Source organism: Streptomyces sp. NPDC087300, assembly GCF_044744425.1.
Lineage (GTDB): Bacteria > Actinomycetota > Actinomycetes > Streptomycetales > Streptomycetaceae > Streptomyces.
Window position 1 is genome coordinate 226,927 of the sequence record NZ_JBIUYI010000008.1, and the last position, 226,528, is coordinate 453,454.

The 226,528-nt window shown below is 71.9% G+C and carries 210 protein-coding genes, 7 tRNA genes, 1 pseudogene and 1 riboswitch (2 of these 219 running past the window's edge); of the genes and pseudogenes, 147 read left to right on the forward strand and 71 right to left on the reverse strand.

Annotated features, from left to right (window positions below; all coding sequences use genetic code 11):
• Both ACIO9J_RS31845 and ACIO9J_RS31850 read right to left on the reverse strand, forming a co-directional pair.
• A protein-coding gene (locus ACIO9J_RS31845) for a GrpB family protein (protein WP_402007251.1) crosses the window boundary here: on the reverse strand, positions 1-42 show its 5' portion. 399 nt of this gene lie to the left of the window's left edge; only the first 42 of its 441 coding nucleotides appear in the window; it begins with the start codon at positions 40-42; its stop codon lies off the left edge, out of view.
• A 38-nt stretch (positions 43-80) separates the two neighbouring features.
• Positions 81-1,070, reverse strand: coding sequence for an aldo/keto reductase (locus ACIO9J_RS31850; RefSeq protein ID WP_402007253.1), 990 nt, complete (start codon positions 1,068-1,070; stop codon positions 81-83).
• 248 nt (positions 1,071-1,318) lie between these two features.
• Between ACIO9J_RS31850 and ACIO9J_RS31855 the strand changes: the two genes are divergently transcribed.
• Entirely contained in the window at positions 1,319-2,818 is a 1,500-nt protein-coding gene (locus tag ACIO9J_RS31855) for an alpha/beta hydrolase (RefSeq protein ID WP_402007255.1), read from the forward strand.
• Complete coding sequence (locus ACIO9J_RS31860; protein WP_402007257.1) at positions 2,815-4,008, forward strand: serine hydrolase domain-containing protein; 1,194 nt, start codon at positions 2,815-2,817, stop codon at positions 4,006-4,008. Before ACIO9J_RS31855 ends, ACIO9J_RS31860 begins: the two co-directional genes overlap by 4 nt.
• Here the strand turns inward: ACIO9J_RS31860 and ACIO9J_RS31865 are convergent.
• Positions 3,929-5,470 carry an MFS transporter gene (locus ACIO9J_RS31865; RefSeq protein WP_402007692.1) on the reverse strand — a complete coding sequence of 514 codons (1,542 nt, stop codon included), beginning with the start codon at positions 5,468-5,470 and terminating at the stop codon, positions 3,929-3,931. The genes ACIO9J_RS31860 and ACIO9J_RS31865 overlap by 80 nt on opposite strands.
• A 14-nt stretch (positions 5,471-5,484) precedes the next feature.
• Complete coding sequence (locus tag ACIO9J_RS31870) at positions 5,485-6,078, reverse strand: TetR/AcrR family transcriptional regulator (protein WP_402007259.1); 594 nt, start codon at positions 6,076-6,078, stop codon at positions 5,485-5,487.
• Positions 6,079-6,208: 130 nt separating this feature from the next.
• On the opposite strand from ACIO9J_RS31870, the gene ACIO9J_RS31875 reads away from it, so the two are divergent.
• The 3 genes from ACIO9J_RS31875 to ACIO9J_RS31885 all read left to right on the forward strand — a co-directional run bounded on the left by ACIO9J_RS31875 (position 6,209) and on the right by ACIO9J_RS31885 (position 9,751).
• Positions 6,209-8,428 carry an NADP-dependent isocitrate dehydrogenase gene (locus ACIO9J_RS31875; protein ID WP_402007260.1) on the forward strand — a complete coding sequence of 740 codons (2,220 nt, stop codon included), beginning with the start codon at positions 6,209-6,211 and terminating at the stop codon, positions 8,426-8,428.
• Positions 8,429-8,699: 271 nt separating this feature from the next.
• Entirely contained in the window at positions 8,700-9,035 is a 336-nt protein-coding gene (locus ACIO9J_RS31880; protein WP_402007694.1) for a sensor histidine kinase, read from the forward strand.
• A complete protein-coding gene (locus ACIO9J_RS31885) occupies positions 9,032-9,751 on the forward strand; it encodes a response regulator (RefSeq protein WP_402007262.1) in 720 nt (239 codons plus the stop codon). The genes ACIO9J_RS31880 and ACIO9J_RS31885 overlap by 4 nt, the downstream gene beginning before the upstream one ends.
• A 9-nt stretch (positions 9,752-9,760) precedes the next feature.
• Here ACIO9J_RS31885 and ACIO9J_RS31890 read toward each other — a convergent pair whose 3' ends face one another.
• Positions 9,761-10,576, reverse strand: a complete 816-nt coding sequence (locus tag ACIO9J_RS31890; protein ID WP_402007264.1) for a LysR substrate-binding domain-containing protein — start codon at positions 10,574-10,576, stop codon at positions 9,761-9,763.
• A gap of 57 nt (positions 10,577-10,633) precedes the next feature.
• On the opposite strand from ACIO9J_RS31890, the gene ACIO9J_RS31895 reads away from it, so the two are divergent.
• Entirely contained in the window at positions 10,634-11,032 is a 399-nt protein-coding gene (locus ACIO9J_RS31895; protein WP_402007266.1) for a DUF5997 family protein, read from the forward strand.
• Here the strand turns inward: ACIO9J_RS31895 and ACIO9J_RS31900 are convergent.
• The 3 genes from ACIO9J_RS31900 to ACIO9J_RS31910 form a co-directional block, all read right to left on the reverse strand.
• On the reverse strand, positions 10,986-12,023 hold the full coding sequence (locus ACIO9J_RS31900) for a hypothetical protein (protein ID WP_402007268.1): 1,038 nt from the start codon (positions 12,021-12,023) through the stop codon (positions 10,986-10,988). The two genes, ACIO9J_RS31895 and ACIO9J_RS31900, sit on opposite strands and share 47 nt — an antisense overlap.
• 134 nt (positions 12,024-12,157) lie before the next feature.
• Positions 12,158-12,706, reverse strand: coding sequence for an FABP family protein (locus ACIO9J_RS31905; protein WP_402007270.1), 549 nt, complete (start codon positions 12,704-12,706; stop codon positions 12,158-12,160).
• A gap of 59 nt (positions 12,707-12,765) precedes the next feature.
• The gene (locus ACIO9J_RS31910) at positions 12,766-13,401 is read right to left on the reverse strand and encodes a TetR/AcrR family transcriptional regulator (RefSeq protein WP_402007272.1); all 636 of its coding nucleotides are present in this window, start codon (positions 13,399-13,401) and stop codon (positions 12,766-12,768) included.
• Positions 13,402-13,471: 70 nt separating this feature from the next.
• Here ACIO9J_RS31910 and ACIO9J_RS31915 point away from each other — a divergent pair, with 70 nt between their 5' ends.
• Positions 13,472-14,365 carry an NADP-dependent oxidoreductase gene (locus tag ACIO9J_RS31915; RefSeq protein WP_402007274.1) on the forward strand — a complete coding sequence of 298 codons (894 nt, stop codon included), beginning with the start codon at positions 13,472-13,474 and terminating at the stop codon, positions 14,363-14,365.
• Between the two features lie 22 nt (positions 14,366-14,387).
• On the opposite strand, the gene ACIO9J_RS31920 is transcribed toward ACIO9J_RS31915, so the two are convergent.
• Entirely contained in the window at positions 14,388-15,080 is a 693-nt protein-coding gene (locus ACIO9J_RS31920) for a TetR/AcrR family transcriptional regulator (protein WP_402007276.1), read from the reverse strand.
• Between the two features lie 53 nt (positions 15,081-15,133).
• Between ACIO9J_RS31920 and ACIO9J_RS31925 the strand changes: the two genes are divergently transcribed.
• Positions 15,134-16,324, forward strand: coding sequence for an FAD-dependent oxidoreductase (locus tag ACIO9J_RS31925; protein WP_402007278.1), 1,191 nt, complete (start codon positions 15,134-15,136; stop codon positions 16,322-16,324).
• Between the two features lie 183 nt (positions 16,325-16,507).
• Complete coding sequence (locus ACIO9J_RS31930; protein ID WP_402007280.1) at positions 16,508-17,032, forward strand: hypothetical protein; 525 nt, start codon at positions 16,508-16,510, stop codon at positions 17,030-17,032.
• 42 nt (positions 17,033-17,074) lie between these two features.
• On the opposite strand, the gene ACIO9J_RS31935 is transcribed toward ACIO9J_RS31930, so the two are convergent.
• Positions 17,075-17,761 (reverse strand): FadR/GntR family transcriptional regulator, encoded by a 687-nt coding sequence (locus tag ACIO9J_RS31935; RefSeq protein ID WP_402007282.1) that lies wholly within the window; start codon positions 17,759-17,761, stop codon positions 17,075-17,077.
• 59 nt (positions 17,762-17,820) lie between these two features.
• On the opposite strand from ACIO9J_RS31935, the gene ACIO9J_RS31940 reads away from it, so the two are divergent.
• The 7 genes and pseudogenes from ACIO9J_RS31940 to ACIO9J_RS31970 all read left to right on the forward strand — a co-directional run bounded on the left by ACIO9J_RS31940 (position 17,821) and on the right by ACIO9J_RS31970 (position 24,959).
• A complete protein-coding gene (locus ACIO9J_RS31940) occupies positions 17,821-19,023 on the forward strand; it encodes an MFS transporter (protein ID WP_402007284.1) in 1,203 nt (400 codons plus the stop codon).
• Between the two features lie 260 nt (positions 19,024-19,283).
• A pseudogene (locus ACIO9J_RS31945) lies at positions 19,284-19,858 on the forward strand (TetR/AcrR family transcriptional regulator).
• 121 nt (positions 19,859-19,979) lie between these two features.
• Positions 19,980-21,008, forward strand: coding sequence for an N-acetyl-gamma-glutamyl-phosphate reductase (gene argC, locus ACIO9J_RS31950; protein ID WP_402007286.1), 1,029 nt, complete (start codon positions 19,980-19,982; stop codon positions 21,006-21,008).
• An 88-nt stretch (positions 21,009-21,096) separates the two neighbouring features.
• Positions 21,097-22,251: a bifunctional glutamate N-acetyltransferase/amino-acid acetyltransferase ArgJ gene (argJ, locus tag ACIO9J_RS31955; RefSeq protein WP_402007288.1), complete on the forward strand. Its 1,155-nt coding sequence runs from the start codon at positions 21,097-21,099 to the stop codon at positions 22,249-22,251.
• Positions 22,248-23,204 carry an acetylglutamate kinase gene (argB, locus tag ACIO9J_RS31960; RefSeq protein ID WP_402007290.1) on the forward strand — a complete coding sequence of 319 codons (957 nt, stop codon included), beginning with the start codon at positions 22,248-22,250 and terminating at the stop codon, positions 23,202-23,204. Before argJ ends, argB begins: the two co-directional genes overlap by 4 nt.
• A complete protein-coding gene (locus ACIO9J_RS31965; protein WP_402007292.1) occupies positions 23,201-24,406 on the forward strand; it encodes an acetylornithine transaminase in 1,206 nt (401 codons plus the stop codon). The genes argB and ACIO9J_RS31965 overlap by 4 nt, the downstream gene beginning before the upstream one ends.
• 7 nt (positions 24,407-24,413) lie before the next feature.
• The gene (locus ACIO9J_RS31970; RefSeq protein WP_389720904.1) at positions 24,414-24,959 is read left to right on the forward strand and encodes an arginine repressor; all 546 of its coding nucleotides are present in this window, start codon (positions 24,414-24,416) and stop codon (positions 24,957-24,959) included.
• Positions 24,960-25,010: 51 nt separating this feature from the next.
• Here the strand turns inward: ACIO9J_RS31970 and ACIO9J_RS31975 are convergent, their stop codons facing one another.
• The 3 genes from ACIO9J_RS31975 to ACIO9J_RS31985 form a co-directional block, all read right to left on the reverse strand.
• On the reverse strand, positions 25,011-26,000 hold the full coding sequence (locus ACIO9J_RS31975) for a bile acid:sodium symporter family protein (protein ID WP_402007294.1): 990 nt from the start codon (positions 25,998-26,000) through the stop codon (positions 25,011-25,013).
• A gap of 92 nt (positions 26,001-26,092) precedes the next feature.
• Complete coding sequence (locus ACIO9J_RS31980; protein WP_402007296.1) at positions 26,093-26,800, reverse strand: L,D-transpeptidase; 708 nt, start codon at positions 26,798-26,800, stop codon at positions 26,093-26,095.
• A 3-nt stretch (positions 26,801-26,803) separates the two neighbouring features.
• Positions 26,804-27,391, reverse strand: coding sequence for a pyridoxamine 5'-phosphate oxidase family protein (locus tag ACIO9J_RS31985; RefSeq protein ID WP_402007298.1), 588 nt, complete (start codon positions 27,389-27,391; stop codon positions 26,804-26,806).
• Positions 27,392-27,587: 196 nt separating this feature from the next.
• On the opposite strand from ACIO9J_RS31985, the gene ACIO9J_RS31990 reads away from it, so the two are divergent.
• The 6 genes from ACIO9J_RS31990 (at position 27,588) to ACIO9J_RS32015 (ending at position 34,121) form a co-directional block, all read left to right on the forward strand.
• Entirely contained in the window at positions 27,588-28,094 is a 507-nt protein-coding gene (locus tag ACIO9J_RS31990) for a hypothetical protein (protein WP_402007300.1), read from the forward strand.
• Between the two features lie 81 nt (positions 28,095-28,175).
• Positions 28,176-29,369 (forward strand): argininosuccinate synthase, encoded by a 1,194-nt coding sequence (locus ACIO9J_RS31995; RefSeq protein WP_402007302.1) that lies wholly within the window; start codon positions 28,176-28,178, stop codon positions 29,367-29,369.
• Positions 29,370-29,484: 115 nt separating this feature from the next.
• On the forward strand, positions 29,485-30,912 hold the full coding sequence (gene argH / locus ACIO9J_RS32000) for an argininosuccinate lyase (RefSeq protein ID WP_402007304.1): 1,428 nt from the start codon (positions 29,485-29,487) through the stop codon (positions 30,910-30,912).
• A gap of 63 nt (positions 30,913-30,975) precedes the next feature.
• On the forward strand, positions 30,976-31,950 hold the full coding sequence (locus ACIO9J_RS32005) for an aldo/keto reductase (protein WP_402007306.1): 975 nt from the start codon (positions 30,976-30,978) through the stop codon (positions 31,948-31,950).
• Between the two features lie 81 nt (positions 31,951-32,031).
• Complete coding sequence (locus ACIO9J_RS32010) at positions 32,032-32,583, forward strand: TetR/AcrR family transcriptional regulator (RefSeq protein WP_402007308.1); 552 nt, start codon at positions 32,032-32,034, stop codon at positions 32,581-32,583.
• Complete coding sequence (locus tag ACIO9J_RS32015; RefSeq protein ID WP_402007310.1) at positions 32,580-34,121, forward strand: MFS transporter; 1,542 nt, start codon at positions 32,580-32,582, stop codon at positions 34,119-34,121. The genes ACIO9J_RS32010 and ACIO9J_RS32015 overlap by 4 nt, the downstream gene beginning before the upstream one ends.
• Positions 34,122-34,310: 189 nt before the next feature.
• Here the strand turns inward: ACIO9J_RS32015 and ACIO9J_RS32020 are convergent, their stop codons facing one another.
• Complete coding sequence (locus ACIO9J_RS32020; RefSeq protein WP_402007312.1) at positions 34,311-35,000, reverse strand: lysophospholipid acyltransferase family protein; 690 nt, start codon at positions 34,998-35,000, stop codon at positions 34,311-34,313.
• 366 nt (positions 35,001-35,366) lie between these two features.
• Between ACIO9J_RS32020 and ACIO9J_RS32025 the strand changes: the two genes are divergently transcribed.
• From ACIO9J_RS32025 to ACIO9J_RS32035, 3 genes are all read left to right on the forward strand, one after another.
• Positions 35,367-36,551, forward strand: a complete 1,185-nt coding sequence (locus ACIO9J_RS32025; RefSeq protein ID WP_402007314.1) for a glycerophosphodiester phosphodiesterase — start codon at positions 35,367-35,369, stop codon at positions 36,549-36,551.
• 74 nt (positions 36,552-36,625) lie between these two features.
• A complete protein-coding gene (locus ACIO9J_RS32030; RefSeq protein ID WP_402007316.1) occupies positions 36,626-37,162 on the forward strand; it encodes an RNA polymerase sigma factor in 537 nt (178 codons plus the stop codon).
• A gap of 37 nt (positions 37,163-37,199) precedes the next feature.
• Positions 37,200-37,703, forward strand: coding sequence for a GNAT family N-acetyltransferase (locus tag ACIO9J_RS32035; RefSeq protein WP_402007318.1), 504 nt, complete (start codon positions 37,200-37,202; stop codon positions 37,701-37,703).
• Positions 37,704-37,764: 61 nt separating this feature from the next.
• On the opposite strand, the gene ACIO9J_RS32040 is transcribed toward ACIO9J_RS32035, so the two are convergent.
• Both ACIO9J_RS32040 and ACIO9J_RS32045 read right to left on the reverse strand, forming a co-directional pair.
• Positions 37,765-38,220 carry a hypothetical protein gene (locus ACIO9J_RS32040; RefSeq protein ID WP_402007320.1) on the reverse strand — a complete coding sequence of 152 codons (456 nt, stop codon included), beginning with the start codon at positions 38,218-38,220 and terminating at the stop codon, positions 37,765-37,767.
• Position 38,221: 1 nt separating this feature from the next.
• Positions 38,222-38,581: a hypothetical protein gene (locus tag ACIO9J_RS32045; protein WP_402007322.1), complete on the reverse strand. Its 360-nt coding sequence runs from the start codon at positions 38,579-38,581 to the stop codon at positions 38,222-38,224.
• 117 nt (positions 38,582-38,698) lie between these two features.
• Between ACIO9J_RS32045 and ACIO9J_RS32050 the strand changes: the two genes are divergently transcribed.
• The 10 genes from ACIO9J_RS32050 to ACIO9J_RS32095 all read left to right on the forward strand — a co-directional run bounded on the left by ACIO9J_RS32050 (position 38,699) and on the right by ACIO9J_RS32095 (position 52,485).
• Positions 38,699-39,346 (forward strand): HAD-IA family hydrolase, encoded by a 648-nt coding sequence (locus ACIO9J_RS32050; protein WP_402007324.1) that lies wholly within the window; start codon positions 38,699-38,701, stop codon positions 39,344-39,346.
• 416 nt (positions 39,347-39,762) lie between these two features.
• Entirely contained in the window at positions 39,763-40,821 is a 1,059-nt protein-coding gene (locus tag ACIO9J_RS32055; RefSeq protein WP_402007326.1) for a methionine ABC transporter ATP-binding protein, read from the forward strand.
• Positions 40,818-41,564 carry a methionine ABC transporter permease gene (locus tag ACIO9J_RS32060; RefSeq protein ID WP_402007328.1) on the forward strand — a complete coding sequence of 249 codons (747 nt, stop codon included), beginning with the start codon at positions 40,818-40,820 and terminating at the stop codon, positions 41,562-41,564. Before ACIO9J_RS32055 ends, ACIO9J_RS32060 begins: the two co-directional genes overlap by 4 nt.
• A gap of 84 nt (positions 41,565-41,648) precedes the next feature.
• Positions 41,649-42,488 (forward strand): MetQ/NlpA family ABC transporter substrate-binding protein, encoded by an 840-nt coding sequence (locus ACIO9J_RS32065; protein WP_402007330.1) that lies wholly within the window; start codon positions 41,649-41,651, stop codon positions 42,486-42,488.
• A gap of 2 nt (positions 42,489-42,490) precedes the next feature.
• Positions 42,491-43,321, forward strand: coding sequence for a MetQ/NlpA family ABC transporter substrate-binding protein (locus ACIO9J_RS32070; RefSeq protein ID WP_402007332.1), 831 nt, complete (start codon positions 42,491-42,493; stop codon positions 43,319-43,321).
• Positions 43,322-43,485: 164 nt separating this feature from the next.
• Entirely contained in the window at positions 43,486-44,157 is a 672-nt protein-coding gene (locus ACIO9J_RS32075) for a GNAT family N-acetyltransferase (protein WP_402007334.1), read from the forward strand.
• A 147-nt stretch (positions 44,158-44,304) separates the two neighbouring features.
• Positions 44,305-45,531, forward strand: coding sequence for a precorrin-6y C5,15-methyltransferase (decarboxylating) subunit CbiE (gene cbiE, locus ACIO9J_RS32080; protein ID WP_402007336.1), 1,227 nt, complete (start codon positions 44,305-44,307; stop codon positions 45,529-45,531).
• A 356-nt stretch (positions 45,532-45,887) separates the two neighbouring features.
• Positions 45,888-50,120 carry a nicotinate-nucleotide--dimethylbenzimidazole phosphoribosyltransferase gene (gene cobT, locus ACIO9J_RS32085; RefSeq protein WP_402007338.1) on the forward strand — a complete coding sequence of 1,411 codons (4,233 nt, stop codon included), beginning with the start codon at positions 45,888-45,890 and terminating at the stop codon, positions 50,118-50,120.
• A gap of 218 nt (positions 50,121-50,338) precedes the next feature.
• Positions 50,339-51,577, forward strand: coding sequence for a uroporphyrinogen-III C-methyltransferase (cobA, locus tag ACIO9J_RS32090; protein ID WP_402007340.1), 1,239 nt, complete (start codon positions 50,339-50,341; stop codon positions 51,575-51,577).
• Positions 51,578-51,666: 89 nt separating this feature from the next.
• Complete coding sequence (locus tag ACIO9J_RS32095) at positions 51,667-52,485, forward strand: TrmH family RNA methyltransferase (RefSeq protein ID WP_402007342.1); 819 nt, start codon at positions 51,667-51,669, stop codon at positions 52,483-52,485.
• A 9-nt stretch (positions 52,486-52,494) separates the two neighbouring features.
• Here the strand turns inward: ACIO9J_RS32095 and ACIO9J_RS32100 are convergent, their stop codons facing one another.
• Positions 52,495-53,796, reverse strand: a complete 1,302-nt coding sequence (locus tag ACIO9J_RS32100) for a serine/threonine-protein kinase (RefSeq protein WP_402007696.1) — start codon at positions 53,794-53,796, stop codon at positions 52,495-52,497.
• A 196-nt stretch (positions 53,797-53,992) separates the two neighbouring features.
• On the opposite strand from ACIO9J_RS32100, the gene ACIO9J_RS32105 reads away from it, so the two are divergent.
• From ACIO9J_RS32105 to ACIO9J_RS32120, 4 genes are all read left to right on the forward strand, one after another.
• The gene (locus ACIO9J_RS32105; RefSeq protein ID WP_402007344.1) at positions 53,993-54,259 is read left to right on the forward strand and encodes a hypothetical protein; all 267 of its coding nucleotides are present in this window, start codon (positions 53,993-53,995) and stop codon (positions 54,257-54,259) included.
• Positions 54,260-54,459: 200 nt separating this feature from the next.
• Entirely contained in the window at positions 54,460-54,663 is a 204-nt protein-coding gene (locus ACIO9J_RS32110; protein WP_384545047.1) for a hypothetical protein, read from the forward strand.
• Between the two features lie 571 nt (positions 54,664-55,234).
• The gene (locus tag ACIO9J_RS32115; RefSeq protein ID WP_402007347.1) at positions 55,235-56,227 is read left to right on the forward strand and encodes an aminoglycoside phosphotransferase family protein; all 993 of its coding nucleotides are present in this window, start codon (positions 55,235-55,237) and stop codon (positions 56,225-56,227) included.
• Between the two features lie 69 nt (positions 56,228-56,296).
• Positions 56,297-56,599 (forward strand): zf-TFIIB domain-containing protein, encoded by a 303-nt coding sequence (locus tag ACIO9J_RS32120; protein ID WP_402007349.1) that lies wholly within the window; start codon positions 56,297-56,299, stop codon positions 56,597-56,599.
• A gap of 51 nt (positions 56,600-56,650) precedes the next feature.
• Here the strand turns inward: ACIO9J_RS32120 and ACIO9J_RS32125 are convergent.
• From ACIO9J_RS32125 to ACIO9J_RS32145, 5 genes are all read right to left on the reverse strand, one after another.
• A tRNA-Val gene (locus ACIO9J_RS32125) sits at positions 56,651-56,725 on the reverse strand.
• Positions 56,726-56,754: 29 nt separating this feature from the next.
• Positions 56,755-56,826: transfer RNA gene (locus ACIO9J_RS32130), tRNA-Val, on the reverse strand.
• 39 nt (positions 56,827-56,865) lie between these two features.
• Positions 56,866-56,937: transfer RNA gene (locus ACIO9J_RS32135), tRNA-Val, on the reverse strand.
• Between the two features lies 1 nt (position 56,938).
• Positions 56,939-57,012: transfer RNA gene (locus ACIO9J_RS32140), tRNA-Cys, on the reverse strand.
• A gap of 40 nt (positions 57,013-57,052) precedes the next feature.
• Positions 57,053-57,125 (reverse strand) — tRNA-Gly (locus tag ACIO9J_RS32145).
• A gap of 187 nt (positions 57,126-57,312) precedes the next feature.
• Between ACIO9J_RS32145 and ACIO9J_RS32150 the strand changes: the two genes are divergently transcribed.
• From ACIO9J_RS32150 to ACIO9J_RS32160, 3 genes are read left to right on the forward strand one after another with little or no spacing between them, the layout of a single operon-like run.
• On the forward strand, positions 57,313-58,338 hold the full coding sequence (locus tag ACIO9J_RS32150) for a chorismate-binding protein (RefSeq protein ID WP_402007351.1): 1,026 nt from the start codon (positions 57,313-57,315) through the stop codon (positions 58,336-58,338).
• On the forward strand, positions 58,335-59,156 hold the full coding sequence (locus ACIO9J_RS32155) for an aminotransferase class IV (RefSeq protein WP_402007353.1): 822 nt from the start codon (positions 58,335-58,337) through the stop codon (positions 59,154-59,156). The genes ACIO9J_RS32150 and ACIO9J_RS32155 overlap by 4 nt, the downstream gene beginning before the upstream one ends.
• Before the next feature lie 53 nt (positions 59,157-59,209).
• Positions 59,210-60,034: a GNAT family N-acetyltransferase gene (locus tag ACIO9J_RS32160; protein WP_402007355.1), complete on the forward strand. Its 825-nt coding sequence runs from the start codon at positions 59,210-59,212 to the stop codon at positions 60,032-60,034.
• A gap of 20 nt (positions 60,035-60,054) precedes the next feature.
• Here ACIO9J_RS32160 and ACIO9J_RS32165 read toward each other — a convergent pair whose 3' ends face one another.
• On the reverse strand, positions 60,055-60,567 hold the full coding sequence (locus ACIO9J_RS32165) for a DsbA family protein (RefSeq protein ID WP_402007357.1): 513 nt from the start codon (positions 60,565-60,567) through the stop codon (positions 60,055-60,057).
• A gap of 186 nt (positions 60,568-60,753) precedes the next feature.
• Here ACIO9J_RS32165 and ACIO9J_RS32170 point away from each other — a divergent pair, with 186 nt between their 5' ends.
• On the forward strand, positions 60,754-61,197 hold the full coding sequence (locus ACIO9J_RS32170; protein WP_402007359.1) for a hypothetical protein: 444 nt from the start codon (positions 60,754-60,756) through the stop codon (positions 61,195-61,197).
• Between the two features lie 70 nt (positions 61,198-61,267).
• Here the strand turns inward: ACIO9J_RS32170 and ACIO9J_RS32175 are convergent, their stop codons facing one another.
• A complete protein-coding gene (locus ACIO9J_RS32175) occupies positions 61,268-62,836 on the reverse strand; it encodes a DUF4874 domain-containing protein (RefSeq protein WP_402007361.1) in 1,569 nt (522 codons plus the stop codon).
• A gap of 184 nt (positions 62,837-63,020) precedes the next feature.
• Between ACIO9J_RS32175 and ACIO9J_RS32180 the strand changes: the two genes are divergently transcribed.
• Positions 63,021-63,239, forward strand: coding sequence for a hypothetical protein (locus ACIO9J_RS32180; protein ID WP_402007363.1), 219 nt, complete (start codon positions 63,021-63,023; stop codon positions 63,237-63,239).
• A gap of 25 nt (positions 63,240-63,264) precedes the next feature.
• On the opposite strand, the gene ACIO9J_RS32185 is transcribed toward ACIO9J_RS32180, so the two are convergent.
• Together ACIO9J_RS32185 and ACIO9J_RS32190 are read right to left on the reverse strand one after the other, a co-directional pair.
• The gene (locus ACIO9J_RS32185; protein ID WP_402007365.1) at positions 63,265-63,822 is read right to left on the reverse strand and encodes a CGNR zinc finger domain-containing protein; all 558 of its coding nucleotides are present in this window, start codon (positions 63,820-63,822) and stop codon (positions 63,265-63,267) included.
• A gap of 278 nt (positions 63,823-64,100) precedes the next feature.
• Complete coding sequence (locus ACIO9J_RS32190; RefSeq protein WP_003959770.1) at positions 64,101-64,514, reverse strand: SsgA family sporulation/cell division regulator; 414 nt, start codon at positions 64,512-64,514, stop codon at positions 64,101-64,103.
• Positions 64,515-64,705: 191 nt separating this feature from the next.
• Here ACIO9J_RS32190 and ACIO9J_RS32195 point away from each other — a divergent pair, with 191 nt between their 5' ends.
• Both ACIO9J_RS32195 and ACIO9J_RS32200 read left to right on the forward strand, forming a co-directional pair.
• Positions 64,706-65,161, forward strand: a complete 456-nt coding sequence (locus tag ACIO9J_RS32195) for a TIGR02611 family protein (protein WP_402007367.1) — start codon at positions 64,706-64,708, stop codon at positions 65,159-65,161.
• A gap of 65 nt (positions 65,162-65,226) precedes the next feature.
• Positions 65,227-65,298, forward strand: a tRNA-Val gene (locus ACIO9J_RS32200).
• 126 nt (positions 65,299-65,424) lie between these two features.
• Here the strand turns inward: ACIO9J_RS32200 and ACIO9J_RS32205 are convergent.
• Entirely contained in the window at positions 65,425-67,815 is a 2,391-nt protein-coding gene (locus ACIO9J_RS32205; protein WP_402007369.1) for an SCO7613 C-terminal domain-containing membrane protein, read from the reverse strand.
• 126 nt (positions 67,816-67,941) lie between these two features.
• On the opposite strand from ACIO9J_RS32205, the gene ACIO9J_RS32210 reads away from it, so the two are divergent.
• The gene (locus tag ACIO9J_RS32210; protein WP_402007698.1) at positions 67,942-68,388 is read left to right on the forward strand and encodes an SRPBCC family protein; all 447 of its coding nucleotides are present in this window, start codon (positions 67,942-67,944) and stop codon (positions 68,386-68,388) included.
• 39 nt (positions 68,389-68,427) lie between these two features.
• Positions 68,428-68,499 (forward strand) — tRNA-Val (locus ACIO9J_RS32215).
• Positions 68,500-68,571: 72 nt separating this feature from the next.
• Here ACIO9J_RS32215 and ACIO9J_RS32220 read toward each other — a convergent pair.
• Positions 68,572-69,297 (reverse strand): 3'-5' exonuclease, encoded by a 726-nt coding sequence (locus ACIO9J_RS32220; protein ID WP_402007371.1) that lies wholly within the window; start codon positions 69,295-69,297, stop codon positions 68,572-68,574.
• A 166-nt stretch (positions 69,298-69,463) separates the two neighbouring features.
• Between ACIO9J_RS32220 and ACIO9J_RS32225 the strand changes: the two genes are divergently transcribed.
• From ACIO9J_RS32225 to ACIO9J_RS32250, 6 genes are all read left to right on the forward strand, one after another.
• The gene (locus tag ACIO9J_RS32225) at positions 69,464-70,030 is read left to right on the forward strand and encodes a DUF4365 domain-containing protein (protein ID WP_402007373.1); all 567 of its coding nucleotides are present in this window, start codon (positions 69,464-69,466) and stop codon (positions 70,028-70,030) included.
• Positions 70,027-71,256, forward strand: coding sequence for a hypothetical protein (locus tag ACIO9J_RS32230; protein WP_402007375.1), 1,230 nt, complete (start codon positions 70,027-70,029; stop codon positions 71,254-71,256). The genes ACIO9J_RS32225 and ACIO9J_RS32230 overlap by 4 nt, the downstream gene beginning before the upstream one ends.
• Positions 71,257-71,400: 144 nt before the next feature.
• Positions 71,401-73,383, forward strand: coding sequence for a threonine--tRNA ligase (gene thrS / locus ACIO9J_RS32235; RefSeq protein WP_402007377.1), 1,983 nt, complete (start codon positions 71,401-71,403; stop codon positions 73,381-73,383).
• Between the two features lie 136 nt (positions 73,384-73,519).
• Entirely contained in the window at positions 73,520-74,086 is a 567-nt protein-coding gene (locus tag ACIO9J_RS32240) for an HIT family protein (protein WP_402007379.1), read from the forward strand.
• 131 nt (positions 74,087-74,217) lie between these two features.
• Positions 74,218-75,630 carry a helix-turn-helix domain-containing protein gene (locus ACIO9J_RS32245; RefSeq protein ID WP_402007381.1) on the forward strand — a complete coding sequence of 471 codons (1,413 nt, stop codon included), beginning with the start codon at positions 74,218-74,220 and terminating at the stop codon, positions 75,628-75,630.
• Between the two features lie 219 nt (positions 75,631-75,849).
• Positions 75,850-79,038, forward strand: coding sequence for a M20/M25/M40 family metallo-hydrolase (locus ACIO9J_RS32250; RefSeq protein ID WP_402007383.1), 3,189 nt, complete (start codon positions 75,850-75,852; stop codon positions 79,036-79,038).
• 72 nt (positions 79,039-79,110) lie between these two features.
• On the opposite strand, the gene ACIO9J_RS32255 is transcribed toward ACIO9J_RS32250, so the two are convergent.
• Positions 79,111-80,778 carry a hypothetical protein gene (locus tag ACIO9J_RS32255; RefSeq protein ID WP_402007385.1) on the reverse strand — a complete coding sequence of 556 codons (1,668 nt, stop codon included), beginning with the start codon at positions 80,776-80,778 and terminating at the stop codon, positions 79,111-79,113.
• Between the two features lie 185 nt (positions 80,779-80,963).
• The gene (locus tag ACIO9J_RS32260) at positions 80,964-83,162 is read right to left on the reverse strand and encodes an elongation factor G-like protein EF-G2 (protein ID WP_402007387.1); all 2,199 of its coding nucleotides are present in this window, start codon (positions 83,160-83,162) and stop codon (positions 80,964-80,966) included.
• A gap of 259 nt (positions 83,163-83,421) precedes the next feature.
• Between ACIO9J_RS32260 and pgsA the strand changes: the two genes are divergently transcribed.
• The 15 genes from pgsA to ACIO9J_RS32335 all read left to right on the forward strand — a co-directional run bounded on the left by pgsA (position 83,422) and on the right by ACIO9J_RS32335 (position 99,148).
• Positions 83,422-84,093 (forward strand): phosphatidylinositol phosphate synthase, encoded by a 672-nt coding sequence (pgsA, locus tag ACIO9J_RS32265; protein ID WP_402007389.1) that lies wholly within the window; start codon positions 83,422-83,424, stop codon positions 84,091-84,093.
• Positions 84,090-85,010, forward strand: coding sequence for a phosphatidylinositol mannoside acyltransferase (locus ACIO9J_RS32270; protein WP_402007391.1), 921 nt, complete (start codon positions 84,090-84,092; stop codon positions 85,008-85,010). Before pgsA ends, ACIO9J_RS32270 begins: the two co-directional genes overlap by 4 nt.
• Positions 85,007-86,170 carry a glycosyltransferase family 4 protein gene (locus ACIO9J_RS32275; RefSeq protein ID WP_402007393.1) on the forward strand — a complete coding sequence of 388 codons (1,164 nt, stop codon included), beginning with the start codon at positions 85,007-85,009 and terminating at the stop codon, positions 86,168-86,170. The genes ACIO9J_RS32270 and ACIO9J_RS32275 overlap by 4 nt, the downstream gene beginning before the upstream one ends.
• Positions 86,171-86,361: 191 nt before the next feature.
• Positions 86,362-86,907: a hypothetical protein gene (locus tag ACIO9J_RS32280; RefSeq protein ID WP_098241316.1), complete on the forward strand. Its 546-nt coding sequence runs from the start codon at positions 86,362-86,364 to the stop codon at positions 86,905-86,907.
• 209 nt (positions 86,908-87,116) lie between these two features.
• A complete protein-coding gene (gene pdxS / locus ACIO9J_RS32285; protein ID WP_402007396.1) occupies positions 87,117-88,031 on the forward strand; it encodes a pyridoxal 5'-phosphate synthase lyase subunit PdxS in 915 nt (304 codons plus the stop codon).
• A complete protein-coding gene (gene pdxT / locus ACIO9J_RS32290) occupies positions 88,031-88,633 on the forward strand; it encodes a pyridoxal 5'-phosphate synthase glutaminase subunit PdxT (RefSeq protein ID WP_402007398.1) in 603 nt (200 codons plus the stop codon). The genes pdxS and pdxT overlap by 1 nt, the downstream gene beginning before the upstream one ends.
• 83 nt (positions 88,634-88,716) lie before the next feature.
• A complete protein-coding gene (locus tag ACIO9J_RS32295; RefSeq protein WP_402007400.1) occupies positions 88,717-89,475 on the forward strand; it encodes a YebC/PmpR family DNA-binding transcriptional regulator in 759 nt (252 codons plus the stop codon).
• A gap of 171 nt (positions 89,476-89,646) precedes the next feature.
• Positions 89,647-90,267 (forward strand): crossover junction endodeoxyribonuclease RuvC, encoded by a 621-nt coding sequence (gene ruvC / locus ACIO9J_RS32300; protein ID WP_402007402.1) that lies wholly within the window; start codon positions 89,647-89,649, stop codon positions 90,265-90,267.
• Positions 90,264-90,872, forward strand: coding sequence for a Holliday junction branch migration protein RuvA (gene ruvA / locus ACIO9J_RS32305; RefSeq protein WP_402007404.1), 609 nt, complete (start codon positions 90,264-90,266; stop codon positions 90,870-90,872). The genes ruvC and ruvA overlap by 4 nt, the downstream gene beginning before the upstream one ends.
• 56 nt (positions 90,873-90,928) lie before the next feature.
• The gene (ruvB, locus tag ACIO9J_RS32310; RefSeq protein ID WP_402007406.1) at positions 90,929-92,002 is read left to right on the forward strand and encodes a Holliday junction branch migration DNA helicase RuvB; all 1,074 of its coding nucleotides are present in this window, start codon (positions 90,929-90,931) and stop codon (positions 92,000-92,002) included.
• Between the two features lie 197 nt (positions 92,003-92,199).
• Positions 92,200-92,661: a preprotein translocase subunit YajC gene (gene yajC / locus ACIO9J_RS32315; protein ID WP_402007408.1), complete on the forward strand. Its 462-nt coding sequence runs from the start codon at positions 92,200-92,202 to the stop codon at positions 92,659-92,661.
• A gap of 166 nt (positions 92,662-92,827) precedes the next feature.
• The gene (secD, locus tag ACIO9J_RS32320) at positions 92,828-94,582 is read left to right on the forward strand and encodes a protein translocase subunit SecD (RefSeq protein WP_402007410.1); all 1,755 of its coding nucleotides are present in this window, start codon (positions 92,828-92,830) and stop codon (positions 94,580-94,582) included.
• Between the two features lies 1 nt (position 94,583).
• Positions 94,584-95,720 carry a protein translocase subunit SecF gene (secF, locus tag ACIO9J_RS32325; protein WP_402007412.1) on the forward strand — a complete coding sequence of 379 codons (1,137 nt, stop codon included), beginning with the start codon at positions 94,584-94,586 and terminating at the stop codon, positions 95,718-95,720.
• Positions 95,717-96,265 (forward strand): adenine phosphoribosyltransferase, encoded by a 549-nt coding sequence (locus tag ACIO9J_RS32330; protein WP_402007414.1) that lies wholly within the window; start codon positions 95,717-95,719, stop codon positions 96,263-96,265. The genes secF and ACIO9J_RS32330 overlap by 4 nt, the downstream gene beginning before the upstream one ends.
• Positions 96,266-96,607: 342 nt before the next feature.
• The gene (locus tag ACIO9J_RS32335; RefSeq protein WP_402007416.1) at positions 96,608-99,148 is read left to right on the forward strand and encodes a RelA/SpoT family protein; all 2,541 of its coding nucleotides are present in this window, start codon (positions 96,608-96,610) and stop codon (positions 99,146-99,148) included.
• 71 nt (positions 99,149-99,219) lie between these two features.
• Here ACIO9J_RS32335 and ACIO9J_RS32340 read toward each other — a convergent pair whose 3' ends face one another.
• Positions 99,220-100,452 carry a DUF349 domain-containing protein gene (locus ACIO9J_RS32340; RefSeq protein WP_402007418.1) on the reverse strand — a complete coding sequence of 411 codons (1,233 nt, stop codon included), beginning with the start codon at positions 100,450-100,452 and terminating at the stop codon, positions 99,220-99,222.
• 134 nt (positions 100,453-100,586) lie between these two features.
• Positions 100,587-101,408, reverse strand: coding sequence for a peptidylprolyl isomerase (locus ACIO9J_RS32345; protein WP_402007420.1), 822 nt, complete (start codon positions 101,406-101,408; stop codon positions 100,587-100,589).
• Between the two features lie 166 nt (positions 101,409-101,574).
• Between ACIO9J_RS32345 and ACIO9J_RS32350 the strand changes: the two genes are divergently transcribed.
• Complete coding sequence (locus ACIO9J_RS32350) at positions 101,575-102,288, forward strand: MBL fold metallo-hydrolase (RefSeq protein ID WP_402007422.1); 714 nt, start codon at positions 101,575-101,577, stop codon at positions 102,286-102,288.
• A gap of 13 nt (positions 102,289-102,301) precedes the next feature.
• Positions 102,302-103,567 carry a histidine--tRNA ligase gene (gene hisS / locus ACIO9J_RS32355; protein WP_402007424.1) on the forward strand — a complete coding sequence of 422 codons (1,266 nt, stop codon included), beginning with the start codon at positions 102,302-102,304 and terminating at the stop codon, positions 103,565-103,567.
• A gap of 82 nt (positions 103,568-103,649) precedes the next feature.
• On the opposite strand, the gene ACIO9J_RS32360 is transcribed toward hisS, so the two are convergent.
• Both ACIO9J_RS32360 and ACIO9J_RS32365 read right to left on the reverse strand, forming a co-directional pair.
• Positions 103,650-104,486: an ABC transporter permease gene (locus tag ACIO9J_RS32360; protein WP_402007426.1), complete on the reverse strand. Its 837-nt coding sequence runs from the start codon at positions 104,484-104,486 to the stop codon at positions 103,650-103,652.
• On the reverse strand, positions 104,483-105,349 hold the full coding sequence (locus ACIO9J_RS32365) for an ABC transporter ATP-binding protein (protein WP_402007428.1): 867 nt from the start codon (positions 105,347-105,349) through the stop codon (positions 104,483-104,485). The genes ACIO9J_RS32360 and ACIO9J_RS32365 overlap by 4 nt, the downstream gene beginning before the upstream one ends.
• Positions 105,350-105,497: 148 nt before the next feature.
• Here ACIO9J_RS32365 and ACIO9J_RS32370 point away from each other — a divergent pair, with 148 nt between their 5' ends.
• The 4 genes from ACIO9J_RS32370 to rpsD all read left to right on the forward strand — a co-directional run bounded on the left by ACIO9J_RS32370 (position 105,498) and on the right by rpsD (position 109,382).
• On the forward strand, positions 105,498-106,127 hold the full coding sequence (locus ACIO9J_RS32370; RefSeq protein ID WP_402007430.1) for a vitamin K epoxide reductase family protein: 630 nt from the start codon (positions 105,498-105,500) through the stop codon (positions 106,125-106,127).
• Between the two features lie 68 nt (positions 106,128-106,195).
• On the forward strand, positions 106,196-107,557 hold the full coding sequence (locus tag ACIO9J_RS32375) for a replication-associated recombination protein A (protein WP_402007432.1): 1,362 nt from the start codon (positions 106,196-106,198) through the stop codon (positions 107,555-107,557).
• An 81-nt stretch (positions 107,558-107,638) separates the two neighbouring features.
• Positions 107,639-108,415 (forward strand): HNH endonuclease family protein, encoded by a 777-nt coding sequence (locus ACIO9J_RS32380; protein WP_402007434.1) that lies wholly within the window; start codon positions 107,639-107,641, stop codon positions 108,413-108,415.
• Between the two features lie 352 nt (positions 108,416-108,767).
• On the forward strand, positions 108,768-109,382 hold the full coding sequence (gene rpsD / locus ACIO9J_RS32385) for a 30S ribosomal protein S4 (RefSeq protein ID WP_055563995.1): 615 nt from the start codon (positions 108,768-108,770) through the stop codon (positions 109,380-109,382).
• Here rpsD and ACIO9J_RS32390 read toward each other — a convergent pair.
• The gene (locus tag ACIO9J_RS32390) at positions 109,370-111,520 is read right to left on the reverse strand and encodes an ATP-binding protein (protein ID WP_402007437.1); all 2,151 of its coding nucleotides are present in this window, start codon (positions 111,518-111,520) and stop codon (positions 109,370-109,372) included. The two genes, rpsD and ACIO9J_RS32390, sit on opposite strands and share 13 nt — an antisense overlap.
• Before the next feature lie 173 nt (positions 111,521-111,693).
• On the opposite strand from ACIO9J_RS32390, the gene ACIO9J_RS32395 reads away from it, so the two are divergent.
• The 10 genes from ACIO9J_RS32395 (at position 111,694) to ACIO9J_RS32440 (ending at position 122,534) form a co-directional block, all read left to right on the forward strand.
• Complete coding sequence (locus ACIO9J_RS32395) at positions 111,694-112,140, forward strand: DUF948 domain-containing protein (RefSeq protein WP_402007439.1); 447 nt, start codon at positions 111,694-111,696, stop codon at positions 112,138-112,140.
• A 7-nt stretch (positions 112,141-112,147) separates the two neighbouring features.
• Positions 112,148-112,540 (forward strand): DUF6167 family protein, encoded by a 393-nt coding sequence (locus ACIO9J_RS32400; RefSeq protein WP_402007441.1) that lies wholly within the window; start codon positions 112,148-112,150, stop codon positions 112,538-112,540.
• Positions 112,540-115,209 (forward strand): alanine--tRNA ligase, encoded by a 2,670-nt coding sequence (gene alaS, locus ACIO9J_RS32405; protein WP_402007443.1) that lies wholly within the window; start codon positions 112,540-112,542, stop codon positions 115,207-115,209. Before ACIO9J_RS32400 ends, alaS begins: the two co-directional genes overlap by 1 nt.
• Positions 115,209-115,694, forward strand: a complete 486-nt coding sequence (gene ruvX / locus ACIO9J_RS32410; protein WP_402007445.1) for a Holliday junction resolvase RuvX — start codon at positions 115,209-115,211, stop codon at positions 115,692-115,694. Before alaS ends, ruvX begins: the two co-directional genes overlap by 1 nt.
• A 124-nt stretch (positions 115,695-115,818) precedes the next feature.
• On the forward strand, positions 115,819-117,669 hold the full coding sequence (gene mltG, locus ACIO9J_RS32415; RefSeq protein ID WP_402007447.1) for an endolytic transglycosylase MltG: 1,851 nt from the start codon (positions 115,819-115,821) through the stop codon (positions 117,667-117,669).
• Complete coding sequence (locus tag ACIO9J_RS32420) at positions 117,659-118,498, forward strand: shikimate dehydrogenase (protein ID WP_402007449.1); 840 nt, start codon at positions 117,659-117,661, stop codon at positions 118,496-118,498. Before mltG ends, ACIO9J_RS32420 begins: the two co-directional genes overlap by 11 nt.
• Before the next feature lie 134 nt (positions 118,499-118,632).
• Positions 118,633-119,817, forward strand: coding sequence for a chorismate synthase (gene aroC, locus ACIO9J_RS32425; protein ID WP_402007451.1), 1,185 nt, complete (start codon positions 118,633-118,635; stop codon positions 119,815-119,817).
• Between the two features lie 29 nt (positions 119,818-119,846).
• Positions 119,847-120,329: a shikimate kinase gene (locus ACIO9J_RS32430; protein WP_402007700.1), complete on the forward strand. Its 483-nt coding sequence runs from the start codon at positions 119,847-119,849 to the stop codon at positions 120,327-120,329.
• Positions 120,326-121,423 (forward strand): 3-dehydroquinate synthase, encoded by a 1,098-nt coding sequence (gene aroB, locus ACIO9J_RS32435; protein ID WP_402007453.1) that lies wholly within the window; start codon positions 120,326-120,328, stop codon positions 121,421-121,423. The genes ACIO9J_RS32430 and aroB overlap by 4 nt, the downstream gene beginning before the upstream one ends.
• Before the next feature lie 160 nt (positions 121,424-121,583).
• A complete protein-coding gene (locus ACIO9J_RS32440) occupies positions 121,584-122,534 on the forward strand; it encodes a Pro-rich N-terminal domain-containing protein (protein ID WP_402007455.1) in 951 nt (316 codons plus the stop codon).
• A gap of 172 nt (positions 122,535-122,706) precedes the next feature.
• Here the strand turns inward: ACIO9J_RS32440 and ACIO9J_RS32445 are convergent, their stop codons facing one another.
• Positions 122,707-122,964, reverse strand: coding sequence for a hypothetical protein (locus tag ACIO9J_RS32445; protein ID WP_402007713.1), 258 nt, complete (start codon positions 122,962-122,964; stop codon positions 122,707-122,709).
• 46 nt (positions 122,965-123,010) lie between these two features.
• Here ACIO9J_RS32445 and ACIO9J_RS32450 point away from each other — a divergent pair, with 46 nt between their 5' ends.
• The 4 genes from ACIO9J_RS32450 to nusB all read left to right on the forward strand — a co-directional run bounded on the left by ACIO9J_RS32450 (position 123,011) and on the right by nusB (position 125,396).
• On the forward strand, positions 123,011-123,130 hold the full coding sequence (locus ACIO9J_RS32450; RefSeq protein WP_402007703.1) for an excalibur calcium-binding domain-containing protein: 120 nt from the start codon (positions 123,011-123,013) through the stop codon (positions 123,128-123,130).
• A 98-nt stretch (positions 123,131-123,228) separates the two neighbouring features.
• Entirely contained in the window at positions 123,229-124,335 is a 1,107-nt protein-coding gene (locus ACIO9J_RS32455) for a M24 family metallopeptidase (protein WP_402007457.1), read from the forward strand.
• 57 nt (positions 124,336-124,392) lie between these two features.
• Complete coding sequence (efp, locus tag ACIO9J_RS32460; RefSeq protein ID WP_055543676.1) at positions 124,393-124,959, forward strand: elongation factor P; 567 nt, start codon at positions 124,393-124,395, stop codon at positions 124,957-124,959.
• 2 nt (positions 124,960-124,961) lie between these two features.
• The gene (nusB, locus tag ACIO9J_RS32465; protein ID WP_402007460.1) at positions 124,962-125,396 is read left to right on the forward strand and encodes a transcription antitermination factor NusB; all 435 of its coding nucleotides are present in this window, start codon (positions 124,962-124,964) and stop codon (positions 125,394-125,396) included.
• A gap of 216 nt (positions 125,397-125,612) precedes the next feature.
• Here the strand turns inward: nusB and bldD are convergent, their stop codons facing one another.
• Positions 125,613-126,113, reverse strand: coding sequence for a transcriptional regulator BldD (bldD, locus tag ACIO9J_RS32470; RefSeq protein ID WP_402007462.1), 501 nt, complete (start codon positions 126,111-126,113; stop codon positions 125,613-125,615).
• 223 nt (positions 126,114-126,336) lie between these two features.
• On the opposite strand from bldD, the gene pyrR reads away from it, so the two are divergent.
• The 14 genes from pyrR to ACIO9J_RS32540 all read left to right on the forward strand — a co-directional run bounded on the left by pyrR (position 126,337) and on the right by ACIO9J_RS32540 (position 143,323).
• Complete coding sequence (gene pyrR, locus ACIO9J_RS32475; RefSeq protein ID WP_055543678.1) at positions 126,337-126,909, forward strand: bifunctional pyr operon transcriptional regulator/uracil phosphoribosyltransferase PyrR; 573 nt, start codon at positions 126,337-126,339, stop codon at positions 126,907-126,909.
• Positions 126,910-126,994: 85 nt separating this feature from the next.
• Positions 126,995-128,032: an aspartate carbamoyltransferase catalytic subunit gene (locus tag ACIO9J_RS32480; RefSeq protein ID WP_402007464.1), complete on the forward strand. Its 1,038-nt coding sequence runs from the start codon at positions 126,995-126,997 to the stop codon at positions 128,030-128,032.
• Between the two features lie 5 nt (positions 128,033-128,037).
• Positions 128,038-129,324 carry a dihydroorotase gene (locus ACIO9J_RS32485; RefSeq protein ID WP_402007466.1) on the forward strand — a complete coding sequence of 429 codons (1,287 nt, stop codon included), beginning with the start codon at positions 128,038-128,040 and terminating at the stop codon, positions 129,322-129,324.
• Complete coding sequence (locus ACIO9J_RS32490) at positions 129,321-129,890, forward strand: hypothetical protein (RefSeq protein WP_402007468.1); 570 nt, start codon at positions 129,321-129,323, stop codon at positions 129,888-129,890. Before ACIO9J_RS32485 ends, ACIO9J_RS32490 begins: the two co-directional genes overlap by 4 nt.
• Entirely contained in the window at positions 129,887-131,029 is a 1,143-nt protein-coding gene (gene carA, locus ACIO9J_RS32495) for a glutamine-hydrolyzing carbamoyl-phosphate synthase small subunit (RefSeq protein ID WP_402007470.1), read from the forward strand. Before ACIO9J_RS32490 ends, carA begins: the two co-directional genes overlap by 4 nt.
• Positions 131,022-134,330, forward strand: coding sequence for a carbamoyl-phosphate synthase large subunit (carB, locus tag ACIO9J_RS32500; RefSeq protein WP_402007472.1), 3,309 nt, complete (start codon positions 131,022-131,024; stop codon positions 134,328-134,330). Before carA ends, carB begins: the two co-directional genes overlap by 8 nt.
• Before the next feature lie 87 nt (positions 134,331-134,417).
• The gene (locus tag ACIO9J_RS32505) at positions 134,418-135,524 is read left to right on the forward strand and encodes a quinone-dependent dihydroorotate dehydrogenase (RefSeq protein ID WP_402007474.1); all 1,107 of its coding nucleotides are present in this window, start codon (positions 134,418-134,420) and stop codon (positions 135,522-135,524) included.
• Positions 135,521-136,366 (forward strand): orotidine-5'-phosphate decarboxylase, encoded by an 846-nt coding sequence (pyrF, locus tag ACIO9J_RS32510; protein ID WP_402007476.1) that lies wholly within the window; start codon positions 135,521-135,523, stop codon positions 136,364-136,366. Before ACIO9J_RS32505 ends, pyrF begins: the two co-directional genes overlap by 4 nt.
• Positions 136,367-136,790: 424 nt before the next feature.
• Positions 136,791-137,114: an integration host factor gene (locus tag ACIO9J_RS32515; RefSeq protein WP_005319887.1), complete on the forward strand. Its 324-nt coding sequence runs from the start codon at positions 136,791-136,793 to the stop codon at positions 137,112-137,114.
• A gap of 38 nt (positions 137,115-137,152) precedes the next feature.
• Positions 137,153-137,746: a guanylate kinase gene (gene gmk / locus ACIO9J_RS32520; protein WP_098241279.1), complete on the forward strand. Its 594-nt coding sequence runs from the start codon at positions 137,153-137,155 to the stop codon at positions 137,744-137,746.
• Between the two features lie 45 nt (positions 137,747-137,791).
• Positions 137,792-138,064, forward strand: coding sequence for a DNA-directed RNA polymerase subunit omega (gene rpoZ / locus ACIO9J_RS32525; protein ID WP_005319902.1), 273 nt, complete (start codon positions 137,792-137,794; stop codon positions 138,062-138,064).
• Between the two features lie 118 nt (positions 138,065-138,182).
• Positions 138,183-139,388: a bifunctional phosphopantothenoylcysteine decarboxylase/phosphopantothenate--cysteine ligase CoaBC gene (coaBC, locus tag ACIO9J_RS32530; RefSeq protein ID WP_402007479.1), complete on the forward strand. Its 1,206-nt coding sequence runs from the start codon at positions 138,183-138,185 to the stop codon at positions 139,386-139,388.
• A 415-nt stretch (positions 139,389-139,803) separates the two neighbouring features.
• The gene (metK, locus tag ACIO9J_RS32535) at positions 139,804-141,012 is read left to right on the forward strand and encodes a methionine adenosyltransferase (protein ID WP_402007481.1); all 1,209 of its coding nucleotides are present in this window, start codon (positions 139,804-139,806) and stop codon (positions 141,010-141,012) included.
• Positions 141,013-141,148: 136 nt separating this feature from the next.
• Positions 141,149-143,323, forward strand: a complete 2,175-nt coding sequence (locus ACIO9J_RS32540; protein WP_402007483.1) for a primosomal protein N' — start codon at positions 141,149-141,151, stop codon at positions 143,321-143,323.
• 127 nt (positions 143,324-143,450) lie between these two features.
• On the opposite strand, the gene ACIO9J_RS32545 is transcribed toward ACIO9J_RS32540, so the two are convergent.
• Positions 143,451-143,990 carry a hypothetical protein gene (locus ACIO9J_RS32545; RefSeq protein WP_402007485.1) on the reverse strand — a complete coding sequence of 180 codons (540 nt, stop codon included), beginning with the start codon at positions 143,988-143,990 and terminating at the stop codon, positions 143,451-143,453.
• Positions 143,991-144,323: 333 nt separating this feature from the next.
• On the opposite strand from ACIO9J_RS32545, the gene fmt reads away from it, so the two are divergent.
• Positions 144,324-145,268: a methionyl-tRNA formyltransferase gene (fmt, locus tag ACIO9J_RS32550; protein WP_402007487.1), complete on the forward strand. Its 945-nt coding sequence runs from the start codon at positions 144,324-144,326 to the stop codon at positions 145,266-145,268.
• Positions 145,269-145,326: 58 nt separating this feature from the next.
• Positions 145,327-146,775 (forward strand): RsmB/NOP family class I SAM-dependent RNA methyltransferase, encoded by a 1,449-nt coding sequence (locus ACIO9J_RS32555; RefSeq protein ID WP_402007489.1) that lies wholly within the window; start codon positions 145,327-145,329, stop codon positions 146,773-146,775.
• Positions 146,776-146,800: 25 nt separating this feature from the next.
• Here the strand turns inward: ACIO9J_RS32555 and ACIO9J_RS32560 are convergent, their stop codons facing one another.
• Both ACIO9J_RS32560 and ACIO9J_RS32565 read right to left on the reverse strand, forming a co-directional pair.
• Positions 146,801-147,709, reverse strand: coding sequence for a PDR/VanB family oxidoreductase (locus ACIO9J_RS32560; RefSeq protein ID WP_402007705.1), 909 nt, complete (start codon positions 147,707-147,709; stop codon positions 146,801-146,803).
• Positions 147,710-147,761: 52 nt separating this feature from the next.
• On the reverse strand, positions 147,762-148,391 hold the full coding sequence (locus ACIO9J_RS32565; protein WP_402007491.1) for an MSMEG_1061 family FMN-dependent PPOX-type flavoprotein: 630 nt from the start codon (positions 148,389-148,391) through the stop codon (positions 147,762-147,764).
• A 207-nt stretch (positions 148,392-148,598) separates the two neighbouring features.
• Between ACIO9J_RS32565 and ACIO9J_RS32570 the strand changes: the two genes are divergently transcribed.
• Positions 148,599-149,219, forward strand: a complete 621-nt coding sequence (locus ACIO9J_RS32570; protein WP_402007493.1) for a TetR/AcrR family transcriptional regulator — start codon at positions 148,599-148,601, stop codon at positions 149,217-149,219.
• Here the strand turns inward: ACIO9J_RS32570 and ACIO9J_RS32575 are convergent.
• The gene (locus ACIO9J_RS32575) at positions 149,194-151,386 is read right to left on the reverse strand and encodes an MMPL family transporter (RefSeq protein WP_402007495.1); all 2,193 of its coding nucleotides are present in this window, start codon (positions 151,384-151,386) and stop codon (positions 149,194-149,196) included. The two genes, ACIO9J_RS32570 and ACIO9J_RS32575, sit on opposite strands and share 26 nt — an antisense overlap.
• A 134-nt stretch (positions 151,387-151,520) precedes the next feature.
• Between ACIO9J_RS32575 and rpe the strand changes: the two genes are divergently transcribed.
• The 5 genes from rpe to ACIO9J_RS32600 all read left to right on the forward strand — a co-directional run bounded on the left by rpe (position 151,521) and on the right by ACIO9J_RS32600 (position 155,905).
• Positions 151,521-152,207, forward strand: coding sequence for a ribulose-phosphate 3-epimerase (rpe, locus tag ACIO9J_RS32580; RefSeq protein WP_402007497.1), 687 nt, complete (start codon positions 151,521-151,523; stop codon positions 152,205-152,207).
• Between the two features lie 78 nt (positions 152,208-152,285).
• Positions 152,286-153,332 carry a sugar-binding transcriptional regulator gene (locus tag ACIO9J_RS32585; protein WP_402007499.1) on the forward strand — a complete coding sequence of 349 codons (1,047 nt, stop codon included), beginning with the start codon at positions 152,286-152,288 and terminating at the stop codon, positions 153,330-153,332.
• Between the two features lie 114 nt (positions 153,333-153,446).
• A complete protein-coding gene (locus tag ACIO9J_RS32590) occupies positions 153,447-153,857 on the forward strand; it encodes a ribonuclease domain-containing protein (RefSeq protein ID WP_402007501.1) in 411 nt (136 codons plus the stop codon).
• The gene (locus tag ACIO9J_RS32595) at positions 153,857-154,288 is read left to right on the forward strand and encodes a barstar family protein (protein WP_402007503.1); all 432 of its coding nucleotides are present in this window, start codon (positions 153,857-153,859) and stop codon (positions 154,286-154,288) included. The genes ACIO9J_RS32590 and ACIO9J_RS32595 overlap by 1 nt, the downstream gene beginning before the upstream one ends.
• A gap of 174 nt (positions 154,289-154,462) precedes the next feature.
• A complete protein-coding gene (locus ACIO9J_RS32600) occupies positions 154,463-155,905 on the forward strand; it encodes a GuaB1 family IMP dehydrogenase-related protein (RefSeq protein ID WP_402007505.1) in 1,443 nt (480 codons plus the stop codon).
• Positions 155,906-156,099: 194 nt separating this feature from the next.
• On the opposite strand, the gene ACIO9J_RS32605 is transcribed toward ACIO9J_RS32600, so the two are convergent.
• The gene (locus ACIO9J_RS32605; protein WP_402007507.1) at positions 156,100-156,711 is read right to left on the reverse strand and encodes an LLM class flavin-dependent oxidoreductase; all 612 of its coding nucleotides are present in this window, start codon (positions 156,709-156,711) and stop codon (positions 156,100-156,102) included.
• Positions 156,712-157,021: 310 nt separating this feature from the next.
• Here ACIO9J_RS32605 and ACIO9J_RS32610 point away from each other — a divergent pair, with 310 nt between their 5' ends.
• Both ACIO9J_RS32610 and ACIO9J_RS32615 read left to right on the forward strand, forming a co-directional pair.
• Positions 157,022-158,491 (forward strand): amino acid permease, encoded by a 1,470-nt coding sequence (locus ACIO9J_RS32610; RefSeq protein ID WP_402007509.1) that lies wholly within the window; start codon positions 157,022-157,024, stop codon positions 158,489-158,491.
• Positions 158,492-158,501: 10 nt separating this feature from the next.
• Complete coding sequence (locus tag ACIO9J_RS32615; protein WP_098241259.1) at positions 158,502-158,957, forward strand: Lrp/AsnC family transcriptional regulator; 456 nt, start codon at positions 158,502-158,504, stop codon at positions 158,955-158,957.
• Between the two features lie 27 nt (positions 158,958-158,984).
• On the opposite strand, the gene ACIO9J_RS32620 is transcribed toward ACIO9J_RS32615, so the two are convergent.
• The gene (locus ACIO9J_RS32620) at positions 158,985-159,557 is read right to left on the reverse strand and encodes a Repetin (protein WP_402007512.1); all 573 of its coding nucleotides are present in this window, start codon (positions 159,555-159,557) and stop codon (positions 158,985-158,987) included.
• A 182-nt stretch (positions 159,558-159,739) separates the two neighbouring features.
• Entirely contained in the window at positions 159,740-160,366 is a 627-nt protein-coding gene (locus ACIO9J_RS32625; RefSeq protein WP_402007514.1) for a Repetin, read from the reverse strand.
• 359 nt (positions 160,367-160,725) lie between these two features.
• Between ACIO9J_RS32625 and ACIO9J_RS32630 the strand changes: the two genes are divergently transcribed.
• A complete protein-coding gene (locus tag ACIO9J_RS32630; protein WP_402007516.1) occupies positions 160,726-161,523 on the forward strand; it encodes a carbon-nitrogen hydrolase family protein in 798 nt (265 codons plus the stop codon).
• Between the two features lie 78 nt (positions 161,524-161,601).
• Positions 161,602-163,314, forward strand: a complete 1,713-nt coding sequence (locus ACIO9J_RS32635) for a flavin monoamine oxidase family protein (RefSeq protein WP_402007518.1) — start codon at positions 161,602-161,604, stop codon at positions 163,312-163,314.
• 111 nt (positions 163,315-163,425) lie between these two features.
• On the opposite strand, the gene ACIO9J_RS32640 is transcribed toward ACIO9J_RS32635, so the two are convergent.
• Together ACIO9J_RS32640 and ACIO9J_RS32645 are read right to left on the reverse strand one after the other, a co-directional pair.
• Complete coding sequence (locus tag ACIO9J_RS32640; RefSeq protein ID WP_402007520.1) at positions 163,426-164,355, reverse strand: LLM class F420-dependent oxidoreductase; 930 nt, start codon at positions 164,353-164,355, stop codon at positions 163,426-163,428.
• Between the two features lie 181 nt (positions 164,356-164,536).
• Positions 164,537-165,241 (reverse strand): DUF5995 family protein, encoded by a 705-nt coding sequence (locus ACIO9J_RS32645; protein WP_402007522.1) that lies wholly within the window; start codon positions 165,239-165,241, stop codon positions 164,537-164,539.
• Positions 165,242-165,404: 163 nt separating this feature from the next.
• On the opposite strand from ACIO9J_RS32645, the gene ACIO9J_RS32650 reads away from it, so the two are divergent.
• The gene (locus tag ACIO9J_RS32650) at positions 165,405-166,616 is read left to right on the forward strand and encodes a glycoside hydrolase family 6 protein (protein ID WP_402007524.1); all 1,212 of its coding nucleotides are present in this window, start codon (positions 165,405-165,407) and stop codon (positions 166,614-166,616) included.
• On the opposite strand, the gene ACIO9J_RS32655 is transcribed toward ACIO9J_RS32650, so the two are convergent.
• From ACIO9J_RS32655 to ACIO9J_RS32665, 3 genes are all read right to left on the reverse strand, one after another.
• Positions 166,595-167,779: a Cmx/CmrA family chloramphenicol efflux MFS transporter gene (locus ACIO9J_RS32655; RefSeq protein ID WP_402007526.1), complete on the reverse strand. Its 1,185-nt coding sequence runs from the start codon at positions 167,777-167,779 to the stop codon at positions 166,595-166,597. The genes ACIO9J_RS32650 and ACIO9J_RS32655 overlap by 22 nt on opposite strands.
• Positions 167,780-168,001: 222 nt before the next feature.
• Positions 168,002-169,381, reverse strand: coding sequence for a uracil-xanthine permease family protein (locus tag ACIO9J_RS32660; RefSeq protein WP_402007528.1), 1,380 nt, complete (start codon positions 169,379-169,381; stop codon positions 168,002-168,004).
• Positions 169,382-169,537: 156 nt separating this feature from the next.
• The gene (locus ACIO9J_RS32665) at positions 169,538-170,749 is read right to left on the reverse strand and encodes an MFS transporter (protein ID WP_402007530.1); all 1,212 of its coding nucleotides are present in this window, start codon (positions 170,747-170,749) and stop codon (positions 169,538-169,540) included.
• Between the two features lie 98 nt (positions 170,750-170,847).
• Between ACIO9J_RS32665 and ACIO9J_RS32670 the strand changes: the two genes are divergently transcribed.
• Complete coding sequence (locus ACIO9J_RS32670; protein WP_402007532.1) at positions 170,848-172,020, forward strand: ROK family transcriptional regulator; 1,173 nt, start codon at positions 170,848-170,850, stop codon at positions 172,018-172,020.
• 77 nt (positions 172,021-172,097) lie between these two features.
• Here the strand turns inward: ACIO9J_RS32670 and ACIO9J_RS32675 are convergent, their stop codons facing one another.
• From ACIO9J_RS32675 to ACIO9J_RS32685, 3 genes are all read right to left on the reverse strand, one after another.
• Positions 172,098-172,844, reverse strand: coding sequence for an SDR family oxidoreductase (locus ACIO9J_RS32675; protein WP_402007533.1), 747 nt, complete (start codon positions 172,842-172,844; stop codon positions 172,098-172,100).
• 86 nt (positions 172,845-172,930) lie between these two features.
• Positions 172,931-173,827 carry an RNA polymerase sigma-70 factor gene (locus ACIO9J_RS32680; RefSeq protein ID WP_402007535.1) on the reverse strand — a complete coding sequence of 299 codons (897 nt, stop codon included), beginning with the start codon at positions 173,825-173,827 and terminating at the stop codon, positions 172,931-172,933.
• Between the two features lie 116 nt (positions 173,828-173,943).
• Positions 173,944-176,271 (reverse strand): chitinase C-terminal domain-containing protein, encoded by a 2,328-nt coding sequence (locus ACIO9J_RS32685; RefSeq protein WP_402007537.1) that lies wholly within the window; start codon positions 176,269-176,271, stop codon positions 173,944-173,946.
• A 290-nt stretch (positions 176,272-176,561) separates the two neighbouring features.
• Positions 176,562-176,692: riboswitch (FMN riboswitch) on the forward strand.
• 212 nt (positions 176,693-176,904) lie between these two features.
• Between ACIO9J_RS32685 and ribD the strand changes: the two genes are divergently transcribed.
• From ribD to ACIO9J_RS32735, 10 genes are all read left to right on the forward strand, one after another.
• Positions 176,905-177,963, forward strand: a complete 1,059-nt coding sequence (gene ribD / locus ACIO9J_RS32690) for a bifunctional diaminohydroxyphosphoribosylaminopyrimidine deaminase/5-amino-6-(5-phosphoribosylamino)uracil reductase RibD (protein WP_402007707.1) — start codon at positions 176,905-176,907, stop codon at positions 177,961-177,963.
• A gap of 1 nt (position 177,964) precedes the next feature.
• On the forward strand, positions 177,965-178,585 hold the full coding sequence (locus ACIO9J_RS32695) for a riboflavin synthase (RefSeq protein WP_402007539.1): 621 nt from the start codon (positions 177,965-177,967) through the stop codon (positions 178,583-178,585).
• Positions 178,586-178,629: 44 nt separating this feature from the next.
• A complete protein-coding gene (locus ACIO9J_RS32700; RefSeq protein ID WP_402007709.1) occupies positions 178,630-179,229 on the forward strand; it encodes a nicotinamide riboside transporter PnuC in 600 nt (199 codons plus the stop codon).
• Positions 179,226-180,515, forward strand: coding sequence for a bifunctional 3,4-dihydroxy-2-butanone-4-phosphate synthase/GTP cyclohydrolase II (locus ACIO9J_RS32705; RefSeq protein ID WP_402007541.1), 1,290 nt, complete (start codon positions 179,226-179,228; stop codon positions 180,513-180,515). Before ACIO9J_RS32700 ends, ACIO9J_RS32705 begins: the two co-directional genes overlap by 4 nt.
• A gap of 59 nt (positions 180,516-180,574) precedes the next feature.
• Positions 180,575-181,060, forward strand: a complete 486-nt coding sequence (gene ribH, locus ACIO9J_RS32710) for a 6,7-dimethyl-8-ribityllumazine synthase (protein ID WP_402007543.1) — start codon at positions 180,575-180,577, stop codon at positions 181,058-181,060.
• A gap of 35 nt (positions 181,061-181,095) precedes the next feature.
• Positions 181,096-181,368: a phosphoribosyl-ATP diphosphatase gene (locus ACIO9J_RS32715; protein WP_030951748.1), complete on the forward strand. Its 273-nt coding sequence runs from the start codon at positions 181,096-181,098 to the stop codon at positions 181,366-181,368.
• A gap of 61 nt (positions 181,369-181,429) precedes the next feature.
• On the forward strand, positions 181,430-182,287 hold the full coding sequence (hisG, locus tag ACIO9J_RS32720; RefSeq protein WP_402007546.1) for an ATP phosphoribosyltransferase: 858 nt from the start codon (positions 181,430-181,432) through the stop codon (positions 182,285-182,287).
• A gap of 20 nt (positions 182,288-182,307) precedes the next feature.
• Positions 182,308-182,757, forward strand: a complete 450-nt coding sequence (locus tag ACIO9J_RS32725) for a PH domain-containing protein (protein ID WP_402007547.1) — start codon at positions 182,308-182,310, stop codon at positions 182,755-182,757.
• A 199-nt stretch (positions 182,758-182,956) separates the two neighbouring features.
• Positions 182,957-184,300 carry a hemolysin family protein gene (locus ACIO9J_RS32730; protein WP_402007549.1) on the forward strand — a complete coding sequence of 448 codons (1,344 nt, stop codon included), beginning with the start codon at positions 182,957-182,959 and terminating at the stop codon, positions 184,298-184,300.
• Positions 184,297-185,370, forward strand: a complete 1,074-nt coding sequence (locus tag ACIO9J_RS32735; RefSeq protein ID WP_402007551.1) for a hemolysin family protein — start codon at positions 184,297-184,299, stop codon at positions 185,368-185,370. Before ACIO9J_RS32730 ends, ACIO9J_RS32735 begins: the two co-directional genes overlap by 4 nt.
• A gap of 19 nt (positions 185,371-185,389) precedes the next feature.
• Here the strand turns inward: ACIO9J_RS32735 and ACIO9J_RS32740 are convergent, their stop codons facing one another.
• Together ACIO9J_RS32740 and ACIO9J_RS32745 are read right to left on the reverse strand one after the other, a co-directional pair.
• A complete protein-coding gene (locus ACIO9J_RS32740) occupies positions 185,390-187,273 on the reverse strand; it encodes an AAA family ATPase (RefSeq protein ID WP_402007553.1) in 1,884 nt (627 codons plus the stop codon).
• 466 nt (positions 187,274-187,739) lie between these two features.
• Complete coding sequence (locus tag ACIO9J_RS32745) at positions 187,740-188,396, reverse strand: uridine kinase (RefSeq protein WP_402007555.1); 657 nt, start codon at positions 188,394-188,396, stop codon at positions 187,740-187,742.
• 240 nt (positions 188,397-188,636) lie between these two features.
• On the opposite strand from ACIO9J_RS32745, the gene ACIO9J_RS32750 reads away from it, so the two are divergent.
• From ACIO9J_RS32750 to ACIO9J_RS32765, 4 genes are all read left to right on the forward strand, one after another.
• A complete protein-coding gene (locus ACIO9J_RS32750) occupies positions 188,637-189,995 on the forward strand; it encodes a peptidase C39 family protein (protein WP_402007557.1) in 1,359 nt (452 codons plus the stop codon).
• Between the two features lie 170 nt (positions 189,996-190,165).
• On the forward strand, positions 190,166-190,714 hold the full coding sequence (locus ACIO9J_RS32755) for a SigE family RNA polymerase sigma factor (RefSeq protein ID WP_402007559.1): 549 nt from the start codon (positions 190,166-190,168) through the stop codon (positions 190,712-190,714).
• Positions 190,711-192,075: a PQQ-binding-like beta-propeller repeat protein gene (locus ACIO9J_RS32760; RefSeq protein ID WP_402007561.1), complete on the forward strand. Its 1,365-nt coding sequence runs from the start codon at positions 190,711-190,713 to the stop codon at positions 192,073-192,075. Before ACIO9J_RS32755 ends, ACIO9J_RS32760 begins: the two co-directional genes overlap by 4 nt.
• Positions 192,076-192,202: 127 nt before the next feature.
• Positions 192,203-192,850: a DUF6629 family protein gene (locus tag ACIO9J_RS32765; protein WP_402007563.1), complete on the forward strand. Its 648-nt coding sequence runs from the start codon at positions 192,203-192,205 to the stop codon at positions 192,848-192,850.
• Positions 192,851-192,863: 13 nt separating this feature from the next.
• Here the strand turns inward: ACIO9J_RS32765 and ACIO9J_RS32770 are convergent, their stop codons facing one another.
• On the reverse strand, positions 192,864-194,360 hold the full coding sequence (locus ACIO9J_RS32770; RefSeq protein ID WP_402007565.1) for a M1 family metallopeptidase: 1,497 nt from the start codon (positions 194,358-194,360) through the stop codon (positions 192,864-192,866).
• Between the two features lie 221 nt (positions 194,361-194,581).
• Here ACIO9J_RS32770 and ACIO9J_RS32775 point away from each other — a divergent pair, with 221 nt between their 5' ends.
• Positions 194,582-194,728, forward strand: coding sequence for an SCO1431 family membrane protein (locus ACIO9J_RS32775; RefSeq protein WP_402007567.1), 147 nt, complete (start codon positions 194,582-194,584; stop codon positions 194,726-194,728).
• On the opposite strand, the gene ACIO9J_RS32780 is transcribed toward ACIO9J_RS32775, so the two are convergent.
• The 3 genes from ACIO9J_RS32780 to ACIO9J_RS32790 are packed head-to-tail and all read right to left on the reverse strand — an operon-like array spanning position 194,706 to position 197,208.
• On the reverse strand, positions 194,706-195,614 hold the full coding sequence (locus ACIO9J_RS32780) for a hypothetical protein (protein ID WP_402007569.1): 909 nt from the start codon (positions 195,612-195,614) through the stop codon (positions 194,706-194,708). The genes ACIO9J_RS32775 and ACIO9J_RS32780 overlap by 23 nt on opposite strands.
• Entirely contained in the window at positions 195,611-196,603 is a 993-nt protein-coding gene (locus ACIO9J_RS32785) for a DUF6114 domain-containing protein (protein WP_402007571.1), read from the reverse strand. The genes ACIO9J_RS32780 and ACIO9J_RS32785 overlap by 4 nt, the downstream gene beginning before the upstream one ends.
• Positions 196,594-197,208 carry a DUF6230 family protein gene (locus tag ACIO9J_RS32790; protein WP_402007573.1) on the reverse strand — a complete coding sequence of 205 codons (615 nt, stop codon included), beginning with the start codon at positions 197,206-197,208 and terminating at the stop codon, positions 196,594-196,596. Before ACIO9J_RS32790 ends, ACIO9J_RS32785 begins: the two co-directional genes overlap by 10 nt.
• Before the next feature lie 141 nt (positions 197,209-197,349).
• On the opposite strand from ACIO9J_RS32790, the gene ACIO9J_RS32795 reads away from it, so the two are divergent.
• Entirely contained in the window at positions 197,350-197,973 is a 624-nt protein-coding gene (locus tag ACIO9J_RS32795; RefSeq protein ID WP_402007575.1) for a TetR/AcrR family transcriptional regulator, read from the forward strand.
• A gap of 55 nt (positions 197,974-198,028) precedes the next feature.
• Here the strand turns inward: ACIO9J_RS32795 and ACIO9J_RS32800 are convergent, their stop codons facing one another.
• Positions 198,029-199,273 (reverse strand): glycoside hydrolase family 18 protein, encoded by a 1,245-nt coding sequence (locus ACIO9J_RS32800; protein ID WP_402007577.1) that lies wholly within the window; start codon positions 199,271-199,273, stop codon positions 198,029-198,031.
• A gap of 348 nt (positions 199,274-199,621) precedes the next feature.
• Here ACIO9J_RS32800 and ACIO9J_RS32805 point away from each other — a divergent pair, with 348 nt between their 5' ends.
• From ACIO9J_RS32805 to ACIO9J_RS32815, 3 genes are all read left to right on the forward strand, one after another.
• Positions 199,622-200,788, forward strand: a complete 1,167-nt coding sequence (locus ACIO9J_RS32805; RefSeq protein WP_402007579.1) for an acyl-CoA dehydrogenase family protein — start codon at positions 199,622-199,624, stop codon at positions 200,786-200,788.
• A 751-nt stretch (positions 200,789-201,539) separates the two neighbouring features.
• On the forward strand, positions 201,540-202,667 hold the full coding sequence (locus ACIO9J_RS32810; RefSeq protein WP_402007581.1) for a hypothetical protein: 1,128 nt from the start codon (positions 201,540-201,542) through the stop codon (positions 202,665-202,667).
• Between the two features lie 22 nt (positions 202,668-202,689).
• The gene (locus ACIO9J_RS32815; protein ID WP_402007583.1) at positions 202,690-203,781 is read left to right on the forward strand and encodes a phosphotransferase family protein; all 1,092 of its coding nucleotides are present in this window, start codon (positions 202,690-202,692) and stop codon (positions 203,779-203,781) included.
• A gap of 1 nt (position 203,782) precedes the next feature.
• Here the strand turns inward: ACIO9J_RS32815 and ACIO9J_RS32820 are convergent, their stop codons facing one another.
• Positions 203,783-204,214, reverse strand: a complete 432-nt coding sequence (locus ACIO9J_RS32820) for a hypothetical protein (RefSeq protein ID WP_402007585.1) — start codon at positions 204,212-204,214, stop codon at positions 203,783-203,785.
• 233 nt (positions 204,215-204,447) lie between these two features.
• Here ACIO9J_RS32820 and ACIO9J_RS32825 point away from each other — a divergent pair, with 233 nt between their 5' ends.
• The 4 genes from ACIO9J_RS32825 (at position 204,448) to fxsA (ending at position 208,722) form a co-directional block, all read left to right on the forward strand.
• Positions 204,448-204,888, forward strand: coding sequence for an Lrp/AsnC family transcriptional regulator (locus tag ACIO9J_RS32825; RefSeq protein ID WP_030789227.1), 441 nt, complete (start codon positions 204,448-204,450; stop codon positions 204,886-204,888).
• 94 nt (positions 204,889-204,982) lie between these two features.
• A complete protein-coding gene (locus tag ACIO9J_RS32830; RefSeq protein WP_402007587.1) occupies positions 204,983-206,650 on the forward strand; it encodes an amidohydrolase in 1,668 nt (555 codons plus the stop codon).
• A gap of 596 nt (positions 206,651-207,246) precedes the next feature.
• Entirely contained in the window at positions 207,247-208,038 is a 792-nt protein-coding gene (locus tag ACIO9J_RS32835; RefSeq protein WP_402007589.1) for a polyprenol monophosphomannose synthase, read from the forward strand.
• A 105-nt stretch (positions 208,039-208,143) separates the two neighbouring features.
• Entirely contained in the window at positions 208,144-208,722 is a 579-nt protein-coding gene (fxsA, locus tag ACIO9J_RS32840) for an FxsA family membrane protein (RefSeq protein WP_402007591.1), read from the forward strand.
• Between the two features lie 217 nt (positions 208,723-208,939).
• On the opposite strand, the gene ACIO9J_RS32845 is transcribed toward fxsA, so the two are convergent.
• The 4 genes from ACIO9J_RS32845 to ACIO9J_RS32860 form a co-directional block, all read right to left on the reverse strand.
• Entirely contained in the window at positions 208,940-209,314 is a 375-nt protein-coding gene (locus tag ACIO9J_RS32845; protein WP_030360404.1) for an RNA polymerase-binding protein RbpA, read from the reverse strand.
• Positions 209,315-209,570: 256 nt separating this feature from the next.
• Positions 209,571-210,923 (reverse strand): MFS transporter, encoded by a 1,353-nt coding sequence (locus ACIO9J_RS32850; RefSeq protein WP_402007594.1) that lies wholly within the window; start codon positions 210,921-210,923, stop codon positions 209,571-209,573.
• Between the two features lie 46 nt (positions 210,924-210,969).
• Positions 210,970-211,737, reverse strand: a complete 768-nt coding sequence (locus tag ACIO9J_RS32855) for a glycerophosphodiester phosphodiesterase (protein ID WP_402007596.1) — start codon at positions 211,735-211,737, stop codon at positions 210,970-210,972.
• Positions 211,734-212,483 (reverse strand): YitT family protein, encoded by a 750-nt coding sequence (locus tag ACIO9J_RS32860; protein WP_402007598.1) that lies wholly within the window; start codon positions 212,481-212,483, stop codon positions 211,734-211,736. Before ACIO9J_RS32860 ends, ACIO9J_RS32855 begins: the two co-directional genes overlap by 4 nt.
• Positions 212,484-212,547: 64 nt before the next feature.
• On the opposite strand from ACIO9J_RS32860, the gene ACIO9J_RS32865 reads away from it, so the two are divergent.
• On the forward strand, positions 212,548-214,059 hold the full coding sequence (locus ACIO9J_RS32865) for a PLP-dependent aminotransferase family protein (RefSeq protein ID WP_402007599.1): 1,512 nt from the start codon (positions 212,548-212,550) through the stop codon (positions 214,057-214,059).
• A gap of 29 nt (positions 214,060-214,088) precedes the next feature.
• Here the strand turns inward: ACIO9J_RS32865 and ACIO9J_RS32870 are convergent, their stop codons facing one another.
• Positions 214,089-215,666 (reverse strand): hypothetical protein, encoded by a 1,578-nt coding sequence (locus ACIO9J_RS32870; RefSeq protein ID WP_402007601.1) that lies wholly within the window; start codon positions 215,664-215,666, stop codon positions 214,089-214,091.
• 37 nt (positions 215,667-215,703) lie between these two features.
• Positions 215,704-215,898 (reverse strand): hypothetical protein, encoded by a 195-nt coding sequence (locus tag ACIO9J_RS32875; RefSeq protein WP_018534760.1) that lies wholly within the window; start codon positions 215,896-215,898, stop codon positions 215,704-215,706.
• A 306-nt stretch (positions 215,899-216,204) separates the two neighbouring features.
• Between ACIO9J_RS32875 and ACIO9J_RS32880 the strand changes: the two genes are divergently transcribed.
• The 5 genes from ACIO9J_RS32880 (at position 216,205) to ACIO9J_RS32900 (ending at position 221,797) form a co-directional block, all read left to right on the forward strand.
• Positions 216,205-216,597, forward strand: a complete 393-nt coding sequence (locus ACIO9J_RS32880; protein WP_402007603.1) for an ankyrin repeat domain-containing protein — start codon at positions 216,205-216,207, stop codon at positions 216,595-216,597.
• A 300-nt stretch (positions 216,598-216,897) separates the two neighbouring features.
• On the forward strand, positions 216,898-218,316 hold the full coding sequence (locus ACIO9J_RS32885) for a HEAT repeat domain-containing protein (protein WP_402007605.1): 1,419 nt from the start codon (positions 216,898-216,900) through the stop codon (positions 218,314-218,316).
• 190 nt (positions 218,317-218,506) lie between these two features.
• Complete coding sequence (locus tag ACIO9J_RS32890) at positions 218,507-219,631, forward strand: glycosyltransferase family 4 protein (RefSeq protein ID WP_402007711.1); 1,125 nt, start codon at positions 218,507-218,509, stop codon at positions 219,629-219,631.
• 122 nt (positions 219,632-219,753) lie between these two features.
• Positions 219,754-220,908, forward strand: a complete 1,155-nt coding sequence (locus tag ACIO9J_RS32895; protein ID WP_402007607.1) for a glycosyltransferase — start codon at positions 219,754-219,756, stop codon at positions 220,906-220,908.
• Entirely contained in the window at positions 220,895-221,797 is a 903-nt protein-coding gene (locus ACIO9J_RS32900) for an SGNH/GDSL hydrolase family protein (protein ID WP_402007609.1), read from the forward strand. Before ACIO9J_RS32895 ends, ACIO9J_RS32900 begins: the two co-directional genes overlap by 14 nt.
• A gap of 43 nt (positions 221,798-221,840) precedes the next feature.
• On the opposite strand, the gene ACIO9J_RS32905 is transcribed toward ACIO9J_RS32900, so the two are convergent.
• The 5 genes from ACIO9J_RS32905 to ACIO9J_RS32925 are packed head-to-tail and all read right to left on the reverse strand — an operon-like array spanning position 221,841 to position 226,257.
• Positions 221,841-222,713: a biotin-dependent carboxyltransferase family protein gene (locus tag ACIO9J_RS32905; RefSeq protein ID WP_402007611.1), complete on the reverse strand. Its 873-nt coding sequence runs from the start codon at positions 222,711-222,713 to the stop codon at positions 221,841-221,843.
• Positions 222,710-223,324, reverse strand: a complete 615-nt coding sequence (pxpB, locus tag ACIO9J_RS32910; RefSeq protein ID WP_402007613.1) for a 5-oxoprolinase subunit PxpB — start codon at positions 223,322-223,324, stop codon at positions 222,710-222,712. Before pxpB ends, ACIO9J_RS32905 begins: the two co-directional genes overlap by 4 nt.
• The gene (locus ACIO9J_RS32915; protein ID WP_402007615.1) at positions 223,321-224,103 is read right to left on the reverse strand and encodes a LamB/YcsF family protein; all 783 of its coding nucleotides are present in this window, start codon (positions 224,101-224,103) and stop codon (positions 223,321-223,323) included. Before ACIO9J_RS32915 ends, pxpB begins: the two co-directional genes overlap by 4 nt.
• Positions 224,104-224,146: 43 nt before the next feature.
• A complete protein-coding gene (locus tag ACIO9J_RS32920; protein ID WP_402007617.1) occupies positions 224,147-224,959 on the reverse strand; it encodes a putative hydro-lyase in 813 nt (270 codons plus the stop codon).
• Entirely contained in the window at positions 224,956-226,257 is a 1,302-nt protein-coding gene (locus tag ACIO9J_RS32925) for an MFS transporter (RefSeq protein WP_402007619.1), read from the reverse strand. Before ACIO9J_RS32925 ends, ACIO9J_RS32920 begins: the two co-directional genes overlap by 4 nt.
• A 148-nt stretch (positions 226,258-226,405) precedes the next feature.
• Here ACIO9J_RS32925 and ACIO9J_RS32930 point away from each other — a divergent pair, with 148 nt between their 5' ends.
• On the forward strand, positions 226,406-226,528 hold the start of the coding sequence (locus ACIO9J_RS32930; RefSeq protein ID WP_402007621.1) for a GntR family transcriptional regulator. 582 nt of this gene lie beyond the right edge of the window; only the first 123 of its 705 coding nucleotides appear in the window; it begins with the start codon at positions 226,406-226,408; its stop codon lies off the right edge, out of view.

The window sequence follows — 226,528 nt, forward strand, 5'->3', positions numbered from 1 at the left end:
CACCACCGTCAGCGGATGGGCGCTCTCATCGGGGAAGGGCATGACCTTGAGGCTACGTCCCCGCCACGGGACGCCCGTGGCTAGTGGTCGACCACGGCCAGGCTCCGCTCGTCGTACCGGGTGCCCGCGACCCCGCCCACGGGCGCCGCCGCGTCGATCGAGGCCAGTTCGTCGGCGGAGAGCTCGATCGCGACGGCGCCGACGTTCTCCTCCAGGTACGACTGGCGGCGCGTGCCCGGGATCGGCACCACGTCGTCGCCGCGGTGCTGCACCCAGGCGAGCGCCAGCTGCCCCGCGGTGACGCCCTTCTCGGCGGCGAGCTCGTCCAGGGTCTCCACGATCGTCAGGTTCCGCTCCAGGTTGCCGTCGGCGAACCGGGGCTGGGTGCGCCGCAGATCGTCCTCGGGCAGCCCCTCCAGCGTGGTGTAGCGGCCGGTGAGGAAGCCGCGGCCGAGCGGCGAGAACGGCACGATGCCGACGCCGAGCTCCCGGCAGACCGGCACGATCTCCGCCTCCAGGTCCCTGGTCCACAGCGACCACTCGCTCTGCAACGCGGCTATCGGGTGCACGGCGTGCGCACGCCTGATCGTGCGGGCGCTCGCCTCGGAGAGCCCGAGGTGGCGCACCTTGCCCGCCTCGACCAGCTCGGCCATCGCGCCGACGGTCTCCTCGATCGGCACGGACTTGTCCACCCGGTGCAGGTAGTACAGGTCGATGTGGTCGACGCCGAGCCGCCGCAGGGAGGCGTCGCACGCCTGGCGTACGTAGGCCGCGTCGCCGCGGATGTCCAGGGGCTCGCCGAGCCGGTTGGCGAAGCCGAACTTGGTGGCGACGACGGCCTGTTCGCGCCGCTGCCCGGCCAGCGCGCGGCCGAGCAGCTCCTCGTTGTGGCCGGAGCCGTAGAAGTCGGAGGTGTCGAGCAGGGTGATGCCGAGGTCGAGGGCGCGGTGGATCGTCGCCGTCGACTGCGCGTCGTCCGACGTGCCGTAGCCATGGCTCATCCCCATGCATCCGAGCCCCTGCGCCGAGACCGTGAGCGCGCCGAGGTGCCGCGTGGGAAGGCTGGTCATGGTGGAACCTCCTGGGTCGTTCCCGATGAACGTGCACGACCTTATGAGTTGGAGAGAACTCCAGGTCAACCGGGACGGCGCGGCCTCGCACGGGCAACGGCGCGCCTGGTGACCCCCCGGCACCAACTGGGGTTGTCCCCACCCCGGTTCGGGCGGACAGCCCGATGGATCGGTGCCGCGCGCGCTCCTAATGTCGTGATCACTTCCTCCACCCACCGGAAAAGACCGGCCGAGCACCAAGGAGCACGATGCGCATCGCCTCAGCAGTCACGGCAGGGCTTGGCCTGGCGGGACTCCTCGCCTCGGGGGTGGCGTCCGCCGCCCCGCACGGCACCCCGGGCGGCCCTCGCGCCGCGGTGAAGTGGGGCGCCTGCTCCGCCGCCCAGAAGGAGCTCAACGAGGCGGGCGCGCAGTGCGCGAAGGTCGCCGTGCCGCTCGACTACAGCGACCCCGGCGGCCGCACGATCGACCTCGCGATCTCCCGGATCAAGGCGAAGTCGCCGGGACAGCGGCGCGGCATCCTGCTCTCCAACCCGGGCGGCCCCGGCGGCTCGGGCCTCGCCACCACCCTCTCCCTGCGCCCCACCCTCAAGGACGTCGCCGACCGCTACGACCTGATCGGCTTCGACCCGCGCTTCCTCGGCGAGAGCACCCCGCTCACCTGCGGCACGGCGCCGAGACCGACCCCGCCCGCCGAACACACCACCCCGCGTAAGGACTTCGACGCCTCGGTGCGCGCGGCGCGCGACACCGCGCGCCGCTGCCAGGAGCACGGCGACAACGCCGCACTGCTGCCGCACGCCTCGACCCGCAACGTCGCCCGCGACATGGACGCGATCCGCGCCGCGCTCGGCGAGCGCAAGATGTCGTACTACGGCATCTCCTACGGCGCCGACCTGGGCGCGGTCTTCACCCAGATGTTCCCGCGCAGGGCCGACCGGATCGTCATCGACTCCTCGACCGATCCGGCGGCCACGCAGTACGAGCTGTTCCAGCAGTCGGGGGCGCCCGCCGAGGCGGCGCTGTCCCCGGGCATGCGGGCCGACATGGAGAAGCTGCTCGCCCGAGCGGAGCGCCGTCCCATCCCGATCGCCGGACAGCGCCTGGACGCGAAGCTGGTGCGGGTCATGTTCAAACAGCTCGTGCAGCACGAGGAGAACGACGAGCAACTCGCGGGCATGGTCAGCGACCTGACGAGGGCGGCCGCCGGTGAGGAGGTCGAGCCCGGTCCCGCTCTCGCCGCGATGCTGGCGTTCCTCAACTCGCCCGAGGTGGAGAACAGCATGCTCGGCGGCGCGATGTTCATGTGCGGCGACGGCGGCTGGCCCGCGGGCGGCTGGCCCAAGGACCCGGAGACGTACTGGAAGAACATCCAGCGCAGCAGGACCGACCAACCGGTCTTCGGCCCCTACGTGAACTCGATGATCGCCCCCTGCGCCTTCTGGGACTCGGAGCCCCGCGAGCCAGGCACGAGGATCGGCAACAAGGTGCCCGTCCTGATGCTCCAGGCCCGCCTGGACAACAACGTTCCCTACGAGGGCGCGGTCGCGCTGCACCGCAAGCTCAAGGGCTCCCGGCTGCTGACGGCCGACATCCGCTCGCACGGCGTGTACGGCAGGGGCGAGGGGGGCCTCACGCCCGTCCCGTGCGCCGACCGGACCGTCAACGACTATCTGCGCGACGGAAAGCTGCCCGCCGCCGACCTCACCTGCGCGCACCCCGGGAAGAAGACGGGGGCGCGGCGATGATCACCAGGCGTGCCGGACTCGCGGCCACCGCCGCGGCGCTGCTCGGCGGGACGGTGGCGACGACCGAGGCGCGGGCGTCCGCGCCACGGGCGCGTCGCACGGCCCCTGCCGGTTCCGCCCTCCAGCGGAACGTCGAGGCCGTCCGGGCCACCGGAGTGTCCGGTGTCGTCGCCGAGGTGCAGAGCGCGCACGGGAGCACGAGCGCTCGCGCGGGCGTCGCCGACCTCGACGCGCGCGGGCCCGTGCCGGCCGACGCGTACTACCGGATCGGCAGCGACACCAAGACCTTCACCGCCACCGTCGCCCTCCAACTGGTCGGCGAGGGGCGCCTGAAGCTCACCGACACCGTGGAGCGGTGGCTGCCGGGAGCGGTCCAGGGGCACGGCAACGACGGCCGTCGGATCACCGTCGCCAACCTGCTGCGCCAGACCAGCGGCCTCAACGACTACTTCGCCGTCGGTGACCCCGGCGAGTTCACGCCGGAGGCCTACCGCCGCAACCGGTTCCGCGCGCAGTCGCCCAAGGAGCAGCTGACGGCCGCGCTCGGCGCGCCGCCGCAGTGGCTGCCGGACGCCGACGATCCGGCGGGGGAGCGGCGTTGGGGGTACTCCAACACCAACTACGTGGTGGCGGGGCTGCTGATCGAGGCGGTCACCGGGCACTCCTGGTCGCAGGAGGTGCACGAGCGGATCATCGAGCCGCTCGGTCTGCGCCACACGTTCACGCCGGGCACGTCGCCGTACCTGCCGATGCCGACCGCCACCGGATACACGTACTTCCCGAAGGAGACCCGCCCCACCGACACGACCGTCGGCCAGGGCGGCTGGGCGGACGGCAGCGTCATCTCGACGACCCACGACCACGCGGCGTTCCTGCGCGCGCTGTTCGGCGGGCGGCTGCTGCGGCCCGCCCAACTGGCGGCGATGCGCCGTACGGTGCCCGCGCCCGACTGGATCCCGGCCCCCGGCGTCCGCTACGGGCTCGGCATCGCCTGGCGTCCGGTGGCGGGGATCGGCGACGGCATCTGGTTCCACGGCGGCACCAGCCTCGGCTGCGTGTCCGAGTGCGGTGTCACCGCGGACGGCGCCACCGCCGTGACCAGTGCCGCCTTCACCCTGCGCCTGGGCGGCCCGGAGCAGGACGAGCAGGCGGCACGGACCCTGCGGATGGTGGAGTCGGCGCTGCGCTGACCGGGGACGGCGCATCCGCTCCGGTGGGCTCACTGAGCTCGGTGGCCACGGCGGTCCGGCGCGGCAGCCGGGCCGCCACGAGCGCGCCGCACGCCGCGACCACCGCGAGCACCGTGAGCGTCGGGCCCATCGCGGCGACGAAGTCCCCGTCGCTCCAGTGCGGAGCTGTGGCACCGGGCCGTGCGGCGGCCGGGGCGAGGAAGGTCATCAGCGCCGTCGCGAGGGCGACGCCGAGCGCGGGGCCCACGTTCATGGCGGTCTGCTGGAGCCCGCCCGCGACTCCCGCGTCGCCCACCGGGGCATGCCGTACGACGACGGCGGTCGCGGCGACCATCACGGTGCCGAACCCGGCGCCGACGAGCAGGAACCCGCCGCCGACGGCCACGGCCGAGGGGTCGGGCCCGAGCCGGGAGAGCACGAAGACGCCGGCCGTGAGCACCGCCATCGCCGCCGTGACCGTGCGCCGCGGCCCGTGCGTGCGCAGCAGCACGGCGGCCATAGGCGCGGCGACCACCATCATCACGGCGAGGGGCAGCGCCCGGACCGCGCTGTCCAACGGGTCGAGGCCGAGGACGTCCTGCAAGAAGTACGTACTGACGAAGAGCGCGCCGAACATCGCGGCGGACGCGGCGAGCAGGACGCAGAGCGCGGGCCCCACGGCGGCGGAGCCGAGCAGTCCGGGCGGCACGAGCGGCCCCGTCGTACGCCGCTCGTGGCGGACGAGTACGCCGCCCGCGACCGCCGCGACCACCAGTCCCGCCACGGTGACCGCCGTCGGGCCCCCTTCCGCGACGCCGACCAGCGCCTGCACCAGACAGGCCAGGGTCACCGCGAGCAGCACCGCGCCCGGCAGGTCGAGCCGGGGCGCGGGGCCCGCCCGGTGCGGCGCGGGGACGCGGACGGCCAGGGCCAGGACGCCGATCGCCAGCGCGGGCACCACATTGAGGAAGAAGACCGCACGCCAGCCCAGGTGGGTGGCGAGCGCGCCGCCGAGCAGCGGACCCGTGGCGGCCGCGAGGCCGATGGCGCTGGTCCGCAGCGCGATCGGCATGGCCAGCCGGTCCGGCGGGAAGGCGGCCCGCAGCATCCCGAGGGTGGCGGGCTGGAGCAGGGCGCCGCAGACGCCCTGGACTACGCGCAGCGCGATCACCCAGCCGACGCCGGACGCGAGCCCGATGCCCGCCGAGGCGAGCGCGAAGCCGATGGTCCCGACGGCGAAGATCCGCCGGTGTCCGTAGCGGTCGCCGAGCCGCCCGGCGAAGACGAGCAGGCTCGCCACGGCGATCAGATATCCGGTGCTGGTCCACTGCACCTGGGCGAACGAGGCGTCCAGATCGCGCTGGAGCGCGGGCTGCACGACGGTCAGGACTGTGCCGTCCAGCGCGACGATCATGGCCCCCGCGACGCTGCATCCAAGGGTCAGGCCCCGGCGGAGCCGGTCCGGGTGCGGCGATGCGCCCATCGTTCCTGTGTCGGTCACCGGCTCGCGTCCTCCGGTCCCAGATGCGCGTCGAGGGCGGCGGTGAGCAGCGGCCCGGGGTCGGCGGAGCCCGCCGCGAGCTGGAGGCTGCCCCAGCGCCAGAGCTGGGCGATGCCGTGCAGGTTCGCCCAGAGCGAGCCCGCGACGACCCGGGCCCCCGGGCCGCCGGAGCCGGTGCGTGCCTCGGCGACCAGGCCGACCAGCACGTCGAAGAGCGGCAGGCTCGTCTCGCGCAGGCCGAGCCCGTCGCTCTCCAGGAGGTCGTGGCGGAACATCAGCTCGAACATGCCGGTGTGCTCGGCGGCGAAGCCGAGATAGGCCCCGCCCAGCGCGTGGAGCTGGGCCCGCGGGCTCGCGGTGCCGTCGCCGACGGCCTTCGCCACCTCCGCCGCAAGCTGTGCGAAGCCGCGCCGGGCGATCGCCGAGAGCAGGGACACATGGGTCGGGAAATACCGGCGCGGCGCCCCGTGCGAGACGCCCGCCCCGCGGGCGATCTCGCGCAGCGTCAGGGCCTGCACTCCCCGGGCGGCGACGAGTTCGACGCCCACGTCCACCAGCCGGGCGCGCAGCCCGGCGTCCTGTTCGTTCATAGACACTGTCTACCGCACCGCGTAGACAGTGTCTACCTCGAACAAAGGTTTCAGGCCCCCTGTCCGTACGGGGGGAGGAAGGAGATATCTTGATGTCGAGCAATGTTGCAGACGCGGAGCGGAGCACCCGGTGACTGACTCGACCATCATCTACACCCACACTGACGAGGCCCCGGCCCTGGCGACCCATTCGTTCTTGCCGGTGGTCCAGGCCTACGCCTCGACGGCGGGTGTCAGCGTGGAGACCCGCGACATCTCGCTCGCGGGCCGCATCATCGCGAGCTTCCCCGAGCGCCTGGAGGAGGGCCAGCGGATCTCCGACGCCCTCGCCGAGCTCGGCGAGCTGGCGAAGACCCCCCAGGCCAACATCATCAAGCTGCCGAACATCTCGGCGTCGATCCCGCAGCTCAAGGCCGCCGTCGCCGAGCTGCAGGGCCAGGGCTACGCGCTCCCCGACTACCCGGACGACCCGAAGACCGACGAGGAGCGCGACATCCGCGCCCGCTACGACAAGGTCAAGGGCAGCGCCGTCAACCCGGTCCTGCGCGAGGGCAACTCCGACCGCCGCGCCCCCGCGTCGGTCAAGAACTACGCCAAGGCCCACCCGCACCGCATGGGCGCCTGGACGGCCGACTCCAAGACGAACGTCGCCACCATGGGCGCCGACGACTTCCGCTCCACCGAGAAGTCCGCGGTGATCTCCGAGGCCGGTTCGCTGCGCATCGAGCTCGCCGGTGAGGACGGCTCCACCACCGTCCTGCGCGAGTCCGTACCGGTCCTGGCCGGCGAGGTCGTCGACGCCTCCGTCATGCGCGTCGCCCAGCTGCGCGAGTTCCTCACCGCGCAGGTCGCCCGCGCCAAGGCCGACGGCGTGCTCTTCTCGGTGCACCTCAAGGCCACGATGATGAAGGTCTCCGACCCGATCGTCTTCGGCCACGTGGTCCGCGCCTTCTTCCCGAAGACCTTCGCCGCGTACGGCGAGACCCTGGCCGCCGCGGGGCTGACCCCGAACGACGGCCTCGGCGGCATCTACAAGGGCCTGGAGTCCCTCCCCGAGGGCGAGCAGATCAAGGCGTCCTTCGAGGCCGAGCTGGCCGAGGGCCCCGAGCTCGCCATGGTCGACTCCGACAAGGGCATCAGCAACCTGCACGTCCCGAGCGACGTCATCGTCGACGCCTCCATGCCGGCCATGATCCGCACCTCCGGCCACATGTGGGGCCCGGACGGCGACGAGCACGACACCCTCGCGGTCCTCCCCGACAGCAGCTACTCCGGCGTCTACCAGGTCGTCCTCGACGACTGCCGCGCCAACGGCGCCTACGACCCGTCGACCATGGGCTCGGTCCCGAACGTCGGTCTGATGGCGCAGAAGGCCGAGGAGTACGGCAGCCACGACAAGACCTTCGAGGTCGCCGCGGCCGGCACCGTCCGCGTCGTCGACGGCGCCGGGAACGTCGTCCTGGAGCAGTCCGTCGCCGCCGGTGACATCTTCCGCATGTGCCAGACCAAGGACCTGCCGATCCAGGACTGGGTCAAGCTCGCCGTCACGCGCGCCCGCGCCACCGGCAACCCGGCCGTGTTCTGGCTGGACGAGAACCGCGCGCACGACGCCGTGCTCATCGAGAAGGTCGCCGCCTACCTCGCCGAGCACGACACCGCCGGGCTCGACATCAAGATCATGTCGCCGGTCGAGGCCACCGCGTTCTCGCTCAAGCGCATCCGCCGCGGCGAGGACACCATCTCCGTCACCGGCAACGTCCTGCGTGACTACCTCACCGACCTGTTCCCGATCCTGGAGCTGGGCACCAGCGCCAAGATGCTCTCGGTGGTCCCGCTGATGAACGGTGGCGGCCTCTTCGAGACGGGCGCCGGCGGCTCCGCGCCCAAGCACGTGCAGCAGCTGGTCAAGGAGGACTACCTGCGCTGGGACAGCCTGGGTGAGTTCCTCGCCCTCGCGGTCAGCTTCGAGCACCTCGCCACCACCACGGGCAACGCCCGCGCCCAGGTGCTCGCCGACACGCTCGACCGCGCGACCGGCACGTTCCTGAACGAGAACAAGTCGCCGAGCCGCAAGCTCGGCGGCATCGACAACCGCGGCAGCCACTTCTACCTCTCCCTGTACTGGGCGCAGGAGCTGGCCAAGCAGACCGACGACGCGCAGCTCGCGGAGGCGTTCGCGGCCCTGGCCAAGACGCTGACCGAGCAGGAGCAGACCATCGTCGACGAGCTCGTCGCGGTGCAGGGCAACCCGGTCGACATCGGCGGCTACTACCAGCCCGACGCCGCCAAGGCCACGGCCGTCATGCGCCCGTCGGCCACGTTCAACCAGGCGCTGTCGATCCTGGGCTGAAGCCTCCGGGCCGATGCCTCCGTGCTGATGTCTTGAGCTGACGCACGGCGCACGCCGCCGCCCCGGCCGGATCCTCTCCGGCCGGGGCGGCGGCGTATCCGCGTACGGCGCCTCAGGCGTCCCGCGACCGCAGCACCAGCGCGCCCACCGCCAGCGAGCCCGCCGTGTACGCGCCGAGCACCCCGAGCCCGGCATCGAGCAGCTCGTCGACCTGGTCGACGAGGCGCGGGAGGCGTCCGGCGCGGCGCTGCGGCTCATCGTCGAGGGCGTGATGCGTCCGGTGGACCCGGGCGTCGAGCTCACCGCGTACCGCATCGTGCAGGAGGCCCTCACCAACACCCGCAGACACGCGCCCGGCGCCGCCGTCGACGTCGAACTCCGGTACACCGCCGATGCGTTGAGGCTGCGCGTGCGGGACAACGGGCCGAGCCCCGGCGCCGCGGCGGAGGACGGCACGGGGCATGGGCTGCTCGGCATGCGTGAGCGTGCCGCGACCGTCGGCGGCGTACTGCGCGCGGGGCCCGCGCGCGGCGGCGGCTTCCTGATCGAGGCGACCTTCCCGGCTCCGGCCCCGGCCCCGGCTCCGGCGGCAGCGGAGGCGGCATGAGCGGCACTCCGGGAGCCCCGGCGCCGGTACCGGTACCAGCCAGCGCGGCCGCGCCCCTGCGCATCGTCATCGCCGACGACCACGAGGTGGTCCGCTTCGGCTACGCGGGACTGCTCGCCACCCAGCCCGACTTCACGGTCGTCGGCACGGCGGCGGACGGCGCCGAGGCGGTCCGCGTCTGCCGCGAACTCCGCCCCGACCTGGTCCTGATGGACATCCGCATGCCGGTGATGGACGGCATCGAGGCGACCGGCCGGCTCGCGGACACGGACACCCGCGTCCTCATCCTCACCACCTTCGACCTCGACGAGCACGTGTACGACGCGTTGGGCGCGGGCGCCGCCGGGTTCCTGCTCAAGGACGTCACGGCGGAGCGACTCTTCGAGGCGGTGCGCGTGGTCGCCGCGGGCGACGGCCTTCTCGCCCCGACGGTCACCCGCCGCCTGATAGCCGAGTTCGCCCGCATCCGCCCCGCCAGACCGACGCCCTCCACCCCTCGTATCGACACCCTCACCCCACGCGAGACGGAGGTGCTCCGCCTGATCGCGGAGGGCCTCTCCAACCCGGAGACGGCGGCGCGACTGCACGTGAGCGAGGAAACGGTGAAGACCCACGTGAGCCGCATCCTGAACAAACTGACCCTGAGGGACCGCACCCAGGCGGTGATAGCGGCGTACGAGTCGGGCTTGGTGGTGCCGGGGGTGGGGGAGGGGTGAGGGGCCCCGCTAAGACCGCCGCCGCGGCTTCCCCCGCTTGGCCGGTGGCTTTCCGGACCCGGACTTGGTGCGTGCCGTGCCACCGCCTCGCGCCGGCTTGCCGGTGCCTGTCTTTCCCGAGCCCGAGCCCGAGCCCGACCTGCCCGTGCCCGGTTTCCGCTGTGCGCCGGCCTTCGCGTCCGCTTGCTTGCCCTTCGGCGCGGGCTGCTGCTGTGTACGGCCCCGTGTGCTGTTGACCGTGCGGCCGCGCACGATGCCGATGAAGTCCTCCACCAGGTCCGTCGTGGCGTCCTCCGGCCAGGACAGGGCGACGCGCGACTCCGGGGCGTCGTGGACCGGGCGGTAGGTGAGGTCCTTGCGGTGGTGCAGACGGGCCAGCGACTGCGGTACGACGAGGACGCCGACGCCCGCCGCCACCAGCTCCACGGCGTCCTCGGTCGTGGCGGGCCGCTCGTTCGCGGGCAGTCCGGGGCGCCGCTCCCACTCCAGGACGTCGTCGAGCGGATGGAACACGATCTCATCGGCGAGGTCGTCGAAGGACACCTCGTCCACCGCCGCCACGACGTGGTCCTTGGGGACGACCACCACGGTCGTCTCGGTGTAGAGGGGGATCGCGCTGAGCGCCGTACGGTCGATGGGCAGCCGGACGAATCCGGCGTCGGCCCCGCCCTCGCGCAGCACGTCGGGCGCCTGCGCGGCGGACACGGTGTGGAGCGTCAGCGGCACGTCGGACCGCCGCTCGTTCCAGATCCGCACCCATTTGGCGGGTGTCACCCCAGGGACGTAGGCGAGCCGGAACGAAGGGGATACATCCGAGCCTGTCACCTCGCCAGGCTACCCGGCGTGGTCGGGAGTAGCGCACACGCTCGATACCCTTGACCCATGACGTCGCACCAGACCACCCAGACCATGAAGCCCGCGACCGCGGCGAAGAAGCTGGGTGTGTACCTCCAGGCCACGCCCGCCGAGTTCCAGGAGGGCGTCGTCTCGCGCGGCGAGCTCGCCGCGCTGCAGGCCGACCCGCCCGAGTGGCTCCAGGAGCTGCGGCGCAACGGCCCGCACCCGCGCCCCGTCGTCGCGGCCAAGCTGGGCATCTCCATCGCGGGCCTCGCCCGCGGCGGAGTCACCGAGCCGCTCACCACGGACCAGATCGAGGCCCTCAAGGACGAGTTCCCCTCGTGGCTGCGCCAGGAGCGCGCCACCCAGTCCGAGGTCCGCAAGGAGACGGTCCGCATCAAGGAGAAGCACAAGGAGCAGCAGGACCGGGCGCAGGAGAAGTAGCACCGGGCCCAGGAGAAGTAGGCGGCGGGGGCGCATCGCCCGCGCCGCGCCGCTCGGGGCGTCCGCGCCCCGCACGGGCGCGGACGAGCTCCCGCAGCATCGCGGCCCCCGTCCCCACCGCCACCACGTGCAGCACCGCCGCGACCGCGAGGTTCTCCGGCAGGGCCGCGTCGGCGGGTTCCGCCAGGGCCAGGTAGAGGGTGAACGGCAGTTTCCACGCGCTCCAGGCGAAGAGCGCGCCGGAGCCGAGCCAGCACGGGACCAGCGGCACCCGGCGCGGCAGCCGGGCCGGGCGGCCCCGGACGAGAGCCCAGGTGGCGGCCGCGGCCAGCAGTGACCAGCCGCCGAGCACGCCCGTCAGGAGACGCCCCGTGAGGTCGCGCTCCGCCGGACGCGCGATGCCCGCCGTGCCGCCCGCGGCCCAGTAGAGCCAGACCGCCGCGATCGCGATGGCGGCGACTGCGGGCCACGGCGGTACGAGCAGCGGCCCGTGTCCGCCGTCACCGGTACGCCCCGTGAACACGCCGGGCCATCGGCGGCGCAGATACGCGGGCAGCGCGAGGGCGAGACCGATGCCCATGCCCACGAAGCCGATCTGGACGAGGACGGCCTCCCAGCCGGGCATCGAGGGGTCGTCGTCGGCGCCGCCCCGCGCCCCGCCCTCCGAGGGCAGCAGCGAGCCGAGTACGGCGTAGGGCAGGAGCGGCACGAGGAAGCCCGTTCCCACCCAGGCGCAGAAGGTCAGCGGACGGCCGGGCAGCCGCGCTCCCCAGGGTCGTACCAGCGCGAGCGCCACCGCGATCCCGGTCGCCGCCATACCGACGGTCACCGTGTTGAGGGCCACCCAGCCCGCCACGTCGAACCCGGCGCCGACCGGCGCGAGACCGAGCAGCGAGCCGAGCACCCACGACACCTTGATCACCAGATAGGGCGTCAGCGCCAGCGCGGCCCCGTACCCGCCGATCCGCCCGGCCCGCTCCCACAGATCCACTCGAACTCCCCTCGCACGGCGCGGAGTTCAAGCCTGTGTGCGGGCGGGCGGACGCGCATCCGCCGACGGGGCCGGCCGCCTCGCCCGCGCGGGGGAGGCGGCCGTCTCCGGGGCGTACGCCCGCACGTGCCCCGTCAGGCCCGCGGGGCGCGTCGCAGCCGGGCCGCGAGGTGGTGCTGCAGCGGCTGGCCGACCGCCGCGAGGTCGTGCGCGAAGTCGAGCGTGCCGGGGTCGGTGAGTGTGTAGCGGCGGCGGGTGGCGTCGACCTCCTTGGCCGTGGGGGTGCGGGCCACCTCGTGGGTGGCGAGCTCCACGGTGCCGTCCGCCGCGCGGCCGACGGCGATCTCCGCGATCCCGGTGGGCTGGGTGATCAGCGCCTCCACCCTGCCGTCCTGCTGGAGCCGCCACCAGCCGCTCTCCCGGGCGGACGGGCGTAGCGGCGCGCCGTCGGCGTCGAGCAACCAGGCCCGCGCCTCGTAGTGCAGGAAGGGGCGGCCGTCGTGGCTGAAGGTCACTTCCTGGGCGTACGTGAAGTCCGCGTCGAGCGTGGGGTATTCACCGCGGCCCTGCCCGTGCCAGGTGCCGAGGAGATCGAGTACGGGGGCCAGCAGCGGATGCGGCGCGGGGCCCTCGTCGGGGCGGTGGCCGTCGGGGAACGGGAGCCCGGGTACGGGGTCGAACATGCGTGGCGCTCCTGAAGTCGGGTCTGGGGTCCTTCCGGCGGATCTCCGCCAGAAGGACCCTAGGGCTGGGGGAGTTCCGGGACGCCGTCGTCTCTGCCGTCGACGGTGTTCGGTGCGGAGGCCGGGCGGACGACCTCCCAGGCCGCCTCGATCATCTCGAAGATCTCGTCCACCGCGGCGTCCGGATCGGCGGCGTCGCGGGCCAGCGAGTAGGCGTCGATCACGAACCGCGCGATCGCCCGGCAGGCCGTCGGGGCCGGTGCCAGGGCGGGGTCGGCGGCGATGGCCGCGGCCAGCGCGTCCGCGTGGCGCAGCCGCATCGATTCCTCGTACTCCCGCAGGGCACGGGACTCGTCGATCATGCGGTAGACCGGCGCGGCGCCGTCCACCGTGCAGTGCCGCACCATGGCGCGGATCTCCGTGCGCAGGGCCGGCACGAGCGGCTCGTGCGGTGCCAGGGCGGTGACCGCCTCGGTGAGGCGCTGCTCGAAGTTCTCGTCCTGCTCGAACACCAGGGCCTCTTTGGAGGTGAAGTGGGAGAAGAGCGTGGTGACGGCGACGTCGGCCTCGGCGGCCACGTCGCGGATGCCCACCGCGTCGTACCCCCGCTCCAGGAAGAGCCGCAGCGCGGTGTCGGCGATCTTCTGACGGGTCGCGGCCTTCTTGCGTTCACGGCGTCCGGTCGGGGCGGTCATGCCCGGATGCTAACAGGTGCAAATTCCTAACAGTTCTAAAAAGCTAACCGTTAGTGCTACGGTCGGCGGCATGAAGAAAGTGAGCTTCGCCGATTTCGGCGGCCCCGATGTCCTGCACCTCATAGACGCCGATGAGCCCCACGCGGGCCCCGGCCAGATCCGCATCGCGGTACGCGCCGCGGGCGTGAACCCCGTCGACTGGAGGCTCCGCGAGGGTCAGGTCCTCGGTGCCCATCCGATCGAGCTGCCCGCCGGGGTCGGCCTGGACGCCGCCGGCGTGGTGGACGAGGTCGGCGAGGGGGTCGAAGGGGTCGCGATCGGCGACCGCGTGTTCGGTGAGGGGGAGGACACCTACGCCGAGTTCGCCGTCCTCGGGGCCTGGGCCCTGATGCCCGAGGACCTGACGTTCGAGGAGGCGGCGGGATACCCCTCCGTGGTGGAGACCGCGCTGCGCGTCATCCGCGAGACCGGTGTGCGGCCCGGCCAGACGCTGCTGGTCAGCGGCGCGTCCGGGGGAGTGGGCTCGGCGGTCCTGCAGATCGCCCGCGAGCAAGGCATCAAGGTGATCGGGACGGCCGGCGCCGCGAACCAGGACTATCTGCGCGGCCTGGGCGCCCTCGCCACGACGTACGGGGACGGCTGGGTCGAGCGGGTCCGGCGGCTCGGCACCGTCGACGCGGCGCTCGACGTGGCCGGTTCGGGAGTGATCCGCGAACTCGTCGAGCTGACGGGGGATCCGCGGAAGGTGATCAGCACCGCCGACCTCGGCGCTCCGGACCTGGGCGTCCGGTTCTCCGGCGTCGCCGGGAGCGTGCCGGACGCGCTCGCCGAGGCCGTCGACCTCATCTCACGGGGCAGGCTCCACATCCCGGTCGAGAAGACGTACGCGCTCGCCGACGCCGCGGCGGCGCACGTCGACAGTCAGGCGGGTCACACGCGCGGGCGGCGGGTCATCCTCGTCTGATCCGGGCGGCGGGGCACGGGCGTCACTTCGGCGGCGGCGCGAGTCTGGCGGCCACGCCGTCGAGGACCCAGTCGAGGCCGGTCGCGAAGGAGGTCTCGGCGTCCGTGTCCGTGCCGTCGTACACCGCCTTGGACAGCGCGGGGAAGCGGCCCGTGGCCAGCATCCTCGTCAGGTGCGGCCCTTGTTCGCGCTGCCAGTCGCGCTCGGACAGGCCCGTGGCGCGCTCGGCCCGCAGGTTCGTGATCTCGCGCCTGATCGCCCCGTTGTAGTACGCGCTGACCGTCTCCACGGCGCGCATGACGGTGTCGACGTCGGCGAGTCCGTCGAGGGCGGACAGCGTGGACTCGGCCACGGCGAGGCCGTTCGGGCCCAGGGTCGGGCGGCCGCCGAGCAGGTCGGCCAGCCATTCGTGGCGCAGGACGGTCCGCCGGGTGCGGTGGGCGAGGGTGCTCAGCGCGTCCCGCCAGTCGCCGGGCCGCTCCACGGGGAGGATCTCGGCCTGGACCTCGTCCACCATGAGGTCGAACAGGTCCTCCTTGGTGGAGATGTATCCGTAGAGCCGCATCGGGCCGACCTCGAGGCGGGCGGCCACCTTGCGCAGCGACACCGCGTCGAGTCCCCCCTCGTCGGCGAGCGCGACGGCGGCGGCGACGATCCGCTCCCGGTCGAGCGGCACGGGTCGGTTCGGCGGCTCCGGGCGATCCCACACAGTCATGACCACACCGTACTCTTGCGATGCGGTGTCTCATCTCAATACAGTGTATCGATATGAGACACCGCATCGCCGTGGTCGGGAGCGGCCCCGGAGGCCTGGCCTTCGCCCGAGTCCTGCACCGTCATGGCCACCCCGTCACCGTCCTCGAACGCGATCCCGCCCCCGACACCCGTCCGCCGGGCGGCACGCTCGACCTGCACGAAGGGCTCGGCCAGCGCGCCCTGGACAAGGCCGGGCTCGTCGCGGAGTTCGACGCGCTGTCCCGTCCGGAGGGCCAGGCCATGCGCATCCTCGACACCGAAGGCGCCGTGCTGCGGGACTGGCGGCCGCGCCCCGACGAGCGGGTCAACCCCGAGATCGACCGCGGACAGCTCCGTGACCTGCTGCTCGGCCCGCTCGACGTCCGGTGGGGGCGGGCGGTGACGCGGGTGGTCCCGGCGGCCGGGGATGGCGTGCGAGTGCACTGCGCGGACGGGCGGGAGGAGGCGTACGACCTCGTGGTCGGCGCGGACGGCGCGTGGTCCCGGGTCCGCGCCGCCGTCTCACCCGTGACGCCGCACTACACCGGCGTCACCGCGGTCGAGACCTCCCTGGAGGACGTCGACACCCGCCACCCCGAGCTCGCCCGGCTGATCGGCGACGGATCCGTCGCCGTGTACGGCGCGCACCGGGCGCTCGTCGCGCAGCGCAACAGCGGCGGGCACGTCAAGGTGTACGCCCAGTTCCGCGCGCCGCTGGACTGGCACACGGAAGCGGGGCTCGACCTGGCCGACCCCGAGGCCGTACGAGCGGGCCTGCTGGCTCTGTTCGACGGCTGGGCCGCCCCCGTCCTCGACCTCCTCCGCCACGGTACGGCGTTCGTCCACCGCCCCCTCCACGTCCTGCCCGTGTCCCACACCTGGCCCCATGTCCCCGGGGTGACGCTGCTGGGTGACGCCGCCCATCTGATGCCCCCGCTGGGGGCGGGCGCGAACCTCGCGATGCTGGAGGGCGCGGAACTCGCCGAGGCGATCGCCACGGGTCCTGGGAGCCTGGAAGGGGTCGGTGCCACCGGCCCCGGGAGCCTGAACAAGACCGTCGCCACCGGCCCCGGAAGCCTCGACGAGGTCGTCCGCGCCCACGAGGAACGGATGTGGGTCAGGGCCGGCAGGTGGGCGCGGATCACGACGGCGGGCCTGGAGCGCCTCGTGGGCCCGGACCCGGCCACGGCCCTCGCCCTCTTCGACGAGGTACAGCCGTCCTGACCGCTATGAGCGGCCGCGCCCACCCCACTCCTAGCCCTCGGACGGACGCCCCTGGGTGAGTACGCCCAAGTGGCCCCACAGGACCTGCCGATGGCGGGGTCCGGCCTTTGGGTGGTGGTAGGTGCGGTGTCTCTGGGGCCAGGAACGTCTCCGGCCGTGCCCGGAAACGAGGCCCTGTCTCCCATGCGCGTCATACCCGCCGTCGCCCTCGCCTGTCTGACCACCGCCAGCGCCCTGAGCGTCGCCGTACCGATGGCGGTCGCCGGTGACCAGCCGACGTTCTCCGCCACGCCGAACCCGGCCAAGCCCGGTGACTCGGTGATCCTCTCCGTGTCCGGCGGCTGCGAGGCCGATTCCGCCACCGCGTCCTCCGACGCGTTCGAGGGCGACGTCACCCTGTCGACCGGCTCGGCCGGCATCTACACCGGCACCGCCAAGATCAGCTCCACCGTCCGGTCCGGCGACCACGAGGTCCGGGTCGACTGCGAGGGCGGTGTCTCCGCCTACCAGCTCACCGTCTCCGCCGGCTCGACGACGCCGACGCCGATGCCGACCATGCCCAACCCGCTGCCGGACCGGGGCGTGCACGCCGGGACCGGCGGCTCCCACTCCGGGCTCGACCCCGCCCACTTGGCGGGAGGCGCGGGCCTCGTCGTGGCCGCGGCCGGATACGCCGTCTACAAGATGCGCCGCCCGCGCGAGGAGTAGGACGCGTTAGGGGAGGGTGCGGCGCCCCCGACGCCCGACTGCTCAGCTCGTGGAGCTGTGCCATTCGGCCGTGGCGTCGATGTTGGATCCGGCCTGGCGGGCAGCCTCGGCCGGGTCCTGGTCGCGCAGGGCGGTCAGGAGGTCTTCGTGGCCCGCGGGGTCGGCGCCGTCGAATCCGGGGCGGTCCCAGAATTCGGCCATCGACGTGCGCAGCGGTTCGGTGAGGTTGCGGTAGAGCTCGGCGAGCAGCGTGTTGCCCGACGCGTCGACGACGCGGGTGTGGAAGTCCCAGTCGGCGCCGACCCACCCTTCGAAGTCCCGCGCCTCCCAGGCCGCGGCGCGGCGGCCCAGCGCCTCCGCCAGCGCGGCGAGGTCCTCGTCGGTGGCGCGGGTGGCCGCGAGAAAGGCGGCTTTTCCTTCGAGGGCGGCGCGGACGTCGAAGAGTTCGGTGGCGGCCCGGTCGGCGTAGAGGCGCTGGACGGCGCCGGAGAGTTCGCTGGCCGCCCGCACGTAGGTGCCGTCGCCCTGGCGGACTTCCAGGAGACCGGCGTGGGCGAGGGCGCGGACGGCTTCGCGGACCGTGCCCCGGGCCACGCCGAGCTGGCGCATCAGCTCGGGTTCGGGCGGGATGCGGCCGCCCACGGGCCAGGCGCCTTCGGTGATCTGCCGACGGAGCGTGCTGAGCACCTCGGCGGCCAGGGTGGGGCGACGTACCGGGTCCAGACTCATGCCGTCATCGTACAGCCGATGATTTGACCTTTAAACGTCAGACGTCTTACGTTTGATGTATGGCGTACTCCACCATGACCCCCAGCAGGCCGATGGGCCGCACCCGCGCCGCCTGGCTCGCCGGCGCCGGTGTGGTGCTCATCGCGCTCAACCTCCGCCTCGGCATCAGCAGCGCATCCGCGCTGCTCGACGCCCTGCGGACCGACCTCGGATTCGGTGCGACGGCCGCCGCCGTGCTGCCCGCCCTGCCGACCCTGAGCTTCGCCGCCGCCGGATTCTTCACCGGTCGCATCGCGGGCAGGATCGGTGCCGAGCGGACCGTGCTGCTCGCGCTCGCGGCCCTCACGGCGGGGCTCGCCCTCCGTGGCATCGCCGCCGCCTGGGCGCTGCTCGGCGGAACCGTCCTTGCCATGTCCGGCCTCGCGCTGTGCAACGTCCTGCTGCCGACCCTGCTGCGGGCCCACTTCCCGGCCAAGGTCGCGCTGTTCACGGGCGTGTACACGACCGTGATGGCGCTCGGCTCGACGCTGGGCGCCGCGGTGGCCGTGCCACTGGCCGAGTGGGCGGGCTCGCCCTCGCTGGGCCTTGCGGTGTGGGCGCTGCCCGGCCTGCTCGCCGCGCTGGTGTGGGCGTTCGTCCGGGCGCCCGAGGCCGGGACCGTGTCCTCCGCGGACTCCGCCGGGGCGTACGTGTCGCCGTGGGCGATGGCGCGCACTCGGCTCGGGGCCCTGGTGACCGGGTACTTCGCGCTCCAGGCGCTGAACTGCTACGCGGTCATCGGCTGGCTGCCCATGATGCTGTCCGATCAGGGCATGTCGAGCGGCGGCGCGGGCAGCGTCCTCGCGGTGTCCCAGGCCGTCGGGATCCCGGGCACCTTCCTGGTGCTGGCCTTCGCCCGCGCGCCGCACCGGCTGCGGCCCGCCTTCGCGGCGATCTCCGTGGCGATGCTGGCCGGACTGACCGGACTGCTGATCGCCCCGGTGGCCCTGCCGGTCGTCTGGGCCGTCCTTCTCGGTCTCGGACTGTGCTCGTTCCCGCTGGTCCTTGCCGTGATCGGCAACAGCGGGAGCAGCCCCGCCGAGACCACGGCGCTCTCCAGCCTGTCGCAGTCACTCGGCTATCTGGTCGCCGCGCTCGGACCGTTCGCCGTAGGCCTGCTGCGCAGTGCCACCGGCGGCTGGACGATGCCGGTGGCGGCGCTGCTCGTGACGGCTGCCGCGCAGCTCGCCGCCGGGATGGCCCTGTCCGCCCAGCGACGCTGACACGGCCGTCGTCGCGGTGGGCGTGACTGAGCACTCCAGTTGGCGACTCGGCGGTGCGGCGCCGGGTCTCCGCGAGATGGACGTTGACGTAGTTGACGAGGGTCAGCGGGTCCTGGGGATCGCCGGCCGCAAAGCTGATGCGGCGCAGGAGGCTGACTCCGTCGAGTGCGATGCCCTCACGGGCGAGGGCGAAGACGAGGGGGAGGAACGCGGACCGGGCGTTGCCGTCGTCGAAGGGATCTCGCTTCTAAGGTCGCCTCATGAGCAGCCCCCAGGCCGGTCCCCTGTCGTCGCCGACCACGCATGCCGACCGCCGGACCGCGGTTCTGGATTCCGCTCTGGCCACGTTCGCGCGGTTCGGCTACCGGAAGACCTCGATGGAGGAGGTGGCGCGGGCGGCACGCATCTCCCGCCCCGGGCTCTACTTCCTGTTCTCCTCCAAGGAGGCTCTGTTCCGTGCCGCCGTGACCCAGGCTCTGGAGCGCGACATCGCGGCGGTCGAACAGGTCCTGGCCGATGTCGTCCGCCCTCCTCCGCAACGCCTGGTCGAAGCCTTCGACCGTTGGGCGGGCCGCTACGTCGGCCCACTGGCGCGCGAGGTCGCGGTGGTCGTCGAGGACAACCACGACCTCCTCGGAGGGATCGCGCGGAGAGCGCTCCGCGACGTTTCGAGGAACTGCTCACGGACGCGATCGCCGTCGAGTCGGGACGAGAGGCGGCCATTCCCGTCGCGCAGACGATGATCGGCACCTCGATCGGCCTCAAGCACCAGGCCGCATCGCGGGAGTTCTACCGCGAACGCCTGACGGTCGCCATCGAACTCCTGGCGCCCTGAAGGCACGCGTCGAAAACCGCTCGGGCGACGCTCGGTCACACGGGCGTCACCGGGCCCCCCGATCCTCATTGCATAAAACTGCGGCGAAACGTATAGTCATGCCATCCAAGAGGAGGGTTCCATGGCGGTACGCGCAGCAGTGGCAGGGGCTAGTGGGTATGCGGGCGGCGAGCTGCTGCGTCTGCTGCTCGTGCACCCCGAGGTGGAGATCGGCGCACTGACCGGCAACGCGAACGCGGGCCAGCGCCTGGGCGCGCTCCAGCCGCATCTGTTCCCGCTCGCCGACCGCGTCCTGGAGCCCACCACCGAAGAGGTGCTCGCCGGGCACGACGTCGTCTTCCTCGCGCTGCCCCACGGGCAGTCCGCCGCCGTCGCCGAGCGGCTCGGGCCCGATGTGCTCGTGGTCGACATGGGCGCCGACTTCCGGCTGGCGGACGCGGCGGACTGGGAGAAGTTCTACGGCAGCCCGCACGCGGGCACCTGGCCCTACGGGCTGCCCGAGCTGCCGGGCGGCCGCGCGGCGCTGGCGGGGTCCAAGCGCGTCGCCGTGCCCGGGTGCTACCCCACCGCCGTGTCGCTCGCGCTCTTCCCGGCGTACGCGGCGGACCTCGTCGAGCCCGAAGCGGTGATCGTCGCCGCGTCCGGCACGTCCGGCGCGGGCAAGGCGGCCAAGCCGCATCTGCTCGGCTCGGAGGTCATGGGCTCCATGTCGCCGTACGGCGTGGGCGGCGGCCACCGGCACACCCCGGAGATGATCCAGAACCTGAGCGTCGCCGCGGGCACCCCCGTCACCGTCTCCTTCACCCCGACGCTGGCCCCGATGCCGCGCGGCATCCTCGCCACGTGCAGCGCCAAGGCCAAGGCGGGCGTCACCGCCGAGTCCGTACGCCAGACGTACGAGAAGGCCTTCGCGGACGAGCCGTTCGTGCGCCTGCTCCCCGAGGGGCAGTGGCCCGCGACCGCCGCGGTGTACGGCTCGAACGCCGTGCAGATCCAGGTCGCGTACGACGAGGCGGCGGGGCGCGTCGTGGTGATCAGCGCCATCGACAACCTCGCCAAGGGCACCGCGGGCGCCGCGGTGCAGAGCATGAACATCGCCCTCGGGCTTTCCGAGGACACCGGACTTTCCACGATCGGAGTGGCTCCGTGAGCGACGCACGCGCGACCGCCGGGCCGCGGACAACAGCGAAAGCCGCGCGGCCGTGCCGCGTGGGCGGAGAAGCGAACGAGGAGATGCAGTGAGCGTCACGGCAGCGCAAGGGTTCCTGGCGGCGGGCATCGCCGCGGGGATCAAGCAGAACGGCAACCCGGACCTGGCCCTCGTGGTCAACGAAGGGCCCCGCCTGGCCGCCGCGGGCGTCTTCACCTCCAACCGCGTCAAGGCCGCCCCCGTCCTCTGGTCGGAGCAGGTGCTCAAGGGCGGCGTCGTCTCCGCCGTCATCCTCAACTCCGGTGGCGCCAACGCCTGTACGGGACCGCGGGGCTTCCAGGACACGCACGCCACCGCCGAGAAGGTCGCCGAGGTGCTCGACGGCGTGAACGCGGGCGAGGTCGCCGTCGCGTCCACCGGACTCATCGGCGTCACGCTCCCCATGGACAAGCTGCTGCCCGGTGTGGACAAGGCCGCGGGCGAACTGTCCGCGCACGGCGGCGAGAAGGCCGCCATCGCCATCAAGACCACCGACAGCGTGCACAAGACGTCCGTCGTCACCAAGGACGGCTGGACCGTCGGCGGCATGGCCAAGGGCGCGGGCATGCTCGCCCCGGGCCTCGCCACCATGCTCGTCGTGCTCACCACCGACGCCGACCTGGAATCCGCCGTCCTGGACCGGGCGCTGCGGGACGCCACCCGGGTCACCTTCGACCGCGTCGACTCCGACGGCTGCATGTCGACCAACGACACGGTCCTGCTGCTCGCCTCCGGCGCCTCCCAGGTCGCCCCGGAGTACGCCGAGTTCGCCGCCGCCGTACGCGAGGTCTGCGACGACCTCGGCCGGCAGTTGATCGGCGACGCCGAGGGCGCGAGCAAGGACATCAAGGTCGAGGTCGTCAACGCCGCGAGCGAGGCCGACGCCGTCGAGGTCGGCCGGTCCATCGCCCGCAACAACCTCCTCAAGTGCGCGCTGCACGGCGAGGACCCCAACTGGGGCCGGGTGCTCTCCGCGATCGGCACCACCTCCGCCGCCTTCGACCCGAACCAGCTCAACGTCGCCATCAACGGCGTCTGGGTCTGCAAGAACGGCAGCGTGGGCGAGGACCGCGACCTCGTCGACATGCGCTACCGGGAGGTCGTCATCACCGCCGACCTGGCGGCCGGTGCCGAGACCGCGACGATCTGGACCAACGACCTCACCGCCGACTACGTCCACGAGAACAGCGCGTACAGCTCATGAGCACTCCCACCGCGCGCAAGCACACCGCGCTGCCCAAGGCGCAGACCCTCATCGAGGCGTTGCCCTGGCTCACCCGGCACCGCGGCAAGACCGTCGTCATCAAGTTCGGCGGCAACGCCATGGTCGACGAGGAGCTGAAGGCCGCCTTCGCGCAGGACGTCGTCTTCCTGCACCACGCGGGCCTCAGGCCCGTCGTCGTGCACGGCGGCGGACCGCAGATCAGCAAGGCACTCGACCGGCACGGCATCGTCAGCGAGTTCAAGGCGGGCCTGCGCGTCACCACCGAGGACGCCATGGACGTCGTACGGATGGTCCTCGCGGGACAGGTGCAGCGCGAGCTCGTCGGCCTGCTCAACCAGCACGGACCGCTCGCCGTCGGCCTCACCGGCGAGGACGCGCACACCATCACCGCCACCAAGCACCAGCCCCGCATCGAGGGCGAACTGGTCGACATCGGCCGGGTCGGCCAGATCACCGAGATCGACACCGGCGCCATCGAGGCACTGCTCGCCGACGGCCGCATCCCGGTGGTCTCCTCTATCGCCCGCTCCCAGGACGACGGACATGTCTACAACGTCAATGCTGATACGGCGGCTGCGGCACTCGCTGCGGCGCTTGATGCCGAAACCCTGATGGTCCTCACCGACGTCGAGGGCCTCTACGAGGACTGGCCGCACAGCGACGAGGTGATCAGCCGCCTCACCGCCACCGAACTGGAGAAGCTCCTGCCCGAGCTGGCCAGCGGCATGGTCCCGAAGATGGAGGGCTGTCTGCACGCCGTGCGCAACGGCGTCGAGACCGCCCGCGTGATCGACGGCCGGGTCCAGCACTCGATCCTGCTGGAGATCTTCACCGACGAAGGAATCGGCACGATGGTCGTGCCCGACGAGAAGTCCGACAAGAAGCCCGACGAGAAGTCCGGCGAGAAGTCCGCCAAGAAGGGGGAGTCATGAGCAACCAGGAGCTGACCGCGCGCTGGCAGGGCGCGCTCATGGACAACTACGGCACGCCGAGGCTCCCCCTGGTGCGCGGCGCGGGCAGCAAGCTGTGGGACGCCGACGGCAAGGAGTACACCGACTTCGTCGGCGGCATCGCGGTCAACGCCCTCGGGCACGGCCATCCGGCGATCGTCGAGGCGGTGAGCACGCAGATCGGCGCGCTCGGCCACGTCTCGAACCTGTTCGTCGCCGAGCCGCCCGTCGCGCTCGCCGAACGGCTGCTCCAGCTCTTCGGGCGGCAGGGCCGGGTGTACTTCTGCAACTCCGGCGCCGAGGCCAACGAGGGCGCCTTCAAGATCGGCCGGCTGACCGGGCGTACGCACATGGTCGCGACCCGGGGCGGCTTCCACGGCCGGACCATGGGCGCGCTCGCGCTCACCGGACAGCCCGGCAAGCAGACCCCGTTCCTGCCGCTGCCCGGTGACGTCACGCATGTGGCGTACGGCGACGTCGAGGCCCTGCGCGCCGCGGTCACCACCGACACCGCGCTCGTGATCATCGAGCCGATCCAGGGCGAGAACGGCGTCGTCGTACCGCCCCCCGGCTACCTCAAGGTGGCCAGGGAGATCACCGCGGCCACCGGCACGCTGCTCGTCCTCGACGAGGTGCAGACCGGAATCGGCCGTACCGGCCACTGGTTCGAGCACCTCGCCCACGAAGGCGTCGAGCCCGACGTCGTCACGCTCGCGAAGGGCCTCGGCGGCGGTCTGCCGCTCGGCGCGACCGTCGCCTTCGGCGCGGCGGCCGAACTCTTCAAGCCCGGCCACCACGGCACGACGTTCGGCGGAAACCCCGTCGCGTGCGCCGCGGGACTCGCCGTCATCGACACCGTCGAGGCAGAGGGGCTCCTGGAGAACACCAAGCGGGCGGGCGAAAAGCTGCGCGACGGAATCGAGTCACTCGGACACCCGCTCGTGGGCCATGTAAGGGGCTCGGGCCTGCTGCTGGGTATCGTGCTCACCGAGCCGCTCGCGCCACGGGCGCAGCAGGCGGCTCAGGACGCCGGCTTCCTGGTGAACGCGCCCGCCCCCGATGTCGTACGGCTGATGCCCCCGCTGAACGTGCGCGACGACGAGGTGGACTCGTTCCTCCGGGCCCTGCCCGGCATCCTGGACAAGGCTCTTGAAGCCGACGGGGACGGACGATCCGGAGAATGAGACGACGATGAGCCAGGCGCAAGGCAACGAGCACGGCGACCACGCGGGTCCCGCCGTGCCGCAGACCCGCACCGCACGCCACCGCCGGATCGTGGACATCCTCAACCGGCAGCCGGTCCGCTCCCAGAGCCAGCTGGCGAAGCTGCTCGCCGACGACGGTCTGACCGTCACCCAGGCGACGCTCTCCAGGGACCTGGACGAGCTGAACGCGGTGAAGATCCGCAACACCGAGGGCGACCTCATCTACGCGGTGCCGAGCGAGGGCGGATTCCGCACCCCGCGCGCGCCGCTCGGTGAGTCGGCCAAGGAGGAGCGGATGCGGCGTCTCTCCGCGGAGCTGCTGATCTCCGCGGAGGCCTCGGCGAATCTCGTGGTCCTGCGTACGCCGCCGGGTGCGGCGCAGTTCCTCGCGTCGGCCATCGACCAGGCCGAGCTGCACGACATCCTCGGGACGATCGCGGGCGACGACACGCTGATGCTCATCAGCCGGGAGGCCACGGGGGGTCAGGCGCTGGCCGACCATCTGCTGCGCCTGGCTTCCAACGAACATTGACGAGTTTCGGCGCCGGGGTGCTGTCCATCACCGGCTTCGCCGAGTTCGTCCTCAAACGCCGGACGGGCTGGAATTCCGCCGCGCCATCCACGCCGCCACCAACGCCCCCGACACGTTGTGCCACACCGAGAACACCGCCGAAGGCAGCGCGGCGAGCGGGCTGAAGTGGGCCGTGGCGAGGGACGCCGCGAGGCCCGAGTTCTGCATGCCCACCTCGAACGCCATCGCCCGCGACGCGGGCGGGCCGAGGCGGGCCAGCTTGCCCGCGCCGTAGCCGAGCGCGAGGCCGAGGCCGTTGTGCAGGAACACCGCGAGGAACACCAGCGCCGCGGCCGACTTGATGGCCGTGGCGCTGCCCGCGACCACGATCGCCACGATCGCGGCGATGGTCAGCGCGGACAGCCACGGCAGCGCGCCGAGCACCCGGTCGACGTAACGGCCGAAGAGGAAGCGCACCACCAGCCCCGCGAGCACCGGGAGCAGCACGGTCTTGAGGATGTCCGTGACCATCGAGCCCGCGTCCACGGGCAGGTACTCGCCCGCGAGCAGCAGCGTGAGCGGCGGGGTGATCAGCGGCGCGAGGACGGTCGAGACAGTGGCCACGGAGACGGAGAGCGCCACGTCGCCGCGGGCCAGATAGGTCACCACGTTGGACGCGGTGCCGCTCGGCGCGCAGCCCACCAGGATCACTCCGGCCGCCAACTGCGGGGAGAGGCCGAGCGCGTGGGCGATCAGCCAGCCGAGGCCCGGCATGATCACGTAGTGCGCGACGAGCCCGAGCGCGACGGCCCAGGGCCGCTTCACCACGCCCTGGAAGTCCAGCGGGGTCATGGTCAGACCCATGCAGAACATCACCACGCCCAGCAGGTAGGGGACGTTGGTGCCCCAGCCCTCGAAGGCGCCGGGCACCAGGAGGCCGAGCGCGCCCGCGGCGAGGACGAGGACGGGGAAGACGGTGACGGCGCGGCGGGCCGCCTTGTCGGCGGTGCCGTCGTCGCCGGCCGCGCCGTCGGAGCTGGGGATCGTCTGTTCGGGTTGCACGGCGCGATGCAACGCCCCGGCCACGCGCGCGTGCAACCCCGTCTCGGTATGTGGTCGCTACACACAGCGGTCGTCGAGGGGCGAGGACCGGGTCAGTAGCGCGTCAGCGCGGTCCGCCCCGACGTCGTCCCGATGGCGATGTGCGGCCGCCGCTCGGGCTCGGCCCAGCGCAGGATCCGCCGCATCGCGTCGCGCGCCACGGAGACGCAACCTGCCGTCGCCCCGCGCCCGTTGACGTGCAGGAAGATGCCCGCGCCGCGTCCGCGCACCGGCCGGTCGTAGTTGAAGCCGATCACCAGCGCGTGCGCGTACTGCGGGTCGTAGGCGCTCAGGTGTTCCGACTCGGCGGCGCGGCAGTCGGCGGCGCGCGGCTGGCTCCAGCGGTTGTAGGAGCGCGACCGGTTGTCCTGGCACCACCAGGAGTCCGGGGTGACCGCGCGGTACGGGTAGCCGGTGCCGACGGGCCGTTGCGCGATGCCGAAGGCGTAGGGGAGTCCGTACAGGCCCGTCGGCGTCGTATTGGTCCCCTGCTTGCGCGCGCCGCCCTCCACCAGTCCCTTGGCGCCGAACCGCGCGGGCGCCGAACCGGCCGCGACCCAGCGTCCGCCGCGCAGGTCCCACCAGGTGACGGTGCCCCGGGTGGCGTCGGGGCGCGCGGCCTCTGCGGTGACGAGCTGGCTGCCGCCGCCCGTGTCGGCCATCCGCGCGGGCAGCGGTGCCGCCGCGTCGGCTCCGGCGGGGGCGGCGCCCAGTACGGAGAGGGCGGCTGCGGAGGCGAGGGCGGCGGCTCGTAGGCGCATGGCTCAGACGGTACTGGGAGGCAGCGGAAGCGGCAGTCCGGGCAGCCCGTCGATGCTCTGTGCGATCCACTCCTTCTTGGTGAAGTAGGCGTTCAGCGACGCGTCGTCCTCGCGCGCGAACCGCTTGCCGTGCAGATCGCGGTCCTCGTCGTACGACATGAAGGGCACCGCGTATCCGCAGGTGTCACGGATGAGTTCGGCCGTCACGACGATGATGGCGCGCAGCCCGTGCGGGGTCGGGTCGATGCCGGGGAAGCGGCCGAGCAGTTCCCCGAAGCGAGGGTCGTCACGGAAGACGGGCTCGCCGCGGCCGTGCACCCGGACGATGTTCGGCGGGCCCTGGAACGCGCACCACATCACCGTGATGCGGCCGTTCTCGCGCAGGTGCGCGATCGTCTCCGCGTTGCTGCCCGCGAAGTCGAGGTACGCGACGGTCTGTTCGTCGAGTACGGCGAAGGAGCCCTTGAGGCCCTTGGGGGAGAGGTTGATCGTGCCGTCGTCGGAGAGCGGGGCGGTGGCGGTGAAGAACATCGGCTGCTCTTCGATGAAGGTACGGAGGCGGCCGTCTATGCGCGTGTAAGTCTTTCCCATGCCTAATGATTATTCACGCTAACTCTTCGCCTGTCTAACGACTTCGCCGGTCGTTCGCGGTGCGGGATGCGGGTGTCGGGTGGGGCGTGGATGGCAGGAAAGGCGGGGTACTCGTCATTGCTGCCATCGCGCGGGCGGGCCGAGAATGGGTCGGCCGCCCCGTCCGCCCCGCCTCCCGCGAGAAAGCGATCCGTCCGTGACCAAGCTCCTCCTGACCCTCCATGTGCTGGCCGCGATCATCGCCGTCGGTCCGGTGACCGTCGCTGCCAGCATGTTCGGCCCCGCCGCCCGGCGCGCCGCGGAGCGTCCCGACGACGCGCGGGCCCGCGCCACGGTCGCGCTGCTGCACCGCGTCTGCCGGGTGTACGCGGGCGTCGGCGTCGCGGTGCCGGTGCTCGGTCTCGCCACGGCCGGTGCCATGGGCGTGATGGGGGACGCCTGGGTGATCGCCTCCCTGGTCCTGACGATGCTGGCCGCGGCCTCGCTCATCGTGTTCGTCCTGCCGGGGCAGGAGCAGCTCGTCGAGGGCGCCGAGGGCGCCGAGGGCGTCGAGGGCGTCGAGGGCGGAGCGGGTGGCGGCGGTGTCGCGACCGTCGCGGCCGCGACCGGGCGGCTCGCCATGACCACCGGGATCTTCAACCTGCTCTGGGTGACGGTCACCGTCCTCATGATCGTCCGTCCGGGCTCCACGACGGGGGCCTGACCTCCACGGGAATGGATTGACGAAACATACGGTGCAATGCATACTCATGCATAACAGCGCATGCACCGTAAGGAGAGACCCGTGACCGAGCGCGTCGTACTCGCCTACTCGGGCGGCCTTGACACCTCCGTCGCGATCGGCTGGATCGCCGAGGAGACGGGTGCCGAGGTCGTCGCCGTCGCCGTGGACGTCGGCCAGGGTGGCGAGGACCTGGACGTCATCCGCAAGCGCGCGCTCGCCTGCGGTGCCGTGGAGGCCGAAGTCGCCGACGCCAAGGATGAGTTCGCCGAGGAGTACTGCCTCCCCGCGATCCACGCCAACGCGCTCTACATGGACCGCTATCCGCTGGTCTCCGCCCTCTCGCGGCCCACGATCGTCAAGCACCTGGTGGCCGCCGCGCGCAAGCACGGCGCGGGGACCGTCGCCCACGGCTGCACCGGCAAGGGCAACGACCAGGTGCGGTTCGAGGCAGGCATCGCCGCGCTCGGCCCCGACCTCACGTGCATCGCGCCGGTCCGTGACTACGCGATGACCAGGGACAAGGCCATCGCGTTCTGCGAGGCGAAGAACCTGCCGATCGCGACCACCAAGAAGTCCCCCTACTCCATCGACCAGAACGTCTTCGGACGCGCCGTCGAGACGGGCTTCCTGGAGGACATCTGGAACGCGCCGATCGAGGACATCTACGCGTACACGTCGAACCCCGCCGAGCCGCGCGAGGCCGACGAGGTCGTCATCTCCTTCGAGGCGGGCGTCCCGGTCGCGATCGACGGCACCCCCGTCACCGTCCTCCAGGCGATCCAGCGGCTCAACGAGCGGGCGGGCGCGCAGGGCGTCGGCCGGATCGACATGGTCGAGGACCGGCTCGTGGGCATCAAGTCCCGCGAGGTGTACGAGGCGCCGGGCGCGATCGCGCTCATCACCGCCCACCAGGAGCTGGAGAACGTCACCGTCGAGCGCGAACTCGCCCGCTACAAGCGGCAGGTCGAGCAGCGCTGGGGCGAACTCGTCTACGACGGACTGTGGTTCTCGCCGCTCAAGCGGGCCCTCGACGGCTTCCTCCACGAGGCCAACCAGCACGTCACCGGAGACATCAGGATGACCCTGCACGGCGGCCGCGCGGTGGTCACCGGGCGCAGGTCGGGCCAGTCCCTCTACGACTTCAACCTCGCCACCTACGACTCGGGCGACACGTTCGACCAGTCCAAGGCGCAGGGCTTCATCGAGATCTTCGGCCTGTCGTCGAAGATCGCGGCCAGGCGGGACCTGGCGTAACGCAGCAGGCCGCTCCGGCGTTTGCGGAGCGGAGTCAGGGGCCGGCCCACAGCAGCGGAGCCCCGAAGAGGCGCAGCCCCACCAGCGGCGGAGCCGCAGATACCAAGGAGCAAACGTGAGCAGCAACACCGGCGATGTCCGCCTCTGGGGCGCACGGTTCGCCGACGGTCCCGCAGAAGCGCTGGCGCGACTGTCCGCCTCGGTCCACTTCGACTGGCGCCTGGCCCCGTACGACATCGCGGGATCCCGCGCCCACGCGCGCGTGCTGCACAAGGCGGGGCTGCTCACCGAGGACGAGCTGACCCGCATGCTGGCCGGGCTCGACCAGCTGGAGGCCGATGTCGCCGACGGGTCGTTCGTCGGCACGGTCGCCGACGAGGACGTGCACACCGCCCTGGAGCGCGGCCTCCTGGAGCGGCTCGGCGCCGACCTCGGCGGCAAGCTGCGCGCCGGACGGTCGCGCAACGACCAGGTGGCCACGCTCTTCCGGATGTACCTGCGCGACCACGCGCGGATCATCGGCGGTCTGATCGCCGAGCTCCAGGGCGCCCTGGTGGGCCTCGCCGAGGCGCACCCGGACGTCGCGATGCCGGGCCGTACGCACCTTCAGCACGCCCAGCCGGTGCTCTTCGCGCACCACGTGCTCGCCCACGTCCAGCCCCTGGCGCGGGACGCCGAGCGGCTGCGGCAGTGGGACGAGCGGACGGCCGTCTCGCCGTACGGCTCGGGCGCGCTCGCGGGCAGCAGCCTGGGTCTCGACCCGGAGGCGGTCGCCACCGACCTCGGCTTCGAGCACGGCAGCGTCGGCAACTCCATCGACGGCACCGCGTCGCGGGACTTCGTCGCCGAGTTCGCCTTCATCACCGCGATGATCGGCGTGAACCTCTCCCGGATCGCCGAGGAGATCATCATCTGGAACACGAAGGAGTTCTCCTTCGTCACCCTGCACGACGCCTTCTCGACCGGCTCCTCGATCATGCCGCAGAAGAAGAACCCGGACATCGCCGAGCTGGCGCGCGGCAAGTCGGGCCGCCTCATCGGCAACCTCACGGGCCTGCTCGCCACCCTCAAGGCGCTGCCGCTCGCGTACAACCGCGACCTCCAGGAGGACAAGGAGCCGGTCTTTGACTCCTGCGACCAGCTGGAGGTCCTGCTGCCCGCCTTCACCGGCATGATGGCGACGCTCACCGTGCACCGCGAGCGGCTGGAGGAGCTGGCCCCGGCCGGCTTCTCGCTCGCCACCGACATCGCCGAGTGGCTGGTCAAGCAGGGCGTGCCGTTCCGCGTCGCGCACGAGGTCGCGGGCGAGTGCGTCAAGGAGTGCGAGGCGCACGGCATCGAGCTCGACCAGCTCACCGACGAGCAGTTCGCCAAGATCTCCGGGCACCTCACGCCCGAGGTGCGGACCGTCCTGAACGTGCCCGGCGCGCTGGCCGCGCGCAGCGGCAGGGGCGGCACCGCGCCCTCCGCCGTCGCCGTCCAGCTCGCCGAGGTCAAGGCGGATCTGGCCGTCCAGCAGGCGTGGGCGGACGCCAAGAAGTAGCGGAACGGGCAGCGCGGGATACGTTGGTCGGATCCGCAAGGAACCGACCGAACGGAGCCCGCGATGCCCTTCGCCCGGCTGGCCGCAGCCACGACCCCGACCGCGCACCTGGGACTCGGTCTCGCCGCCGTCGGCAGGCCCGGCTACATCACGCTGGACCGCGAGACCGAGCTGCCGCACTCGCGCAGCGTCGAGGCGCTGCGCGAGCGCTCCTTCGAACTCCTCGACGCCGCCTACGCCTCGGGCGTCCGCTACCTCGACGTGGCGCGCTCCTACGGCCGTTCCGAGGAGTTCCTCGCCGACTGGCTGCACGCCAGGCCCGACATCCGCGACGTCGTCGTCGGCAGCAAGTGGGGCTACACGTACACCGCGGCCTGGCGCGTCGACGCCGAGGGGCCCCACGAGGTCAAGGACCACAGCGCGGCCGCGTACGCCCGCCAGCGGGCCGAGACCGCCGAGCAGCTCGGCGACCGGCTCGACCTCTACCAGATCCACTCGGTGACGCCCGGGAGCCCGGCGCTCACCGACAAGGAACTCCACGCCGCGCTCGGCGAGTTGGCCGCATCCGGCGTGACCGTCGGGCTCTCCGTGAGCGGCCCCGAGCAGGCGGCCGCGATCCGCGCCGCGCTCGCCGTGACCGTCGAGGGCGAGCCGCTCTTCCGTACGGTCCAGGCGACGTACAACCTCTTCGAGACGTCGGCCGGCGCCGCGCTCGCCGAGGCGCACGACGCGGGTCTGACCGTGCTGGTCAAGGAGGGCGTGGCCAACGGCAGGCTGGCCGGCGCGCACGCGCCCGCCGCGCTCCGCGAGGTCGCTGTGGAGACCGGCCTCGGCTGCGACGCGGTGGCGCTCGCCGCGGTGCTGCGGCAGCCCTGGACGGGCGTCGTGCTGTCCGGCGCGGCCACCCCGGTCCAGCTCGTGTCGAACCTGCACGCCGCCGCGGTCGACCTGGACGAGGGGCAGCTGGAGCGTCTCGCGGGCCTGGTGGAGGAGCCCGCCGCGTACTGGGAGCGGCGGGGACGGCTGCCCTGGCACTGAGCCTCCGCGCCACTGGATCGGGGCCGCCGGCCGACCGTATTCCATGAGACGTTCATGTCTCACATGGCTTAGAGTTGTCTCATGTCAGTCGATCGCGAACAGGTCCTGCGCAGCGCAGCGGCCCTGCTCACCCGAAAATCCACCTCCACCATGGACGAGGTGGCCCGTGCCGCGGGCATCAGCAGGGCCACCCTGCACCGCCACTTCGCGGGCCGTGACGCCCTCGTCCTGGCCCTCGAAGAGCTCGGACTCCAGGAGTGCGAGGCCGCTCTCGAACGGGCCAGGCTCACCGAGGACAGCGCCGAGGAAGCCCTGCGCCGCCTGGTGCGCGAGATCGAGCCCGCCGCGGGCCTCCTCGCTTTCCTCGTGACGGAGAACCAGCTGTTCGAGGGTGACGCCCAGAACGAGGGCTGGGCCCGGCTCGACGCACACGTCGGCGCGCTCTTCCGGCGCGGCCAGGAGAGCGGCGAGTTCCGCATCGACCTGACCCCCGCATGGCTCACCGAGGCGCTCTACGGGCTCATCGGCTCGGGCGCCTGGGCCGTGATGGACGGCCGCGTGGCCGCCAAGGACTTCTCGTACATGATCGCCGAGCTGCTGATCGGCGGCGCACAGCGGAGAGTGGAAGCATGACCAGCACCCAACAGCGGACCGCAGCGGCCGACGTCGAGCGGAACCCGGGGCGCTGGCTCGCCCTCGCCGTGCTCGTCCTCGCCGTGCTCCTGGTCGCCGTGGACGCGACCGTGCTCGGTCTCGCGACGCCCTTCCTCAGCGAGGACCTGAAGCCCTCCGGCACCCAGCTGCTCTGGATCGGCGACGTCTACTCCTTCGTCATCGCGGGCCTGCTGGTCTCGATGGGCAGCCTCGGCGACCGCATCGGACGGAAGAAGCTGCTGCTCACCGGCGCCGTCGCGTTCGGCGCCGTCTCGGTCCTGAACGCGTACGCGACGAGCCCGGAGATGATGATCCTGGCGCGGGCGCTGCTCGGCGTCGCGGGCGCGACGCTGATGCCGTCCACGCTCGCCCTGATCCGCAACATCTTCCACGACCCCAAGGAGCGCAGCGTCGCCGTCGGCATCTGGGGTGCCGCGGCCTCCGCCGGCGCGGCGGTGGGCCCGGTCGTCGGCGGCTTCCTGCTCGAACACTTCTGGTGGGGCTCGGTCTTCCTGATCAACCTGCCCGTGATGGCGGTGCTCGTCCTCGTCGGCATCAAGCTGCTGCCCGAGTCCCGCGACCCCAACCCGGGCCCCTGGGACCTGGTCAGCGTCGGCCTCTCGCTCGTCGGCATGGTCGCGGTCGTCTACGCCGTGAAGGAAGCGGCGGTGCACGGCTTCCGCTGGGACATCCTGGCCGCCGCCGTCCTCGGCATCGGGGCGCTGTTCTGGTTCGTACGACGCCAGTTGACGCTGAAGTCGCCGCTCCTGGACATGCGGCTCTTCCACCACAAGGGCTTCTCCGGCGCGGTCCTCGCCGACCTGCTGACCATCCTCGGCCTGTCCGGACTCGTCTTCTTCCTCTCCCAGTTCCTGCAACTGGTCCAGGTCCGCTCGCCCTTGGAGGCCGGCCTGATCGAACTGCCCGCCGCCGTCGGCGCGGTGGGCGCGGGCCTCACGGCAGGCATCGTGGCCCGCAAGGCATCGGTGCGCAGCGCGGTCTCCGGCGGCCTCGCCGCGGTCGGCCTCGCGCTCGCCGCGTGCATGGCGATCGGCGCGGACACCGGGGTGGTGGCCCTGGGCTGCGCCCTGTTCCTCGGCGGCCTCGGCGCGGGCCTCGCCTTCACCGTCACCGCCGACGTGATCCTCTCCAGCGTCCCCAAGGAGCAGGCGGGCGCGGCGTCCGCGGTCTCGGAGACGGCGTACGAACTGGGCGCGGCGCTCGGCATCGCCCTGCTCGGCACGGTGGTCACCGGCATCTACCGGGGCTTCACCACCCCGGAGGGCGTCCCCGCGGACGCGGCCGCCGCGGCGCACGACTCGCTCGGCGGCGCGGTGGAGGCGGCGGGGTCGCTGCCGCAGGGCCAGGCGGACGCCATGCTCGCCGCCGCACGGGACGCGTTCACGGACGGCTTCCAGGTCGCGGCGGGCGTCGGCTCGGCGGTCCTGTTCGCCACGGCCGTCGCCGCGTGGTTCCTCTTGAAGGGCCAGAAGCTGGAGGACGGCATCGAGCACTGAGCGCTTCGCGGGGCCGGATCATCGCCTGCGGGTGAGCCCCGTAAGGGGCGCGGGGAACTGCGCGGCCAGCCACGAACGACCCGCAGCCGATGAACCGTTCTCCCGCGCGGAGCGCACAAACGAGGAACGCCCGTCCCCGCGCCGAGGAGTTGGTCCTCAGCACCGGGGCGGGCGCACCGAAAAGACGGCCTACGCGGCCTTCGCCTTGGTCGCGTACATGTCCACGTACTCCTGACCGGACAGCCGCATGACCTCCGTCATCACGGAGTCCGTCACGGCCCGCAGCACGTACCGGTCGCGATCCATCCCGTCGTAGCGGGAGAACTCCATCGCCTCGCCGAAGCGGACCGTCACCTTGCCGGGCCGCGGCAGCCCCTTGCCGCCGGGCTGGAGCTTGTCCGTGCCGATCATCGCGAAGGGGACCACGGGCGCACCCGTCATGAGCGTCAGCCGCGCGATGCCCGTACGGCCCCGGTACAGCCGTCCGTCGGGGGAGCGGGTGCCCTCCGGGTAGATGCCGAAGACCTTGCCGTCGTCGAGAACGCGCCGACCCGTCATCAGCGCGGCGACACCGCCGCGCCCGCCGTCGCGGTCCACCGGGATCATGCCGACGCCGGTGAAGAACCACGCCATGAGGCGGCCCTTGAGGCCCTTGCCCGTGACGTACTCGTCCTTGCCGATGAAGAACACCGGACGGTTGGTCACCAGCGGCAGGATCATCGAGTCGATGAACGTCAGGTGGTTTCCGGCCAGGATCACCGGACCCGTCCCCGGAATGTTCCCGGCGCCTTCTACCCGTGGGCGGAACATCAGGCGCAAGATCGGTCCGAGCACTGCCTTGATGAGCGCTAGACGGGACAACGGGCCCTCCGGTGTCAACGGGTCGACGACGAGTAAATGCAGGTGAGGACGATACTCGCGGGCCCCCTCTGATTGCACATCGGGTTCATGTACTCGATACGCAGTGTTGACCTGAGTTTGCACGGTATTGCCCAGGGGCGTCGCCTCTGTGACGACGGTATCCCCGTGGGAACGGTGTGGCCCGAAGTAGTGGTCCTTGTCACGCGCAGGGTTCTCTCCACGGAGCGGCCCCGCGACACGGGCCGCTTCCTCCATGGTGCGCCCACTCGCCATGTGCCGTCATCCCGTCGTTCCGTCCAGGGTCTCCCACACGTCACTCGCGGCCACCTACGATCGGTCCCGCTTTGTCAGGTGCAAGGCGGCAGTACATCGGGAGGAGCGCCAATGGCGACGCAGGAGTCGGGTCAGCAGCAGCCGGGGACGAGCCCGGGGCGGCGCGCGGTACTGGGGGCCGCGGTCCTCGGTGCGGGCACGGCCGTGGCAGGGCTGCCCGGCGTGGCGAGAGCCGACGAGCGGCACGGACACGGAGGACAGGGCGGACACGGCGGCTACCGGGACCTGCCGGTGCCCACGATCGTCGCGCACCGGGGGACCAGCGGCTACCGGCCCGAGCACACGCTCGGCTCGTACCAGCTCGCCCTCGACATGGGCGCCCACGTCATCGAGCAGGACGTCGTACCCACCAAGGACGGCCATCTCGTATGCCGTCACGAGAACGACATCACCGCGACGACGGACGTCTCGGCGCACCCCGAGTTCGCGTCCCGCAAGACCACCAAGTCGGTGGACGGCGTCTCGCTCACCGGCTGGTTCACCGAGGACTTCACGCTCGCCGAACTGAAGACGCTGCGCGCCAAGGAGCGCATCCCCGGCAACCGCCAGCACAACACCCTCTACGACGGCCGCTGGGACGTGCCCACCCTCGAAGAGGTCTTCCGGTGGGCCGAGAAGCAGGGCCGCAAGCGCGGCAAGCAGGTCTGGCTGCACATCGAGACCAAGCACCCCACGTACTTCCGGGGGCTCGGCCTCGGCCTCGAAGAGCCGCTCGCCAAGCTGATGCGCCGCTACGGCCGGCACAAGAAGAACTCGCCGAACTTCCTGCAGTCCTTCGAGCCCAGCAGCATCCAGCGCCTGGCCAAGCTGGTCGCGGCGCCGCGGGTGGTGCTCCTGTCCACCGCCAACTCCCGCCCCTGGGACTTCGTCGAGGCGGGCGACCCGCGCACCGTCGCCGACCTCATCAAGCCCGAGGGCCTGAAGTGGATGGCCGGCTTCGCGCAGGGCATCGGCCCGACCCTGGACCTGGTCATCCCCAAGAAGGCGGACGGCAGCCTCGGCACGCCGTCCACGCTGGTCAAGGACGCCCACGCGGCGCGCCTGATCCTGCACCCGTACACGATGCGCAACGAGAACACCTTCCTGCCGACCAACTTCAGGAAGGGCACCGACCCGAACGCCTACGGAGACGCCTTCGGCGCCTTCAAGGCCTACTTCGAGACGGGCATCGACGGGCTCTTCTCCGACAACTGCGACACCGCGCTCCTGGCCCGCGAGGACTTCGTCAACGGCTGACCGTCCGAGCCCGGTTGGGGTGAGAGACGGCCGCTCCGGAAACCTCGCGCCGGAGCGGCCGCGTCCCGCCCTGCATGACCTACGACCTGGCCCCCACGCTCATCCCCACCCTGCGCCCGCTGCTGGCCGCCGAGGCGTCCGCGGAGGCGCTCGGCTCCGGCACCGACCCCGGCGACCTCGAACAGGACGTCTGGCTGCTCCTGTTGGAGCGCCTGGAGTCCGAAGGGCCGCCCGCCGACCCCGCGCTGTGGGTGCGCGGCGCCGTCCAGGCCGAGGCCCGCCGCAACCGGCGCACGGCCCAGCGGGAAGTGGCGTACGCGACCGGACCCGCCGAACCGGCCGACGACGGCGAACGCGGCCCCGAACAGCGCGCCCTGACCGCCGACCGGCACCGCACCCTGCACGCAGCGGTGCGCAGGCTGCCCGGACGCTGCCCCCGCATCATGGCCGCGCTGCTGTCCCCCGAGGACCTCACCTACCGGGAGATCGCAGGGGAGTTGGGAATGTCACAGGGCAGTCTGGGGCCGGAACGTTCCCGATGCCTGGGATGCCTGCGCAGAATGCTGGCGGCGGAGGTTGTAGCTCCTGAACCCTGGGGAAAGGAGCGATAGACAACCGGTGGAGCAGGTGAGCGGGAGGCATGCACACATGGGCATGAGCGTGACCATCTCGGCGGCGACCGAAGCGGACGCCGAACAGATCCTCAAACTGCAGTACCTCTGCTACCAGAGCGAGGCCGAGCTCTACGGCGACTACTCGATCGAGCCGTTGACCCAGGGCCTGGACTCGATCAAGGCCGAACTGACCACGGGCACCGTCCTGGTGGCCCGCCTCGGCGACGAGGTGGTGGCCTCCGTACGCGGCACGGTCGACACCGACGGCACGGCGCGGATCGGCAAACTCATCGTCCACCCCCGGATGCAGCGGCACGGTCTGGGCGGGCGGCTCCTGGACGCGGTCGAGTCCCGGCTCGGGGCGGGCGGCGTCGCGAAGTGCTTCCAGCTCTTCACGGGCCACCGCAGCGAACAGAACCTCCAGCTCTACCGCAAGCACGGGTACGCGCCGGTGGGCACGGAGCGCGTGAACGAGCGGCTCACGCAGGTGACGCTGTCCAAGGACGCGACGGCGAGCGCCTACGTGACGAGCGCGTAGGAGGCCCGTCAGGGGCGCGGGGAACCGCGCGGCGAGCCCTCACCGGCCCGCAGCGAACGGCTCAACCGGCGGAAGCCCTCCGCGCCTTGCGGAGCCAGAAGATCGCGGTGACCGGCAGGATGACCGGGATGAAGAGATAGCCCATCCCGAAGTCCGACCACACCGTGGCGTCCGGGAACGCGGAGGGTTCGGCCAACGTCCAGGCGCCCACGGCGAGTACTCCCACCAGCTCGGCGGCGCAGCACACCAGCGCCGCCTTGCGGGCCGTGTCGCCACCGCGTACGAGCGAGTACGTGATGAACCCGTAGACGACCCCCGCGACCGCGGACAGCGCGTACGCGAGGGGGGCCTTGTGGAAGTCTGTCGAGATCTGCACGGCCGAGCGCGACACCGCGCCGACGACCATCACGCCGTACAGCCACACCAGCAGGATGCCAGGACCCGAGATCAGCTTCCGCCGGGCGGGAGCCGCGTCCGCGCCCGCGCCGGTGTTCTCGTCGGAGTCGGTCACCGTCACCTCAGCCTCCCCAGATGTCGTAGAGCCGCACTTCGAGCACGGCGAGGACCACGCCGCCCGCGGCGACCGTCAAGGAGCCCCAACGGCTGCGCTCCGCGAGCGACATGAAGCCCGCGGCGGGCACGCACGCGAAGGAACCGAGGAGATACGCCACGAAGATCGTCGTGCCCTGCTCGGCCTCCTCGCCGCGCGCGAGCTGGACGATGCCGACGATCAGCTGGACCAGGGCGAGGAAGGTCACCACGCCCATGCCGATGAAGTGCCAGTCCTTGGTCGGCTGATCGCGGTAGGCGGCGAAACCGCACCAGGCGGCGAGGGCGAGCGCGGTCACGGAGACCGCGATCGTCAGGGCGTCAAGCATGTCCGTGACTTTATTACGGGTCCTACGGCCCGGTGCGCGCGGCCCTCACGGCCCCCGGCGCGCGTGACCCTCGGCCCGGTGCGCACGCCCCGGACCTGCGGCGTAGGGTCGGGGACCATGAAGATCCAGGCTGACGCGCTCCTGTTCGACAACGACGGCACCCTCATCTCCTCCATGGAGTCGGTGTACCGCTGCTGGACGCGCTGGGCGCAGGAGTACGGGATCACCGCGGAGGACTTCGGCCGGGTCGAGCTGCACGGCCGCCCCGCCGCCGAGATCGCCGCCGACCTGCTGCCCCCGGAGAAGGTCGCGGGGGCCGTCGCCCGCATCGAGGAGCTGGAGGTCTCGGACGTGGCGGGCGGGGTCGTCCTGCTGCCCGGCACCCGTGAGCTCCTGGAGTCCCTGCCGATGGACCGCTGGGCCGTGGTCACCTCCGCGACCCGGGTGCTCGCCGAGGCGCGGCTCGCCGAGGTCGGCGTGCGGCCGGGGCTCGTCATCGCCGCCGACGACATCACGCGCGGCAAGCCCGACCCCGAGCCCTTCCTGCTCGCGGCCGCGAAACTCGGCGCCGACCCGGCCCGCTGCGTGGTCTTCGAGGACGCTCCGGCGGGTCTCCAGGCCGGCCGGGCCGCGGGCATGACGACCGTGGCGTTGACCACAACCCACACCGCCGACGAGCTCGTCGCCGACGTCGTGGTCAAGGACCTGTCCGCCGTGTCCGCGCAGGCCACGGCGGGTGGCGTGGAGATCACCTGCGCCGAGTGAGCCGACGGCTCCGTACGCCGGTGGCCGTCCCACCGTTGTCCGCTATACGGACAACGGTGGTGGACAGCCACCTCACGCGTGTTTTACTTGGCCCATGACCACGACGAGCAGCCGCACCCTTGCGACCGAGGCGATGATGACGCCCGGTGCTCGTTGTATGTGTCGAATGTGCGCCTTCTGAGGGCCCCCGCACCACCTCCGAGCCTCGCGCCCCGAAGCGAAGCCGCTGTGCCGCGCTCCTGACCGACGTACTCGACGAAGTCGCAGTCGAACAGTCGACGTAGGAAGCGAGCCCGCCCCGCGCACACGTCCTCCGGTTCCCCCGCACCACCACCGCGAGAACCGTGCCGCGTTCCGAACGAATGCCCCGTGCCCGGCTCCATCCCGCCGCGCACTCGACAGTGACGGAAACCCCTGTGATCACCACTTCCGGCCTCACCAAGGTCTACCGCTCACGCGGTCGTGAAGTAACCGCACTCGACGGAGTCGACCTGCACGTCCGCGAGGGCGAGGTGTACGGCGTCATCGGCCAGTCCGGCGCCGGCAAGTCCTCCCTGATCCGCTGCGTCAACCTCCTGGAGCGCCCCACCTCCGGCACCGTGACCGTCGCGGGCCAGGACCTCACGGCCCTGGCCGGACGCGGCCCCCGCGCGGGCAGGGAACTGCGGCAGGCCCGCAGCCGCATCGGCATGGTCTTCCAGCACTTCAACCTGCTGTCCTCGCGCACCGTGCAGGACAACGTCGAGCTGCCCCTGGAGATCCTCGGCCTCTCCGGCCAGGCGCGCTCCCGCAAGGCGCTCGAACTGCTCGACCTTGTCGGCCTCGCCGACAAGGCGGGGAGCTACCCGAGCCAGCTCTCCGGCGGCCAGAAGCAGCGCGTCGGCATCGCCCGCGCCCTGGCAGGCGACCCCAAGGTGCTGCTCTCCGACGAGGCCACCAGCGCCCTGGACCCCGAGACCACCCGCTCCATCCTCCAGCTGCTTCGCGACCTCAACCAGCAGCTCGGCCTGACCGTCCTGCTCATCACGCACGAGATGGACGTCGTCAAGAGCGTCTGCGACTCGGCCGCCCTCATGGAGCGCGGGCAGATCATCGAGTCCGGCACCGTCAGCGAGCTGCTCGCGACGCCCGGCTCCGAGCTGGCCGCCGCGCTCTTTCCGGTCAGCGGCGACGCCACCGGCGACGACCGCACCGTCGTCGACGTGACCTTCCACGGCGAGGCCGCGACCCAGCCGGTCATCTCCCAGCTGTCGCGCACGTACAACATCGACATCTCGATCCTCGGCGCCGCGATGGACACCGTCGCGGGCAAGCAGGTCGGCCGCATGCGCATCGAACTGCCAGGACGCTTCGAGGAGAACGTCGTACCGATCGGGTTCCTGCGCGAGCAGGGCCTCCAGGTCGACATCGCGGGCGAGGACGCCCCGGCCACGCCGAAGGACGCCACGCTGCTGGTGAAGGAAGGTGCCAAGTGACCTGGACCGAGATGCGGCCCCTGCTGGAGCAGGCGTGTTGGGACACCCTCTACATGGTGGGCTGGGCGACGCTCATAGCCATCGTCGCCGGACTGCCCATCGGCATCCTGCTCATCCTCACCGAGCGCGGCGGACTGCTCCAGAACACCCTGCTCAACAAGGTGCTCGGGCAGATCGTGAACATCGCCCGCTCCATGCCCTTCATCATCCTGATGGTCGCCCTGATGGGCTTCACGCGCTGGATCGTCGGCACCACGATCGGCCGAGAGGCCGCCCTCGTGCCGCTCGCCATCGGCGCCATCCCCTTCTTCGCGCGCCTGGTGGAGACCTCCGTGCGTGAGGTCGACGGCGGACTCGTCGAGGCCGTGCAGTCCATGGGCGGCTCCACCTGGACCGTCGTACGCAAGGTGCTCGTCCCCGAGTCGCTGCCCTCGCTGATCTCCGGCGCCACCACCACGATCGTCGCCCTCATCGGCTACTCCGCGATGGCGGGCACGGTCGGCGGCGGCGGCCTCGGCGACCTGGCGCTGCGCTACGGCTACCAGCGCTTCGAGACCGAACTGATGTGGATCACCGTGGCGATCCTCGCCGTGGTCATCTCGATCATCCAGTTCGCGGGCGACTACACCGCCCGCAGGCTGCACAAGCGCGGCGGCGGCTCGGGTCCGCTGCTCCTCTTCCGGCCGCTGCGCGGCGTGCTGCCCGGCACCGTCGCCGCCGAGACGACCAGCAAGACCGGCTGACCGGGACCCGCACCCGGGCCCCGCCCGCAGATTTCCCCGCGCACCTCCGCGGGGCTGCACCACCCATGGAGAAAGGCACTTTTCGTGCGTAACACCGCCAAGATCACCACCGCCGTCCTGGCCACCGGAGCCCTCACCCTCGGGCTCTCCGCCTGTGGCTCGGAGAAGAGCTCCGCGGGCGACAAGGACGGCAAGCTCATCGTCGCCGCCACCCCGACGCCGCAGGGCGAGATCCTGGACTTCGTCCAGAAGAACCTCGCCAAGAAGGCCGGCCTCGACCTCGAGGTCAAGGAGTTCACCGACTACGTCACGCCGAACACCGCCGTTCAGCAGGGCGAGGTCTTCGCGAACTACTTCCAGCACAAGCCGTACCTGGACGACTTCAACAAGAAGAACGGCACGGACATCGTGCCCGTCCCCGGGGCCACGGTTCACCTGGAGCCGCTCGGCGTCTACTCCAAGAGCCTCAAGAAGCTCGGCGACCTGAAGGACGGCGACACCGTCGCCGTCCCGAACGACACCACCAACGAGGCCCGCGCCCTCAAGCTCCTCGCCGACAACGGCATCATCGAGCTCAAGAAGGGCGTCGGCTACGAGGCCACCCCCAAGGACATCGCCAAGAACCCCAAGAACCTCACGTTCAAGGAGCTCGAGGCCCCCACGCTGCCGCGCAGCCTGGGTGACGTCGACGCCGCGGTGATCAACGGCAACTACGCGCTGGAGGCCAAGCCCGCGCTCAGCCCCGCCAAGGACGCCCTCGTCGCCGAGAAGGCCAAGGGCAACCCCTACGGCAACTTCCTCGCCGTGAAGAAGGGCGACGAGAACGACCCGCGCGTGAAGAAGCTCGCCAAGCTCCTCACCTCGCCCGAGGTCAAGAAGTTCATCGACGACAAGTACGACGGCGCCGTCGTCGCCGCGTTCTGATCATGCGTACGTCCGTCATCGGCGCGGCCGCGGGGACCCTGGCCCTCGCACTCGGCCTGACCGCCTGCGGCGGGGACTCCGGCAGCGGATCGGGAGGCTCCGGCGACAAGCTCGTCGTCGGCGCCACCCCGACCCCGGCCGGTGAGGTCCTCGCGTACGTCCAGCAGAACCTCGCGAAGAAGGCGGGCCTCGACCTCCAGATCACGGAGTTCACGGACTACGTCACGCCGAACACCGCGCTCCAGGAAGGCTCCCTGGACGCCAACCTCTACCAGCACACCCCGTACCTGAAGGACTTCAACGAGTCCAAGAAGACGGACCTGGTGCCGGTCACCGAGGTGTACCTGCCCCCGATGGGCGTGTACGCGAAGAAGGTCAAGGACGTCGCCGACCTCGGTACCGGCGCGACCGTGGCCGTTCCCAACGACACCACCAACGAGGGCCGGGCGCTCCAACTGCTCGCAGCCAAGGGCGTCATCGGGCTCAAGAAGGGCGTCGGCGGCACCGCCACGCCCGAGGACATCACGTCCAACCCGAAGAAGCTCACCATCAAGCCGCTCGAACCGGCGCAGCTGCCGCGCTCGCTCGACGACCTCGACGCGGCGGTCATCAACAACAACTACGCGCTCGACGCCGGACTCAGCCCCAAGAAGGACGCGATCCTCCTGGAGTCCGCGAAGGGCAATCCCTACAACAACATCCTCGCCGCCAAGAAGGGCGACGAGGACGATCCGCGGATCAAGAAGCTGGCGAAACTGCTGACTTCGCCCGAGGTGAAGAAGTTCATCGAGGACAAGTACAAGGGGTCCGTGCTGCCCGTCCAAGCGGGCTGACCGGGCGCCCGCGCGCGGTACGCCGACGGCACATCGACGGGGTCCACTCCTGGTGCGGGAGTGGACCCCGTGGTGCGTCCGCGGCCGGACATGTTGCATGCTGGTCACTTCAGAAGGCCTGAAGGTGAAGGCCCTTCAGGTCTATGAAGGTTATGGAGCGGCGCATGACTAGAGCCTCCGCGGGGTCCACAGGCTCGTCGGGGTTCCCCGACATCTCCATCAGCACGGAGCGGCTGGTGCTGCGCCCCCTCGAAGAGGCGGACGTCCCCGCGTACGCGGAGATGATGAACGACGAGCTCGTCACGGCCTGGACCTCCGTGCCCGAGCCCTACACCGAGGCCGACGCCCGCACCTGGATCACCCGCCTCGCCCCCGCCGAGCGCACCGGGGGCCACGGCATCGTCCTCGCCGTCACCGAGTTCCTCACCCAGCGCCTTGTCGGCATCATCCAACTCCGGGACACCGACTGGCGGGTGCGCTCCACCGAGCTGAGCTACGTCGTCGCCCCCTGGGCCCGCGGCGAGGGCTATGCCTCCGAGGCCGCGCTCGCCACCGCCCAATGGCTCTTCCACGACCAGCAGTTCGAACGCATAGAGCTGCGCACCGCCGCCGACAACACCGCCGCCCAGCAGGTCGCGCAGAAGATCGGCTGCATCAGCGAGGGCGTCCTGCGCGGCGCCTGGATAGCGCGTACGAGAAACGGTGGCGACCCGTTCGGCGGCTGGCTCGACGTCCGCACCGACCTCATCGTGTGGAGCCTGCTCCCCGAGGACATCGAAGGCGTCTCGGAGAGCCTCGCCGACAGCGGCTTCTCCGCCTACTCCGACTGGAACTGAGCCGGACCCACCGGGACCGGCCGACCCACCGCCCCGGGGCATCACGGGGCGCCGGCGGGTACGCTCGCCCCTGGTCGCGTGCGCGGCCGCCCCCTGCCACCGCCGCCCCGCACGGACGACCCGCGAGACCTCAGGAGACAGACGACGATGGCCGACCGGGTCACGGTGATCGGCTGGGACGGCACGCCACTGACCGCCGCCGCACGCTCCGCGCTCGGCGCGGCCACGCTCGTGGCGGGCGCCGCCCACCACCTGGCGCTGGACGAGATCCCCGCCCGCGCCGAACGGATCCGCCTCGGCAGCGTCTCCCTCGCCGCCCGCCGCATCGCCGCCCACCGCGGCACCGCCGTCGTCCTCGCCGACGGCGACCCCGGCTTCTTCGGCGTCGTACGCACCCTGCGCGCTCCCGAATTCGGGCTTGAGGTCGAAGTGGTGCCCGCGGTCTCCTCCGTCGCCCAGGCCTTCGCCCGCGCCGGGATGCCCTGGGACGACGCGGAGGTGGTGGTCGCCCACCGGCGCACCCTGCGCCGCGCGGTGAACGTCTGCCGCGCCCACCCCAAGGTCGCCGTCCTCACCTCACCGGGCGCGGGCCCCGCCGAGCTCGGCCTGCTGCTCCAGGGCGTCCACCGCACCTTCGTGATCTGCGAGGAGCTCGGCACCGACCGGGAGCAGGTCTCCGTGGTCACCTCCGACAAGGCCGCCGACCACGCCTGGCGCGACCCGAACGTCGTCATCGTCATCGGCGGCTCGGGCCCCGGCGCCGCGGCCTCCCCGCACACCGGCTGGATCACCGGCCGCGAGCCGGCCACCGCGCCGCGCGGCTGGGCGCTGCCCGCCGCGGAGTACGGCGGTGACGTCTGGCTCGGCGAGGGCGAGACCGACCGCCTGCGCTCCGCCCAACTCGCCCGCCTCGGACCGCGCGTGGGCGACCTGGTCTGGGACATCGGCTGCGGCAGCGGCGCCTTCACCGCGGAGGCGGCCAGGTTCGGCGCCGCCGTGATCGCCGTCGACCGCGACCCCGACGCCCTGGGCCGCACCACGGCCGCGGTGCGCCGCTTCGGCGTCCAGGCGCAGACCGTGCACGGCGTCGCCCCGCACATCCTCGAAGACCTGCCCGAACCCGATGTCGTGCGGGTCGGCGGCGGGGGAGTCGCGGTGGTCTCCGCGGTCGCCGACCGGCGCCCCGAGCGCATCGTGACGCACGCCGCGACACGCGACGCCGCCGAGCTCATCGGCAGGGATCTGACCGAGCACGGATACGTCGTCGAATGCGCCCTCCTGCAGTCCGTGGAGCTCGACACACGCGCCTGGCGCGAGGAGAAGCGGACGGTGGTATTCCTGCTCTCCGGGCGTCTGCCGGACCGTTCCCCGTGACCCTGTCGGCGTACGGCGCGGGGTAGGCTGGCCGATCGTTGTACTGCACCCGGGTGTCCAGCAGTTCGTTGGCCAATGTCCGGAAAGCTCGCCCGTTTTGAGGGGTGTGTGTGGTACGGCAGGACCGGAGGACGCGCAACGTGGCGCAGTCCACAGCGGGCCGTGGCCGATCAAGCTGCCGCGGTGGCGGGCCGACCGGGACAATGCCTGTTGTCCGGTAAGCGGTTCGTGCCGCGCGGCGCACACGCTCGTTGAGGATGACGGGCGGTCGGTGCGCCGCTCCGGGCGATGGGGCCTCCCCGGCCGAAGGCGAGGGGCGGTCGAAGACGCACCAACCGATGGGCGAGGGGTTACGCATGACCGACACCGGCCAGGTCCCGGGTGAGGGGCTGCCGGAGAACGCAGGCATGGTGGAACAGCCGGGCGTCCCTTCGCCGGGTGCGTACACCTTCCTCGACCCCTCCGACAGCCCCGCCGAGGACGACGACCTGCTGCTGATGCCGGGCGCCCAGGGCGCGTGGAGCGAGGCACAGTCGGCGCAGCAGCAGGGCCACACCCCGGTCCCCGGCCACGTCCAGGCCCCCGGTCACGCGCAGGTCCCGGGCCACGCCCAGGCCCCCGGCCCCGCGCAGGCACCGGGGCACGGCCGCCCCTCCGCACACGGTGACACGGCCGGGCACGGCGCTCCCGCCATGGCCCGCCCGCAGGCCGTGCACCAGCCCGGTCCGCACGAGACCGCGGGCCGGGACAGCGGCTCCGTCGACCTGAACGGTGTCCGTATGCCCGGCTCCCCGCCCGCCTCCTCCCACCCGGGCCCCGCCCGCCGTCCGCTGCACCGGGGCCCCTCGGGTCCCGCCGTGCCCGACGGCGCGGGCAGCCCCGTGCGTTCGCTCGCCGACCGTGGCCCCGCGGGGGCGACGCCGCCGCAGCACGCCGTGCCGGTACGGCATGCCGGTCCGCCCACGGTGGGTCCCGAGTACCTCGACATCCCGCGCGACGACGCCGGGCTGCCGGGACCGCAGCTCGGGGAGATCCCGCCGCAGGGAGCCTCGCCGTGGACGGCGCAGCCGTCCGTGCGGTCCCAGCAGGCCGGGGCGCAGGGCGCGTACGCCGCACCAGCAGAAACGGTCGTCCCAGGTGACACGGAGGCCCCGGAGGCCTCCGAGACCGCTGGCGCCACGGGCGTCCCCGGAGTCCCGGACGACACATCCGCACCACAGGCCACGGGGGCACCGGAGGCGTTCGCTCCCGAAGGGCCCATGGTCCCCGAGCAGGCGCTGCCCGAGCATGTGCTGCCCGAGCAGGGGCAGTACGCCGCGCAGGGCGCGGAGTTCGCCCAGGGCACTCCGGCGCACGGCACCCCGGTCCACGCCACCCCTCCTCATGGCGCCCCGGCGCACGGCAACCCGGCCCCCGGCGCCGTGCTCCCCGGTATGCCCGAGCCCGCCGCCTTCCCGCAGGCGGCCGGTGCCACGGACCTCGGCGAGGCCCAGGCAGCCCCCGGTGACCTCGGCGCTCCCGGGATGCCCGGCGAGCCGCCCGTCGCCGAGCCGAGTCAGTTCCCGTCGGCGGAGCAGCCCGTCTTCGCCCAGGCCGTGCCTGCCGCCGCCGGTGTGCAGACGCCCTTCGCCGTCGCCTCCGCGCAGCCGTGGGACGCGGTGCCGGTCCCGCACGCCGACGCGTCGGGCCCGCAGTCCGGTTTCGTCCCCGACGCGGCGCACGCCGTGCCCGCCGGGATCGGCGCGGTCGGCGGCCAGCGCATGCCCGTGGGCGACGCGGGCCACCCCGCCGAGGCCAGGCACGCCGCCCAGGGCCCGAGCGGTCCGGGCCCCGAGGACGCCCCGGCGCCGATGCCCACGGCACTGCCCGGCGAGCACGGCGGGCACGGAGCGCATCAAGTCCCCACACCCATCGGCGAGTTCGTGCCGGTGGACGGCATGGTGCCGACCACGCCGCACCTGGCGCCCACCCCGCCGCACCCGCTGGTCGTCCCCCAGGAGGACCCGGCCGTCGAGCCCGCTCCCGAGGGCGAGAGCGCCGTGGACGCCGAGCAAGCCCCGGCTCAGTCCCAGCCCTTGCCCGTCGAGGCGGGCGCCGCACCCGTCGCCGTACCTCCGGCGGCGGAGTCGGCGGAGGCCGCCGCCCAGGCCGAGGCCCCGGTGGCGGACGCCCAGCAGCCCCCCGCCACCGTGCCCGCCCCCCGCGAGGGCGACCTCGGTGTGGCGGCACCCATCACCGAGGGCCCCGACGCGGCCGGCGAGCCGCAGCCGGTGGCCCCGGAGAGCGAGACCGCGGGCGACGCCGTGGGAATCGTCGAGGCGGTGCCGGTCCTGCCGGTCGCCCCGGCCGAGTTCCCCGCGGCGCCCGAGACGGCCGACCTGGCCGAGGATCTGGACGAGGCCGACGAAGTCATCTCGTTCGAGCCGATCGATGCGAATGAAGTGACGGAAGTGGCCGAAGCACCTGAGATGGCCGTAGCGCCCGCAGTACCCGAAGCACCCGCGGCACCCGAGACGCCCGAGGCCCCCGAGGCGCCCGACGCCTTCGCGGCGGCCGCCGCCCCGGAAGCGCCCGAGGCCCTCGCGGCGCAGGAGGCGACCGAGATCGCCGAGGCCCCCGACGCCCCTGAGGCCCTCGTGGCCATGGAGGCGCCCGAGGCCGCAGGAACCCCCGAGGCCCCCGTGGCCCCGGACGAGCCCGAGGTGTTCGAGGTGTTCGCGGCCCCCCAGGGCCCCGAGCTCCTCGGCGCCGAGGAGCCCGTCGACGGCCCCGTCGGCGGCCCCGTGGACGAGTCCGCCGAGGCCGTCGAGCCCGTCGAGTCCGCGGACCCGGCCGCCGAGCCCGCCGCCCCGGTCGGCGCCCCGGCCCCCGCGTACGAGGACGCCGAGCGCGAGGCCGTGCTGCGCGTCATGCGCGAGCGCCGCGACATCCGCAACGGCTTCCGCTCCGACGCCATCCCGCACGAGGTGCTGCTCCGCGTCCTGGAGGCCGCGCACACCGCCCCGTCGGTCGGCCACTCCCAGCCCTGGGACTTCGTCGTCATCAAGTCCGCGGAGACCCGGCGCACGATGCACGAACTGGCCATGCGCCAGCGCGACGCGTACGCCAAGTCGCTCCCCAAGGGCCGTGCGAAACAGTTCAAGGAACTGAAGATCGAGGCGATCCTCGACACCCCGGTGAACATCGTCGTCACCGCCGACCCCACCCGCGGCGGCCGCCACACCCTCGGCCGGCACACCCAGCCGCAGATGGCCCCGTACTCCTCGGCGCTCGCCGTCGAGAACCTCTGGCTCGCCGCCCGCGCCGAGGGCCTCGGCGTCGGCTGGGTCAGCTTCTTCGACGAGCGCGAGATGGTCCGCGCCCTCGGCCTGCCCGAGCACCTCGAAGTCGTCGCCTACCTCTGCGTCGGATACGTCGACGAGTTCCCCGACGAGCCCGAGCTGATGCAGGCGGGCTGGTCCAAGCGCCGCCCGCTCTCCTGGGTCGTCCACGAGGAGACGTACGGCCGCCGCGCGCTGCCCGGCGAGGACCCGCACGACCTGCTCGCCGAGACCGTCTCCAACATCCGCCCGCTCGACGCCAAGGCGCTCGGCGAGGCCTGGGAGCGGCAGAAGCGGATGACGAAGCCGCCGGGCGCGCTCGGCATGCTGGAGATCATCTCCGCCCAGCTGTCGGGCCTGTCCCGGATGTGCCCGCCGCCCATCCCGGAGCCCGCGGCCGTCGCGATCTTCGCGGGCGACCACGGCGTGCACGCCCAGGGCGTCACCGCCTGGCCCCAGGAGGTGACCGCGCAGATGGTCGCCAACTTCCTCGGCGGCGGCGCGGTCTGCAACGCCTTCGCCAACCAGGTGGGCGCCGAGGTCTGCGTCATCGACGTGGGCGTGGCCAGCGAACTCCCGGCCACGCCGGGCCTGTTGCCCCGCAAGGTGCGCGCGGGCACGGCGGACATGACGACAGGACCCGCGCTCACCCGCGAAGAGGTCAAGGCGGCCATCGAGGTCGGCATCGAGACCGCCCGCGACCTGGTGGCGGCCGGCAACAAGGCGCTGCTCACCGGCGAGATGGGCATCGCCAACACCACGGCGTCCGCGGCCCTCATCTCCGTCTACACGGACACCGACCCGTCCGAGGTCACCGGGCGCGGCACCGGCATCAACGACGAGATGCACACCCGCAAGGTCGAGGTGGTCCGCCGCGCCCTCGACCTCCACCAGCCCGACCCCGCGGACCCGATCGGCGTCCTCTCGGCGATCGGCGGCCTGGAGCACGCGGCGATGGTCGGCCTCCTGCTCGGCGGCGCGTCCCTGCGCACCCCCGTGATCCTGGACGGCGTCAGCGCCGGCGCCGCCGCCCTGGTGGCCCGCGCCATCGCCCCCGAGGTCCTCGCGGCCTGCATCGCGGGCCACCGCAGCGCGGAGCCGGGCCACGTGGCGGCCCTGAACAAGCTGGGCCTGCGCCCCCTGGTCGACCTCGACCTGCGCCTCGGCGAGGGCACCGGCGCCCTGCTCGCCCTCCCGGTGGTCCAGAGCGCGGCCCGTGCGATGCACGAGGTGGCGACGTTCGACTCGGCGGGCGTGACCGAGAAGTAGTTCCGCCGCACCCACCCGTGCCGCCCCGCGTGGGCAGCCGCGCCGCAGCGCGGCACGGGTGGGCGCGCCGCGGCGTCGCCATCCGCGCGGTGCGTTGCCCCTTCGCCCTCCGCCGATACCGCGACGCGCGACGCCCAGCCATACTGAAACCGCACGTCAAAGAGCCGCCCCACCGTCGCAGCGGCAGCCGCAACGCCCCGCACGAGGAGCCCCCAGACATGGCCAAGGCCGAAAACCCCGCCTACCCCGTAGGTCTCCGCCTCGCCGGCCGCCGCGTCGTCGTCCTCGGCGGCGGCCAGGTGGCCCAGCGCCGCCTCCCGGCCCTGATCAACGCGGGCGCCGACGTCCTCCTCGTGTCCCCTTCGGCGACGCCCTCCGTGGAGGCGATGGCGGATGCGGGCGAGCTCACCTGGGAGCGGCGCCGCTACGAGAGCGGTGACCTGCACCACGCCTGGTACGCCTTGATCGCCACCAGCGACGCGGAGGCGAACACCCAGGCGTCCGCGGAAGCGGAGGCCCACCGCGTCTGGTGCGTGCGCTCCGACGACGCGGAGGCCGCCACCGCCTGGACCCCGGCCACCGGCCGCTCCGAGGGCGTCACCGTCGCCGTACTCAGCAGCGACCTGCACGACCGCGACCCCCGCCGCACCGCCGCGATCCGCGACGCGGTCGTCGAGGGCCTGCGCGACGGCAGCCTCGTCGCCCCGCACCTGCGCGTGCGCACCCCGGGCGTCGCGCTCGTCGGCGGCGGCCCCGGCGACCCCGACCTGATCACGGTCCGCGGCCGTCGCCTGCTCGCCGCCGCGGACGTCGTCATCGCCGACCGCCTCGGCCCCCGCGACCTGCTCGACGAACTCCCGCCGCACGTCGAGGTGATCGACGCCGCGAAGATCCCGTACGGCCGCTTCATGGCCCAGGAGGCCATCAACAACGCCCTGATCGAGCACGCCAAGCAGGGCAAGGCCGTCGTCCGCCTCAAGGGCGGCGACCCCTACGTCTACGGCCGTGGCATGGAGGAGCTCCAGGCGCTCGCCGACGCGGGCATCACCTGCACCGTCGTACCCGGCATCTCCAGCTCGATCTCGGTGCCCTCGGCCGCCGGCATCCCCGTCACCCACCGAGGCGTCGCCCATGAGTTCACGGTGGTCAGCGGCCACGTGGCCCCGGACGACGAGCGTTCCCTGGTCGACTGGGAGTCGCTGGCCAAGCTGCGCGGCACCCTGGTGATCCTCATGGGCGTCGACAAGATCGGCAGGATCGCGGCGACCCTGATCGCCCACGGCAAGGCGGCCGACACCCCGCTCGCCCTCATCCAGGAGGGCACGACGGCCGCCCAGCGCCGGGTCGACGCGACGCTCGGCACGGTCGCGGAGGCGGTCCGCACCCACGAGGTGAAGCCGCCCGCGGTCATCGTCATCGGCGAGGTCGTGAAGGTCGGCCCCGCGGCCTCCGCCTGACCGGCCCCCGAACCCCCGTACGTAACCAGCGGTAACGGAACCCGCCCCCAGCCGTTGGCACCACACCCAGGACAAGGCAGTATCACCCTGTGGCTGATCTCATCACCGTCGACGACCCCGACGACCCCCGCCTGCGCGACTACACCGGCCTGACCGACGTCGAACTGCGCCGCAAGCGCGAACCGGCCGAGGGGCTTTTCATCGCGGAGGGCGAGAAGGTCATCAGACGGGCCAAGGACGCCGGCTACGAGATGCGCTCGATGCTGCTCTCGGCCAAGTGGGTCGACGTCATGCGCGACGTCATCGACGAACTCCCGGCCCCCGTGTACGCGGTGAGCCCGGAGCTCGCCGAGCGCGTCACCGGCTACCACGTGCACCGCGGCGCCCTCGCCTCGATGCAGCGCAAGCCGCTGCCCACCGCCGACGAACTCCTCGCCACCACCCGCCGCGTGGTCGTCATGGAGGCGGTGAACGACCACACCAACATCGGCGCGATCTTCCGCTCCGCCGCCGCCCTCGGCATGGACGCGGTCCTGCTCTCGCCGGACTGCGCCGACCCGCTCTACCGCCGCTCGGTGAAGGTCTCCATGGGCGCGGTCTTCTCGGTCCCGTACGCCCGCCTGGAGTCCTGGCCCAAGGGCCTCGAAGGCGTACGCGAGGCGGGCTTCAACCTGCTCGCCCTCACCCCGGACGAGAAGGCCAAGTCCCTGGACGAGGCGGCGCCGCACCGGATGGACCGCGTGGCACTGATGCTCGGCGCCGAGGGCGACGGACTCTCCACCCAGGCGCTGGTCGCGGCCGACGAATGGGTCCGCATCCCGATGGCCCACGGCGTGGACTCGCTGAACGTGGGTGCGGCGGCCGCGGTCGCCTTCTACGCGGTGGCGACGGGCCGCCCGCAGCTCTAGGGGCTGCGCTCAGCTCCGCGCGGCCGGGCCGGAATCGACCCGCTCACCGTGCGACTGCCCCGGGCGTACGTCCGTGTCCCCGAGGCCGCGCGCGGGCCCCTGGCACCCCTGGGCCGCGGCGATGCCGAGAGCCACCAGCAGCGTCACGACCACGAAGACGAACAGCCGCTGGCGCAGCAGCCGCGGATTGGCGGGCCCGCGCCGTCCCGTACCCGTGGTGCGCGGCCCCTGCCGCCCGGTGCCGCTGCGCGGTGCTGGCCTGCTGCCGGAGCGCGTGGTGTTCCTGGGCGCGCCGGGGCGGGAGCCGGACCGCGAGGAGCTGGGCCGCGACGCGTTGGGCCGTGACGGACTGCTCCGCGGCGGGGGAGTGGCACCGGGCGCGGCGCGCCGCTGCGTGCGCTGCTCCGCGTACCCCTCGGCGAGGCGCCCCGTGGGCCGGTCGTGGTCCTGGCGCGGCGCGGGCGGCCGCACGTCCCCGATCCCCTGGGCCTCGCGGGCGGCGATCTCCTTGAGCCTGAGCGACAGTTGGAGCGTGCTGGGCCGCTCCTCGGGGTCCTTGGCGAGGCAGGCCCTGATCAGCGGCGCGAGCGCGTCGGGCACGCCGTGCAGCTGCGCCTCCTCGTGTACGACGCGGTAGAGCATGACCTCGGAACTGCCGTGCCCGAAGGGCGAGTCCGCCATGCCCGCGTACGCGAGGGTGGCCCCGAGCGCGAAGACGTCGGTGGCGGGCGTGACGGCGGCGCCGCGCACCTGTTCGGGCGCGAGGAATCCGGGCGAACCGACGGCCGTACCCACATGGGTCAGCGTCGAGGCCCCGGTGGCCCAGGCGATGCCGAAGTCGATGATCCGCGGCCCCTTCGGGGACAGCAGGATGTTCGACGGCTTGAGATCCCGGTGGACGACACCGGCCTCGTGCACGGCCACGAGCCCCTCGGCGAGCGCGGAACCCACCACGGCCACCTCGGCGGCCGAGAGCGGGCCCTCGGCGGCGACCTTGTCGTGCAGCGAGGGCCCGGGAACGTACTGGGTGGCGAACCACGGCCGGTCGGCGTCGAGATCGGCGGCGACGAGCCGCGCCGTGCAGCCGCCCCTGATCCGGCGGGCGGCCGAGACCTCCCGCGCGAACCGCGACCGGAACTCCTGATCCTCCGCCAGGTCCGGCCTGATCACCTTCAGTGCGACGCGCTGGCCCCTTCGGTCGGAGCCCAGATAGACGACGCCCATGCCGCCGGCGCCCAGGCGCCTGTGCAACCTGAACGAGCCGACGACACGCGGGTCCTCGCGCCGGAGCCGCATCATCGCCATGTCCATCCCCGCTGCCCGGTCCGTCTGACGAGCCACAGCTTACGTTTCCACGGCCGGGCACGTGCAGAGGCCGCGCCCTCGCGGGCCGATCGATTGTCAGTGCCGGGTGGGAAACTTGAAGAGTGGTCAGGGCACGGGGGACGAGGGGCCGTCAACACCACCCCCATCCTCAACCATCCATCGCTGAAGGGGGATTGATCCCGTGAAGGGTGATCGCGTGGAGATAGTCGTGGACGCCGGGGACACCACACGTACGTACGAAGTGGTGGCGAGCCGGGCGGGCCGCCGGGTGGAGACGGCGGTGCGCAGGGGAGTGGTGGAAGTGAGCGAAGTCACCCGGAGCGGCTCCGTGGTGCGTACGGCGCGGTTCATGGCGACCCGTGTCCTCGCTCTGGTCGAACAGCCGGTTCCGAGGGAGGACACCTCGGAAGTCATGGCCCGACCCCTGCGGGAAGACCCTGAGACCTAGGACCCCATCTCCACCCACGGGAGTACGCGGGCACCGGTCGGTCATCCTCCGGGAGGCCCGGCAATCGGTACGAGGGCATGACGTCCGGGACGCCGCGCGCACCTAGATTTGAGGTCAAGCGGCGGGTGGCAGCACTCGTCCCCCGAGGTCAGTTACTCGCCGCTGCCAAATCCACATCGAGATCGGTCAGGAGAGGAACCATGGCGGACACGGCACCGCGGACCATGCTCCGCACGCAAGGACGCAGGTTCTCCGCGTTCGGCGTCCGCCCGTCCGGCACGCGCCACCCCTTGGTGGCGACGGCCATGGTCCTCCCCCTGGCAGCCCTGCTCGTAGTCGTCTTCGGCGGCTGGGACGCAGTGGTCACACAAGCGTCGTCCGTGGGCGTGATGCTGGGGCGCTGAGCGGCGCCCCAGGCCCGGAAGAGCGGTCCGGGCGGGGACATCCGGCCATGAAACCCCGTGGGGACGGGGGTGCGGCGGACGGCACGACAACCCGCGCAGCTGGGGAGCTGCGCGGGTTGTTTCTTTCCCCCGCCGCCTCCAACCCACCGCCACCCTCCAGCCCTCCGTGCCCGATGCCTCCCGGCACCGAGGCCTGTGCCCTCGTCCTCGCCCCTCGGCACCGGGGTGCCGTGCCCACCCGTGCCGCCCCAGCGGCACGATTGCCCACGACGGGAACTCCCCGCCTGGCGCGGCGACGCCGTGCCAGGCGAACCGTGCGTGGCGCCGGAACCCCCACCGGGCCGCGGTCGCGCAACCGGCCTGAGGGGACGTGGGGGTATGTGCGCACGGAGCACAAGTGGCCACCGTGGCAAGGAAGCAAGTCCGATTAACTCTCGCCCCGGGATAGCGAGTACGTACATACCCCCGCGGCCCCGCCCCACGGACGAACAGAGCGACCCCGCCCCAGCCCCACGCAGCGCCTGCGTACGCTCACCCCAGACCAGACCCATCGCCCCACCCCGAGGGACCCATGACCGCACCCCTCATCCCCGCCCTGGCCACCACGGCCAAAGACGCAGCGCACCCCCACACCCGCACCGGCATCCGCACCTGCACCTGCACAACCCCCGTCCTGGCCGACCGCGACGACGCCACCGTCCTCCGCCACGGCGCCACCGTCGCCAAGGCCCACGCCCCCGACACCCACCCCCCGGACCTGGCCGCGCGCCTGAGCGTCGCGGCCCACCCCAGCCTCGCCACCACCCTCCTCGCCCCCCTGCACCCGACCCCCACACCCCTGCACGGCCGCCTCGTCACGCTCTGGCCCTACGGCACCCCCGTGGACCGCGACGCCCCCGACGCCGCACCCTGGGAGGCCGCGGCCACCCTCCTCGCCCGCCTGCACGCCGTGCCTCCGGCCACGCTGCCCCACCCGCCACCCCCCATGCGCGGCCCCGCGAAGGCCGCCCGCGCCATCGCCAGGCTGCACGCCGCGGGCCCGCACCCCGCCGCGGCCCCGGTCCTGCGCGCCTGGGCGGACCTGCCGCCCTGGGCCCGCGCCGAGGCCCCGCCCCCGGGCCCCCACCTGCTCTGCCACGGCGACTTCCACCTGGGCCAACTGGTCCGCGCCCCCGAGGGCAACTGGCTCCTGATCGACGTGGACGACCTCGGCACCGGCGCCCCCGCATGGGACCTCGCGCGCCCCGCGGCCTGGTACGCCTGTGGCCTGCTCGCCCCCGAGGAGTGGACCCGCTTCCTGGACGCCTACCGACGCTCAGGCGGCCCCGCGCTTCCCGCGGACACCGCCGACCCCTGGCCCGTGCTCGACGTCCCGGCCCGCGCCCTGACCGTGCAGACCGCGGCCCTGGCGATCACCAAGTCCCTCGCGGCCGCCCGTCCCCTGGACGAGATCGAGCAGTCCGTGGTCGACGCCTGCGACCGGATGAGCCGGTTGAGCCGGGCGGGCCGGACGAGTGGAATGACCTCCCGCCCGGCGGAGTTGGCGCCCGAGACCACGAAGTAGGGTGCATCGCACCGAAGCCGGGCAGTAATCCGGCGAAACAGTTACCACCGGCGAGGAGTTGAGCCGTCCATGCAGTGCCCCAAGTGTCACGCACCGATGCAGACCTACAACCGCAACGGCGTCCAGATCGAGCAGTGCAGCGGCTGCCGCGGGATATTCCTCGACTACGGCGAGCTGGAGTCCCTGACCCGCCTGGAGGCCCAGTGGGGCGGCCAGCAGGTCCCGCCGCCCGTGCCCCCGGCCCCGCAGGCGTACCCCGCCGCCCCGGCTCCCGCGTGGGGCGCCCCGCACGGCGGCCACGGCGGTCACTACGGGGGCCACGGCCACCACCAGCGTCACAAGAGCTTCGGGCACATGCTCTTCTCGTCCTGACGGCGGAACGACGAAGCCCCGGCCGTGGGAACGGCCGGGGCTTCGTGGGGATGGTGCGCGATACTGGGATTGAACCAGTGACCTCTTCCGTGTCAGGGAAGCGCTCTCCCGCTGAGCTAATCGCGCGGGTGGACCTGCGTGTGCTGCGTACTGCGTGCGCGATACTGGGATTGAACCAGTGACCTCTTCCGTGTCAGGGAAGCGCTCTCCCGCTGAGCTAATCGCGCGGGAACGGATCATCGAAGGAAGCCTTCGGGAAGATCCAGTGGACGATACTGGGATTGAACCAGTGACCTCTTCCGTGTCAGGGAAGCGCTCTCCCGCTGAGCTAATCGTCCTTGGAGGTGGAGACGGGATTTGAACCCGTGTAGACGGCTTTGCAGGCCGTTGCCTCGCCTCTCGGCCACTCCACCAGGAGCGTAGGGGTTCGGGAAGATCCCCCACTTTCCTGCGAGCGGACGACCAGGTTCGAACTGGCGACCTCAACCTTGGCAAGGTTGCGCTCTACCAACTGAGCTACGTCCGCTTGTCTTTCCCGGTCCGCTTGCGCGTCCCGGCGACGTGTTGAACTCTAGCGGATTCCTGGGCCAGTACAAAAACGCGTTTGCGCAGCGTGCTGCGTTGTCGCCGGTCCGAGGCGCCGCCGGGAGGCCGGTCATAGACTCACAGACGTGCACAGCCCCCCTCTGACGTCGTCTTCGACGCTTCCTCCCATGGCGCGCTTCGGCGGTCTCGTGGCCACCGGTCTACGCGATGTGACCAGCGACCCCGCGGCCCTGGACAGCACCGGCTTCTGGGCGGTGTCCGCGGATTTCGAGGGGGGTCTGGTCTGCGCCCGCTTCGCCGACGTACGCAGGGAGCCCGTGCCCGCGCCGGTCCCCGGGGCCTGGCGCGGCCCGGCGGCCGGTGACTGGACGTCGTCCCTGGACCGCGCCGCGTACATGGACGGCGTGCGGCGGGTGCGGGCGTACATCGCGGCCGGGGAGGTCTACCAGGCGAACCTCTGCCGGGTCCTCTCCGCGCCGGTGGCGCCCGACGCCGACGTGGACGCCCTGACCGCGCTCCTCGCGCGCGGGAACCCCGCACCGTACGCCGGGACCATCCGGCTGCCCGGACACGGCGTGGAGATAGCCACCGCGTCCCCCGAGCTCTATCTGCGCCGCGCGGGACGCACCGTGGAGTCCGGCCCGATCAAGGGCACCGGCCGGACCGAGGCGGACCTCCTGGAGAAGGACTACGCGGAGAACGTGATGATCGTGGACCTCGTCCGCAATGATCTGGGGCGGGTCTGCGCGACGGGGTCGGTGACCGTCCCCGACCTCTGTGTGGTCGAGAAGCACCCGGGGCTCGTCCACCTCGTCTCCACCGTCCAGGGCGAGCTGCGGACCGGTGCGGGCTGGTCCGAGCTGTTCGGGGCGACGTTCCCGCCCGGCTCCGTGACCGGCGCCCCGAAGTCCAGCGCCCTGCGGATCATCGACGAGCTGGAGACGGCGCCGCGCGGCCCCTACTGCGGCGGCATCGGCTGGGTCGACGCCGACCGGGGCACGGGAGAGCTCGCGGTCGGCATCCGCACCTTCTGGATCGACCGGGCCGATGGCGTCCTGCGCTTCGGCACCGGGGCCGGCATCACCTGGGGCTCGGACCCCGAGGGGGAGTGGCGGGAGACCGAGCTGAAGGCCGAGCGGCTGCTGAAGGTAGCGTCGGGCGCGTACGAAGCGAGTGGAGGAACCCCGACGTGAAGATCTGGCTCAATGACGGGCTGCAGGACCTCGACGACGCCTGCGTCTCCGTGCTCGACCACGGGCTCACGGTGGGCGACGGCATCTTCGAGACGGTGAAGTCCGTGGCGGGGCGGCCCTTCGCCCTGACCCGGCACCTGGCCAGGCTCGCCAGGTCGGCGCGCGGCCTCGGGCTGCCCGAGCCGGACCTCGACGAGGTGCGCCGCGCCTGCGCCGCCGTCCTCGCGGCCAACCCGCTGGACCGCGGCCGGCTGCGCATCACCTATACCGGCGGCATCTCGCCGCTCGGCTCGGACCGCGGCGACCAGGGCACCACGCTCGTCGTGGCCCTCGCCGAGGCCGGCGAGCAGACCGCGTCCACCGCGGTGATCACCGTGCCGTGGACCCGCAACGAACGCGGCGCGCTGACCGGCCTGAAGACCACGTCGTACGCGGAGAACGTCGTCGCGCTCGCCCGCGCCCGCGAACAGGGCGCGTCCGAGGCGTTGTTCGGGAACACCGTCGGGCAGCTGTGCGAGGGCACGGGCACCAACGTCTTCGTCGTCGTCGACGGCGAGATCCACACGCCGCCGCTCGCCTCCGGATGCCTGGCGGGCATCACGCGCGAGCTGGCCGTCGAGTGGACGGGCGCGCGCGAGACGGAGCTGCCGCTGGACGTCCTGGAGCGCGCCGACGAGGTCTTCCTGACCTCGACGCTGCGCGACGTGCAGGGCGTGCACCGCGTCGACGGCCGCCAACTCCCCGGCGCTCCCGGCCCGGTGACCGCCAAGGCGATGCGCGTCTTCGCCGAGCGGGCCGCGGACGACCTGGATCCGTGAGCCGCGCCGAATCCCGGTGACGACCGGGCCGCGGGGCGGGTAGAACCTCTGTGATGACCACGACCCTGCGGCCCTCAGCGCCGCTCCAGAGGGGCGCCGACGGCGCGCGCTCGCGCACGTACGACGTCTGTGTGAACAGCCGCCCGGTGGGCTCGATAGCCCTGGCCACCCACCCGGTCTTCGGACCCGAGGTCTGCCAGGTCAAGGACCTGCGGATCGACGAAGCCGACCGGGGGCGCGGGCGCGCCACCGTGGCCGCGCTCGCCGCCGAGGAGGTCGCGCGCGGCTGGGGCTGCGGACGCGTCGAGGCGACCGTTCCCGCCGCGGCCGAGGGGGTGCTGCGCCTGGCCACGGCGCTCGGCTACGTCGAGCGCAGCCGCCAGATGACCAAGCCGCTGACAGGGGGCGCGGCCGCGCTGCCCGAAGGGGTGGAGTGGCGGCCGATGACCGAGGACGAGTACGGGCCGTGGCTCGCGCACAAGACGGCGGGCTACACGCGCAGCTGGACGGAGCGGGGTGTCAGCGAGGCGGCGGCCCGCGCCAAGGCCGCGGCGGACCACGCGCGCGATCTTCCCGACGGTCTGGCGACACCGGGCGCCCTGCTGAGCGTCCTGACCCACCGGGGCGCCCGGGTGGGCGCGCTCTGGCTCGGCATCATGCAGGGGGAGGCGTTCGTCTTCAACGTCGAGGTCGACGAGGAGCACAGGGGCCAGGGCCACGGGCGCTCCCTGATGCTGTGCGCCGAGGCCCAGACCCGTGCGCGGGGCCGGAGCCGCATCGACCTCAACGTCTTCGCGGGCAACACCCCGGCCCTGCGCCTGTACGAGTCGCTCGGCTACACGCCGACCTCGTACTACCTCTACAAGCACCTGCTCTAGGGACCCGGGAGTCCAGGAACCTAGGAGTCGCCGAGCAGCCGGTCGGTGATCTCCTCGACGCGCTCGCGCAGCCCCTCCTGGCTCTTGCCGCCGTCCAGGCGCTCGCCGTCGACGACGTACGTCGGGGTGCCGGTGACGCCGATCGCCTTGCCCTCTGCCTGGTCGGCGTCGACGATCAGGATGTGCCTGCCGTCGACCAGCGCGGTGTCGAACTCCTCGGCGTCCAGGCCCAGTTCGCGGGCCACCTCCACCAGGTACGGCTCGCCCGCGCGGTCCAGCTCCTCGACCTTGCCGAGCACCGCCTCGACGTACGGCCAGCCCTCGCCCTGCTCCATGGCCTCCTCTGCGGCCTGCGCGGCGGCGAAGGAATGCTTGTGCTTTTCGAGGGGGAAGTGCCGAAGGCGCAGCTCGACGCGGTCGCCGTAGCGGGCGCGCAGGGCGCGTACGTCGTCGAGGGCGGTACGGCAGTCGGGGCACTGCAGCTCGCACCAGACGTCGATGACGACGGGGCGGGCGGGGGAGGAGTCGCTCATGGGCCCAGTCTTCCAGCCCGCGCGGGGGCCGCCCAACCGGGACCTGCGGAGGAGGCCGACCCCGAGATGACCCGGAGATGTCCCCGAGGTCCGCCCCGGACGTGGCTCCCCGGTGGGCATACGGTGCAGGATGGAAGGGACGACAGCGTCATTTCCCTACGTACGCCTGTATGCCTGGAGGACCGGATGATTGCCGAGACCGTCTGTTCCGCCGTATCCGCGGCCGGGCTGGGCATCGCCGCGGTCACGGCCTACCGCAAGCGCTTCCTGTCCGCTGCGCGGCTCGCCGCGTACTCCCTGGTCCCGGTGGGTCTGGTGCTCACGGGCGTCGTGGGGTGGGCGGCCGACACCGCGTTCAGCCTGAAGGCGTGGGTGGGCTTCGGCGTGCTCGGCGTGGCCTGGCTCGGCTTCCTGACGACCCGCGCGATCGAGCGGCGCACGGGCGGCACCCGCAAGGAGCGCAAGGCCGCGAAGGCCGCCCAGCGCGAAGCGGTGGCCCCCGCGGCGTCCGCGCCCTCGCTCGGCGGCGCCGCCCGCCCGGCCGCGAAGCCCGCCGCCAAGCCGAAGGCCGCCGCGCCCGCGGAGGACTTCAGCGACATCGAGGCGATCCTGAAGAAGCACGGCATCTGACCAAGGGCTCCGCGGCCCGGCGGCCATGCGCTCACCGGGCCGTACGCGTCCGGGCGGGCGCGCCCCGGCCTCAGCGTGCGCCCAGCCGCACCTGAGCCAGCACGTTCACCCCGTCGACCCAGGTCACCGAGGCGTTCGCGCACCGCACGGCGAGCCCGCGGCCGGGGAACGCCGGATCGGGCAGCGCGAGCCCGATGCGGTGCGGGCCCCGCGCCCCCTTCGGCACGTCGAGTTCCGCCCGCAGGGTCGTGACGGCGGGCGCCGTGTGATCGTCTCCGGTCTCGGCGCGCCCCATCGGCCGCCACTGACGCCAGTCGGCCCCCGTGTCGGCCGACGCCACCGTCCGACCCGCCGCGTCGAGCAGCACCAGGCGTACGGGACGCGGGTGCTTCGGCGCGGCGAATCCGCGGTTGACGACGTCCACCTCCACCGGCAGCCGCCCGCTGCGCCGCACGCCGGACACGTCGTGCCGCGCCTCCCGCACCTCCACCCGGTAGCCGAGGTGATCGCGCAGGTACTCGAACTGGGTACGGGCCACGGGCCGTCCCGCGCGGTCCCTGAAGTAGCCGTCCGACACCGGCAGTTGAGCCTCCGTCACCTGCCGCTCGGTCAGCTCGGCCGCCTTCCAGCCGGGGATGGTCACCGTGGCGTTGTGCACCAGGGAGAGGCTGTCGAAGCGGAGCGTCTGGAGCCGGCGCGCGGCGGCGATCCCCGGGATCACGGTGCTCCACGCGTACGGATCGGAGCTCTGGCCCTTGTCCCAGGGCATCTCGCCGTCCATCGTGCCCGTCTGCGAGACCTGGAGGTAGCACGGCCAGCCGGGGTTGTCGGGGACGTAGTAGTCCCACCGGCCCTCGCCCAGGGTCACGTAGTCGTTGTGGAAGCCGACCCGGTCCAGGATCGCCCTGTTGGTGATCATGTCGCGCTTCTCGGCGTATCTGACCTGGGTGTGCAGGCCCGGCGGCAGCGCGTCGACGAGGGCCGTCATGACGGCGGTGACGGCGTCGGGGTAGGTCTCGTGCCGGTAGTAACTCCCGTGCCACTCGCCCCAGGTGCCGAGGAAGCCGGCCTGCCAGACCGCGACGACGTCACTGTTGCGCGCCACCAGAGGCGCCAACTGCCCTATGTGGCGCTGGATGTCCTGGACGGTGTAGCGCCGGTTCTCGCGCACCCCGTCGTCGTACACGAAGCGCAGGACCGCCGCGTACCCCTTGCTCCGCAGCCCACGGAAGACACGCTCGATGTTGTCGAGCGCGCCCTGCGGGATCGTGGAGGTCGCGAAGTCCCAGAGGTAGAAGTACAGCTGGGTCAGGTTCGCGCCGGGGCCGTACTCGCGCTCCAGGAGGCCGAGCGTCTCGGTGACGTCGGGGGAGTGGTCCTGCTCGTTGGGCCAAGGGCTGGTCAGATCAAGGGCGTTGTACGACATCTCGTAGCGGAAGCCGCGCCGGGGATTGGCCAGCGGGTCGCGTCCTCGCGGGTCGTCCGGGCGGATGCCGCGGTGCCGGACGGTCTCCCAGGAGCCCGCGCGGCTCGGGGGTCGTGCGGCCGCCGAGGCGGCGGTGGCGCCGGTGAGCGGTACGGCCGCCACGGCGGCGGTGCCGAGCGCGGTCGTCAACAGCCGTCTGCGTTCCATGGTCATGGGCGGCTCCCTCGTTCGAGTGCGGGCGATGCCGCCGAGTCTCGCGAGGCGCGGGGGCCCTCAGCCATGGACGGAACGCACCGGACGCTGGACTTTCTCCCGTTCACGGATTGGGGCGAACTCCTGTTTCGTCCTGGCGTGTTGGTCGGCGGGGGAGCCGCACCTGCGTCATCATCACCGCGAGATGCTGGACACCACACAGGGCGATGCCGCCCCGCCGGACGACGGACGGCGATCGGCACCGGCCCATGAGCGACGAGTCACCGACGAAGAGTGGCGAGCCACCGACGAAGAGCGGCAGGGCTGTCTCTTCGCCCTCTCCCAACCACCTTTGATGATCTTTCTGGCGGTGATCGGCACGCTGATCCTGATGGCCTCGCTGCACGACCTGCTGTTGCTCTGAGGCTCCGGGAACCCCGGTGCGGGTCTCAGCCCGCGGCTTCCTTGCGGCGGGCCCGGTAGGCGGCGACGTGCAGCCGGTTCCCGCAGGTGCGGCTGTCGCAGTAGCGCCGGGACCGGTTGCGCGAGAGGTCGACGAACGCGCGCCGGCAGTCGGGCGCCTCGCAGCGCCGCAGCCGGTCCTGCTCACCGGCGACCACGAAGAAGGCGAGCGCCATCCCGCAGTCGGCCGCCAGGTGATCGGCGACGGAGGCGCCGGGCGCGAAGTAGTGGACGTGCCAGTCGTAGCCGTCGTGGTCGGTGAGCCGGGGCGTGGTGCCCGCCGCCGCGATCAGCTCGTTGATGATCGCGGCCGCGGACCGCGGCTCGGGGTCCGCGAAGACCTCGGCGAACCGAGCCCGCACCTGCCGCACGTCGTCGAGGTCACGCTCCGAGAGCGCCCCGACGTCGCTCACGTTGTGGGTTCGTACGAAGTCACCCAGCGCTGCCACGTGAGCGAGTCCGTCGGCGCCGTCCTCCTCCGGTGCGGTGTTCACCAGATCGACCACGGCGTCCAGCGAACACCGGGTGTCATGGGTGATCAGCACGATGCGCTCCCTGGCCTGGGGGTCGGGCCGGTGCCCGCCGATGCTGGCCGATGCTAGCGGCTTCCTCCCTGGACGGACCGGGTCAGGACGTACGGGCTCGGGACGGGTGGGCTCGGGGCCCGAGGTTCCGGACGCGTCGGCGCCGCCGCCGCGGAGAGATCCGCGGCGACGGCGCCGACGCCTGCTCTGTTCGCCTTGTGTCGTTGTGTCGCGTCGCACGCCCGTGCGCCGTCGCCCCGAGTCGGACGGCGTCGAGCGGCTCCCGACAGCGCCTGGCGCTAGCTTTCGGCCAGGATGTGCGAGAGCTCCGTGTCGAGGTCGAAGTGACGATGTTCGGTACCGGGCGGCACGGCCGCGTCGGTTCGCTTCAGGAAGGACTCCAGAGCCCGCGCCGGGGCTTCGAGCAGGGCCTCGCCCTCCGGGGAACTCAGGGCGATGCAGACGACGCCCTGACCGTGGCTCCGGGACGGCCAGACTCGGACGTCGCCGGTACCGGTGGGCCGGTGCAGGCCCTCGGCGAGGAGGTCGCGGGCGAACACCCACTCGACGGTTTCCTCGGCTCCGGTGTGGAAGGTGGCGTGCACGGCATAGGGATCGGCCGTGTCATACCGCAGTCCTGCGGGTACAGGCAGTGAGGACTCGCTCGACACAACGAGGCGCAGGTGCAGCTCGCAGCTGACCGTGGTGTTCATAAGCGCCAGGGCCTTTCGCTCAGTGTGCGCTCGGGGATTCGCACGTCGGCGAAATCGACATGCCACCTACGGTGCCGTTGTAAACCCCTCTGAGGGTTTTGCGTGTCTTTAGGTAGCTCGTACGGCGGGTTGTCCCCTCCGGGTGTGCACCCATTCCGGTGACGGGTTTCCGTCCGGTAAGGTTTGGCTGCATGAATACGGGGAGTAACGAGCCTGCCAAGGTCGCGGAACCGACCGTCGGGCCGCAGGCCGAGAAGCCGGGAGCAGGGACCGAGCCGCCGCTCGGATCGCGCGCCCCGCAGTACGTCCAGTCACGCAGGGTGCTGCACCTGAGCTGGCAGGTCGGCGTCTTCATCGTCGGCCTCGCGGTGGTCGTCGCGGGCATCATCATGCTGCCGCTGCCGGGTCCCGGCTGGCTGGTGATCTTCGGCGGCATGGCGATCTGGGCGACCGAGTTCGTCTGGGCCCAGCTGGTGCTGCGCTGGACCAAGCGCAAGGTCACCGAGGCCGCGCAGCGTGCGCTCGACCCCAAGGTGCGCCGCCGCAACATCATCCTGACGACGATCGGCCTCGTGATCGTCGCGGTGCTCGTCGGCATCTACGTCTGGAAGTTCGGCATCACGATGCCGTGGAAGATCAAGGAGTGACCCGAGGGTCACTCCGGGGCGGTCGGAGCACCCGCTGACATGCGGTAATGTTCTCCATGCGCCCGGGGCGATTAGCTCAGTGGGAGAGCGCTTCGTTCACACCGAAGAGGTCACTGGTTCGAACCCAGTATCGCCCACCCCGGATTACGGCCCGGAGGCTTTAGAGCCTCCGGGCCGTTCTCGTATTCCCTTGCCTTTCAGTGGAATTGACGGATCCGCATACGCCGGGCCCGCGTGCGATCGCCGGGGCCCATTCCATGCGTTCAGTGCATTCGGTTCAGCACATTCCGGAACCGCCGTGCGTCGCGAAGGCGTTGCTCGTACGTCGCGCCCAGGGCGAGCAGCAGCAGACCCGCGAGGGCGGGCGGCAGCCAGCGGGGCAGGACGCCCACGGCCTGCACGAGATACGGCGCCAGTTCGTGCAGCGCGTCCAGGGCGAGGACCGCGCCGCCGATGACGAGCGGCGCCCGCAGCCGGTGCCGGGCGCCTACGAGCGTGACCGTCAGGGCCCCGACGCCGAGCAACAGCGGGCGCTGCCAGTGCGGATCGCCCCAGGCCGCCGCGAGGCTCGGCAGCAGGGTCGCGGCGAGACCCGGACCGTACGCCGCCCAGGAGGAGAGCTCCGGGTCGCGGCGCCGACGCAGGACGCCGATGAGCAGCGCGGGGACGGTCACGGGCAGGGCGTACGCCTCCGGTGTCGACACGTCCCAGGCGGCGAGGCGGACCCAGCTCGCCAGGACCAGCAGGGCCGCGGCCGCATACCCGACGGGGTGGCGGTCGGCGCGCAGCGCGGTGCCCGACGCGATCAGGCCGCCGAGCCCGAGGGCCAGCGCGAGCGTCGGGGCGTCCGGTGCGGTGAGCGTGACGGCGAGCGCGCCCGACGCGGCGCCCATGATCTCGACCGGCAGGGCGAGGGGATGGCGGCCCATGCGGGCCGCGACCAGCGCCGCCAGGGCGGGCACGGCGAGGGCGAGCAGACCGGTGTGCTCCGGGCGCAGCGCCAAGGCGGCGCCCACGGCGCAGACGAGCGCCGTGGTGTGGGTGAGGGTCGCGCAGACGGAGAGGGCCGCGGCGCCGGGCGCGGGCTCCGCGCGCCGGGCCAGGCCCACGCACGCGATCAGGAAAGCCGCCGTCAGGAAGGCGAGCGTGCCGAGGGTCGCGGACGTGGTGGCGAGCGCGAGGAACGCGACGCTCGCCGACGACGCGAGCGCCAGGACCGAGGCGGCCAGCGCCGTGACGGCCGACTTGGACCGCACCGCGAGAGCGAGCGCGGCGGCCGTCACCAGGAGGTGGACCGACACTCCCGCCGCGTACGGAAGGGCGAGCGCGGGCGGCACCGCGAGCGCGGCCGACCAGGTGAGGGCCAGTGCGCCGTAGCGGGCCGTGCGCTGCCCCGTACCGCCGATCCGGCCCGCCGCGAGCGCGCACACCGCGGCCACGGAGCCGAGCACCAGGGGTGCCAGGAGCGGGTGGGCGGTGGGGAGTTCGACGAGCAGGGCGTCCCTGGCGTCCGCGGGCGCGCCCGACCAGGCCCGGGTGGCCCAGCCGACGGGACCGAGCAGCGCGAGGGCGGCCACGGGCAGCGCCCACAGCACCGCGATCCCCTGCACCACGGCCGACGCCCCGGCGATCCCGCGCCGCAGCGGATCAGGCAGCGTGCCGCGCAGGACCGCCAACAGCGCGATGCCGCACGCCAGATGGACCGGCACCGTCCACACGGCGGGCAGCGCGGTCCGCGGCACCCCGCCGGTCGCGGCCACCACGAGCAGACCGGCCGCGCACGCGGCTCCGGTCGCCGCCTCGGCGAGCGTCGACCGCCACGCCGCCACCAGCGCGATCGCCGCGGCGAACAGCAGCAGCGCGCCCGCGCGCGCCGCCCCGGCCGGGTCCGTGGCCTGCGCGGACAGCCAGCCCGCGCTCGCCGCACCCCACAGACCCAGCACGCAGGCACCGGCCGTGGCGGTGAGGCGGACGGACCTGGCGGCCGCCCACAGCGCGAGCGCGGTGTCGAAGGCGGCCGTCACCAGGAGCGCCGCCGTCATCGTGTGCTCGCCCGCGCCCGCGGCCCCCGCCCAGAGGACCAGCGGGAGTTGGGCCGTGGCCACCGCTGTGGGCAGCGGCAGACGCAGCCCGCCGAGGAGCAGTCCGTACCCGGCCCACACGGAGGCGAGCAGCGCGGACGTCACCGCCGCGAAACCGAGGGCATCCACGTCGGGCAGCGCCAGATGGCGCAGCGCGTACGCGTCGAGGACGGTCAGGGCCATGGCGAGGGCCGCCACCGTCTCCGCGGTCGAGCGAAGCTTCCTGCGCAGCAGCACCGCGGGCACGCCGAGCGCGGTGAGGGTCACCGCGCCGAGCACCGCGCTGCGTCCGCCGATGCCCAAGTGGCCCCAGCTGACCACCGTGAAGGCGATCGCCGCGATGGTCAGGAGCACGCCGCCGAGGGCGAGCAGCACGTTCTGCACGCTCGGCGGGGCGGCCTCGGGTGCGGGCGGGCCGGCCGGGTGAGGGGGCTGCCCGGCCGGGCCCGCCGCGCGCAGGGCGCCGAGCAGCCAGGCCCGGCGTCGCAGCAACTGCGTCCTGCGCGCCTCCAGTTGGCGCAACTCCCAGTCGAGGATGCGGAGCTCCTCGGCGGGTGGCGGAAGGTTCGTCATGTCAGGTGAGTGTGGTCCGCGCCACGCCGCGCGGCATCGGCGCGGATACTCAGGACGTACTCAGTTCCCGTGCGCACCCGGCACCTCCTGCGCGTGGATCCCGCGCCGACCCGGCAGACTGCCGCCATGGACTGGTGCCACTACCGCTTCCGCAGCGTCTGGGATCTGCCCGGCGCGCCCGCCGACGTCTACGCCGTCCTGGAGCGGGTCGAGGACTATCCGCTGTGGTGGCGGCAGGTGCGCGAGGTGACGCCCGTCGACGAGCACAGCGGCGTCGCGCGCTTCCGCTCCCTCCTGCCGTACGACCTGGTCGTCACCGCCCAGGAGCGGCGCCGCGACCCGGCGGCCGGCGTCCTGGAGATCGTCATGAGCGGCCACCTGGACGGCTGGGCACGGTGGTCGATCGCGGCAGGACCCACCGGGACGCGGGCCGTCTACGAGCAGGAGGTCGACGTGCGCAGGCCGCTGATGCGGCGGCTCGCCGTGCCGGGGCGGCCCGTCTTCCTGCTGAACCACGCCCTGATGATGAGGGCGGGGGAGAAGGGGCTGCGGGCCTACCTGGAAGCGGTTTGAAGGAAAGGCGCTCGGACCTGTATTGTTCAGTGCGTTCCCGGGCGATTAGCTCAGTGGGAGAGCGCTTCGTTCACACCGAAGAGGTCACTGGTTCGAACCCAGTATCGCCCACCCGGAGAATGCCGGTCCGTCAGCAGACGGACCGGTTTTTTCTTGCCCCGATCAGTGCGCGCGTCCCCGCGCTCACGCCGCCGCGGGGAGTTCGGGACGCAGCGGCCAGGCCGGATCCACCGCTTCGGGCGTGCCGCTCTTGGCGAACCACGCCTGGAGCCCACGGGCCTGCGCGGCGTGCCAGACGGCTTGCAGCGTGTGCAGTTCGGCCGGTGAGAGCCGCTCCAGGCGGGACGCGAAGCGCCGCCCCACCGCGCGTACGACGTCGAGGGCGGCCTGTGCGTCCGCCGCCGCGTCGTGCGCGTCCGACAGCTCCACCTCGTAGTGCGCGCACAGATCGGTGAGCGTGCGGCGGCCCTTGCGGTAGCGGTCCAGGTGTTTGTCGAGGACCCGGGGGTCGATCACGCAGAGGGACGAGCCCTCCATGTACCGGCCCAGGGACGAGGCGCGGTGCCTGCGCAACTCCCGGTCCAGGATGGTCAGGTCGAACGGCGCGTTCATCACCACGATCGGCCGGCCCGCCGCGCCCTGCTCGGCCAGATCGCGGGCTATCTCCTCCATCACCGGCGCGGGCCAGCGGCCGTTGCGCTGTAGGTGATCCTCCGTCAGTCCGTGTATGGCGGTGGCTCCTTCGGGCACCGGAACGCCCGGATTCACCAGCCAGCGGGTGATGCGCGGACGGGTCCCCGCGCCCTGCTGGACGACGACGGCGGCCGACACGATCCGGTCGGTCTCGACGTCGACGCCCGTGGTCTCCGTGTCGAATGCGGCCAAGGGCCCCTCGTACCAGCACGTCATGGTGACGCAACTCCTCGTTCAGCTCCGGCAGATGACGTCGGTCCCTGCCCACGCTGGTGATACCCGGGCCGTTTGCGCTGTACGCGGCCCGGAGACAACAGAGGTACCGGGCCTTGACATCGACGGCCCGAGCGGGGAACTACCGGGTTCGGAAGGCTTGTTGGACATGGCGCTCGCGCAGCCCGAACAGGGTGGGCTGCTGCCCGAGCGGATCGCACCGCCGCGCGGCACACTCGCCACCACCGCCTGTATGGAGACACTTCAGGTGGGCTATCTGCACGCCGTCGCCGCCGCGGCGGGGTGCTCCCTCTCGCAGCCCTTTCCGGACAACGGCATCGACTGGCACGTCAGCCACAGCGCCCCCGGGCACACGGTCGACGACGAGGTCACCATCAAGGTCCAGCTCAAGTGCACGTACCAGATACCGCCGAACCCGGCGGGGCCTGCCTTCTCCTTCACGCTCGACAACCCGCACCTGGAGAAGCTCGCCCGCACCCCGGTCTCGGTGCACAAGATCCTGGTCGTGATGCTCGTGCCCCGGTCGCAGGACGACTGGCTGCGCGCCGGGCACGACCGGCTCGACCTGCGGCACTGCTGCTACTGGACCAATCTCGCCGGGCACCCCGTGACCGGCAGGCGCAGGACCACCGTGCGCGTACCGACCTCGCGGATCTTCGACGACCGCGCCCTCTGCGAGATCATGACGCGGGTCGGTACGGGAGGGAGACCGTGATGCACCGCCCCTTCGGCTCCGACGAGCCGGTACCTCCCGTCCGTCCGCACCCCGCGCCCGTCGCGGGCCGCTGGACGGACCCGCCCGAGCCCGCCCACGTCGACCCCGCCGTGCTCGGCGCGCTGCTGCTGCGGCACGGCTGGCAGCGGCGCGGGGGAGCCGCGGGACGCTACGCGCGGTGGACGCCGCCCGGCCCCGGAGGCGGCGGCACCAGCCTGCTCGTCCCGGAGAGCCGGGCCTTCCCCGACTGCGAGGACCTGATCGGCGAGGCCCTCGTGGCGCTGACGCGCAGCGCCTCGCCCGCCGCGCGCGACGTGCTCGTCGGGCTCGCCGTGCCCAGCGACGAGATCCGCTGGTGGCGCGACGTACCTGCCGGGCCCGCGGGCGCCGCGACCTGGCCGGTCGAGGAACAACTGCGCGCCGCGGCACGGCAGATGCTGCTCGCCGGGGCGCTCGCCGCGCGCGGCCGCGCCGGGTACTACGGGGCGCGGCACCGGGGCCCCGCCACCGCCTCCCTGGACACCGTCCTGGTGGGGCCCGCGGCGGGCGGACGGCAGCTCACCGCCTTCGTACCCGTGCTGACCGGGCGGCCGCTCGCGGTCCGGCTGCACCAGGCGCTGTACGCCGCCAGGGAGGCCGTCGACTACCAGCGCGCGACCGGCGGCATGGACGCCTTCGACGGCGCGGTCGAGGCGGGCGTCAGCCAGGAGCTGACCGAGGCGATCGTGGCGCTGGTGCGGGGCACCGAAGGAGCGCGGATCGCGGTCGAGTGGGCGCCGGGCGCCGGGGTGCCCGAGGGGTGCGCGGCCCACGCCGAGCCCGTGGAGTTCTCGCCGGGTGACCTCTCCGTGCTGCGGGAGGCGGGCGCCCGGTACCTGCGCGACGAGCCTTCGGTGCCGGTGCGGATCACCGGGGCCGTGGTGCGGATGCGGCGCGCCTCGCCGCGCGGGGACGGCACGGTGCGGATCCGGGTGCTCGCGGGCGCGGAGGTGCCGCACGTGCGGATGACGCTGGACGAGGAGTCGTACCGCATCGCGGGCCACGCGCATCTGGTCGGGCTGCCGATCCGGGTGCACGGCCGCCTGGAGAGCCGGGGCGGCTTCCGCAGGCTGTCGGGGGCGACCGGGGTGGTGCCCGTACAGGTGGACGAGGCGGAGCGGGACCGGTTGATGAAGTCGCTCCAGGAGAACCTCGACTTCTTCGAGGAGGCGTGCAGCGGGGACTGAGCGCGGACCGGTGGGGAGCGGGATCGGAGGGCGTGCCTCCGGGGGCGCGGGACAACCGTTTCGCGGCGGGCCCCCGCGGCTCGGTACGATCCCTAGTGCGCGCGCAACGGAATGCGCCGCACCCCCTTCAGCTAGGAGAGACCGGTGTCAGACGTCCGTGTGATCATCCAACGCGATTCCGAGCGGGAAGAGCGCGTGGTGACGACGGGCACTACGGCGGCCGAGCTCTTCGCCGGTGAGCGCACCGTCGTCGCCGTGCGGGTGGCCGGCGAGCTGAAGGACCTGGCGTACGCCGTGGCCGAGGGCGAGGAGGTCGAGCCCGTCGAGATCTCCTCCGAGGACGGCCTGAACATCCTGCGCCACTCCGCCGCGCACGTCATGGCGCAGGCCGTGCAGGAGCTCTTCCCCGAGGCCAAGCTGGGCATCGGCCCGCCCATCAGGGACGGCTTCTACTACGACTTCGACGTCGCGGAGCCGTTCACGCCCGAGGACCTCAAGCGCATCGAGAAGAAGATGCAGGAGATCCAGAAGCGCGGCCAGAGGTTCTCGCGCCGCGTCACCACCGACGAGGACGCCCGCGAGGAGCTCGCCGGCGAGCCGTACAAGCTGGAGCTCATCGGCCTCAAGGGCAACGCGGCGCAGGCCGCCGACGGCGCCGACGCCGAGGTCGGCTCCGGCGAGCTGACGATCTACGACAACCTCGACGCCAAGACCGGCGAGCTGTGCTGGAAGGACCTCTGCCGCGGTCCGCACCTGCCGACCACCCGGAACATCCCGGCGTTCAAGCTGATGCGCTCGGCCGCCGCGTACTGGCGGGGCAGCGAGAAGAACCCGCAGCTCCAGCGCATCTACGGCACCGCGTGGCCGTCGAAGGACGAGCTGAAGGCGTACCTGGAGTTCCTCGCCGAGGCCGAGAAGCGCGACCACCGCAAGCTCGGCGCCGAGCTCGACCTGTTCTCCTTCCCGGAGGAGCTGGGTCCGGGCCTCGCGGTCTTCCACCCCAAGGGCGGCGTGATCCGCAAGGAGATGGAGACCTACTCCCGCAAGCGGCACGAGGACACGGGCTACGAGTTCGTGAACACCCCGCACATCTCCAAGGAGCGCCTCTTCGAGATCTCGGGCCACCTGCCGAACTACGCGGACGGGATGTTCCCGGCCATCGAGTTCGACGAGCAGAACTACCGCCTCAAGGCGATGAACTGCCCGATGCACAACCTGATCTTCAAGGCGCGCGGCCGCTCCTACCGCGAACTGCCCCTGCGGCTCTTCGAGTTCGGCACGGTCTACCGCTACGAGAAGTCCGGCGTGGTGCACGGCCTGACCCGCTCGCGCGGCTTCACCCAGGACGACTCGCACATCTACTGCACCAAGGAGCAGATGGCCGGCGAGCTCGACTCGCTGCTCACCTTCGTCCTCGACCTGCTGCGCGACTACGGCCTGACCGAGTTCGAGCTGGAGCTCTCCACCCGCGACCCCGAGTCCGACAAGTTCATCGGCGAGGACGCGGAGTGGGAGGAGGCCACCGAGGCGCTGCGTCAGGCGGCCACCAAGCAGGACCTGCCGCTGGTGCCCGACCCGGGCGGCGCCGCGTACTACGGCCCGAAGATCTCCGTCCAGGTGAAGGACGCGATCGGCCGTTCCTGGCAGATGTCGACCATCCAGGTCGACTTCCAGCAGCCCAAGCGGTTCGGCCTGGAGTACACCGCGTCCGACGGCAGCAAGCAGCAGCCCGTCATGATCCACCGGGCGCTCTTCGGCTCCATCGAGCGGTTCTTCGCGGTGCTCCTGGAGCACTACGCGGGCGCCTTCCCGGTGTGGCTGGCCCCCGTGCAGGCGACCGGCATCCCGATCGGCGACGCGCACGTGCCCTACCTCCAGGAGTTCGCCGCCAAGGCGAAGGAGCAGGGGCTGCGGGTCGAGGTCGACGCGTCGTCGGACCGCATGCAGAAGAAGATCCGCAACGCCCAGAAGGCCAAGGTCCCGTTCATGATCATCGCGGGCGACGAGGACATGGCCAACGGCGCCGTCTCCTTCCGCTACCGCGACGGCTCGCAGGAGAACGGCATCCCGGTCGACGAGGCGATCGCCAAGATCACCAAGGCCGTCGAGGACCGCGCTCAGGTCTGACCGGAAGCCCGCTCGGCGGCCGGCCGCCGAGGGCGGAACGGCGCGAGGCCCCCGGGGGAACTCCCCCGGGGGCCTCGCGCCGTTCCGGAGCCGCGCACATCCGCCCCTGCGGCACGCCGCGAACGGATGAAGTCATATGCTGCATCTCATGACGAGTGAGCCGGAGCAGCAGATCGGAGTGGGTACGCAGGACGCGTTCCAGCGCCTGTGGACGCCCCACCGGATGGCGTACATCCAGGGCGAGAACAAGCCCACGGGACCGGGAGCCGACGACGGCTGTCCGTTCTGCTCCATCCCGGCCAAATCCGACGAGGACGGGCTCGTGATCGCGCGCGGCGAGCACGTGTACGCGGTGCTCAACCTGTACCCGTACAACGGCGGGCACCTGATGGTCGTGCCCTACCGGCACGTCGCCGACTACACCGACCTCACGGCCCCGGAGACGGCCGAACTCGCCGAGCTCACCAAGCAGGCGATGACGGCGCTGCGCACCGCGTCCGGCGCGCACGGCTTCAACATCGGCATGAACCAGGGGACCGTGGCGGGCGCGGGCATCGCCGCCCATCTCCACCAGCACGTCGTCCCGCGCTGGGGCGGCGACACCAACTTCATGCCGGTCGTGGGGCACACCAAGGTGCTTCCGCAGCTGCTCGCCGACACCCGCAAGATGCTCGCCGACGTCTGGCCGTCGCAGGCGGGCTAGCGGCGACGCCGTCGTACGGCTTGTTCGCGCGGCCTGTTGCATAGCGTCAACCCCCCTGTAGGGCAAGGGGGTTGGAGGCGGCAACCCCACCTGCCACCCTGCTCTCAGGGAGAGCGCGGTCAGGGAGGGCCATGTCCGTCGACATGTCACAGGCGGTTGACGCGGGGTGGGCGGAGTTCGGGCGGCAGCTGCGCTTCCACCGTCGGCGGGCCGGACTCACCCAGCTTCAGCTCGGCAGGCGGGTGGGCTACCACCACAGCTTCATCAGCAGGCTGGAGGGCGGGCTGCGGGAGCCGCCCTTCGACCTGGTGAACCGGCTCGACGCGGCCCTGGAGGCCGACGGGCGGCTCGCCGCCGTCATCGCCTCGCCGCCCCCTTCGCTCCGCACGCCCGGCCTCTTCCCCGCGGCGCCCACGCTGTTCTCGCCGATCCCCGGGGCGGACCTGGCGGGCGAGGACGCTCCGCTGACCGCGCAGCCCTGGCCCGAGCGGCTGCCCGCCGAGGGCCTGGCCTGCCCGCTGCACGGCAGGGTGGGCTGCGCGACGCCCGACCGGAGCTCGGTGACCGACCTGCTGACCGGGCTGACCAGGCCGTACGACGGCGTCGGCGAGACCGGCGGCGCGGAGGTGGAGCTGCTGCACGGCCTGACCGCCGTGCTCGCCTGTCTGATCAGGGAGGCGTTCGTCCGCGTCACCGACGCCTGTGTGAACACCGTGGAACGGCTGCTGCGCGGCGTGGCCCGCTGGGCCGAGGCGGTCAACTCCACGGGCCGTCTGCCGTACGGCCAGCTGCGGCTCGCCGCCCAGTACGCCCAGGTCGCCGGGCGGCTGCGGATGGAGCGCGGGCAGAGCGGCGTCGCCATGGCCTGGTTCGGGCACGGCCTGCGCTGGGCGGACGCCGCCCAGGACGCCGAGGCCACGGCGACCCTCCTCAGCGACATGGCCACCCTCGTCCGGCTCGACGGGGACGCCGCTTCGATGCTCGTGTACGCGGAGGCCATCGGCGCGGTGGACGCCAAGCGGCGCTGGATGACGACCCTGGCCGACCTGTACCAGGCGCGCGCGTACGCGCTGAACCACGACGCCGACGCGTGCCGACGGCACATCTCCATGGCGCGGCGCAGGTTCGCCAGGCTGGACGACAGGGACCGCCTCGAAGCGCCCTGGCTCTCCGGCGCGGAGGGGGTGCTGCGCCTCGAATCGGCGATCGGCGGGGCGCTGCGCGACCTCGCGGTGGTCACGGAGGACCGGACGGTGGCCCGGCGCGCGATCGAGGCCACCGCCCGCTCGCACGCGCTGCTGCCACCCGGGATGCACACGACCCGTCTGCTGCTCACGCTGCGCCTCGCGGACAGCTGGGCCTGCGCCGGTGATCCCGTCGCGGCGGTCGCCCTGGCGCAGCCCGTCCTTGAAGAGGCCGTGCGCGCACGGCAGCTGATGGTCACCGTCGAGTTGCGCGGACTGCACGGGCGCCTCGCGCGGAACTGGGGCGACCTGCCGGAGGTCAGGGAGTACCGGGAGCGGCTGCGGGGCGTGTCGGAGTGAGGCGGCGCGGCCGTGCCGCGCTTGCCAGTTCTTGCCAGGGCGTACCGGACGCCGGGAATCCATTGACCGGGGACCGGGCCGGTGTGAGGGTTCCGCCAGCCACGAGGGTGTCATGTCACCGCCACTCCGCAAGCGGAGCGGCGGGCGCGACCACACGGCCCGACGCACGTGCTCCCCCCTGGCCCGATGGAGCCTCAACACCTCTCACAAGGAGCCGTGATGCTCAGAAGATCCGCAGCGGCCGGGATAACCCTGGTCATGGCGTTAGCGGGGGTGACGGTACCGGTGTCCCTCGCCGCGGCGGCGCAGCCCGCACCGGCCGCGGCCAAGCCGGACCCCCTCGCGAAGGCCCTCGCGGCCGCCGACAAGGCGGTGCGCAGCGGCCTCGACTCGCTGGCCGTGGGCCCCGAGGAGCAGTACGACCGACACGAGGTCACCCCCTGGACCAAGGGCCTCTACTCGGTCGCGTACGAGCGGACCTACCGCGGGCTGCCCGTGGTGGGCGGCGACGCGGTCGTCCTCGCCGACGGCAAGGGCAAGGTCCGCGCCGTGCGGTCCGCGTCCGACGCGAGGATCTCGGTCGGCACCAAGGCGAAGGTGACGCGGGCGCAGGCGGTCAGGACGAGCCGCGCGAAGCTGGCCTCGGTCAAGAAGGTCGACGCCGAGCGCCTGGTGGTCCGGGTCAAGAAGGACGCGCCCGCGCTCGCCTGGGAGACGAAGCTGACCGGCAGGACCAAGGCGGGCGACCCCAGCAAGCTGCACGTCTTCGTCGACGCGCGCACCGGCAAGGTCATCGACACCTACGACGACGTGCGCGCGGGCACCGGACACAGCAAGTGGAACGGCCCCGACCCGCTGACCATCGACACCTCCAAGTCCGGCAGCAACTACGTGCTGCGCGACACCACGCGCCCCGGTCTGCAGTGTTCGAGCTACCAGGGCAGCGTCTTCAGCAAGGCGACCGACGACTGGGGCACCGGCAACCCCACCAGCAGGGAGACCGGCTGCGTCGACGTGATGTTCGCCGCGCAGAAGCAGTCGAACATGCTCAAGGAGTGGTTCGGCCGCAACGGGCACAACGGCAACGGCGGCAGCTGGCCGGTGAGCGTGGGCCTCAACGACCTCAACGCCTACTGGGACGGCTCGTCGGTCACCATCGGCCACAACAGCGCCAATGAGTGGATCGCCGGAGTGGACGTCGTCGCCCACGAGTTCGGCCACGGCCTGGACTCCAACACCCCCGGCGGCGCCAACCACGAGAGCGGCCTCGGCGAGGCGACCGGCGACATCATGGGCGCCCTGACCGAGGCGTACATCAACGAGCCCGCTCCCTACGACACCCCGGACTACACCGTCGGGGAAATGATCAACCTCCAGGGGCGCGGGCCGATCCGCAACATGTACGACCCGAGCCGGGTCAACAACGACCCCAACTGTTACTCCGCCTCGATCCCCAACACCGAGGAGCACAAGGCGGCGGGGCCCATGAACCACTGGTTCTACCTGCTCGCCGAGGGCTCCAACCCTGGCGGCGGCAAGCCCTCCAGCCCCACCTGCAACAACCAGCAGGTGACCGGCGTGGGCGTCAAGAACGCCGGCAAGGTCTTCTACGGCGCGATGCTGCTCAAGACCAGCGGCATGACGTACAAGCGCTACCGCACCGCCACGCTCACCTCGGCGAAGAACCTGGACGCGAGCTGCGACCTGTTCAACGCCACCAAGGCCGCCTGGGACGCCATCAGCATCCCGGCGCAGAGCGGTGACCCGACCTGTTCCGGGCAGCAGAGCGACTTCTCCCTCGCGCTCAGCCCGGCCTCGGGGCAGGTCGACGCGGGGGCCTCGACCACGGCCACGGTCAACACCACGACCGTCACCGGCAGCGCCCAGCAGATCTCGCTGACCGCGGCGGGCGCGCCGACGGGGGTCAACGTCTCCTTCGACCCGGGGACCGTCACGTCCGGCTCCAACGCCACCATGAAGATCACCACTTCGGCGTCCAGTACGCCGGGCACCTACCCGATCACCGTCACGGGCACCGCGGGCACCAAGACGCACACCGCCCAGTACACGCTGACCGTGGGCGGCGGCGGGAACCCGACCACCCCGCCGGACATCGACGTGGAGAAGGTCAAGGCGCACCTGACGCAGCTCAACACCATCGCCTCGCAGAACGGCGGCAACCGCCGCGCCACCGGCGCCGGTTACCGGGCCTCCCTCGCGTACGTCAAGGGCAAGCTGGAGGCCGCCGGATACCAGGTCACCGAGCAGAGCTGCGCCTCCGGCTGCTCCGCGGGCGCGGGCAACAACCTGATCGCCGAGTGGCCGCAGGGCGACGCGGACAACGTCTACATGTTCGGCGCGCACCTGGACGGCGTGGCGGCCGGGCCCGGGATCAACGACAACGGCTCGGGATCCGCCGCGATCCTGGAGGCCGCGCTGTCCCTGGCGCAGAGCAACCCCACGATGAAGAACCGCGTCCGGTTCGCCTGGTGGACCGACGAGGAGCAGGGCCTCAACGGCTCCGACTACTACGCGGGTTCGCTCTCGGCCACCGACCGGGCCAAGATCAAGGCGTACTACAACTTCGACATGGTGGGCTCGGGGAACGCCGGGTACTTCATCAACAACCTGACCGCCACGGCCTCCAAGCCGCTGCGGGACTACTGGACGTCGCTCAACCTCGCGCCCCAGGAGAACGTCGAGGGCCAGGGCCGCTCGGACGACGCCTCCTTCCAGCGCGTCGGCGTCCCGACCTCCGGCTACGCCACCGGCGCCTCGGCCACGAAGTCCGCGGCGGAGGCCGCGAAGTGGGGCGGCACCGCGGGCCGTGCGTACGACCCGTGCTACCACTCCGCCTGTGACACCACCGCCAACGTCAGCGCCACCTCGCTGGACCGCAGCTCGGACGGGATCGCGTACGCGATCTGGAAGACGGCGGTGGGCGACAAGCCCGCCCCGACGGACGACTACTCCCTCGCCGCGAACCCGGCGTCGGGCACGGTCGAGCCGGGCTCCTCGGCGAAGGTCACCCTCGCCACCGCCACGACCAGCGGGTCGGCGCAGAAGGTGGCGCTCACGGCCTCGGGCGCCCCGTCCGGGGTGAGCGTCTCCATCAGCCCGGACGCGGTGCTCTCGGGTGACTCGGCGACGGCCACCGTCGAGGTCGCCGCGGGCACCACCGCCGGCACGTACACGCTGACGTTCACCGGCACCGGGCAGGTCACCCACACCACCACCTACACCCTCACGGTGCCGGGCGGCGGCGAGACCACCTGGCAACTGGGTGCCACCTACAAGGCGGGTGACGTCGTGACGTACAACGGCGTCCGCTACCGCTGCATCCAGGGCCACACCGCCTACCCGGGCTGGGAGCCGCCGAACGTTCCCGCCCTGTGGCAGGCCATCTGACCCGAACGTCGGGTGAGGTGGGACAGGTGAGATGAGAGGGCGGTGGGGTGTGGGAACCCCGCCGCCCTCGTCTCACGCGTCGTACACGTCCGCCTTCCGCGGCATCGGGTCCTGGACCATGCCGCTGAGGAAGCTGGAACGGGCGCCGAACTTATCCGTGTTCACGCCGTTCTCCTGCAAGACCTTGATGGCGGCGGAGTGCACCACGCGCAGCACGGGCGTGGCGGCGCGCAGCGCGTCGTCGGCCATGAAGCGGTGCCGCCACGGCTTGTCCGCCCAGGCGTGCCGCAGACCGAAGGGCTCGGGCAGCGCCAGCTTGCCGCCGAGGTAGTCGAGCAGCGGCGGGTACCAGGTGAACGGGGCGCGGACCGCGAGGCGTACGACCTCGTCCGCGTCGACCAGCGGCAGGCTGCGCTCGGTGGTCTCCCAGAACTTGATCGGCTTGGCGACCGTCTTCGTCTTGGGGGCGGGCTTGCTGGTGAAGAGAGAGTGCACCGGGCCGAGCGCGTGCCCGGTGACCTCGATGCGCAGCGTCTCGTGCAGGACCGTCACCGTGATCAGCATGGTGATGACCAACTGGCCGTCCCAGAGCGTGAACTGGACGCCCAGGTAGTGCCGGTCGCCGCTGCCGAACTGCTGCTCGTTGCAGATGCGCTGGATCTCGTGGCCGCGGACCTGGAACGCCTCGACGTCCGTGCCGGTGGGGCGGGCCACCGCCTTCGCGTTCTCCCCGATGGGGGAGACGACCCAGTGCTTTATCGACGGGGGCGTGAAGCCGCCGGTGTGCAGGGGGCCGCGCTCCAGCATGCGGAGCTGGTCGTGCACCGCGCGTATGACGTCCCAGCTGCGGAAGGGGTGGATCTCCTTGTTCTCCTCGGCGGGCACCAGCTCCTCCGCCAGCTGCCAGCTGCCCCAGCGCGTGCCCATGCCCAGTATCCCCTTGGGCCCCGCGTAGAACACGGAGTTGCTCTGCTGCTCGGCGGAGAGCCGGGCGAGGCCCTGCCGGAGCCGCTCGGCGGCCGTCTCACCGGGGCTGCCGGGCACCGCCTCGGGGATCTTCGCGCCGATGCCGCCGCCCGCGAGGAGGCTCGACCAGCGCTCGCGCATGTCCTTCGCGGTGCGCTCGGAGATCTGCTTGGCCCAGAACCAGCCGACCACGGGCAGCACGATCGCCGCGCGCAGGTACCAGGCCCAGAAGCCGCCGAACGGCAGCTTGAGCAGGAACAGCACGGCGAGCACGCCCACCGCGACCAGCACGGCCGTGGCCAGCGCGCTCGCGCGCTTGTTGTCGCTCTTGGCGACCTGGCGCCTGATGGTGAAGACCGCGAGCCAGACGAGCAGGCCGGGCAGGAAGAGGACCCCGCACAGCACCATCACGGCGGTGAGCCAGCTGTCGCGCTGCTTGCGGATGTTGCTCGCCGCGAGGCAGTGCTCGACGACCGACTGCGGCTCGATGCCGAAGGACTGGATGAGCGGCTTGCGGCCGCCGCCGATCATCCGCACCTGCACGGTCCGCGCGAACGCCTCGCCCAGACTCGGCTTGAACAGTGACCAGAGGCCGGACTTCACCTCGGACTTGTGCCACTCGCTGTTGGCCTTGAGGATCTCGTCCACGTCGCTGTCGCGGTACGCGGCCGAGGCCAGGGCGTGCGTCGCCGCCGTCTGGCCTGCCGCGCCGGAGAGCGGGACCTGGGCCCCCGGCCTGAAGTCGAATCCATCGTCCGCCACTGCCGCCCCCATCGCCGCGACGCCTTCGCTGCTGCGGCTCTTCCCGACTTCCCTGTCCGGCACACCTGTTGCCGCCGGGCACATCTGTTGATCAGGTCATCAGCGTATCCGGGCGCACCGACATCTGTCGGCGGACGACGGAATGCGGCCGGTCACCGTCCGCCCGGCGCGGACGGTGACCGAAGGACGCCGCTCAACTACGTGGCGTCCCCCGCCCGTTCGCGGATCCGGTCGGAGAGCTGCGGCGGCATCGGCTCGTGCCGTGCGTACGTACGACTGAAGCGCGCGGTGCCCTGCGAGAGGGACCGCAGGTCCACCGCGTACCGGCCGATCTCGATCTCGGGCACCTCGGCCCGCACCAGCGTGCGCCCGCCGGGCGCCTGCTCGGTGCCCACGACCCGGCCGCGCCGCCCCGACAGATCGCTCATCACCGCGCCCACGTGGTCGTCACCGACCAACACCTGTACCTCCGCGACCGGTTCGAGGAGGTGGATCCGCGCCTCCGCCGCGGCCTCGCGCAGCGCGAGCGCGCCCGCCGTCTGGAACGCGGCGTCGGAGGAGTCCACCGAGTGCGCCTTGCCGTCGAGGAGCGTGATGCGTACGTCGATGAGCGCGTACCCGGCGGCGACGCCCTTCGACGCCTGCGCGCGCACGCCCTTCTCGACGGACGGGATGAACTGGCGGGGGACCGCACCGCCGACGACCTTGTCGACGAACTCGATGCCGCTGCCGCCGGGCAGCGGTTCGACCTCGATCTCGCAGATCGCGTACTGCCCGTGCCCGCCGGACTGCTTCACATGACGGCCCCGGCCACCGGACTTGCCCGCGAACGTCTCCCGCAGGGAGACCTTGTGCGGCACGACGTCGACCTGCACGCCGTAGCGGCTGCGCAGCCGTTCGAGGGCGACGTCCGCGTGTGCCTCGCCCAGGCACCACAGGACCACCTGGTGCGTGTCCTGGTTCTGTTCGAGCCGCATCGTCGGATCCTCGGCGACCAGACGCGCGAGCCCCTGCGAGAGCTTGTCCTCGTCCGCCTTGCTGTGTGCCTGGATGGCCAGCGGCAGGAGCGGGTCGGGCATGGTCCAGGGTTCCATCAGGAGCGGATCGTCCTTGGCGGAGAGGGTGTCGCCGGTCTCGGCGCGGCTCAGCTTGGCCACGCACGCCAGGTCACCCGCCACGCACCGGGTCAGCGTGCGCTGCTGTTTGCCGAAGGGTGCGGAGAGGGCGCCGACCCGCTCGTCGACGTCGTGGTCCTCGTGCCCGCGGTCGGCGAGCCCGTGCCCGGACACGTGCACGGTCTCGTCGGGGCGCAGCGTTCCGGAGAAGACGCGCACCAGCGAGATGCGGCCGACGTAGGGGTCGGACGCCGTCTTCACCACCTCGGCGACCAGCGGCCCCGAGGGGTCGCAGGAGAGCGCGGGCCGAGCCCTGCCGTCCGGTGTGGTGACGGCGGGCGCCGGGTGTTCCAGCGGGGTCGGGAAGCCGCCCGTGATCAGTTCCAGGAGTTCGACCGTGCCGATGCCCTGACGGGCGCCCTCCGCGGCGGGGGCGGCGGCGAGCACGGGGTGGAAGATGCCGCGCGCCACGGCCCGTTCCAGGTCGTCCACGAGCGTCTTGAAGTCGATGTCCTCGCCGCTGAGATAGCGGTCCATGAGGGACTCGTCCTCGCTCTCGGCGATGATCCCCTCGATGAGCTTGTTGCGCGCCTCCTCGATCAGCGGCAGCTGGTCGGCGCCCGGCTCGGACTCCTTGCGCTCGCCCGACGCGTAGTCGAAGATCCGCTGCGAGAGCAGCCCGATCAGCCCGGTGACCGGTGCGTGCCCGTCCGGGCCCTGCTCGCCGTGGAGCGGCAGATACAGCGGGAGAACGGCGTCCGGGTCGTCCGCGCCGAACGCCTGCGCGCAGGTGCGGGTCATCTCGGTGAAGTCGGCGCGGGCCGATTCCAGGTGGGTGATCACGATCGCCCGCGGCATGCCGACCGCCGCGCACTCCTCCCAGACCATGCGGGTCGCGCCGTCCACGCCGTCCGCCGCCGAGACGACGAAAAGGGCCGCGTCCGCCGCGCGCAGACCGGCCCTCAGCTCCCCGACGAAGTCGGCGTAGCCGGGTGTGTCCAGGAGATTGATCTTGTAGTCCCCCCATTCGACGGGGACAAGGGACAGCTGCACCGAGCGCTGCTGCCGGTGTTCGATCTCGTCGTAGTCGGAGACGGTGCCGCCGTCCTCCACGCGGCCCGCCCTGTTCACCGCCCCCGCGGTCAGCGCGAGGGCCTCCACCAGAGTCGTCTTGCCCGATCCGCTGTGGCCGACCAGCACCACATTCCGTACGGACGCGGGGTGGTCGGCCGATGCTGCCCTGCCGGCGGCTCCGGGGTGTGCGTTCGCCTTGTCGCCCATGCCTTGGCCTCCCGGTTACGTGCACGGTGAGGAGCCTGAAGCCCCCTCGGGGATGCTGGCTGCTCGCGGACACGCGGGGCCGCGTGCGGGTCGGCTCCGGCGACGCCCGCGGTGCTTTCGAGCTTTCCACTCGGGTCACTCTGCGTCCATACGTCGTACGTGAACGTGAGGGCGCGAGCCGGTCCGTCAACGTCGTGACTACGATGGGCCAGCCGGTGGCCAACGGGGCCGCGCGGCGCACCGACCCCTCGGGAAGGCCATGCTGAACAAGTACGCGCGTGCATTCTTCACGCGTGTCCTCACACCGTTCGCCGCGTTTCTCATCCGCCGCGGGGTGAGCCCCGACGCGGTCACGTTCATCGGCACGGCCGGTGTGATGGCGGGAGCGCTGGTCTTCTTTCCCCGGGGAGAGTTCTTCTGGGGCACGATCGTCATCACGCTGTTCGTCTTCTCGGACCTCGTCGACGGCAACATGGCGCGCCAGCTGGGCCGCTCCAGCCGCTGGGGCGCCTTCCTGGACTCCACGCTCGACCGGGTGGCGGACGGCGCGATCTTCGGCGGCCTCGCCCTCTGGTACGCGGGCTCCGGCGACGACAACGTGCTGTGCGCCGTCTCCATCTTCTGTCTGGCCAGCGGCCAGGTGGTCTCGTACACGAAGGCGCGCGGCGAGGCGATCGGCCTGCCCGTCGCCGTCAACGGCCTGGTGGAGCGCGCCGAGCGCCTGGTGATCACGCTGGTCGCCGCGGGCCTCGCGGGGCTCCACAAGTTCGGCGTGCCCGGCATCCAGGTCCTGCTGCCCATCGCCCTGTGGATCGTCGCCGCGGGCAGCGCCGTCACCCTCGTCCAGCGGGTCGTGACCGTGCGCCGCGAATCCGCGGAGGCGGACGCCGCCGCGGCCGCGCAGGCCCAGGAGAGTGAGGCCGCGCAGTGAAGGACCGACTCACCGACGCGCTGTACGGGCTCGGCTGGAGCACCGTCAAGAAGCTGCCGGAGCCGGTCGCCGACCGCCTGGGCAGGACCATCGCCGACACGGTCTGGAAGAAGCGCGGCAAGGGCGTCCTGCGCCTGGAGTCCAACCTCGCGCGCGTGGTGCCCGACGCCACCCCGGAGCGGCTCGCCGAGCTCTCCAGGGCGGGCATGCGCTCCTACCTGCGCTACTGGATGGAGTCCTTCCGCCTCCCCTCCTGGAGCAGGGAGCGGGTCAGGAACGGCTTCGACGTCAAGGACGTCCACCACCTCACCGACGGGCTCGCGTCGGGCAAGGGCGTCGTCCTCGCCCTGCCGCACCTGGGCAACTGGGACCTCGCGGGCGCCTGGGTCACCACCAAGCTGGAGACCCCCTTCACCACCGTCGCCGAACGGCTCAAGCCCGAGACGCTCTACGACCGCTTCGTGGCCTACCGCGAGAGCCTCGGCATGGAGGTCCTGCCGCACACCGGAGGATCCGCCTTCGGCACCCTGGCCCGCCGCCTGCGCGCGGGCGGCCTGGTCTGTCTCGTCTCCGACCGTGACCTGTCGTCCTCCGGAGTGGAGGTCAAGTTCTTCGGAGACACCGCCCGGATGCCCGCGGGGCCCGCGATGCTCGCCCAGCAGACCGGCGCGCTCTTGCTTCCCGTCACCCTCTGGTACGACGATTCGCCCGTCATGAAGGGCCGCGTCCACCCACCCATCGACGTCCCTGAGACAGGCACCAAGGCCGAGAAGACGTCTGTCATGACGCAGGCCCTGGCCGACGCCTTCGCCACGGGTATCGCCGACCATCCGGAGGACTGGCACATGCTGCAGCGTCTGTGGCTCGCCGACCTGGAACCCCGCCCCGACGAGGCTCGGGCGGAGGGGCGCTCGTGAGGATCGGCATCGTCTGCCCGTACTCCTGGGACGTGCCGGGCGGCGTCCAGTTCCACATCCGCGATCTGGCGGAGCACCTCATCCGCCTCGGACACGAGGTCTCCGTCCTCGCCCCGGCCGACGACGAGACCCCGCTGCCGCCGTACGTCGTGTCGGCGGGCCGGGCCGTTCCCGTGCCGTACAACGGCTCGGTCGCCCGGCTCAACTTCGGCTTCCTGTCGGCCGCGCGGGTACGCCGATGGCTGCACGACGGCACGTTCGACGTCATCCACATCCACGAGCCGGCCTCGCCCTCGCTCGGCCTGCTGACCTGCTGGGCCGCGCAGGGCCCGATCGTGGCGACGTTCCACACGTCCAACCCGCGCTCGCGGGCGATGATCGCCGCGTACCCGATCCTGCAGCCCGCCCTGGAGAAGATCAGCGCGCGCATCGCGGTGAGCGAGTACGCGCGCCGGACCCTGGTCGAACACCTGGGCGGCGACGCGGTCGTCATCCCCAACGGCGTGGACGTCGACTTCTTCGCCGACGCCGAGCCCAAGCCCGAGTGGCAGGGCGGGACCATCGGCTTCATCGGCCGCATCGACGAACCCCGCAAGGGGCTTCCGGTGCTGATGAAGGCCCTGCCGCAGATCTTCGCCGAACGCCCGGACGCCCGCCTCCTGGTGGCGGGCCGGGGCGACGAGGAGGAGGCGGTGGCCTCCCTCCCCGCCGAACTCCGCTCCCGCGTCGAGTTCCTCGGCATGGTCAGCGACGAGGACAAGGCGCGGCTGCTGCGCAGCGTCGACCTGTACGTCGCCCCGAACACCGGCGGCGAGAGCTTCGGGATCATCCTGGTCGAGGCGATGTCGGCGGGCGCGCCGGTACTCGCCAGCGACCTCGACGCCTTCGCCCAGGTCCTCGACCAGGGCGCGGCGGGCGACCTGTTCACCAACGAGGACGCGGAATCCCTGGCCAAGGCAGCCGTACGCCTCCTGGCCGACCCAGAACGCCGCGAAGGCCTGCGCGACCGGGGCAGCGCCCACGTCCGCCGCTTCGACTGGTCGACGGTGGGCGCGGACATCCTCGCGGTCTACGAAACGGTGACGGACGGCGCGGCTTCGGTGGCAACGGACGAACGGACGGGGTTGCGGGCGAGGTTCGGGTTGGCGCAGAAGAACTAGGTCGGTCCTCCGTGTGCTGGGTTCGGCGCGCCGGGCGTGGGGGGCCAAGCCCAGCCCGTCCGGCGTTTGAGGACTGGGGGCCCGGGGGCGAAGCCCCCGAGGCAGGCGTACGGACCGCACAGCCACCGGCACGGTAGCCCCGGCCCCGGACCTGACCATCCCGCCCCCACCCGAAGGTACCCTTGCCGCCCGTGACCTCCACCTTGATCTGGATCGCAGCCGCCCTCTTCGCGATCGGCCTCTACCTGAGCTGGACCGCGGGCAGACTCGACCGCCTGCACGCACGCATCGACGCGGCCCGCGCCGCCCTCGACGCCCAACTGCTGCGCCGCGCCTCGGTCGCCCAGGAGCTGGCCACGTCCGGAGTCCTCGACCCCGCCGCCTCGATCGTGCTCTACGAGGCGGCGCACGCGGCCCGGCAGGCGGAGGAGGAGCAGCGCGAGGTCGCCGAGAGCGAGTTGAGCCAGGCGCTGCGTGCCATCTTCGGCGAGGCCGGGCAGGTCGAGGCGTTGCGCGAGGCGCCGGGCGGCGACGAGGCGGCGACCGAACTCGCCGCCGCGGTCCGCCGGGTGCCGATGGCGAGGCGCTTCCACAACGACGCGGTGCGCGCGGCCCGCGCGCTGCGCAGGCACCGCAAGGTCCGCTGGTTCCGGCTCGCGGGGCACGCGCCGTTCCCGATGGCGTTCGAGATGGACGACGAACCGCCGGTTGCCCTCGCGGACCGCGCGACCGCGTAGCGACAGGGCGTCCACGGAGGCCGGAGTCCACCCGCGTACGCACCTATGTAGAGGCGCAAAAGCGCAGGTCGGCACCGCACGGCACGCCGCTGACCAGCCACGTCCCGGGAAAATGAGCCACCGGTCATCCATTGGCCCTTGCTGTGGCCTGGTCCCCGGGAGTTTCCTCGGAGCTGCAGAAACCCTCTTCAGCGAGTGAGGTCACCTCCGTGTCGAACACCCCCTCCAGCAGCAACCCGTCGCCCGAGACCGGCACCGCGCGCGTGAAGCGCGGCATGGCCGAGCAGCTCAAGGGCGGCGTGATCATGGACGTCGTCAACGCCGAGCAGGCGAAGATAGCCGAGGACGCCGGCGCCGTCGCCGTCATGGCGCTGGAGCGGGTCCCCGCCGACATCCGCAAGGACGGCGGCGTCGCCCGGATGTCCGACCCGAACATGATCGAAGAGATCATCGAGGCCGTCTCCATCCCGGTCATGGCGAAGTCCCGCATCGGCCACTTCGTCGAGGCCCAGGTGCTCCAGTCCCTCGGCGTCGACTACATCGACGAGTCCGAGGTCCTCACCCCGGCCGACGAGGTCAACCACAGCGACAAGTTCGCGTTCACGACCCCGTTCGTCTGTGGCGCCACCAACCTGGGCGAGGCGCTGCGCCGCATCGCCGAGGGCGCGGCCATGATCCGCTCCAAGGGTGAGGCCGGCACCGGCAACGTCGTCGAGGCCGTCCGCCACCTGCGCCAGATCAAGAACGAGATCGCCAAGCTGCGCGGCTTCGACAACAACGAGCTGTACGCCGCCGCCAAGGACCTGCGCGCCCCGTACGAGCTGGTCAAGGAGACCGCCGAGCTCGGCAAGCTCCCCGTGGTCCTCTTCTCGGCCGGTGGCGTCGCGACCCCCGCCGACGCCGCCCTGATGCGCCAGCTCGGCGCCGAGGGCGTCTTCGTCGGCTCCGGCATCTTCAAGTCCGGCGACCCGGCCAAGCGCGCCGCCGCGATCGTGAAGGCGACCACCTTCTTCGACGACCCGAAGATCATCGCGGACGCCTCCCGCAACCTCGGCGAGGCCATGGTCGGCATCAACTGCGACACCCTGCCGGAGACCGAGCGCTACGCGAACCGGGGCTGGTGATGACCACTCCCGTAGTGGGCGTCCTCGCTCTGCAGGGGGACGTACGGGAGCACCTGATCGCCCTGGCCTCGGCGGACGCCGTGGCCAGGCCGGTCAGGCGCCCGGAGGAACTCGCCGAGGTGGACGGCCTCGTCATCCCCGGCGGCGAGTCCACCACCATCTCCAAGCTGGCCGCCCTGTTCGGCCTCCTGGAACCCCTCCGCGCGCGCGTGCGGGACGGCATGCCCGTCTACGGCACCTGCGCGGGCATGATCATGCTCGCCGACAAGATCCTCGACCCGCGCTCGGGCCAGGAGACGGTGGGCGGCATCGACATGATCGTGCGGCGCAACGCCTTCGGCAGGCAGAACGAGTCGTTCGAGGCGTCCGTCGGCGTCAAGGGCGTGGCGGGTGCCCCCGTGGAGGGCGTCTTCATCCGGGCCCCCTGGGTGGAGTCGGTCGGCGCCGAGGTCGACGTGCTCGCCGAGCACGGGGGCCACATCGTCGCCGTGCGTCAAGGGAATGCGCTCGCCACCTCGTTCCACCCCGAGCTGACGGGTGACCACCGCATCCACGCGCTGTTCGTGGACATGGTGCGGGGGACCGGGCGCGCGGGATCCTAGTAGGATCTCCCGGGATCCCCCCGGGGCCTTAAGGTCTGGGAGAGTTCTTACTGGTTGTTGGGTAACGCGAAGGAGACAGGCAGATGTCCGGCCACTCTAAATGGGCTACGACGAAGCACAAGAAGGCCGTGATCGACGCCAAGCGCGGCAAACTCTTCGCGAAGATGATCAAGAACATCGAGGTGGCGGCCCGCACCGGCGGCGCCGACATCTCGGGTAACCCGACCCTCTTCGACGCCATCCAGAAGGCCAAGAAGAGTTCGGTCCCGAACAAGAACATCGACTCCGCGGTCAAGCGCGGTGCCGGTCTCGAAGCCGGTGGCGCCGACTACGAGACGATCATGTACGAGGGCTACGGACCGAACGGCGTCGCGGTGCTCATCGAGTGCCTCACCGACAACCGCAACCGCGCCGCGTCCGACGTCCGCGTCGCCATGACGCGCAACGGCGGCTCGATGGCCGACCCGGGCTCCGTCTCGTACCTGTTCAACCGCAAGGGTGTCGTGATCGTCCCCAAGGGTGAGGGCGAGCTGTCCGAGGACGACGTGCTCGGCGCGGTCCTCGACGCGGGCGCCGAAGAGGTCAACGACCTCGGCGAGTCCTTCGAGGTCCTCTCCGAGGCCACCGACATGGTCGCGGTCCGCACCGCGCTCCAGGACGCCGGGATCGAGTACGACTCGGCCGACGCCAACTTCGTCCCGACCATGCAGGTCGAGCTCGACGAGGAAGGCGCGCGGAAGATCTTCAAGCTGATCGACGCCCTGGAGGACAGCGACGACGTGCAGAACGTCTTCGCCAACTTCGACGTCTCCGACGAGGTCATGGCCAAGGTCGACGCGTAAGCGCTCCGCTGGGCTTGCGTGATCCGACGGCTGTCGGCCGTTCTTGCTTGCGCGCGCAGTTCCCCGCGCCCCTCTGGGGCGCGATCGGGCCGACGGGACACACCCCCGTCGGCCCGTCGCGTTGTCAGAGGGACCCGATAACCTGCACGGACAGGCGATTGGAGGGGCTACGTGCGCGTGTTGGGGGTCGACCCGGGGCTGACCCGGTGCGGTGTCGGGGTCGTCGACGGAGTCGCGGGGCGCCCGCTGACCATGCGCGGCGTCGGTGTCGTCCGCACCCCCGCGGACGCCGAGTTGGGCCACCGCCTGGTCGCCATCGAGCAGGGCATCGAGCAGTGGCTCGACGAGTACGACCCCGAAGTCCTCGCCGTGGAGCGCGTGTTCAGCCAGCACAACGTGCGTACGGTCATGGGCACCGCCCAGGCGAGCGCCGTCGCCATGCTCTGCGCCTCGCGGCGCGGCATCCCCGTCGCCCTGCACACCCCCAGCGAGGTCAAGGCCGCCGTCACCGGCAGCGGCCGGGCCGACAAGGCGCAGGTCGGGGCGATGGTCACCCGCCTCCTGCGGCTCGACGCACCCCCCAAGCCCGCCGACGCGGCGGACGCGCTCGCCCTTGCCATCTGCCACATCTGGCGCGCCCCCGCGCAGCACCGCCTCCAGCAGGCGGTCGCCCAGAACCGACTCCAGCAGGCCGTGGCCCGGCACGCGGCGGAGACCGCCGCCGCCAAGCCCGCCACGGCCGCCGCCAGGACCTCCTCAGCCTCCTCAGCACAGAAAGGCCGTACCGCATGATCGCCTTCGTCAGCGGCCCCGTAGCCGCCCTCGCCCCCGATGCCGCGGTGGTCGAGGTCGGCGGCATCGGCATGGCCGTCCAGTGCACGCCGAACACGCTGTCCACCCTCCGCGTCGGCCAGCAGACCAAGCTGGCCACCTCCCTCGTCGTCCGCGAGGACTCCCTGACGCTGTACGGGTTCGCGGACGACGACGAGCGCCAGACCTTCGAGCTGCTCCAGACCGCGAGCGGCGTCGGGCCGCGCCTGGCGCAGGCCATGCTCGCCGTGCACAGCCCGGACGCCCTGCGCCGCGCCGTCGCCACCGGCGACGAGAAGGCCCTCACGGCCGTCCCCGGCATCGGCAAGAAGGGCGCCCAGAAGCTCCTCCTGGAGTACAAGGACCGCCTGGGCGAGCCGCTCGGCACCGGCGGGCCCGCGATCGGCAGGGCCGTCACCGCGGGCTGGCACGACCAGCTGCACGCCGCGCTGATCGGCCTCGGGTACGCCACGCGCGAGGCCGACGAGGCAGTCGCCGCCGTCACCCCGCAGGCCGAGGCCATGGAGTCACCGCAGGTCGGCCAGCTCCTGAAGGCCGCACTCCAGACCCTGAACCGCACCCGCTAGCCCCCGCTCCTCCGCACCGTCTGCCACCCCCTGAACCGCATCGCGAGGCACACCGCATGAACTGGGACGACACGACCGACGACGCTGCCGGGGCGGCCGAGCGTCTCGTCGGTGCGTCCGCCGACGGCGAGGACCAGGCCGTCGAGGCCGCGCTCCGCCCCAAGGACCTGGGCGAGTTCATCGGCCAGGAGAAGGTCCGTGAGCAGCTCGACCTGGTGCTGCGCGCGGCCCGCGCGCGCGGCGCCACCGCCGACCACGTGCTGCTCTCCGGCGCCCCCGGCCTCGGCAAGACGACCCTCTCGATGATCATCGCAGCCGAGATGGGCGCCCCGATCCGCATCACCAGCGGCCCGGCCATCCAGCACGCGGGCGACCTCGCCGCGATCCTCTCCTCCCTCCAGGAGGGTGAGGTCCTCTTCCTCGACGAGATCCACCGGATGTCGCGGCCCGCCGAGGAGATGCTCTACATGGCGATGGAGGACTTCCGCGTCGACGTGATCGTCGGCAAGGGCCCCGGCGCCACCGCCATCCCGCTCGAACTGCCGCCCTTCACCCTGGTCGGCGCCACCACGCGCGCGGGCCTGCTGCCCCCGCCGCTGCGCGACCGCTTCGGCTTCACCGCGCACATGGAGTTCTACGAGCCGGCCGAGCTGGAGCGCGTCGTCCACCGCTCCGCCGCGCTGCTCGACGTGGAGATCGACCCGGCGGGCGCCGCCGAGATCGCCGGGCGCTCGCGCGGCACGCCGCGCATCGCCAACCGCCTGCTGCGCCGCGTGCGGGACTACGCCCAGGTCAAGGCCGACGGCGAGATCGACCGCGCCATCGCGGGCGCGGCCCTCGCGGTCTACGAAGTGGACGAGCGCGGCCTCGACCGCCTGGACCGGGCCGTCCTGGAAGCCCTGCTGAAGCTCTTCGGCGGCGGCCCCGTGGGCCTGTCGACGCTCGCGGTCGCGGTGGGGGAGGAGCGCGAGACGGTCGAGGAGGTGGCGGAACCCTTCCTGGTGCGCGAGGGCCTGCTGGCCCGCACCCCCCGGGGCCGCGTCGCCACCCCGGCGGCATGGGCGCATCTCGGCCTCGTTCCGCCGCGTCAGACGGGCGGAAAGGGACAACAGGACCTCTTCGGGGCGTGATATCGGTGGGAGAGCGCCGCGCGTGCGGGAGAACGGCGCGGAGACTCGCCCCCGCAGGAACTGCGGTGCCATGCTGAGCGTTGTTCGTTAGGTGCGGACTCGCTTAGACTCCGCCGATGCCGCCTTTGCGGGCGGCGTGCCCACCCCCATCCCAATGGCCGCTTACCTGCGCGGTCGTGCGAAGGAAACTCCGTCCCGTGAATATCGTGACCCTCCTCCCGTTCATCGTGCTCATCGGGGCCATGTTCCTGATGACCCGGTCTGCCAAGAAGAAGCAGCAGGCCGCCGCGCAGATGCGTAACGAGATGCAGCCCGGCACCGGCATCCGCACGATCGGGGGCATGTACGCCACCGTCAAGGAGGTCCACGACGAAGCCGTCCTCCTCGAGGTGGCCCCCGGTGTCCACGCGGTGTACGCGAAGAACTCGATCGGCGCCGTCCTCGACGACGACGAGTACAACCGCATCGTGCACGGCACCGAGGACGACCTGGACGAGGAATCCCCCGTCGTTCCCGACGACGCCTCCTCCCTGACCGAGACCGACGAGCCCGCCGACGCTTCCGACGACTCGCCCATCGACCTCGGCAAGAAGGACGCGGCCGCCGAGGCCGACGAAGCAAAGCCGAAGAAGACCGACGGCGAGTCCGACGCGAAGTAGTCACGACCGGGGACCGCGGTGCGCGCCGCTCGCGTGCCGCGGTCCCCGGATCACGTGGTACTTCACGCCGGGTCTCCACACCACTTCATGGCCGCTCGCCCGGGACCTCCTCGCACGGTAAGGGGGCAGACCGGATGTCGGGCGGTTGGACAGGGAGAACGAGAAGGTGGCAGCACCGAAGAAGGGCCGAAGGCAGGGCGCCCAGGGGAAGCCGGGCCGCTCACTGGTCTTCATCCTGATCGCCCTCGTGGCGCTCACGGGGGGAATGTTCCTTTCCGGGCACACCACGCCGCGCCTCGGCATCGACCTCGCCGGTGGTACGAGCATCACGCTCGAGGCGAAGAACGAGCCGGGCCAGAAGAACGCGATCAACCAGACCAACATGAACACCGCGGTTGACATCATCAACAACCGCGTCAACGGTCTGGGCGTCTCCGAGGCCGAGGTTCAGACCCAGGGCGACAAGAACATCATCGTCAACATCCCCAAGGGGACGAACGAGAAGCAGGCGCGCGAGCAGGTCGGTACGACCGCTCGGCTCTACTTCCGCCCGGTGATCACGCAGGCCCCTGGTGAGCAGACGCCCCAGCCGTCCGACAGCCCCTCGACCGGCGCTGACAAGGACAAGGGCAAGAAGGACGAGAAGGCCGAGAAGGACGACGCCACCGACAAGGCGACCTCTCCGACCGCCACCCCGACCTCCCAGGGCCGTGCCGTCAGCGACGCCCTGAAGGCCGACCCGACGCCGTCCGGATCGGACAAGGCCAAGGACGGCAAGAAGGACCCCACCCCGTCCGCCGACCCGGCCACCGCCAAGTTGCAGGAGAAGTTCACCAAGCTCGACTGCACCGACAAGAAGGCCCGCGTCGCCGCGGGCCTTGGTGTGAAGCCCTCCGAGCCGACCGTGGCCTGTGGCAAGAGCCCCGACGGCAAGTCCTGGGACAAGTTCGTCCTCGGTCCCGCCGAGGTCGACGGCAAGGACGTCAGCAAGGCACAGGCGACGATCAACCAGAACGCCGGAGGCGCCTGGGTCGTCAACATGACGTTCACCAAGGACGGCTCGAAGAAGTTCGCGAAGGTCACCAGCAAGCTCTCGCAGCAGCAGCCCCCGCAGAACCAGTTCGCCATCGTCCTCGACGGCGACGTCGTCTCGGCCCCCAGCGTCAACACGACCCTGAGCGCCAACGCCGAGATCTCCGGCAGCTTCACGCAGCAGTCCGCCAAGGACCTGGCCAACGTGCTGTCGTACGGCGCCCTGCCGCTCACCTTCCACGAGCAGAGCGTCACCACGGTCAGCCCGGCCCTCGGCGGCGAGCAGCTCAAGGCGGGCCTCATCGCGGGCGCCATCGGCCTCGCGCTGGTCATCATCTACCTGGTGGCCTACTACCGCGGCCTGTCGCTCATCGCCATCGCGAGCCTCCTGGTCTCCGCGGCGCTGACGTACACGATCATGACGCTGCTCGGCCCGACCATTAAGTTCGCGCTGAACCTGCCGGCGGTCTGTGGTGCGATCGTCGCCATCGGCATCACGGCGGACTCGTTCATCGTGTTCTTCGAACGCGTACGGGACGAGGTCCGCGAGGGACGCACGCTGCGCCCCGCCGTCGAGAGGGGCTGGCCGCGCGCCCGGCGCACCATCCTGGTCTCCGACTTCGTCTCGTTCCTCGCCGCCGCCGTGCTCTTCGTGGTCACGGTCGGCAAGGTGCAGGGCTTCGCGTTCACGCTCGGCCTGACCACGCTCCTCGACGTCGTCGTGGTGTTCTTCTTCACCAAGCCGCTGATGACGCTCATGGCCCGCAAGAAGTTCTTCGCGAACGGCCACAAGTGGTCCGGACTCGACCCGAAGCGGCTCGGCGCCAAGCCCCCGCTGCGCCGGACCCGCCGCGCCCCCGCCGCCCCCGTCGACCCGAAGGAGGCGTGAGATGTCGAAGCTCGGCAATCTCGGCGCCAGGCTCTACCGCGGTGAGGTCGGCTACGACTTCGTCGCCAAGCGCAAGATCTGGTACGCCGTCTCGATCCTGATCACCATCACGGCGATCGTCGGCCTCGCGGTGCGCGGCCTGAACATGGGCATCGAGTTCGAGGGCGGCGCGGTCTTCAACACGCCGAAGACCAGTGCCTCGGTCGCCAAGGCCGAGGAGTCCGCGGAGAAGGCGTCCGGTCACGACGCGATCGTCCAGAAGCTGGGTGACGACAAGCTCCGCATCCAGATCGCGGGCGTCGACATCAAGAAGTCCGACCAGATCAAGAAGGCGCTCGCCGAGGACCTGAACGTCAAGGCCGCGGACATCGACGCCGACCTCGTCGGACCCAGCTGGGGCGAGCAGATCGCCATGAAGGCCTGGCAGGGCCTGGCGATCTTCATGGTCCTCGTGGTGATCTACCTGGCCATCGCCTTCGAGTGGCGCATGGCGCTCGCGGCACTGATCGCGCTGATCCACGACATCACCATCACCGTGGGTGTGTACGCGCTGGTCGGCTTCGAGGTCACCCCGGGCACGGTGATCGGTCTGCTGACCATTCTCGGTTACTCGCTCTACGACACGGTGGTGGTCTTCGACAGCTTGAAGGAGCAGTCGAAGGACATCACCAAGCAGACCAGGTACACCTACAGCGAGCTCGCCAACCGCAGCATCAACGGCACCCTGGTGCGTTCGATCAACACCACGGTCGTCGCGCTGCTCCCGGTGGCGGGCCTGCTCTTCATCGGTGGCGGTGTCCTGGGCGCGGGCATGCTCAACGACATCTCGCTGTCGCTGTTCGTCGGCCTCGCGGCCGGTGCGTACTCCTCGATCTTCATCGCCACGCCGCTCGTCGCCGACTTCAAGGAGCGCGAGCCGCAGATGAAGGCCCTCAAGAAGCGGGTGCTCGCCAAGCGCGCGGCGGCCGCGGCGAAGGGCGAGTCCGCGGAGGCGGCGGAGCGGGCCCCCGAAGGACCTGAGGACGTCGAGGACGACGGGGACGGTCCCGAGGACACGGCTCACGCGGTCGTCGGCCCGCGCACGCAGCCCGCGTCGCGCAACCGCGGCCGGGGCCGTCCCTCGGGGAAGCGCCGATGACCGAGCTCGCAGGCGTCACGGAGCTGCTGCTCAGCCGCATCCGTGACGTCCCGAACTACCCGAAGCCGGGCGTGGTGTTCAAGGACATCACCCCGCTCCTCGCGGACCCGGAGGCCTTCGCGGCGCTGACGGACACGCTGGCCGACTTCAGCGTCCGGCACGGCGCCACGAAGATCGTCGGCCTGGAGGCCCGGGGCTTCATCCTCGGCGCCCCCGTCGCGCTCCGCGCGGGGCTCGGCTTCATCCCCGTACGCAAGGCGGGCAAGCTCCCCGGAGCGACGCTCAAGCAGCGCTACGACCTGGAGTACGGCAGCGCCGAGATCGAGGTGCACGCCGAGGACCTGACCGCGGGCGACCGCGTCATGGTCATCGACGACGTCCTCGCCACCGGCGGCACCGCGGGGGCCTCGCTCGACCTGATCCGTCGGGCGGGCGCCGAGGTGGCCGGTGTCGCGGTCCTCATGGAGCTCGGCTTCCTCGACGGCCGGCAGAAGCTGGAGCGCGCCCTCGACGGGGCGCCCCTTGAGGCGCTGATCACCGTCTGAGACGGCTCGCAGCTGCACGATGACGGCGGGCGTTCCGGCTTCGGCCGGGGCGCCCGTCGCCGTGTCCGGCACGGCACTCTCCCCGCCGGGCGCCGACCGGCCGGATCCCGCCACGGTCGGATCCGGCCGTGGCGCCACCGGCCGTCCGACGGGCGGGACGCGGTGGACGGGGGACGGCCGAGGGGCCAGAGTGTCGGGGTCGGGGGAATCCGGGGGCAGCCTCTCGTGTTTCTCCAGTACAGAGCAGTCTCACCGGCCGAAGGCGAGCCGGAGGCCCAGGATCGATACCATGGGCTCTTCGGGGCCTGACCGAGGGACCCCGATCGCGCACAGGGAGCGCTCTTGCCAGACGAGTCCCAGCCACTCACCGCCGCCAAGGCCGCCCAGCAGGCTCAGCAGGCCTCGGCGGGCTCCGCCGCGCCCGCGAACAAGGCAGAAGGCACGCAGGGCGGCACGTCCGCGCAGCGCGCCAAGGGAGAGGTCTCTCGGGGCGACAAACCGGCCGAGCAGCCCCGTCCGAAGCCGCCCGCCGACCACCATCCGACGGCACCCGCGATCCGCCCCGCCACGGGCCAGCCCGCGCGCTCCGGCTCCTCCAACCGCGTCCGCGCCCGGCTCGCGCGCCTCGGCGTCCAGCGCTCCAACCCGTACAACCCGGTCCTGGAGCCCCTGCTGCGGATCGTGCGCAGCAACGACGCCAAGATCGAGACGTCCACGCTGCGCCAGATCGAGCGGGCCTACCAGGTCGCCGAGCGCTGGCACCGCGGACAGAAGCGCAAGAGCGGCGACCCGTACATCACGCACCCGCTCGCGGTCACCACGATCCTCGCCGAGCTCGGCATGGACCCGGCCACGCTGATGGCCGGTCTGCTGCACGACACGGTCGAGGACACCGAGTACGGCCTGGACACCCTCAAGCGCGACTTCGGCGACCAGGTCGCCCTGCTCGTCGACGGCGTCACCAAGCTGGACAAGGTCAAGTTCGGCGAGGCCGCGCAGGCAGAGACCGTGCGCAAGATGGTCGTCGCGATGGCCAAGGACCCCCGCGTCCTGGTCATCAAGCTCGCCGACCGCCTGCACAACATGCGCACGATGCGGTACCTCAAGCGCGAGAAGCAGGAGAAGAAGGCCCGCGAGACGCTGGAGATCTACGCTCCGCTGGCGCACCGCCTGGGCATGAACACGATCAAGTGGGAGCTGGAGGACCTCGCCTTCGCGATCCTCTACCCCAAGATGTACGACGAGATCGTGCGTCTGGTCGCCGAGCGCGCCCCCAAGCGCGACGAGTACCTGGCCATAGTGACCGACGAGGTCCAGGCCGACCTGCGCGCCGCCCGCATCAAGGCCACCGTCACCGGGCGCCCGAAGCACTACTACAGCGTCTACCAGAAGATGATCGTCCGCGGCCGCGACTTCGCGGAGATCTACGACCTGGTGGGCATCCGCGTCCTCGTCGACACGGTCCGCGACTGCTACGCCGCACTCGGCACCGTGCACGCGCGATGGAATCCGGTCCCCGGCCGGTTCAAGGACTACATCGCGATGCCCAAGTTCAACATGTACCAGTCGCTGCACACCACGGTGATCGGCCCCAACGGCAAGCCGGTCGAGCTGCAGATTCGTACCTTCGACATGCACCGCAGGGCCGAGTACGGCATCGCGGCGCACTGGAAGTACAAGCAGGAGGCCGTCGCCGGTGCCTCCAAGGTCCGCACCGACGTGCCGAAGAAGGCCGGCGGCAAGGACGACCACCTCAACGACATGGCGTGGCTGCGCCAGCTCCTCGACTGGCAGAAGGAGACCGAGGACCCCAGCGAGTTCCTCGAATCGCTCCGCTTCGACCTGTCGCGCAACGAGGTCTTCGTCTTCACGCCGAAGGGCGACGTCATAGCGCTCCCGGCGGGCGCGACGCCCGTCGACTTCTCGTACGCCGTGCACACCGAGGTCGGCCACCGCACCATAGGAGCGCGGGTCAACGGACGGCTCGTGCCGCTCGAATCGACCCTGGACAACGGCGACCTGGTGGAGGTCTTCACCTCCAAGGCCGCGGGCGCGGGTCCCTCGCGCGACTGGCTCGGCTTCGTCAAGTCGCCGCGGGCGCGCAACAAAATCCGCGCGTGGTTCTCCAAGGAGCGCCGCGACGAGGCGATCGAGCAGGGCAAGGACGCCATCGCGCGCGCCATGCGCAAGCAGAACCTGCCGATCCAGCGGATCCTGACGGGCGACTCGCTGGTGACCCTCGCGCACGAGATGCGCTACCCGGACATCTCCTCGCTGTACGCGGCGATCGGCGAGGGCCACGTCACCGCCCAGTCCGTCGTGCAGAAGCTCGTCCAGGCGCTCGGCGGCGAGGAGGCGGCCAACGAGGACATCGCCGAGAGCGCGCCGCCCGCGCGCGGCCGCAGCAAGCGCCGCGCCAACGCCGACCCCGGTGTCGTCGTCAAGGGCGTCGACGACGTGTGGGTCAAGCTGGCGCGGTGCTGCACGCCCGTGCCCGGTGACCCCATCATCGGCTTCGTCACGCGCGGCAGCGGCGTATCGGTTCACCGCAGCGACTGCGTGAACGTCGACTCGCTCTCGCGCGAGCCCGAGCGGATCCTGGAGGTCGAGTGGGCCCCCACCCAGTCCTCGGTCTTCCTGGTCGCCATCCAGGTCGAGGCCCTGGACCGTTCCCGCCTCCTGTCGGACGTCACGCGCATCCTCTCGGACCAGCACGTGAACATCCTGTCGGCGGCCGTGCAGACCTCGCGCGACCGGGTCGCCACCTCCCGCTTCACCTTCGAGATGGGCGACCCCAAGCACCTGGGGCACGTCCTCAAGGCCGTCAGGGGCGTCGAGGGCGTCTACGACGTGTACCGGGTGACGTCGGCGCGCAGGCCGTAGACCGGGCCACTACGTAGAGGGGCTCCCGCACCACGTGGTGCGGGAGCCCCTCTACGTAGTGAAAGGAAAACTCAGCCGCCGAACTCGTGCAGACCCTTCAGCGCCTGGTCGAGCAGCGCCTGGCGCCCGTCGAGCTCCCGCTGGAGCTTGTCGGCCTTCGAGGTGTTGCCCGCGGTGCGGGCGGCCTCGATCTGGCCCTGGAGCTTGTCCACGGCGGCCTGCAGCTGACCGGTGAGACCGGCGGCACGCGCGCGGGCCTCCGGGTTCGTGCGGCGCCACTCGGCTTCCTCGGACTCCTGGAGCGCCCGCTCGACCGCGTGCATCCGGCCCTCGACCTTGGGCCGCGCGTCACGCGGCACGTGGCCGATGGCCTCCCAGCGCTCGTTGATGGAGCGGAACGCGGCACGGGCCGTCTTCAGGTCCGTGACCGGGACGAGCTTCTCGGCCTCGTCCGCCAGCTCCTCCTTGAGCTTGAGGTTCTCGCCCTGCTCGGCGTCGCGCTCGGCGAAGACCGAGCTGCGCGCCGCGAAGAACACGTCCTGGGCGCCGCGGAAGCGGTTCCACAGGTCGTCCTCGTGCTCGCGCTGGGCGCGGCCCGCGGCCTTCCAGTCGGCCATCAGCTCGCGGTAGCGGGCGGCCGTCGGCCCCCAGTCCGTCGAACCCGAGAGCGCCTCGGCCTCGCCGACCAGCTTCTCCTTGGCCTTGCGGGCGTCCTCGCGCTGCGCGTCGAGCGACGCGAAGTGCGCCTTGCGCCGCTTGGAGAACGCCGAGCGGGCGTGCGAGAAGCGGTGCCACAGCTCGTCGTCCGACTTCCGGTCGAGCCGGGGCAGGCCCTTCCAGGTGTCGACCAGCGCGCGCAGCCGCTCGCCGGCCGAGCGCCACTGCTCGCTCTGGGCCAGCTCCTCGGCCTCCACGACCAGGGCTTCCTTGGCGTGCCGCGCCTCGTCGGACTGCTTGGCCTTCTGGACCTTGCGCTCCTCGCGGCGCGCCTCGACGCTCTCGACGAGCTTGTCGAGGCGCTTGCCCAGGGCCGCCAGATCGCCGACCGCGTGCGCCTCGTCCACCTGCTGGCGCAGGTGGTCGATGGCGGTCGTGGCGTCCTTGGCCGACAGGTCGGTCGTTTTCACCCGGCGCTCGAGAAGTCCGATCTCGACGACCAGACCGTCGTACTTGCGCTCGAAATAGGCGAGGGCCTCGTCAGGAGATCCTGCCTGCCACGAACCGACCACTCGCTCACTGCCGTCGGCCGCACGCACGTACACGGTCCCCGTCTCGTCGACGCGGCCCCACGGGTCGCTGCTCACAGCGCCTCCTCCACATGATGCCTGCGCAGGGCCTCGGGGCCCCCGGCATCGTCCACAGTTTCGTCACCGCCAACATAGGCGACCGGCGGGGCGGCTGTCCGCATCCCGCACGACCGAAGTTTGCCTGGCGACGCTCAGGATTTCGTCACGGTGGCCTTGTCGATGACGACCGTCGCGTTCGGTGCGCCGTCGCCCTGCCCGCTGCTCTCGCCGGCGGCCGCGATCTTCTTGAGTACCTTCATACCGGATTCGGAAATGGTCCCGAACGGTGTGTAGTCGGGCGGCAGCTGACTGTCCTGGTAGACGAGGAAGAACTGGCTTCCGCCGGTGTCGCGGCCCGTCTTCTTCGAGGCGTTGTACTGGTTCGCCATGGCGACCGTGCCCGCCGGATACACCTTGTCCTTGAGGCGCTCGTCCTTCAGGTTCTCGTCCGGGATCGAGTAGCCGGGGTTGCCCTCACCGGTGCCCTTGGGGTCGCCGCACTGCAGGACGAAGATGCCGCCGGTGGTGAGCCGGTGGCACTTGGTGTGGTCGAGGTAGCCCTTGTTCACCAGGAAGTTGAACGAGTTGACGGTGTGCGGGGCCTTCGCGGCCTCCAGGTCGAGGCCGATGTCGCCGCACGTCGTCTTCAGGTTCATCGTGTAGTCGGCGGACTTGTCGATGGCGAGCGCGGGCTCCTTCTTGAAGCTCAGCGGCTTCACCGACCCCGGTGCCGCCTTCGCGCACGGGTCCTTCGGCGAGCTGCTGGGCTGCGCGTTCGCGTCGTCCTTGGAGGAGTCGCCGTCGAAGGCGCCCGCCGCGTACGACACGGCGCCGCCCGCCACGACCACCGCGAGTGCTCCCGCGAGCACCGCGTTGCGCATCCGCGCCCTGCGCCGCGCGGCCTCACGGCGCTGCTGCTGGCGGAGGAACTTCTCCCGGGCGAGCTGCTTGCGGCGCTGTTCCTGGCTGACCACCGGCTCTTCTCCCCTTCTCCCGCGCATGTCTGCCCATGCGCTGCGTAGTGCCCCGTACCGTATATGGGTTACCTGTGGAATCGGCAGCGCCGGTAGGCTCTGATCTGCCGCGTTCTCCCGCCGGGGACCGCGGTGCCTCCCGCCGGACGACGAACGAAGGACGATCGTGCTCATTGCCGGGTTCCCCGCCGGGGCCTGGGGCACCAACTGCTATCTGGTCGCCCCCGCCGCAGGCGAGGAGTGCGTGATCATCGACCCGGGCCACCAGGCCGCCCAGGGAGTCGAGGACGCGCTCAAGAAGCATCGGCTCAAGCCCGTCGCGGTCATCCTCACCCACGGCCACATCGACCATGTCGCCTCGGTCGTCCCGGTGTGCGGAGCGCACGACGTCCCCGCGTGGATCCACCCCTCCGACCGGTACATGCTGAGCGACCCCGAGAAGGCGCTCGGCCGCTCCATCGGGATGCCGCTGATGGGCGAGCTGACGGTGGGGGAGCCCGATGACATGCGGGAGCTCACGGACGGCGCGGACCTGAAGCTGGCGGGCCTCGACTTCTCCGTCGCGCACGCACCGGGGCATACGAAGGGGTCGGTGACGTTCCGGATGCCCGAGACGCAGGAGATCCCCTCGGTCTTCTTCTCGGGCGACCTGCTCTTCGCCGGCTCCATCGGCCGCACCGACCTGCCCGGCGGCAGCCACACCGAGATCCTCGAGTCGCTGGGCCGCGTGTGCCTGCCGCTCGACGACTCGACCGTGGTCCTGTCGGGACACGGTCCCCAGACATCCATCGGCCAGGAGCGCGCCACCAACCCGTATCTGCGGCAGGTGGCCACCGGCCTGGGCACGGACCCCGCGTCCGGCCCGCGACGAGGAATGTGACGAGAGAAAAACCGTGAGCACCTTCAAGGCCCCCAAGGGCACCTACGACCTGCTGCCGCCGGACTCCGCCAAGTACCTCGCGGTGCGCGAGGCGATCGCGGCCCCGCTGCGCAACTCGGGCTACGGGTACGTCGAGACGCCCGGTTTCGAGAGCGTCGAGCTCTTCGCGCGCGGCGTCGGTGAGTCCACCGACATCGTGACCAAGGAGATGTACGCCTTCACGACCAAGGGCGGCGACGAGCTCGCGCTGCGCCCCGAAGGCACCGCCTCCGTACTGCGCGCGGCCCTGGAGGGCAACCTGCACAAGGCGGGCAACCTCCCGGTCAAGCTCTGGTACTCCGGCTCCTACTACCGCTACGAGCGCCCCCAGAAGGGCCGGTACAGGCACTTCTCCCAGGTGGGCGCCGAGGCGATCGGTGCCGAGGACCCGGCGCTCGACGCCGAGCTGATCATCCTGGCCGACCAGGCGTACCGCACGCTCGGCCTGCGGAACTTCCGCATCCTGCTCAACTCGCTCGGCGACAAGGAGTGCCGCCCCGTCTACCGCGCCGCGCTCCAGGACTTCCTGCGCGGGCTCGACCTGGACGAGGAGACACGTCGACGTATCGACATCAATCCGCTCCGGGTCCTCGACGACAAGCGGGCCGACGTCCAGCAGCAGCTGGTCGGCGCGCCCTCGTTGCGTGACTACCTGTGCGACGCCTGCAAGGCGTACCACGAGCAGGTCCGCGAGCTGGTCACGGCGGCGGGCGTCGTCTTCGAGGACGACGAGAAGCTGGTCCGCGGCCTGGACTACTACACCCGCACCACCTTCGAGTTCGTCCACGACGGCCTCGGCTCGCAGTCCGCTGTCGGCGGCGGCGGGCGCTACGACGGCCTCTCCGAGATGATCGGCGGCCCTTCGCTGCCCTCGGTCGGCTGGGCGCTCGGCGTGGACCGCACGGTGCTGGCCCTGGAGGCGGAGGGCGTCGAGCTCGAACTGCCCGCGTCCACCAGCGTCTTCGCGGTGCCGCTCGGCGACGAGGCGCGCCGCGTCCTGTTCGCCAAGGTGACGGAGCTGCGCAAGGCGGGCGTCGCGGCGGACTTCTCGTACGGCGGGAAGGGCCTCAAGGGCGCGATGAAGAACGCCAACCGCTCCGGAGCGCGCTTCACCGTCGTCGCGGGCGAGCGTGACCTCGCCGAGGGCGTCGTCCAGCTCAAGGACATGGAGTCCGGCGAGCAGGAGGCCGTGGCGGTGGACGAGATCGTGCCGAAGCTGCGGGCCGAGCTCGGTAAGTAGAGCCTCTTCGGTGATTGTGGAGCGGGGTCAGGGGCAGCGCCCCGTGACCTCGCTCCTGGGACGGGGCTCACTCCACAAGGCGTCACCCGTCGCGCCGGTTCTTCCACCGGAACGTCAGCAGACACAGCACAAGACCTCCGACGCACCAGGCGCCGAGCACCAGGGCGATCTTTCCGTACTCCCAGCTGCCCGCCTGTTCGAGCACGCGTGCGGAGTCCGGCACCCCGCGAAAGCCCTGGCACATCCACTTCAGCGGGAAGAGCGCCCCGACGTTCAGCATCCAGTCCGGAATGGTGTCGATGGAGATGTAGACGCCGGAGATGAACTGGAGCACCAGGAACGGCAGGATGACCACGGAGCTCGCACTCCGGCCCGACTTCGGAACGCTGCTGATCGCGATGCCGAGCAGGGCGCAGCCGGTGAGGCCCAGGACGAAGATCCAGCCGAAGGTCAGCCAGTCGCCCGCGCGCGTGGGCAGATCGACGTCGAAGAGGCTGACGCCGACGAGCAGCAGGAGCGCCGTCTCCAGCAGGCCGGTGACCAGGACCAGCCAGATCTTCCCCAGGAAGTACGCGGCCGGGGGCATCGGCGTCCCGCGGAGCCTGCGCAGCACCTTCTCGTCCCGCTCGATCGCGATCGATATGCCCAGGGACTGGAAGCTCGTCGACATGACGCCCGCGGCGATCATCGCGGCGACGTACAGCTGGGACGCGGTGATGCCCGCGCCCGCCACGTCGTCGCTGAAGATCGACGCGAAGAGGAAGAGGAAGACGACGGGGAAGGCGAAGGTGAAGACGACCTGGTCGCGCCGGCGGAAGAACTGCCGCAGTTCCAGGACGCCTTGACGCAGGCCGAGCCCCCAGGCGCCGGGCAGCCGGTCGGTGGCGGTGCGTGTTCCCTCGGTGCCGGTGGTGGTCATCGCCCGTCCTCCTGTCCGGTCAGCCGGAGGTAGACGTCCTCCAGCGTGGGTCGGTGGATCCGCAGGTCGGGGATCTCCCCGTCGAAGGCGGCAAGGAGTTCGGCGACCGTGCGGGTCGGCGTCGCGGTGCGCTCCGCGCGCGGCGTGCCGTCCGCCGCCGTCCACTCGACGGTCGCCTCGGTGCCGTACTGCCTGCGCAGCTCCGCGGGTTCGCCCCGCGCCACCACCCGCCCCTCGGCGATCACCGCGAGCCGGTGCGCGAGCGCCTCGGCCTCCTCCAGGTAGTGCGTGGTGAGCACGATGGTCGTGCCCTCCTTCGCGAGCGCCCGGATCAGGGTCCAGAACTGCCGCCTGGCCGCCGGGTCGAAGCCCGTCGTGGGCTCGTCCAGGAGCAGCAGCTCGGGCCCGCCGATCACGCCCAGCGCCACGTCGAGCCGCCGCCGCTGCCCGCCGGAGAGGGCCTTGATCCGGCTGGTCGCCTTCTCCTCCAGGCCCACCAGCGCGATCACTTCGTCGGGGTCCCTGGGCCGGGGGTAGTAGCGCGCGAAGTGCCGCACCGTCTCGCGGACCGTCAACTCGGCGGGCGCGGATTCGTCCTGCCAGACGATTCCCACGCGCGAGCGCCAGGACCGCCCCGCCGTGCCCGGATCGGCGCCGAGCACGGTGACTTCGCCGCCGTCCCTGGCCCTGTTTCCCTGCAGAATCTCCACCGTGGTGCTCTTGCCCGCCCCGTTGGGGCCGAGGAGCCCGAAGACCTCGCCGGGCTCTATCCGCAGGTCCACGCCGTCGAGGGCGGTGACGTCGCCGTACCTCTTGCGCAGTCCCCCTACGTCGACCGCGAGTTCGTGCCGCTGTGCGCTCATGCCGTCGAGTGTCGCGCCGGAGCGAACGCCTCGGGACCTCTGTGCGTACCTCCTTATGTCCATCGAACGGTGGACACACATGCGCGTACGGCACAATGTCGGTGCCCGCGGCCACCACAAGCGACGGAACGGCGTGATGAGCAAAACGATGTCAGCGAAGGACGACGCCCTGGACGACCAGGAGACGCAGCCGGCTCCGGGTTCCGTCGGCGGCAGCCGCGCGTTCGCCCTGCTCCTGGTGATCACGGGCGCGGCCGGTGCGCTCGCCTCCTGGATCATCACCCTGGACAAGTTCGAGCTCCTGAAGGACCCGAACTTCCAGCCGGGGTGCAGCATCAACCCCGTGGTCGCCTGCGGCAGCATCATGAAGAGTGAGCAGGCCGAGGCCTTCGGGTTCCCCAACCCGATGCTGGGCCTGGTCACCTACGGCATCGTGATCTGCGTCGGCATGAGCCTGCTCGCCGGGGCCCGCTTCCCGCGCTGGTACTGGCTCACCTTCAACGCGGGCACGCTCTTCGGCGTCGGATTCTGCACCTGGCTGATGATCCAGTCGCTCTACCACATCAACGCGCTCTGCCTCTGGTGCTGCCTCGCCTGGGTCGCCACGCTCCTGATGTTCTGGTACGTCACGTCCTTCAACATCCGCAAGGGTTTCCTGCCCGCCCCGCGCTGGGCCAGGACCTTCCTGGAGGACTTCACCTGGGCGCTCCCCGTGATGCACATCGGCGTCATCGCGATGCTGATCCTCACCCGCTGGGGCGCCGACCTCTGGGCGTGAGGCCCCTGTTCGCCCCGGGATCCCGCCTCCCGGCGGGATTGTCAGTGGGGTGACATAGGGTTCTGGACGTGGAGCCCGACCTGTTCACCGCCGCAGCCGAAGACCGCCAGGAGAAGGACCCGTCCAGCAGTCCCCTGGCCGTCCGGATGCGTCCGCGCACCCTCGACGAAGTCGTCGGCCAGCAGCATCTGCTGAAGCCGGGCTCACCCCTGCGCCGCCTGGTGGGCGAGGGCGAGGGAGGACCCGCGGGCCCCTCCTCGGTGTTCCTGTGGGGCCCGCCGGGCATCGGCAAGACGACCTTGGCGTACGTGGTGTCCAAGGCCACGAACAAGCGCTTCGTCGAGCTCTCCGCGATCACCGCGGGCGTCAAGGAAGTGCGCGCGGTCATCGACGGCGCCCGCAGGGCGATGGGCGGCCACGGCAAGGAGACCGTCCTCTTCCTCGACGAGATCCACCGCTTCAGCAAGGCCCAGCAGGACTCCCTGCTGCCGGCCGTCGAGAACCGCTGGGTGACGCTGATCGCGGCCACCACCGAGAACCCGTACTTCTCGATCATCTCGCCGCTCCTTTCCCGCTCCCTGCTGCTCACCCTCGAACCGCTCACCGACGACGACCTGCGCGGCCTGCTGCGCCGGGCGCTCACCGACGAGCGGGGTCTCGGCGGCGCCGTCGAGCTGCCCGAAGAGGCCGAGGCGCATCTGCTGCGCATCGCGGGCGGCGACGCCCGGCGCGCGCTGACCGCCCTCGAAGCGGGCGCGGGATCGGCCCTGGCCAAGGGCGACAAGGCGATCACCCTCCAGACCCTGGAGGAGTCGGTCGACCGCGCCGCGGTGAAGTACGACAGGGACGGCGACCAGCACTACGACGTCGCCAGCGCCCTCATCAAGTCCATCCGCGGCTCGGACGTGGACGCGGCCTTGCACTATCTGGCCCGCATGATCGAAGCGGGCGAGGACCCCCGCTTCATCGCCCGGCGCCTGATGATCTCCGCGAGCGAGGACATCGGCCTCGCCGACCCCACCGCGCTGCCCCTCGCGGTCGCCGCGGCCCAGGCCGTCGCGATGATCGGCTTCCCGGAGGCCGCGCTCACCCTCAGCCACGCCACGATCGCCCTCGCACTCGCCCCGAAGTCGAACGCGGCGACGATCGCGATCCAGCAGGCCCAGGCCGACGTCCGCGGCGGCCTCGCGGGCCCCGTCCCGCCGCACCTGCGCGACGGCCACTACAAGGGCGCGGCCAAGCTCGGCCACGCCCAGGGCTATCTGTATCCGCACGACGTGCCGGGCGGCATCGCGACCCAGCAGTACGCGCCGGACATGATCGAGGGCAAGCGGTACTACCAGCCCACTCGGTACGGGGCGGAGGCGCGCTACGCCGACGTGGTCGAGCGGGTCCGCGCCCGGCTCAAGGGCGAGAAGACCGAGAACTGAGCGCTCACCTCCGCGGGTGTCTCGTGGCTGGGCGCGCCGTTCCCCGCGCCCCTTCGGGCGCATCCGCCTAGGCTCGGCGCCATGGGCAGAACGACTGGTCCTGGCATGACGGCGGTGCTCGTCCTGGCCGCCGTGGCCGCGGCCTGCACGCCGCCGCAGCTGGACCGCGCGGAATCCCGCCGCGCGACGCGCCCTCCCACGACGGCCCCGCCCACCACGGCCAGCAAGCCTCCGTCGTCCCCGACACCCTCACCGTCGAAGGCCCCCCTCGCCAGCCCCGGCTTCCCGCCGACCGCGGCGCGGGCCCGCGAGCAGCTCGCCCGTCTCACCGTCGCCTGGGGCAAGAACTGGCAGACGTACAAGCGCTCCGAATTCGGCGAGGGCTGGTCCGACGACACCGACGCCCCGGGCGGGCGCAACGGCTGCGACACCCGCGACGACGTGCTCCGACGCGACCTGCGGAACCTGCGCGAGGGCGACCGCAACCCCTGCGTCGTACTCTCCGGGACGCTCCTGGACCCCTACACCGGCAAAGAGCTGCCCTACTCCTACCGCAGGGCCTCCCAGATCCAGACCGACCACGTCGTCGCGCTCGGTGCCGCCTGGCGGACCGGGGCGTGGGCCTGGACCCCGAAGCAGCGCCTGACCTACGCCAACGACCTGGACGTACTGCTCGCCGCCGACAAGGACACCAACTACGAGAAGAGCAGCCAGACCCCCGACAAGTGGAAGCCACCCCGCAAGGAATACTGGTGCGAGTACGGGCGCCGCTGGACCGGGATCAAGGCCAAGTACCGGCTGACGGTCACCGCCCCCGAGAAGCTGGCCCTCCAGGACCTCCTCGGCACCTGCGGCTGAGGCACCCCCTGCCACCCGGTACACTTGCCCGAAGTGCTGCGTCCCGTGTCCGGTCTCGTACCGGCACCACCAGAACGGGACATCCAGCCGGAACCCCACCGCCGCGAGGCACCGGGGATCCAGGAGCGTCGCGCACCGTCGAAGGTGTCGCGGGCAGCCCACCACCACCCCGGAGTCCCGGGAATCGGTCGGTGGGCCACTCGCGTGCTGCACATAGTGCCCAGACCAGGGAGCGGCTGCCTCACGGCCCACGGCTTTCGAGCCCGGCGTCCACGAGGTTTCCCAGGCTGCGGATGCGACCTCCCCTAACCACTGGTGAAGCCGATTTCACAGAGAACAGAGAGGTTGGTTCATGCCGAACCAGTCCCGCCCCAAGGTCAAGAAGTCGCGTGCCCTCGGCATTGCGCTGACCCCGAAGGCCGTCAAGTACTTCGAGGCCCGTCCCTACCCGCCGGGCGAGCACGGCCGTGGGCGCAAGCAGAACTCGGACTACAAGGTCCGTCTGCTGGAGAAGCAGCGTCTGCGCGCGCAGTACGACCTCTCCGAGCGTCAGCTGGTCCGTGCCTACGAGCGTGCGTCCAAGACGCAGCTCAAGACCGGTGAGGCCCTGGTCATCGAGCTGGAGCGTCGTCTCGACGCCCTGGTTCTGCGTTCGGGCATCGCCCGCACGATCTACCAGGCCCGCCAGATGGTCGTGCACGGCCACATCGAGGTCAACGGCGGCAAGGTCGACAAGCCGTCGTACCGCGTCCGTCCCGACGACGTCGTGATGGTCCGCGAGCGCAGCCGCGAGAAGCCGCTGTTCCAGGTCGCGCGCGAGGGTGGCTTCGCCCCCGACGGCGAGACCCCGCGCTACCTCCAGGTGAACCTGAAGGCCCTGGCCTTCCGCCTGGACCGCGACCCGAACCGCAAGGAGATCCCCGTGATCTGCGACGAGCAGCTCGTCGTCGAGTACTACGCCCGCTGACCCGGACGTAGCTCACCCTGCTTCAGCCCGTCGCCTCCCCGCCCTTCCTGGCGGGGCAGGCGGCGGGTTCGCTCGTTCCTGGGGTCCGTTCCGGAGCCGTCGTCGGCCCGCAGCGCCCGCGCCACCGCCGCGTCGAGGCCGAGCTCCGCGCCCGTCCGCAGGCACTCCTCGTACCGCTCGTCGCCCAGCGCCTCCCTGGCCCGCTCCTCGCACGCCGCGTGCGGCCCGCCGAAATGGGCCGAGCCGAACAGCGGCAGTCCCACCGAGGGCCAGATGCCGGCGGCCGCGCCCTGCAGCACCGCCGCCTCCGCGGGATCCCCCTCGGCGGCCGTGAACAGGGCGAGCAGTTCGAGGGAGAGGACCGCGCCGAGCAGATCGTGGAAACGGTGGTCCAGGTCGAGCGACCGGGCGAGCAGCTCACGGGCCGTGCGCGCCTCGCCGCGGGTCCAGGCCGCGTAACCGAGGACGTAGAGGGCGTAGGCGAGGGCCCAGCTCTCGCCGTGGTCCTCGCAGACCTGGCGCACGTCCTCGCAGAGCTCCACCGCGGCGGCGAGCTCACCGCCGAAGGCCAGCGCCATGCCCAGCTCGACCTGGCCCATCAGGACGTTGCTGTTGAGCTCGCCGATCTCGTGATAGCGGTCGAGCGCCGAACGCAGCAGCGACTGCGCCCGTGCGATGTCGTCACAGACCAGGGCCAGACAGCCGATGCGGTGCTCGGCGTACGCGATCGCGACGGCGCTGCCGGTGTGCTCCGCCTGGTCGCGGCACTCGTGCAGCGCGGCGAGCGCGGGGACCGTGTCGCCTTGGAGGACCGCGACGTAGCCGAGCACCCAGAGCGCCTTGAGCCGCGACTCCTCGTGGCCGCCGTCCAGCTCCAGGGCCCGGCCGAGCCAGTGCCTGCCCTCGGCGAGGTGCCCGCAGCCGACCCAGTAGAACCAGAGCGTGCCCGCGAGGTACTGCCCCAGGTGCGCCTCGTCCCGCTCGGTCAGACAGAACTCCAACGCGGCGCGCAGATTGGGCAGTTCCATGTCGACCAGGGCCGCGACCTGCGCCTGCCGGGGCGAGAACCAGTCCAGCTCGCACCAGGTGGCGAGCCCCATGTACCAGTCGCGGTGCCTGCGGCGCATCCGGGTGGACTCGCCCGCCGCCGTCAGCCAGTCCGCGCCGTACGCCCTGACCGTGTCGAGCATGCGGTACCGCACGCCCGCCGGGCCGTCCTCGCGGCTGACCACGGACTGCGCGAGCAGCTCCCCGAGGACGTCCAGCACGTCGTCGGCGTGCAGCCCGCCCCCCGCACAGATGTATTCGACCGCCTCCAGGTCGAACTGTCCGTCGAACACCGAGAGCCGCGACCACAGCAGCCGCTCCTCGGGGGTGCACAGTTCATGGCTCCAGCCGATGGCCGTGCGCAGCGTCTGGTGCCGGGTCGGCACATCGCGCCTGGCCCCGGTGAGCAGCTGGAACCGGTCGTCGAGCCGGGTGAGCAGCTGCCCGGGGGAGAGCGCCCGCAGCCGCCCCGCGGCCAGTTCGACGGCGAGCGGGATGCCGTCCAGGCGACGGCACACCTCAAGGACGTCCGCGCGGTTGGCGTTGTCGACGGCGAAGTCGGGCAGGGCCTCTGCCGCCCGGTCGGTGAAGAGCGCGACGGCGTCGGATGCGGGCAGCGGCGCGAGCGGGAAGAGCTGCTCGCCCGCGGTCTCCAAAGGCCTGCGCCCCACGGCGAGCACCCGGAGCCCGGGGGAGTGGATGAGCAGGTCGTTCACCAGCGAGGCGCAGACGTCGACGAGATGCTCGAACCCGTCGACGACGAGGAGCAGTTCCCGTTCCGCGAGATGCCCGAGGAGCACCTGGCGCGGCGCCCTGCTGGTGTGGTCCGTCAGCTCCAGGGCCTCCACGACCGCGTGTTCCACCAGGTCCGGGTCGCGCAACGTGGTGAGATCCACCAGCCAGGCCCCGTCGCGCGGCCCGCTCGCCGCGGCGGCCCGCGCGGCAAGCCGCGACTTGCCGACCCCGCCGACCCCGGTCACCGTGACCAGCCGCCCGGCCTCCAACGCCGCTGCCAGCTCCGCGAGTTCGACGGTGCGCCCGACGAATGCGTTGAGTTCCAGGGGGAGGTTGCCGGGCCGAAGAGGTCGCATGGGGTACGGAGCGTACTCATCCGTATGCGGTCCGTACAATCACTTCGGGCAACTCCTGCCGCCCCGAGGGGGAATGCGGTACGGACGTGCGGCCCCGGCGCGATAGGGTCGGGGGACGACTTTTCGATGGTCGCGAACGATGTTCAGGGACGAGATCCAGGGAGCGGTGCCAAGTGTCGGGTGGAGAGGTTGCCGGAATCCTGGTGGCCGTCTTCTGGGCGATCCTGGTCTCCTTCCTCGCGGTGGCACTGGCGAGGCTGGCCCAGACGCTCAGGGCGACCACCAAGCTCGTCGCGGAGGTGACGGAGCAGGCGGTTCCGCTCCTGGCCGACGCCTCCACCGCGGTGCGCTCCGCGCAGACCCAGATCGACCGCGTCGACGCCATCGCGTCGGACGTCCAGGAAGTCACCTCGAACGCGTCGGCGCTGTCCACGACCGTCGCGTCCACCTTCGGCGGCCCGCTCGTCAAGGTGGCCGCGTTCGGCTACGGCGTACGCAGGGCCATCAGCCGCAAGGCCGGTCCCGAGTCGAAGGAAATGCCCGCCAAGCCGTCCCGTCGTACGGTGATCGTGGGCCGCACCGTCCCGGTCGCACGGCGGGGTAAGCGGAAGAAGGACTGACGCAGCGATGTTCCGCCGTACGTTCTGGTTCACCGCGGGCGCAGCCGCCGGCGTATGGGCCACCACGAAGGTCAACCGCAAGCTCAAGCAGCTGACGCCCGAGAGCCTCGCCGCGCAGGCCGCGAACAAGGCGATCGAGGCGGGGCACCGCCTGAAGGACTTCGCCCTCGACGTCCGCGACGGCATGGCCGAGCGCGAGGCCGAGCTGGGTGAGGCCCTCGGCATGAACCACCACCCCGACACCGAGCTGCCCGCGCAGCGGCGCTTCGCGGTCATCGAGAACCGCGCCGCGACCAAGACCGACCGGCGCGACAGCGCCGACAAGCACGACAGCACCGACAACAAGACGAAGTACCTCGAGAACACGCGGTACTCGTACGACCGGAATGAGGACCACTGATGGAGTCGGCTGAAATCCGCCGCCGCTGGCTGAGCTTCTTCGAGGAGCGCGGGCACACCGTCGTCCCTTCGGCGTCGCTCATCGCGGACGACCCGACTCTGCTCCTGGTCCCCGCCGGCATGGTGCCCTTCAAGCCCTACTTCCTGGGTGAGGTCAAGCCGCCCGCACCGCGCGTCACCAGCGTGCAGAAGTGCGTGCGCACGCCCGACATCGAAGAGGTCGGCAAGACCACGCGCCACGGCACGTTCTTCCAGATGTGCGGCAACTTCTCCTTCGGCGACTACTTCAAGGAAGGCGCCATCAAGCTGGCCTGGGAGCTGCTCACCAGCTCCGTGGCCGACGGTGGCTACGGCCTGGAGCCGGAGAAGCTCTGGATCACCGTCTACCTCGACGACGACGAGGCCGAGCGCATCTGGCACGAGGTCGTCGGCGTCCCCAAGGAGCGCATCCAGCGCCTGGGCAAGAAGGACAACTTCTGGTCCATGGGCGTACCCGGACCCTGCGGCCCCTGCTCGGAGATCAACTACGACCGCGGTCCCGAGTTCGGCGTCGAGGGCGGCCCGGCCGTCAACGACGAGCGCTACGTGGAGATCTGGAACCTGGTCTTCATGCAGTACGAGCGCGGCCAGGGCACCTCGAAGGAGGACTTCGAGATCCTCGGCGAGCTGCCGACGAAGAACATCGACACCGGTCTCGGCCTCGAGCGCCTCGCCATGATCCTGCAAGACGTGCAGAACATGTACGAGACCGACACCCTGCGCGTCGTCATGGACAAGGCCACCGAGCTGACCGGCGTGCGCTACGGCGCCGAGCACGGCTCGGACGTCTCGCTGCGCGTGGTCGCCGACCACATCCGTACGTCCGCGATGCTCATCGGCGACGGCGTCACGCCCGGCAACGAGGGCCGCGGCTACGTCCTGCGCCGCATCATGCGCCGCGCCATCCGCAACATGCGGCTGATGGGCGCCACCGGTTCGGTCGTCAAGGACCTCGTCGACGTCGTGATCGACACGATGGGTCTCCAGTACCCGGAGCTCGTCACCGACCGCAAGCGCATCGAGACCGTCGCGCTCGCCGAGGAGGCCGCCTTCCTCAAGGCCCTCAAGGGCGGCACGAACATCCTCGACACCGCCGTCACCGAGACCAAGGCCGCCGGCGGCCAGGTCCTCTCCGGCGACAAGGCGTTCCTGCTGCACGACACGTGGGGCTTCCCGATCGACCTCACCCTGGAGATGGCCGCCGAACAGGGCCTTTCCGTGGACGAGGACGGCTTCCGCCGCCTGATGAAGGAGCAGCGGGACCGCGCCAAGGCCGACGCCATGGCCAAGAAGACCGGCCACGCCGACCTGCACGCCTACCGCGAGATCGCGGACGCCGCGGGCGCCACCGACTTCACCGGCTACGCGCTCACCGAGAACGAGGCCTCGATCGTCGGCCTCCTGGTCAACGGCGTCTCCTCGCCCGCCGCCACCGAGGGCGACGAGGTCGAGATCGTCCTCGACCGCACCCCGTTCTACGCCGAGGGCGGCGGCCAGATCGGTGACACCGGGCGGATCCGCCTGGACAGCGGCGCGATCGTCGAGATCCGTGACGTGCAGAAGCCGGTCCCCGGCGTCCACGTGCACAAGGGTGTCGTCCAGGTCGGCGAGATCACCGTCGGTGCCCCGGTCTGGGCCTCGATCGACTCGCACCGCCGCCGCGCGATCGCCCGCGCCCACTCCGCCACGCACCTCACGCACCAGGCGCTGCGCGACGCGCTCGGCCCGACGGCCGCCCAGGCGGGTTCGGAGAACCAGCCCGGCCGCTTCCGCTTCGACTTCGGTTCGCCGTCCGCCGTGCCCACGGCCGTGATGACGGACGTCGAGCAGAAGATCAACGCGGTGCTCTCGCGCGAACTCGACGTGCAGGCCGAGGTCATGTCGATCGACGACGCCAAGAAGCAGGGCGCCATCGCCGAGTTCGGCGAGAAGTACGGCGAGCGCGTGCGCGTGGTCACCATCGGCGACTTCTCCAAGGAGCTGTGCGGCGGCACCCACGTGCACAACACCGCCCAGCTGGGCCTGGTGAAGCTGCTCGGCGAGTCCTCCATCGGCTCCGGCGTGCGCCGCATCGAGGCCCTGGTCGGCGTCGACGCGTACAACTTCCTCGCCAAGGAGCACACGGTCGTCGCCCAGCTCCAGGAGCTGGTCAAGGGCCGTCCCGAGGAGCTCCCCGAGAAGGTCTCCGCCATGCTCGGCAAGCTGAAGGACGCCGAGAAGGAGATCGAGAAGTTCCGCGCGGAGAAGGTCCTCGCCGCTGCCGCGGGGCTCGTCGACTCCGCCAAGGACGTACACGGTGTCGCCCTGGTCACCGGTCAGGTGCCGGACGGCACGGGCGCCGACGACCTGCGCAAGCTGGTCCTCGACGTGCGCGGCCGCATCCCGGGCGACCGGCCCGCGGTCGTCGCCCTCTTCGCCACGGCCAACGGCCGCCCGGTCACGGTGATCGCCACCAACGAGGCGGCCCGCGAGCGCGGCCTCAAGGCGGGCGACCTGGTCCGTACGGCGGCCAAGACACTCGGCGGCGGTGGCGGCGGCAAGCCGGACGTCGCCCAGGGCGGCGGCCAGAACCCGGCCGCGGTCGGCGACGCCATCGCCGCGGTCGAGCGCCTCGTCACCGAGACGGCCTGATGACCGAGTCCGCCCAGGGCATGCGCCGGGGTCGACGGCTGGCCATCGACGTCGGCGACGCCCGCATCGGGGTCGCCTCGTGCGACCCCGACGGGATCCTCGCCACCCCGGTCGAGACGGTGCCGGGTCGCGACGTCCCGGCGGCCCAGCGCCGCTTGAAGCAGCTCGTCGACGAGTACGAGCCGATCGAGATCGTGGTCGGCCTCCCTCGCTCCCTCAACGGGGGCGAGGGCCCGGCGGCCGCCAAGATCCGCGCTTTCACCCAGGTGCTCGCCCGCATGGTGGCCCCCATTTCGGTGAGGCTCGTGGACGAGAGGATGACCACAGTGACGGCCAGTCAGGGCCTGCGCGCCTCCGGCGTGAAGTCCAAAAAGGGCAGGTCTGTCATCGATCAGGCGGCCGCGGTGATCATCCTCCAGCAGGCCCTGGAGTCCGAACGGGCGTCAGGCAAAGCTCCCGGCGAGGGCGTCGAAGTGGTCATCTGATCGCGATACGGTAACGTTCCGCGCGATGCGGCGGTGTTCGAACAGCTGCCGCACAGCATCAAGAGGCGGAACGGTTGCCCGGCGATTCGGACGGTGGCCCCGCCTCGCGGCATGTAGGGGATCGATGACTGAGTATGGCCGGGGCCCAGGCTCCGAACCGTGGCATCCGGAGGACCCGTTGTACGGGGACGGCGGATGGGGAGGTCAGACGCCCACGGGCGAGCAGTCCACCTACGGCGGCCAGGGGCAGTACCACCCGCAGCAGCCGCATCAGCATCAGCAGCAGTCCCCGTACGGAGACTGGAACACCGGCCAGCAGCAGTCCTACGCCCAACAGCAGTACGACACCGGGCAGCAGCAGTACGGCACCGGCCAGCAGCAGTACGGCGCGGGTCAGCAGCAGTACGGCACCGGCCAGCAGCAGTACGGCGCGGGTCAGCAGCAGTACGACACCGGCCAGGGTCAGTACGACACCGGGCAGCAGCAGTTCGGCGCCGGGCCCCAGCAGGGCTACGGCGCCGGCGCGGCCCAGGCCTACAACGGCGGCTCCGACCAGGGCTACAACGGTGGCTGGGACGCCGGCGGCCAGGGTCAGGTCCCCTACGGCGGCGATCCGATGGACCCCTACGGCGGTCAGCAGGGCGGCTACGGCGGCGAGAGCCCCGACTACTACGCGACGCCCGACGCCTACGCCCCGCCGGAGCCGCCCGCCCGCCGACGCCCCGCCGCGCCGGCCGAGCCGGAGCGCGAAGCGGACTGGGATCCGGGCCCCGACCAGGGCGAACACGCCTTCTTCGCGGACGGCGGAGACGACGGCTACGACGATGACGACGACCCGGGGCGCCGGGGCGGACGGGGCGACCGGCGCGGCGGACGGGGCGGAAAGAAGCCCAAGAAGCGCCGCAGCGGCTGCGCCTGTCTGGTCGTCACGCTCGTCTTCGCGGGCGGTCTCGGCGGCGTCGCGTATTTCGGCTACCAGTTCTACCAGGACCGTTTCGGCACGGCCCCGGACTTCGCGGGAGAGGGCTCCGGCAAAGCGACCGTGGAGATCCCCAAGGCCTCCAGCGGATACGCGATCGGACAGAAACTCAAGGACGCCGGAGTCGTCAAGAGCGTCGACGCCTTCGTCTCGGCGCAGGGCCAGAATCCACAGGGCAAGTCCATTCAGGCGGGCGTCTATCTCCTGAAGAAGGAGATGTCCGCCAAGAGCGCCGTCGAATTGATGCTCAACCCCAAGAGCCGCAGCAACCTCATCATCCCCGAGGGCAGGCGGAACGCTTGGGTCTATCAGCAGATCGACACGCGTCTGGAGCTGGACAAGGGCACCACGGCAAAGGTCGCGAAGAAGGAATGGAAGACCTTCGGACTTCCCGACTGGGCGAATACGAACAAGGACATCAGGGATCCGCTGGAAGGATTCCTCTATCCCGCCAGCTATCCGGTCGCCAAGGGCCAGAAGCCCGAGGCTGTCCTCAAGGACATGGTCGCCCAGGCCAATGAGAAGTACGACGAGATGGGCCTCAAGTCGAAGGCCGACGCACTGCATCTGAAGGACCCGTTGCAGGTCCTGACCGTGGCCAGTCTCGTGCAGGCCGAGGGCATGACGCACGACGACTTCAAGAAGATGGCCGCCGTCGTCTACAACCGCCTGAAGACGTCGAACACGGTGACCAACCAGAAACTCGAATTCGACTCGGCGTACAACTACCTCAAGGGTCAGAGCAAGATCAAGATTCCGATCTCCGAGATCAGGAACGATCCCGACCCCTACAACACCTACTACCACAGGGGTCTTCCGCCGGGACCGATCGGAAACCCGGGTGACGAGGCGCTGAAGGCCACGCTGGCTCCGGACAGCGGCGGCTGGATGTTCTTCGTCTCCGTCGACGGCAAGAAGACCCAGTTCACCAAGACACTGGCCGAGCACGACCAACTGGTCGACAAACTCAATGAGCGGCAGAGCAATGGCGGCTGAACGCGAAAGCGGCCGCCGGGCCGCGGTCCTGGGATCTCCGATCGCCCACTCCCTCTCCCCGGTGCTGCACCGCGCCGCATACGGGGAGCTGGGACTGAGCGACTGGACGTACGACCGTTTCGAGATCGACGAGGCGGCGCTCCCCGGATTCATCGGCGGACTCGGTTCCGAATGGGCCGGGCTTTCGCTGACCATGCCGTTGAAGCGGGCGATCATTCCGCTGCTCGACGAGGTCAGCGAGACCGCGGCGTCCGTCGAGGCCGTCAACACGGTCGTGTTCGGCGCGGACGGCAGCCGGCGCGGTGACAACACCGACATCCCCGGCATGGTCGCGGCCCTGCGCGAGTGCGGCATCGAGCAGGTCGAGTCCGCCGCGATCCTCGGCGCGGGCGCCACCGCGTCCTCCGCGCTGGCCGCGCTCGCCCGGATCTGCACGGGCGAGGTCGTCGCGTACGTGCGCAGCGAGGCCCGTGCCGCCGAGATGCGGCAGTGGGGCGAGCGGCTCGACGTCGACGTCAGGACCGAGGCCTGGGACGACGCACGGGAGGCGCTGAGCGCGCCGCTGGTGATCGCCACCACCCCGGCGGGCACCACGGACGCCCTCTCCGCCGTCGTCCCCGAGCGGCCCGCCACCCTCTTCGACGTGCTGTACGACCCGTGGCCCACCGCTCTCGCGGCCCGCTGGTCGGCGTACGGCGGGGCCGTCGTCAGCGGCCTCGACCTGCTCGTCCACCAGGCCGTGCTCCAGGTCGAGCAGATGACGGGGCAGGCCTCCGCGCCGCTGGACGTCATGCGCAAGGCGGGGGAGCAGGCGCTCGCCGGACGCTGACCGGCGTCCGCCTGCTGGACCGGCGGCCAGGTCGGCGCCCGGCCATGGGAGGATCGGGGGATGGCGGGCCAGGGCCGCGCACCCGGCCGCGCCGTCGAAGACCGCAGTTCCAGGCGCGAGCATGAGGAGCACCGTTGAGCAGGTTGCGCTGGCTGACCGCTGGGGAGTCCCACGGACCCGCACTTGTGGCGACGCTGGAGGGACTTCCCGCCGGCGTGCCGATCACCACGGAGATGGTGGCCGACCACCTGGCCCGGCGCCGCCTCGGCTATGGACGCGGTGCGCGCATGAAGTTCGAGCGCGACGAGGTCACCTTCCTGGGCGGCGTCCGGCACGGCCTGACCATGGGCTCGCCGGTCGCGGTCATGGTGGGCAACACCGAGTGGCCCAAGTGGGACCAGGTCATGGCGGCCGACCCGGTCGACCCGGAGATCCTCGCCGACCTGGCGAGGAACGCCCCGCTGACCCGCCCCCGGCCCGGCCACGCCGACCTGGCGGGCATGCAGAAGTACGGCTTCGACGAGGCCAGGCCGATCCTGGAGCGCGCCTCCGCCCGGGAGACCGCGGCCCGTGTCGCGCTCGGCGCGGTCGCCCGCTCGTACCTGAAGGAGACGGCCGGGATCGAGGTCGTCAGCCACGTCGTCGAGCTGGCCGCCGCCAAGGCTCCGTACGGCGTCGTGCCCACCCCCGCCGACGTCGAGAAGCTCGACGCCGACCCGGTGCGCTGCCTCGACGCCGACGCGTCGAAGGCGATGGTCGCCGAGATCGACCAGGCCCACAAGGACGGCGACACCCTGGGCGGTGTCGTCGAGGTGGTCGCGTACGGCGTGCCCGTGGGCCTCGGCTCGCACGTGCACTGGGACCGGCGCCTCGACGCGCGGCTCGCCGCCGCGCTGATGGGCATCCAGGCCATCAAGGGCGTCGAGCTCGGCGACGGCTTCGACCTCGCGCGCGTGCCCGGTTCCCAGGCGCACGACGAGATCGTCTCCACCGAGGACGGCATCAAGCGCACCTCGGGACGCTCCGGCGGCACCGAGGGCGGTCTGACCACCGGTGAACTGCTGCGGGTGCGTGCCGCGATGAAGCCCATCGCGACCGTGCCGCGCGCGCTCGCCACCATCGACGTGGCGACCGGCGAGGCCACCAAGGCGCACCACCAGCGCTCCGACGTCTGCGCGGTCCCCGCGGCCGGCATCGTCGCCGAGGCGATGGTCGCGCTCGTGCTGGCCGACGCGGTCGCCGAGAAGTTCGGCGGCGACAGCGTCCCCGAGACCCGGCGCAACGTGCGGAGCTACCTCGAGAACCTGCAGATCCGGTGAGCGGCCCGCTGATCGTCCTGATCGGGCCGATGGGCGTTGGCAAGTCGACGGTGGGCGCGCTGCTCGCCGAGCGGCTCGGCGCCGCGTTCCGTGACACCGACGCGGACATCGTCGCCGCGCAGGGCCGCGAGATCGCCGACATCTTCCTGGAGGACGGCGAGCCGGTCTTCCGCGAGTTCGAGCGCCAGGCGGTGCGCACCGCCGTCGCCGAGCACGACGGCGTCCTCGCGCTCGGCGGGGGAGCGATCCTCGACGGGACCACCCGCGAGCTGCTCGGCGCGCACCCGGTCGTCTATCTGTCGATGGACGTCGAGGAGGCCGTCAAGCGCACCGGTCTCAACCAGGCGCGCCCCCTGCTCCTGGTCAACCCGCGCAAGCAGTGGCGCGAGCTGATGGACGCCCGCCGCCATCTGTACGACGAAGTCGCCCGCGCGGTCGTCGCCACCGACGGCCGCACCCCCGAAGAGGTCGCCGACGCGGTCCTCGACGCACTGGAGTTGAAGGAAGCATGACGACGGAGCAGACCCCCACCCGTATCCACGTCGGCGGCACCGCCGGCACGGATCCGTACGAGGTCCTGGTCGGTCGGCAGCTCCTCGGCGAGCTGCCCGGCCTCATCGGCGACCAGGTCAAGCGGATCGCCGTGATCCACCCCGAGGCGCTCGCCGAGACCGGTGACGCGCTCCGCGCCGACCTGGCCGAGCAGGGCTACGAGGTCGTCGCCATCCAGGTGCCGAACGCGGAGGAGGCCAAGACGGCCGAGGTCGCGGCGTACTGCTGGAAGGCGCTCGGCCAGTCCGGCTTGACCCGCAGCGACATCATCGTCGGCGTCGGCGGCGGTGCCACCACCGACCTCGCCGGGTTCGTGGCGGCCACCTGGCTGCGCGGGGTGCGCTGGATCGCCGTGCCGACCACCGTGCTCGGCATGGTGGACGCGGCGGTCGGCGGCAAGACCGGCATCAACACCGCCGAGGGCAAGAACCTGGTCGGCTCCTTCCACCCGCCGGCCGGGGTCCTCTGCGACCTGGCGGCGCTCGACTCGCTCCCGGTGAACGACTACGTCTCCGGGCTCGCGGAGATCATCAAGGCCGGTTTCATCGCCGACCCGGCGATCCTCGAACTCATCGAGGCCGACCCGGAGGCCGCCCGCACGCCCGCGGGGCCGCACACCGCCGAGCTCATCGAGCGCTCCATCAAGGTCAAGGCCGAGGTCGTCTCCGGCGACCTCAAGGAGGCCGGCCTGCGCGAGATCCTCAACTACGGGCACACGCTGGCGCACGCCATCGAGAAGAACGAGCGCTACAAGTGGCGGCACGGCGCCGCGGTCTCCGTCGGCATGCACTTCGCGGCCGAACTCGGCCGTCTGGCGGGCCGCTTGGACGACGCGACCGCCGACCGGCACCGCACCGTCCTGGAGTCGGTCGGACTGCCGCTGAGCTACCGCTACGACCAGTGGCCCAAGCTCCTGGAGACCATGAAGGTCGACAAGAAGTCCCGCGGTGACCTGCTGCGCTTCATCGTCCTGGACGGCCTCGGCAAGCCGACCGTCCTGGAGGGGCCCGACCCGGCCGTGCTCCTCGCCGCGTACGGCGAGGTCGGCGAGTAGCACCACGATCGCGCACCCGTGGCCGGACATTCCGGCCACGGGCACCTCTTCGCATCCCCGGCCGTTCACACAACGACGGCCGGGGACGGTACCGTTCGGTAACGGGCGGCCCCGGCCGCCGCCCGACCAGCGTCAGTCGCACGAGACGGAGTGGCACCGGATGCAGCACGCAGTGGGGTCTCCGCTGCCGCCGCCCCATCAGCCGGGGCACGGACCGGCCACCGGCTGGTCGTCGGCCGCACAGCACCCGAGCGCTCCGCCGCCGGGCGCCGTTCCGCAGGGCGCACCGCCGCCTCCCGCACCGGGCTTCGCAGGTGGCCCCGCTCCGCACGCCCAGGGCCAGGCTCCCGGGCCGCACGCCCCCGGCCAGGCCCCGATGCCGCCCGCGCCGCACGCACCGGCTCCGGCGCACGCGCCGCATGCCCCCGCCGCGGGTCAGCAGGTCGCCCCCGCACCGCCGTTGCCGGACACCACGGGGCACGTCCAGCTCCCGCCGGGCGGCCCCGTCGCCATGCCCAGCCCGCCGCAGGGCACGGCCCGCGCCGACACCGGTGCCACCACGCTCGCGGTGCTCCTCATCGGCCCTGCGGGCGCGGGCAAGACCAGCGTCGCCAAGTTCTGGGCCGAGCACCGCAGGGTGCCGACGGCCCACATCAGCCTCGACGACGTACGGGAATGGGTCCGCTCGGGGTTCGCCGACCCCCAGTCGGGCTGGAACGACCACTCCGAGGCGCAGTACCGCCTGGCCCGCCGCACCTGCGGCTTCGCCGCGCGCAACTTCCTGGCCAACGGCATCTCCTGCATCCTCGACGACGCGGTCTTCCCCGACCGCCCGGTCGTCGGCCTCGGCGGCTGGAAGCGCCACGTGGGACCGGGGCTCCTGCCCGTGGTCCTGCTCCCCGGCCTGGAGATCGTCCTGGAGCGCAACGCGGAACGCAGCGGCAACCGCCGCCTGACGGACGAGGAAGTGGCCCGCATCCACGGCCGCATGGCCGGTTGGTACGGCTCGGGCCTGCCCATCATCGACAACTCCCAGCTGGACGTCCCCAGCACGGCCAGGGTCCTCGACGACGTCCTGGCCCGCGCGATCGCCAGCCCGCCGAAGTGGTAGCGGACCGCACCGGTCCCGGTCGGGACACCGAGCCGCCCCACCGCCTTCACGCCATCTGATCCCGGTACTACGGTCATGGCCCACGGAAAGAGCCCGAGGGACATGTCATGAACAATCCGTACGGCGCGCCATCGAACGCCTCCCCGCCCGCCCCGAGATGGGCACGGAAACGTTATGTGCTCCCCGTCATCGCCTTCGCCATGGCCTTGGGCGTCGGCATAGGCGCCAACGGCGGCAAGACGACCGATGAGGCGAAGACAGCGGCCACCTCGACCGTCACCGCGACGGCGACCGCGACGCGGACGACGGCCCCCGGGCCGACCGTGACCAGCACGGTTCGGTCGACGAGGACGGTCAAAGCGACGGAGACGGTCAAGGCGACCAAGACCGTGAAGGCCACCAGGACCGTGAAGTCGACCCGCACGGTCACTCGGCCTCCGGCGGACGGCGGTTCGGGCGATGGCGGCGGTGGGCCCGTGTACTACAAGAACTGTTCCGAGGCACGCGCGGCTGGTGCGGCTCCGATCCATCGTGGTGAACCCGGCTACGGCCGTCACCTCGACCGCGACGGCGATGGGATCGGCTGCGACAGCTGAGCGTTCGGGGGCGGCGGAGAGTTCGTACTGACGTGCCCCGCCGCCCGGTCGGACGCGCCCGCCGGGCCGTGCGAGGGCGGCGCTCGTAGGCTCGCCCCATGTCAGAGGTGTACGCGGCCCGTCGAGATCGGGTGAGAGAGCGGTGTGCGGCAGGGGGCGGCGCCGCGGCGCTGGTGTCGAGGCCCGCCAATGTGCGCTATCTCGCCGGGGCGGCGCCGCACGGTGCCGTGCTCCTGGTCGGCAAGGACGAGGACGTGCTGCTGTGCGGCCGTCCGCCCAGTGACCAGCAGGGCGAGGGGCGGCCCGACGAGGCGCTGCGGATGCAGGTGCTGCCCGCCCCCGGCGCCGACCCGGCCGTCGCGGGCGCCGGGGTCGCTGCCGCGCAGGGGGCCGAGACGCTCGCCGTAGAGGAGCACGATCTGACCGTGGTCAGGCACCGGGCGCTCGGCTCGGTCGCGCCGCGCCTCGAGCTCCTCGATCTGGGCACCGCCGTCGAGCAGTTGAGGCTGGTCAAGGACGAGGAGGAGATCTCCAGTCTGCGGATCGCCGCCGAGATCGCCGACCAGGCCCTCGGCGAGCTGCTCGAATCCATTCTCGTCGGCAGGACAGAGCGCCATCTCGCCCTGGAACTCGAACGCAGACTCGTCGACCACGGCGCGGACGGCCCCGCCTTCCCCACCTCGGTCGGCACGGGCCCGCACTCGGGCCGCGGAGCCCACCGGCCCTCGGACCGGCGGGTCGAGGAGGGCGACTTCCTCTCCGTCTGTCTGGGCGCCAGCTACCGCGGATACCGTTGTGAGATCGGGCGTACGTTCGTGATCGGCACCTCGCCCGCCGACTGGCAGATCGAGCTGTACGACCTCGTCTTCGCCGCTCAGCGGGCCGGCCGGGAGGCCCTCGTACCCGGTGCGGCCTGCCGCGACGTGGACCGCGCGGCCCGCCACGTACTCGACTCCGCGGGCTATGCGGACGGGCTCGCTCCGCTGACCGGACACGGTGTGGGGCTCGAAATTGACGAGGACCCGCAGTTGGCGCCCGCGGCCATGGGTAAACTGGACGCCTGCGTGCCGGTCACCGTCGAACCGGGGGTTCACCTCCCGGGCCGGGGTGGTGTCCGGATCGATGACACGCTCGTCGTGCGCCCTGAGGCGGACGGCGGACCCGAGCTACTCACCATCACGACCAAGGAACTGCTCGCGCTCTAGCGCGCGTGCGCGCCCGGGGTCGTCCACCAGTCAGTCAGTGCAGGAGATTCCGCAACCGTGGCTTCCACGAACGACCTCAAGAACGGCCTGGTGCTCAAGCTCGAAGGCGGCCAGCTCTGGTCCGTCGTCGAGTTCCAGCACGTCAAGCCCGGCAAGGGCCCGGCCTTCGTGCGCACCAAGCTCAAGAACGTGCTCTCCGGCAAGGTCGTCGACAAGACGTTCAACGCCGGCGTCAAGGTCGACACGGCCACGATCGACAAGCGCGACATGCAGTTCTCCTACATGGACGGCGACTACTTCGTCTTCATGGACATGGAGACCTACGACCAGCTGCACGTCGACCGCAAGGCCGTCGGTGACGCCGCCAACTTCCTGATCGAGGGCTTCACCGCCTCCGTCGCGCAGCACGAGGGCGAGGTGCTCTACGTCGAGCTGCCCGCCGCCGTCGAGCTCGTCATCCAGGAGACCGAGCCGGGCGTCCAGGGCGACCGTTCCACGGGTGGCACCAAGCCCGCCACCCTGGAGACCGGTCACCAGATCCAGGTCCCGCTCTTCATCACCACGGGCGAGAAGATCAAGGTCGACACCCGTGACAGCGGCTACCTCGGCCGGGTGAACAGCTAACCGTGGCTGCTCGTAACACGGCCCGCAAGCGCGCCTTCCAGATCCTCTTCGAGGCCGACCAGCGCGGCACCGACGTCCTGACGGTCCTCGCTGACTGGGTGCGTCACTCGCGGTCCGACACCCGGCAGCCGCCGGTGAGCGAGTACACGATGGAGCTCGTCGAGGGGTACGCGGAGCACGAGCGCCGCATCGACGACCTCATCTCGCAGTACGCCGTCGGCTGGACCCTGGACCGGATGCCCGTCGTCGACCGCAACATCCTGCGGCTCGGCGCCTACGAGCTGGTCTGGGTCGACGGCACGCCCGACGCCGTGGTGCTCGACGAGGCGGTGCAGCTCGCCAAGGAGTTCTCCACGGACGAGTCGCCGGCGTTCGTCAACGGGCTTCTCGGCCGCTTCAAGGACCTGAAGCCGTCCCTGCGCAGAGACGAGCCGTAAGGCGGTCCAGTACGTCACCGGAGGGCCCGCAGCGCTTTGCTGCGGGCCCTCCGGTTTTCTCCGCCGGGTCCGTTCCGCTTCCCGGCCGTGCCCGCGGCGGGGAAATGCGGGGCCGGGTAAAGGCGGCGAAAAGCAGAAAACCGCCGGGGTGGCCGCGGCCATTTCGGCTGCGGCCACCCCGGCGGCACGTTTCTGCTGAACTCCGCGTCAGCTGCGTCAGACCTCTTCGTGCGCCACGGCGCGACGCGCGTCCGCGTCCAGGACGCCCCAGCTGATCAGCTGCTCGGTGAGGACCGAGGGCGACTGGTCGTAGATGACGGCGAGGGTGCGCAGGTCGTCCTGGCGGATCGACAGCACCTTGCCGTTGTAGTCGCCGCGCTGCGACTGGATCGTCGCCGCGTAGCGCTGCAAGGGGCCCGCCTTCTCCTGCGGGACGTGGGCAAGTCGCTCAAGGTCGAGGACGAGCTTGGGCGGCGGCTCGGCGGCGCCACCGGGCGGCGTGCCCGGCAGGAGCTCCTGCACGGGGACGCCGTAGAAGTCCGCCAACTCGGCGAGGCGCTGCACGGTCACGGCACGGTCGCCGCGCTCGTACGACCCGACGACGACCGCCTTCCAGCGTCCCTGGGACTTCTCCTCGACACCGTGGAGGGAAAGGCCCTGCTGGGTACGGATCGCGCGGAGCTTGGCCCCGAGCTGCTTGGCGTATTCGCTGGACATATAGCTCCCCGGACGCTGGAACATTTTGCGGCTCCGCCGCGTGGCTGGTAACTCACTGTGAGGTTACGCAGCGTTACTTGCTTGCGTCAAGCCGAATGGTCCGTACCGCCCCTTCGGTGGAGGCCGATGACGTGCTCGGTCATCAGTACTGGTACCGTGGATGGCGCAATTTCGACGTCCTTTAAAGTCCGTCCCGTGAGGCGGAGAAGGAGGTCCGTTTCATATGGACACGCAGGACCCAAAAGACTCCGCTGTCGCGCGACCCGTGCTCGAAGGCCCGGACATCGCGCGGGTGTTGACCCGTATCGCACACGAGATCGTCGAGCGCGCCAAGGGCGCGGACGACGTGGTGCTGCTCGGCATTCCCACCCGAGGAGTCTTCCTCGGCCGCCGGCTCGCCGAGAAGCTCGAAGAGATCACCGGGCGCACGATCCCGGTCGGCTCGCTCGACATCACCATGTACCGCGACGACCTGCGCATGCATCCACCGCGTGCGCTGGCCCGCACCGAGATCCCCGGTGACGGCATCGACGGCCGCCTGGTCGTCCTCGTCGACGACGTGCTCTTCTCCGGCCGCACCATCCGTGCCGCCCTCGACGCGCTGAACGACATCGGGCGCCCGCGCGCGGTGCAGCTCGCCGTCCTCGTCGACCGCGGCCACCGTGAACTCCCCATCCGTGCCGACTACGTCGGCAAGAACCTCCCCACGTCGCTGCGGGAGACGGTCAAGGTCCAGCTGGCGGAGGAGGACGGCCGCGACGCCGTGCTGCTCGGCGCCAAGCCCGCATCCGCGTAGGACCGGCTTCCTCCCTTCACGGGCCCAGGGCACACCCCTGCGCGCCCGCGTGCCCGCAGACCTCCACACACCGGAGTACACCCAGATGATGCGACACCTCATCTCGGCCGCCGACCTCTCCCGCGACGAAGCCGTCCTCATCCTCGACACCGCCGAGGAGATGGCGCGGGTCGCCGACCGGCCCATCAAGAAACTGCCCGCCCTGCGCGGGCGCACCGTGGTCAACCTCTTCTTCGAGGACTCGACCCGCACCCGGATCTCCTTCGAGGCCGCCGAGAAGCGCCTCTCCGCCGACGTCATCAACTTCGCCGCCAAGGGCTCGTCGGTCTCCAAGGGCGAGTCCCTGAAGGACACCGCCCAGACCCTGGAGGCGATGGGCGTCGACGCCGTCGTCATCCGCCACGGAGCCTCCGGCGCGCCCTACCGGCTCGCCACCTCGGGCTGGATCGACGCCGCCGTCATCAACGCGGGCGACGGCACCCACCAGCACCCCACGCAGGCCCTGCTCGACGCCTTCACCATGCGGCGTCGTCTGGTGGGACCCGACGCGGGCCTCGGCCAGGACCTGGCGGGCAGGCGCATCACGCTCGTCGGCGACATCCTGCACAGCCGGGTCGCCCGCTCCAACGTCGACCTGCTGCACACCCTCGGCGCCGAGGTCACCCTCGTCGCGCCGCCCACGCTGGTGCCGGTCGGCGTCGAGCAGTGGCCGTGCGAGGTCTCGTACGACCTGGACCGCGTGCTGCCCAAGTCCGACGCCGTGATGATGCTGCGGGTGCAGCGCGAGCGCATGAACGCCGCGTTCTTCCCCACCGAGCGCGAGTACTCGCGGCGCTACGGCCTGGACGGCGAGCGCATGGCGAAGATGCCCGAGCACGCCATCGTCATGCACCCGGGCCCGATGGTCCGCGGCATGGAGATCACCGCCGAGGTCGCCGACTCCGACCGCTGCACGGTCGTCGAGCAGGTCGCCAACGGTGTCTCCATCCGCATGGCCGTCCTCTACCTGCTCCTGGGCGGCAACGAGCCCGCCGTCACCCACACCCGCCCGCCCGTCTCCCACCCCCACCCTTCAGACGAGCGCTTCGCGCGCCCCTCCACCACCGGTTCCGAGGAGAAGTAACCAAGATGAGCAAGATCCTGATCCGTGGTGCGAAGGTGCTCGGTGGCGAGGCGCAGGACGTCCTGATCGACGGCGAGACCATCGCCGAGGTCGGCAGCGGTCTGAGCGCCGAGGGTGCGACCGTCGTCGAGGCCGAGGGCAAGGTCCTCCTGCCGGGCCTCGTCGACCTCCACACCCACCTGCGCGAGCCGGGCCGCGAGGACTCCGAGACGGTGCTCACCGGCACCCGCGCCGCCGCCTCCGGCGGCTTCACCGCCGTGTTCGCCATGGCCAACACCTTCCCCGTCGCCGACACGGCGGGAGTCGTCGAGCAGGTCTACCGGCTCGGCCAGGAGTCCGGCTACTGCGACGTGCAGCCCATCGGCGCCGTCACCGTGGGCCTGGAGGGCAAGAAGCTCGCCGAGCTCGGCGCCATGCACGAGTCCGCCGCCGGGGTCACCGTCTTCTCCGACGACGGCAAGTGCGTCGACGACGCCGTGATGATGCGCCGCGCCCTGGAGTACGTGAAGGCCTTCGGCGGCGTCGTCGCCCAGCACGCGCAGGAGCCGCGCCTGACCGAGGGCGCCCAGATGAACGAGGGCGTCGTCTCCGCCGAGCTGGGTCTCGGAGGCTGGCCCGCCGTCGCCGAGGAGTCGATCATCGCGCGTGACGTGCTGCTCGCCGAGCACGTCGGCTCGCGGGTGCACATCTGCCACCTGTCGACCGCCGGCTCCGTCGAGATCGTGCGCTGGGCCAAGTCGCGCGGCATCGACGTGACCGCCGAGGTCACCCCGCACCACCTGCTCCTGACCGACGAGATGGTCCGCTCGTACAACCCGGTCTACAAGGTCAACCCGCCGCTGCGCACCGAGCGCGACGTCATGGCGCTGCGCGAGGCGCTCGCCGACGGCACGATCGACATCGTCGCCACCGACCACGCCCCGCACCCGCACGAGGACAAGGACTGCGAGTGGGCCGCGGCCGCCATGGGCATGGTCGGCCTGGAGACCGCGCTCTCCGTCGTCCAGGCCACGATGGTCGAGACGGGCCTGCTGACCTGGGAGGCCGTCGCCGACCGGATGTCCGTCAAGCCCGCGCGGATCGGCGGGGCCACCGGCCATGGACGTCCCGTCTCGGCAGGTGAGCCCGCGAACCTGGTTCTGGTCGACGCCGATTACCGTGGGGCAGTGGACCCCGCGGGCTTCGCCTCGCGCAGCCGCAACACTCCCTACGAGGGCCGTGAGCTGCCGGGCCGCGTCACGCACACGTGGCTCCGGGGTCGGGCCACGCTCGTCGACGGGAAGCTCGCGTGACAACTCTTCTGGAACTGGCCGCCGAGAAGGAATCGGCGGACGTGACCGACTGGGCCGCACGGATCGGCTGGGTCGTCGGACTGCTGCTCTTCATCGCGCTCGTCTACTGGCTGATGCGCGAGGGCTGGAAGTGGCGGGGCACGCTCCAGAGCGACCTGCCGCCGCTGCCCGTGGTGCCGGATGAGCCGGGCCCGGCGAAACTTGAGCTGAGCGGCCGCTACCACGGCTCCACCTCGGCCGGACAGTGGCTCGACCGCATCGTGGCGCACGGTCTCGGCACCCGCAGCCGCGTGGAGCTGACGCTCACGGACGCGGGACTTGACGTCGGGCGCCCCGGCGCCGCCGACTTCTTCGTCCCGGCCGGGCAGCTGCGCGAGGCCCGGCTCGACAAGGGCATCGCGGGCAAGGTCCTCGCGGAGGGCGGTCTGCTGATCGTCACCTGGGAGCACGGCGGGAAGCTGCTCGACTCGGGCTTCCGCTCCGACCACGCGGCCGAGCAGGCCGAGTGGGTCGAGGCCATCAACAACATGATCAACACCAGCACGACGGAAGGCACCGCACGATGACGACCTCCACCAGGGGAGCCAGCAAGGCTCCCGCCGTACTCGTCCTGGAGGACGGCCGGATCTTCCGCGGCCGCGCCTACGGGGCCGTGGGGGAGACCTTCGGCGAAGCGGTGTTCTCCACCGGCATGACCGGCTACCAGGAGACCCTGACCGACCCCTCGTACGACCGCCAGATCGTGGTCGCCACCGCCCCGCAGATCGGCAATACGGGCTGGAACGACGAGGACGACGAGTCGAGCCGGATCTGGGTGTCGGGCTACGTGGTCCGCGACCCCGCCCGGGTCCCCTCCAACTGGCGCGCGAAGCGGTCGCTCGACGACGAGCTGGTCGCCCAGAACATCGTGGGCATCTCCGGGATCGACACCCGGGCGCTGACGAGGCACCTGCGCGAGCGCGGCTCCATGCGCTCCGGCATCTTCTCCGGCGAGGCGCTCGGCACGGACGCCGCGCTCGTCGAGAAGGTCCAGGCCCAGCCCGCCATGAAGGGCCTGAGCCTGTACGAGGAGGTCGCCACCAAGGAGGCGTACGTCGTCCCCGCGATCGGCGAGAAGAAGTTCACCGTCGCCGCGATCGACCTCGGCATCAAGGGCATGACCCCGCACCGCATGGCCGAGCGGGGCATCGAGGTGCACGTGCTGCCCGCCACCGCCACCGAGGACGACGTCTACGCCGTCGCCCCCGACGGCGTCTTCTTCTCCAACGGTCCGGGTGACCCGGCCACCGCCGAAGGCCCCGTCGCGCTGATGACCGCCGTCCTCGCGCGCAGGACGCCCCTGTTCGGCATCTGCTTCGGCAACCAGATCCTGGGCCGCGCCCTCGGCTTCGGCACGTACAAGCTGAAGTACGGCCACCGCGGCATCAACCAGCCGGTGCAGGACCGCACGACCGGCAAGGTCGAGGTCACCGCGCACAACCACGGCTTCGCCGTGGACGCGCCGCTCGACAAGGTCAGCGAGACGCCCTTCGGCCGCGCCGAGGTCTCCCACGTCTGCCTGAACGACCAGGTCGTCGAAGGCCTCCAGCTGCTCGACCAGCCGGCCTTCTCCGTCCAGTACCACCCCGAGGCGGCCGCGGGCCCGCACGACGCCGCGTACCTCTTCGACCGCTTCGTAACCCTGATGGAGGGCCAGCGTGCCTAAGCGCTCCGATATCCAGTCCGTCCTGGTCATCGGCTCAGGCCCGATCGTCATCGGCCAGGCCGCCGAGTTCGACTACTCCGGTACGCAGGCGTGCCGCGTGCTCAAGGCCGAGGGCCTGCGCGTCATCCTGGTCAACTCCAACCCCGCGACGATCATGACCGACCCGGAGATCGCCGACGCCACGTACGTCGAGCCGATCACCCCCGAGTTCGTCGAGAAGATCATCGCCAAGGAGCGCCCCGACGCGCTCCTGCCCACCCTCGGCGGCCAGACCGCGCTCAACACCGCGATCTCCATGCACGAGCAGGGCGTCCTGGAGAAGTACGGCGTCGAACTCATCGGCGCCAACGTCGAGGCCATCAACAAGGGCGAGGACCGCGACCTCTTCAAGGGCGTCGTCGAAGAGGTCAACAAGAAGATCGGGCACGGCGAGTCCGCCCGCTCCTACATCTGCCACTCGATGGACGACGTCCTCAAGGGCGTCGACGAGCTCGGCGGCTACCCCGTGGTCGTGCGCCCCTCCTTCACGATGGGCGGCGCCGGTTCCGGCTTCGCGCACAACGAGGAGGAGCTGCGCCGCATCGCCGGACAGGGCCTCACGCTCTCGCCGACCACCGAGGTGCTCCTGGAGGAGTCCATCCTCGGCTGGAAGGAGTACGAGCTGGAACTGATGCGCGACAAGAACGACAACGTCGTGGTCGTCTGCTCCATCGAGAACTTCGACCCGATGGGCGTGCACACCGGCGACTCGATCACCGTCGCGCCCGCGATGACGCTGACCGACCGCGAGTACCAGACCCTGCGCGACGTCGGCATCGCGATCATCCGCGAGGTCGGCGTCGACACCGGCGGCTGCAACATCCAGTTCGCCATCGACCCGACCGACGGCCGGGTCATCGTCATCGAGATGAACCCGCGCGTCTCGCGGTCGTCGGCGCTCGCGTCGAAGGCCACCGGCTTCCCGATCGCGAAGATCGCCGCGAAGCTGGCCGTCGGCTACACGCTGGACGAGATCCCGAACGACATCACGGAGAAGACCCCGGCGTCCTTCGAGCCGACGCTCGACTACGTCGTCGTCAAGGCCCCGCGATTCGCCTTCGAGAAGTTCCCGTCCGCCGACTCCACGCTGACCACGACCATGAAGTCGGTCGGCGAGGCCATGGCGATCGGCCGCAACTTCACCGAGGCCCTCCAGAAGGCGCTGCGCTCGCTGGAGAAGAAGGGCTCGCAGTTCACGTTCGTGGGCGAGCCCGGCGACAAGACCGAGCTCCTGGCCGAGGCGATCCGCCCGACCGACGGGCGCATCAACTCGGTCATGCAGGCCATCCGCGCCGGCGCGACCCGCGAAGAGGTCTTCGACTCCACCAAGATCGACCCCTGGTTCGTCGACCAGCTCTTCCTGATCAAGGAGCTCGCGGACGAGCTCGCCGATGCCGAGCGCCTGGACGCCGAGCTGCTCGCCGAGGCCAAGCGGCACGGCTTCTCCGACGCCCAGATCGCCGAGATCCGCGGTCTGCGCGAGGACGTCGTCCGCGAGGTGCGCCACGCCCTCGGCGTCCGCCCGGTCTACAAGACGGTCGACACCTGCGCCGCCGAGTTCGCCGCGAAGACGCCGTACTTCTACTCCTCGTACGACGAGGAGAACGAGGTCGCCACCCGCGAGAAGCCCGCGGTGATCATCCTGGGCTCGGGCCCGAACCGCATCGGTCAGGGCATCGAGTTCGACTACTCCTGCGTCCACGCCTCCTTCGCGCTGAGCGACGCGGGCTACGAGACCGTGATGGTCAACTGCAACCCCGAGACCGTCTCCACGGACTACGACACCTCCGACCGGCTCTACTTCGAGCCGCTCACGCTCGAGGACGTCCTGGAGATCGTCCACGCAGAGGCGCAGGCCGGCCCGATCGCGGGCGTCATCGTCCAGCTCGGCGGCCAGACCCCGCTGGGCCTCTCGCAGGCGCTCAAGGACAACGGCGTGCCGGTCGTGGGCACCTCGCCCGAGGCCATCCACGCCGCCGAGGACCGCGGCGCCTTCGGCCGCGTGCTCGCCGAGGCCGGGCTGCCCGCCCCCAAGCACGGCACCGCGACGACGTTCACCGAGGCCAAGGCGATCGCCGACGAGATCGGCTACCCGGTGCTCGTCCGCCCGTCGTACGTGCTCGGCGGCCGCGGCATGGAGATCGTCTACGACGAGACCCGGCTGTCCGCGTACATCGAGGAGTCGACCGAGATCAGCCCCTCGCGGCCGGTCCTGGTCGACCGCTTCCTCGACGACGCCATCGAGATCGACGTGGACGCGCTCTACGATGGCACCGAGCTCTACCTCGGCGGCGTCATGGAGCACATCGAGGAGGCCGGCATCCACTCCGGCGACTCGGCGTGCGCGCTGCCCCCGATCACGCTCGGCGGCTACGACATCAAGCGCCTGCGGGCCTCCACGGAGGGCATCGCCAAGGGCGTCGGCGTGCGCGGCCTCATCAACATCCAGTTCGCGATGGCCGGGGACATCCTCTACGTCCTTGAGGCCAACCCGCGCGCCTCGCGCACCGTCCCCTTCACCTCGAAGGCGACCGCGGTGCCGCTGGCCAAGGCCGCCGCGCGGATCTCGCTCGGCACCACCATCGCCGAGCTGCGCGCCGAGGGCATGCTGCCCGCCACCGGTGACGGCGGCACGCTGCCGATGGACGCGCCGATCTCGGTCAAGGAAGCCGTCATGCCGTGGTCGCGCTTCCGCGACATCCACGGGCGCGGCGTCGACACCGTGCTCGGCCCGGAGATGCGCTCCACCGGCGAAGTCATGGGCATCGACTCGGTGTTCGGCACCGCGTACGCCAAGTCGCAGGCGGGCGCCTACGGTCCGCTGCCGACCAAGGGCCGCGCCTTCGTCTCCGTCGCCAACCGCGACAAGCGCTCGATGATCTTCCCGGCGCGCGAACTGGTCGCACACGGCTTCGAGTTGCTCGCCACGTCCGGCACGGCCGAGGTGCTCAAGCGCAACGGCATCAACGCCACCGTCGTCCGCAAGCAGTCCGAGGGCGAGGGCCCGAACGGCGAGCGGACGATCGTCCAGCTGATCCACGACGGCGCGGTCGACCTGATCGTCAACACGCCGTACGGCACCGGCGGCCGGCTCGACGGCTACGAGATCCGCACGGCGGCGGTGGCCCGCTCCGTGCCGTGCCTGACCACGGTCCAGGCGCTCGCCGCGGCCGTCCAGGGCATCGAGGCGCTCAACCACGGGGACGTGGGCGTCCGTTCGCTCCAGGAACACGCGGAACACCTGACCGCGGCCCGCGACTAGCAGCCCACAAGGGGGACACCGGAAACCCGGTGTCCCCCTTCTGGTGAGCACCCCCCGACTTCTGGTGAGCACCCCCTGAGGACACACATGTACAAGCTCTTCTTCAACCTCGTCTTCAAGCGTATGGACCCCGAGAAGGCCCACTACCTGGCCTTCCGCTGGATCCGCCTGGCGGCCAGGATCCCCGTCCTGCGCACCTTCGTCGCGGCCGTCCTCGCGCCCCGGCACAAGGAGCTGCGCACCGAGGCCTTCGGCCTGCGGATGCACGGGCCCTTCGGGCTCGCGGCGGGCTTCGACAAGAACGCCGTCGCGATCGACGGCATGTCGATGCTCGGCTTCGACCACATCGAGATCGGCACGGTCACCGGCGAGCCGCAGCCCGGCAACCCCAAGAAGCGGCTCTTCCGCCTGATCCCCGACCGTGCGCTGATCAACCGCATGGGCTTCAACAACGAGGGCTCGGCGGCCGTCGCCGAGCGCCTCGCCTCCCGTACGCCCGTCTTCCGCACCGTCGTCGGCGTGAACATCGGCAAGACCAAGGTGGTGCCCGAGGAGGAGGCCGCTGCCGACTACGTGAAGTCGACCGAGCGGCTCGCCCGGCACGCCGACTACCTGGTCGTCAACGTCTCCTCGCCGAACACCCCTGGCCTGCGCAACCTCCAGGCCACCGAGTCCCTGCGGCCGCTCCTGACCGCCGTGCGCGAGGCGGCGGACCGCAGCGTCACCGACCGCCGCGTACCGCTGCTCGTCAAGATCGCTCCGGACCTCGCGGACGAGGACGTCGACGCCGTCGCCGACCTCGCCGTCGAGCTCGGCCTCGACGGCATCATCGCCACGAACACGACCATCGCGCGCGAGGGCCTCGGCCTGACGTCCGACCCGGAGCTCTACAAGGAGACCGGCGGCCTGTCGGGCGCCCCCCTCAAGGAGCGCTCCCTGGAGGTCCTCAGGCGCCTCTACGCGCGCGTGGGCGACCGCATCACGCTCGTGGGCGTCGGCGGCATCGAGAGCGCCGAGGACGCCTGGCAGCGCATCCTCGCGGGCGCCACCCTGGTCCAGGGCTACAGCGCCTTCATCTACGAAGGTCCCTTCTGGGGCCGCGCGATCCACCGGGGCCTCGCCGCGCGTCTGCGGACGAGCCCGTACGCCACCCTCGCCGACGCCGTCGGCGCCGACGTGAGGAAGTCCGCATGAGTGCCCTCGAACCCTTCGGCACGCGCCTGCGCCACGTCATGGACGAGCGCGGTCCGCTCTGCGTCGGCATCGACCCGCACGCCTCGCTGCTCTCCGCCTGGGGCCTGCACGACGACGTCGCGGGCCTGGAGCGGTTCACGCGGACCGTCGTCGACGCGCTCGCCGGGACCGTCGCCGTCTTCAAGCCGCAGAGCGCGTTCTTCGAGCGCTTCGGCTCGCGCGGCATCGCCGTCCTGGAGAAGGCGGTCGAGGAGCTGCGGGCGGCCGGCGCGCTGGTCGTCATGGACGCCAAGCGCGGCGACATCGGCTCGACCATGGCCGCGTACGCCGAGACCTTCCTGCACAAGGACTCGCCGCTGTTCAGCGACGCCCTCACGGTCTCGCCCTACCTCGGCTACGGGTCCCTGAAGCCGGCCGTCGACCTGGCGCGCGAGAACGGGGCGGGGCTCTTCGTCCTGGCCCTCACCTCCAACCCCGAGGGCGCCGAGGTGCAGCACGCGGTGCGCGAGGACGGCCGTACGGTCGGCGCCACGGTCCTCGGCCACCTGGCCGCCGAGAACGCGGGCGCGGCGCCCCTTGGCTCCTTCGGCGCGGTCGTCGGGGCCACCCTGGGCGACCTGTCCGCGTACGACCTGGCGATCAACGGGCCGCTCCTGGCCCCCGGCATCGGCGCGCAGGGCGCCACCCCCGCCGATCTGCCGGCCGTCTTCGGCGCGTCCGTCCGCAACGTCGTGCCGAACGTCAGCCGCGGCGTCCTGCGGCACGGCCCCGACGCGGCCGCGCTGCGCGAGGCCGCCGAGCGTTTCGCGGACGAGGTCCGCGTGGCGGTCGCCGCCGCGTGACGCGGAGCGCCGCCGTGTGACGCGTGACGCCCCTCTGTGACAGCGAAGTCGCGGTGCGTGCGCGCGTCCGTCGCCCCGGTTCCGGTTTTCCGGAGCCGGGGCGACATCGTTTTCACGTTCTGGTGCCTCGCTGGTGGACGCGATCGACCGGCTCGGGACGACGCGGCAGGTCGCGCGCATGTCGTCCTTTGACGGTCCGTTGATGTCCCACCGGGCCAAATCGGAGGCGAAATGCCCGAAATGTACGGCTCGACAGAGGCTGACCAGGACTTTTCGTCTGTTCTCGCTGACTCCGGCGGCCATGGCCGCTAGTCTCCGACGAGAGCTAACGGGCAAGCGCGTTGCACGTTGCTCCCCAGGTGTGGGGCGACTAGGTTCCTCACCGGTCCGTATCCGACAGTTCGACATCCGAGGTGACGTAGGCGTGGCTCTTCCGCCCCTTACCCCTGAACAGCGCGCAGCCGCGCTCGAAAAGGCCGCCGCGGCTCGCCGGGAGCGGGCCGAGGTCAAGAATCGACTCAAGCACTCCGGCGCCTCCCTTCACGAGGTCATCAAGCAGGGCCAGGAGAACGACGTCATCGGCAAGATGAAGGTCTCCGCCCTCCTGGAGTCTCTGCCCGGCGTGGGCAAGGTCCGCGCCAAGCAGATCATGGAGCGTCTTGGCATCTCCGAGAGCCGCCGTGTGCGCGGTCTCGGCTCCAACCAGATCGCGTCACTTGAGCGTGAGTTCGGCGGTGGCGCCGCCTGACGTTCTCGGGCACTCCTGAGAACCTGGATAATCGCTGCATGGCTGCAACATCCCGGGGGACGACCCCCGTACCCCCGGACGCACGTCCGCGGCTGACCGTGCTCTCCGGCCCCTCCGGGGTCGGCAAGAGCACGGTCGTCGCCCATATGCGCAAAGAACACCCCGAGGTCTGGCTCTCCGTCTCGGCCACCACCCGCAAGCCCCGCCCCGGTGAGAAGCACGGCGTCCAGTACTTCTTCGTCTCCGACGAGGAGATGGACAAGCTGATCGCCAACGGCGAGCTCCTGGAGTGGGCCGAGTTCGCGGGCAACCGCTACGGCACCCCGCGACGCGCGGTGCTCGAGCGCCTGGAGGCGGGCGAGCCCGTCCTCCTGGAGATCGATCTGCAGGGCGCGCGCCTGGTGCGCGAGTCGATGCCCGAGGCGCAGCTGGTCTTCCTCGCCCCGCCCAGCTGGGACGAGCTGGTCCGCAGGCTCACCGGCCGGGGGACCGAGGCGCCCGAGGTCATCGAGCGCAGGCTCGCGGCCGCCAAGATCGAACTCGCCGCCGAGGCCGAGTTCGACACGACCCTGGTCAACACCTCCGTCGAGGACGTGGCCCGTGAGCTGCTAGCCTTGATGAAGGTTCTTTGATCTTCACCTAAGTTTGATCTTTCAATCCCCTTCGGAAGGCAGAGAGTGTCCTCTTCCATCACCGCGCCCGAGGGCATCATCAACCCGCCGATTGATGAGCTGCTCGAAGCCACCGACTCGAAGTACAGCCTCGTGATCTACGCCGCCAAGCGCGCGCGCCAGATCAACGCGTACTACTCGCAGCTCGGTGAGGGCCTCCTGGAGTACGTCGGCCCGCTGGTGGACACCCACGTCCACGAGAAGCCCCTGTCGATCGCGCTCCGCGAGATCAACGCCGGCCTGCTGACCTCCGAGGCCATCGAGGGCCCGGCGCAGTAAGCGGTACGTACTCTTCACCACAGGCCCGGCAGCACGGCTGCCGGGCCTGTGGTGTGTCATGGAGGAGTACGCGAGTAACGCGTCCGAGTACGGATCCGAGTGCGGGGAGACAGACGCCGTGGCCGAGAAGCCGAAGGTAGTCCTGGGGGTCAGCGGTGGCATCGCCGCCTACAAGGCGTGCGAGCTGCTGCGCCGGCTGACCGAGTCCGGGCATGACGTACGGGTCGTGCCGACCGAGTCGGCGCTGCACTTCGTCGGCGCGGCCACCTGGTCCGCGCTCTCCGGCAACCCGGTCTCCACCGAGGTCTGGTCCGACGTCCACGAGGTGCCGCACGTCCGCATCGGGCAGCACGCCGACCTCGTCGTCGTGGCCCCCGCCACCGCCGACATGCTCGCCAAGGCGGCCCACGGCCTCGCCGACGACCTGCTCACCAACACGCTCCTGACCGCCCGCTGTCCGGTCGTCTTCGCCCCGGCCATGCACACCGAGATGTGGGAGCACCCGGCCACCCAGGAGAACGTCGCCACGCTCCGCCGCCGCGGTGCCCTGGTCGTCGAGCCCGCCGTCGGCCGCCTCACAGGCGTCGACACCGGCAAGGGCCGCTTCCCCGACCCGGTCGAGCTCTTCGAGGTCGTACGCCGTGTCCTGGCCCGCGGCGACCTGGCGCAGGACCTGGCGGGGCGGCACGTCGTGGTGAGCGCGGGCGGCACCCGCGAGCCCCTCGACCCGGTCCGCTTCCTGGGCAACCGCTCGTCGGGCAAGCAGGGATACGCCCTGGCCCGCAGCGCCGCGGCGCGCGGCGCCCGCGTCACGCTCCTCGCGGCGAACGCGGCGCTGCCCGATCCGGCGGGCGTGGACGTCGTCCCGGTCGGCACCGCCGTGCAGCTGCGCGAGGCCGTCCTGAAGGCGTCGGCCGACGCCGATGCCGTGGTGATGGCGGCCGCCGTCGCCGACTTCCGGCCCGAGACGTACGCGACGGGAAAGATCAAGAAGAAGGACGGCCAGGAGCCCGCGCCGATCGTCCTGGTCCGCAATCCGGACATCCTCGCGGAGATCGCGGGGGACAGGCCGCGCCCCGGCCAGGTGGTCGTCGGCTTCGCGGCCGAGACCGACGACGTCCTCGCCAACGGCCGGGCCAAGCTCGAACGCAAGGGCTGCGACCTGCTCGTCGTCAACGAGGTCGGCGAGCGCAAGACCTTCGGATCGGAGGAGAACGAGGCCGTGGTGCTCGGCGCCGACGGCAGCGAGACCCCGGTTCCGTACGGTCCGAAGGAAGCGCTGGCGGACACGGTCTGGGATCTGGTGGCCGCGCGTCTCGCATGATGAGACGGGCGAAGGGCGGAGGCATCGACTCCGCCCTCCCTCGCCCCGACCCCTCCCCGCCGCAGTCCCGTTCCGATCCCGTCCCTGTCCCGTCTCTTTCATTTCTTTCGCCTCTCGGCGGAACTTGGCTACATTCCGACCTATGCCTTGACGGGGTCCGCTTCGCCAGGGCTGAATGTCATTTTCGCCCTACCGGGCGCCTCAAATCCGGGAAAATCGGGCGCGAGGCGGTCTGGCGGAGGGTGATCGTCGTACCGCACAATGCAGTGCCGCAGGTCACAGGGCTCCCAAGTGGCGAGACATGTGGTCCGGCGGACGAGTGTGACCGATAAACTGGTCACGGACGACGCCGAGCGCAGCTCTCGGCGCGCCCACCAATGATCAGCCAGCAGCCGCTGCAACCACAGGGAGCGATGTGTCCCGGCGCCTCTTCACCTCGGAGTCTGTGACCGAGGGTCACCCCGACAAGATCGCTGACCAGATCAGCGACACCATTCTCGACGCGCTTCTGCGGGAGGACCCGACGTCCCGGGTCGCCGTGGAGACGCTGATCACCACCGGCCTCGTGCACGTGGCCGGCGAGGTCACGACGAAGGCGTACGCGCCGATCGCGCAGCTCGTGCGCGAGAAGATCCTCGAGATCGGTTACGACTCCTCGAAGAAGGGCTTCGACGGCGCCTCCTGTGGCGTCTCGGTGTCCATCGGCTCGCAGTCCCCCGACATCGCGCAGGGCGTCGACACGGCGTACGAGAAGCGCGTCGAGGGCGACGAGGACGAGCTCGACAAGCAGGGCGCCGGCGACCAGGGCCTGATGTTCGGCTACGCCTGCGACGAGACCCCGGAGCTCATGCCGCTCCCGATCCACCTCGCGCACCGCCTCTCGCGCCGCCTCTCCGAGGTGCGCAAGAACGGGACGATCCCCTACCTGCGCCCCGACGGCAAGACCCAGGTCACCATCGAGTACGACGGCGACAAGGCCGTCCGCCTCGACACGGTCGTCGTCTCCTCGCAGCACGCCTCGGACATCGACCTGGACTCGCTCCTGGCCCCCGACATCCGGGAGTTCGTGGTCGAGCCCGAGCTGAAGGCCCTCCTCGAGGACGGCATCAAGCTGGAGACCGAGGGCTACCGCCTGCTGGTCAACCCGACCGGGCGCTTCGAGATCGGCGGCCCGATGGGCGACGCCGGCCTCACCGGCCGCAAGATCATCATCGACACCTACGGCGGCATGGCCCGCCACGGCGGCGGCGCCTTCTCCGGCAAGGACCCGTCCAAGGTCGACCGCTCCGCCGCGTACGCGATGCGCTGGGTCGCCAAGAACGTCGTCGCGGCAGGCCTCGCGGCCCGCTGCGAGGTCCAGGTCGCCTACGCCATCGGCAAGGCCGAGCCCGTCGGCCTCTTCGTCGAGACGTTCGGCACGGCCACGATCGACACGGACAAGATCGAGACGGCGATCAGCGAGGTCTTCGACCTGCGCCCCGCCGCGATCATCCGCGACCTCGACCTGCTGCGCCCGATCTACTCGCAGACCGCCGCGTACGGCCACTTCGGCCGCGCGATCCCCGACTTCACGTGGGAGCGGACGGACCGCGTGGACGCGCTGCGGAGGGCGGCGGGGCTCTAGGCTCGCCGATCGCTGCTTAGCTGGAATCCGGGGCCCGGTTCTTCCTTTTGGGGAGGGCCGGGCTTCGGCGTTCCCGGCGCTCCACCTCGGTCGGCGGCCCGGTCCGATGTCGGTGGGGTCTGGTAGGAATGCAGCTGTGAGCAGGGAGAACCAGGGACCCGACGAGGGGGGAGCCGAGGCGCCGGAGCAGCTTGCCCTCATCCGGGAATCGGTGCGCAAGGCCAAGGTCCCCCGTGCCAAGCCGCGGACGTGGCGGGGGGCCGCTGTCGCCAAGGAGTTGCCCGTTGCGCGGGTCTTGGTGGACAAGGGCGTGCTGCATCTCGACCGGTACTTCGACTATGCCGTGCCCGAGGAGCTGGACGCGGTGGCGCAGCCCGGGGTGCGGGTTCGGGTGCGGTTCGGGGCCGGGGCGCGGAACGTGCGGGAAGGGCGGCGCGAGGGTGGCGGGCTGATCGACGGGTTCATCGTCGAGCGGTGTGCCGAGAGCGACTATCGGGGGCCGTTGGCCGCGCTGGCGCAGGTGGTGTCGCCCGAGCCCGTCCTGGACGCGCGGCTGCTCGGTCTGGCGCGGGCCGTCGCCGACCGGTATGCCGGGAGTCTCGCCGATGTGCTGCAGCTGGCCGTGCCGCCGCGCCATGCGCGAGCCGAGGCGCGGGAGTTGGGCGAGCCGCCGGAGCCGCCCGGCGCGCCCGAGCCCGGGAGCTGGCGGCGGTACGGGCACGGGGCCGAGTTCCTCGGGGCGCTGGCCGCCGGGGGTGCGCCGCGTGCCGTGTGGACCGCGCTGCCGGGGCCGCAGTGGGCCGAGGAGATCGCGCGGGCCGTGCAGGCCACGCTGGCGTCGGGGCGCGGCGCGCTCGTGGTCGTGCCGACCGGGCGGCCCGCCGCGCGCGTGGACGCCGCGCTCACCGAGCTGCTGGGGGAGGGGCGGCACGCGCTGCTCACCGCCGACGCGGGGCAGGAGAAGCGGTACCGGGAGTGGCTCGCGGTGCGGCGCGGTGCCGTGCGGGCCGTCGTCGGGACGCGCGCCGCCATGTTCGCCCCCGTGCAGGACCTGGGGCTCGTCGTCGTCTGGGACGACGGTGACTCCAGCCACAGCGACGACCACGCCCCCTTCCCGCACGTCAGGGAGGTGCTCGAACTGCGGGCCTCGCGCGACAAGTGCGGCTTCCTGCTCGGGAGTTGGAGCTGCACCGTCGAGGCCGCCCAGCTCGTGGAGAGCGGGTGGGCCGCGCCGCTCGTCGCCGAGCGCGACCAGGTGCGTGGGGCCGCTCCGCTGGTGCGCACCGTGGGCGACGGGGACCTCGCGCGGGACGAGGCGGCACGCGCCGCGCGGCTGCCGACGCTGGCCTGGCGGGTCGTACGGGAAGGTCTCCAGCACGGTCCCGTCCTGGTGCAGGTGCCGCGCAGGGGCTACGTACCGCGGCTCGCCTGCGAGCGGTGCCGTGAGCCCGCGCGGTGCCGGCACTGCGCGGGGCCGCTGGAGGCGCGGGAGAGCACCGGGGCGCTCTGCTGCGGATGGTGCGGCAAGGACGAGGCCGCCTGGCACTGCGGCGAGTGCGGCGGGTTCCGGCTGCGCGCGCAGGTCGTCGGGGCGCGGCGGACCGCCGAGGAGCTGGGGCGGGCCTTTCCCGCCGTGCCGGTGCGCACGTCGGGGCGCGAGCAGGTGCTCGACACGGTGCCGGGGGCGCCCGCGCTGGTGGTCAGTACGCCGGGGGCCGAGCCCGTCGCCGAAGGCGGCTACGCGGCGGCCCTGCTGCTCGACGGCTGGGCCATGCTCGGGCGGCCCGACCTGCGGGCCGGTGAGGAGGCGCTGCGGCGGTGGATCGGCGCGGCCTCGCTCGTCCGTCCGCAGGGCGCGGGCGGCACGGTCGTGATCGTCGCCGAGCCGACGCTGCGGCCCGTGCAGGCCCTGGTGCGCTGGGATCCGGTCGGGCACGCGGTGCGCGAGCTCGCCGAGCGGGCCGAGCTGAGCTTTCCGCCCGTGTCGCGGATGGCCGCCGTGTCGGGGACCTCCGAGGCGCTCTCCGGGTTCCTCGCGGGGGCCGAACTGCCGCAGGACGCGGTGGTGTTGGGCCCCGTCCCGGTCGCGGACGCGGCGCCGGGACCTTCACGCAGGCCCGGGGCGGCGCCGCCCGGCGAGCACTGGGAGCGCGTGCTGATCCGGGTGCCACCGGGCAGCGGGGCCGCGCTGGCCGCCGCGCTGAAGACGGCGCAGGCCGCGCGGATGGCGCGGGGCGCCAAGGGGGCGCGGGAGACCGGCGCCGCCGCCGACGCGGTGCGGATCCGGGTGGATCCGCCGGACATCGGGTGAGGGGACGGCTGGGATGAGGGACCGGGTGGGGTGAGGGACCGGGCGGCAGGGACCGGCCCCGCTCACACGAATGCCCCCTGTCACCCGCGACGAGCCGGGTGGCAGGGGGCAGTCGGCGTAGCGCGTGTCAGCCGTTGCGCGGGCCGGGGAAGGCGCTCGGCCTCGGGTCCTCGCGCAGGGCGGGGCTGCCCGCCGTCGGCTGCGTCGGCATCGCGCGGGCCGCGGGGACGGACGGCAGGGGAGCGCCGACCGGGACCGGGCGGGTGGCCGTCGGCGCGGTCTCCGTGGCGCGCTCCGCCTCGGCAGCCGCCTGGGTGGTGGCACGGCGCGCGCCGTACCGGCGGTGCACCGCCTGCTTGGTGACCCCGAGGGCCGAGCCCACCGCGTCCCACGAGAACCCGAGCGAGCGGTCGAAGTCCACCGCCGCGGTGACCAGCGTCTCGACGCTGTCCCGCAGTTCCTGGGCGAGACGTACGGTCGGGGCGGGGGCCCGCCCGTACACGACGAAGCCCGCGGAGGGGCTGGAGCGGCGCGGGCGGTAGACGTTACCGAGCTGGGCGGTGAGCGTACGCAGTGCGTCCACCTGCCGGCGGACCCGCTCGATGTCCCGCACCAAGAGGTGCAGGCTGGCCCGTGCCTGGGCGTCGTGGGTTGCGTGGTCGGCCATGAACAAGCCTCTCGAACCGGCGTTGAAAAGGATCGGGCCGAAACCGCGGCCCAGGGTGGTCAACTCTTTCTTGACCAACGCGCTAGTTCGTGTGGGGTCACGGTGCAGGGGCGTATGCGCATATGCACAGGGCGCGCGGCAGCCCGTACGCCCCCGACCTGGTCCGGGACGGACGGTGGGCGGGCGCGGGGACGACCGTCCTGAGCGGGGTCCGGGGACGGCCCATAGACTGGTGCGCTGCCGTGGCGGCCGCCACACCACCGTTGTCGCCGACCGCCGACTGCCGTCCGCTGCTCCCCGCCCCAGACCACCAGAGATCCGAGGTACCCCCCAGTGAAGCTCGTCTTCGCAGGCACCCCCGAGGTCGCCGTCCCCGCGCTGGACGCCCTGATCGCCTCCGACCGGCACGAGGTGGCCGCCGTCGTCACCCGGCCCGACGCGCCCGCGGGCCGCGGCCGCAGGCTCGTCGCGAGCCCGGTCGCCGAGCGTGCGGTGGAGGCGGGCATCGAGGTGCTCAAGCCCGCGAAGCCGCGCGACGAGGAGTTCCTCGCGCGGCTGCGGGACATCGGTCCGGACTGCTGTCCCGTCGTCGCGTACGGCGCGCTGCTGCCCAAGGTCGCCCTCGACGTGCCGGCCCGCGGCTGGGTCAATCTGCACTTCTCGCTGCTGCCCGCCTGGCGCGGTGCCGCGCCCGTGCAGCACGCGGTGATGGCGGGCGACGAGATCACCGGCGCGTCCACCTTCCTGATCGAGCAGGGCCTGGACTCCGGGCCCGTGTACGGGACGGTCACCGAGGAGGTGCGGGCGACCGACACCAGCGGGGACCTGCTCACCCGGCTCGCCTTCGCGGGCTCCGGGCTGCTGGTGGCGACGATGGACGGCATCGAGGACGGCAGCCTGAAGGCCGTGCCGCAGCCCGCCGACGGCGTTACCCTCGCCCCGAAGATCACCGTCGAGGACGCCCAGGTGGAGTGGGCCGCGCCCGCGCTCAGGGTCGACCGCGTGGTGCGCGGCTGCACGCCCGCGCCCGGGGCCTGGACCGTCTTCCGCGGCGAGCGGCTCAAGATCATCCAGGCGGCCCTGGTGCCCGACCGCACCGATCTCGCGCCCGGTGAGCTGTCGCCCGCCAAGAACAACGTGTACGTCGGTTCCGGTTCCCACGCCGTCGAGTTGCTCTGGGTCCAGCCGCAGGGCAAGAAGCCGATGCGCGGCGCCGACTGGGCCCGCGGGGTGCGGATCGCCCCGGGTGAGCGGGTCGGCGCGGGCGACGTAGGCTAGGTGGGTTCGACCGTTCGAGCGGCGGTCGACCCCTTTCAGTTCCAGCAGCGGAGCACTTTTGAACGACCAGCCGAACCGGCGTCCCCGTAAGTCCGGCAAGCCCACGTCGGCCAAGCCCTACCGCAGGCCGCAGAAGGACCCCGTCCGCATCCTCGCCTTCGAGGCGCTGCGGGCCGTGGACGAGCGCGACGCGTACGCGAACCTCGTCCTGCCGCCCCTGCTGCGCAAGGCCAGGGAGAAGAACGAGGGCTTCGACGCGCGCGACGCCGCGCTCGCCACGGAGCTGGTCTACGGGACGCTGCGCCGCCAGGGGACGTACGACGCGATCGTGGCGGCCTGCATCGACCGGCCGCTGCGCGAGGTCGACCCTCCGGTGCTCGACGTGCTGAACCTGGGCGTGCACCAGCTGCTCGGCACGCGCATCCCGACGCACGCCGCGGTCTCCGCCTCGGTGGAGCTGGCGCGCGTCGTGCTCGGCGACGGGCGGTCCAAGTTCGTCAACGCCGTCCTGCGCAAGGTCGCGCAGGACGACCTCGACGGCTGGGTGGAGAAGGTCGCGCCGCCCTACGACGAGGACGCCGAGGACCACCTCGCCATCGTCCACTCGCACCCGCGCTGGGTCGTCTCCGCGCTGTGGGACTCGCTCGGCGGCGGCCGCGCCGGGATCGAGGACCTCCTGGAGGCGGACAACGAGCGGCCCGAGGTCACCCTGGTGGCCCGCCCCGGCCGTTCCACCGCGGAGGAACTCCTGGACTCGGTGGGGGAGGACTCGGCGCTGCCGGGTCGCTGGTCGCCCTATGCCGTACGGCTCAGCGAGGGCGGTGAGCCCGGTTCGCTGGAAGCCGTGCGCGAGGGGCGCGCGGGCGTGCAGGACGAGGGCAGTCAGCTCGTCGCCCTCGCACTCGCGAACGCTCCGCTGGAGGGGTCCGACGAGAAGTGGCTGGACGGTTGTGCCGGTCCCGGCGGCAAGGCCGCCCTGCTCGCCGGGCTCGCCGCCCAGCGCGGCGCGGTGCTGCTCGCCTCCGAGAAGCAGCCGCACCGGGCCGGACTCGTCGCGCAGGCGCTCGCCGGGAATCCGGGGCCCTACCAGGTCATCGCCGCCGACGGGACCCGGCCGCCGTGGCGGCCCGGCACCTTCGACCGCGTCCTGATGGACGTGCCCTGCACGGGCCTCGGCGCGCTGCGCCGCCGCCCCGAGGCCCGCTGGCGCCGCCGCCCGCAGGACCTGGACGGCTTCGCGCCGTTGCAGCGCTCCCTGCTGCGTACGGCGTTGGAGTCGGTGCGGATCGGCGGTGTCGTCGGATACGCCACGTGCTCGCCGCACCTCGCGGAGACCCGCGCGGTCGTCGACGACGTGCTCAAGCAGACCGGAGGCGCCGAACTGATCGACGCCCGCCCGCTGATCCCCGGCGTCCCCGCACTGGGCGACGGCCCCGACGTCCAGCTGTGGCCGCATCTGCACGGCACGGACGCGATGTATCTGGCGCTGATCCGGCGCACCGCCTGACGGTTCGCCGCCCCTCGGCGCCGGCTCAGACGTCCAGATGCAGTTCCGCGCTGCTGGCCCGGGACACGCACGCGTACATGCGGCCTTCGGGGGCGCCGATGTCGTCCCGGTGTTCGGGGGTGCCGGAGAGCACGGTCAGTTCGCAGCTGCCGCAGACGCCCTCGCGGCAGCCCGAGGGCACCTGGTGTCCGTAGCGGCGCAGGGCGTCCAGGAGTGACTGGTCGGCGCCGACCGGCACGGTCTGTCCCGAGCGGGTGCACACCGCCGTGAACGGGGTGTTGGGGGCGAAGGTCCGTACGGCGGGGCGGAAGCGTTCCGTGTGGAGGCGCGCGGCGGGGAAGGCGGCCTGCGCCGCGGTGAGCATCGGGGCGGGGCCGCAGCAGTAGACCAGAGAGTCGGGCGCGAGTCCGGCGGCCAGGGCCGCGAGGTCCGGCCTGCCGTCCGTGCCGGTGGCCACGAGCCGTACCCGGTCGCCGAAGCGCGACAGCAGTTCCTCGGTGAAGGGCATGGTGGCCCTCGACCGTCCCACGTAGACCAGCGAGGCGGGGACGTCCGCCGCCACGGCCGCGGCGAGCATGGGCAGCAGCGGCGTGATGCCGATGCCGCCGGCGAGGAAGAGGTATCCCGGCGCGGGCCGGAACGGGAAGTGGTTGCGGGGCGGCGACACGTCGAGGGCGCGGCCCGGCCGCAGATAGTGGTGGATGTACTCCGAGCCGCCGCGGCTGAGCGGGTCGTGGCGGACCGCGACGCGGTAGTGCTCGCGGTCGGCAGGGTCCCCGCACAGCGAGTACGAGCGGGTCAGCCAGTTCGGCAGCGTCAGGTCGATGTGCGCGCCGGGCTCCCAGGGCGCCAGGGGGTCGGCGGCGCGGCGCAGGACGAGCGAGACGACGTCCTCGGCCACCTGGTCGACACGGTCGATGACGGTGTGCTGCACCTGCATCGGGTGATTCACCTCGGAGGGGTTCGGTGGGGTGGGTGACGGGCGGTCAGTAGAGCGTGTGGTAGGCGTCTTCGAGGCCGTCGTCGAGGATCTGGGGGTCGATGTCGAGGCCCAGCTGCGCGGTGACGAGCTCGCCCGCCGAGGGCAGTTCGGCGGCGAGGGCCTGGCTCGCGGGGTCCCACAGGCGGGAGCGGACCAGCGCGCGACCGCAGTGGAAGTAGGCCTCCTTCACCTCGACGACGATCGCCAGGACGGCGTCCCTGCCCTCGGTGTGCATCCGGGCGAGGACGTCCGGCTCGTCGGTGGGGTAGGCGCTGCCGTTGACCCGCAGCACCTCGCGTACGCCGGGGACGAAGAAGCAGAGCCCGACGCCGTCGTTCTCCGCCAGGTTCCGGAAGGAGTCGGCGATCTTGTTGCCGGGCCGGTCGGGCAGCGCGATGGTCTGCTCGTCGAGCACCTTCACGAAGCCCGGGTAGTCGCCGCGCGGCGAGCAGTCGGCACGGCCCGCCGCGTCGGCCGTGGCCAGGCTGAGGAAGGGGGAGTGCGCGATGAAGCGGCGGAAGTGCTCGTCGATGCGGTCGAGGATCTTGGACTCCACGAAGGCGTCGGGCGAGCCGAGCTTCTCGCGGACCTGGGCGGGGGAGAGCCGCCGGGGGCGGGTGCCGGCATGCGTCACGAAGGCTCCTTGGGCTGGGAGGGGGAGCGAGGGGCAGGGGGGCGTGCGCCGCGGAGGAGCGGTGCACGCGACCGCGTCGGGCGTGGCACCGGCAGGGCGCACGCCTGTCCCGGGCGCGCTCTGCTTTCCCGCAGGTCGTGGCACTATTGTGAGCAATTACTCGTATCGTGCGCTACTCGCATTGACGGGGTGACCAGGAGGGTGGCCATGGCGTCGGACCGGCACGCGCTTCGCGCACGTAAGGAGCCGCGTCAGGCGCGGGCCGAGCTCACCCGCGAGCGCATCGTCGCGGCGGCTGCTCACGTTTTCGCCGAACACGGGTACGCGGCGGGGACCACGAACCGGATCGCGGAACGGGCGCGGATCTCGATCGGTTCGCTGTACCAGTACTACCCGAACAAGGACGCGATCCTGCTGGAGCTGGTCAACCGGCACCTCGACGCGGGGGTGCTCGCGGCCAAGGAACACGAGGACGGCGACGAGCCGGAATCCCTTGAGGCGATCATGCGAGGATTCGCGCGCGCCACGATCGACAACCATCTGGACGACCCGAAGCTGTTGCAGGTCATGATGGAACAGACGCCGCGCACCCCCGAGCTCCTTGAGCGCATCACCGAGTATCAGCGGGAGCGGGTTGCCGCCACGCGCGATCTGCTCGCGCGCCATCCCGAGGTCCGCGTCGCCGATGTCGACGTCGCCGCCCAGCTCGTCGTGTCCACGATCGAGACCGTCGTGCACCAACTCGTCGCCGCGCCGCGCTCCGTGGACGTACGGCGCCTTGAGGACGAGCTCGTCGCCATGGTCACCCGGTATCTGACGGCCGCGTAGCCGTCCCGGTCTCCGCCTCCGCCGTCGTTCCTCCGGGCCCCGTGACCGGCTCGGGCCGGCGCGCCAGCGGGTGTGGCCACCACACCTTCGGCCCCACGTCCAGGAAGAGCGACGTGACAAGGACCGACCGTACGACGAAGGTGTCGAGCAGTACGCCGAGCGCGACCGCGAAGCCGATCTCGGCGAACGCCACCAGCGGGAGCGTGCCGAGCGCGGCGAAGGTGCCCGCGAGGACCAGCCCTGCCGAGGTGATCACCGCGCCGGTGGCGGCCAGGCCGGTGACGACGCCCGCGCGGGTGCCCTGGCGGGCGGCCTCCTCGCGGACGCGGGTCGACAGGAAGATGTTGTAGTCGATGCCGAGTGCCACCAGGAAGACGAAGACGAAGAGCGGGAAGTCGGTGGTCTCGCTCGGGTAGTCGAAGAGGTGGCGGAAGGCGAGCGCGCTCAGGCCGAGCGCGGTGGCGAAGGACAGGACCACCGTCGCGATCAGGAGCAGCGGGGCGACGACGGCGCGCAGCAGCGCGCCGAGGATCAGCAGGACCACGACCAGGACCAGCGGGATCACCAGTTTGTTGTCGTGGGCCGTGGCGTGGTCCATGTCGAGCAGGGCCGCCGTGCCGCCGCCCACCTTGGCGTCCGCGCCCGGCACCGCGTGCACGGCGTCGCGCACCCGCTCCACGGTGTCCTTGGCGGCCGCGCTGTCCGCCGGGTCGCTCGCCGTGGCCTCGAACAGCACCTGGTCGTCGTACGAGGCCTTCGTGCCGGGCGGCCGTCCGACGCTCTTCGCCACCACGCCCTCGGTGCCCGACACGGCTCGCGCGACCTCGTCGGCCCGCGCCTCGTCCGCGACGATCACCAGCGGGTCGCCGGAGCCCGCGGGGAAGTACTCCGCCTGTACCTCCTGGCCGGTGATCGAGTCCGGCTTGTCGGTGAACGCGTCGGCGTTGCTCAGTCCTTCGGCCCGCAGCTGGAGCAGGCCCAGCGAGAGCAGGGCGAGCACCGCGGCGGTGACGCTCCAGGTCAGCCGCGGGCGGCGGGCGATGCGGCGGCCGGTACGGGCCCACAGGCCGCGCTCGGTCGGCTCGGGGGAGCCGAGGTGCGGGATCAGCGGCCAGAAGAACCACCGGCCGAAGATCACCAGCAGCGCGGGGAAGAGCGTCAGCATCGCCAGGAGTCCGACGGCGACGCCGATCGCGGCGACCGGGCCGAGGCCGCGGGTGGAGTTCATCTCGGCGGCGAGCAGCACCAGCATGCTCAGGACGACCGTCGCGCCCGAGGCGAGCACGGCCGGTCCCGCCCGGTGCAGGGCGAGCGCCATCGCCTCGTGGCGGTCCTCGTGGCGGCGCAGTTCTTCGCGATAGCGAGCGACCAGGAGCAGGGCGTAGTCCGTCCCCGCGCCGAAGACGAGCACCGTCAGGATGCCCGCGCTCTGGCCGTTCACCGTGAGATCGGCGTGCGCGGCGAGGAGATAGATGAACGCCTGCGCGGTGAACAGCGCGGTGATCACGGAGATCAGCGGCGCGAGCAGCAGGGTGGGGCTGCGGTAGGTGAAGAGCAGGATCACCACGACGATGCCCGCCGCCGAGAACAGCAGGGTCGAGTCGATGCCCTCGAACGCCTCGGCGGAGTCCGCGGCCGTGCCGCCGGGCCCGGTGATGTGCACGCTCAGCCCGGCCGCGTCGGCCGAGCCCTCGCCCACCCGCTCCCTGAGGGAGTCGACGGCGGGCCCGATCCGCTCCCAGCCCTCGGCGTCCATCGTGATCGGCACGAAGACCTGCGCCGCGCGGGCGCCGGACGTCCGGTCGTAGACGGGGCCCTTGGTCTGCGCGCCGCGGATGCCGTGCGCGCGGAGCTCCTCGACCTGTCGTACGTCCTCGGCGATCCGTGCCCGGTCCCGCGCGGTGAGGCCGTCTTCACGGGTGTACACGATCACGGCCGGGATCGTCTCCGGCCTGAACTCGGCCGAGATGTCCAGGACTTGGGTGGACTCGGCGGATCCCGGCAGCCAGGACTCCGAGTCGTTCTCCTGGGCGTCGGTGAGCTTCTGGGCCAGTGGCGCGGCGACGACGATCACCACGAGCCAGAACAGCACCACCAGCCACTTGCTACGCCGCCCGCACACCAGCCACGCGATCCCGCGCCGACTCTCCCGCTGTACATCCGCCATGGCTTCCCCCCGCTGGCCGTGCGCGGTGCCGGTGGACCGCCCAGCATGGCACGCGGCGCCCGGCCGCGGGAGGCACCGTGCTCATGGCTTGGACTGCGGTCAGCAACCCGCGCCGGGCATGGCAGGCTTGGGGCATGGCCGTGCAGATCAACCCCAGCATCCTGTCCGCGGACTTCGCCCGCCTTGCCGAGGAGGCAAAGGCCGTCGAGGGCGCCGATTGGCTTCATGTCGACGTCATGGACAACCACTTCGTCCCGAACCTCACGCTCGGGGTGCCGATCGTAGAGTCGCTGGCCCGTGCGACGGACACGCCGCTGGACTGCCACCTGATGATCGAGGACCCCGATCGCTGGGCGCCGCAGTACGTCGAAGCGGGTGCGGGTTCGGTCACCTTCCACGCGGAGGCGGCGGCCGCCCCGGTCCGCCTGGCCCGCGAGATCCGCGCCAAGGGCGCCCGCGCCTCCATGGCGCTGAAGCCCGCGACCCCCATCGAGCCGTACGAGGACCTGCTCCCCGAGCTCGACATGCTGCTGATCATGACGGTTGAGCCCGGCTTCGGCGGGCAGGCGTTCCTGGACATCATGCTGCCCAAGATCCGCCGCACCCGTGAGCTGATCGGAAAGCACGGCCTGGAGATGTGGCTGCAGGTCGACGGCGGTGTCTCGGCCGCCACCATCGAGCGGTGCGCCGAGGCGGGCGCCGACGTCTTCGTCGCGGGCTCCGCCGTCTACGGCGCCGCGGATCCCGCGGAGGCGGTACGTTCATTGCGCACCCAAGCCCAGGCAAAGACGGCGTCAAGCGCCTGGGCATGCGGCCACTGAGCCAAGGGAACGTGAACGCAGTCCTTCAGGGCTGATCAACTAGGCCGGATCTGCAAGGATGAACGGCGAACCCAGTTTGTGAACAGCAGTGAGGAGAGCGCCGTGTCGGCCATGTCGGCGGGTCGGTCAGCCATGCGGATGGGACCCGCGGAGCTGGTGCAGGCGGCGGCCATGGCCCGCCGCTTCTACCTCGAGGGCAAGTCCAAGATCCAGATCGCCGAGGAGTTCGGCGTCAGCCGCTTCAAGGTGGCCAGGGTCCTGGAGACGGCTCTCGAGCGGGATCTCGTGCGCATCGAGATCCGGGTCCCAGCTGAGCTGGACGCGGAGCGCTCGGACGCGCTGCGGGCCCGCTACGGCCTGCGGCACGCGGTCGTGGTGGAGTCCCCCGCGGACGACGCCGACGAGTCGCCCGACCCGGAGAACCTCGGCGAGGTCGCGGCCGGGCTGCTCGGCGAACTCGTGAACGAGGGCGACGTGCTCGGCCTCGCCTGGGGGCGCTCGACCATCCACATGGCGGCGGCGCTCGACGTGCTGCCGCCGTGCACGGTCGTGCAGCTGACCGGCGTGTACGACGCGGGCACGGCGGAGCGCGGCTCCGTCGAGGCGGTCCGGCGTGCCGCGCAGGTCTCCGGCGGCGAGGCGCACCCGATCTACGCGCCGATGCTGCTGCCCGACCCGGCCACGGCGGCCGCGCTGCGCAACCAGACCGGCATCGCCCGCGCCTTCGAGTACTTCGACAAGGTCACCGTCGCCGCGGTCTCCATCGGCTCCTGGGAGCCGGGCATCTCCACGGTCCACGACATGCTCAGCGACGAGGAGCGCGCGCACTACGCCTCGCTGGGCGTGGCCGCCGAGATGTCCGCGCACCTCTTCGACGCCGAGGGGCGTCGGGTGGGGCGGGACCTCGGGGAGCGGTGCATCACCGTCGAGGCGGATCGGCTCCGGCGCATTCCCGAGGTGGTCGCGATCGCCGGCGGGCAGCGGAAGGCCGCCGCGATCGACGCGGTGCTGCGGTCCGGGCTCGTCACCAGTCTGGTGACGGACACCGCCGCGGCCGATCAGCTCCTGGTGGCGGGCGCCGCGCCTCGGCCCGCGCTCGACCGGGCGGATCCGGACGGCAGTTGAGGCCCTGCCGGGCCGGGGGGCGGGGATTTCGCGTGTGATCTCGCCGCGGGTGCGTGGGGGCTTGTCGCGCAGTTCCCCGCGCCCCTTATCGGGGGCTGTGGCAGGCTCTGGTGAATGTTGACCCGGTTTGTGCCCCGTGTGCTAGGGGCTGTGCTGCTCTCTCTCGCCGTGTTGGTCACGGGGTGTTCGTCGGAGAGCGGAGGCGCGGCGGCGGACGTTTCCGCCTCCGTGCCCGCCTGGGCCCACGGCATGGCCACCGTGGAGGTCGGGCGGTTGCCCGAGGAGGCGCGGCGGACCCTGCGGCGCATCGATGACGGCGGGCCCTATCCGTACGCCAAGGACGGCACCGTCTTCAGCAACTTCGAGCGGGAGCTGCCGCGGCGCAAGCGCGGGTACTACCACGAGTACACCGTCCGCACGCCGGGCGAGCGCGACCGCGGGGCCCGGCGGATCGTCACCGGGGACGGCGGCGAGTTCTACTACACCGATGACCACTACGCGTCCTTCAAGGCGGTGCTCAGGTAATGGCCGACGGTACTGAGACGGGCCCCGACCCGCTCGCGCCCGTGCTCGACGCGGCGCGCGGCGCCGGGTGGACCACCGCGACGCTCTCCCTGGCCGGTGTGACGGACAAGGCCGCCTTCATGGAGCGCTGTGCCCGCGGGCTCGGGCTGCCCGACTGGTTCGGGCACAACTGGGACGCCCTCGCCGACTGCCTCACCGATCTGTCGTGGGCGCCCCGCGCGCGGGGGCGGCTCCTCGTCGTCTCCGGGTGGCAGGAGTACGCGCGGGCCGCGCCGGAGGAGTGGGGGATCGCCGAAGAGGTGTTCTCCTCGGCGGTCGAGCACTGGCGGGACGAGGAGACCGGTCTGGAGATCGTGCTCGCCCTCGGTCCCGTCGCCCCGCCCGTCGCCTCGCCCGTCGTCCCGAAGGCCACGGAACGTGGCGAGGAGTGAACCGAGTGTTCCGCTTCAGTGGGCCGCTTGGACGATCCGACCAGCGGGTCCGCGAGCTGCCTGGGTGATCGTCCCAGGCGGTACGACCCCCGCGGCATGGGACACTGAAGTACGTGCTTTTCCCTCGGGCTAACTGTCCGGGGGCCACCTCTGATCGACTGGGATGAGCAGCACGTGCGCTTCCTCAATGACATCCAGCCTGCGTACGACCTGACGTACGACGACGTCTTCATGGTCCCGAGGCGCTCCGCCGTCGGCTCCCGCCAGGGCGTGGACCTCTCCTCGCCCGACGGCTCGGGCACCACGATCCCGCTGGTCGTCGCCAACATGACCGCGATCGCGGGCCGCCGCATGGCCGAGACCGTGGCCCGCCGCGGCGGCATCGTGGTCATCCCCCAGGACATCCCGATCGAGGTCGTCACCGAGGTCATCTCCTGGGTCAAGACGCGCCACCACGTGCTCGACACCCCGATCGTGCTCGCCCCGACGCAGACCGTCGCCGACGCGCTGGCCCTGCTGCCCAAGCGCGCGCACGACGCCGGTGTCGTCGTCGACGCCGACCGGAAGCCGATCGGCGTCGTCACCGACGCCGACCTGAGCGGCGTCGACCGCTTCACGCAGCTCTCCGAGGTCATGGCGAAGGACCTGCTGCTCCTGGACGCCGACATCGAGCCGCGCGACGCCTTCAACAAGCTGGACGGCGCCAACCGCCGCTACGCCCCGGCCGTGGACAAGGACGGCCGCCTCGCGGGCATCCTGACCCGCACGGGCGCCCTGCGCGCGACCCTCTACACCCCGGCCGTCGACGCCCAGGGCAAGCTGCGCATCGCCGCCGCCGTCGGCATCAACGGCGACGTGGCGGGCAAGGCCAAGCAGCTCCTGGAGGCAGGTGCGGACACGATCGTCGTGGACACCGCGCACGGCCACCAGGAGTCGATGATCTCGGCGGTCAAGGCCGTCCGCGGCCTCGACCCGCAGGTGCCGATCGTGGCGGGCAACATCGTCGCCGCCGAGGGCGTGCGCGACCTCATCGAGGCGGGCGCCGACATCATCAAGGTGGGCGTGGGCCCCGGCGCCATGTGCACCACCCGCATGATGACCGGCGTCGGCCGTCCGCAGTTCTCCGCGGTCCTCGAATGCGCCGCCGAGGCCAAGAAGTTCGGCAAGCACGTCTGGGCCGACGGCGGTGTCCGGCACCCGCGCGACGTCGCCATGGCGCTCGCCGCGGGTGCGTCGAACGTCATGATCGGTTCCTGGTTCGCGGGTACGTACGAGTCCCCGGGCGACCTCCAGCACGACGCCCAGGGCCGTGCCTACAAGGAGTCCTTCGGCATGGCGTCGGCCCGCGCCGTGAAGAACCGCACCTCGGACGAGTCCGCCTACGACCGCGCCCGCAAGGCGCTCTTCGAGGAGGGCATCTCGACCTCCCGGATGTTCCTCGACCCGACCCGTCCGGGCGTCGAGGACCTGATCGACTCGATCATCGCGGGCGTCCGCTCGTCCTGCACGTACGCCGGTGCGGGCTCCCTGGAGGAGTTCGCCGAACGGGCCACGGTGGGGATCCAGAGTGCGGCGGGGTACGCGGAGGGCAAGCCGTTGCACGCCAGCTGGAGCTAGCGCGCTTTCTCTGGCTCGCGTTCTTCTGCGGACCGGTGGGGCTGGCCCCCTGGCCCCTGGATCGCTGCGGGCCGGTGGGGGCTGGGCCCTGGCCTCTGGGCCGCTGCGGGCCGGTGGGGGCTGGGCGCGCAGTTCCCCGCGCCCCTAAAGGCCTGCGTCGCCGATGGCCCGTGTCCCCCGTGGGGCGCGGGCCATCACCGCAGGCCGAGCCCGGCCGCGCCCACGACCTCCGCGGAGCCGGGCGAGGTGGCCGCCATCCAGCACGGTGGATGAGGGTCCTGGACCGGCTTCGGGGTGACCATCCTGCGCGGGAAGGAGAAGCGCTCCGACTCGTACGCGAAGTGCTCCTCGCGCCACATGCCCGTGACGATCTCGATCGCCTCGCGCCAGTCGGCCCGCGACTGCTCCCTGTCGACGCCGAAAGCCGTCTGTTCCATGGGAGTTGACCGCCCGGTGCCCCACTCCACGCGCCCGTCGGAGAGGACGTCCACCGTCGCGCCCTTCTCGGCGACGCGCTGCGGCGGGGTGAAGCCGAAGGGGGTGAGCGTGACGCCGAAACCGAGGCGGATCCGCTCGGTCAGGGCCGCGAGGTGGCCGAGCAGGACCTCGGGGGCGGGGCAGTGCGAGCGGCCCTCGCGGAAGTGGTGCTCGACGGCCCAGACGGTGCGGAACCCCATCCGGTCCGCGAGCCCGATCTGCTCGACGGCCTCGCGGTAGGCGCGCTGTTCGGCGGTGCGCCGGCCGTGTGGATGGGGCGCGTTCCAGGGTTTCGGTGCGTCGATCTCGTACAGGACGGCGAGGTCCATGCCGTGCCTCCGTCTCCACCGGGAGGCGTGCGCGATGCGGCAGTTCTGACGAAGAGTCAACAGCGTGCGGAGGGCTCCGGGACGCAACGGACGAAACGGACCGCGCAACGAAGTGACGTATATGACGGAAGTGCGCAATGATCATCCGCGGTTGCGCAAGGGTGCTGCGTTACGGTCGGGAAGCCGCTGCCTCTAGAGTCATCCGCTGAACGTGGTGTGGCGGGGACCGCCTGCTCGGTGGTTCCCGTCGTCAATCGCGGGTTCCATGGGTCCTCGCCGCCCTGACCGGCAGCGATGAAGGAGCCAGCGCGTGCTCGACCAAGGCGCACCCCCGCAGAACCGCCCGAGTCCCTCGGGCAGCCCTGGCCTGGCCGGCCGCCTCATGCGCCGCAAGCCGGTGGAACTCCTGGTCGCGGAGGGTGGCAAGGGGGAGGGCGGCCAGCTTCGGCGCTCCCTCGGCATGTGGCAGCTGACCATGATCAGCATCGGTGCCACGCTCGGCACCGGCATCTTCGTCGTCCTCGGCGAGAGCGTCCCCAAGGCCGGACCCGCTGTCACGATCTCCTTCGTGATCGCCGGACTCACCGCCCTCTTCTCGGCCCTCTCGTACGCCGAACTGGCCGGCACCATACCGGTCGCGGGCTCCTCCTACTCGTACGCGTACGCAACGATGGGCGAACTCATCGCCTGGGTCTGCGGCTGGTGCCTGGTCCTGGAGTACGGCGTCTCCGTCGCGGCCGTCGCCGTCGGCTGGGGCGAGTACCTCAACGAACTCCTCGACGGGACCATCGGCGTCACCATCCCCGACGCGCTCTCCGCGGCGCCCGGTGAGGTCGACGGCGCGATCATCAACCTGCCCGGCCTGATCGTCGTGCTGCTCGCCATGGTGTTCCTGCTCGGCGGCGCCAAGGAGTCGGCGACGGCCAACACGATCATGGTGATCGTGAAGATCGCCGCGCTCGTGCTCTTCTGCACCATCGGCTTCATGGGCTTCAAGTCCGGCAACTACGCCGACTTCATGCCGCTCGGCACGGCGGGCGTCAGCGCCGCCGCCGCGAGCCTGTTCTTCTCGTACATCGGATTCGACGCCGCATCCACCGCCGGTGAAGAGGCGAAGAACCCGCAGCGCGACCTGCCCCGCGCGATCATGCTCTCGCTGGTCATCGTCACCGCCCTCTACGTCCTGGTCGCCGCGGTCGCCGTCGGCGCCTGGAACTGGAAGGACTTCGAGGGCTCCGAGGCCACGCTCGCCGCGATCATGAACGACGTCACCGGGCAGAGCATGTGGGGCACGATCCTCGCCGCCGGCGCCGTCATCTCCATCGCGTCCGTCGTCCTGACCGTGCTCTACGGCCAGACCCGCGTCCTGTTCGCCATGTCCCGCGACGGCCTGGTCCCCAAGGCGTTCGGCCGGGTCAGCAAGAAGACCGGCACGCCGCGCGTCAACACGGTCATCGTGTCGCTGTTCTGCGGCGCCCTGGCCTCGGTCATCCCGCTCGGCAAGCTCGTCGACGCCACCAGCATCGGCACGCTGTTCGCCTTCGGCCTGGTCAACATCGCGGTGATCGTGCTGCGCAGGACCCGCCCGGACATGCCGCGCACCTTCCGGGTGCCGCTCGGCTGGCTGTTCCCGGTCCTCGGCTTCGGCTTCTGCGCGTACAACATGTTCAGCCTCGACACCGTGACCTGGGTCGTCTTCGGTGTCTGGATGGCCGTCGGCCTCGTGTTCTACTTCCTGTACGGCATGCGCCGCTCCCGATTGGCCACAGCAGAGAAGTGATCCACCGCCCGTGCGACTGAACGATCTCGACGAACGCATCGTGCACGCCCTCGCCGAGGACGCCCGCCGTTCCTACGCCGACATCGGCCAGCTGGTCGGACTCTCCGCGCCCGCCGTGAAGCGGCGCGTGGACCGCCTGCGGGCCTCCGGGGCCATCACGGGCTTCACGGTGCGGGTGGACCCCGCGGCTCTCGGCTGGGAGACCGAGGGGTTCATCGAGATCTACTGCCGCAGGAACACCTCGCCGGACTCGATCCAGCGAGGACTTGAGAGGTATCCGGAGATCGCGTCCGCGTCCACCGTCACGGGGGACGCGGACGCGATCGTCCAGGTCTTCGCCGCGGACATGCGGCATTTCGAGCGGGTGCTTGAACGGATCGCCGGGGAGCCGTTCGTGGAGCGGACCAAGTCCGTTCTCGTGCTCTCGCCTCTTATGCGTCGGTTCTCTTCGGGGTCCCCCGCGTAGTTTCTTCGCCGCGGGTTGGTGAGGCCCCTACGGGCGGTGGTCCAGCGACTTCACGTGGAACGTGCCGCTGCCCGGCCTCGTCTTCTCGAACGGGGCGCCGCTCACGCACTTGGGCATGTCGTCCGGCAGGTCGCTCGGCAGGCCCACCATCGCCCAGCTGTAGCCGAAGCCGTCCTGGCGCCCCCGGTCGTCGACCGTCAGGCCGACGCGCTTGCCGACCGCGTCCTTCAGGTCGCCGTCCGCCTTCGTGACGACGGCGGAGACCGTCGCGACCCGCCCGCCCGTCATCAGGCAGTCCACCTTCGCCTCACCCGCGCCGCCCCAGTGGGCCGCCTCGATGTAGTGGCTGAACCTGATCGTCCCGCGCGCCTTGCCCGGGTCGGTCCTGTCCGCGGCGGGCAGATGGGCGTCGAAGGTGAACGTGATCTCGTCGCCCTTCGGCCGGTCGATCATCGCGGTGCCGGTCAGGGCGGCCTCCCGCGCGTGCCGGGGAGCGTCCGCCGCGGTCGAGACCGCCGCGCCGCCGGTGAGGAGGAGCAGGGCGACCGCTCCCAGGACGGCGACGCGGCGGGCGGTGCGGTGGCGAGGGCTGTGGTGCACGGGAGGTCCTCCGTCAGCGGTGACTTCGCCCGGTCTCTCCGGGCGGGACCAACCCTTCCGTGGGCCGGTGCCCCGCGCATCGCGCGTGAGGCGGTGACCGCCTCACCCGCGCGGCGGGGGCACCGGTTCCCGCGCCCTCCCCGGGGAGGAGCCGCCCGACCCCCGTCCGGGCGGCTCCCCGGTCATCGGCCGCCGGTCGGGTAGTCGAACTTCCACGGCAGCACGTGGAAGTCGCCGGTACCGGCCCTGACCTGCTCGTACGGTGCCGAGCTCGCGCACTTGGCCAGGGTGTCGGGCTGGCCCTGGGTGCCGCCGTAGGGTGCCCAGCTGTAGCCGACCCGGTCCGGCTTGCCGCTGCCCTTGTCGTGGACGGTGAAGCCGACGCGCTTGTCCTTGATCCCGGGCAGGTTCGTCCGGGTGATCACGCCGGTGGCGGTGGCCACCTTGCCGCCGGTCATCAGGCAGTCGATGCGGCCCTCGGCGTAGGGCGCGTCCGGCTGTCCCGGGCGGTCGGCGTGGACGAAGCGGAAGGTGCCGGTCGCCTGCGAGGGGTCGTTGTTGTCCTTCGCCGCCAGATGCGCGTCGAACGTGAACGTCACGTCCTCGGTGGTCTCGCGGTACATCTTCGCCGAGCCGGTGAGCGCGGCGGCCTCGCGTGGCGCCGCCCGCTCGGCGGCGTGCCGGGCCGGTGCCGTGCCGCCGCCGGCCGCGACGGCCGCGCCGGCCGCCCCCGCGGTCAGCAGGAGCGCGGCGCCGACGGCGAGGGCGTGGCGGTGCTTGAGGGTGCGGATGGCGGTGCTGCGGCTCACGGGACGTCCTCCGTCTGCGGGGTGTGCGCCCGGCCTCTCCGGGTGGGATCACGCTCTCGCGGAAGGGGGGTACGGCACGTCGGGCCAGGGTCGGCATCCGCCTTCCGCCGCGCGGCGGAACGCGCGGGGCCCGGCCTGCGCCTGTGGGGGGACGTCGCTGATACGTGGGGCGCACGGCCGGGGGCGAGACACCCGTCTTCCTGGCCGCCTCCCGCCGCGCAACGAATCGCCGCCCTAAGCCCCGCACGCGCAACGGATCATGCCTCTGCCCGCAACGCTCGCGCCTTGTCCGGGCACCGCCGCCGACCGTACCGTCGTACGGACCCCACCTGCCCCTTCGTACGCCCCGAGGATTCGCCATGCCTGCGCTGCGCACCGCCCTGCTCCAGAGTTCCGGGCGCCTCGGAGCCGTCGCCGAGAACCTGAAGGCGCTCGACGAGGCCGCGGGCCGCGCCGCCGCCGCGGGGGCCGGGCTGCTCGTGGCGCCCGAGCTGTTCCTCACCGGGTACGCGATCGGTGACGACGTGGCCCGGCTCGCCGAGCCCGCCGACGGTCCCGCCGCGGCCGCGATCGGCGAGCTCGCCGTGCGGCACGGGATCGGCGTCGTCTACGGCTACCCGGAGCGCGACGGCGAGAGCGTCTACAACTCCGCCCAGCTGATCGGCCCGGACGGCACGAGCCTCGCGAACTACCGCAAGACCCACCTCTTCGGCTGCTTCGAGCGCGAGTCCTTCACCCCGGGGGAACAGCCGGTCGTGCAGGCCGAGTTGGGCGGCGTACGGGTGGGCCTGATGATCTGCTACGACGTGGAGTTCCCGGAGAACGTCCGGGCGCACGCGCTCGCGGGCACCGACCTCCTGGTCGTCCCCACCGCGCAGATGCACCCCTTCCAGTTCGTCGCGGAGTCCGTCGTGCCGGTGCGCGCCTTCGAGAACCAGATGTACGTCGCGTACGTCAACCGGGTCGGCCAGGAAGGGGAGTTCGAGTTCGTCGGGCTCTCCACGCTCGCCGGTCCCGACGGGGTCGCGCGGGCCCGCGCCGGGCGCGAGGCGGAACTCGTCCTCGGTGACGTCGACCCGGAGTTCCTGAGCGCCTCCCGCGAGAACAACCCGTATCTGCAGGACCGCCGCCCCGGCCTGTACGCGTCCCTCGTCTGAGCCTGCCCCGCAGCCCGCAGCCCGCAGCCCGCAGCCCGCAGCCCCTCCGCCAGTACCCCCGCAAGGAGTCCGTACCCCATGACGTCCACGGTGCCCACCGCCGTCCAGCACACCGACGCGCAGCCGCCCATCACGATGTTCGGCCCGGACTTCCCGTACGCGTACGACGACTTCCTCGCGCACCCCGCGGGCCTCGGCCAGATACCCGCCGGTGAGCACGGCACCGAGGTCGCGGTCATCGGCGGCGGCCTCTCCGGCATCATCGCCGCGTACGAACTGATGAAGATGGGCCTCAAGCCCGTCGTCTACGAGGCGGACCAGATCGGCGGCCGGCTGCGCACCGTCGGGTTCGAGGGCACCGGCACCGACGAGCTGACCGCCGAGATGGGCGCGATGCGCTTCCCGCCGTCCTCGACGGCGCTCCAGCACTACATCGACCTGGTGGGCCTGGAGACCAAGGCGTTCCCCAACCCCCTCGCCGAGTCGACCCCTTCGACGGTCGTGGACCTCAAGGGCGAGTCGCACTACGCCACCACCGTCGACGACCTGCCGCAGGTCTACCGCGACGTGATGAACGCCTGGAACGCCTGTCTGGAGGAGGGCGCGGACTTCTCCGACATGAACCGCGCCCTGCGCGAGCGCGACGTGCCGAAGATCCGCGGGATCTGGTCGAAGCTCGTCGAGAAGCTCGACAACCAGACCTTCTACGGCTTCCTCTGCGACTCCGAGGCGTTCAAGTCCTTCCGGCACCGCGAGATCTTCGGCCAGGTCGGCTTCGGCACCGGCGGCTGGGACACCGACTTCCCGAACTCCATCCTGGAGATCCTGCGCGTCGTCTACACCGAGGCCGACGACCACCACCGCGGCATCGTCGGCGGCAGCCAGCAGCTGCCGCTGCGCCTCTGGGCGCGCGAGCCGCAGAAGATCGTGCACTGGGCGCCCGGCACCTCCCTGGAGTCGCTGCACGAGGGCGGCGCGCCCAAGCCCGCCGTGACCCGCCTGAACCGCACCGCGGGCAACCGCGTCACGGTCACGGACGCCTCCGGTGACATCCGCACCTACCAGGCGGCGATCTTCACCGCGCAGTCCTGGATGCTCCTTTCGAAGATCGACTGTGACGACACGCTCTTCCCCATCGACCACTGGACGGCGATGGAGCGCACCCACTACATGGAGAGCTCGAAGCTCTTCGTGCCGGTGGACCGGCCGTTCTGGCTGGACAAGGCCGTCGACGACAGGGGAAAGCCGACCGGGCGTGACGTCATGTCGATGACGCTCACCGACCGCATGACGCGCGGCACCTACCTGCTCGACGAGGGGCCGGACAAGCCCGCCGTCATCTGCCTCTCCTACACCTGGTGCGACGACAGCCTGAAGTGGCTGCCGCTGTCGGCGAACGAGCGCATGGAGGTCATGCTCAAGTCGCTCGGCGAGATCTACCCGAAGGTCGACATCAGGAAGCACATCATCGGCAACCCGGTGACGGTCTCGTGGGAGAACGAGCCGTACTTCATGGGCGCGTTCAAGGCGAACCTGCCGGGCCACTACCGCTACCAGCGGCGCCTGTTCACCCACTTCATGCAGGAGCACCTGCCCGAGGACAAGCGCGGCATCTTCCTCGCGGGCGACGACATCTCCTGGACGGCGGGCTGGGCCGAGGGCGCGGTGCAGACCGCGCTGAACGCGGTGTGGGGCGTCATGCACCACTTCGGCGGGGCCACGGACGCGACCAACCCCGGGCCGGGGGACCTGTACGACGAGATCGCGCCCGTCGAGCTGCCGGAGGACTGAGGACTGAGGACTGAGGACGGGGGGGAGGGCTGGGGGGAGCTGTGGGTCCGTTGTGGCTGGCCGCGCAGTTCCCCGCGCCCCTGAAGGACGCCCCCTTCGGGGCGCCCCGCCCTATACCCCGGCTGCCCGCGCCGCCTCGTAGACCTGGCCCGCCACGTCCTTGAGTTCCTGCGCGTCCCGGGTCGATCCCGCGAGTTCCACGATGATCTCGTCGACGCCCACCGCCGCGTGCGCCGCCAAGTCCTCGGCGATCTGGGCGACGTCGCCGTGGAACGGGGCGCGGTCCGTGCCCTCGTAAGCCGCCGCCGTGTACCGCGCGTTGGCCCGCAGCACGCTCTGCACCGGGCGCTCCCTGCCCCGCTCCGCGGCGGCGTCGCGAACCTTGGCCCACTGCTCGGCGAGGGCCGCCGCGCCCGTGGCCACCGGCATCCAGCCGTCGGCGCGGTCCACCAGTCTGCGCAGCGCGCGCGGGCTGTTGGCGGGCAGCAGGATCGGGATCGGCCGCGCGGGCTTGGGGCGCACCACCGACGGCGCGATCGTCGTCAGCTCCCCTTCGTACGCCACCGGGTCCTGGCCCCAGACCGCGTGGCAGACGTCGATCAGCTCGTCCAGGACCTTCCCGCGCCGCTCGAAGGGGGCGACGGAGGCGGCCGCGTACTCGTCGTGCGACCAGCCGGTGCCGAGCCCCGCGACGACCCTGCCCTCGCTCGCCGCGTCCAACGAGGCCAGGGTGCGCGCCAGTTGGAAGGGGACGTGCAGCGGGGCGACGAGGACGCTGGTGCCGAGGCGGGCCCGGTCGGTGGCCGACGCGGCGAGCGTGAGGGTGACCAGCGGGTCGGCGACCGAGCGGTAGGTGTCGGGCCAGGCGAGCCCCGGGACGCCGTACAGCCCCTGGGTGGCGGGCTCGGGGTAGAGGATGCGCTCGAAGACCCACAGGCTCTCGTACCCGATGTCCTCCGCGGCGCGGGCGACCTCCGGGACGTCGCGTCCGATGGCGTACTGACTGCCCTGCGGGAGACTCAGTCCGAGTCGGGTCGCCATGAGGGTTCTCCTTCGCGTCGGGGTTACTCGTTTCAACGTACAACGATCGTTGGAGAGTTCCCGGCGGTATGACATGGGTGTGGCCGAAATGCCCTGGGGGTGTGGGGGGTTCGGGGCGGTTGTGGTCGTCCGCTCGGGCAGTGGCGGCGGTGGCAGCAGTGGCGGCGGTGGCCGCAGCCGTTCAGTCCGGCAGCGGGGTCAGGAGGATGCGGCCCACCAGGCCCACCGCCCCGTCGAGCCGGTCGCGGAACTCCTCGGCGACGCCCGGCAGATCGCGCAGCGCCCACAGCGTCCGCGCCGAGGCCCAGGCGCCGTCCCTGGCCCGCTCCAGGCTCCAGGACCCGGCCAGATGCGTCAGCGGATCGGCGACCTGGAGGAGGTCGGGGCCCGGCATCAGCTCTTCGCGGATGCGCTCCTCCAGTGAGTCGAGTACGTCGCCCACGTGGTCGAACTCGTCCTCCAGGTCGGCCGGTTCGCAGCGCAGCGTACGGCAGGTGTCCACGACGGCCAGCGCGAGGTCGTGCCCGATGTGCGCGTTGATGCCCGCGAGCGCGAACTGCAGAGGGCGTACGCCGGGATGGCGGCGGTACTGGAACAGCGGGCGCCAGCAGGCGGGCGGGCGGTGCCCCGACGCGGCCGCCTGGACGGCCCGCAGATAGCGCTCCGCGAACCGGACATCCAGCGCCACCGCGGCCGCGGCGTCGGGGAACGCCCCGCCTTCGATGCGCCTGCCGACCTCTTCGGTGACCGCGAGATAGACGCGGTTGAAGACGGCGACCCCGTCGCGCGGCGGCCAGTCGGCACCGAGCGCGCGCATCCGCGCCACCACCCCGTCCACTCCGTGCGCCGGGGCCGTGAACTCTGCGAACCGCTCCAACTGCGCCATGGTGGCAGCGTCCCAGTCCTAGGCTGGCGCGGGCGTCAGCGCACCGGCGGCTTCCCCGAAACGAGGGAACGGCGGTCGGGCGGGGCGCGCGGGGAGACGGCGCACCACCCCGGTGTCGGGGGACACGGGGCAGCAGTGGGGTGTGGGGGAGGGGAGTGACACGGTGGCAGGTGTCCGTGCACGGCGCGGGGCCGAGCGGCGTGCCGAGCGCAGACGGGCCGCCCGCAGGAACGTGCTGGTCACCGTGGCATCGGTGGTCGCGGCGGTCGGCACCGTCGCGGGCCTGATGTCCGCGCTCGACGACCGGGAAGGCGGTCCGCAGGCGCGGCCGAAGGCGACCGGATCGCCGACCTTGGAGCCGATGCCCGCCGTACCGACGCCGACATCGGCGCCGACCCCCGCACCGTTCCGTTCGGCGTCCTCGCCGCCGCCCTCGGAGCCCACGCCGTCGAAGGCCACCGAGCGACCGGCACCCGACACCGATCGACCCGCCCCGAAGCCGTCGGCGCCCGCCGCCGAACGCCTGTACCGGCACGGCGATTCGCAAGTGCTCGACTGGGTCAGGGCCCACCAGGGCGACCCGCGCCGCCCGCTCATCGAGTCCCGCATCGCGCGGCGGCCCGCGGCCGTCTGGTTCGCCGACCACGCGCCGCAGACCATCAGGTCCAGGGTCAGGGCCGTGACGTCGTCGGCCGGTGACCGGGTGCCGGTGCTCGTGCCGTACGCGATCCCCGACCGTGACTGCGGCGGGGCCTCGCAGGGCGGTGCGCCGGACCTCGCCGCGTACGACGCGTGGATCGACCGGTTCGCCGCTGGCCTCGGCACCGGAGAGGTCATCGTGATCCTGGAGCCTGACGCGATCGCGCTCTCGGAGTGCCTCTCTAAGGGGCAACGGGCCGCTCGGTACGCGGCGTTGGCGCGCGCGGGCCGGGTGCTGAAGGCTGCCGATCCCCAGGCCAGGGTGTACTACGACGCCGGGCACTCCGGCTGGCACGGCGCGGGCGAACAGGCCGCGCGGCTGCGCGAGTCCGGCGCCGCGTCCGCCGCGTCGTCCGACGGCGTCTTCACCAACGTCTCCAACTTCCACCGCACCGCCGACGAAGTCGCCTACGCCCGCCGGGTCCTCGCCGCGCTGGGCGGCCCGAAGGGCCTCGGCGCCGTCATCGACACCAGCCGCAACGGCAACGGCGCCCCCGCCGACGGCACTTGGTGCGATCCCGGCGGCAGGAAACTGGGGCGGGCGCCGACCCTGCGCACGCGTGCGGCACGGATCGACGCCTACCTGTGGATCAAACTGCCGGGCGAGTCCGACGGCTGCGCGGCCGCGCCCGGCACCTTCACTCCCGGCTACGCCTACGAGCTGGCACGGGACTGAGCCACGGCCGGTGCGGGCGCCGCCCGGCGCAGGGCGAGTGCCGCGCCGCCCACCGCGAGGGCGAGCGCCACGAGCAGCGCGCTGACCCAGAGCGGCCCGCGGTAGCCGAACCCCGCGGAGATCGCGAGGCCGCCGCACCACGGGCCGAGCGCCCCGCCCACGTTGAACGCGGCCGTGGCGAAGCCGCCCGCGAGGGTGGGCGCGCCGGACGCGGCGTAGAGCACCTGGGAGATCAGGGTCGAGCCGACGGCGAAGGACAGCGCGCCCTGGACGAGGGCCAGTGCGACCGCCGCCACCGGGTGCGCGGCGGTCACCGCGAACAGCACCCAGCCGGTCAGGAGCGCGAGCGAGCCGCACACCAGGAGCGGCAGCGGCCGGGTGTCGGCGAGCCGCCCGCCGAGGCCGACACCGATGAACGAGCCGATGCCGAACAGCGCGAGGACCACGGGCACCCAGCCGGTGCCGAGCCCCGTGACGTCGGTGACCAGCGGTGCCAGATAGGTGAAGGTGCAGAACGTCGCGCCGTTCACCAGGGCGCCGAGCAGCAGGGTCACCAGGAGCCGGGGTGCGCGCAGCGCGCCCAGTTCGCCGAGCGCGCCGGGGCCGCCCGACTCCGGCGCACCGGCGGGCACCGCCCGCGCGATGGCGAGGACGGCGGGCACGGAGATCAGGGCCACGGCCCAGAACGCGGAGCGCCAGCCCCACGCCGTACCGAGCAGGGCGCCCGCGGGCACGCCCGCGACACAGGCGACCGTCACGCCGCCGAGCAGCACGGAGGCGGCCCGCCCCTTGGCGTCCGGGCCGACCATGGCGGTGGCGGTGACCAGGGCGACCGCGAGGAACCCGGCGTTGGCGAGCGCCCCGATCACGCGGGTCGCGAGCAGCACGGCGAAGCTCGTGGTGAGCGCGCCGACCACGTGCACGAGCAGGAAGGTGAGCAGAAAGGCCAGGAGCGCGCCACGGCGCGAGAAGCGGCGGCTCAGGACGGCCATCAGCGGCGCGCCGACGACCATGCCCACGGCGAACGCCGAGGTCAGCTGGCCGGCCGCGGGGATGGACACGTCCAGGTCGCTCGCGATGTCCGAGAGCAGTCCGGACAGCATGAACTCGGAGGTGCCCTGCGCGAAGACGGCGAGGGCGAGCAGATAGAGGGGAAAGGGCACAGCGAGACTCCGCAACCACGGTGTGGATCAAGAAGATCAGGACACGGGAGCGGTGGTCCGGCGGTGGCGGTGCCACGGTCGCGGACGGCTGCGCGAGGGCAGCGGAAACGTCAGTGCGAGCGCACGAAAGGCCACCGGACGACCGGTGGCCGGAGTCTGTCGGACTCGGGGCTGGACATGGTGCGCACCTTATTCAGACGGCGCGCACCGCGTCCAGCCGATTTAGCGTTCTTCCTCGTCGTACGTCGAGGTGCCCGAATCCAGCAGGGGCTCCTGGGACTTGAGGTGCGGCGGGGCGAAGGCCCGCAGGACGTGGTAGCCGGTGATCACGACGATCGTGCCGAGCGCGATGCCGCTGAGCTGGAAGTTGTCGGTGAACTTCAGCGAGACCCCGCCGACGCCGATGATGATGCCCGCGGCGGCCGGGACCAGGTTCAGCGGATTGCGCAGATCCACCTTGGCGTTGATCCAGATCTGGGCGCCGAGCAGGCCGATCATGCCGTACAGGATGACGGTGATGCCGCCGAGTACGCCGCCGGGGATCGCGGCCACGACCGCGCCGAACTTGGGGCACAGGCCGAAGAGCAGCGCGAAGCAGGCGGCCGCCCAGTACGCGGCCGTCGAGTAGACGCGGGTCGCCGCCATCACGCCGATGTTCTCGGAGTAGGTGGTGTTGGGCGGTCCTCCGACCGCGGTGGAGAGCATGGAGGCGGCGCCGTCGGCGGAGATCGCGGTGCCGAGCTTGTCGTCGAGGTTGTCGCCGGTCATCTCGCCGACGGCCTTCACATGGCCCGCGTTCTCCGCGATCAGCGCGATGACGACGGGCAGCGCGACGAGGATCGCCGACCACTCGAAGCTCGGCGCGTGGAAGGACGGCAGACCGACCCAGTCGGCGTTGCCGACGGCGGAGAGGTCAAGGCGCCAGTGGTCGACGACCTTGCCGGAGGCGTCCGCCGAGTGGATCTTGCCGAAGACCTGGTCGAAGAGCCAGGAGATGGCGTACCCGAAGATCAGCCCGAGGAAGATCGCGATGCGCGACCAGAAGCCGCGCAGACAGACCACGGCAAGCCCGGTGAACAGCATGACCAGGAGCGCCGTCCACTGGTCCTGCGGCCAGTAGGTGGCCGCGGTGACCGGCGCGAGGTTGAAGCCGATCAGCATGACGACGGCGCCCGTGACGATCGGCGGCATGGCGGCGTGGATGATCCGCGCCCCGAACTTGCGCACCGCGAGGCCCACCAGGAACAGCGCGGCGCCGACCACGAGGACCGCGCCCGTCACCGTCGCGCTGGAGCCGCCCTGCGCGCGGATGACCGCGGCGACGCCCACGAAGGAGAGCGAGCAGCCCAGGTAGCTGGGCACACGGCCGCGGGTGGCGAGCAGGAAGATGGCGGTCGCGACACCGGACATCATGATCGCGAGGTTCGGGTCGAGACCCATGAGTACGGGTGCTACGAAAGATGCGCCGAACATGGCGACCACGTGCTGGGCGCCGAGCCCGAAGGTGCGCGGCCAGGAGAGCCGCTCGTCGGGACGGACGACGGCTCCGGGCGCGGGGGTGCGCCCGTCGCCGTGCAGTTTCCAGCGCACGCCGAGATCCATGGTGAGTAAGTCGCTTTCTGTGCGCCGAACCGGGCCCGGTCCTGGTGGCCGGAAATGATCGACGCCATGTTAATGCGACGTAAGTGCGGCTTCGCCCCGTCGCGGGGTGTCCGTGCCGAGGTCGGGACGGACGCCCCGCGGGGCCGGGACCTCCGTTCAGGTCCTCGGTCCGTGCGCCGCCGCGTCCGCGGGCGCGCCCTGCGCCGCCGTGCGGCCGCCCGTGCGCAGGACGCCGGCGAAGACCGTGAGGCCGCAGGCGAGCACGGTGACCAGGGCGAAGGAGGTCACCAGGCTGGTCGCCTGGGCCAGGGCGCCGATCGCCGAGGGGGCGATCAGGCTCGAGGTGTACGTGATGGTGGCGACGCCCGCGATGGCCTGGCTGGGGTTGGGGCCGCTGTGCCCGGCCGCGGCGAAGGCGAGCGGGACCACGACCGCGATGCCGAGGCCCATCAGCGCGAAGCCGCTCATGGCCATCACCGGGTGCGAGGCGAGGACCACCAGGAGACCGCCGGCCGCCGCGAGGACACCGCCCGCCCGCACCGTGCGCACCGCGCCGAACCGGTTCACCACCGCGTCGCCGGCGAGCCGGGCGATCGCCATGGTGAGCGTGAAGCCGGTGGTGCAGGCGGCGGCGGCACCGGCCGAGCTGTCCATGACGTCCCGCAGGTAGACCGCTGACCAGTCCAGGCTCGCGCCCTCGGCGAAGACCGCGCAGAAGCCGACCGCGCCGATGAGCAGCGCCGACTTGGGCGGCAGCGAGAAGCGCGGCGGCGCCTCCTCCTCGGGCTCCGCCTGTACGTCGAGGACGCCCTGGCAGACGGCGAGGCCGAGCACGGTGAGCGCGGCGGCGGCGAGCGCGTGGTGCAGCCGGGCGTCCGAGCCCAGATGGGCGGCGACGGTGCCCGCCGCGGAGCCGATCAGGGCGCCGACGCTCCACATGCCGTGCAGCCCCGACATGATCGACTTCTTCATGAGGGTCTCGGTCTCGACGCCGATCGCGTTCATCGTCACGTCCGACATGCCCGACGTCGCGCCGTACACGAACAGCGCCGCGCAGAGCGCGGGCAGGTTCGGCGCCAGCGACGGCAGGAGCAGGGCGAGGGTCCACATCGCGAGCAGTCCGCGCAGCGCGGTGCGGGCGCCGAAGCGGTGGCTGATCCGGCTGGCCAGGGGCATCGCGACGGAGGCGCCGAGCGCGGGGAAGGCGAGGGCGAGGCCCAGCATGCCCGCGCTGACGTCGGCGTGATCCTGGATCCAGGGCACCCGGGTCGCGAACGACCCCGCGACCGCGCCGTGCACGCAGAAGACGGTCGCGACGGCGATCCGCGCCCGCCTCAGCCGGTCCTTGTCGAAAACCACTTCACTCATCCCGTTCCGCCCCTCCCGAGAGCTGCCCCGATCCGGCGACGTAAACTATCAGGAAGCCTGCCTGATAAATAGACGCCTTTTTGTGGGAGGATCCGGCCATGCCTGTCTCGCCTGCCTCACCGAGTACCGCCCGAGCCATCAACGACCGGCTCGCGCTGGGCCTCCTGGAGAGCGAAGGCCCGCTGACGGCGAACCAGTTGAAGCAGCTCACGGGCCTGTCACGGCCGTCGGTCGCCGACCTCGTCGAGCGGCTCCAGGGCTCCGGGCTCATCACGGTCGTCGGCGAGGCGGGTGCCCAGCGGCGCGGGCCCAACGCCCGGCTCTACGGGATCGTCGCCGACCGGGCCCACCTCGCCGCCCTCGACGTGCGCACCGAGAGCGTCTCCGTCGTCGTCACCGATCTGCTCGGCGCGGTGCTCGCCGAGGCGTCCGCGCCCATCGGCGGCGACACCGAGCGCGCCGTGGAGGGCGCCGTCGCGCTCGTCGAACGCGCGGCGCGGGAGGGCGGCGTCCAGCGCCTGCACACCGTCGGCATCGGCGCGCCCGGACTCATCGACCCCACCACCGGCGATCTGCACGACACGACGTCGCTGCCCGCCTGGCACCGGCGCCTCGCCGGGGTCCTCCAGGAGCGGTTCGGCGCTCGCGTCCTGGTGGAGAACGAGAGCAACCTCGCGGCCCGCGCCGAGCAGCGCGACGGCGCCGCGCGCGACCGGGACACCTTCGTGCTGCTCTGGCTCGGCGAGGGCGTCGGCGCGGCCGTCGTGCTCGACGGGGTGGTGCGCAGGGGCGCGTCGGGCGGCGCGGGAGAGATCGGCTTCCTGCCCGTGCCGGGCACCGGCTCCCTGCCGTCCGCCACCGGCTGCGAGGGCGGCTTCCACTCGCTGGCCTGCGCGGACGCCCTGCGCGAACTGGGCGCGGAGCATGGGCTCGTGAAGCCCGACATGAGTGCGGCGGACGTGGTGCGGTATGCGGTGGAAGCGGACGAGGGGGCCTTCCTCGACGCCGTCGCCGAGCGGATCGCGGTCGGCGCGGCGGCGATGGCGGCGTTGCTCGATCCCGGTTGTGTAGTTCTCGGGGGCGAGATCGGCCGGGCAGGGGGCGCGGAGCTGGCGGAGCGGGTCACGGGGCGCGTGGCTGCGATGTCGCCCCTGCGGACGGAGGTTCGCGCCAGCGCGTTGGGTGGGTCCGCGGTGCTGCGGGGGGCGTTGCTCGCGGCGCGCGACGCGGCTCAGGACGAGGTTTTCGGGGGATCGCCGCGAGAGCGCTGAGCGCTGCCGTCCGCGGGCTCGTCGTGGCTTGTCGCGCCCACGTGGCGGAGCCGCATATGTCACAGCCCCGCGCCCCTTCAGGGCGACGTCTTCGCCCGCGCCGTCAGGTACTCCTCGAACGTGCCCTTGCCCACGGCCAGTTCCGGAGTCAGGTGGCCGCCCGTGCGTGCCGCGCGGAACGTCTTGCCCGGGAGGCGTACGGGGAGCAGCACGCGGCGCTTGCCGGTGGCGCGCAGGTAGGCGCGGGCCAGCTCGGTGAACGTGAGGACCTCGGGGCCTCCCATGTCGGCGACCCGGCCCGCGGGGTCTTCGCCGGCCAGCTCCGCCAGGCGGTCGGCGACTTCGGAGACCTCGATCGGCTGGTCGCGGACGCCCGAGAGGACCGGCATCAGCGGGAGCTTCGCCATGCCTTCCAGGACCGAGAGGACCAGGTCGTGGAACTGGGTGGTCCGCAGGATCGTCCAGCCGATGCCCGACTCCTCGACGAGCCGCTCCACGGCGAGCTTGGACTTGTAGTAGCCGAGCGGCACCCGGTCGACGCCGACGATCGAGATGTACACCAGGTGTGCGACGCCCGCGCCGCGTGCCGCCTCGATGAGGTTCCGTGCGGCCCGCTCGTCACCGCCGCGCGGCGTGCTCGCGCAGTGCACGACCGTGTCCACACCCGCCACCGCCGCGTCGAGGCCCGTGCCTTCGCGCAGGTCGACGGCGTACGGCCGGGAGCGGCGGCTGAGCACGCGCACCTCGTGGCCGTCCGTACGCAGCCGTTCCGTCACGAGGCGGCCGAGGGTTCCGGTGCCGCCGGTCACCAGGATCGTGGTCATCACAGGTCTCCTTCGCAGTGCGGACGCCAGGGGCGCGTCCGTCACCAGCTGAGACCGGGCAGCCGCCGAAAACGTGACAGCCGGAGCTAGACCGAGGCCAGCTGGCGCTCCGCGAACGCCAGTTTGTCCGGGTTGACCACGGCCCGCACCCCGACGACCGCGCCGTCGTCGGACAGCTCGAACGAGGCGGTTCCCACCAGCGTCCCCTCGACCCGCGCGAGCACCGCGGGCGCGCCGTTGACCTCGGCGTACGAGAAGTCCATCGCGGCGCCGAAGGTCCGCATGCCGCCCACCAGGAACCGTACGACCTTCTCGCGCCCCAGGACCGGCCTGCGGGCCGCGGAGACCTTGCCGCCGCCGTCGCCCCACCAGGTCACGTCGGCGGCGAGCAGCTTCTCCAGGCCCGCGACGTCGCCGTCCCGCGCCGCCGCGAGGAACGTCTCGACGAACTCCCCGCGCAGCCGGGGCTCCGGCTCGAAGCGGGCCCGCCCTTCGGAGACCGCGCGCGCCGCCCTGCGGTACAGCTGGCGGGAGTTGGCCTCGCTCGTGTCGAGGACCTCGGCGATCTCGCGGTGGCCGTACGCGAACGCCTCGCGCAGCACGTACACCGCGCGCTCGGTCGGGGTGAGCCGCTCCAGTACGACCAGGAGCGCCATCGACACCGCGTCGCGCCGCTCCGCCGACTCCAGGGGGCCGAGCGCGCCGCCAGCGGTGAGCACCGGTTCGGGCAGCCAGGTGCCCACGTACTCCTCGCGCCGGGCGCGGGCGGAGGTGAGCCGGTTCAGACAGAGGTTGGTGACGACCTTCGCGAGCCAGGCGGCGGGCTGCCCGATGTCCGCGCGGCGGGCGCCGTTCCAGCGCAGATACGCGTCCTGGACGGCGTCCTCCGCCTCCTGCGCGGAGCCGAGCATGCGGTAGGCGAGGCCGAACAGGCGCGGGCGGTGGGACTCGAACTCGGCCGCCAGGGTGGTCGCTGTACTCACCGCGCCAGCGTCCCAGAGAGGCGGACGGCCCGGCCCGCCGGGGCCGGGCCGTCCGGGGTCCCGGGGGCGGGGCAAGGGCGCGTCAACCCGCCGCCGGGCGTTTCACGGGGGAGCCGTCAGCAGGCGCCCAGGTCCTGCCAGACCCCCCACTCGCCGGTGGTGCCGGGCTTGTCGCCCTTCGTCCACCACTTGGCCTTCCAGGTGTGCCCGTCCTGCGACACGACGCTCCCGCTGCCGTACTCGGACGTCGCGCTCCAAGCGGCGGGGGTGCACTTGCCGGGCGGGTCGGTGGGGCCGGGCGGGTCGGTGGGGCCCGTGCCGGTGCCGGGCTCCACCAGCGTGGTGCCGCGCGCCAGGTCACCGGCGAGGGCGTACGTCGTCCCCGCGATGTTCACCGTCCAGTTCGAGGGCGTCGAGACCGGCAGGTAGTAGTTGAACGACAGGTCGACGGAGGCGCCGGGGGCCAGCGTCTGCCAGGCGGGCAGCTTCAGCGAGACGCGGTGGAAGTCGCCCTTGAGGCCGCCGACGTTGCTGCCGGTGTGGCCGCTGCTGATCACCTTCGTGCCGAAGCCGGACTGGTCGGAGGCGTTGCCGGGGGCGGAGGTGCCGTAGTCGAACTGGAACTCCGTGCCGCCGGGCAGCGTCGTCTTCGTGTTGTTGGTGATCTTCAGCTTGGGCGTGATCGGGTAGTTGGAGTCGCCGAGCTTGAACTCGCCGAACTGCACGCCGATGTCGACGGCCTTGGCCGGCAGGTCCTGGCCCGCGACCTTCGCGCCGTACGGGGCGGCCGACTTGAACTTGTCGTACATAGCGGTGGTCAGCGTGTCGCCGATCTCGTACTGCCCCTTGGCGGAGTTGTAGGCGTAGTCACCCGCGAGCTCCCACACCATCGTGCCGCCGATGCCCTTGTCGACCACGTAGTCGGCCTTGGCCTTCACCGACTGCTCGTCCTCGGTGGACAGGAAGACCTTCTTGTCGGCGTTCCACAGCCAGGGCGCCACCAGGGTGGAGTCGTACTTGCGGGCGTACGTGCCGGTCAGCTTGGTGTCGGCGGGGAAGCCGTACTTGGTGACGTAGTCCCCGACGACGCCCTTCTCCAGGTTCTTGGCGTGCCACATCGGGTTCGACCCCGCCGGGGACTCCTTGCCGTTGGCGTCCTTGTCGTGCCACAGGTTGTCGATCCCGACGGCGCCGTCACCGCACTTGGTGAGCCCGGCGCCCGCCGGACAGTTCGTGGTGGCCGCCTTGCCCCAGAGCCCGTCGGTGCCGCCCTGCACGTTCTTGAAGCCGCGCGTGTAGTACGGCAGTCCGATGTTGATGCGTCCCGCGGGCATCGAGCCGCGGAAGTAGTGGTAGGCCCAGTCGGTGTTGAGATAGCCGACGCCGCCGTACTGCTGGCTGCCGTAGACGCCGGCCGCCGCGAGTTCGGCGTCCTTGCCGTCGTCGTAGAGCGAGGCGTTGGGGCCCACGTACTCGTTCCAGGCGCCGTGCAGGTCGTACGACATGATGTTGACGTAGTCCAGGTACTTCTGGACCTGGAAGGTCTCCATGCCGCGCAGCAGATAGCCGGACGAGGGGGCCGCGACGGTCAGCATGTAGTGCCTGCCGTCGGCGGCGCCCGCCCGGTCGAGCTTCTCGCGCAGGGACTTCATCAGCGCGGCGTAGCCCTTGACCAGGCCCGCGCGGCGGCCGTTGGAGAGCTGCCAGTCCAGCGGGTTGCCCGAGTCCTTCATCGTCGTCGGGTACTCGTAGTCGATGTCGACGCCGTTGAAGCCGTACTTCTTGATGAAGGCGACGGTGGAGTCGGCGAACGTGTCGATGCCCGCCTGGTTCACCGAGCCGTCCGCGTTGGTGGCCATCGAGTAGAAGCCGCCGGAGTCCACGCGCTTGCCGTCGTCGCCGAAGTAGCCGCCCGTCTCGGCCCAACCGCCCACGGAGACCAGCGTCTTGACGTTCGGGTGCTGCTTCTTGAACTTGTTCAGGAGGTTGAAGTGGCCCTTGTAGGAGAACCCGGGGTCCATCTCCGCGCCCGCGACGCCCGGCCAGGTCATGCCGGTCGCGGCGTTCTTCTCGCCGTCCGAGCCGACGGAGATCTTGTTGTCCTTGTCGACGTGTGCGAAGGCGTAGTTGAGGTGGGTGACCTTGTCCCACGGGATGTCCGACGCCAGATAGGCGGGCTCACCGTTCTTGCCGGTGCGCCAGCCGGTGAAGTAGCCGATGACGCGCCGCTGGTGGTCGGCGCCCATCTTCTCGCGGCCCGCGCTGTCGTAGACGGAACAGTAGGGAACGTCCACGCCTGGGGTCTTGTACAGGCCGTCGGGTCTGCAGGACTCGTTGTCGGCGGCGTGGGACGTACTCGCGGTGACGGCGCTCAGGAGCAGCCCGGCGACGGCTGCGCCGGCGGCGACGAACGTGGTTCTTGCTCGTGTTCGTACGAGGGACACGTCGGTTCCTCCTGGGGAGGCTCGGTGCCGCGCGGGGGCGCGGCGGGGCGAACAAGGGCGGCGGCCCCTGGTGTGCGCACACCGGGCGGGCCTCTCCTGGGAGTGACGCAGACGTTAAGAGGACTAGACCAGGCGGTCAATAGGTATGGACCAATTGAAATGGCCGGGCTTCGGCGGTGTGCGGGCCGTCGGATCGGAAGGTGTGCCCCCGCTCCGCCTGTGAGCCAGGCCACAGCCCCTCGCTCGCCTGGCCGACGATCAGGCGTGGCACACTGGCCTCGTACCAGAAGCAGCGCACTCCGGGGTCGGTGTAATTCCGAACCGGCGGTTATAGTCCGCGACCCGGTCGCCTCCAGCGACCGGTTGACCAGGTGAAATTCCTGGACCGACGGTGAAAGTCCGGATGGGAGGCAGTGCGCGGCGGGCGGGCATCTTTGCACGCCGTCGTAGTGGCTCGTTCCTGGCTCCTCCAGGGACGGTTCCTGGGGTTTCCCGGGGACAGGTGTCGTTCCGGCGCAGGCGTCGCTCCAGATGTGCTCGTCCGTACGTTCTGTCGTCATCGACAGGCCCCGGAGTCCGTGCCCGAAGAGGCAGGAGGACCCGGTGGCCACCGCCGTAGCCGAAGCAGCCGCCATGCGGCGCGCAGTCGCGCTTTCCGCGCTCGGTCTCGGAGCTACGAGCCCCAACCCGGTCGTCGGCTGCGTCGTCCTCGACGCCGCGGGCGAGACCGTCGGCGAGGGCTGGCACCAGCGCGCCGGCGGCCCGCACGCCGAGGTGCACGCCCTGCGCGCGGCCGGTGAGCGGGCCCGCGGCGGCACCGCCCTCGTCACCCTCGAACCCTGCAACCACACCGGCCGCACGGGACCCTGCGCGCAGGCCCTCATCGACGCGGGGATCGCCCGCGTCGTGTTCGCGGTCGGCGACCCCAACCCCACCGCGACCGGCGGCGCGCACACCTTGCGCGCGGCGGGCATCGAGGTGGAGCAGGGCCTGCTTGAGGCCGAGGCCGCCGCGGGCAACGCCGCCTGGCTGACCTCCGTACGGCTCGGCCGCCCGCACGTCACCTGGAAGTACGCCGCCACGCTCGACGGCCGCAGCGCCGCCGCCGACGGCACCAGCCGCTGGATCACCTCCGCCGAGTCCCGCGCCGACGTGCACCGGCTGCGCGCCGAGTGCGACGCGGTCGTGGTCGGCTCGGGCACCCAGCGCGCCGACGACCCGCACCTGGCCGTACGCGGCATCGAGGGCGCGAGGCAGCCGCTGCGCGTCGTCCTCGACACGAACGGCACGGCCGTCGCGCCCGGCGCCCGCGTCCTGGACGACGCGGCGCCCACGCTGATCGCCGTCGCCGCCGACGTCACCCCCGCGCACGAGGCCGTGGAAACGGTCCGACTGCCGCGCGCGGAGGGCGGGTTGGACGTCCTGGCCCTCCTCGACGTGCTGCACGCGCGCGGCGTGCGCTCCGTCCTCCTCGAAGGCGGCCCGACGCTGGCCGGGGCGTTCGTCGCCGCCGGCGCCGTCGACCGCGTCATCGGCTATCTCGCCCCCGTCCTGCTCGGCGCGGGCACCGCCGTCCTGACCGGCGGCGGAATCACCACCCTCACCGAAGCGTTGCGGCTCGACATGAGCGAGACCGTCCGCATCGGCCCCGACCTGCGCATCACCGCGACCCTCGTAGCGAAGGAGCACTGACGTGTTCACCGGAATCGTCGAAGAGCTGGGCGAGATCACCGCCGTCGAGAACCTCCCCGACGCCTCCCGCTTCCGCCTGCGCGGGCCCGTGGTCACCGAGGGCGCCAAACACGGTGACTCCATCGCGGTCAACGGCGTCTGTCTCACCGTCGTGGAGCACGAGGGCGACGAGTTCACCGCCGACGTGATGGCCGAGACCCTGAACCGCTCCAGCCTCGGCGCGCTCGCCGTCGGCTCGCGCGTCAACCTGGAGCGCCCCACCTCGGTCGGCGCGCGCCTGGGCGGCCACATCGTGCAGGGGCACGTTGATTCGGTCGGCACCGTCCTGGAGCGCAAGCCGTCCGAGAACTGGGAGATCGTCAAGGTCTCGCTCCCCGCCGACCTCGCGCGCTACGTCGTCGAGAAGGGCTCCATCACGGTCGACGGCGTCAGCCTCACCGTCGTGGACGCGGGCCCCGACCACTTCACCATCAGCCTGATCCCCACGACCCTCGCGCTGACCACGCTCGGCATCAAGCAGCCCGGCGACCCGGTCAACCTCGAGGTCGACATCATCGCCAAGTACGTGGAGCGCCTCCTCGGCGACCGCGCCCAGGTCCCTGATCAGGAGGCCACCCGGTGAACTGGCTCAACTCCGAGGCCTTCACGGCCTTCGACCAGCACATCATGTGGTCCGACATGATCGGCAACACCGTCGGTCTGATCGCCCTCGCGCTCGGCTGGCGGCGCTCGATCTGGACCTGGCCCGCCCAGTTCCTCTCCGGCGTCATCCTCGTCGCCGCGTACGCCTCCGCGCAGCTGTCCGGCGGCGTCGGCAAGCAGCTCCTCGTCATCGGCGTCGCGCTGTGGGGCTGGCGGCAGTGGACGCGCGGCAGGCAGCAGGCGCAGGACGGCTCCATCGCCATCCGCTTCGCCACCTGGAAGGAGCGGGGCGTCCTGCTCGCGGGCACCGCCGTCGGCACGGTCGCGGTCGGCGCGCTCTTCGCCGCCGTCCCCTCGCTCTCCTGGAACCCCTGGCCGGACGCCTACATCTTCGTGGGCACGCTCGCCGCGATGGTCGCCCAGGCCCGCGGGCTCGTCGAGTTCTGGTTCGCCTGGCTGCTCGTCGACGTGGTCGGCGTGCCGCTCGCCTTCAGCAGCGGCCTGGCCTTCTCCGGCCTGGTCTACGTCGTCTACCTCGCCCTCGTCCTCTGGGGCATGCGCGACTGGTGGCTGCGCTCCCGCGCGGCGGCCTCTCAGCCCGTCATGGAAGGAGCCCCGGCATGACTGTGGCCCCCGTTTGGTACAGCACGGACAACGCCGAAGACCTCTCCCTCGACCCCGTCGAGCAGGCCGTCCAGGACATCGCCGCGGGCCGCCCCGTGGTCGTCGTCGACGACGAGGACCGCGAGAACGAGGGCGACCTCGTCATCGCCGCCGAGAAGGCGACCCCCGAGATCGTCGCCTTCATGATGAGCGAGTGCCGCGGCCTGATCTGCGCGCCGATGGAGACCGACGAACTCGACCGGCTCCGGCTGCCGCAGATGGTCGAGCACAACACCGAGTCGATGAGCACGGCCTTCACCGTCTCCGTCGACGCCTCGCCCGCCCACGGCGTGAGCACCGGCATCTCCGCCGCCGACCGCGCCACCACGCTCCGGCTCCTCGCGGGCGGCGAGGCATCGGCCGACGACTTCGTACGCCCTGGGCACGTCTTTCCGCTGCGCGCCAGGCCCGGCGGCGTGCTCGTGCGCAACGGCCACACCGAGGCCGCCGTCGACCTCGCCCGCCTCGCGGGCCTGCGCCCCGCCGGGGCCATCGTGGAGATCGCGGGCGAGGACGGCAAGATGCTGCGCCTTCCCGAGCTGGTCCCCTTCGCCCGCAAGCACGGCCTGACGATCATCTCCATCGAGGACCTGATCGCCTACCGCCGCTCGTCGGAGCCGACCGTGCGCCGCGAGGCCGAGGTCCGACTGCCCACCGCCTTCGGCGACTTCACGGCGTACGGCTACCGCTCCACCGTCGACGGCGTCGAGCACGTCGCCCTCGTGCACGGCGGCATCGGCGACGGCGACGACGTGCTCGCCCGGCTGCACTCCGAGTGCCTCACCGGCGACATCTTCCACTCCCTGCGCTGCGACTGCGGCCCGCAGCTTGAGGCGTCCATGCGGCGCGTCACCGAGGAGGGCCGCGGCGTCGTCGTCTATCTGCGCGGCCACGAGGGGCGCGGCATCGGCCTGCTCTCCAAGCTGCGCGCCTACGAGCTCCAGGAGCGCGGCAGCGACACCCTGGACGCCAACCTGGAGCTCGGCCTGCCCGCCGACTCCAGGGACTACGGCGCGGGCGCCCGGATCCTCGACGACCTCGGCGTACGCAGCGTCCGGCTGATGACCAACAACCCCGACAAGACGGCCGCGGTCCTGCGGCACGGCCTGAAGGTCACCGGGCGCGAGCCCATGCCCGTCAAGGCAGGCGAGCACAACCTGCGCTACCTGCGCACCAAGCGGGACCGGATGGGGCACGACCTGCCGTGGCTCGACGCCCCCGGCGTCTCGGCCTGCGGCAACCAGTAGGCCCTGCGGCAACCAGCAAGCACCGATCAACGAACACGTACGAACACAAGGAGAAGCGCGTGAGCGGCAAGGGTGCACCCGAACTGAGCGTCAAGAACTGCGGCGACCTGCGGGTGGCGGTGATCGCCGCGCAGTGGCACGAGAAGGTCATGGACGGCCTGGTGGACGGCGCCCTGCGCGCCCTGCACGAGCTGGGCATCAGCGAGCCGACCGTCCTGCGCGTGCCGGGCAGCTTCGAGCTGCCGGTCGTCGCGAAGGTCCTCGCCGGACGCGGCTACGACGCGATCGTCGCGCTCGGCGTCGTCATCCGCGGCGGCACCCCGCACTTCGAGTACGTGTGCCAGGGCGTCACCCAGGGCCTCACCCAGGTCTCCGTCGACAGCGGAGTCCCGATCGGCTTCGGCGTCCTGACCTGCGACACCGAGGAGCAGGCCCTGGACCGTGCGGGCATCGAGGGATCCCACGAGGACAAGGGACACGAAGCGGTCACCGCGGCCGTGGCCACCGCCACCACGCTGCGTACCGTCTCCGAACCCTGGCGCTGAGCGGCGCCGCGCGGCCGCGTAGAGTGAACGGCATCATGTCCAAGAAGACTTTCGAGGAGCTCTTCACCGAGCTCCAGCACAAGGCCGCCAACGGCGACCCCGCGACCTCCCGCACCGCCGAGCTGGTCGACAAGGGCGTCCATGCCATCGGCAAGAAGGTCGTCGAGGAGGCCGCCGAGGTGTGGATGGCCGCCGAGTACGAGGGCAAGGAAGCCGCCGCCGAGGAGATCTCCCAGCTCCTGTACCACGTACAGGTGATGATGGTCGCCCGGGGCATCTCCCTCGACGACGTGTACGCCCACCTCTGAGCCGTACCGCACCTTTCGTCCGTTCCGCCCAACTCACCGTCACGCAAAGGAATCCGACCTCATGCTGCGCATCGCCGTCCCCAACAAGGGTTCACTGTCCGGACCTGCGTCGGCGATGCTCCATGAGGCCGGATACCAGCAGCGCAAGGAGTCCAAGGAACTCGTCCTCGTCGACCCCGAGAACGAGGTGGAGTTCTTCTACCTGCGGCCCAAGGACATCGCGATCTACGTCTCGGCCGGCAAGCTCGACATCGGCATCACCGGACAGGACCTCCTGATCGACTCCGGTGCCGACGCCGAGGTGATCCTGCCGCTCGGCTTCGCGCGCTCCACCTTCCGCTTCGCCGCCAAGCCCGGCACCGCGAACGGCATCGAGGACCTGGCGGGCAAGACCGTCGCCACCTCGTACGAGGGAATCGTCGCCAAGCACCTCGCGAACAGCGGCATCGACGCCTCCGTCGTCCACCTGGACGGCGCCGTCGAGACCGCCATCGAGCTGGGCGTCGCCCAGGTCATCGCGGACGTCGTGGAGACCGGCACCTCGCTGCGGAACGCGGGCCTCGAAGTCTTCGGCGAGCCGATCATGAAGTCCGAGGCGGTCGTCATCCGGCGCTCCGGCGCCGACACCGACGAAGCCGTCCAGCCGAAGGTCGAGCAGTTCCTGCGCCGCCTCCAGGGCGTCCTGGTCGCCAGGTCGTACGTGATGATGGACTACGACTGCCGCGCCGAGCACCTGGAGCAGGCCGTCGCCCTCACCCCGGGCCTGGAGTCGCCGACCATCTCCCCGCTGCACAACGAGGGCTGGGTGGCCGTCCGTTCCATGGTCCCGGCCAAGGAGGCCCAGCGGATCATGGACGATCTGTACGCCATCGGCGCGCGGGCCATCCTGACCACCGCCATCCACGCCTGCCGCCTCTGACCCGGCAGGAGACTCCCGCCATGACCGACGCACCCGTCCCGCCCGCCCTGCCCGTCACCTTCCGGCCGACGCGGACCCGGGCCGTCCTGCTCGCCGCCGGCGCCGCGATGTTCGTGGTGCTCACGGTGATCGCCTTCCTGCTGCCCACGCTCAGCCCGGGGGAGCGGACCAGCTTCGTCTTCACCGGCGCGTTGCTCTGCGGCGTGCTCGTGCTGCTCAGCAGGCCCAAGGTGGTCGCCGACGAGTCCGGCGTCACCGTCGTCAACATCGCCACCAGGCGGCGGCTCGCCTGGGCCGAGATCGTGCAGGTCAACCTGCGCCCCGGCGACCCCTGGGTGTTCCTGAACCTGAGCGACGGCACCAGCCTGCCCGCCCTCGGCATCCAGCCGGGCATCGCCAGGCAGCAGGCCATCGGCGACGCCCGCGCCCTGCGCGCGCTCGCCGACGCCCGCACCGCTCGCGGGGACTGACGCCGCGCGCCCGGTCTTGATTAATCTGGTGGCGGGGCACGCATGGTGTGCCGCCCCGCTCCTGCCGAGCCCGCCAGGCTCCCCAGGGGCTCCTGCTACCCGAGGAGTGACTCCCTCCGGCGATGGACGGATCGTCCTGTAGTACCTGCGCCGCCCCCTCCCGACATACCGGGACCGGCACGACCGGGGAGGCGGCGGTATGACAGCCTCTCTGCTGCTTCTCGGGGCGGCATTCCTGCTCATTCTCGCCAACGGCTTCTTCGTGGCGGCCGAGTTCGGCCTCGTCACCGTCGAACGCCCGGACGCGGAGAAGGCCGCGGCCGACGGTGACCGTCGGGCCCGCACGGTCGTCGGTGCCCTCAAGGAGCTGTCCTTCCAGCTCTCCGGCACCCAGCTCGGCATCACCATCACCTCCCTCGTCGTCGGCATGCTCGCCGAACCGGCCCTCGCGCACCTGCTCGCGGGCCCGTTCACGGCGGCCGGCATCCCGGGGGGCGCGGTCGGCGGTGTCTCCGTGGTGGTCGGCATGCTCCTCGCCTCCGCCGTACAGATGGTCATCGGCGAACTGGTGCCCAAGAACTGGGCGGTGTCCCGGCCCCTCCAGGTCGCGCGATTCGTCGCGGGCCCGCAGCACGCCTTCTCACGGCTGTTCCGGCCGGTGATCGCGCTGCTCAACACCGTGGCCAACCGTCTCGTACGCACCCTGGGCGTCGAGCCCGCCGAGGAGCTGGCGTCCGCCCGCACCCCCGGTGAACTGGTCTCCCTGGCCCGGCACTCGGCGCAGGCCGGCGCCCTGGAACAGGACACGGCCGACCTGTTCGTGCGCACCCTCTCGCTCGGCGGACTGACCGCGCAGCACGTCATGACGCCGCGCGTGAAGGTCAGCGCCCTCCAGTCGTCGGCGACCGCGGAGGACGTGGTGAACCTGACCCGGGCCACCGGCCTGTCCCGCTTCCCCGTCTACCGCGAGCGGATCGACGAGATCGTCGGCATGGTGCACCTCAAGGACGCCCTCGCGGTCGCCGCCCACGAGCGTCTGCGGACGCCCGTGAGCCGCATCGCGCAGGCCCCGCTGCTCGTCCCGGAGACGCTGCCCGTGCAGCTCCTCCTCGGACGGCTGCGCAAGGAGCAGCCCATCGCCGTCGTCGTCGACGAGTACGGCGGCACGGCGGGCGTGGTCACCCTGGAGGACATCGTCGAGGAGATCGTCGGCGAGGTCCGTGACGAGCACGACCTGCACGACGTGCCCGAGCTGTCGGCGGCGCCGCCCGAGGACGGCAGGCCCGTCTGGGACGCCGACGGCAGCTGCCGCGTCGACACGCTGCGGGGCATCGGGCTCGACGTGCCCGAAGGGCCCTACGAGACGGTGGCGGGCCTCGTCGCCGATCTCCTCGGCCGCATCCCCGCACCCGGCGACCGCGCCGAACTCCCCGGACTGCGGATCGCGGTGCGTCAGGTCGGGCACTACCGCGCCGAGCGGGTCAGGATCGTCGCCGACGCGGACACCGCGGTCCGTACGTCCGTCGTGGAGGCGGTCCGATGAGTCTGCTGCAACTTCTCTTCGCCGTCCTGCTCGTCCTCGCCAACGGCTTCTTCGTGGGCGCCGAGTTCGCCCTCGTCTCCGTACGCCGCAGCCAGATCGAGCCCCTGGAGTCCAAGCGGGCCCGCCAGGTCCTGTACGGCCTCGAACACCTGCCGCAGATGATGGCGGCGGCCCAGTTCGGCATCACCGTCTGCTCGTTGACGCTCGGCGCGGTGGCCGAACCGACCGTCGCGCATCTCCTGGAGCCGGTGTTCGAAGCGGTCCGGCTGCCGCACGGCATGATCCATCCGCTCGGCTATGTGATCGCGCTCGCCGTCGTCGTCTTCCTCCACCTGGTCATCGGCGAGATGGTCCCGAAGAACCTCGCGATGGCGGCGCCGGAGAAGACCGCGCTCTGGTTCAGCCCCGGCCTGGTCGCCTTCGCACGCCTGTGCCGCCCGGTGACGGTGGCGCTCGGCGCCTGTGCCAGGGTCGTCCTCAAGGCCTTCGGGGTGGAGCCCAAGGACGAGGTCGAGGCGGTCTTCACCAGCGAGCAGCTGAACCGGCTCGTCGAGGACTCGGGCCAGGCCGGACTGCTCGACCCCGAGGAGCAGGAGCGCCTGGAGGACGCCCTCGAACTGGGCTCGCGCCCGGTGACGGACGTCCTCCTCGACCGCGCCTCCCTGGTCACCGTGGGCCCCTCGGTCACCCCGGGCCAAGTCGTCGAACTCACCGGGCGCACCGGGTACTCGCGCTTCCCGGTCCGCGCGGAGAACGGCGCCTTCATGGGCTACCTCCACGTCAAGGACGTCCTGGACCTGGAGGAGACGGACCGCGCCGTTCCGCAGCAGGTGTGGCGCCCGATGACGACCCTGCGGGCCGAACTCCCGCTGGACGACGCCCTGACCGTGATGCGCCGCGCCGCGACGCATCTGGCGCAGGTCGCCGACGGTTCGGGCAAGGTGCTCGGCCTGGTCGCCCTGGAGGACGTCCTGGAGCTCCTGGTCGGCGAGGTCCGCGACCCGGCGCACCGGATCGCGCTGCCGCGTTCCCCGGCGCAGGAGGTCAGGGACACCGCACTCGTCGGCTGACCGGTGGCACGGGGCGGGTTCAGCCGCTCAAGGGGTTCTGCGGCCCCCGCCCCGAAAGCACCTCTCCGTAGGCCTGCATCAGATCCGGCAGGCGCAGCGTCGACAGGTCGTCGCGGTCGGGGGAGCCCGGGTAGCCGGACAGGCGCAGGTCGCGGTAGGCGCAGCTCTTCTCGTACAGCGTGCGCAGGAAGCGGCCGTTGCCGAGCTCGTCGATCCACGCCTGGTCGACCACGTGCCCGCTGATGGACCTCAGCTCGTCCAGGGCCTCCTCGTCCCACACGTCTCCGTTGTCGGCGGCGAGGACCTCGCCGATGGAGGTGAGCTCCAGGGGGCGGTACGAGGGGAAGTCCACGCGGGTCGTGAAGCGCGAGGAGAGCCCGGGGTTGGCGGCGAGCAGCCGGTCCATGCCCTCGGGGTAGCCGGCGAGGATCACCACGAGGTGGTCGCGGTTGTCCTCGGCGCGCTTGAGGAGCACCTGAAGCGCCTCGTCCCCGTACGCGTCCCCCTTGCCGTAGCCCGAGTTGGAGAGCGAGTACGCCTCGTCGACGAAGAGCACGCCGCCGATCGCCGAGTCGATCAGCTCGTTGGCCTTCACGGCGGTCTGGCCCAGGTACTCGCCGACCAGATCGGCGCGCTGGGCCTCGACCAGATGGTCGCCGCCGAGCAGTCCGAGGGCGTAGAAGACCCGGCCGAGGATGCGGGCCACGGTGGTCTTGCCGGTGCCCGAGGGGCCGGAGAAGACGAAGTGTCGTTTCGGCGGCTGTACGGGCAGGCCCTGCGCGGCCCGCAGACGCGCCATGTTCAACTGCGCGGAGAGCGCCTTGACCTGGCGTTTGACCGGTTCGAGGCCGACCATGCGCTCCAGCTCGGCGAGCGCGGCCTCCAGGAGCGCGGGGTCGGTGGGCCCCGGCGGCAGCTGCGGCGGGCCCGCCTTGATCGGGATGATCGCCTTCTCGCGGACCGCGTCGGTCTCCGAAGGCCCCGGCGGCCCGCCGACCGGCGGCAGTTGGGGGTCGGTGACCTTCAGGTCCCGCCCCTCCGTGCCGAACAGCGGCTCGATGCCGTCGGGCCCTTCGAGCAGGTCCGGGCTCGCCCCCGCCAGGCTGATCGCGGCGGCCAGATCGGCCGCCTCGTCGTACCCGTCGCCCTCGGCGATCGCCGCGAGCCGCGCGGAGGTGTCCATGAAGGCGGGGTCCACCCGGTGCACCGCGCGGTACAGCGGCAGGGCCGCCGCCGAGCGCCCGGTGCCCTCGTGCGCGCGGGCCAGCCAGTAGCGCAGCTCCTTGCGCTGCGGCTGCTCGCTGCGGCAGCGCATCAGGGCGGCCGAGAGCAGCGGATCCGCCTGGCCGTACATCTCCAGGCGCACCCGGGCCATGCCGCCGAAGAGACCGGCCTCGATGCCCAGCATCGGATCGTCGATCAGCGGGTCGGTGTGCCGCACCAACTGCTCCCAGTCCTTGACCAGATAGGAGCGGCAGGCGTGCAGGAAGCGGACCTGCGCGTCCGCGTCGACCGGCGGCAGACCGGCGAGCGCCCGGTCGAGCTCGGGCACATGGCGCCCGTCCAGCCAGTGCGAGGCGTGCGCGAGCAGCAGGTCGCGGGTGCTCTCCAGGACGGGCTGGACCCACCAGCCCAGCCAGTACCAGGAGTTGAGGGTCCTGGTGTGCCGGGCGCGCTGCTCCCCGAACCGGTCCCTGTGCTGGAACATCCGCAGCAGCGCCGTCGTCGTGTCGATGCGCAGCGCGTGCAGTCCGAGCCAGCCGTCGGCCATCCCCGGATCCATCCGCACCGCCGTGCGGAACTCCTCCTCCGCCTGTGGATACGCGCCCATCGTGTAGGCGTCGACGCCCCTCAGCCAGGCGAGGTCGGCCGGGGCGGGTGAGCCCACCGCGTCGAAGTCCATCACGTCCCCCACAAACCGTGCCCCCGTGTGCGTACCGTCGGGCGGTGCCCGTCGGCCACTTCGCTGAACCGCCGTGCTGCGGACGGGAGTTGACTCGGTGCGCAGAGCTGCGACCGTCCGAAAGGCGCACCGAGATGCATCGTACCTGCGGGGGAGCGGTCGGCCGTAGGGTGCCGCACCGCGGGATCGGGCGGGCGGGACCGCCGGGGAGCGGGGCCGATGGTGACCGAGGGTGAGCGAATGGCCGCTCGCAGCGTCCGGAAATCGGGCCCGAAAGGCAGAACGAAGCCCCCGATCACGGGGGAACAACCGGGGGCTTCGCGTCTGCGGGCGGCCCCGAAAGACCGCACATTCAGAACGTAAGTCCTGTAAGGCCCCTGGGTCAAGCAGAGTTGGGGCACTCGCCGAAACTCGCCGGAGCAAGTGGAAGCGCTTTTCCGGAGGTTCAGCGGACCGCCGATGGTTCCTAACTCTCCGTGACGACTTGGGTCCCGACTGGCGTCCCACCCGGGCCCTGGAGCAACTCGTATCCCTCCGGACACTGTCGTACCAAAAGGTCGGCGAACGGCCGGGAAGGGTCCTTGGCGAAGTGTTGGCGTTCCGCGGGCTCCCACCCGTCCCAGAAATCACTCTGGACCGCGCCGTCCCGGTGGCGTCCGCGCGCCCATGCCTCCTCCTGCGGCACGTCCATCCACAACAGCCGGGCGAGGAAGGGCCGCAGTGCCGCGCGGCCCGCGCCGACGCCCTCGACGAGCACCACGGGCGCGGGCGGCAGCACCTGGTCGGCGGGGCCGAAGCGGCGTCCGGTCCAGTCGTAGACCGCGTAGCGCGCGGCCTCCCCGCGCGAGAGCGGCCCGATGACGTCGCGGCGCAGCCGCTCCGTCCAGTCGAACAGCGCGTCGTGGCTCGCGAGGTCGTCGAGGCGCAGGACAGGCGCACCGCCGAGCGCGTCGGCGAGCCGGCGCGCGAACGTCGACTTCCCCGAGCCCGCGTGGCCGTCCACGGCGACGATCCTGACGGGGCCGCAGGAGGGCGCGAGGGCCCGCAGGGCCCCGGCGAGGCGGGGGAGCGCGGAGCGCGGGCCGGGGTCCTGCCGCGGGCGGGGGTGCGAGTGCCTGGTCATCACCGGCAAGCGTACGACCGCGGAAGGATGTGTTCCGCGCGCCGTCGCAGGTCATGCCATTGGTAGAGGCCAATAATGTTGCGCGCGGCAGTGCCCGAAGCGCTGGCAGAAGTCGGCGGGGACCGGCCATAGTTGGCCCACTTCCGTGCACCTGACCCGACCATCCGGCGTCCCGCCGGAGACCACGTCGACTGGGGGTCCCTCATGGACCGAGCAGACAGAGCTGACCGAGCTGATGACATGTCCCGCAGAGCCGTGCTGGCCACGGCCGCCGCGGTAGCCGCCGTCGCGGCCACCGCGGGCCCCGCCCTGGCCGCGGGATCCACGCGGGGGGCGGCCGCCCGCCCGCCGCGCGCGGACCGCCTCGTGGACAACCACTTCTGGACCTCGTACGCGGACTGGCGCACCGGCACCGCCGAGGGCACCAAGGCCGTCAAGAGCGGCCGCGCGGGCCTGCGCATCGCCGCTGCCGTGGGCCGCACCGACTACACCGATCCGCACACCGGCACGACCGCCACCTGGGAGTACGCCCGGTGGACCTCGCCCGTCCACCGCTCCACCGTGCCCGCGACGGAGGCCATCGCCTCCTGGAACGCGCACACCCCCGCGGGCACCTGGCTCCAGGTCGAGCTGCTCGGCACCTACTCCGACACGACCACGACCCCTTGGTACGTCATGGGGCGCTGGACCGCGGGCGACGACCTGGCGACCGACATCAGGCGGACCTCGGTCGACGACCAGACCGACGGCAAGTCCACCGTCTGGACGGACACGCTCTCCCTGGACGACACGACGGCGCCCCTGCGGATCGCCTCCTACCAGCTGCGCCTGACCCTCTACCGCCGGCCGGGCGCCACCGAGACGCCCACGGTCTGGCGGCTCGGCGCCATGGCGTCCGCCGTCCCCGACCGCTTCACGGTCCCCGCGACCACGCCGGGCAAGGGCAAGGAACTGAAGGTCCCGCGCTACTCGCAGGAGATCCACGCCGGGCAGTACCCGGAGTACGACAACGGCGGCGAGGCCTGGTGCAGCCCCACCTCCTCGCAGATGATCATCGAGTACTGGGGTCGCAAGCCCACCCCCGAGGACCTCGCCTGGGTCGACCCGACCTACGCCGACCCGCAGGTGTGCCACGCGGCCCGCTACACCTTCGACTACCAGTACAACGGCTGCGGCAACTGGCCCTTCAACGCCGCGTACGCCGCGACCTACCGGGACCTCCAGGGCGTGGTGACCCGCCTGGCGTCCCTCACGGAGCTGGAGTCCCTGGTAGCCGCGGGCATCCCGGCCATAACGTCCCAGTCCTTCCTCAAGGAGGAACTGACCGGCGCGGGCTACGGCACGGCGGGCCACCTCATGACGGTCATCGGCTTCACCTCGACCGGCGACGTGATCGCCAACGACCCCGCCTCACCGTCCGACGCGGCGGTGCGCCGCGTCTACAAGAGGCGCGAGTGGGAGAACATCTGGCTCCGCACCAAGCGCTACAACGCCTCGGGAAAGGTCGTCTCGGGCACGGGGGGCGTCTGCTACCTGTACTTCCCGACGAAACTCTCCACGGCGCAGCGCAAGGCGCTCGCCGCGGTGGGCATCCGCTGACGGGACCACCGACCGGGCCCGGCCCGAAGCCCCTTCCCCGCGCGGGAAGGGGCTTCCCTTCTGTGGGCCCGCCGCACGCCCGGCGATCGCCCCGGAAGAAAATCGCGAAGGGAGACATAGATCGCCCATGGTCCCCGCGTCCTTGGGGGCGTCAGAAAACGGGAGGGGCCATGAACCCGCAGGACCACGAGAGATTCCGGGAGTTCGTCGACGCCCGGTGGAGCGCGCTGCTCCGCCTGGCCAATCTGCTCACCGGCGGCGATCGGCACGAGGCCGAAGACCTCGTGCAGACCGCGCTGATGAAGGCGCTGAGCCGCTGGCGGCACGTCGAGGATCCGGAAAGCTATGTGCGCAAGGTGATGTACCGGCACCAGATCAGCCGGTGGCGGCTGCGCAGACCGCACCGGGAACCCACGTTCGCCGCGCCGCCCGAGAGCCTCGGTGTCGCCGACGGCACGTCCGCCGCCGATCTGCGGATCACCGTGGGCCGGGCACTCGGCCGGCTGACGCCGCGTCAGCGCACCGTCCTGGTGCTGCGCTACTTCGAGGACCTCTCCGAGACGGAGGTCGCCGCCGCGCTCGGCTGCTCGGTGGGCACCGTACGCAGCACCACCCACCGGTCGCTGGCCCGGCTGCGCGAACTCGCGCCCGAGCTGGATTCCCCGGCGCACGCCGCCACCGTCCCGCACCGCACGTCCCTGAAGGGAGCCCGCACATGAACGCCGACCAGCTGGACGACACGATCAGGGACACCCTGAACGCCTGGACCCCGAAGGACTCCGGAGCTCCGGCGGGGATCGCCGACCGCATCGTGCGCCGCCGTCGGCGGCGCAACCTCGTCCGTGCGACGGGCGCCGTACTCGGCCTGGCCGGCGTCACCCTGGGCGCCGCCCTCGTGACCGGCGCGACCGGCGACGACGGGGCGCGGCCCGCCACCCGGGTGAGCAAGGAGAGCAAGCTGCTCTGGCGGACCACGCTGCCCGGCAAGTCCTGGGACGCCTGCACCACCGGCGCCGGCGACGTGTACTGCCGGGGAGTGGGGTACGACGCCATCGGCGTGGACGGCCGCACCGGCGGGATCGACTGGCGGCGCGAGGCGAAGGACCCGCACAGCGGCAGCTCCCCTGCGGGGACGATGCCCGGTGTCCGCGACGGCATCGTGTACACCTACGCCGACCACGACCCGGGAGCGACCAGCGCGGGCACCGACCTGGTCGCCCTCGACGCGGACACCCGCAAGGTGCTGTGGCGGCACAAGCTGGCCGACGACAGCCGCGGCGCCGACTCCGCCGTCCTGTTCGACGGCGGTGTCCTCGCCAACACACCCACCTTCAAGCGCGTGGCCGCGCTGGACGGCAGGACGGGCCGCACGCTGTGGACGTACCACCGGACGCAGGCCGACTGCGCGCGGGCCGTGATCGGCGGCGTCCCGTACCTGACGTGCTCCCCGGACAGCGCCAAGGCACCGCAGCGCAGCGCCGTCGTCCGCCTCGACCCGAAGACGGGCAGGCCGACGGAGGTGGCCACCGTGAAGGGGCTCACCGTGAAGATCGGCACGGACGGGGACGCCGTGCTGCTGATCGCTCCCGCCGACGGAAAGGCCTTCTCCGACAAGCCGGGCTCCGCCCTCCTGATCCGGGTGGACACGGGCTCCGGAGCGGTGACGCGGCACAAGCTCGACCGGCCGCTGTCCGGTGTGGTCGCCGACGGCCGCGTCCTGGGCACCGACGGGGACGGCAGGGCCTTCGCGTACTCCGCCGACGACGGCCGGCGGCTGTGGACGCGGGACCTGGGGCTGACGCTCCGCAAGGCGCCGCACGACCCGACGATGCGCGAGATCCCCTCGGACGCGGCGGTGGACCTCAGCGCCCGGGTGGCCTACTTCCTCGACCCGTCGGGCCATCTGGTGGGGCTCGACCTGGACAGCGGCGAGGTGCGCTGGCGCGGCGATGTGCCGCAGCCCAAGAGCCCCTTGCAGGCCGGAGTCGCGCCCGAGCTCATGCGCGAGGGACGCAGCCTCGTCGGCCAGACCGGCGGCGAGCTGTTCCGGATCGAGCCCCGGCCGTCCCCCAAGGGCTGACGGCCGGCGGGCGGGCCGTGCGGACTCCGGCGGGGGAACCCGGAGCTCGCACGGCCGCTGCCTGGGCTCCTGGGCCCGACGGCGCATCCGACGCGCTCCGGCCCGCGGTCGGGCTTAGCGTTGCCGCATGTGCTGGAGCGCTACGGCCGATCTCGTCGCGGGCGCGGGCATCGCGGCGGTGGGGGTCGCCTCGGTGACCCTGGCGGCCCGCCGCCCCCGCGATCTGCCGCTGGCCGCGCTGCCCCTGCTCCTGGGGGCGCACCAGATGATCGAGGCCGCCGTCTGGCACCACGGCGGCGGCACCGGGCCCGCCACGGTCCTCTGGGCCGTCGTCGCGCTGCCCCTCCTGGCGCTGTGGGTGCCGGCGGCGGTGCTGTGCGCCGCGCCCGCGAGCGCCCGCCGCCGACTGCTCGTCCCCCTCGCGGCGGGCACGCTGACGGCGGCGGCGCTCGCGTACGCCCTGGCGACCCGCCCCGTGAGCGCCGAGATCCGCGGCCACACCGTCGGGTACTCGCTGGGGCTGCCGTACGCCGGGCCGGTCGTCGCGGGGTACCTCCTCGCGACGATCGGCTCGCTGCTCCTGTCCGGCGACCGCGGCCTCGTCCTGTTCGGCGTCCTGGTCGCCGTCGGAGCCGCGGTGACCTTCGCGCTCTGGCGGGCGGAGTACGTCTCGACGTGGTGCGCCTTCGCCGCGGTGAGCTCGGTGGTCCTGCTGCGGTGGGTCGGACGGCGACGCCCGACCGGCCCACCGCGGGCCGACCGTCAGGGACGGTGAGGACGCCCCCGCGTCACGTGGCCGGATCCACCACCCAGTCCGGGTGCCCCGGCATCGGCGGCGTCTTGGCGCCGTACAGCCACGGCCGCAGGAAGCCTTCGAGGTCCTGGCCCGCGACCTTCGACGCCAGGTCGATGAAGTCCTGGGTGCCTGCCGTGCGGCCCTTGAACCGGGTCAGCCAGGCGCGTTCGATCTTCTGGAACGTGGCGTCGCCGACCTTCTCGCGCAGGGCGTACAGGACCAGCGCGGAACCGTCGTACCGCATGCGCTTGAAGAGGTTCGGCTCGGTCGGCTCCGCGGGTGCGCCGTAGTCGCGGCGCCACTGGTCGTGGGCCTGGTAGGCGACCTTCATGAGGGCCTCGAAGTTCTCGCCGCCGTGCTGCTCGGAGTACAGCCGGTCGTAGAAGCGGGCGTGCCCCTCGCTCACCCACAGGTCGGACCAGCTCTTGAGCGCCACGCTGTCGCCGAACCACTGGTGGGTCAGCTCGTGCACCATGTTCCGCTCGGCGTCGACCTGGGTGCCGAGCAGATCGGCCTTCGGCACCAGGGAGAGCGTCTGGGTCTCCAGGGCGACGCCGAGGTCGGTGTCGCCGACGAGGATCCCGTAGCGGTCGAAGGGGTAGGGGCCGAGCCGCTCCTCCAGCCACTTCAGATGGTCGGGAGTGAGCCCCCGGTACGCGGCCGTCGGCTCGACCAGCGCGTCCGGGACGACGTCGCGCAGCGGCAGGCCGCCGGGCCCCTTGCCGTCGATCAGCTGGAACTTGCCGACGGCGAGCTGCACCAGCTGGGTGGAGAGCGGCTGTTCGGAGTCGTACGTCCAGCGGATCCGGCCGTCGGGGCGCTCGGTCCGCGAGACCAGCTTGCCGTTGGCGACGGCCGTGCGGTCGGCCGGGGTGGTGATCCGGAAGGTGATCGGCGCGCGCTGGCTGGGGTGGTCGTTGCCGGGGAAGATCAGCCGGGCGCCGTTGGGCTGCGGATAGACCACGGTGCCGTCGGGCGTGGGGATCCAGCCGTAGTCCTCGATCGCGTCGTCGCGGTGCCGGGTCTGGGTCGGGTCGGCGGTGTAGCCGACCTTGACGGTGAAGGAACTGTCCTTGGATATCGGCGACTCGGGGGTGACGGTCAGCTCGTCGCCGGAGCGCGAGGTGCCGGCGGGCACGCCGTTCACCGTCACCGAGTGCAGGGTGTTGCCGCCGAAGTCCAGGTTGAAGCGGGAGAGCGCCTGGGTGGCGTGCGCCTTGATCGTTGTCGTCGCCTCGAAGGGCGTCTTCGGCGCCTGCCAGTCGAAGTCGAGGGAGTAGCGGTCGACCCGGTAGCCGCCGTTCCCGTCGAGCGGGAACATCGGGTCGCCGAGGCCCGGCGCACCGGGCGAGGGCTTCTGCACGGCGGGGGACGAGGCGCCGTCGGACGGTGCGGCCTGGGAGACCGTTCCGGTGAGAGCGGCCGTCACGGTGATCGCGGCCGCGAGGGCGAGCCGCGCTCTGCGGCGGGGTGTCCGGTTCGTGCTCATCGGAAACCTTTCGGTCGGATGCTGCGCGGACGTGCGTCGACCGGGCCGTTGCCCGGGACGCAGTCTTAGACGCACGGCCTTCCGTCCGAGTTGTGGGTGACCAAGGTCTCTCCCGCATTCCGCCGTCCTGCTGGCATGGTGGAGGGGTTCCTGTGGGGGGAAGCAACCGCCGGCGGGCTCCTGCCGAGGAACCCCCGCCGGCCGAACGTCAGCGAGTAGACATGACAGCGACCTCTGCCACCGCCGTCCGAGCGAAGGCCCGCACCGGCGGCCCCGGGGAAGACGGGCACAACCTCCTGGAGCACCTGGCGGGCTGGACCCTCGTCGTCGTCCTCGCGATGCTCGTCACGCAGACCGGTCTGCTGTGACCCCGCTGTCGTAGCCGCCGTCCTCCGGACCGGCCCGCCAGTGCCGTCCCGGGACGCCCACCAGGCCGTACAGCCACCGCACCGGCGAGCGCCGGTGCAGCAGCGTGAGGCCCGCCACCACCGCGAAGAGCGGCAGGCCGAGCCAGCCGCCGAGCAGGCGGACGAGACCGCTGGCCAGGAGCGCGCCGACGAACGGCAGCCCGTAGACCCCGGCCGCCGCGATGGCGATGCCGATGATCCTGGGCACCTTGCGGTCCTCGTCGGCGCCGGGCAGTGACCAGCCCTCCATCAGCCAGCCGATCTCGGTCATCAGCATCGTGCCGATGACGGCGGCGCCGAAGAGCAGCAGCGCGAGGAACGTGCCGGACGTCAGGAAGCCGAGCACGTGATTGACGACGCTGTCCTTGGGCCACTCGGCGAAGTCCTTCGCGCCGGGGGACAGGAAGCGCTCGTACCCGCTGCCGTCCCACCCGTGGATCAGCGTGCCGAACAGCAGGAAGTACCCGCCCACGCACTGCAGGTACGCCCAGTACCCCGCCCCCACGAGCACCAGCGCCTGCGCCACCAGGAACCCGATGATCGCGGCGACGGGGATGCCGCCCGCGTAGAACAGCACGAACCCCGCCCACACGCCCTCGTGCCCGCTCGCGACGTGCATGGTCGCCCAGGCGGGGTTCTGCCAGAGCAGGAAGAGGCCGGTCGGCACCATCAGGACGGCGGCGAAGAGCGCGGTGAGCGCGAGATAGGGATTGGCGGCCCTGCTGCGCGTGCGCGGCCCCTCGCCCGCGTTGATCCGCTCCCACACCTGTAGCTGCCGGCCCGCGGAGAGCGCGAACGTGGCGCCGATCGCGTACGCCCAGAAGAGCGCGGCCTGGATCTGGATCATTTCGAGGCCCCGAGGGTGAGACCACCCGCCACGATTAAGTCCGATGTCACCAGGGCCTGTTCGGCACTGACGTCCGTCATGAAGACGAACGGCGGCACGACGGGCGGCACCGGCAGCTTGTCGGGCGTGAAGGTCAGACAGAGGATGCCTTCGAGGCACCCCTTGAACTTGGTCAGATAGAGCGTGACCTCGCCGCTCAGGTCCAAGGTGTCGGCGCCCAGGGAGAGTTCGTCCCTGCCGTCGCGCGTGGTGAGCCGGTAGTCGGTGAGCGACGCCGCCTTCATCCGCAGCACCATGACCTTCAACGGGCCGTCCGCCGTGGGGATGTCACGCACGCCCGCCAGTAGGAAGCCCTGCGGAGCGAAGAGCGTCGTGGTCACCGTCGGCGGCACCCGCGGCGCCACGATCGCCGCACCGGAAGGGGCGGAGGGCGGCGCGGCCTTCGCAGGGTTGCCGTTCATGATCCCGGCGACGATCAGTACGGGAAGGAGCACGGCGAGCGTCCGCGTGCCCTGTCCGTCCCGCACTTTCGGCCGGTCCGGGTCCTCCTCGGCGCCCTCGGGCACCGGGCTCCAGCCGAATCCCATGGCGCTGCCCGCGATGCCGAGGAGCATGCCGACCAGGAAGCCGCCGAGGTTGGTGGCCGCGAACGAGAGCACCGAAAGGATCAGTGCGTTGACGCTCACATAGTGGTGGGTGTGCGGCAGCAGCCACAGGAAGAGCCCCGCCACGACCAGCGCGATGCCGATGCCGAGCGCCGCGATCCCGCCGAGTCCCAGACTGACCAGGACGGTCAGCGGCGACAGCGGCACGAGCAGCAGTTCGGCGCCGCCCAGGATCAGCAGCAGGCCGCCCCAGAACGGCCGGGTGCGGCGCCATCTGCGCAGCACCCGGCGCTGATCGGGCCAGGGCAGGCGCCGGTCGAGCCAGCCGCCGCCGTCCCTGCGGAACGGCCTGACCCCGGTTCTGCCGCCACCGGTCAGAAGCACTTCTTGCCGCCGATGCTGACATCGACCCTCATGCCCTTGAGCCGGAAGTTCCCGCCGGTGGCGGACCAGGCGTGCGACTTCACCCCGGCGACCTCGATGTCCCCGGCCTGGAGCCCGAACTTGCCGCGCTCGCCCTTGATTCCGGGCACCTCGTCGAGCGTGGAGGCGTCCCTGCCGATCTCCGCGGTGCCGAAGCGGGCGTCGCCCACCAGGTCCTCGCCGTCGATGACGAGATTGCTCGCGGTGACCTTGCCGGCGTCGCCGCCCGCGGTCAGCTTGAACACCACGGTGCCGACGGGCGTCTTGACCTCGGCGGCCTGGCAGATGTCGGAGAGGGTGGCATCGCCGATCCCGAGGAGCGCCACCGGGTGCCCCTTGCCGTCGACGTCCCGGTCGGTCTGTACGTAGGAGGACAGGCCCTGGCTCGTCAGCTTGCCCGACGACACCTGGAAACTGGTCCCGGAGACGGCGAAGGACGCGGCGAGCGCGCCCTCGGCCATCACATTGGCCATCACCCCGACGGCCAGCACGGCCGGCAGGGCCACCACGGCCGTCTTCTTCCAGTTGGTTCTGCCCTCGCGTAACGCGCTGCGTGCTGCGCCCACTGTCTTCCTCCCGTACGTCGTGCTGGGTGCGTAAGCGTGCGTAAGGGGAGTGCGTGAAGCGCCGTCGGAAGCCGAACCGGCAGGTGGCACGGTTCTGCCATACTGCGGACATCCCGAGGCAGTTGGAGACTAGGGCCGAAATTGAATAATAGTCAACAGCGCGGCACCGACCGCTCCGCGGCGCGCCGCGCCGAACTCATCGCCATCGGCCGGAAGTTGTTCGCCGACACGTCCTACGACGCCCTGTCGATGGACGACATCGCGAAGCAGGCGGGCGTCGCCAAAGGGCTGATCTACTACTACTTCAAGTCCAAGCGCGGCTATTACCTCGCGATCATCGAGGACTCCGTCGCCGACCTCGTCGCGCGCGCCGGACGCCACGACGACCTGCCGCCGGTGGACCGCGTGCACCGCACCATCGACGGCTATCTGCGCTACGCCGAGCACCACCAGGCCGCGTACCGCACGATCATCAGCGGCGGCGTCGGCTTCGACGCCGAGGTGCACGCCATACGGGACGGGGTGCGCGAGGCGATGATCGGCGCGATCGCCGAAGGGGCGTACGGACGCAAGGACATACCGCAACTGGCGCGCACCGCGCTGCTCGGCTGGCTGTGCAGCGTCGAGGGCATCGCGCTCGACTGGATCGGCCATCAGGGCCTGGCCCGCGAGACGGTCTGCGACCTGCTCGTGCGGACCCTCGGCGACACCCTGCGCGTGATCGAGGAGTTCGAGCCCTCGTACCCGGCGCCGGCCCGGCCATGAGAAAAGGGGCGGGAGCCGCCGACCGGCTCCCGCCCCGCTTCCCGTCAGCGACGGGTCAGTTGATGGCCTTGATCAGCTCACCGTTGGACGTGTCGCCGCTGAGCTCCCAGAAGAACGTGCCGCCGAGGCCCTGCTGGTTCTTGTAGTCCATCTTCCCCGCGATGGTCGCCGGGGTGTCGTAGCTCCACCAATTGTTCCCGCAGTGCGCGTACGCGGTCCCGCCGACCGTGCCGTTGGCCGGGCACTTGGTCTTCAGTTCCTTGTAGTCGTCGATGCCCTGCTCGTACTTGCCGGCCGCCGGACCCGTCGCCGTGCCGCCGGGCTCCTTCTGCGTGACGCCCGTCCAGCCGCGGCCGTAGAAGCCGATGCCGAGCAGCAGCTTGTCGGCGGGAACGCCGAGGCCCTTCAGCTTCTTGATGGTGGAGTCGGAGTTCCAGGACTCCTTGGGGATGCCGCTGTAGGAGCTGAGCGGCGAGTGCGGCGCGGTCGGGCCCTTCGCGTCCCAGGCGCCGAAGTAGTCGTACGTCATGGGGTTGTACCAGTCGACGTACTGGGCGGCGCCCGCGTAGTCGGCGGCGTCGATCTTGCCGCCGTCCGAGGCGTCCGCCGGGATCGCCGCGGTCACCAGGTTGTTGGCGCCGAACTTCGAACGGACCGCTGACATCAGGCCCTTGTACGCCTCGCGGCCGCTGGTGTCACAGGTCAGACCGCAGGCGTTGGGGTACTCCCAGTCGATGTCGATGCCGTCGAAGACGTCGGCCCACTTGGAGTTCTCGACCAGGTCGTAGCAGGACTGGGCGAACGCCGCGGGGTTCTTCGCGGCCTCGGTGAAGCCGCCCGACCAGGTCCAGCCGCCGAAGGACCACAGCACCTTCAGATCGGGGTGCTTCTTCTTCAGCTTGCGCAGCTGGTTGAAGTTGCCGCGCAGCTCCTGGTCCCAGGTGTCGGCCACGCCGTCCACGGACTGGTCGGCGGTGTAGGCCTTGTCGGTGGCCGCGTAGGCGTCGCCCATCGTGCACTTGCCACCCTGGACGTTGCCGAAGGCGTAGTTGATGTGCGTGAGCTTGTCGGCGGAGCCGGACGTGTCCACGTTCTTGACGTGGTAGTTCCGGTCGTAGACACCCCATTCGGTGAAGTAGCCGACGACCTTGGAACCGGCGGCCGCCTTCGTCGTGGTGCCCTTGTCCTGCCCGGCGGCGGCGGTACCCGCCCCGGCCAGCAGGCCCGCGCCGAGCACGGCGCAACAGGCGGTGGCGACGAGCGCCCGGAAGGAGGCGCGGGAGGTGTGCGGTCTGAGCATCGTGTCTCCTTGTGGGGGGAAACAGGGAGGGGGGAAGTGGTGCTGTGGACCTGCGAATTGCGTCTTGGCATGAACGCGGTAAGACGTTCGTGGGAACAGTAGGAGGACTAGACCAGTGCGTCAATGGTTCGTACCAATCCCGCGGCCACCGTCGATCTTCGGCTATCTTTCGAGTAAGCGGTCGTTAACTAGTGACGAGGCCCCCTCGATCGGGCATACTCAACGCGCCAGAGCCGCTGGTCAGCCGCTTCCGAGACCCGGAAGGAGGCCTCGGCGCAGGCATCGTTTCCCGGTGGTGCCGCCTCACCAGGCCGGACTCCACCGCAGCTCGACAGGGAGGAGAGCGTCATGCCCGACCACACCCCGGTGGACCGCCAGCTGCCCACGGATGAGGCCAGGGATCTGCTCTCGCTCGTCCGGGACATCGTCCAGCGAGAGATCGTTCCGCGGGCCGCCGAGGAGGAGGACGCCGGGCACTTCCCGCGCGAGGTCTTCACCCTGCTGTCCGAATCGGGTCTGCTCGGACTGCCCTACGCCTCGGAGTTCGGCGGCGGCGACCAGCCGTACGAGGTCTACCTCCAGGTCCTCGAAGAGCTCGCGGCCGCGCGCCTGACCGTCGGCCTCGGCGTCAGCGTCCACTCCCTGTCCTGCCACGCGCTCGCCGGATACGGCACCAAGGAGCAGCAGGCCGAGCACCTGCCCGACATGCTCGGCGGCGGCCTCCTCGGCGCGTACTGCCTCTCCGAGCCCGCGTCGGGCTCCGACGCCGCTTCCCTGCGCACCAAGGCCGTCCGCGAGGGCGACGACTGGGTCATCACCGGCACCAAGGCCTGGATCACGCACGGCGGCGTGGCCGATTTCTACACCGTCCTCGCCCGCACCGGCGGCGAGGGCGCCAAGGGCGTCACGGCCTTCCTGGTGCCGGGCGACGCGGCCGGTCTGAACGCGGCGGTCCCCGAGAAGAAGATGGGCATGAAGGGCTCGCCCACCGCCCAGATCAACTTCGACGGCGTGCGCGTCCCCGACGTCCGCCGCATCGGCGACGAGGGACAGGGCTTCGCCATCGCGCTCTCCGCGCTCGACTCGGGGCGGCTCGGCATCGCGGCCTGTGCGATCGGGGTGGCCCAGGCTGCGCTCGACGAGGCGGTGTCGTACGCCACGGAGCGCCGGCAGTTCGGCCGGCCGATCGCGGATTTCCAGGGCCTTCGCTTCATGCTCGCGGACATGGCGACGCAGATCGAGGCGGGCCGGGCGCTGTATCTCGCGGCGGCCAGGCTGCGCGACGCGGGCAGGCCGTTCTCCAAGCAGGCGGCCATGGCGAAGCTGCTGTGCACGGATGCCGCGATGAAGGTGACCACGGACGCCGTGCAGGTGCTCGGGGGGTACGGCTACACCGCGGACTTCCCCGTGGAGCGCTTCATGCGCGAGGCCAAGGTGCTGCAGATCGTCGAAGGCACCAATCAGATCCAGCGCATGGTCATCGCCCGTCACCTCGCGGGTCCCGACTCGCGCTGAACTGGCCGCGGCGCACCGGCGGCGCCGCGAGCATCACCCACTCCGGGTCGGGGCGCCCCGGCAGGGTCCGGCCGCGGTCGGACCAGTGGCGGATCAGGGCACGGTAGATCGGCGGATCCGGCATCAGATGCGGCTGCGGCTGCTGGTGCGCGTGGGGCTGTAGTCCCTGCGGGGGTGCCTGGTGATGAGCCTGGTGCTGCGGCTGCTGGTGGCCCTGCGGATGTGCTTGCAGATGCCCTTGCGGATGCACCGGCTGCCCTTGCAGCCCTTGCAGGTGGGGCGGGGTCGGGGGCTGATGGGGCTGCTGGTGCTGTGGTGCCTGCTGGGGCCGCTGGGGAACCGATTCTGCAGAGGCGGGCACCGTCACCAGGGCGCGCCGTCGGCGGCCGGTGGGGATATGCGCCGGGCCCATGTCCGTGGGGGTCATGCAAGGCCAACGCCTGTCACCCTGTCGAGGTCACCGCCCGGTGGATTCGACCGTCAGTTCACGGCAGGCCTGTGTGGCGGTGCGGGCGTGCGCGGCCACGGCCGTACGACACCGTGGACGCGCCGGGCGATGTCCCTCTCGCGCGGCCCGTGACCGCCCGGGTCCCACGGCGGCACACGGTGGCCGCCACCGTCGCACCGGCCGGGAAAGCGGCCCGGTCCGTGTCTGGCTCCGTCCCCAAATCTGACGTACCGTCATCTCCGCGCCGGAGGGCCCCACTGCCTCCCGCCACCCTGAACTGCCGTGCTTCCAGGGAGGTTTGCCGTGGCAGAAGACCGTCCGGTCCCGCTCGACGAGTACCCCGTGCACCAGGTCCCGCTCTCCATGAAGCATGTCGCGACGGGCGACCGCAACGCGTACGACCGGTGCATCTTCCACCTCTTCGACCACGAGGGCCGCGCCCTGCTCATCCTCGGGCTCGGCGTCTACCCGAACACCGGTGTGATCGACGCCTACGCCACCCTGCGCATCGGGGATACGCTGCACGCCGTACGCGCCAGTGACGCCCTGGGCGACGACCGGATGAACCTCTCCGTCGGGCCCCTGAGCATCACCGTCGAGGAGCCGCTGAACCGCCTGCGCCTGCGGTGCGCCGCCGATCCGGACGACCCCGACTCCCTCTCGTACGACCTCATGTGGACCGCCGACTTCCCCGCCCTGTGGGAGCCGCACCACATCCAGCGCCGCGGGGACCGGCTGAGCCTCGAAGGGCGCCGCTTCGTCCAGGCGGGCCGGCCCAGCGGGGTGATCCGCGCCGGATCCGAGGAGATCCGCGTGAGCGCGGGGGAGTGGACCGCCACCCGTGACCGCAGTTGGGGCGTGCGGCCCATTCCCGGCGAGGAGCGCGGGCGCCTGGAGGAGGAGTTCGCCACCGAGGGCTTCCACTGGATCTGGAGCCCGGTCCGCTTCGACGACCGCTTCCTGATGGTCATCGCCCAGGAGGACGCGGACGGCTACCGCACCCTGAACGACGCCACCCTCGTCCGCCCCGGCCTGCCCGACCGCCAACTCGGCTGGCCCCAGGCCGACATCGCCTACCGCCCCGGCACCCGCCACCCGCGCGGCGCCGTCATCCACCTCACCGGCCCCGACGACCGCAAGCCCCTCGAACTCGGCGTCGAGGTCCTCGCCTCGCTGCCGCTGGCCGTCGGCGCCGGATACCCGCCGGCCGACGACTGGCAGCACGGCACCTGGCGCGGCCGCGACTGGACCGACCGCCGCACGTACGACCTTTCGGACCCCGCGGCCCATCCGCTCGCCGCCTACGGCGTCATCGACCACGCGGCCCGCTTCACCCTCGACGGGCAGACGGGTTACGGGATCTTCGAGCACGGCAGCTTCGGCCGCCACGACCCCAGCGGATTCACCGGATTCGACTCGGTCGCGCCCTGAGGGCCGAGAGAGGAGCACGGGCATGGCCACGGCACCCCGACCCCGCACCACCACCCGCGAACCGGAAGAACTCGCCCGTCGGCTGACCGCCTGGCTCGGTCACCGGCTGCCCGGCGCCAAGGCGGTCGACGTGACCGTCCCCGAGTCCAACGGCATGTCCAGCGAGACCCTGCTCTTCACCGTCGAACACCCCGAACCGCCCTTCTCCTCCTGCGCGTTGCGCGTGGCGGCCGACCCGGCGGCGTACACGATCTTCCCCGTCTACGACATGCCGCGCCAGTACCGCACGATGCGGCTCGTCGCCGAGCACAGCGACGTGCCGGTGCCGCGCGTGCTGTGGCTGGAGGAGGACCCGGGACCGCTCGGCGCGCCGTTCTTCGTCATGGAGCGCGTCGAGGGCCGCGTCCCGCCGGACGTCATGCCCTATACGTACGAGGGGAATTGGCTGCACTCCGCGACCGACGCCGAGCGCGCCCACCTGGAGGAGGCGTCGGTCGGGATCGTCGCGCGCCTGCACGACCAAGTCCCCGCCGCCGAGGCGGAGTTCCTCGCGCTGCCCGGCGCGGGCAGCCCGCTGCGCCGCCACGTCGAGGCCCAACGCGCCTACTACGAATGGGTGGTGGGCGGACTGCCCCGCTCACCGCTCATCGAGAGCGCCTTCGACCGGCTGGAGGCGATGTGGCCGCGGGACGAGGGCGACCCCGTGCTGAACTGGGGCGACGCCCGCATCGGGAACATCATCTACGCCGGGTTCGACCCCGCTGCCGTCATCGACTGGGAGATGGCCGCCCTGGCCCCGCGCGAGGTCGACATCGGCTGGACCGTCTATCTGCACCGCTTCTTCCAGGACCTGACGGTGAGCTTCGGCCAGCCGGGCCTGCCGGACTTCCTGCGCCGCGACCGCATCGAGGAGACGTACGCGCGGCTGACCGGGCACACCCCGCGCGCGATGGACTTCTACACGCTGTACGCGGCACTGCGGCACGCCGTCGTGATGCTGCGCGTCGCCTATCGCCAGGTGCACTTCGGCGAGGCCGGGGTGCCGGACGATCCGGACCTGCTGATCCTGCACCACGCCAGCCTGGCGGCCATGGTGCAGGGCAGCTACTGGTGACTCAGGCGGCGGGCCGGTGCTGTTGCGGCACGCGGATGACGGGGCGCGAGCCGGGGCCGCCCACGTGCGAGAACGGCTGCGTCCGCCAGTCGAGTCCCTGAGGGAGCGTCAGTAGCAGGGCGGTGTCCTGCTCCTGAGCCTTCATCGACTCGTCGGCGGGCGTGGCGTCGGCGGCCGGGCGGCCCGTACCGGCACAGACCGTGAGCCCGAACGGGTTCCACGGAGTGGGGCACAGGGCGTGCTCCGGCAGCACGTCCTCGTCGGCCAGGAGTGCGATCGGCTGCCCGCAGTCGGGGCAGTTGACCCGGTACATCTCAAAGGTGTCGTACGCGTCGAGACCGTCGTCAGCCGGTTCGACACCCTCCGGCTCGGGTTCGGCGACAGGCTGCTGCTTGCTGCGGGCAGACCGACCGGGGCGCTTCAGATTCTGCATGGGACTCTCCCCCTTGGGTGGGCCGAGAAGGCGCTGCGGCCTCGACCACAGCAAGCACTTCCCGTCCCGTCGTGGGGGTAATCGTGGCATCCCGAAGGACACGGTCACAGAGATGTGTCGTTCGTCACATGCCGTGAGGACGTGCCGGTCGCCTGCCCGCGGACGGGTCGTCCAAACACCCCCTTCGGTCACTCAGGTATCCGGAGGGATCAAGAGCCCTGTAGGTTCGGCGCATGGAGGAGCTGGACCGACAGATCGTGCAGCTGCTCGTCAAGGACGGGCGGATGAGCTACACCGACCTGGGCAAGGCCACGGGCCTGTCCACATCGGCAGTGCACCAGCGGGTGCGACGCCTTGAGCAGCGCGGCGTCATCCGCGGCTATGCCGCGGTCGTCGACCCCGAGGCCGTCGGGCTGCCGCTCACGGCGTTCATCTCGGTGAAGCCGTTCGACCCCAGCGCCCCCGACGACATCGCCGAACGCCTCGCGGGCGTCCCGGAGATCGAGGCGTGCCACAGCGTCGCGGGCGACGAGAACTACATCCTCAAGGTGCGCGTCGCCACCCCGCTCGAACTGGAGCACCTGCTGAGCCGGCTGCGCGCCCTCGCGGGCGTCTCCACCCGGACGACGGTGGTCCTCTCCACCCCGTACGAGGCGCGGCCCCCGCAGGTCTGAGCGCACGCGCTTTCTACGACTTCCTGCGACGCGGGCCCGCGCGGGACCGTGACCCCCGCGTCGGCCTGCCGCGCCGAGGGGCGAGACTGGTCCCATGAGCGAGAGCACCGCCCCCGGGACTGACTCCCGGGACCCGCAGGCCACCCAGGACCACCGCACCGTGCTGCTGCGCGGCGGAGAGGTCCACAGCCCCGCCGACCCGTTCGCGACCGCGATGGTCGTCGAGCGCGGACATGTCGCCTGGGTCGGCTCCGAAGGGGCGGCCTACGCCTTCGCCGACGGTGTCGACGACGTGGTCGACCTCGAAGGCTGCCTGGTCACCCCGGCGTTCACCGACGCCCATGTGCACACCACTGCCACCGGCCTCGCGCTGATGGGACTCGATCTGACCCGTGCCCGTTCGCTCGACGAGGCACTCGTTCTCGTCCGCGAACACGCCGCGGCGCGGCCGGACGACACCGTGCTGCTCGGGCACGGCTGGGACGCGGCCCGCTGGCCCGGCGGGCGCCCGCCCACGCGCACGGAGCTCGACGAGGCGGTCGGCGGCAGGCCGCTCTACCTCTCCCGCATCGACGTCCACTCGGCGGTCGCCACCACGGCCCTGCTCGACCTGGTCCCCGGCGTCACCGGACGCACCGGCTTCCACCCCGACGCCCCGCTGACCGGCGACGCCCACCACGGCGTGCGCGCCGCCGCCCTCGGCGCGATCACGCCGCGCCAGCGCACCGAGGCCCAGCGCGCCGCCCTGCTCCACGCCGCCTCGCTCGGCATCGGCTCGGTGCACGAGTGCGCGGGCCCGGAGATCTCCGACGAGGACGACTTCACCGGACTGCTGCGGCTCGCCGCCGAAGAGGCGGGCCCGCGCGTGGTCGGCTACTGGGCCGAGCACGGCGCGGAAGGCGTGGCGCGCGCCCGCGAGTTGGGCGCCCTCGGCGCCGCGGGCGACCTCTTCGTGGACGGCGCCCTCGGCTCGCACACGGCCTGCCTGCACGAGCCATACGTCGACGTCGCCGCCGCGCACACCGGCACCGCCCACCTCGACGCCGCCGACGTCGCCGCGCACGTCGTGGCGTGCACCGAGGCGGGCCTCCAGGCGGGCTTCCACGCCATCGGGGACGCCGCGGTGGCCGCCGTCGCCGACGGGATGCGCGCGGCCGCGGAGAAGGTCGGCCCGGCCCGCGTCCGCGCCGCCAGGCACCGCGTGGAGCACGCCGAGATGCTGACCTCCGACACGATCGCCGCGTTCGCCGAGTTCGGCCTCACCGCCTCCGTGCAGCCGGCCTTCGACGCGCTCTGGGGCGGCGAGGACGGCATGTACGTCCAGCGCCTGGGCGCCGAACGGGCCCGCACCCTCAATCCGTTCGCCGCGCTCCTGCGCTCCGGCGTCCCGCTGGCGTTCGGGTCGGACAGCCCGGTCACCCCGCTCGACCCGTGGGGCACCGTCCGCGCCGCCGCCTTCCACCGCACGCCCGAGCACCGCGTCTCGGCGCGCGCCGCGTTCACCGCCCACACGCGCGGCGGCTGGCGGGCCGTCGGCCGTGACGACGCGGGCGTCCTGGTGCCCGGCGCGCCCGCGGACTACGCCGTGTGGCGCACCGCCGATCTGGTGGTGCAGGCCCCGGACGACCGGGTGGCCCGCTGGTCGACCGACCCGCGCTCCGGCACACCGGGACTGCCCGACCTGTCACCGGGCGCCGAACTGCCCCGCTGCCTGCGCACCGTGGTGGGCGGAAGGACCGTGTTCTTGGGGCCGGACGAGTGATGTCCCGGCGGTGCGCGGCGCCGATCAGGGCCCTGCTGTCCGTCGTACGACCTGGGAATCCTCGGCACTGACCTGGTGGTCAGCGCAATAGCCCCAGGTCACATGGCTATTGACAGAGAGCCGCCGTCGGCGGGTAGGTTCGGCCGGGTCCACCACAGGACGTCCGACCGGCGAACCTCCACGTGGTCGTCGAACGCCGCTGGGTCATGGGTGGTGTGCCGCACCGGCGCACCACCACTGGGAGCCAGGTCCAGCGCCCGCGACGCGGAGGCGAGGGAACGTATCAGCCGGATCGGCAGGTGTGACCCGGGTCGGGCCCGGACGCTCAGTAGACAACGGCTTTCGGTCGATCCGCAGCCAGCGGGTCCCGGGCCGGCCCGAAGGGCGCCGGGCCCCGATCCGCAGTACGTCCTCCCCCCTGTCTTCCCCTGCCGCCGCCGGGCGCGTACCGGCCGTGATCCCGGCCGTGATCCCGGCCGCGACCCGGGCGCGGCGCGGGTACATCTCGGGTACTTCCGCCCCGACCTCCGTGCCGCCGCTGCGGCGCAGGCCGGGGCCACTATGGTGGTCCTCTGCGTACGAACGAAGGGGCAGTAGTGAACGACGGCGGTCGGGTCTCCGAAGCAGGGGACCAGGGGAGACAGTTCGGTCCGCTCGGCACGGCCTTGGTGATCATTCCGACCTACAACGAGGCGGAGAACATCCAGGCCATCGTCGGCCGGGTGCGGGCTTCCGTGCCGGACGCGCACGTCCTGGTGGCCGACGACAACAGCCCCGACGGCACCGGCAAGATCGCCGACGAGCTCGCGGCCGAGGACGAGAGCGTCCACGTGCTGCACCGCAAGGGCAAGGAGGGCCTCGGCGCCGCCTATCTGGCGGGCTTCCGCTGGGGGCTCGACAACGACTACGGCGTCCTGGTCGAGATGGACGCCGACGGCTCGCACCAGCCGGAGGAGCTGCCCCGGCTGCTCACCGCGCTGAAGGGCGCCGACCTCGTGCTCGGCTCGCGCTGGGTGCCGGGCGGACGGGTCGTCAACTGGCCCAAGCACCGGGAGTTCATCTCCCGCGGCGGCAGCACCTACTCGCGGCTCCTGCTCGACGTGCCGATCCGCGACGTGACGGGCGGCTACCGCGCCTTCCGCCGCGAGACCCTGGAGGGCCTAGGCCTCGCCGAGGTCGAATCGCAGGGCTACTGCTTCCAGGTCGACCTCGCCCGCAGGGCGGTCAAGGCCGGCTATCACGTCGTCGAGGTGCCCATCACGTTCGTGGAGCGCGAGCTCGGCGACAGCAAGATGAGCCAGAACATCGTGGTCGAGGCGCTGTGGCGGGTCACCGCCTGGGGCGTGGGGGAGCGGGTCGGCCGGGTCATCGGCCGCAAGCAGCCCTGACGGGGCCCTGAGTGGGCCGAGTGCGGGCCCGCCGTCGCTCCGGGCCTTCGGTCTCTTGATCATCCCCTTATCCCGGACTGAGGCGGGCCCAGGCACACTGGGAGCATGACGACTGGCGCACCGCCTCCCAACCGAACCGCCCGGCCCCGCCGATCCGGGCCCCTGAGGTTCCTGCCGCTCGGCATCGCCGCGTGGCTGGTTCTCGAGATCTGGCTGCTCACGGTCGTGGCGGGGGCCACGAGCGGCCTCGTGGTCTTCCTGCTCCTGGTGGCCGGTCTGGTGCTCGGCTCCGCGGTGATCAAGCGCGCGGGGCGCAGGGCCTTCCGCAAGCTCAGCGAGGCCGTACAACAGCAGCAGAGCGGCGTGACGCCCACCGCCGAGCCCGCCGGTGGCGGCGGCGCCCTGACGATGCTGGGCGGCCTCCTGATCATCCTGCCGGGCCTGATCTCGGACGCCATCGGCCTGGTCCTGCTGATCCCGCCGGTCCAGAAGGCCCTCGGGCGCTACGCGGAGCGCACGTTCGAGCGCAAGGTGCGCGAGTCCAGCCCCGGCGGCCTTGGGGACGCCTTCCAGCAGGCGCGGATGCACCGCCCCGATGGGAAGGTCGTCCAGGGCGAGGTCATCAGGGACGACGAGCCGGGCGCCCGCACCCCGCGCCCCGACGACCCGCAGCTCCCTCGCTGACCGCAGGCTCTCTTCGCGGGGCGTGTTCCGGACACCGGGCGCGCCCCGCGTTCGTGTACGGGTGCGGCTCCGCGGTATCGGTGCGGCTCCGCGCGCCGTGAGCTGTCCCGGGGCATGCCAACGAGGGCCGGGGCCACTGCTGTGCAGCGGCCCCGGCCCTCGTACTTGCTTGGTGGTGCGGTCTTGCTTGGTGCGGTGGTGCGCCGCGCGTCCGTCGTCAGGCGGACTTGCGGCTGTCCCGCGGATGCACCGCGATGTTCATGGCACCGGACCGGAGAACCGCGAGGCGCTCCTCCAGGACCTCCTCGAGTTCTTCTCGAGTACGGCGCTCCATGAGCATGTCCCAGTGCGTACGCGCCGGCTTGCCCTTCTTCTCCTCAGGTCCGTCGCCGTCTACCAGGAGTGCCTGGGCCCCGCAGACCTTGCACTCCCACTCCGGCGGGATCTCCGCCTCGACCGAGAACGGCATCTCGAAACGATGTCCGTTCTGGCATGCGTACTCCACGGCCTGGCGCGGGGCCAGGTCGATGCCGCGGTCGGTCTCGTAGCTTGTCACCACGAGGCGCGTGCCGCGAAGAGCTCGCTCACTCATGAATCGTGCCTCCCGGGCTTGTCGCCCACAGGACAGGTGTCGCTGTCGTCGTCATCCGGTCAACGTCCGGTCGGCGGTAAAGATTCCCGTTCAGGGTCATGCGTCGCCGTCGTATGCCGCCCCTTGTTGTACCCACCAGCGCCCGGTTTGTCACATCTAGTAGCAGATGTCACCCAGCGTTTCTGATTCTTCAGCTCGCAGTAACGGTCCGCCTGGCAGGCCAAACGCGTACACTACCGGCCTTTGCCTTCAGTTGCTAAATCCGGTCGGGTACGGGATTTCCCGCGTCGCGCACCGCGAGGCGTACCGGCACCCTCGCGAGCAGGGCGAATCCGACCAAAAAGAACGCCACGAGCGAGACGATCGCGTCCCGGTAGCTCCCGGTGAGCTGATACGTGAGGCCGAAGATCAACGGTCCGAGCCAGGCCATCCCGCGATCGCTGATCTCGTACGCGGAGAAGTACTCGGCCTCCTTGCCGCGCGGCACCAGGTGCGAGAAGAGCGACCGGGACAGTGCCTGGGTGCCGCCGAGGACGAGGCCGATGCCCGCGGCGAGCACGAAGAACCAGACGGGCGCGCCCGCGGGCAGGAAGTACCCGGCCCCGATCGTCGCCGTCCAGGCCACCAGCGAGCCGAGGATGGTCCGTTTGGCGCCGTACGTCCTGGCCAGCCTGCCCATGGTGAGCGCGCCGGCCACCGCGAGCAGCTGCACGAGCAGGACCGCGACGATCAGCGTGGACTGGCCGAGCCCGAGCTCCTCGGAGCCGTAGACGGACGCCTGGGAGATCACCGTCTGTACGCCGTCGTTGTAGACGAGGTACGCCAGCAGGAACGCCAGCGTGTGCGGATGGCGGCGCATGTCGCGCACCGTCGACCTCAGCTGCTGCCAGCCGCCCGAGGCCGCAGCGTCCGCAGGGCCGGTGCGGCGGTCGCGCAGCCGCTTGAGGGGGATCACGGTGAAGGCGCCCCACCACACGCCCGCCGACGCCAGACAGATCCGGACGGCCGTCGCCTCCGAGACGCCGAAGCTGTCGTGGGCGAGGAACAGCACCAGGTTCGCCACCAGGACCAGGGCGCCCGACGCGTAGCCGAAGGCCCAGCCGCGCGAGGAGACGTCGTCGCGCTCCTCCGGAGGGGCGATCTGCGGCAGGAAGGAGTTGTAGAGCACCATCGAGACGGCGAGCGAGGAGTTGGCGACGATCAGCAGGAAGCCGCCGAGCAGATAGCGGTCGCCGTCCAGGAAGAACATGCCGGCCGTCGCCGCGGCGCCCAGGTAGGCGGCCACGGCGAGCAGCGGCTTCTTGCGGCCCGAACGGTCGGCGGCGGCCGCGGCCATCGGCATCACGAAGACCGAGAGGAGCACCGAGGCGGAGACCGTGTAGGCGAAGAAGGAGCCGGCGCGGACCGGGATGCCCAGCGGGTGGACGTATCCCTCCGGGTCGGCGGCCGCCTTGGCGATCTCGGTGAGATAAGGGCCGAGGAAGACGGTCAGGACGCTGGTCGAATAGACCGAGCACGCCCAGTCGTAGAAGTACCAGCCGCGTTGTTCGCGCTTGCGTTCGGCGTCCGTGTCGGTCGCCGCTTCTGCCCGCACGGTGTCGTCGCCCACCCGTGACCTCGCTGTTCCCCGTGGTGCGATGCCGCCCTCCGGCGGCTCAGACCCAGGTCCCCCGGTCCTTCAGCACCTCGCGCAGCGTCTCGATGTGATCGGAAACTATGCCATCCACGCCGAGGTCGAGAAGGGCGCCCATCCGCTCTGCGTCGTTCACGGTCCAGACGTGCACCTGCATCCCGCGCGCGTGGGCTGCGCGGACGAAGCGCCGGTCGACGACCCGGATCCCGCCGTGCGTCTCGGGGACCTGGGCGCAGACCGCGGAACGGCGCGGGATCGCGGGCACGCCGTACGACAGCAGGCGCAGCGCCGCCACGCCCCGGGTGCCCAGGGAGGTGGCCAGCCGGGGGCCCGCGACGCGCTGGGCCCTGGCGACCCGGCCCTCGGAGAACGAGCCGACACAGACCCGGTCCCAGGCGCCGGTGCGGCGGATCAGGTCGAGCAGCGGCAGCAGCGCGGGCTCGGCCTTCACGTCGACGTTCCAGCGCACCTGCGGAAAGGACTCCAGGAGCTCTTCGAAGAGGGGCACCGGCTCGGTGCCCGCCACGCGCGCGTGGCGCACCTCGCTCCACGGCAGGTCGATGATGCGGCCCGCCGCGTCCGTGACGCGGTCGAGCGTCGCGTCGTGGAAGGCGACCAGCTTGCCGTCGGCCGTGGCGTGTACATCGGTCTCGATGTAGCGGTAGCCGAGGTCGACGGCGCGCCGGAAGGCCGCCGCGGTGTTCTCAAGGCCGTCCGCGGCGCCGCCGCGGTGGGCGAGGGCGAGCGGGCCGGGGTGATCGAGGTAGGGGTGGCGTACGCGCGTGGTCACCGCTGCAGTATCGCCTGCTCCGATGGACCTCCGGAGGCCACGACGCCGGGTGCGGTGGGCGCGGGGATGGCGAACAGGCGAAGGAAGAACTGGGCGAGCGGGCCGATCGACACCGCGTACAGGACCGTGCCCACGCCGACCGTGCCGCCGAGCACGAAGCCCGTCGCCACGACCGCCACCTCGATGGAGGTGCGGATCAGCCGGATGGAGCGGTCGGTGCGCCGGTGCAGGCCGGTCATCAGGCCGTCCCTGGGACCCGGTCCGAAGGCGGCCGTGATGTAGAGGCCGGTCGCCACCCCGTTGAGCAGGATGCCGGCCACGAGCAGGGGGATGCGGACGCCGAGCGCGTGCACGTCCGGCAGGAGCGCGAGCGCCGCGTCCATCGCCAGGCCGCACACGAAGACGTTCGAGACCGTGCCGAGGCCGGGCCGCTGCCGCAGCGGGATCCACAGCAGGAGCACCGCGGCGCCCACGATGATCGAGACGACGCCGATGGACAGGCCGGTCAGTTCGGCGAGGCCCTGGTTGAGGACGTTCCACGGCTCGGGACCGAGCCCGGCCGCCACCATCAGCGCCGAACTCACGCCGTACAGGGTGAGCCCGACGTACAGCTGGAGCAGCCGTCGTGCGAGACGCGGCGTGGCCCGTGACCGCAGGCGGGATCTGAGAGGTGGCTTCGTGGTGGACAAGGAACGCTCCCCCGGAGTGGCTGGTGGCTCGACAGTAGTGCTGGTGGCCCGGCACATGACACCCTGTGGCTCGGTAGTAGGGGCCAACCATGGCCAATTCGGGGAAGGTGGACTGGGAATCATGGCTCAGTGGACTTCGGCGATGGGCTCGACCCAGCTCGCCCGGCTGCTCGCCTCCCAGCAGGCGCGCCCCGGCGGCGCGGGCACCCGCCGCCCGCCCGCCTACCGCGCGCTCGCCGACGGCATCCGGCTGCTCGTGCTCGAAGGCCGTGTCCCCGTCGCCGCCCGGCTGCCCGCCGAGCGGGAGCTCGCGGTGGCGCTGGCCGTCAGCAGGACCACCGTGGCCGCCGCCTACGAGGCGCTGCGCACCGAAGGGTTCCTGGAGTCCCGCAGGGGAGCGGGCAGTTGGACCGCCGTCCCGGCCGGCAACCCCCTGCCCGCGCGCGGGCTCGAACCGCTGCCGCCCGAGGCGCTCGGCTCGATGATCGACCTGGGCTGCGCCGCGCTGCCCGCCCCCGAGCCCTGGCTGACCCGCGCCGTGCAGGGCGCGCTCGAAGCACTCCCGCCGTACGCCCACACGCACGGCGACTACCCGGCGGGCCTGCCCGCCCTGCGCGAGATGCTCGCCGAGCGCTACACCGCGCGCGGCATCCCGACGATGCCCGAACAGATCATGGTCACCACCGGCGCGATGGGCGCCATCGACGCGATCTGTCACCTCTTCGCGGGCCGCGGCGAACGCATCGCCGTCGAGTCGCCCTCGTACGCCAACATCCTCCAGCTGATGCGTGAGGCCGGTGCCCGGCTCGTCCCCGTGGCCATGGCCGAGGGGCTCGCGGGCTGGGACCTGGACCGCTGGCGGCAGGTGCTGCGCGACGCGGCGCCCCGGCTCGCGTACGTCGTCGCCGACTTCCACAACCCGACGGGCGCGCTCGCGGGCGAGGACCAGCGCAGGCAGCTGGTCGAGGCGGCGCGTTCGGCGGGCACCGTCCTCGTCGTCGACGAGACGATGAGCGAACTGGGGCTCGACCCGGACCTCGACATGCCGCGCCCCGTCTGCGGATTCGACCCCGCGGGTTCCACCGTGATCACCGTCGGCTCGGCGAGCAAGGCCTTCTGGGCGGGCATGCGCATCGGCTGGGTACGCGCGGCGCCCGACGTCATCCGCAGCCTCGTCGCCGCCCGTGCCTACGCCGACCTGGGCACTCCCGTCCTGGAGCAGCTCGCCGTGAACTGGCTCCTGAACACCGGCGGTTGGCAGGCGGCCGTGGACGTGCGCAGGGAGCAGGCGAGGGCCAACCGCGACGCGCTTGTCACCGCCGTACGCCGTGAGCTGCCCGACTGGGAGTTCGAGGTGCCGCGCGGCGGTCTGACGCTCTGGGTGCGCACCGGAGGGCTCTCCGGATCGCGGCTCGCCGAGGTGGGCGAGCGCGTGGGGGTGCGGGTGCCGTCAGGCCCGCGCTTCGGCGTGGACGGGGCCTTCGAGGGATATGTGCGGCTGCCGTTCACGGTGGGCGGCGCGGTGGCCGACGAGGCGGCGGTGCGGCTCGCGGCCGCGGCGCGGCTCGTGGAGACGGGTGCGGGTACGGGCGCGGGAACGGGTGCGGAGATCGCGCACCCGTTCGTCGCCTGACGCCCTTCGGTGGTGCCGGTGGTGCCGGTTCAGCTCTCGGCGGGCACCGGCTCCGCCTGCTCCTGCTCCTGCTCGATGAGCTCGGCCTGGTCGGCCGGAGTGCTCCGTTCCGGCAGCAGGTCCATGACCGCCTGACGGTGCGCCTCACTGGTCGCGTCGTCGTACGGGTCGGGCGTCGCGGGCACCTGGAGCCGGTGTGCGGGGCCCGTGCCGAGCCGGGCGTAGCCGCGTCCGGGCGGGACGTCCGAGGTGGGCGTCGTGTGCGGGGGCGTCCCGAGGACCTCTTCCAGCTGGTCGGGCGTGGCCGGACCGAGCACCACGCGCGCGCGGGTGTGCTGGCGTACGGGATCGCTCAGCACCTCCAGGCTGTCGAACTGGTCGGCCACGACCACCGTGACATTGGCCGCCCTGCCGTGCCGCAGGGGGACCTGCAACAGCGACTGGGGGTCCTTGCGGCCGTCCGCCGCGGCCAGGTGGCCCAGCGCGCTCGGGCGGTCGAGGAGGATCCACAAGGGACGCTTGGTGTCCTCCGGCGGCGGGTGGCCAGCCTGCCGGGCGCGATTGGCCGAGATGAGCCTGCGCTCGGTCTCGTGCGCCGCCCATTCGAGGCTCGCGAGCGCCCCGGCGAGCCCGCACTCGATGGCCAGGACGCCGTCCCTGCCGGTCAGACACGCGTAGTCGCCGGTGCCGCTGCCCTCGACGATGAGGACGTCGCCGTACTGCAGTGCCTGGAGCGCGATCGAACGCAGCAGTGACGTCGTGCCGCTGCCGGGCTGGCCCACGGCGAGGAGGTGGGGCTCGGTGGAGCGGACGCCGGTGCGCCACACGACGGGGGGTACGTCGCGCTGCTCCTCGCCGTCGGTCACCGGCAGGGTGCGCTGGACGGCGGTCCCGTCGGTGAAGCCGAGGACGGTCTCGCCGGGTGCGGTGACGAAGCGCTGGGCGGCGATGTCCGTGGGCAGCGGATCGAGCACGGTGAGGGTGAGCTGGTTGCCCTCCTCGTCCCACTCGAAGTGGTACTCCCTGCCGCGGCCCGACTTGGCGTGCAGCAACTGCTCGATCCGCGCGCGGGACTCGGCCTCGCCGTCGGTGAAGTACGCCGGGTAGCGCACCACGAGGCGTGAGATGCGCCCCGTGTCGTCGAAGTCGTACGAGGTGAAGGCCTTGTCCCAGTCGCCGCCGTGCGCGAAGAGCGGGGCGGGGTCCTCGGGGACCGAGAAGTACGGGACGAGTGCTTCGTAGAGCGACTGCAACCGCTGGACCTGCGCCTCGTCAGGGCCGGTCGGCGCGGGCGCGGTGCGCTCGCGGCCGGTCCACGCGGCGGCCGCCATCAGGGCGATGACGGCGAGCAGCGGCCCGTAGGGGACGAGGGCCACGACCAGGACCACGGAGGCCACCAGGAACAGCAGCGGTCCGCGCCGGTCCTTGGGGGTGTCGGCCCACTTGCGCCGCCCGGCGGCTGCCAGCCGGCGCAGTCCACGAGTGATCGTGATCAGCGGGTGGAGAACATCGGTGGCGTTGTCCGCCGCCGACCGCGCCAGCTCCCGGCTCCGGGCGATGGATGCGGTGCCGTTGCTCAGAATGCGGGGGAGTGGGCGCCTGGCCACGTCAGTCTCCTGAAGGTGCGTACGAAAGGCAGGGGCGTCAGAACTTGATCCCGCCGAGGAGGCTCGCCAGGCTCGCCCCGCCGGCCTTGATGCTCGGGGCGATGGCGGTGCCCGCGAGGTAGAAGCCGAAGAGCGCGCAGACCAGCGCGTGGGATGCCTTGAGTCCGTCTTTTCGGAAGAACAGGAAGACGATGATTCCGAGCAGCACGACGCCTGAGATGGACAGGATCATGAGGATTCTCCTGGTTGATGGGGACAGTCACCATGAGTTCTTCCAGGCTCACAGCATGTATCCATACGATAAAAGGTGCAAATGGGCGAATTTTCCGGAATTTAACTCGAATGGCAGACCTCTACTGGGCCGCCCGAGCGCGGGTCGGGGCTCTCTCCCGCACCCTGCGTGATCTTTGCCTCGGCGGGGTCGGGTCATGTGCCCGCGAGGGCAGTACCCTGTCGATTCACTCGTACGGCTGCACAGGCGGTGCAGCGCGGACCAGCACATCTCGGATCAGCGCATTCCAGAAAGGCGGACGCCCTCATGAGCGAAGCCCCCGACCCCGAGGTCGTGGAGCTGGCGACCAAGATCTTCGATCTGGCGCGCCAGGGCGACGCGGCGGCGCTCGCGGCCTACGTCGACGCGGGCGTCCCCGCGAACCTCACCAATGACAGCGGTGACTCGCTGGTGATGCTGGCGGCCTACCACGGGCACGCCGAGGCGGTCCGGGCCCTCCTGGAGCGCGGCGGCGACGCCGACCAGGCCAACGACCGGGGCCAGACCCCGCTCGCCGGCGCGGTCTTCAAGGGCGAGGAAGCGGTGATCCGGGTGCTGCTCGCCGGTGGCGCCGATCCGGCCGCGGGGATGCCGTCGGCGGTGGACACCGCCCGGATGTTCGGAAAGGCGGAGCTGCTGAAGCTGTTCGGGGCCGCCTGAGCGGGGTACCTGACCAGCGAAGACGGGGGCGCTGGAAATGTGGTCGCGGCGGACATGACCGCCGGGTCATCATGACGACGTGATTCACGGACGCGACGGCGGGGCAGGAGATGCCGCACCGCGCGGGCCGTGACGGCCCGCCCCCGGACCTCCCGTCCGGGATCCCCAGGGCCACCGACGAGAGGCAGAGGAAGATGGTCTTCGACAAGCAAAAGACGGCGGGCGGCCCGACGTGTTGGCGCACGGCCAGGTAATGCGTGATTCCCGGTTGCGTCGACGCTTGATGTGAGGCTGTTTCCCATGTTCGATCCGGTCATAGCGCCCAGCGGTACGCTGCTCGGCCTACTGCAGCGGGGCCGCGGCGACGGCACGCTGCACGCACTCACCGCACCACGGTCCGAGGCCCTCGCGGCCCTCGACCACTGTGTACTGAGCGACCCCCGCCACGACTGGCAGGTGGAGAACCGCTCCCTGTACTACGCCAGGCTCTACCTCGATCTGCACGGCGGGCTCGGGGCGATCGAGCGGCACCTGTTCGATGCCGAGGACGTCCTGGACACCGAGGACTCCCGCACCGGGCTCGCCCTCGCCGTCCTCGGGCACCTCGCCTCCTACGGCAGGCACGACGCCCTCGAACTGCTGCGCCGGTACGCGACGTACGGCACGAACTGGGCATGGGCCCTGGACGAGCTGGCGCTGCGCGACGACGACGCGGGCCTGCGCGCCCTCGCGGCGCCCGTGCTCGCCCGGTTCCCCGCCGACGCGGAGGGCGAGGCCGAGCTGGCCGCCGCCGTGCGCGACGCCTACGAACCGAGGCCCTGGCGCCTCTGGGAGGAGGACCCGCGTGCCGATATCGGCGCCCGGGTGCGCTCCGCCAGGGAGCAGGGCTCCTTCGACCGCTGGCAGCGCCAGATGCGGCCTTCGGGGCCGCGCCCGGGATGGAGCGTCCAGGCCGTCTTCGACTGGGCCCAGGAAGGCCTCGAGCGCGGCGCCGTGCTGTACGTGCCCGCCGCCCGCTGCCTGACCGCGGTCGCCGGACCCGACGACCGCGCCGAGATCGTCGAGGCCGCCCGCAACGGCTCCGACGGAGCGCGCGGCACGGCCCTGCGCTACCTGGCCGACTCCCGTGACCCCGAGGTGCTCGACCTCATCGAGTACGCCGTGGAGAGTCCGTCACCGGTCGTGGTGGACGCCGCGACGGAAGCCTTCGAACGGATGCGCGATGTCGGCGCCGTCGAGCGCGCCCGCCGCTGGGCCTACCGGCCCGACGCCCTGGGCGCCGCCGCCGGACGCGTGCTCGCCTGTCGGGGCGAGGGCAAGGACGACAAGCTGGTCCTCGCCGCACTGCGCGAGGCCGTCCGCGGCGAGGGCCCCGACGCGCCGACGCTGTGGACCCTCGTCGACGGCGCGGGACGCCTCGGCATCGCCTGCGCGGCCCCCGTGCTGCGCCACGTCTACCGCGAGACCGCCTCCTCCCACCTCCGTGGCCGCGCCGCTCGCGCGCTCGCCGCCACCGACCCCTCCTTCGCCGCCGGATTCGCCGTCGAGTGCCTCTGGGACTGCGAGGAGACCACCCGCGAAGTCGCCGCACGGCACGCGGAGACCGGTGACGCCCGCGTCGTCACCCAGCTCCGAAGGCTCGCCGCGGACCCCGCCGAAGAGGACGAGGTACAGACCGCGGTACGCAGCAGAATCGGGCCCGACGCGCCCGCGGTGTAGCCCGTCCAGGGCCCCGGCGCCGCGCTCCGCCGCCGCGCCCCGGCTCCGGGACGTCGCCCCTTTCCGCCGCGCCCGCCCCGCGACGGGCGCGGAGGGGAACGCTCATGGGACGTTCCCCGCCAGGAAAGATCCACGTTGACGCGGCCACGCCCCGCGCGACGACAACACCGGTATGCGAGTCAACACCGGTATGCGTGTCGTCATCGTCACCGAATCCTTCCCTCCCGATGTCAACGGCGTGGCGCACTGCGCCCTCCAGACCGCACGGCAGCTCGCCGGCCGCGGTCACCATCCCCTCGTCGTCGCCCCGGCCACCGCGGCCGGGGCGCGGGCCGACGCCGGGGCGCCGTGTCCCGTCGTCCGGGTCCCCTCCCTTCCGCTGCCCGGTTATCCGCAGGTCAGAGTGGCGCTGCCGAGCCGCAGGGTGGCCGCGGCGCTGGTCGAGCACCGGGCCCAAGTGGTCCATCTGGCCAGCCCGTTCGTGCTCGGCGCCCGCGGCATGGCGGCCGCGGGACGGCTGGGCATCCCCGCCGTCGCCGTCTACCAGACGGACCTGGGCGGCTATGCGCGGGCGTACATGGGCATGGGGGAGTCCACCGCCTGGCGGCGCATACGCGGCGTCCACGCGGCCGCCGACCGCACCCTCGCCCCGTCCACCGCCGCGCTGCGCGACCTGGAGGCGCACGGGGTGCCACGGGTGCGGCTGTGGCCGCGCGGCGTCGACACCGTCCGGTTCAGGCCCGCCCTGCGCGACGCGGCGCTGCGGCGCGAACTCGCCCCCGACGGCGAGCTGATCGTCGGCTACGTGGGACGACTCGCTCCGGAGAAGCGGGTCGAACTCCTGGCCGGGGTGGCCGCCCTGGCGGGCGTGCGCGTGGTCGTGGTGGGCGACGGGCCGAGCGAGGGCGCGGTACGCGCCGCGCTGCCCGGCGCCACGTTCCTCGGGCGCCGCACCGGTGCCGAACTCGCCCGGATCTTCGCCTCCTTGGACCTGTTCGTCCACACCGGGCCGCTTGAGACGTTCTGCCAGACCGTGCAGGAGGCCATGGCCAGCGGCGTGCCGGTGATCGCGCCCGCGGCGGGCGGACCGCTCGACCTCGTGGTGCCCGGCAGGACCGGCGTCCTCGTGCCACCGGACGACGCGGCGGCGGTGCGCGACGCCGTCTGGGCCCTGGCCGCCGATCCCGGCCTGCGGGCCGCGTACGGCGCGGCGGGCCGCGCGGCCGTCGCGGGGCGCACCTGGGAAGCGGTGGGCGAGCAACTCGTCGACCACTACGAAGAGGTGCTCGCGGCGCGGACGGTGGTGGCGGCGTGAGCGGGGGTGGCGGCGTCGAGTGGGACTCGGCGGGAGTGGCGCATGCGGTGGGTGCGCTAGGTGCGCGGGATGCGTGCGGTGCGCGGGATGCGCAGGGACTTTCGGGTGACGCGCTGCGGATCGTGCGCGTCGCCAACTTCGTCACGCCGTCGTCCGGCGGACTGCGCACCGCGCTGCGGGAGTTGGGGCGGGGCTACCTCGCGGCCGGGCACGAGCCCGTGCTCGTCGTGCCCGGGGAGCGGGCGTCGGTCCGCGACACCGATCAGGGGCGCGTCCTGACCGTGCCGGGTCCCGTGCTGCCCGGCACCGGCGGCTACCGCGTCCTCACCGACCGGCGTCGGGTGGCCCGCCTCCTGGAGCGGCTGGCTCCCGACCGCCTCGAGGTCTCGGACCGGACCACGCTGCGCTGGACGGGGGCGTGGGCCCGGCGGGCCAGGATCCCGGCCGTGATGGTCTCCCACGAGACCGCGGACGGCGTGCTCGGCACGTGGGGCCTGCCGCCCGCGGTGACCCGGCGCGCCGCCGACGCGCTCAACTCCCGTACGGCGCACGCGTACGCGCGCGTGGTGTGCACCACGCGCTGGGCCCAGCGCGAGTTCGTCCGCGTCGGCGCCCGCAACGTCGTCCACGCCCCGCTCGGCGTCGACCTCGTGGACCGGCACCCCGGGCTGTACGACCGGGCGGTGCGGGCCCGCCACGCGCGCGTGGACGAGGTGTTGCTGGTGCTGTGCTCCCGCCTCTCGGTGGAGAAGCGGCCGGGGACCGCCTTGGACGCGTTGGAGGAGCTGCGGGCGAGCGGGGTGCGGGCGGTGCTCGTCATCGCGGGGGAGGGACCGCTGCGTGGGCGGCTCGAACGGCGGGCGCGGGAAAGGCGGTTGCCGGTGACCTTCCTCGGCCACGTCGCCGACCGCGCGGAACTCGGCGCCTTGCAGGCCGCGGCCGATGTCTGTCTGGCTCCCGGGCCCTGCGAGACGTTCGGGCTCGCCGCACTGGAGTCCCTGGCGTGCGGCACGCCCGTGGTGGCCAGCGCCTCGTCGGCGCTGCCGGAGGTCGTCGGTACGGCGGGGGCCGCGGCGCGCGACACGGGGGAGGGGTTCGCGCTCGCGGTCCGCGCGGTCCTCGCACGCCCCGAGCGGCCTCGGCGCGCGGCGGCACGCGCGCGTGCGGAGCGTTTCGGGTGGGACGAGGCGGTCGCCGCGTTCCTCGCGGCGCATGAGGCGGGGCCGGGATCGGTTCCGGACCGGGTGTCCAGGAGGGGTTCGCATGCCAGGAGTTGAGCAGCTTTCGAAGTCGGCGCAGGCGCCGGAAGTACTGACGGCGACGTCACCGCCGGGGTCCGGTGGGCCCCTGCGGTTCGTCGCCCTGGGCGATTCGCTCACCGAGGGAGTGGGCGACTCCGTGGCAGGGGAGTGGCGCGGCTGGGCGGCGCTGCTCGCCCAGGCGATGGCGTCATCCGAGGACGACGTGGAGCTCCACAACCTCGCCGTCAGCGGCGCCCAGACCGCGGACGTGCTGCTGCGCCAGACACCGGCCGCACTCGCCCTGCGGCCCGACGTCGTCTCCGTCGTAGTAGGGGTCAACGACACCCTGCGGCGCACCTTCGACATCCACGCGGTGGCCGCCCGGCTCGACGAGGTCTACGCGGCCTTCGCCGCTCAGGGCGCCGTGCTGCTCACCGCGTGCCTGCCCGATCCCGGCACGATGCTCGGCCTGCCAGGGGCCCTGGCCCGGCCGCTCGCCCGCAGGCAGCGCGCGGTCAACGCCGTCGTGCACGCGCTCTCCGAACGCCACGACGCCGTCCATCTGCACGCCGCCGAGGGCGATCTGGCCGCCGACCGGACGCTGTGGAGCGCGGACCGGCTGCATCCCTGCGAGCGCGGCCACCGGGTCTTCGCCGCCGGGTTCCACGCCCTGCTCGCCGACCGGGGGCTCGCGGCGGGCGCACCGCCGGCGCGGGAGCCCGAACTGCCCCCGCCCACCCGCTCCGCGAGCCTGTGGTGGCTGGCCACCGCGGGCACCGGGTGGGTGGCACGGCGGTGCACCGACCTGCTGCCCCAGCTCCTCGCCCTCGCGGCGGACGAGGTGCGGCACCAGGCGCGGGGCACCAGCGGACGGCTCGACCTGAGCGCCTCGCACGCGGTGGCGGCCGCCTTGGCCGCGCTCTGAGAGCGTTGGGTCGGGCAGCGTCGGGGGCGGGCTCGGACCGGGCTCAGCGCCATCCGGACGCGACGAAGCGCACCGGCGTGCCCGGCGACGCCTGGGCCGCCGCGGCGAGGTCCGGCTCGCGGACGACCGCCACCACCGGGTAGCCCCCGGTGGTCGGATGGTCGGCGAGGAAGACCACCGGCCTGCCGTCCGGCGGCACTTGCACGGCGCCGAGCACCATGCCCTCGCTGGGCAGTTCGCCGTCCAGCGCACGTTCCAGCGCGGGTCCCTCGGTGCGCAGGCCGATGCGGTTGCTCGCCGATGACACGCGGTACGCGCGCGTGGTGAGCGTGCGCAGTGCCGCGGGCGTGAACCAGTCGGCGCGCGGCCCGGGGGACACGCGCAGCACCAGCTCGCCGGGCGGCGCGGGCTGCGGAACGCCGTCCACGCGCGTGTGCGTACCGCTCGGCCGCCGCCCCAGGGGCAGCACGGTGCCGTCCGTGAGCGGCGGCGGACCCAGCCCGGAGAGGAGGTCCGTCGAACGGCTGCCGAGCACCGGGTCGACGGCCACGCCGCCGTCGAACGCGATGTAGCACCGTACTCCGGAGAGTGCGGTTCCCACCTCGAAGAGGGCCCCCGCGGGGACCCGTACCGCCGCTCCCCAGGGCGCGGGACGGCCGTCCACGGTCACCGGGCAGGGCGCGCCGCCGACCGCCACGGTGACCGGGCGGCGCGGCCGCAGGGCGCAGCCGTCGAGGGTGGTCTCCAGGACCGCGGCGTCACAGGGGTTGCCCACCAGGCGGTTGACGAGGCGCGCCGCGGGCTGGTCGAGGGCCCCGGAGCGCGGCACCCCGAGGTGGGCGTGCCCCGGGCGCCCGCCGTCCTGCACGGTGGTCAGCGCCCCGGCCCGTACGACGGCGAAGGCACGGTCGGTCATCGCGCCTCCGCGACGAAGCGGACGCGCACACCGGGTGACAGGAGCGCGGCTGGCACGCGCGCGTGGTCCCACAGGACGGCGTCCGTGGAGCCGATCAGCTGCCAGCCGCCGGGCGACGCGCGCGGGTAGACGCCCGTGTACGGCCCCGCGAGGGCGACGCTGCCCGCCGGCACGGACGTACGGGGCGTGGTCCTGCGCGGTACTTCGTAGTGGTCCGGCAGTCCGGTGAGATAGCCGAAGCCGGGGGCGAACCCGCAGAAGGCGACGCGGTATTCGGCCGCCGAGTGGATCCGGGCGACCTCGCTCTCGGGCACGCCCCAGTGCGCCGCGACCTCGGCGAGATCGGGTCCTTCGTAGCGCACCGGGATCTCCAGCGCGGCCTCCGCGCGCGTGGGCAGCGGCGGAATCTCCCAGCCGGGCAGTTGCGCCCGCACGTGCGCGAGGTCGTCGAGGCCGTCCAGGAGCACCGTGCGGGCCGCGGGGACGATCTCCCGTACGCGCAGGGCGCCCGAGGCGCGGCGGCGCAGCAGTTCGGCGTGGAGCGCCTGGGCCTCGGCGCCGTCGGCCAGTTCGACGAGCAGGGCGCGGTCGCCGACCGGCAGGGTCCTCATGCGAAGGCCGCCACGCGCACGCCCGCCGATTCGAGCCCGGCCCTGACCCGGCGGGCCAGCCCGACCGCCCCCGGGGTGTCGCCGTGCAGGCACAGCGACCGCGCGCGGACCGCGATCTCCCGGCCGCCAAGCGAGGTCACGACACCGGACCCGGCCATGCCCAGGGACCGTTCGACGACGGCGTCGGCATCGGTGATGACGGCACCGTCGCTGCCGCGCGGCACCAAGGTGCCCTCGTCGGTGTAGGCGCGGTCCGCGAACGCCTCGGTGACGGTGGGGAGTCCGGCCTTCTCCGCCGACTCCAGGAGACGCGATCCGGGCAGCCCGAGGACCGGCAGCGAGGCGTCGGCGAGCAGCACGCCGGCGACGACCGCGCGGGCCTGTTCCTCGTCGGCCACGACGCGGTTGTAGAGCGCGCCGTGCGGCTTCACGTACGACACGCGCGTGCCCGCCGCGCGCGCGAACACCTCAAGTGCGCCGATCTGGTACGCCACTTCGGCCGCCAGCTCGTCGGGCGGCACGTCCATCGCGCGCCGCCCGAAGCCCGCCAGGTCGCGGTAGGAGACCTGCGCGCCGATCCGCACCCCGCGCTCGGTGGCGCGGTCGCACACCCGTCGCATGGTGGCGGGGTCCCCGGCGTGGAATCCGCAGGCCACGTTGGCGCTGGTGACGACGGAGAGCAGCTCCTCGTCGTCGGTCAGGCGCCAGCGGCCGAAGCCTTCGCCGAGGTCCGCGTTGAGATCGATCGAGGCCGTGGGGTCGGCAGGGGCCGTGCTCATCTACGTAGGTCTCCTGTGGTTCTTGTCGCTCGGCACGCTGGGGTCAGGCCACCCGGTACTGCTCGTCGCGGGCGTCGGTGAGGAACATCCGGCCCGGCGCGTGCGTGATCGCGAAGGGCGGCCGCGACGCCATCACCGCGGTCTGCGGGGTCACTCCGCAGGCCCAGAACACCGGGATGTCGTCCGGTTCGGCGAGCACCGGATCACCGAAGTCGGGGCGGTCCAGGTCCGCGATGCCGAGCCCGGCGGGATCGCCGCAGTGCACCGGGCCGCCGTGCACGGCGGGCATCAGGGAGCTCTCCTCGATGGCGGCGGCGAGGTGCCGGGGCGGCACCGGGCGCATCGACACCACCATGGGGCCGCTGAGCCGCCCCGCGGGGCGGCAGGGGCGCGCTGTCACGTACATGGAGACGTTGCGGCCCTGCTCGACGTGGCGCAGCGGAACACCGGAGGCGGCGAGCGCCGACTCGAAGGTGAAGCTGCACCCGATCAGGAACGACACGAGGTCGCCGCGCCAGTGCGCCACGACGTCCGTGGGCTCGTCGGTCAGCTCGCCGTGCTCCCAGACCCGGTAGCGGGGCAGATCCGTACGGAGGTCGGCGCCCGGCGCCAGCGGGGTGCTCCAAGAGCCCTCGTCCGTGACGTCGAGCACCGGGCAGGGCTTCGGGTTGCGCTGGCAGAACAGGAGCATCTCGTACGCCCAGTCGGCGGGTACGGCGATGAGATTGGCCTGCGCGTAGCCCGGGGCCCACCCGGCGGTGGGGCTCGTGCAGCCCGAACGGAACAGCGCACGGGCCTCTTTGGGATCCCGGACGGGGCCCTGAGGGGCTTGGTGGTCCTGAAGGCGGGGGATCACAGCAGCTCCCTTCCGCGCGTCTCCGGGAGGCCGAACAGCGCGACGACGGCGAGGCCGTAACCGATGGCGCCGAAGACCAGCGCACCGCCGACGCCCCAGCTGTCGGCCAGGAAGCCCACCATCGTGGGGAAGACGGCGCCGACCGCGCGGCCCGTGTTGTACGTGAAGCCCTGGCCCGTGCCGCGCACCGCGGCCGGATAGAGCTCGCTCAGGAAGGAGCCGAAGCCGCTGAAGATCGCCGACATACAGAAGCCGAGCGGGAAACCGAGCACAAGGAGAAGGCCGTTGGCCCCGTCCGGGATGTTCGTGTACACGAGGATGCAGGCCGCCGAGAGGAACGCGAAGAGCGCGATGTTGCGCTTGCGGCCGAGCTTGTCGGTCAGGTATCCGCCGGTCAGATAGCCGATGAAGGCACCCGAGATCAGGAAGGTGAGATAGCCGCCCGTGCCCACGACCGTGAGGCCGCGGTCGGACTTCAGGTAGGTGGGCACCCAGGTGGCGAGCGTGTAGTAGCCGCCCTGCACGCCCGTGGACAGGAGCACGGCGAAGAGCGTCGTACGCAGCATCCCGGGCCGGAAGATGGCCGTGAACGACCCCTTGTGGGCGCTCTCGCGGCGCTCGGCCGCCGCCTCCGGGGCGTCGTGCACATTGCGGCGTACGTAGATCACCAGGAGTGCGGGCAGCGCGCCGGTCCAGAACATCACGCGCCAGGCGATGTCGTCGTCGAGGAACTGGAACACCAGGGTGTAGACGACCACCGCGAGCCCCCAGCCGACGGCCCAGGAGCTCTGGATCGCGCCGAGCGTGCGGCCGCGGTTCTTGGCGGTGGCGTACTCCGCGACGAGGATCGCGCCGACCGCCCACTCGCCGCCGAAACCGAGCCCCTGGAGGGCACGGAAGACCAGCAGCGTCTCGTAGTTGGGCGCGAAGCCGCAGGCGACGGTGAACACGGCGTACGTGATGACCGTGATCATCAGCGCCTTGACGCGGCCGATCCGGTCGGCGACGACACCCGCGATGGCGCCGCCGACCGCGGAGACGACCAGGGTGACCGTGGTGAACAGGCCGGTCTGGCCGCTGTCGAGGCCGAAGTAGGCGGCCAGCGCGACCATGCTGAGGGGGAGCGTGAAGTAGTCGTACGAGTCGAGGGCGTAGCCCCCGAAGGCGCCGGCGAAGGCGCGTCGGCCGCGCGGCCCGAGGGCCCGCAGCCAGCCGAACGCCCCGCTGTCGTCGGGGAGTTCGCCCTTGCCGTGGGCTACGTCGGCCGGGGCGGCCTGGGGCGGTGGGGTCGTGCTCATGGGCACCTCACTGGGAGGGGGACGGAGGGTGCTGGAGCGTGCTGGGGAATTGCCGGCCGCGGAACCGTGCCCGTCAAGGTAGAGGATCGTTGAACGATCCTTCAATACCCATGTTGTTTCGTTCCCGCATCTGCGATTGAATCCGGGCATGGCTGAGGGGATGGCTGCAGTGAGCGGACTGGCCGACGACCGTGCACTCCTGGGGCGCACGAGCACTGCCGAGCGGGTCTCCGACATCCTCAGGACCCGCATCGCCGAGGGCTTCTTCCCG

Coding starts and splice junctions, on each gene's coding strand:
- fxsA (WP_402007591.1), top strand. CDS start 208,144: ATGACGACTGGCGCACCGCCTCCCAACCGAACCGCCCGGCCCCGCCGA.
- ACIO9J_RS32030 (WP_402007316.1), top strand. CDS start 36,626: ATGACCTACGACCTGGCCCCCACGCTCATCCCCACCCTGCGCCCGCTG.
- secF (WP_402007412.1), top strand. CDS start 94,584: ATGTCGAAGCTCGGCAATCTCGGCGCCAGGCTCTACCGCGGTGAGGTC.
- ACIO9J_RS32035 (WP_402007318.1), top strand. CDS start 37,200: ATGGGCATGAGCGTGACCATCTCGGCGGCGACCGAAGCGGACGCCGAA.
- ACIO9J_RS32875 (WP_018534760.1), bottom strand. CDS start 215,898: ATGATCCTGTCCATCTCAGGCGTCGTGCTGCTCGGAATCATCGTCTTC.
- pyrF (WP_402007476.1), top strand. CDS start 135,521: ATGAGTGCCCTCGAACCCTTCGGCACGCGCCTGCGCCACGTCATGGAC.
- ACIO9J_RS32260 (WP_402007387.1), bottom strand. CDS start 83,162: ATGGGCGACAAGGCGAACGCACACCCCGGAGCCGCCGGCAGGGCAGCA.
- ACIO9J_RS32045 (WP_402007322.1), bottom strand. CDS start 38,581: ATGCTTGACGCCCTGACGATCGCGGTCTCCGTGACCGCGCTCGCCCTC.
- ACIO9J_RS32750 (WP_402007557.1), top strand. CDS start 188,637: ATGTCCCGCAGAGCCGTGCTGGCCACGGCCGCCGCGGTAGCCGCCGTC.
- ACIO9J_RS32190 (WP_003959770.1), bottom strand. CDS start 64,514: ATGAACACCACGGTCAGCTGCGAGCTGCACCTGCGCCTCGTTGTGTCG.
- carA (WP_402007470.1), top strand. CDS start 129,887: ATGACGACCTCCACCAGGGGAGCCAGCAAGGCTCCCGCCGTACTCGTC.
- ACIO9J_RS32700 (WP_402007709.1), top strand. CDS start 178,630: ATGTGGTCCGACATGATCGGCAACACCGTCGGTCTGATCGCCCTCGCG.
- ACIO9J_RS32050 (WP_402007324.1), top strand. CDS start 38,699: ATGAAGATCCAGGCTGACGCGCTCCTGTTCGACAACGACGGCACCCTC.
- ACIO9J_RS32175 (WP_402007361.1), bottom strand. CDS start 62,836: ATGACCATGGAACGCAGACGGCTGTTGACGACCGCGCTCGGCACCGCC.
- ACIO9J_RS32575 (WP_402007495.1), bottom strand. CDS start 151,386: ATGGCGGATGTACAGCGGGAGAGTCGGCGCGGGATCGCGTGGCTGGTG.
- mltG (WP_402007447.1), top strand. CDS start 115,819: ATGACTGAGTATGGCCGGGGCCCAGGCTCCGAACCGTGGCATCCGGAG.
- ACIO9J_RS32635 (WP_402007518.1), top strand. CDS start 161,602: ATGACGTCCACGGTGCCCACCGCCGTCCAGCACACCGACGCGCAGCCG.
- alaS (WP_402007443.1), top strand. CDS start 112,540: ATGGAGTCGGCTGAAATCCGCCGCCGCTGGCTGAGCTTCTTCGAGGAG.
- argC (WP_402007286.1), top strand. CDS start 19,980: ATGGCGGTACGCGCAGCAGTGGCAGGGGCTAGTGGGTATGCGGGCGGC.
- ACIO9J_RS32860 (WP_402007598.1), bottom strand. CDS start 212,483: ATGTGCCGGGCCACCAGCACTACTGTCGAGCCACCAGCCACTCCGGGG.
- ACIO9J_RS31910 (WP_402007272.1), bottom strand. CDS start 13,401: ATGACCGCCCCGACCGGACGCCGTGAACGCAAGAAGGCCGCGACCCGT.
- ACIO9J_RS31865 (WP_402007692.1), bottom strand. CDS start 5,470: ATGGGCGCATCGCCGCACCCGGACCGGCTCCGCCGGGGCCTGACCCTT.
- ACIO9J_RS32900 (WP_402007609.1), top strand. CDS start 220,895: ATGCCAGGAGTTGAGCAGCTTTCGAAGTCGGCGCAGGCGCCGGAAGTA.
- ACIO9J_RS31935 (WP_402007282.1), bottom strand. CDS start 17,761: ATGAGTCTGGACCCGGTACGTCGCCCCACCCTGGCCGCCGAGGTGCTC.
- ACIO9J_RS32370 (WP_402007430.1), top strand. CDS start 105,498: ATGTCAGCGAAGGACGACGCCCTGGACGACCAGGAGACGCAGCCGGCT.
- ACIO9J_RS32800 (WP_402007577.1), bottom strand. CDS start 199,273: ATGCTCAGACCGCACACCTCCCGCGCCTCCTTCCGGGCGCTCGTCGCC.
- ACIO9J_RS32740 (WP_402007553.1), bottom strand. CDS start 187,273: ATGGACTTCGACGCGGTGGGCTCACCCGCCCCGGCCGACCTCGCCTGG.
- ACIO9J_RS32380 (WP_402007434.1), top strand. CDS start 107,639: ATGGGCAGAACGACTGGTCCTGGCATGACGGCGGTGCTCGTCCTGGCC.
- ACIO9J_RS31940 (WP_402007284.1), top strand. CDS start 17,821: ATGGCGTACTCCACCATGACCCCCAGCAGGCCGATGGGCCGCACCCGC.
- ACIO9J_RS32170 (WP_402007359.1), top strand. CDS start 60,754: ATGATTGCCGAGACCGTCTGTTCCGCCGTATCCGCGGCCGGGCTGGGC.
- ACIO9J_RS32670 (WP_402007532.1), top strand. CDS start 170,848: ATGCCTGTCTCGCCTGCCTCACCGAGTACCGCCCGAGCCATCAACGAC.
- ACIO9J_RS32640 (WP_402007520.1), bottom strand. CDS start 164,355: ATGGCGACCCGACTCGGACTGAGTCTCCCGCAGGGCAGTCAGTACGCC.
- ACIO9J_RS32420 (WP_402007449.1), top strand. CDS start 117,659: ATGGCGGCTGAACGCGAAAGCGGCCGCCGGGCCGCGGTCCTGGGATCT.
- ACIO9J_RS32605 (WP_402007507.1), bottom strand. CDS start 156,711: ATGGACCTCGCCGTCCTGTACGAGATCGACGCACCGAAACCCTGGAAC.
- ACIO9J_RS31895 (WP_402007266.1), top strand. CDS start 10,634: ATGACGTCGCACCAGACCACCCAGACCATGAAGCCCGCGACCGCGGCG.
- ACIO9J_RS32780 (WP_402007569.1), bottom strand. CDS start 195,614: ATGATCCAGATCCAGGCCGCGCTCTTCTGGGCGTACGCGATCGGCGCC.
- ACIO9J_RS32245 (WP_402007381.1), top strand. CDS start 74,218: ATGTCCGTCGACATGTCACAGGCGGTTGACGCGGGGTGGGCGGAGTTC.
- ACIO9J_RS32825 (WP_030789227.1), top strand. CDS start 204,448: ATGGAGGAGCTGGACCGACAGATCGTGCAGCTGCTCGTCAAGGACGGG.
- ACIO9J_RS31870 (WP_402007259.1), bottom strand. CDS start 6,078: ATGAACGAACAGGACGCCGGGCTGCGCGCCCGGCTGGTGGACGTGGGC.
- ACIO9J_RS32440 (WP_402007455.1), top strand. CDS start 121,584: ATGCAGCACGCAGTGGGGTCTCCGCTGCCGCCGCCCCATCAGCCGGGG.
- rpsD (WP_055563995.1), top strand. CDS start 108,768: ATGCCGAACCAGTCCCGCCCCAAGGTCAAGAAGTCGCGTGCCCTCGGC.
- ribD (WP_402007707.1), top strand. CDS start 176,905: ATGCGGCGCGCAGTCGCGCTTTCCGCGCTCGGTCTCGGAGCTACGAGC.
- ACIO9J_RS32015 (WP_402007310.1), top strand. CDS start 32,580: ATGACCAGCACCCAACAGCGGACCGCAGCGGCCGACGTCGAGCGGAAC.
- ACIO9J_RS32845 (WP_030360404.1), bottom strand. CDS start 209,314: ATGAGTGAGCGAGCTCTTCGCGGCACGCGCCTCGTGGTGACAAGCTAC.
- ACIO9J_RS32025 (WP_402007314.1), top strand. CDS start 35,367: ATGGCGACGCAGGAGTCGGGTCAGCAGCAGCCGGGGACGAGCCCGGGG.
- ACIO9J_RS32430 (WP_402007700.1), top strand. CDS start 119,847: ATGGGCGTTGGCAAGTCGACGGTGGGCGCGCTGCTCGCCGAGCGGCTC.
- ACIO9J_RS32110 (WP_384545047.1), top strand. CDS start 54,460: ATGGCGGACACGGCACCGCGGACCATGCTCCGCACGCAAGGACGCAGG.
- ACIO9J_RS32630 (WP_402007516.1), top strand. CDS start 160,726: ATGCCTGCGCTGCGCACCGCCCTGCTCCAGAGTTCCGGGCGCCTCGGA.
- ACIO9J_RS32205 (WP_402007369.1), bottom strand. CDS start 67,815: ATGACGAACCTTCCGCCACCCGCCGAGGAGCTCCGCATCCTCGACTGG.
- gmk (WP_098241279.1), top strand. CDS start 137,153: ATGGCTGCAACATCCCGGGGGACGACCCCCGTACCCCCGGACGCACGT.
- ACIO9J_RS32645 (WP_402007522.1), bottom strand. CDS start 165,241: ATGGCGCAGTTGGAGCGGTTCGCAGAGTTCACGGCCCCGGCGCACGGA.
- ACIO9J_RS32115 (WP_402007347.1), top strand. CDS start 55,235: ATGACCGCACCCCTCATCCCCGCCCTGGCCACCACGGCCAAAGACGCA.
- ACIO9J_RS32505 (WP_402007474.1), top strand. CDS start 134,418: ATGTACAAGCTCTTCTTCAACCTCGTCTTCAAGCGTATGGACCCCGAG.
- ACIO9J_RS31885 (WP_402007262.1), top strand. CDS start 9,032: ATGAGCGGCACTCCGGGAGCCCCGGCGCCGGTACCGGTACCAGCCAGC.
- ACIO9J_RS32250 (WP_402007383.1), top strand. CDS start 75,850: ATGCTCAGAAGATCCGCAGCGGCCGGGATAACCCTGGTCATGGCGTTA.
- ACIO9J_RS32665 (WP_402007530.1), bottom strand. CDS start 170,749: ATGAGTGAAGTGGTTTTCGACAAGGACCGGCTGAGGCGGGCGCGGATC.
- ACIO9J_RS32390 (WP_402007437.1), bottom strand. CDS start 111,520: ATGCGACCTCTTCGGCCCGGCAACCTCCCCCTGGAACTCAACGCATTC.
- ACIO9J_RS31855 (WP_402007255.1), top strand. CDS start 1,319: ATGCGCATCGCCTCAGCAGTCACGGCAGGGCTTGGCCTGGCGGGACTC.
- ACIO9J_RS32485 (WP_402007466.1), top strand. CDS start 128,038: ATGAGCAAGATCCTGATCCGTGGTGCGAAGGTGCTCGGTGGCGAGGCG.
- ACIO9J_RS32455 (WP_402007457.1), top strand. CDS start 123,229: ATGTCAGAGGTGTACGCGGCCCGTCGAGATCGGGTGAGAGAGCGGTGT.
- ACIO9J_RS32760 (WP_402007561.1), top strand. CDS start 190,711: ATGAACGCCGACCAGCTGGACGACACGATCAGGGACACCCTGAACGCC.
- ACIO9J_RS32725 (WP_402007547.1), top strand. CDS start 182,308: ATGACCGACGCACCCGTCCCGCCCGCCCTGCCCGTCACCTTCCGGCCG.
- ACIO9J_RS31965 (WP_402007292.1), top strand. CDS start 23,201: ATGAGCAACCAGGAGCTGACCGCGCGCTGGCAGGGCGCGCTCATGGAC.
- ACIO9J_RS32865 (WP_402007599.1), top strand. CDS start 212,548: ATGGCTCAGTGGACTTCGGCGATGGGCTCGACCCAGCTCGCCCGGCTG.
- ACIO9J_RS31860 (WP_402007257.1), top strand. CDS start 2,815: ATGATCACCAGGCGTGCCGGACTCGCGGCCACCGCCGCGGCGCTGCTC.
- cobA (WP_402007340.1), top strand. CDS start 50,339: ATGGCCAAGGCCGAAAACCCCGCCTACCCCGTAGGTCTCCGCCTCGCC.
- rpe (WP_402007497.1), top strand. CDS start 151,521: ATGGCCGTGCAGATCAACCCCAGCATCCTGTCCGCGGACTTCGCCCGC.
- ACIO9J_RS31930 (WP_402007280.1), top strand. CDS start 16,508: ATGCGCGTCATACCCGCCGTCGCCCTCGCCTGTCTGACCACCGCCAGC.
- pxpB (WP_402007613.1), bottom strand. CDS start 223,324: ATGAGGACCCTGCCGGTCGGCGACCGCGCCCTGCTCGTCGAACTGGCC.
- ruvA (WP_402007404.1), top strand. CDS start 90,264: ATGATCGCCTTCGTCAGCGGCCCCGTAGCCGCCCTCGCCCCCGATGCC.
- ruvX (WP_402007445.1), top strand. CDS start 115,209: ATGACCGAGTCCGCCCAGGGCATGCGCCGGGGTCGACGGCTGGCCATC.
- ACIO9J_RS32570 (WP_402007493.1), top strand. CDS start 148,599: ATGGCGTCGGACCGGCACGCGCTTCGCGCACGTAAGGAGCCGCGTCAG.
- ACIO9J_RS32220 (WP_402007371.1), bottom strand. CDS start 69,297: ATGACGTGCTGGTACGAGGGGCCCTTGGCCGCATTCGACACGGAGACC.
- cbiE (WP_402007336.1), top strand. CDS start 44,305: ATGGCCGACCGGGTCACGGTGATCGGCTGGGACGGCACGCCACTGACC.
- ACIO9J_RS32765 (WP_402007563.1), top strand. CDS start 192,203: ATGTGCTGGAGCGCTACGGCCGATCTCGTCGCGGGCGCGGGCATCGCG.
- ACIO9J_RS32100 (WP_402007696.1), bottom strand. CDS start 53,796: ATGGACATGGCGATGATGCGGCTCCGGCGCGAGGACCCGCGTGTCGTC.
- ACIO9J_RS32210 (WP_402007698.1), top strand. CDS start 67,942: ATGGACTGGTGCCACTACCGCTTCCGCAGCGTCTGGGATCTGCCCGGC.
- pgsA (WP_402007389.1), top strand. CDS start 83,422: ATGCTGAACAAGTACGCGCGTGCATTCTTCACGCGTGTCCTCACACCG.
- ACIO9J_RS32880 (WP_402007603.1), top strand. CDS start 216,205: ATGAGCGAAGCCCCCGACCCCGAGGTCGTGGAGCTGGCGACCAAGATC.
- ACIO9J_RS31985 (WP_402007298.1), bottom strand. CDS start 27,391: ATGGGAAAGACTTACACGCGCATAGACGGCCGCCTCCGTACCTTCATC.
- ACIO9J_RS32005 (WP_402007306.1), top strand. CDS start 30,976: ATGCCCTTCGCCCGGCTGGCCGCAGCCACGACCCCGACCGCGCACCTG.
- ACIO9J_RS31970 (WP_389720904.1), top strand. CDS start 24,414: ATGAGCCAGGCGCAAGGCAACGAGCACGGCGACCACGCGGGTCCCGCC.
- ACIO9J_RS32165 (WP_402007357.1), bottom strand. CDS start 60,567: ATGAGCGACTCCTCCCCCGCCCGCCCCGTCGTCATCGACGTCTGGTGC.
- ACIO9J_RS32830 (WP_402007587.1), top strand. CDS start 204,983: ATGAGCGAGAGCACCGCCCCCGGGACTGACTCCCGGGACCCGCAGGCC.
- ACIO9J_RS32195 (WP_402007367.1), top strand. CDS start 64,706: ATGAATACGGGGAGTAACGAGCCTGCCAAGGTCGCGGAACCGACCGTC.
- ACIO9J_RS32180 (WP_402007363.1), top strand. CDS start 63,021: ATGCTGGACACCACACAGGGCGATGCCGCCCCGCCGGACGACGGACGG.
- ACIO9J_RS32915 (WP_402007615.1), bottom strand. CDS start 224,103: ATGAGCACGGCCCCTGCCGACCCCACGGCCTCGATCGATCTCAACGCG.
- ACIO9J_RS32150 (WP_402007351.1), top strand. CDS start 57,313: ATGGCGCGCTTCGGCGGTCTCGTGGCCACCGGTCTACGCGATGTGACC.
- ACIO9J_RS31920 (WP_402007276.1), bottom strand. CDS start 15,080: ATGACTGTGTGGGATCGCCCGGAGCCGCCGAACCGACCCGTGCCGCTC.
- ACIO9J_RS32255 (WP_402007385.1), bottom strand. CDS start 80,778: ATGGGGGCGGCAGTGGCGGACGATGGATTCGACTTCAGGCCGGGGGCC.
- ACIO9J_RS32240 (WP_402007379.1), top strand. CDS start 73,520: ATGCTGCATCTCATGACGAGTGAGCCGGAGCAGCAGATCGGAGTGGGT.
- ACIO9J_RS32400 (WP_402007441.1), top strand. CDS start 112,148: ATGTTCCGCCGTACGTTCTGGTTCACCGCGGGCGCAGCCGCCGGCGTA.
- ACIO9J_RS32705 (WP_402007541.1), top strand. CDS start 179,226: ATGACTGTGGCCCCCGTTTGGTACAGCACGGACAACGCCGAAGACCTC.
- ACIO9J_RS32820 (WP_402007585.1), bottom strand. CDS start 204,214: ATGCAGAATCTGAAGCGCCCCGGTCGGTCTGCCCGCAGCAAGCAGCAG.
- ACIO9J_RS32480 (WP_402007464.1), top strand. CDS start 126,995: ATGATGCGACACCTCATCTCGGCCGCCGACCTCTCCCGCGACGAAGCC.
- ACIO9J_RS32360 (WP_402007426.1), bottom strand. CDS start 104,486: ATGACCACCACCGGCACCGAGGGAACACGCACCGCCACCGACCGGCTG.
- ACIO9J_RS32890 (WP_402007711.1), top strand. CDS start 218,507: ATGCGTGTCGTCATCGTCACCGAATCCTTCCCTCCCGATGTCAACGGC.
- ACIO9J_RS32925 (WP_402007619.1), bottom strand. CDS start 226,257: ATGAGCACGACCCCACCGCCCCAGGCCGCCCCGGCCGACGTAGCCCAC.
- ACIO9J_RS31925 (WP_402007278.1), top strand. CDS start 15,134: ATGAGACACCGCATCGCCGTGGTCGGGAGCGGCCCCGGAGGCCTGGCC.
- ACIO9J_RS32225 (WP_402007373.1), top strand. CDS start 69,464: ATGGCGCTCGCGCAGCCCGAACAGGGTGGGCTGCTGCCCGAGCGGATC.
- ACIO9J_RS32745 (WP_402007555.1), bottom strand. CDS start 188,396: ATGACCAGGCACTCGCACCCCCGCCCGCGGCAGGACCCCGGCCCGCGC.
- ACIO9J_RS31880 (WP_402007694.1), top strand. CDS start 8,700: ATGCGTCCGGTGGACCCGGGCGTCGAGCTCACCGCGTACCGCATCGTG.
- ACIO9J_RS31980 (WP_402007296.1), bottom strand. CDS start 26,800: ATGCGCCTACGAGCCGCCGCCCTCGCCTCCGCAGCCGCCCTCTCCGTA.
- ACIO9J_RS32730 (WP_402007549.1), top strand. CDS start 182,957: ATGACAGCCTCTCTGCTGCTTCTCGGGGCGGCATTCCTGCTCATTCTC.
- ACIO9J_RS32070 (WP_402007332.1), top strand. CDS start 42,491: ATGCGTACGTCCGTCATCGGCGCGGCCGCGGGGACCCTGGCCCTCGCA.
- ACIO9J_RS32885 (WP_402007605.1), top strand. CDS start 216,898: ATGTTCGATCCGGTCATAGCGCCCAGCGGTACGCTGCTCGGCCTACTG.
- ACIO9J_RS31915 (WP_402007274.1), top strand. CDS start 13,472: ATGAAGAAAGTGAGCTTCGCCGATTTCGGCGGCCCCGATGTCCTGCAC.
- ACIO9J_RS32905 (WP_402007611.1), bottom strand. CDS start 222,713: ATGACCGACCGTGCCTTCGCCGTCGTACGGGCCGGGGCGCTGACCACC.
- bldD (WP_402007462.1), bottom strand. CDS start 126,113: ATGTCCAGCGAATACGCCAAGCAGCTCGGGGCCAAGCTCCGCGCGATC.
- ruvB (WP_402007406.1), top strand. CDS start 90,929: ATGAACTGGGACGACACGACCGACGACGCTGCCGGGGCGGCCGAGCGT.
- ACIO9J_RS32365 (WP_402007428.1), bottom strand. CDS start 105,349: ATGAGCGCACAGCGGCACGAACTCGCGGTCGACGTAGGGGGACTGCGC.
- ACIO9J_RS32675 (WP_402007533.1), bottom strand. CDS start 172,844: ATGACCACGATCCTGGTGACCGGCGGCACCGGAACCCTCGGCCGCCTC.
- ACIO9J_RS32755 (WP_402007559.1), top strand. CDS start 190,166: ATGAACCCGCAGGACCACGAGAGATTCCGGGAGTTCGTCGACGCCCGG.
- pyrR (WP_055543678.1), top strand. CDS start 126,337: ATGGACACGCAGGACCCAAAAGACTCCGCTGTCGCGCGACCCGTGCTC.
- ACIO9J_RS32775 (WP_402007567.1), top strand. CDS start 194,582: ATGACAGCGACCTCTGCCACCGCCGTCCGAGCGAAGGCCCGCACCGGC.
- ACIO9J_RS32545 (WP_402007485.1), bottom strand. CDS start 143,990: ATGGCCGACCACGCAACCCACGACGCCCAGGCACGGGCCAGCCTGCAC.
- ACIO9J_RS32595 (WP_402007503.1), top strand. CDS start 153,857: ATGGCCGACGGTACTGAGACGGGCCCCGACCCGCTCGCGCCCGTGCTC.
- ACIO9J_RS32295 (WP_402007400.1), top strand. CDS start 88,717: ATGTCCGGCCACTCTAAATGGGCTACGACGAAGCACAAGAAGGCCGTG.
- ACIO9J_RS32815 (WP_402007583.1), top strand. CDS start 202,690: ATGGCCACGGCACCCCGACCCCGCACCACCACCCGCGAACCGGAAGAA.
- cobT (WP_402007338.1), top strand. CDS start 45,888: ATGACCGACACCGGCCAGGTCCCGGGTGAGGGGCTGCCGGAGAACGCA.
- ACIO9J_RS32805 (WP_402007579.1), top strand. CDS start 199,622: ATGCCCGACCACACCCCGGTGGACCGCCAGCTGCCCACGGATGAGGCC.
- argB (WP_402007290.1), top strand. CDS start 22,248: ATGAGCACTCCCACCGCGCGCAAGCACACCGCGCTGCCCAAGGCGCAG.
- ACIO9J_RS32590 (WP_402007501.1), top strand. CDS start 153,447: ATGTTGACCCGGTTTGTGCCCCGTGTGCTAGGGGCTGTGCTGCTCTCT.
- ACIO9J_RS32010 (WP_402007308.1), top strand. CDS start 32,032: ATGTCAGTCGATCGCGAACAGGTCCTGCGCAGCGCAGCGGCCCTGCTC.
- ACIO9J_RS32770 (WP_402007565.1), bottom strand. CDS start 194,360: ATGAGCACGAACCGGACACCCCGCCGCAGAGCGCGGCTCGCCCTCGCG.
- pdxT (WP_402007398.1), top strand. CDS start 88,031: ATGACCACTCCCGTAGTGGGCGTCCTCGCTCTGCAGGGGGACGTACGG.
- ACIO9J_RS32120 (WP_402007349.1), top strand. CDS start 56,297: ATGCAGTGCCCCAAGTGTCACGCACCGATGCAGACCTACAACCGCAAC.
- ACIO9J_RS32660 (WP_402007528.1), bottom strand. CDS start 169,381: ATGGATCTCGGCGTGCGCTGGAAACTGCACGGCGACGGGCGCACCCCC.
- ACIO9J_RS32735 (WP_402007551.1), top strand. CDS start 184,297: ATGAGTCTGCTGCAACTTCTCTTCGCCGTCCTGCTCGTCCTCGCCAAC.
- ACIO9J_RS32075 (WP_402007334.1), top strand. CDS start 43,486: ATGACTAGAGCCTCCGCGGGGTCCACAGGCTCGTCGGGGTTCCCCGAC.
- ACIO9J_RS32160 (WP_402007355.1), top strand. CDS start 59,210: ATGACCACGACCCTGCGGCCCTCAGCGCCGCTCCAGAGGGGCGCCGAC.
- aroB (WP_402007453.1), top strand. CDS start 120,326: ATGACGACGGAGCAGACCCCCACCCGTATCCACGTCGGCGGCACCGCC.
- ACIO9J_RS32330 (WP_402007414.1), top strand. CDS start 95,717: ATGACCGAGCTCGCAGGCGTCACGGAGCTGCTGCTCAGCCGCATCCGT.
- ACIO9J_RS31905 (WP_402007270.1), bottom strand. CDS start 12,706: ATGTTCGACCCCGTACCCGGGCTCCCGTTCCCCGACGGCCACCGCCCC.
- hisG (WP_402007546.1), top strand. CDS start 181,430: ATGCTGCGCATCGCCGTCCCCAACAAGGGTTCACTGTCCGGACCTGCG.
- ACIO9J_RS31850 (WP_402007253.1), bottom strand. CDS start 1,070: ATGACCAGCCTTCCCACGCGGCACCTCGGCGCGCTCACGGTCTCGGCG.
- ACIO9J_RS32715 (WP_030951748.1), top strand. CDS start 181,096: ATGTCCAAGAAGACTTTCGAGGAGCTCTTCACCGAGCTCCAGCACAAG.